193 protein-coding genes, 3 tRNA genes and 4 pseudogenes (1 of these 200 cut by a window edge) are annotated in these 230,686 nt (G+C 36.3%); 121 read left to right on the top strand and 79 right to left on the bottom strand.

Features of this window, described 5'->3' with window-relative positions; genetic code table 11:
• Both G525_RS0111330 and G525_RS0111325 read left to right on the top strand, forming a co-directional pair.
• On the top strand, positions 1-836 hold the 3' portion of the coding sequence (locus tag G525_RS0111330; protein ID WP_027126284.1) for a glycogen synthase. The gene continues 568 nt to the left of window position 1, outside the view; only the last 836 of its 1,404 coding nucleotides appear in the window; its start codon lies off the left edge, out of view; its stop codon occupies positions 834-836.
• 2 nt (positions 837-838) lie between these two features.
• A complete protein-coding gene (locus tag G525_RS0111325; RefSeq protein ID WP_027126283.1) occupies positions 839-2,101 on the top strand; it encodes a glucose-1-phosphate adenylyltransferase in 1,263 nt (420 codons plus the stop codon).
• Between the two features lie 79 nt (positions 2,102-2,180).
• Here G525_RS0111325 and G525_RS22390 read toward each other — a convergent pair whose 3' ends face one another.
• The 3 genes from G525_RS22390 to G525_RS20780 all read right to left on the bottom strand — a co-directional run bounded on the left by G525_RS22390 (position 2,181) and on the right by G525_RS20780 (position 4,802).
• Positions 2,181-2,318 (bottom strand): hypothetical protein, encoded by a 138-nt coding sequence (locus tag G525_RS22390; RefSeq protein ID WP_169514437.1) that lies wholly within the window; start codon positions 2,316-2,318, stop codon positions 2,181-2,183.
• 129 nt (positions 2,319-2,447) lie between these two features.
• The gene (locus tag G525_RS0111320) at positions 2,448-4,361 is read right to left on the bottom strand and encodes a cation:proton antiporter (RefSeq protein ID WP_027126282.1); all 1,914 of its coding nucleotides are present in this window, start codon (positions 4,359-4,361) and stop codon (positions 2,448-2,450) included.
• A gap of 126 nt (positions 4,362-4,487) precedes the next feature.
• Positions 4,488-4,802 (bottom strand): DUF202 domain-containing protein, encoded by a 315-nt coding sequence (locus tag G525_RS20780; RefSeq protein WP_035479529.1) that lies wholly within the window; start codon positions 4,800-4,802, stop codon positions 4,488-4,490.
• 203 nt (positions 4,803-5,005) lie between these two features.
• Between G525_RS20780 and G525_RS0111310 the strand changes: the two genes are divergently transcribed.
• The 6 genes from G525_RS0111310 to G525_RS0111285 all read left to right on the top strand — a co-directional run bounded on the left by G525_RS0111310 (position 5,006) and on the right by G525_RS0111285 (position 12,423).
• Positions 5,006-5,869, top strand: a complete 864-nt coding sequence (locus G525_RS0111310) for an MBL fold metallo-hydrolase (protein ID WP_027126281.1) — start codon at positions 5,006-5,008, stop codon at positions 5,867-5,869.
• Between the two features lie 12 nt (positions 5,870-5,881).
• Positions 5,882-7,498: a S8 family peptidase gene (locus tag G525_RS0111305; RefSeq protein ID WP_027126280.1), complete on the top strand. Its 1,617-nt coding sequence runs from the start codon at positions 5,882-5,884 to the stop codon at positions 7,496-7,498.
• A 15-nt stretch (positions 7,499-7,513) separates the two neighbouring features.
• Positions 7,514-9,406, top strand: coding sequence for a M1 family metallopeptidase (locus G525_RS0111300; RefSeq protein ID WP_027126279.1), 1,893 nt, complete (start codon positions 7,514-7,516; stop codon positions 9,404-9,406).
• Between the two features lie 76 nt (positions 9,407-9,482).
• Complete coding sequence (gene rnpA, locus G525_RS0111295) at positions 9,483-9,866, top strand: ribonuclease P protein component (RefSeq protein WP_027126278.1); 384 nt, start codon at positions 9,483-9,485, stop codon at positions 9,864-9,866.
• Between the two features lie 18 nt (positions 9,867-9,884).
• Positions 9,885-11,519, top strand: a complete 1,635-nt coding sequence (locus G525_RS0111290; RefSeq protein ID WP_027126277.1) for a S41 family peptidase — start codon at positions 9,885-9,887, stop codon at positions 11,517-11,519.
• 70 nt (positions 11,520-11,589) lie between these two features.
• Positions 11,590-12,423, top strand: a complete 834-nt coding sequence (locus G525_RS0111285) for an OmpA family protein (protein ID WP_027126276.1) — start codon at positions 11,590-11,592, stop codon at positions 12,421-12,423.
• On the opposite strand, the gene G525_RS0111280 is transcribed toward G525_RS0111285, so the two are convergent.
• The 3 genes from G525_RS0111280 to rpiB form a co-directional block, all read right to left on the bottom strand.
• Positions 12,420-12,863, bottom strand: a complete 444-nt coding sequence (locus G525_RS0111280) for a GNAT family N-acetyltransferase (RefSeq protein WP_027126275.1) — start codon at positions 12,861-12,863, stop codon at positions 12,420-12,422. The two genes, G525_RS0111285 and G525_RS0111280, sit on opposite strands and share 4 nt — an antisense overlap.
• A 76-nt stretch (positions 12,864-12,939) precedes the next feature.
• Positions 12,940-13,839, bottom strand: coding sequence for a cation diffusion facilitator family transporter (locus G525_RS0111275; RefSeq protein ID WP_027126274.1), 900 nt, complete (start codon positions 13,837-13,839; stop codon positions 12,940-12,942).
• A gap of 3 nt (positions 13,840-13,842) precedes the next feature.
• Positions 13,843-14,277 (bottom strand): ribose 5-phosphate isomerase B, encoded by a 435-nt coding sequence (gene rpiB, locus G525_RS0111270; RefSeq protein WP_027126273.1) that lies wholly within the window; start codon positions 14,275-14,277, stop codon positions 13,843-13,845.
• 885 nt (positions 14,278-15,162) lie between these two features.
• Here rpiB and G525_RS0111265 point away from each other — a divergent pair.
• From G525_RS0111265 to G525_RS0111245, 5 genes are all read left to right on the top strand, one after another.
• Positions 15,163-17,397 carry a ribonuclease R family protein gene (locus tag G525_RS0111265; RefSeq protein ID WP_027126272.1) on the top strand — a complete coding sequence of 745 codons (2,235 nt, stop codon included), beginning with the start codon at positions 15,163-15,165 and terminating at the stop codon, positions 17,395-17,397.
• A gap of 40 nt (positions 17,398-17,437) precedes the next feature.
• Positions 17,438-17,734, top strand: a complete 297-nt coding sequence (locus tag G525_RS0111260; protein ID WP_027126271.1) for a YbjQ family protein — start codon at positions 17,438-17,440, stop codon at positions 17,732-17,734.
• A 105-nt stretch (positions 17,735-17,839) separates the two neighbouring features.
• The gene (locus G525_RS0111255; protein WP_027126270.1) at positions 17,840-18,514 is read left to right on the top strand and encodes a head GIN domain-containing protein; all 675 of its coding nucleotides are present in this window, start codon (positions 17,840-17,842) and stop codon (positions 18,512-18,514) included.
• Positions 18,515-18,642: 128 nt separating this feature from the next.
• Positions 18,643-19,323 (top strand): LysE family translocator, encoded by a 681-nt coding sequence (locus G525_RS0111250; RefSeq protein ID WP_027126269.1) that lies wholly within the window; start codon positions 18,643-18,645, stop codon positions 19,321-19,323.
• A 169-nt stretch (positions 19,324-19,492) separates the two neighbouring features.
• Positions 19,493-19,966 (top strand): hypothetical protein, encoded by a 474-nt coding sequence (locus G525_RS0111245; protein WP_157491925.1) that lies wholly within the window; start codon positions 19,493-19,495, stop codon positions 19,964-19,966.
• Between the two features lie 400 nt (positions 19,967-20,366).
• Here the strand turns inward: G525_RS0111245 and G525_RS0111240 are convergent.
• Together G525_RS0111240 and folB are read right to left on the bottom strand one after the other, a co-directional pair.
• A tRNA-Cys gene (locus tag G525_RS0111240) sits at positions 20,367-20,437 on the bottom strand.
• Between the two features lie 51 nt (positions 20,438-20,488).
• A complete protein-coding gene (gene folB / locus G525_RS0111235) occupies positions 20,489-20,851 on the bottom strand; it encodes a dihydroneopterin aldolase (protein WP_027126267.1) in 363 nt (120 codons plus the stop codon).
• 121 nt (positions 20,852-20,972) lie between these two features.
• Here folB and G525_RS0111230 point away from each other — a divergent pair, with 121 nt between their 5' ends.
• From G525_RS0111230 to G525_RS20770, 5 genes are all read left to right on the top strand, one after another.
• Positions 20,973-22,982, top strand: coding sequence for a glutamine--tRNA ligase/YqeY domain fusion protein (locus G525_RS0111230; protein WP_027126266.1), 2,010 nt, complete (start codon positions 20,973-20,975; stop codon positions 22,980-22,982).
• Between the two features lie 35 nt (positions 22,983-23,017).
• Complete coding sequence (locus G525_RS20775) at positions 23,018-23,332, top strand: TPM domain-containing protein (protein ID WP_027126265.1); 315 nt, start codon at positions 23,018-23,020, stop codon at positions 23,330-23,332.
• 54 nt (positions 23,333-23,386) lie between these two features.
• Positions 23,387-23,569 (top strand): hypothetical protein, encoded by a 183-nt coding sequence (locus G525_RS21750; protein WP_027126264.1) that lies wholly within the window; start codon positions 23,387-23,389, stop codon positions 23,567-23,569.
• Between the two features lie 642 nt (positions 23,570-24,211).
• Positions 24,212-24,421, top strand: a complete 210-nt coding sequence (locus G525_RS21745; protein ID WP_051209892.1) for a hypothetical protein — start codon at positions 24,212-24,214, stop codon at positions 24,419-24,421.
• A 3-nt stretch (positions 24,422-24,424) separates the two neighbouring features.
• Entirely contained in the window at positions 24,425-25,369 is a 945-nt protein-coding gene (locus G525_RS20770; protein ID WP_051209891.1) for a GNAT family protein, read from the top strand.
• Positions 25,370-25,709: 340 nt separating this feature from the next.
• On the opposite strand, the gene G525_RS0111200 is transcribed toward G525_RS20770, so the two are convergent.
• On the bottom strand, positions 25,710-26,645 hold the full coding sequence (locus G525_RS0111200) for an SPFH domain-containing protein (protein WP_027126262.1): 936 nt from the start codon (positions 26,643-26,645) through the stop codon (positions 25,710-25,712).
• Positions 26,646-26,737: 92 nt separating this feature from the next.
• Positions 26,738-28,249 (bottom strand): glutamate--tRNA ligase, encoded by a 1,512-nt coding sequence (gene gltX, locus G525_RS0111195; protein WP_027126261.1) that lies wholly within the window; start codon positions 28,247-28,249, stop codon positions 26,738-26,740.
• A 339-nt stretch (positions 28,250-28,588) separates the two neighbouring features.
• Here gltX and G525_RS0111190 point away from each other — a divergent pair, with 339 nt between their 5' ends.
• From G525_RS0111190 to G525_RS0111170, 5 genes are all read left to right on the top strand, one after another.
• Positions 28,589-32,008 carry a coiled-coil domain-containing protein gene (locus tag G525_RS0111190; RefSeq protein WP_027126260.1) on the top strand — a complete coding sequence of 1,140 codons (3,420 nt, stop codon included), beginning with the start codon at positions 28,589-28,591 and terminating at the stop codon, positions 32,006-32,008.
• The gene (ybeY, locus tag G525_RS0111185; protein ID WP_027126259.1) at positions 31,995-32,405 is read left to right on the top strand and encodes an rRNA maturation RNase YbeY; all 411 of its coding nucleotides are present in this window, start codon (positions 31,995-31,997) and stop codon (positions 32,403-32,405) included. The genes G525_RS0111190 and ybeY overlap by 14 nt, the downstream gene beginning before the upstream one ends.
• A 131-nt stretch (positions 32,406-32,536) precedes the next feature.
• The gene (mnmG, locus tag G525_RS0111180; protein WP_027126258.1) at positions 32,537-34,408 is read left to right on the top strand and encodes a tRNA uridine-5-carboxymethylaminomethyl(34) synthesis enzyme MnmG; all 1,872 of its coding nucleotides are present in this window, start codon (positions 32,537-32,539) and stop codon (positions 34,406-34,408) included.
• Between the two features lie 512 nt (positions 34,409-34,920).
• Positions 34,921-35,781: a class I SAM-dependent methyltransferase gene (locus G525_RS0111175; RefSeq protein WP_027126257.1), complete on the top strand. Its 861-nt coding sequence runs from the start codon at positions 34,921-34,923 to the stop codon at positions 35,779-35,781.
• A gap of 214 nt (positions 35,782-35,995) precedes the next feature.
• Positions 35,996-36,511 carry an OmpH/Skp family outer membrane protein gene (locus G525_RS0111170; protein ID WP_027126256.1) on the top strand — a complete coding sequence of 172 codons (516 nt, stop codon included), beginning with the start codon at positions 35,996-35,998 and terminating at the stop codon, positions 36,509-36,511.
• A gap of 45 nt (positions 36,512-36,556) precedes the next feature.
• Here the strand turns inward: G525_RS0111170 and G525_RS0111165 are convergent, their stop codons facing one another.
• Complete coding sequence (locus tag G525_RS0111165; RefSeq protein ID WP_027126255.1) at positions 36,557-37,711, bottom strand: DNA polymerase III subunit; 1,155 nt, start codon at positions 37,709-37,711, stop codon at positions 36,557-36,559.
• Between the two features lie 121 nt (positions 37,712-37,832).
• On the opposite strand from G525_RS0111165, the gene G525_RS0111155 reads away from it, so the two are divergent.
• The 3 genes from G525_RS0111155 to G525_RS0111145 all read left to right on the top strand — a co-directional run bounded on the left by G525_RS0111155 (position 37,833) and on the right by G525_RS0111145 (position 41,773).
• Positions 37,833-39,020 carry a phosphoglycerate kinase gene (locus G525_RS0111155; RefSeq protein ID WP_027126254.1) on the top strand — a complete coding sequence of 396 codons (1,188 nt, stop codon included), beginning with the start codon at positions 37,833-37,835 and terminating at the stop codon, positions 39,018-39,020.
• Between the two features lie 164 nt (positions 39,021-39,184).
• The gene (locus G525_RS0111150; RefSeq protein WP_035479498.1) at positions 39,185-40,774 is read left to right on the top strand and encodes a lytic transglycosylase domain-containing protein; all 1,590 of its coding nucleotides are present in this window, start codon (positions 39,185-39,187) and stop codon (positions 40,772-40,774) included.
• Positions 40,775-40,801: 27 nt separating this feature from the next.
• Positions 40,802-41,773, top strand: a complete 972-nt coding sequence (locus tag G525_RS0111145) for a DUF4837 family protein (protein ID WP_027126252.1) — start codon at positions 40,802-40,804, stop codon at positions 41,771-41,773.
• A 60-nt stretch (positions 41,774-41,833) separates the two neighbouring features.
• Here G525_RS0111145 and tatA read toward each other — a convergent pair whose 3' ends face one another.
• Positions 41,834-42,028, bottom strand: a complete 195-nt coding sequence (gene tatA, locus G525_RS0111140) for a twin-arginine translocase TatA/TatE family subunit (protein ID WP_027126251.1) — start codon at positions 42,026-42,028, stop codon at positions 41,834-41,836.
• Between the two features lie 112 nt (positions 42,029-42,140).
• Between tatA and G525_RS0111135 the strand changes: the two genes are divergently transcribed.
• From G525_RS0111135 to G525_RS0111035, 19 genes are all read left to right on the top strand, one after another.
• Entirely contained in the window at positions 42,141-43,007 is an 867-nt protein-coding gene (locus tag G525_RS0111135; protein ID WP_027126250.1) for a M23 family metallopeptidase, read from the top strand.
• Positions 43,007-44,509, top strand: coding sequence for a GH3 auxin-responsive promoter family protein (locus G525_RS0111130; RefSeq protein ID WP_027126249.1), 1,503 nt, complete (start codon positions 43,007-43,009; stop codon positions 44,507-44,509). The genes G525_RS0111135 and G525_RS0111130 overlap by 1 nt, the downstream gene beginning before the upstream one ends.
• Positions 44,510-44,537: 28 nt before the next feature.
• Positions 44,538-46,223 (top strand): DUF6909 family protein, encoded by a 1,686-nt coding sequence (locus tag G525_RS0111125; protein ID WP_027126248.1) that lies wholly within the window; start codon positions 44,538-44,540, stop codon positions 46,221-46,223.
• A 9-nt stretch (positions 46,224-46,232) separates the two neighbouring features.
• Positions 46,233-47,294 (top strand): GumC domain-containing protein, encoded by a 1,062-nt coding sequence (locus G525_RS0111120; protein ID WP_027126247.1) that lies wholly within the window; start codon positions 46,233-46,235, stop codon positions 47,292-47,294.
• On the top strand, positions 47,284-48,342 hold the full coding sequence (gene rfbB / locus G525_RS0111115) for a dTDP-glucose 4,6-dehydratase (protein WP_027126246.1): 1,059 nt from the start codon (positions 47,284-47,286) through the stop codon (positions 48,340-48,342). Before G525_RS0111120 ends, rfbB begins: the two co-directional genes overlap by 11 nt.
• 9 nt (positions 48,343-48,351) lie before the next feature.
• On the top strand, positions 48,352-49,218 hold the full coding sequence (gene rfbA, locus G525_RS0111110) for a glucose-1-phosphate thymidylyltransferase RfbA (RefSeq protein WP_027126245.1): 867 nt from the start codon (positions 48,352-48,354) through the stop codon (positions 49,216-49,218).
• Positions 49,218-49,763, top strand: a complete 546-nt coding sequence (rfbC, locus tag G525_RS0111105) for a dTDP-4-dehydrorhamnose 3,5-epimerase (protein WP_027126244.1) — start codon at positions 49,218-49,220, stop codon at positions 49,761-49,763. Before rfbA ends, rfbC begins: the two co-directional genes overlap by 1 nt.
• Positions 49,760-50,617 carry a dTDP-4-dehydrorhamnose reductase gene (gene rfbD, locus G525_RS0111100; RefSeq protein WP_027126243.1) on the top strand — a complete coding sequence of 286 codons (858 nt, stop codon included), beginning with the start codon at positions 49,760-49,762 and terminating at the stop codon, positions 50,615-50,617. Before rfbC ends, rfbD begins: the two co-directional genes overlap by 4 nt.
• A gap of 356 nt (positions 50,618-50,973) precedes the next feature.
• A complete protein-coding gene (locus tag G525_RS0111095; RefSeq protein WP_027126242.1) occupies positions 50,974-51,525 on the top strand; it encodes a hypothetical protein in 552 nt (183 codons plus the stop codon).
• Between the two features lie 4 nt (positions 51,526-51,529).
• Entirely contained in the window at positions 51,530-53,068 is a 1,539-nt protein-coding gene (locus tag G525_RS0111090) for an aldolase catalytic domain-containing protein (RefSeq protein WP_027126241.1), read from the top strand.
• Between the two features lie 56 nt (positions 53,069-53,124).
• A complete protein-coding gene (locus G525_RS20765; RefSeq protein ID WP_035479496.1) occupies positions 53,125-53,865 on the top strand; it encodes a 3-deoxy-manno-octulosonate cytidylyltransferase in 741 nt (246 codons plus the stop codon).
• Positions 53,866-53,871: 6 nt separating this feature from the next.
• Positions 53,872-54,486 (top strand): HAD family hydrolase, encoded by a 615-nt coding sequence (locus tag G525_RS0111080; protein ID WP_027126240.1) that lies wholly within the window; start codon positions 53,872-53,874, stop codon positions 54,484-54,486.
• Complete coding sequence (locus G525_RS0111075) at positions 54,486-55,916, top strand: oligosaccharide flippase family protein (protein WP_027126239.1); 1,431 nt, start codon at positions 54,486-54,488, stop codon at positions 55,914-55,916. Before G525_RS0111080 ends, G525_RS0111075 begins: the two co-directional genes overlap by 1 nt.
• 2 nt (positions 55,917-55,918) lie before the next feature.
• Complete coding sequence (locus G525_RS0111070; RefSeq protein WP_027126238.1) at positions 55,919-56,935, top strand: polysialyltransferase family glycosyltransferase; 1,017 nt, start codon at positions 55,919-55,921, stop codon at positions 56,933-56,935.
• Positions 56,928-57,785 carry a glycosyltransferase family 2 protein gene (locus G525_RS0111065; RefSeq protein ID WP_027126237.1) on the top strand — a complete coding sequence of 286 codons (858 nt, stop codon included), beginning with the start codon at positions 56,928-56,930 and terminating at the stop codon, positions 57,783-57,785. The genes G525_RS0111070 and G525_RS0111065 overlap by 8 nt, the downstream gene beginning before the upstream one ends.
• A 1,167-nt stretch (positions 57,786-58,952) precedes the next feature.
• A complete protein-coding gene (locus G525_RS0111055; protein ID WP_342662757.1) occupies positions 58,953-60,071 on the top strand; it encodes a DUF1972 domain-containing protein in 1,119 nt (372 codons plus the stop codon).
• Positions 60,061-61,329, top strand: a complete 1,269-nt coding sequence (locus G525_RS0111050; protein ID WP_169514435.1) for an O-antigen ligase family protein — start codon at positions 60,061-60,063, stop codon at positions 61,327-61,329. Before G525_RS0111055 ends, G525_RS0111050 begins: the two co-directional genes overlap by 11 nt.
• Positions 61,330-62,731: 1,402 nt before the next feature.
• Entirely contained in the window at positions 62,732-63,721 is a 990-nt protein-coding gene (locus G525_RS0111040; RefSeq protein ID WP_027126232.1) for a UDP-glucuronic acid decarboxylase family protein, read from the top strand.
• A gap of 55 nt (positions 63,722-63,776) precedes the next feature.
• Entirely contained in the window at positions 63,777-65,081 is a 1,305-nt protein-coding gene (locus G525_RS0111035; protein WP_051209890.1) for an undecaprenyl-phosphate glucose phosphotransferase, read from the top strand.
• On the opposite strand, the gene G525_RS0111030 is transcribed toward G525_RS0111035, so the two are convergent.
• Genes G525_RS0111030 through G525_RS0111020 form a run of 3 tightly spaced genes read right to left on the bottom strand, consistent with a single transcriptional unit; the run spans position 65,078 to position 68,663 of the window.
• The gene (locus tag G525_RS0111030; protein WP_027126230.1) at positions 65,078-66,244 is read right to left on the bottom strand and encodes a glycosyltransferase family 4 protein; all 1,167 of its coding nucleotides are present in this window, start codon (positions 66,242-66,244) and stop codon (positions 65,078-65,080) included. The genes G525_RS0111035 and G525_RS0111030 overlap by 4 nt on opposite strands.
• Positions 66,241-67,338, bottom strand: a complete 1,098-nt coding sequence (gene wecB, locus G525_RS0111025; protein ID WP_035479493.1) for a non-hydrolyzing UDP-N-acetylglucosamine 2-epimerase — start codon at positions 67,336-67,338, stop codon at positions 66,241-66,243. The genes G525_RS0111030 and wecB overlap by 4 nt, the downstream gene beginning before the upstream one ends.
• Positions 67,339-67,343: 5 nt before the next feature.
• Positions 67,344-68,663, bottom strand: a complete 1,320-nt coding sequence (locus tag G525_RS0111020) for a phenylacetate--CoA ligase family protein (RefSeq protein WP_245577779.1) — start codon at positions 68,661-68,663, stop codon at positions 67,344-67,346.
• A 432-nt stretch (positions 68,664-69,095) separates the two neighbouring features.
• On the opposite strand from G525_RS0111020, the gene purD reads away from it, so the two are divergent.
• Positions 69,096-70,367, top strand: coding sequence for a phosphoribosylamine--glycine ligase (gene purD, locus G525_RS0111015; RefSeq protein WP_027126227.1), 1,272 nt, complete (start codon positions 69,096-69,098; stop codon positions 70,365-70,367).
• Here purD and G525_RS0111010 read toward each other — a convergent pair.
• A complete protein-coding gene (locus G525_RS0111010) occupies positions 70,362-70,589 on the bottom strand; it encodes a DUF6341 family protein (protein WP_027126226.1) in 228 nt (75 codons plus the stop codon). The genes purD and G525_RS0111010 overlap by 6 nt on opposite strands.
• Positions 70,590-70,715: 126 nt before the next feature.
• Here G525_RS0111010 and G525_RS0111005 point away from each other — a divergent pair, with 126 nt between their 5' ends.
• Positions 70,716-71,639 (top strand): DUF6427 family protein, encoded by a 924-nt coding sequence (locus G525_RS0111005; RefSeq protein ID WP_027126225.1) that lies wholly within the window; start codon positions 70,716-70,718, stop codon positions 71,637-71,639.
• Here the strand turns inward: G525_RS0111005 and upp are convergent.
• Complete coding sequence (gene upp / locus G525_RS0111000) at positions 71,628-72,287, bottom strand: uracil phosphoribosyltransferase (RefSeq protein WP_027126224.1); 660 nt, start codon at positions 72,285-72,287, stop codon at positions 71,628-71,630. The genes G525_RS0111005 and upp overlap by 12 nt on opposite strands.
• A 73-nt stretch (positions 72,288-72,360) precedes the next feature.
• Between upp and G525_RS0110995 the strand changes: the two genes are divergently transcribed.
• Positions 72,361-72,969: a DUF4254 domain-containing protein gene (locus G525_RS0110995; protein ID WP_027126223.1), complete on the top strand. Its 609-nt coding sequence runs from the start codon at positions 72,361-72,363 to the stop codon at positions 72,967-72,969.
• Positions 72,970-73,005: 36 nt separating this feature from the next.
• Positions 73,006-74,028 carry a glycosyltransferase family 9 protein gene (locus G525_RS0110990; RefSeq protein ID WP_027126222.1) on the top strand — a complete coding sequence of 341 codons (1,023 nt, stop codon included), beginning with the start codon at positions 73,006-73,008 and terminating at the stop codon, positions 74,026-74,028.
• A 183-nt stretch (positions 74,029-74,211) separates the two neighbouring features.
• Here the strand turns inward: G525_RS0110990 and G525_RS0110985 are convergent, their stop codons facing one another.
• Positions 74,212-75,267 carry a ferredoxin--NADP reductase gene (locus G525_RS0110985; RefSeq protein WP_027126221.1) on the bottom strand — a complete coding sequence of 352 codons (1,056 nt, stop codon included), beginning with the start codon at positions 75,265-75,267 and terminating at the stop codon, positions 74,212-74,214.
• Positions 75,268-75,449: 182 nt separating this feature from the next.
• Here G525_RS0110985 and G525_RS0110980 point away from each other — a divergent pair, with 182 nt between their 5' ends.
• The 20 genes from G525_RS0110980 to G525_RS0110885 all read left to right on the top strand — a co-directional run bounded on the left by G525_RS0110980 (position 75,450) and on the right by G525_RS0110885 (position 94,963).
• Positions 75,450-76,922, top strand: a complete 1,473-nt coding sequence (locus G525_RS0110980) for a DUF5687 family protein (protein WP_027126220.1) — start codon at positions 75,450-75,452, stop codon at positions 76,920-76,922.
• A gap of 2 nt (positions 76,923-76,924) precedes the next feature.
• Positions 76,925-77,623, top strand: a complete 699-nt coding sequence (locus G525_RS0110975; RefSeq protein WP_027126219.1) for an ABC transporter ATP-binding protein — start codon at positions 76,925-76,927, stop codon at positions 77,621-77,623.
• A gap of 216 nt (positions 77,624-77,839) precedes the next feature.
• Entirely contained in the window at positions 77,840-80,428 is a 2,589-nt protein-coding gene (porW, locus tag G525_RS0110970) for a type IX secretion system periplasmic lipoprotein PorW/SprE (protein ID WP_245577778.1), read from the top strand.
• 12 nt (positions 80,429-80,440) lie between these two features.
• Positions 80,441-80,869: a bactofilin family protein gene (locus tag G525_RS0110965; RefSeq protein ID WP_027126217.1), complete on the top strand. Its 429-nt coding sequence runs from the start codon at positions 80,441-80,443 to the stop codon at positions 80,867-80,869.
• Positions 80,841-81,068 carry an AtpZ/AtpI family protein gene (locus tag G525_RS0110960; RefSeq protein ID WP_027126216.1) on the top strand — a complete coding sequence of 76 codons (228 nt, stop codon included), beginning with the start codon at positions 80,841-80,843 and terminating at the stop codon, positions 81,066-81,068. The genes G525_RS0110965 and G525_RS0110960 overlap by 29 nt, the downstream gene beginning before the upstream one ends.
• Positions 81,069-81,234: 166 nt before the next feature.
• On the top strand, positions 81,235-81,636 hold the full coding sequence (locus G525_RS0110955; protein WP_027126215.1) for a hypothetical protein: 402 nt from the start codon (positions 81,235-81,237) through the stop codon (positions 81,634-81,636).
• A gap of 101 nt (positions 81,637-81,737) precedes the next feature.
• Positions 81,738-82,820, top strand: a complete 1,083-nt coding sequence (atpB, locus tag G525_RS0110950) for a F0F1 ATP synthase subunit A (protein ID WP_027126214.1) — start codon at positions 81,738-81,740, stop codon at positions 82,818-82,820.
• Between the two features lie 20 nt (positions 82,821-82,840).
• Positions 82,841-83,047, top strand: coding sequence for an ATP synthase F0 subunit C (gene atpE, locus G525_RS0110945; RefSeq protein WP_027126213.1), 207 nt, complete (start codon positions 82,841-82,843; stop codon positions 83,045-83,047).
• Between the two features lie 83 nt (positions 83,048-83,130).
• Entirely contained in the window at positions 83,131-83,625 is a 495-nt protein-coding gene (locus G525_RS0110940; RefSeq protein ID WP_027126212.1) for a F0F1 ATP synthase subunit B, read from the top strand.
• A gap of 88 nt (positions 83,626-83,713) precedes the next feature.
• Positions 83,714-84,250, top strand: coding sequence for an ATP synthase F1 subunit delta (gene atpH / locus G525_RS0110935; RefSeq protein ID WP_027126211.1), 537 nt, complete (start codon positions 83,714-83,716; stop codon positions 84,248-84,250).
• A 56-nt stretch (positions 84,251-84,306) separates the two neighbouring features.
• A complete protein-coding gene (atpA, locus tag G525_RS0110930; RefSeq protein WP_027126210.1) occupies positions 84,307-85,887 on the top strand; it encodes a F0F1 ATP synthase subunit alpha in 1,581 nt (526 codons plus the stop codon).
• A 127-nt stretch (positions 85,888-86,014) separates the two neighbouring features.
• Positions 86,015-86,875, top strand: coding sequence for an ATP synthase F1 subunit gamma (atpG, locus tag G525_RS0110925; protein ID WP_027126209.1), 861 nt, complete (start codon positions 86,015-86,017; stop codon positions 86,873-86,875).
• Between the two features lie 505 nt (positions 86,876-87,380).
• Positions 87,381-87,857, top strand: a complete 477-nt coding sequence (locus G525_RS0110920) for a hypothetical protein (RefSeq protein ID WP_157491922.1) — start codon at positions 87,381-87,383, stop codon at positions 87,855-87,857.
• 89 nt (positions 87,858-87,946) lie between these two features.
• Positions 87,947-89,410 carry a lipopolysaccharide biosynthesis protein gene (locus G525_RS0110915; protein ID WP_027126207.1) on the top strand — a complete coding sequence of 488 codons (1,464 nt, stop codon included), beginning with the start codon at positions 87,947-87,949 and terminating at the stop codon, positions 89,408-89,410.
• Between the two features lie 118 nt (positions 89,411-89,528).
• Entirely contained in the window at positions 89,529-89,963 is a 435-nt protein-coding gene (dut, locus tag G525_RS0110910; RefSeq protein WP_027126206.1) for a dUTP diphosphatase, read from the top strand.
• 140 nt (positions 89,964-90,103) lie between these two features.
• Positions 90,104-90,286 (top strand): GIY-YIG nuclease family protein, encoded by a 183-nt coding sequence (locus G525_RS20760; RefSeq protein WP_425402519.1) that lies wholly within the window; start codon positions 90,104-90,106, stop codon positions 90,284-90,286.
• Between the two features lie 148 nt (positions 90,287-90,434).
• Positions 90,435-91,454: a sugar phosphate nucleotidyltransferase gene (locus G525_RS0110900; RefSeq protein WP_027126205.1), complete on the top strand. Its 1,020-nt coding sequence runs from the start codon at positions 90,435-90,437 to the stop codon at positions 91,452-91,454.
• A gap of 154 nt (positions 91,455-91,608) precedes the next feature.
• Positions 91,609-92,967 (top strand): tetratricopeptide repeat protein, encoded by a 1,359-nt coding sequence (locus G525_RS0110895; protein WP_027126204.1) that lies wholly within the window; start codon positions 91,609-91,611, stop codon positions 92,965-92,967.
• 23 nt (positions 92,968-92,990) lie between these two features.
• On the top strand, positions 92,991-93,740 hold the full coding sequence (gene lolB1, locus G525_RS0110890) for a lipoprotein insertase outer membrane protein LolB1 (RefSeq protein ID WP_245577776.1): 750 nt from the start codon (positions 92,991-92,993) through the stop codon (positions 93,738-93,740).
• Positions 93,741-93,799: 59 nt separating this feature from the next.
• Positions 93,800-94,963 (top strand): murein hydrolase activator EnvC family protein, encoded by a 1,164-nt coding sequence (locus tag G525_RS0110885; RefSeq protein WP_245577775.1) that lies wholly within the window; start codon positions 93,800-93,802, stop codon positions 94,961-94,963.
• Positions 94,964-95,024: 61 nt separating this feature from the next.
• Here G525_RS0110885 and G525_RS0110880 read toward each other — a convergent pair whose 3' ends face one another.
• Complete coding sequence (locus G525_RS0110880; RefSeq protein ID WP_027126201.1) at positions 95,025-95,534, bottom strand: acyl-CoA thioesterase; 510 nt, start codon at positions 95,532-95,534, stop codon at positions 95,025-95,027.
• 274 nt (positions 95,535-95,808) lie between these two features.
• Positions 95,809-96,762, bottom strand: coding sequence for an HU domain-containing protein (locus G525_RS0110875; RefSeq protein ID WP_027126200.1), 954 nt, complete (start codon positions 96,760-96,762; stop codon positions 95,809-95,811).
• A 103-nt stretch (positions 96,763-96,865) separates the two neighbouring features.
• Here G525_RS0110875 and dprA point away from each other — a divergent pair, with 103 nt between their 5' ends.
• A complete protein-coding gene (dprA, locus tag G525_RS0110870) occupies positions 96,866-97,969 on the top strand; it encodes a DNA-processing protein DprA (RefSeq protein ID WP_027126199.1) in 1,104 nt (367 codons plus the stop codon).
• 470 nt (positions 97,970-98,439) lie between these two features.
• Here dprA and trpS read toward each other — a convergent pair whose 3' ends face one another.
• On the bottom strand, positions 98,440-99,408 hold the full coding sequence (gene trpS / locus G525_RS0110865) for a tryptophan--tRNA ligase (RefSeq protein WP_027126198.1): 969 nt from the start codon (positions 99,406-99,408) through the stop codon (positions 98,440-98,442).
• A 139-nt stretch (positions 99,409-99,547) separates the two neighbouring features.
• Between trpS and G525_RS0110860 the strand changes: the two genes are divergently transcribed.
• Positions 99,548-100,291, top strand: coding sequence for a lysophospholipid acyltransferase family protein (locus G525_RS0110860; protein WP_027126197.1), 744 nt, complete (start codon positions 99,548-99,550; stop codon positions 100,289-100,291).
• Between the two features lie 75 nt (positions 100,292-100,366).
• Here the strand turns inward: G525_RS0110860 and G525_RS0110855 are convergent, their stop codons facing one another.
• The 4 genes from G525_RS0110855 to recA all read right to left on the bottom strand — a co-directional run bounded on the left by G525_RS0110855 (position 100,367) and on the right by recA (position 104,039).
• Complete coding sequence (locus G525_RS0110855) at positions 100,367-101,899, bottom strand: hypothetical protein (protein WP_027126196.1); 1,533 nt, start codon at positions 101,897-101,899, stop codon at positions 100,367-100,369.
• Positions 101,900-102,442, bottom strand: coding sequence for an RNA polymerase sigma factor (locus G525_RS0110850; RefSeq protein ID WP_027126195.1), 543 nt, complete (start codon positions 102,440-102,442; stop codon positions 101,900-101,902). It abuts the gene before it with no gap.
• Between the two features lie 25 nt (positions 102,443-102,467).
• Positions 102,468-102,884 carry a hypothetical protein gene (locus G525_RS0110845; RefSeq protein WP_027126194.1) on the bottom strand — a complete coding sequence of 139 codons (417 nt, stop codon included), beginning with the start codon at positions 102,882-102,884 and terminating at the stop codon, positions 102,468-102,470.
• Positions 102,885-103,022: 138 nt separating this feature from the next.
• The gene (recA, locus tag G525_RS20755) at positions 103,023-104,039 is read right to left on the bottom strand and encodes a recombinase RecA (RefSeq protein ID WP_035479492.1); all 1,017 of its coding nucleotides are present in this window, start codon (positions 104,037-104,039) and stop codon (positions 103,023-103,025) included.
• Positions 104,040-104,630: 591 nt separating this feature from the next.
• Here recA and trhO point away from each other — a divergent pair.
• Positions 104,631-105,695: an oxygen-dependent tRNA uridine(34) hydroxylase TrhO gene (gene trhO, locus G525_RS0110825; RefSeq protein WP_027126193.1), complete on the top strand. Its 1,065-nt coding sequence runs from the start codon at positions 104,631-104,633 to the stop codon at positions 105,693-105,695.
• Between the two features lie 85 nt (positions 105,696-105,780).
• On the opposite strand, the gene G525_RS21740 is transcribed toward trhO, so the two are convergent.
• Positions 105,781-107,187 (bottom strand): peptidoglycan DD-metalloendopeptidase family protein, encoded by a 1,407-nt coding sequence (locus tag G525_RS21740; protein ID WP_027126192.1) that lies wholly within the window; start codon positions 107,185-107,187, stop codon positions 105,781-105,783.
• A 319-nt stretch (positions 107,188-107,506) separates the two neighbouring features.
• Between G525_RS21740 and G525_RS0110815 the strand changes: the two genes are divergently transcribed.
• From G525_RS0110815 to G525_RS0110790, 5 genes are all read left to right on the top strand, one after another.
• A complete protein-coding gene (locus G525_RS0110815; RefSeq protein ID WP_027126191.1) occupies positions 107,507-108,793 on the top strand; it encodes a PSP1 domain-containing protein in 1,287 nt (428 codons plus the stop codon).
• The gene (locus tag G525_RS0110810; RefSeq protein ID WP_027126190.1) at positions 108,783-109,286 is read left to right on the top strand and encodes a gliding motility lipoprotein GldH; all 504 of its coding nucleotides are present in this window, start codon (positions 108,783-108,785) and stop codon (positions 109,284-109,286) included. Before G525_RS0110815 ends, G525_RS0110810 begins: the two co-directional genes overlap by 11 nt.
• A gap of 8 nt (positions 109,287-109,294) precedes the next feature.
• Positions 109,295-111,610, top strand: a complete 2,316-nt coding sequence (locus tag G525_RS0110805) for a penicillin-binding protein 1A (protein WP_027126189.1) — start codon at positions 109,295-109,297, stop codon at positions 111,608-111,610.
• A 366-nt stretch (positions 111,611-111,976) separates the two neighbouring features.
• The gene (locus G525_RS0110795; RefSeq protein WP_027126188.1) at positions 111,977-112,678 is read left to right on the top strand and encodes a CoA transferase subunit A; all 702 of its coding nucleotides are present in this window, start codon (positions 111,977-111,979) and stop codon (positions 112,676-112,678) included.
• A 115-nt stretch (positions 112,679-112,793) separates the two neighbouring features.
• Positions 112,794-113,447, top strand: a complete 654-nt coding sequence (locus G525_RS0110790; RefSeq protein ID WP_027126187.1) for a 3-oxoacid CoA-transferase subunit B — start codon at positions 112,794-112,796, stop codon at positions 113,445-113,447.
• A gap of 786 nt (positions 113,448-114,233) precedes the next feature.
• Here G525_RS0110790 and G525_RS0110785 read toward each other — a convergent pair.
• From G525_RS0110785 to G525_RS0110775, 3 genes are all read right to left on the bottom strand, one after another.
• Positions 114,234-116,465 carry an alpha-L-fucosidase gene (locus G525_RS0110785; RefSeq protein WP_027126186.1) on the bottom strand — a complete coding sequence of 744 codons (2,232 nt, stop codon included), beginning with the start codon at positions 116,463-116,465 and terminating at the stop codon, positions 114,234-114,236.
• A 203-nt stretch (positions 116,466-116,668) separates the two neighbouring features.
• Positions 116,669-117,826, bottom strand: a complete 1,158-nt coding sequence (locus G525_RS20745; protein WP_035479489.1) for a PepSY-associated TM helix domain-containing protein — start codon at positions 117,824-117,826, stop codon at positions 116,669-116,671.
• A gap of 63 nt (positions 117,827-117,889) precedes the next feature.
• Entirely contained in the window at positions 117,890-120,244 is a 2,355-nt protein-coding gene (locus tag G525_RS0110775; protein ID WP_342662756.1) for a TonB-dependent siderophore receptor, read from the bottom strand.
• Between the two features lie 271 nt (positions 120,245-120,515).
• Here G525_RS0110775 and G525_RS21735 point away from each other — a divergent pair, with 271 nt between their 5' ends.
• Together G525_RS21735 and G525_RS0110765 are read left to right on the top strand one after the other, a co-directional pair.
• Entirely contained in the window at positions 120,516-121,526 is a 1,011-nt protein-coding gene (locus G525_RS21735; protein ID WP_051209889.1) for a helix-turn-helix transcriptional regulator, read from the top strand.
• Positions 121,527-122,087: 561 nt separating this feature from the next.
• On the top strand, positions 122,088-123,296 hold the full coding sequence (locus G525_RS0110765) for a site-specific integrase (RefSeq protein ID WP_027126184.1): 1,209 nt from the start codon (positions 122,088-122,090) through the stop codon (positions 123,294-123,296).
• A 201-nt stretch (positions 123,297-123,497) separates the two neighbouring features.
• On the opposite strand, the gene G525_RS0110760 is transcribed toward G525_RS0110765, so the two are convergent.
• From G525_RS0110760 to G525_RS0110740, 5 genes are all read right to left on the bottom strand, one after another.
• Complete coding sequence (locus G525_RS0110760) at positions 123,498-125,696, bottom strand: PepSY domain-containing protein (RefSeq protein ID WP_027126183.1); 2,199 nt, start codon at positions 125,694-125,696, stop codon at positions 123,498-123,500.
• 3 nt (positions 125,697-125,699) lie between these two features.
• Positions 125,700-126,194 (bottom strand): DUF2271 domain-containing protein, encoded by a 495-nt coding sequence (locus G525_RS0110755; protein WP_027126182.1) that lies wholly within the window; start codon positions 126,192-126,194, stop codon positions 125,700-125,702.
• An 11-nt stretch (positions 126,195-126,205) separates the two neighbouring features.
• Positions 126,206-127,696, bottom strand: a complete 1,491-nt coding sequence (locus G525_RS0110750) for an ankyrin repeat domain-containing protein (protein ID WP_027126181.1) — start codon at positions 127,694-127,696, stop codon at positions 126,206-126,208.
• Positions 127,697-127,762: 66 nt separating this feature from the next.
• Positions 127,763-129,121, bottom strand: coding sequence for a hypothetical protein (locus G525_RS0110745; RefSeq protein WP_027126180.1), 1,359 nt, complete (start codon positions 129,119-129,121; stop codon positions 127,763-127,765).
• 19 nt (positions 129,122-129,140) lie between these two features.
• The gene (locus G525_RS0110740; RefSeq protein WP_027126179.1) at positions 129,141-131,552 is read right to left on the bottom strand and encodes a TonB-dependent receptor; all 2,412 of its coding nucleotides are present in this window, start codon (positions 131,550-131,552) and stop codon (positions 129,141-129,143) included.
• A gap of 130 nt (positions 131,553-131,682) precedes the next feature.
• Here G525_RS0110740 and G525_RS0110735 point away from each other — a divergent pair, with 130 nt between their 5' ends.
• Positions 131,683-132,666 carry a helix-turn-helix domain-containing protein gene (locus tag G525_RS0110735; protein ID WP_027126178.1) on the top strand — a complete coding sequence of 328 codons (984 nt, stop codon included), beginning with the start codon at positions 131,683-131,685 and terminating at the stop codon, positions 132,664-132,666.
• A 145-nt stretch (positions 132,667-132,811) separates the two neighbouring features.
• Here the strand turns inward: G525_RS0110735 and G525_RS0110730 are convergent, their stop codons facing one another.
• The 10 genes from G525_RS0110730 to G525_RS0110685 form a co-directional block, all read right to left on the bottom strand.
• Complete coding sequence (locus G525_RS0110730; RefSeq protein ID WP_027126177.1) at positions 132,812-133,681, bottom strand: nucleotidyl transferase AbiEii/AbiGii toxin family protein; 870 nt, start codon at positions 133,679-133,681, stop codon at positions 132,812-132,814.
• Positions 133,682-134,485 carry a type IV toxin-antitoxin system AbiEi family antitoxin domain-containing protein gene (locus G525_RS0110725; RefSeq protein ID WP_027126176.1) on the bottom strand — a complete coding sequence of 268 codons (804 nt, stop codon included), beginning with the start codon at positions 134,483-134,485 and terminating at the stop codon, positions 133,682-133,684.
• Between the two features lie 311 nt (positions 134,486-134,796).
• On the bottom strand, positions 134,797-135,333 hold the full coding sequence (locus tag G525_RS0110720; RefSeq protein ID WP_027126175.1) for a hypothetical protein: 537 nt from the start codon (positions 135,331-135,333) through the stop codon (positions 134,797-134,799).
• A gap of 224 nt (positions 135,334-135,557) precedes the next feature.
• Positions 135,558-135,881, bottom strand: a complete 324-nt coding sequence (locus tag G525_RS0110715) for a DUF6730 family protein (protein WP_027126174.1) — start codon at positions 135,879-135,881, stop codon at positions 135,558-135,560.
• Positions 135,882-135,892: 11 nt separating this feature from the next.
• Entirely contained in the window at positions 135,893-136,750 is an 858-nt protein-coding gene (locus tag G525_RS0110710) for a relaxase/mobilization nuclease domain-containing protein (protein WP_027126173.1), read from the bottom strand.
• Positions 136,747-137,256, bottom strand: a complete 510-nt coding sequence (gene mbpA, locus G525_RS22670; RefSeq protein WP_245577774.1) for a mobilization protein MbpA — start codon at positions 137,254-137,256, stop codon at positions 136,747-136,749. The genes G525_RS0110710 and mbpA overlap by 4 nt, the downstream gene beginning before the upstream one ends.
• Positions 137,240-138,094 carry a toprim domain-containing protein gene (locus G525_RS0110700; protein WP_084647746.1) on the bottom strand — a complete coding sequence of 285 codons (855 nt, stop codon included), beginning with the start codon at positions 138,092-138,094 and terminating at the stop codon, positions 137,240-137,242. Before G525_RS0110700 ends, mbpA begins: the two co-directional genes overlap by 17 nt.
• A gap of 265 nt (positions 138,095-138,359) precedes the next feature.
• Complete coding sequence (locus tag G525_RS0110695) at positions 138,360-139,556, bottom strand: primase-helicase family protein (protein WP_027126170.1); 1,197 nt, start codon at positions 139,554-139,556, stop codon at positions 138,360-138,362.
• Positions 139,544-139,852 (bottom strand): helix-turn-helix transcriptional regulator, encoded by a 309-nt coding sequence (locus G525_RS20735; protein ID WP_051209887.1) that lies wholly within the window; start codon positions 139,850-139,852, stop codon positions 139,544-139,546. The genes G525_RS0110695 and G525_RS20735 overlap by 13 nt, the downstream gene beginning before the upstream one ends.
• A 158-nt stretch (positions 139,853-140,010) precedes the next feature.
• Complete coding sequence (locus tag G525_RS0110685) at positions 140,011-140,691, bottom strand: hypothetical protein (RefSeq protein WP_027126169.1); 681 nt, start codon at positions 140,689-140,691, stop codon at positions 140,011-140,013.
• A 640-nt stretch (positions 140,692-141,331) separates the two neighbouring features.
• On the opposite strand from G525_RS0110685, the pseudogene G525_RS22890 reads away from it, so the two are divergent.
• Positions 141,332-141,625 (top strand): annotated as a pseudogene (locus G525_RS22890) (transposase); the annotation flags it as partial.
• 158 nt (positions 141,626-141,783) lie between these two features.
• Here G525_RS22890 and G525_RS0110680 read toward each other — a convergent pair.
• The 7 genes from G525_RS0110680 to G525_RS0110645 all read right to left on the bottom strand — a co-directional run bounded on the left by G525_RS0110680 (position 141,784) and on the right by G525_RS0110645 (position 154,647).
• Positions 141,784-143,277, bottom strand: coding sequence for an alpha-L-fucosidase (locus G525_RS0110680; protein ID WP_027126168.1), 1,494 nt, complete (start codon positions 143,275-143,277; stop codon positions 141,784-141,786).
• A gap of 308 nt (positions 143,278-143,585) precedes the next feature.
• Entirely contained in the window at positions 143,586-144,044 is a 459-nt protein-coding gene (locus G525_RS21730) for a hypothetical protein (protein WP_027126167.1), read from the bottom strand.
• Positions 144,045-144,411: 367 nt separating this feature from the next.
• Positions 144,412-146,124, bottom strand: a complete 1,713-nt coding sequence (locus G525_RS20725; protein ID WP_035479487.1) for a beta-N-acetylhexosaminidase — start codon at positions 146,122-146,124, stop codon at positions 144,412-144,414.
• 26 nt (positions 146,125-146,150) lie between these two features.
• Positions 146,151-148,232 carry an alpha-L-fucosidase gene (locus G525_RS0110660; protein WP_245577773.1) on the bottom strand — a complete coding sequence of 694 codons (2,082 nt, stop codon included), beginning with the start codon at positions 148,230-148,232 and terminating at the stop codon, positions 146,151-146,153.
• Between the two features lie 181 nt (positions 148,233-148,413).
• Positions 148,414-149,904, bottom strand: coding sequence for a hypothetical protein (locus G525_RS0110655; protein ID WP_157491921.1), 1,491 nt, complete (start codon positions 149,902-149,904; stop codon positions 148,414-148,416).
• Positions 149,905-149,988: 84 nt separating this feature from the next.
• Positions 149,989-151,596, bottom strand: a complete 1,608-nt coding sequence (locus tag G525_RS0110650) for a RagB/SusD family nutrient uptake outer membrane protein (protein ID WP_027126164.1) — start codon at positions 151,594-151,596, stop codon at positions 149,989-149,991.
• A gap of 39 nt (positions 151,597-151,635) precedes the next feature.
• Positions 151,636-154,647, bottom strand: coding sequence for a SusC/RagA family TonB-linked outer membrane protein (locus G525_RS0110645; RefSeq protein ID WP_027126163.1), 3,012 nt, complete (start codon positions 154,645-154,647; stop codon positions 151,636-151,638).
• Between the two features lie 531 nt (positions 154,648-155,178).
• Between G525_RS0110645 and G525_RS0110635 the strand changes: the two genes are divergently transcribed.
• Entirely contained in the window at positions 155,179-159,204 is a 4,026-nt protein-coding gene (locus tag G525_RS0110635) for a hybrid sensor histidine kinase/response regulator transcription factor (protein ID WP_027126162.1), read from the top strand.
• A 214-nt stretch (positions 159,205-159,418) separates the two neighbouring features.
• On the opposite strand, the gene G525_RS22270 is transcribed toward G525_RS0110635, so the two are convergent.
• Positions 159,419-159,598, bottom strand: a complete 180-nt coding sequence (locus G525_RS22270) for a hypothetical protein (RefSeq protein ID WP_157491920.1) — start codon at positions 159,596-159,598, stop codon at positions 159,419-159,421.
• A 145-nt stretch (positions 159,599-159,743) separates the two neighbouring features.
• Here G525_RS22270 and G525_RS20720 point away from each other — a divergent pair, with 145 nt between their 5' ends.
• Positions 159,744-159,992, top strand: a complete 249-nt coding sequence (locus G525_RS20720) for an ISAon1 family transposase N-terminal region protein (protein WP_342662755.1) — start codon at positions 159,744-159,746, stop codon at positions 159,990-159,992.
• A gap of 130 nt (positions 159,993-160,122) precedes the next feature.
• Complete coding sequence (locus G525_RS0110625; RefSeq protein ID WP_027126161.1) at positions 160,123-161,076, top strand: ISAon1 family transposase; 954 nt, start codon at positions 160,123-160,125, stop codon at positions 161,074-161,076.
• A gap of 570 nt (positions 161,077-161,646) precedes the next feature.
• Here G525_RS0110625 and G525_RS0110615 read toward each other — a convergent pair.
• From G525_RS0110615 to G525_RS0110605, 3 genes are all read right to left on the bottom strand, one after another.
• A tRNA-Asn gene (locus tag G525_RS0110615) sits at positions 161,647-161,720 on the bottom strand.
• Between the two features lie 191 nt (positions 161,721-161,911).
• A complete protein-coding gene (gene rseP, locus G525_RS0110610) occupies positions 161,912-163,258 on the bottom strand; it encodes an RIP metalloprotease RseP (RefSeq protein ID WP_027126159.1) in 1,347 nt (448 codons plus the stop codon).
• A 79-nt stretch (positions 163,259-163,337) separates the two neighbouring features.
• On the bottom strand, positions 163,338-165,269 hold the full coding sequence (locus G525_RS0110605) for a M1 family metallopeptidase (RefSeq protein ID WP_035479484.1): 1,932 nt from the start codon (positions 165,267-165,269) through the stop codon (positions 163,338-163,340).
• Between the two features lie 95 nt (positions 165,270-165,364).
• On the opposite strand from G525_RS0110605, the gene G525_RS0110600 reads away from it, so the two are divergent.
• The 4 genes from G525_RS0110600 to G525_RS20710 all read left to right on the top strand — a co-directional run bounded on the left by G525_RS0110600 (position 165,365) and on the right by G525_RS20710 (position 169,493).
• The gene (locus G525_RS0110600; protein WP_027126157.1) at positions 165,365-166,033 is read left to right on the top strand and encodes an SCO family protein; all 669 of its coding nucleotides are present in this window, start codon (positions 165,365-165,367) and stop codon (positions 166,031-166,033) included.
• A 295-nt stretch (positions 166,034-166,328) separates the two neighbouring features.
• On the top strand, positions 166,329-166,556 hold the full coding sequence (locus tag G525_RS0110595; protein WP_027126156.1) for a FeoA family protein: 228 nt from the start codon (positions 166,329-166,331) through the stop codon (positions 166,554-166,556).
• On the top strand, positions 166,557-168,656 hold the full coding sequence (feoB, locus tag G525_RS0110590; RefSeq protein ID WP_027126155.1) for a ferrous iron transport protein B: 2,100 nt from the start codon (positions 166,557-166,559) through the stop codon (positions 168,654-168,656). It begins immediately after the preceding gene.
• A gap of 591 nt (positions 168,657-169,247) precedes the next feature.
• On the top strand, positions 169,248-169,493 hold the full coding sequence (locus G525_RS20710) for a type II toxin-antitoxin system RelE/ParE family toxin (RefSeq protein WP_245577771.1): 246 nt from the start codon (positions 169,248-169,250) through the stop codon (positions 169,491-169,493).
• Positions 169,494-169,616: 123 nt separating this feature from the next.
• Here G525_RS20710 and G525_RS0110570 read toward each other — a convergent pair whose 3' ends face one another.
• Both G525_RS0110570 and G525_RS0110565 read right to left on the bottom strand, forming a co-directional pair.
• A complete protein-coding gene (locus G525_RS0110570) occupies positions 169,617-171,641 on the bottom strand; it encodes a S9 family peptidase (RefSeq protein ID WP_027126154.1) in 2,025 nt (674 codons plus the stop codon).
• Between the two features lie 100 nt (positions 171,642-171,741).
• Positions 171,742-172,395 carry a metal-dependent transcriptional regulator gene (locus tag G525_RS0110565; RefSeq protein ID WP_027126153.1) on the bottom strand — a complete coding sequence of 218 codons (654 nt, stop codon included), beginning with the start codon at positions 172,393-172,395 and terminating at the stop codon, positions 171,742-171,744.
• Between the two features lie 104 nt (positions 172,396-172,499).
• Between G525_RS0110565 and G525_RS0110560 the strand changes: the two genes are divergently transcribed.
• The 9 genes from G525_RS0110560 to G525_RS0110515 all read left to right on the top strand — a co-directional run bounded on the left by G525_RS0110560 (position 172,500) and on the right by G525_RS0110515 (position 182,661).
• Positions 172,500-173,720, top strand: a complete 1,221-nt coding sequence (locus tag G525_RS0110560) for a di-heme oxidoredictase family protein (protein WP_027126152.1) — start codon at positions 172,500-172,502, stop codon at positions 173,718-173,720.
• 3 nt (positions 173,721-173,723) lie between these two features.
• A complete protein-coding gene (locus G525_RS0110555) occupies positions 173,724-174,164 on the top strand; it encodes a Rieske (2Fe-2S) protein (protein WP_027126151.1) in 441 nt (146 codons plus the stop codon).
• On the top strand, positions 174,133-175,383 hold the full coding sequence (locus G525_RS0110550) for a porin (protein WP_035479480.1): 1,251 nt from the start codon (positions 174,133-174,135) through the stop codon (positions 175,381-175,383). The genes G525_RS0110555 and G525_RS0110550 overlap by 32 nt, the downstream gene beginning before the upstream one ends.
• A 630-nt stretch (positions 175,384-176,013) precedes the next feature.
• Positions 176,014-176,925 (top strand): metal ABC transporter solute-binding protein, Zn/Mn family, encoded by a 912-nt coding sequence (locus G525_RS0110540; RefSeq protein WP_027126149.1) that lies wholly within the window; start codon positions 176,014-176,016, stop codon positions 176,923-176,925.
• Positions 176,926-177,205: 280 nt separating this feature from the next.
• Positions 177,206-178,000 (top strand): metal ABC transporter ATP-binding protein, encoded by a 795-nt coding sequence (locus G525_RS0110535; RefSeq protein WP_281170394.1) that lies wholly within the window; start codon positions 177,206-177,208, stop codon positions 177,998-178,000.
• 134 nt (positions 178,001-178,134) lie between these two features.
• A complete protein-coding gene (locus G525_RS0110530; RefSeq protein ID WP_027126147.1) occupies positions 178,135-179,262 on the top strand; it encodes a metal ABC transporter permease in 1,128 nt (375 codons plus the stop codon).
• Complete coding sequence (locus G525_RS0110525) at positions 179,255-180,415, top strand: metal ABC transporter permease (RefSeq protein WP_027126146.1); 1,161 nt, start codon at positions 179,255-179,257, stop codon at positions 180,413-180,415. The genes G525_RS0110530 and G525_RS0110525 overlap by 8 nt, the downstream gene beginning before the upstream one ends.
• 63 nt (positions 180,416-180,478) lie before the next feature.
• Complete coding sequence (locus G525_RS0110520; protein ID WP_027126145.1) at positions 180,479-181,141, top strand: N-acetylmuramoyl-L-alanine amidase; 663 nt, start codon at positions 180,479-180,481, stop codon at positions 181,139-181,141.
• 53 nt (positions 181,142-181,194) lie between these two features.
• On the top strand, positions 181,195-182,661 hold the full coding sequence (locus G525_RS0110515; protein ID WP_027126144.1) for a M14 family metallopeptidase: 1,467 nt from the start codon (positions 181,195-181,197) through the stop codon (positions 182,659-182,661).
• 9 nt (positions 182,662-182,670) lie between these two features.
• Here G525_RS0110515 and G525_RS0110510 read toward each other — a convergent pair whose 3' ends face one another.
• The 4 genes from G525_RS0110510 to G525_RS0110495 all read right to left on the bottom strand — a co-directional run bounded on the left by G525_RS0110510 (position 182,671) and on the right by G525_RS0110495 (position 187,428).
• Positions 182,671-183,870: a D-alanyl-D-alanine carboxypeptidase/D-alanyl-D-alanine-endopeptidase gene (locus G525_RS0110510; RefSeq protein ID WP_245577770.1), complete on the bottom strand. Its 1,200-nt coding sequence runs from the start codon at positions 183,868-183,870 to the stop codon at positions 182,671-182,673.
• 455 nt (positions 183,871-184,325) lie between these two features.
• Complete coding sequence (locus G525_RS0110505) at positions 184,326-185,375, bottom strand: aminotransferase class I/II-fold pyridoxal phosphate-dependent enzyme (RefSeq protein ID WP_027126142.1); 1,050 nt, start codon at positions 185,373-185,375, stop codon at positions 184,326-184,328.
• 2 nt (positions 185,376-185,377) lie between these two features.
• Complete coding sequence (locus G525_RS0110500; protein ID WP_027126141.1) at positions 185,378-186,388, bottom strand: dipeptide epimerase; 1,011 nt, start codon at positions 186,386-186,388, stop codon at positions 185,378-185,380.
• A 266-nt stretch (positions 186,389-186,654) separates the two neighbouring features.
• Complete coding sequence (locus tag G525_RS0110495) at positions 186,655-187,428, bottom strand: TerB family tellurite resistance protein (protein WP_027126140.1); 774 nt, start codon at positions 187,426-187,428, stop codon at positions 186,655-186,657.
• A 199-nt stretch (positions 187,429-187,627) separates the two neighbouring features.
• On the opposite strand from G525_RS0110495, the gene G525_RS0110490 reads away from it, so the two are divergent.
• Entirely contained in the window at positions 187,628-188,038 is a 411-nt protein-coding gene (locus G525_RS0110490) for a BrxA/BrxB family bacilliredoxin (RefSeq protein ID WP_027126139.1), read from the top strand.
• A gap of 147 nt (positions 188,039-188,185) precedes the next feature.
• On the opposite strand, the gene G525_RS0110485 is transcribed toward G525_RS0110490, so the two are convergent.
• Positions 188,186-189,283, bottom strand: coding sequence for an acyltransferase family protein (locus tag G525_RS0110485; RefSeq protein ID WP_027126138.1), 1,098 nt, complete (start codon positions 189,281-189,283; stop codon positions 188,186-188,188).
• 320 nt (positions 189,284-189,603) lie between these two features.
• Here G525_RS0110485 and G525_RS0110475 point away from each other — a divergent pair, with 320 nt between their 5' ends.
• The 4 genes from G525_RS0110475 to G525_RS0110455 all read left to right on the top strand — a co-directional run bounded on the left by G525_RS0110475 (position 189,604) and on the right by G525_RS0110455 (position 193,192).
• The gene (locus G525_RS0110475; protein ID WP_027126137.1) at positions 189,604-190,341 is read left to right on the top strand and encodes a lysophospholipid acyltransferase family protein; all 738 of its coding nucleotides are present in this window, start codon (positions 189,604-189,606) and stop codon (positions 190,339-190,341) included.
• A 12-nt stretch (positions 190,342-190,353) separates the two neighbouring features.
• On the top strand, positions 190,354-191,343 hold the full coding sequence (locus G525_RS0110470) for an acyl-ACP desaturase (protein ID WP_027126136.1): 990 nt from the start codon (positions 190,354-190,356) through the stop codon (positions 191,341-191,343).
• A 656-nt stretch (positions 191,344-191,999) separates the two neighbouring features.
• Entirely contained in the window at positions 192,000-192,386 is a 387-nt protein-coding gene (locus tag G525_RS0110460; RefSeq protein ID WP_027126134.1) for a GxxExxY protein, read from the top strand.
• Between the two features lie 149 nt (positions 192,387-192,535).
• On the top strand, positions 192,536-193,192 hold the full coding sequence (locus G525_RS0110455; RefSeq protein WP_027126133.1) for an HD domain-containing protein: 657 nt from the start codon (positions 192,536-192,538) through the stop codon (positions 193,190-193,192).
• A 73-nt stretch (positions 193,193-193,265) separates the two neighbouring features.
• Here the strand turns inward: G525_RS0110455 and G525_RS0110450 are convergent, their stop codons facing one another.
• The 4 genes from G525_RS0110450 to G525_RS0110430 all read right to left on the bottom strand — a co-directional run bounded on the left by G525_RS0110450 (position 193,266) and on the right by G525_RS0110430 (position 197,684).
• Positions 193,266-194,132 carry a TraB/GumN family protein gene (locus G525_RS0110450; protein ID WP_027126132.1) on the bottom strand — a complete coding sequence of 289 codons (867 nt, stop codon included), beginning with the start codon at positions 194,130-194,132 and terminating at the stop codon, positions 193,266-193,268.
• A 128-nt stretch (positions 194,133-194,260) separates the two neighbouring features.
• Positions 194,261-194,650 carry a hypothetical protein gene (locus tag G525_RS0110440; protein WP_157491919.1) on the bottom strand — a complete coding sequence of 130 codons (390 nt, stop codon included), beginning with the start codon at positions 194,648-194,650 and terminating at the stop codon, positions 194,261-194,263.
• Positions 194,651-194,865: 215 nt separating this feature from the next.
• Positions 194,866-196,572, bottom strand: a complete 1,707-nt coding sequence (locus G525_RS0110435; RefSeq protein WP_027126130.1) for an AraC family transcriptional regulator — start codon at positions 196,570-196,572, stop codon at positions 194,866-194,868.
• 38 nt (positions 196,573-196,610) lie between these two features.
• The gene (locus G525_RS0110430) at positions 196,611-197,684 is read right to left on the bottom strand and encodes a PA0069 family radical SAM protein (RefSeq protein ID WP_027126129.1); all 1,074 of its coding nucleotides are present in this window, start codon (positions 197,682-197,684) and stop codon (positions 196,611-196,613) included.
• A gap of 234 nt (positions 197,685-197,918) precedes the next feature.
• Here G525_RS0110430 and G525_RS0110425 point away from each other — a divergent pair, with 234 nt between their 5' ends.
• Positions 197,919-200,075 carry a S46 family peptidase gene (locus G525_RS0110425; RefSeq protein ID WP_027126128.1) on the top strand — a complete coding sequence of 719 codons (2,157 nt, stop codon included), beginning with the start codon at positions 197,919-197,921 and terminating at the stop codon, positions 200,073-200,075.
• 248 nt (positions 200,076-200,323) lie between these two features.
• Here G525_RS0110425 and G525_RS22660 read toward each other — a convergent pair.
• The 12 genes and pseudogenes from G525_RS22660 to G525_RS0110365 all read right to left on the bottom strand — a co-directional run.
• Positions 200,324-200,553: pseudogene (locus G525_RS22660) on the bottom strand (PIN domain nuclease); the annotation flags it as partial.
• Between the two features lie 388 nt (positions 200,554-200,941).
• A complete protein-coding gene (locus G525_RS0110415) occupies positions 200,942-201,319 on the bottom strand; it encodes a DUF2200 domain-containing protein (protein WP_035479477.1) in 378 nt (125 codons plus the stop codon).
• Between the two features lie 463 nt (positions 201,320-201,782).
• Positions 201,783-202,080: pseudogene (locus G525_RS20700) on the bottom strand (type II toxin-antitoxin system RelE/ParE family toxin).
• Positions 202,073-202,324: a type II toxin-antitoxin system ParD family antitoxin gene (locus G525_RS0110405; protein WP_027126126.1), complete on the bottom strand. Its 252-nt coding sequence runs from the start codon at positions 202,322-202,324 to the stop codon at positions 202,073-202,075. Before G525_RS0110405 ends, G525_RS20700 begins: the two are co-directional and overlap by 8 nt.
• Before the next feature lie 320 nt (positions 202,325-202,644).
• Positions 202,645-203,211, bottom strand: coding sequence for a DUF4411 family protein (locus G525_RS0110400; RefSeq protein ID WP_027126125.1), 567 nt, complete (start codon positions 203,209-203,211; stop codon positions 202,645-202,647).
• The gene (locus G525_RS0110395; RefSeq protein ID WP_051209884.1) at positions 203,211-204,308 is read right to left on the bottom strand and encodes an ImmA/IrrE family metallo-endopeptidase; all 1,098 of its coding nucleotides are present in this window, start codon (positions 204,306-204,308) and stop codon (positions 203,211-203,213) included. Before G525_RS0110395 ends, G525_RS0110400 begins: the two co-directional genes overlap by 1 nt.
• Positions 204,309-204,562: 254 nt before the next feature.
• Positions 204,563-205,345: an enoyl-CoA hydratase/isomerase family protein gene (locus G525_RS0110390; RefSeq protein WP_027126123.1), complete on the bottom strand. Its 783-nt coding sequence runs from the start codon at positions 205,343-205,345 to the stop codon at positions 204,563-204,565.
• Between the two features lie 187 nt (positions 205,346-205,532).
• Complete coding sequence (locus G525_RS0110385; protein WP_027126122.1) at positions 205,533-206,984, bottom strand: sensor histidine kinase; 1,452 nt, start codon at positions 206,982-206,984, stop codon at positions 205,533-205,535.
• 122 nt (positions 206,985-207,106) lie between these two features.
• Positions 207,107-207,655, bottom strand: coding sequence for a CopD family protein (locus G525_RS0110380; RefSeq protein ID WP_027126121.1), 549 nt, complete (start codon positions 207,653-207,655; stop codon positions 207,107-207,109).
• A gap of 13 nt (positions 207,656-207,668) precedes the next feature.
• Positions 207,669-209,021, bottom strand: a complete 1,353-nt coding sequence (locus tag G525_RS0110375; RefSeq protein ID WP_027126120.1) for an MATE family efflux transporter — start codon at positions 209,019-209,021, stop codon at positions 207,669-207,671.
• A complete protein-coding gene (gene hemH / locus G525_RS0110370; RefSeq protein WP_027126119.1) occupies positions 209,021-210,055 on the bottom strand; it encodes a ferrochelatase in 1,035 nt (344 codons plus the stop codon). The genes G525_RS0110375 and hemH overlap by 1 nt, the downstream gene beginning before the upstream one ends.
• A 105-nt stretch (positions 210,056-210,160) precedes the next feature.
• Positions 210,161-211,084: a helix-turn-helix domain-containing protein gene (locus G525_RS0110365; RefSeq protein ID WP_245577769.1), complete on the bottom strand. Its 924-nt coding sequence runs from the start codon at positions 211,082-211,084 to the stop codon at positions 210,161-210,163.
• Between the two features lie 170 nt (positions 211,085-211,254).
• On the opposite strand from G525_RS0110365, the gene hemA reads away from it, so the two are divergent.
• The 7 genes from hemA (at position 211,255) to G525_RS0110330 (ending at position 218,580) form a co-directional block, all read left to right on the top strand.
• Positions 211,255-212,514 carry a glutamyl-tRNA reductase gene (hemA, locus tag G525_RS0110360; RefSeq protein ID WP_027126117.1) on the top strand — a complete coding sequence of 420 codons (1,260 nt, stop codon included), beginning with the start codon at positions 211,255-211,257 and terminating at the stop codon, positions 212,512-212,514.
• Positions 212,507-214,084, top strand: coding sequence for a hydroxymethylbilane synthase (gene hemC / locus G525_RS0110355; RefSeq protein ID WP_027126116.1), 1,578 nt, complete (start codon positions 212,507-212,509; stop codon positions 214,082-214,084). Before hemA ends, hemC begins: the two co-directional genes overlap by 8 nt.
• Positions 214,085-214,225: 141 nt before the next feature.
• A complete protein-coding gene (hemE, locus tag G525_RS0110350; RefSeq protein WP_027126115.1) occupies positions 214,226-215,260 on the top strand; it encodes a uroporphyrinogen decarboxylase in 1,035 nt (344 codons plus the stop codon).
• Between the two features lie 166 nt (positions 215,261-215,426).
• Entirely contained in the window at positions 215,427-216,188 is a 762-nt protein-coding gene (locus G525_RS0110345; protein WP_027126114.1) for an EI24 domain-containing protein, read from the top strand.
• Entirely contained in the window at positions 216,178-216,720 is a 543-nt protein-coding gene (locus G525_RS0110340; RefSeq protein WP_027126113.1) for a GNAT family N-acetyltransferase, read from the top strand. Before G525_RS0110345 ends, G525_RS0110340 begins: the two co-directional genes overlap by 11 nt.
• On the top strand, positions 216,710-217,612 hold the full coding sequence (hemF, locus tag G525_RS0110335; protein WP_027126112.1) for an oxygen-dependent coproporphyrinogen oxidase: 903 nt from the start codon (positions 216,710-216,712) through the stop codon (positions 217,610-217,612). Before G525_RS0110340 ends, hemF begins: the two co-directional genes overlap by 11 nt.
• Positions 217,603-218,580 carry a DUF4421 family protein gene (locus tag G525_RS0110330; protein WP_084647744.1) on the top strand — a complete coding sequence of 326 codons (978 nt, stop codon included), beginning with the start codon at positions 217,603-217,605 and terminating at the stop codon, positions 218,578-218,580. The genes hemF and G525_RS0110330 overlap by 10 nt, the downstream gene beginning before the upstream one ends.
• Positions 218,581-218,833: 253 nt before the next feature.
• Here G525_RS0110330 and G525_RS0110325 read toward each other — a convergent pair whose 3' ends face one another.
• Positions 218,834-221,470, bottom strand: a complete 2,637-nt coding sequence (locus G525_RS0110325) for a DEAD/DEAH box helicase family protein (RefSeq protein WP_027126110.1) — start codon at positions 221,468-221,470, stop codon at positions 218,834-218,836.
• A 155-nt stretch (positions 221,471-221,625) separates the two neighbouring features.
• Between G525_RS0110325 and hemB the strand changes: the two genes are divergently transcribed.
• The 11 genes and pseudogenes from hemB to G525_RS22060 form a co-directional block, all read left to right on the top strand.
• Positions 221,626-222,618, top strand: coding sequence for a porphobilinogen synthase (gene hemB, locus G525_RS0110320; protein ID WP_027126109.1), 993 nt, complete (start codon positions 221,626-221,628; stop codon positions 222,616-222,618).
• A 259-nt stretch (positions 222,619-222,877) separates the two neighbouring features.
• Entirely contained in the window at positions 222,878-223,075 is a 198-nt protein-coding gene (locus G525_RS20695) for an Lrp/AsnC family transcriptional regulator (RefSeq protein ID WP_035479470.1), read from the top strand.
• 315 nt (positions 223,076-223,390) lie between these two features.
• The gene (locus G525_RS20690) at positions 223,391-224,539 is read left to right on the top strand and encodes a CNNM domain-containing protein (protein WP_084647743.1); all 1,149 of its coding nucleotides are present in this window, start codon (positions 223,391-223,393) and stop codon (positions 224,537-224,539) included.
• Positions 224,539-225,012 carry a methylated-DNA--[protein]-cysteine S-methyltransferase gene (locus G525_RS0110305; RefSeq protein WP_027126108.1) on the top strand — a complete coding sequence of 158 codons (474 nt, stop codon included), beginning with the start codon at positions 224,539-224,541 and terminating at the stop codon, positions 225,010-225,012. The genes G525_RS20690 and G525_RS0110305 overlap by 1 nt, the downstream gene beginning before the upstream one ends.
• Before the next feature lie 108 nt (positions 225,013-225,120).
• Positions 225,121-226,281 (top strand): serine hydrolase domain-containing protein, encoded by a 1,161-nt coding sequence (locus G525_RS0110300; protein WP_027126107.1) that lies wholly within the window; start codon positions 225,121-225,123, stop codon positions 226,279-226,281.
• Positions 226,282-226,354: 73 nt separating this feature from the next.
• Positions 226,355-227,065 carry a 3'-5' exonuclease gene (locus G525_RS0110295; RefSeq protein ID WP_027126106.1) on the top strand — a complete coding sequence of 237 codons (711 nt, stop codon included), beginning with the start codon at positions 226,355-226,357 and terminating at the stop codon, positions 227,063-227,065.
• Positions 227,066-227,177: 112 nt separating this feature from the next.
• Positions 227,178-227,249: transfer RNA gene (locus tag G525_RS0110290), tRNA-Arg, on the top strand.
• Between the two features lie 356 nt (positions 227,250-227,605).
• Complete coding sequence (locus G525_RS0110285) at positions 227,606-228,160, top strand: LemA family protein (RefSeq protein ID WP_027126105.1); 555 nt, start codon at positions 227,606-227,608, stop codon at positions 228,158-228,160.
• A gap of 78 nt (positions 228,161-228,238) precedes the next feature.
• A complete protein-coding gene (locus G525_RS22260) occupies positions 228,239-229,324 on the top strand; it encodes a DUF2207 domain-containing protein (protein WP_035479469.1) in 1,086 nt (361 codons plus the stop codon).
• Positions 229,251-229,934: a DUF2207 family protein gene (locus G525_RS22255; RefSeq protein ID WP_157491917.1), complete on the top strand. Its 684-nt coding sequence runs from the start codon at positions 229,251-229,253 to the stop codon at positions 229,932-229,934. Before G525_RS22260 ends, G525_RS22255 begins: the two co-directional genes overlap by 74 nt.
• Positions 229,935-230,412: 478 nt before the next feature.
• A pseudogene (locus G525_RS22060) lies at positions 230,413-230,686 on the top strand (IS1595 family transposase); the annotation flags it as partial.

The following is a 230,686-nucleotide window of genomic DNA, read 5'->3' as shown; positions in this document are numbered from 1 at the left end:
GGAAACATCTCATCAATCCGTTGGCTTCTGCCATAAAATGTGCTTGGAAAGTGACTACAGTGTCTCCTAATTATATGGAGGAGCTCAAACATGCCGCTAATGGTCTAGAAGATTTACTGCGCTATGAAAGTGGTAAATGTGTTGGAATTTTAAATGGTATTGATGATAAAGTTTGGGATCCAGCTACCGATGATAGCTTAATTAAAAATTATACACTAAAAACCGTCACGGCTGGCAAAAAAGCCAATAAAGAATGGCTTTGTAAAGAATTTAATCTCAATCCAGAATTGCCTTTATTTGCGTTTATTGGTCGATTAGTTGGTGAAAAGGGTGCCGATTTACTACCTGATATCTTTGGGAATTCTCTCGTGCATAAAAACCTTTCCATAATGATGTTGGGTTCTGGTGATTCTTCAGTAGAACATCAGTTAGACCAGCTGAAATACCGTTATCCAGGGTATTATAACACCTACATTGGCTATAACGAACGATTGGCACATATTGTCTACGCTGCCGCAGACTTTCTGGTTATGCCATCGCGAGTGGAGCCTTGTGGCCTGAACCAAATGTACGCCTTGCGCTACGGTACCGTTCCTATTGTCGATAAAGTTGGCGGATTGAAAGATACCGTTCAAGATTTTGACGATAACGGATTTGGAATTTTACACGATGGCGCCACCGTACACGAGGGTAGTTTTGCAATCCATCGCGCCATTAATTTTTACAATGACACTGATAGATTCAAAAAGAATCGTAACTTAATCATGAAAATTGATCATTCCTGGGATTCATCGGCCCAAGCATATATTAATCTCTATAATTCATTAATTCTATAACTATGTACCACGACAATGTAATTTCTATCATCTTAGGTGGTGGACAAGGTTCCCGACTTTATCCACTAACAAAATCACGTTCAAAACCAGCTGTTCCTATCGCAGGAAAATATAGATTGGTGGATATCCCTATTTCCAACTGTATCAATTCAGAAATCAAACGCATGTTCGTTCTCACGCAGTTTAACTCTGCTTCGTTGAACAAACATATTAAAAACACCTATAATTTTAGTTTTTTCAGTCAAGCGTTTGTGGATGTTCTAGCTGCTGAACAAACCATGACAAGTGATGCTTGGTTTCAGGGTACGGCAGATGCTGTACGCCAGAATATGCACCACTTTTTAAATCATGACTTTGAGTATGCCTTAATTTTATCTGGAGACCAATTATATCAGATGGATTTTAACAAGATGTTGGACGCGCATGTGGCCAACAATGCTGAAATAACCATTGCTACCCTACCTGTCGTTGAAAAGGAAGCGACTTCTTTTGGTATTTTAAAAACAGATGAAAATAGTATCATTACGTCGTTTATAGAAAAACCGGATGCCAGTTTGCTACCTGATTGGACTTCAGAAGTTAGTAATGAAATGAAAGCCCAAGGACGTAATCATTTGGCCTCAATGGGTATTTATATTTTTAACAAGCAACTGCTTATTGACCTTATGAATAATCCGGATACCAATGATTTTGGTAAGGAAATTATTCCGCAATCCATTGATAAGCATAAAACCTTAAGCTATCAATTTGAAGGCTATTGGACAGATATCGGAAATATTGATTCTTTTTTTGAAGCCAACTTAGGGCTTACGGACGAGATTCCTCAATTTGATTTGTTCAACAATAAAAATCGTATCTACACCAGGGCACGGATGTTGCCAACCACAAAAATAAGCGGAACGACTCTAAATAAATCGGTTATTGCTGAAGGTTGTATTATAAATGCCGCAAAAATAGATCATTCCGTAATTGGTATTCGGGCCAGAATAGGCCATGAATCAACCATTATAAACACTTATATGATGGGCAGTGATCGTTATCAAACACTTGATGAACTGACATCCACATCAGAGATTCCAATGGGAATTGGCCAGCGTTGTTTTATTAAAAACGCTATTATTGATAAAAACTGTCGTGTTGGAAATGATGTAAGAATCAACGGTGACGCTAGTATCGAAGATACTGAAACCGATACTTACGCCATAAGAGATGGTATTGTAGTGGTCAAAAAGGGGGCGATAATTCCAAACGGTACGGTAATTTGAAATGCGTACCAAACGTGCTGGTGTTGCCGAAAGTGATAAATACTCTATAAATCCTGTTAAGGAGCTAATAAAACCGCTTCTAAACAGGATTTTTATCTTTATGATTATTTAGGCTCACCCACTCATCAGCTTCTAGTTGGAGATTGATCGTAAAATTTTGGTAGTGGACTTCAACGGTGCCAACACTGGTTGCTGTAATTTTTGTAAATGGAATCAAAATGTTGTTCTGCTTTTTAAGATTGCTGTGATAGGTTATTTCATTTCCTCCACTTTCAGTAACAAATTAATTGATGTCGCTTTTTACCCGCTACTATTTGACGGAGCTTACCATCTCTCAAAGCAGGACTTAACTTTCGTCGTTAGTCCCTTTTTCATTGACTTTTTCTTTTTCCTTTTCTTTTTCTTTAGATGTCGTCTCTTCTTTTTTAATTTTCTCAACATCATATGGTTTTCCTAAGTAAACCAATTTCCAACCTTCTGTAAATTTCTCGTCGTCTATATTAACATCTGAGATAATGTGCAATACCTCAGCTTCGTCCTTTAAAAACATCGGAATAATATCATCATCCTTACCACTTAACTCAATCAGATTTTGGTAATGCTCCTTATCTTTTATGTCTATTTCATGAATGGCAGGATATCTTCTGGTAGTTTCAGTCAATGAAATAAAATCATCGGTTTGGATAAAAATATGCTCTTTTGGTACATAATTCGGGTCACTTAATTCGTCTGGAGTGATCAATCTAAAGACCCCATTCTCGCCAAATTCCTTCCCAAATCTGTTAATGGCAAATTGGTTGATGTCGGTATTTCCTGTCAATGCAATAATATAGCCAATATCATTCAACTCAATATTATCTTCTAACGACGCTTCATAAATATTAGAAGTAATAGCTTCAAGCCCCAATTCTTTGGCTCTCATAACATTGTTGTAATTATTATCAATAAGCACCACACGTCGACCATTTTGTTGCAAATAATTTCCAATAAGACGGGATGATTTTGAAGCGCCAACAATTATAATACCGTTTGCCTTTTTTAGAAAAACACCTAAAAATTGTGCAATATATCGGGCGGTAGTTGCATTTAGCAAAACGGTTCCCAACACAATCATAAATACCAACGGAGTTATAAAATTAGCATCTGGTACACCATTTTTTGCCAATTTTAAACCGAATAACGAAGCGATTCCCGCGGCCACAATACCTCTTGGTCCAACCCAACTTATAAAAAACTTTTCATTAAGTTTTAATGACGAATTACGAGTGCTCAAGAAAACACCAATTGGTCTTAACACAAAAACCACTATGGCAAAAAGCACGACCATATTCCAATTAAACACCAACATTAAATCTTCCATATTAATGTTTGCGGCGAGTAAGATAAATAAGATGGAAACCAGCAAAATACTCAGGGACTCCTTAAAGTATAATAATTCCTTTAGGTAAGGCGAATTGGAATTTCCCAAAACCATACCCATTACCACAACGGCCAATAGACCGGATTCATGGGCAAAAACATCAGCCAGAACAAACACTCCCAACACACTTGCCAAGGCAAACACATTGAGCAAATAATGCGGAATCAAACGCTTGTTCATGATAAAATTGAGACCGTGTGCAAAGGCAAATCCAAAAGTACTACCAAATAATACAATCTTTCCAAATTCAATAAATGCTGTTTTTGTATAGGCGCCACCAACATCCACGCTGATAAATTCAAATACTAATACAGCTACTAAAGCACCTATAGGGTCTATAAGTATGCCTTCCCATCTTAATACGGCAGAAACATCCTGCTTTAAAGGAATATGTCGCAAAATAGGAGTGATGACTGTTGGTCCGGTCACAATGATTAATGCCGAAAACAAAAAAGACATTTCCCAACTTAGATAAAAAATATAATGCGCCGCAACTGCCGCTCCAAAAAAGGTGACAAGAGAACCAACGGTTATCAATTTTGTAATAACTGGGCCAACATTTTTTATTTCCTTGACCCGTAAGGTCAATCCGCCTTCAAATAGAATAATACTGATGGCAAGCGACACAAAATAGAAAAGACTTTCTCCAGGAAAAAGTCCTTTTTCGCCGTTATATATAGGTTGAATCCATTTTGTACCGTCACTTGAAAGATATTCTGCGGCAAATGGCCCTACTAAAAGACCTATTAGGATTAAAGGCAAAATAGCTGGAATTTTAAATTTCCAAGCCACCCATTGCGCTAAAATTCCTAAAATGACAATTCCCGATAACTCTACCATATAATTTTTTTATCTGCGGAAAGATAGTAAAGTTATTTTTTTTGCCTTTATCAAACCTAAATAAATAACATAAATATAAGATTATGCGCATAAGTCCTTAGGGAAGGGCGTGACATTTTATTCCTATTATTTATTCTTTTCTTTTAATTCAGAATTGTAATAGAGATTCTTTAAGCTCTTTTTTAACAACGTAAATCTATAAATGCCTATAATGAAGAAAATGGCACTAAAGACTAATGACAAAATTGCTAAATACTTAAAATCTGGAAAGTTTTTGAGTTGAAAAAAGGCAATACCACCCAAAAGTAAATATAGCGAAGATCTGATATAAGACAAAAGAGTGCGCTCATTTGCCAACCGGGTCCGTTCAATGGCAAGGTAATCTCTCAAAATCACTTCCTGATCTGGTTTAAAATCACGTCCAAACTTCAAAAGTTTCATGTTTTTAAGTCGCAACGGCGCAGGAACTATTCTTCTCATTTATCTTTTTTATAAAATTAGAATAAAATTTAGTGGTTTCAAATTATCTAAGGGATTAGTTGGATGTTCTAAATGTTAAAAAACAGCCAATATCATTACACAAATCGGCCAAACTTTAAGTGTTTTAGTAATTTGCGACTTTAATAAAGTCTAAAGTCACAATTATGCAACTATATCCTATTGAATCTGGAAATTTCAAACTCGATGGTGGTGCAATGTTTGGTGTCGTCCCAAAATCCCTTTGGCAACGAACCAATCCTGCGGATGCCAATAACATGATTGATATTGCAGCACGTTGTTTGTTGATTGAAGATGGAAATCGTCTAATTTTGATTGACACCGGAATGGGGGACAAGCAAAATGATAAATTTTTTGGGTATTATTATCTATGGGGAAATAATTCCATAGATAACTCTTTAAAAAAATATGGGTTTCATCGTGATGATATAACGGATGTATTTATGACCCATCTCCATTTTGACCATTGTGGGGGCAGTATTCAATGGAACAAAGATAAAACGGGATATGAACCTGCATTTAAAAATGCAAATTACTGGAGCAATTCCGAGCATTGGCAATGGGCAACCCAACCCAACAATCGTGAGAAAGCTTCTTTTTTGAAAGAAAACATCCTGCCGATGGAAGAAAGTGGACAGCTTAAGTTTACCTCACTTCCTCAAAATAGACTTTTAGAAAATTCTGAATTGGGCTTTGATATATTTTTTGCAGACGGCCATACGGATAAGCAAATGATTCCACTCCTTAACTATAAAGATAAAACCATAGCTTTTATGGCGGATTTATTGCCAACTGTGGGGCATTTACCTTTGCCTTTTGTTATGGGCTATGATACCAGACCTTTGTTGACCTTAGATGAAAAAGAACTGTTTCTGAACACCGCGGCAGACAAAAATTATTTTCTGTTTTTAGAGCACGATGCCCATAACCAGATTATTACAGTAAAACACACGGATAAAGGTGTGCGTTTAGATCAAACCTTTTCTTCAGAAGACATTTTTACAAACTAATTTATTGATTATATGAAATTTTTTAAATCATTCGCTATTGCTGCCTTTGCAGCAACTACCCTTTTTAATTGTGGTTCCACTTCTAGTGTGATTTCTACACCTATAGAAAACATTGATACTTTACCGTTAAAAACTGCTGAATTGACCTCAGCTGAAAAACAACATTGGGGCCATTTAGATCTTAAAAATGATACCATACCTGGCATGAGTGTTGACCGGGCCTACGACGAAATCATCAAAAACAAAAAAGGCAGCACCGTCATTGTGGCGGTTATCGATTCAGGAATTGACATTGATCACGAAGATCTACAAGGCGCAATTTGGACGAATACAAAAGAAATTCCGGGCAATGGTATCGATGATGACAACAATGGTTATGTTGATGATGTGCACGGCTGGAATTTTCTTGGCGATGGCTACGACGAGCAATTGGAATACGTACGGCTATTGGCAAGCGGCAATACGTCTCATTCTAGATATGCTGAAGCAAAAGCTGAGCACCAATCTGAATACGATAAATATGTTGGGATAAAATCCAATTATGAGCAGTTTTTACAACAAATCAAAAATGCAGATGATGCCTTGAAAAAGGAAACCAAAAAAGAGAATTATACTAAGGAGGACGTGGAAGCCATCAGCACCAGCAATCAAATCTTACAACAATATATCGCTGTGGCAAAATACGTATACACCATGGATTTTGAGAGTCTTAAAGAGGCTACAAAAGAAATCAGCGAAGGTTTAGTAGACATTACAGACCGTCTCAATTATAACCTCAACATTAATTTTAAAGGTCGTAAAACAGGTGATAATCCTGACGACATGGTAGAGAAATTTTATGGCAACAACAACGTTAAACCGGTAAAACCCTCTGAAAGCCACGGTACGCACGTTGCAGGAATTATTGCTGCTGTAAGAAACAATGGGAAAGGTGCCAACGGTGTGGCAAACAATGTAAAAATTATGAGCGTAAGAGCTGTTCCAAATGGTGATGAATATGATAAGGATGTAGCATTGGGCATTAGATATGCTGCTGACAATGGCGCCAAGGTCATCAATACAAGTTTTGGTAAGTACTACTCACCCCATAGTGATTGGGTAAGAGATGCCATTGCATATGCTGCTTCAAAAGATGTGTTGATTGTTAATGCTGCCGGAAATGAAGGTACTGATCTTGATACTAAAGATGTCTATCCTAACGATGCTATTGGCACTGGGGCTGAAGTTTCAGATAATTTTATAAGCGTAGGCTCATTAGATTCTAAATATGGTTCAGGAATGGTCTCCAGCTTTTCAAACTACGGAAAAATAAACGTTGATATTTTTGCTCCAGGTGGAGACATTTATTCCACATACCCTGATAATACCTATAAGAGCATTGGAGGCACATCTATGGCATCTCCAGCTGTGGCGGGAGTTGCGGCATTAATTCGTTCCTATTATCCAAAATTGACCGCGCCACAGGTTAAAAAGATTATTCTGGATTCTGGCTTGGCACTCACCACTAAAGTTATTGTTGGTGGCGAATCCTCCAACGTAAAACCATTCAGCGATCTCTCAAAATCGCAAAAAATTACCAACGCTTACAACGCAATGATCTTAGCCGATCAAACCGCAAAAAACCTCTAATTAAATTCTTTTAAAATGAAATATCCCTTCGCTTTAGGTCTTAGTTTACTTATGTTAATGCCACAAACTAAGGGGCATTCTCAAAACGAGACGCCTCCATCTTCCAATCCGCATTATTGGCAACAACATGTAGATTATACGATGACCATTGATATGGATGTTAAAACCTATAAATATACGGGGACTCAAAAATTGGTCTATACCAATAATTCTCCTGATGTTTTGAACAGAGTGTTTTACCATTTACAGCCCAATGCCTTTCAACCAGATAGTGAAATGGATGCCAGGTTAAAAAGTATTCCTGATCCTGATGGACGTATGGTCAATAATTTAGGTACCAAGGCAGATCCTGTGTATGAAAGTAGAATCAGTAAGTTGAGCCCTGATGAAATTGGATATATCAACGTGAGTTCTTTGACTCAAGATGGCAAAAAAGTCAATCATGAAACGCAAGGCACTATTTTGATTGTTACCTTGGATAAACCGATCCAACCCGGACAAAAAACCACTTTTGATATGGTTTTTAATGCCCAAGTGCCGGTGCAAATCCGTCGTTCTGGTAGAAACAATAAAGAAGGTGTGGCACTGTCCATGGCGCAATGGTATCCAAAATTGGCCGAATATGACGATGAAGGTTGGCATGCAGATCCTTATATCGCCAGAGAATTTTATGGTGTTTGGGGCAATTTTGATGTCAAAATTACCATCGATAAAGAATACACCATTGGTGGCACAGGTTATCTTCAAAACCCTAATGAAATAGGTCATGGTTACGAAACAGGGACTGTTAAAAAGCAGAAAGGAAAGACCTTGACCTGGCATTTTAAAGCACCAAATGTCCATGATTTTACTTGGGCTGCAGATCCAAATTATATTCATGATACCCTTCAGATTGAAAATGGACCAATGTTGCATTTTTTATACAAAAATTCAATGCCAGCCGTTAATTTGGAAAATTGGAAAAAATTACAGCCAATAACAGAGCAATTAATGAAATATTTTAGTAGCCATGTTGGCGACTATCCATATGATCAATATTCTGTTATTCAAGGTGGTGATGGCGGTATGGAATATGGCATGTGTACACTCATTGTTGGTGAAGGCACGATCAATGGTTTGATAAGTGTGACGGCACATGAACTGGCACACAGTTGGTTCCAGTTTGTTTTGGCCAGTAATGAGAATAAACATTCATGGATGGATGAAGGATTTACCAGCTATATTCAAGATAGAGCATTGGATGCTATTAGTGGCACCAATAGTGAGAATCCATTCAGTGGTTCCTACCGTTCCTATATTTCTTTGGCCAATTCCGATCGCGAACAACCACAAAGTACCCATTCTGATCGTTATGCTTACAATCGTGCGTTTTCTATAGCGTCTTACAGTAAAGGCACTTTGTTCCTATCACAATTGGGCTATATCATGGGGGAAGAAAATCTTGATAAAACTTTAAAACGCTACTTTAAAGAATGGGCTTTTAAACATCCAAAACCAATGGATTTTATTAGAATTGCTGAAAAAGTTTCAGGACTCGAGTTGGATTGGTATTTAACCGATTGGACGCAAACCACAAATACCATTGATTATGCAGTTAAAGAGGTCAGCGATGAAAGTAATAAAACAACAATTATGCTTGAGCGGATAGGTTTAATGCCAATGCCTTTAGAACTTGAGATAAGCTATGCAGATGGTAGCACATCAGCATATCATATCCCGTTAAGAATGACCAGAGGATCTAAACCAGTGCCAAATACAACAACCGTTTTATCTAATTGGGCCTGGGCCTATCCAACCTATACTTTTGACATTGAAAAACCAAAAAGTGACATTACATCCATCACTATTGATCCTAGAGGGTTTATGGCAGATGTTAACAGAAAAAACAACGTTCTTAAAGTTAATTAACTGAAGACTTAATTTATAGAAAACCGCTTGATTCAGGCGGTTTTTTTATTCTGTAAAGTAGTACCTTTGGAACCCTATGGATCAGTCGTATAAAAAAATAGAAAAGCTAAAAAGCCAGAAACTCATTGAGAAACTTTTTTCTGAAGGGAATTCTGTGGTGGCCTATCCATTGCGATTGGTATATTTGCAGACCAGTTTTGAAGACCCTGTTCAAATAAAAACGGGGGTTTCAGTAAGCAAACGCAATTTCAAAAAAGCGGTGCATAGAAACCGAATAAAACGCTTAATGAGAGAGGCTTACCGACTCAATAAATCGAGATATTTTAACAACAGTCCTGAACAATATGCGTTTATGATTTTGTACATTGGTAAGACTCAAACCGATTTCGAAACTATTTCGAAAAAAATGAATACTTTAATGGCCGCTTTTTTAAAACAACAATCCCTACCTAAACCCTAAACTTTTGAAATTAAGATTATGAAAAAGTTATTGACTAAAAGAATAGTACTTCCTGTTTTTATAGGTGTATTATTTATAACCGGATCCGCGTTTAAAAATGATTTTTTCGAAATAGCTAAGCAAATCGAAATATTTACCACCTTTTTTAAGGAGGTAAATATGAATTATGTTGATGAGACAAATCCAGCAGAGTTAATGGATACTGCCATCAAAAGTATGCTTCTCGATTTAGATCCTTACACCAACTTTTACAACGAACAGGATGTGGAAGCATCTAGAATTAACAACACGGGAGATTATACCGGTATTGGGGCAAGTGTATTGACCTTAAAGGATAAACTGGTGATCATTGAGCCTTATAAGGATTTTCCTGCAGATAAAGCCGGTTTAAAGGCCGGAGATGAAATTATAAAAGTAGATAACACTGTCGTGGCCGATTTCAACGATGATGCCGGCAATCTCTTACAAGGTACCGCCGGAACTACTGTAGATGTCACTTATCTCCGCCAAGGAAAAACCGAAACAGCAACCATTAAACGTGAAGCCGTAGAAATACATGCGGTGCCTCATTTTTCAATGATTGATGATAAAACTGGATACGTCGTGTTGCGTAAATTCAACGAAAAAGCATCTTCAGAAACTATTAACGCTGTAAGAGCTTTGAAAACTTCAGGTGCTAAACAAATCATTTTAGACCTTCGTGGCAATTTGGGAGGTCTACTTAATGAAGCCGTAAATGTGACCAATATTTTCATACCAAAAAATCAATTGGTGGTGACTACAAAATCAAAGGTCGAAAAATATAATAAGACCTATTACACCCAAAAAGAACCCATTGATACCGAAATTCCTGTAGTGGTTCTCATTGATGGAAGAAGTGCTTCCGCTAGTGAAATTGTTGCAGGAGCCTTACAGGACTTGGATAGAGCTGTGGTTGTTGGGGCGAGAAGTTTTGGAAAAGGTTTGGTACAGCGTCCAAAATCATTGGTATATGGCACTCAATTAAAAATTACCATCTCACGTTATTACACCCCTTCAGGACGCTGTATCCAATCTTTGGACTATTGGAATAGAGATGAATTTGGCAAGGCTACACGCGTGAAAAAAGAGAATTATAACGCCTTTAAAACAAAACGCGGCAGGACTGTTTTTGATGGTGGTGGGGTTCAGCCAGATGTAGAACTTGGCATCACTAAACTAAGTCCTATAACGAGCGCCATTGTCAATGATAATTTAATCTTCGATTTTGCTACAGAGTATTACTATTCGCATCAGGTGACCGATTTAAATAGTTTTGAATTCACTGATGCCGATTTCAAGGAATTTAAAAACTTTTTAAAAGAGAACAACTTCACCTTTGAAACAAAGACTGAAAAAGCATTTGATGATGCGCTCATAGTAGCGAAAGAGGAAGCTTTAAATGAGGTCATTGATCCTGAATATACGCATTTATTAACAGCATTAAATACTTATAAAACAAAAGCAATTGATGATAACAAAACCCAGCTGATGGGCTTATTGGCAGAAGAAATTGTAAAGCGTTATTTCTACAGGGAAGGGATGTATTCCTATTACATTTCTCACAATACCGAAATTAAAAAAGGCACAGAAATACTTAAAAGTCCGTTGACTTATCTCGGTTACCTTCAATAATTTCCATACATCGATAAGAAAATGGGATTCTTGAAATTTTAGTTATATTTAATCATTCAAGTGATTAAGTATGAACAAAATCTTCTTCCTAGGGTTTCTTTTTTCCCAAATAATTTGGTCTCAGGTAGAATTAAAACACGAGGTATTTTTCAAAACTGATGCCTATGATGTTTCTGATAGTGAACACAGTAGACTCTTAATTTTTCTATCCGAAATTGAAACTCTTGACATCGAAAAAGTTTCCATTTATGGATTTACGGATGATCGGGGTAGCGCCGAATATAACCTAGCGCTCTCACAAAATAGAGCCAATAGCATTAAAGCCATTTTTTCAAATAATGAGTTTGATGAATCCATCATCACCAATGTAGACGGTAAAGGAAAAATTTTGCTAAAACTCATCAAAGAAGAAGACGTTAGCGAAATAAGAAGTTTAAACCGAAAAGTGGAAATTATTGTCACTCCGTTTTTCCCACCAAGACCTGAAGTGGTCACTGAAACCAAAACAGCCAGTGAAACTTTAGCAGGCGATATTAAGATTGGTGATTATATTCTATTAGACAACATTCTCTTTAAAACAGGCTACAGCTATCTACTTCCTGAATCCACAAAAACATTGGAAGAAATTTCCAAAGTATTGCTGGAAAGAAAGGATATCTATTTTACCATTCAAGGCCATGTTTGTTGCACTCAAAATAGTAGGGATGCCATTGACAGAAAAACTAAAAAACGAAATTTATCCTTGGCAAGAGCGCAATATATTTATAAGTATTTAGCCAAAAAAGGAGTAGATCCCAAACGCATGAAATATGTGGGGATGCGACGTAAATTTCCGTTGGGCGGAGAAGCGAAATATGACCGACGTGTAGAAATTTTGGTCACTTATGTAAATGAGGCCAATTAATCCTTGAGCATAGCAATATGTGGAATACCATCTTCTAAATATTCCTCCCCAATTTCCCTAAATTCCAATGAATTATAGAAATGTTTCAAATAGGTTTGGGCAGAAATTTTAATTTTTGTTTCGTTATAATGTACCCTAATGGCAGTTATGGAAGCTTTCATAATATGATGGCCGTATTTTAAATGACGCGCACTATCTCTAACCAAAACTCTTCCAATACTAGCGTATTCAAAGTAATCGTTTGGTTTAAAAAGCCGTGTGTAGGCAACTAATTTGTCGTCTTTCAAACCCATAACGTGCAACGCATTCTGATCCTTATAATCGATATCCTGATAGACACAATTTTGTTCCACCACAAAAATTTCACTTCGCAATTGTAAAATGGCGTACAATTCTTCAATGGTAAGTTCCTTAAACGTCTTTGTTGTAATATTTAGCATTCTTAAAATCTTATTTTCTTACCAATTCAGCATTACTTTTAGTGTTCTCAAACATCAACATAAAATATTTTTAAAACTAATCTTGAACAATTATTTGTTTAGGATCTTCTTTATTAAATTCTGGTTGTATATTAACGTGATTAATTTCAAATTGTTGATGCAATAAGGTTTCGATATCATGTAAAATCAAATCAAATTCAGAGAGACTAATATCTTCCTTAAATTCCAAATGGGCCTCCAAATGCAGTTCCTCATCGTTTAAACACCAAATATGTACATGGTGCAGCCTATTTACTTTTGGCAGTTGATGGACAGCCCTCACCACGTCTTTGATATCAATATGATCTGGTGTAAACAATAGCAACATTTTGGAAGACTTAACCAACAAATCAAATCCAACCCAAATTAAATAGAGCGCAATCAACAATGTCAACACACTATCTACCCAAAACCAGTGGTAAAACTTCATCAACAAGCCCCCAATTAGTACCGCAAAACTGGCCATCATATCGGTAAGGAGATGTAGATATGCGGAACGCATATTCAAATTATTCTTCGCATCATTTTTCAATAAAATAACGCTAAAACCATTTGCCAAGATGGCAATCAATGCCAACCAAATGACTAATGAAGTTTCAATGGGTTGCGGATTATGGAAACGTTTAAAGGCCTCGATAATCAGTAAAATAGCCACAATTACCAATGTAGAGGCATTGATAAATGCTGCTAAAATTTCCGCACGTTTATAACCAAACGTTCTGTGAAAAGAAGCCTTTTGCCGAGATAATTTTGAAGCCACATAACTCACGATAAGCGATATCACATCGCTAAAATTATGGAGTGCATCACTCAATAGCGCTAAACTCCCTGAAATCAAGCCACCCACAACTTGCGCAATTGTAATAAGGATATTCAACAGGATAGAAAGAACTAAGTTTCTATGCTTCTTATTAGAATGTGAGTGATTATCTTCCATGGATTAATGTTCCACCGGAATCTTTTTAATTCGGTCTTCATGGCGACCACCTTCAAAAGCTATATTTAAAAAAGTGTCAACCATTTCAATAACTTGTGGTAAGGCAGTAAAACGGGCTGGAATACTCAAAATATTAGCATTGTTATGTTGTCTTGCCAACGCTACAATTTCTTTTGTCCAGCATAATGCTGAACGAACGCCTTGATGTTTATTGGCGGTCATGTTGGCACCATTCCCACTTCCGCAGATAATAATTCCAAAATCTACAGCCTTATCTTCAACATCTTTTGCTACTGGGTGTACAAAATCAGGATAATCTACACTATCATTAGTGTTTGTTCCATAATTACTCACGGAATATCCTTTCTCTTCTAAATGCTTTTTAATAGCCTCTTTATACTCAGTTCCTGCGTGATCATTACCAATTGAAATTCTCATTTTTGTTGTGTTTTTATCTAATTTTCAGAAGCCAAAGTTACGAAATAATATAGTGAGTCCGCTTGCAAATTAACACGGAATGTAGGGGTTACCGACACATTATCACATCCTATTAGTATAAAATGTTAATATTCATATTGTGCTTATTCTAGAATTAGAAAACAGAAGCCGAACTTTACACAAAACTATAAATACAAGGTTCAATAATGGGCCATAATCAAAATAATTGGGAATTCTATGATATGATGGAACTAAACTAATAACAATATGAAATCAACAACTGCTCATTACTTGTTCATAACTTGTCGTTAAGATTTAAAAGATAAATTTTATAAATCCGATTATTTTTCCCAACCAAAACTTAAATGAAATCACCAAAAAAGTTAGTCGTTTTGTTTGGATAGTTTATCACCATCCAAAAGATACTCTATAAACATAAAAAAGTAATAATGTTATGAGGAATTGGATGTGAAGTAGGGTTGTCAACAGTTGTTCATAACCTCAAAGATAGCATTCAAAATCAGAACGTTTGAATATAATATGCTGTTAACATCATCTTAAGTAAGTCTGATAAGTCACTAATCAAAGTAAAACTCTAAAAAGTTATAACAGCTATTAACAAACCATCATAACCATCATTATTTTTTTAAATTTTAAAAGAAAACTGATAATTATATATATAAATGTGGATAACTGTTTTTAGGCTTCGTTTTAAATTATACAAAAGAAAGAACGCGAGTTTTCTTAAAATTAATACTAAGGTGATAATGATTTAATATATAAACCGTAGTTTTGTAAAAACTTAATTACCAATCTTCTCCTTTAATTAAGTAACGAATAACCGAATTTCGCTAACTTTAGAAATTCAATATGATTACATTATAAATGACAAAAAAAAGAAGAAAGGGATCTTCAAACAAGATCTCTAACCTAACAAATACAATTCTAAGTATTTTAAAAAAAGATAGAAATCAATCCTTTAATTATAAACAAATAGCTGCTAAACTTGAGGTGGATGATGCCTCTAGCAGGAATCAAATCATTAAAAAGCTTCAAGAACTGTTGGCTAAAAAGGAAATTGAAGAAACTGAGCGTGGCAAGTTCAAAGCCATTGTTACTACAGAATATCATACTGGAATTTTAGATATGGCCGCCAGAGGCTCAGGATATATTATTAGCCCTGACTTTGAAGAGGACGTCTATATTTCTTCCAATAAAATAAATAAGGCTCTAAATGGTGATGAGGTAGAATTCTACGTCTATAAACGCCGCAAGCAAGGTAAGTTTGAAGGTGAGATTACAAACATCATTAAACGCGCTAAAAGTGAGTATGTGGGGGTGATTCAAATTCATTCAAATTATGCCTTTGTAGTTGTTAACGGTACAAAGATGTACACGGATATTTTTGTGCCTATAAATAAAATAAATAAAGCTGAGGATGGTGATGTCGTTCTTGTATCTCTAGAAAGTTGGGAAAAGGGCGAAGATTCTCCTAAAGGTGAAGTCTTGAAAGTTTTAGGAAAGCCTGGAGAACATAATACGGAGATCCATGCAATTTTAGCAGAATATGGATTGCCTTATGATTTTCCTCCTGAAGTTGAAGACTATGCCAATTCTTTGGATACTTCCATTAACCAAGATGAAATTGCCAAACGTCGCGACATGCGAAAAGCACTAACGTTTACCATAGATCCAAAAGATGCCAAAGATTTTGATGATGCTTTATCTTTCGAAATTTTGGATAATGGCTTATATGAAATTGGAATTCATATTGCAGATGTGTCCCACTATGTCCAAGAAGGCACTGTTTTGGATGACGAAGCCTATGAACGTGCAACATCTGTTTATTTAGTGGATAGAGTAGTGCCGATGCTTCCAGAGGTGCTGTCAAATAATGCCTGTTCTCTAAGACCAAATGAAGAGAAGTATACCTTTTCTGCAGTGTTTCAGATGAACGATGATGCTGAAATCAAAGATCAATGGTTTGGTAGAACAGTGACCTATAGTGATGCCCGTTTTTCTTATGAAGAAGCTCAAGTTATTATTGAAAACAATACGAAATTTACCACAAAGGCAGATATTTCAGCAATTGATACGCTTATTCCGGAACATATTTCTATTGAAGGAAAAGAATATCATGCCGATAAAAAAGTAGGTTACGCTCTTCTAAAAATGGATGAAATGGCAAAAATTATGCGTGGTAAGCGTATGAAAGATGGGGCCATTTCTTTTGACAAAGTGGAAGTGAAGTTTGATTTGGATGAACAAGCCAATCCTATTGGCGTGTTTTTTAAAACCAGCCAAGATGCCAATAAACTGATTGAAGAATTTATGTTGTTGGCTAACAGGAAAGTTGCAGAATTTATTGGAAAGCAAACACCTAAAAAGACCTTTGTCTATCGTGTGCATGATGAGCCTGATGCTACCAAATTAGCAACACTTCAAGGAGTTGTCTCTAAATTTGGATACAAACTTAATTTTAAGGATCGCAACAGTATTGCATCATCTTTGAACGGATTATTACGTGATGTTCAGGGTAAAAAGGAGCAAAATTTAGTAGATACCTTAACTATTAGAACTATGAGCAAGGCTGAATATACAACAGATAATATTGGTCATTATGGATTGGCTTTTGATTATTATACACATTTTACCTCACCCATCCGACGTTATCCTGATGTCATGGTACATCGTTTATTGCAACATTATCTTGACGGAGGAAAATCAGCCAATGAAGCTATTTACGAAGAAAAATGTAACCATTCCAGTAATATGGAAAATCTGTCTACCAAAGCGGAGCGTGATTCTATAAAATACATGCAGATCAAGTTTATGGAAAACCATAAAAACGAAGAATTTGTGGGTGTTATTTCTGGAGTGACAGATTGGGGAATTTATGTAGAAATTGTTTCCAATAAGTGCGAAGGTATGGTCTCTGTAAGAGATATGAATGATGACCATTATGAATTTGATGAAACGCAATATGCCTTGATAGGTAAAAAAACTGGAGTGAGTTATCAACTTGGGGAAGAAGTGGTGGTTAAGGTTAAAAATACGGATTTAGTTAAAAAACACCTTGATTTTACGCTGATTGGGAAACCGCAAAGTATTGAATTGTAATCTTCTTTTGTGCTTTATAAAATTTAAATTATAATCTATTATGATTCTGACAACGACCAACTCTATTGAGGGTTTTAAAATCTTAGAATATAAAGGCATTGTTTCTGGAATTTCTGTAAATATTCAGAAGATGAAAATGACTTTTAACATGGAAAAATATTATCAGGCCATTGCCGAAAGCATGAGTACGGTTAAAGAACAAGCATTCCAACAATTACAAGATAATGCGAGAAAATTAAATGCAAATGCCATAGTTGGGATTAAGGTAGATATTGAATTAACTACCAGCAATTATGTTACCGTTTCTGCTACAGGAACTGCCGTAACTGTGGCTTAAAATTTAGGTTTAATTAGTATTTAGAATCGTTTAGATCTACGTTCTAAAGCTTAAATTGACGTTGATTTTAATACAATATGAATTAGAAATTTTTAAACAGTAATTATGAAGTTAGCACTCATAATAGCCGCGCTCCTTGTAAGTGTAAATGCGATGGCTCAGGAGAATATTGAGAAGACTATAGGAAATTTTAATGAGCTTAAAGTATATGATTTAATCAATGTTACGTTAATTAAATCCGATGAAAATAAGGCTGTCATCTCTGGACATCAGCCTCATAGTGTTGAATTGATTAATAAGAATGGTACGTTAAAAGTACAAATGCGCCTTGAAGAAAAATTTGATGGTAATAATACCAAGGTCATACTGTATTTTAAGGATATTGACGTCATTGATGTTAATGAAGGTGCTTATGTAACGTCTGTAGACACTTTTCAACAATTCAAAATTGAGTTAAGAGCCCAGGAAGGTGGCATTATAAGAATAGATTTGGATGTTTCTGAAAACAAAGTAAAAGCTGTGACAGGTGGCGAGATTGAAGTGTCAGGAACGGCGGTAAGACAGGATATTTCCATTAATACCGGTGGTATTTTTCAAGGTGAAACTTCTGAATCAGAAGCTACGTACGTTGCAATTAGTGCAGCTGGAGAAGCTATAATTAATGTATCAAAATTAGCAGACATAAAAATAAGGGCCGGAGGAGATGTCTATATTTATGGCAATCCGGAAACTGTTAACGAGAGTAAATTGTTTGGAGGTAGGATTGTACGCATGGATTAACACGTAGTGAACGCAATGATTCTTTGAGTTCAAAGTATTAAATATACCCAAGCCTATGTGACTGTTTTGGGAATGTCAAAGCTCTAGAAAGATAAAAATTTATGTAGCTTTGTTGAAACACAAGTTATATGTTGCACGAAATTCTTTCAGCTATTCCTTTTGGTATAATTCTGGCATTCACAATTGGTCCAGTTTTTTTCGTATTGTTGGAAACCAGTGCTACCAAAGGTTTTAAAAGTGCTCTTATTTTTGATTTAGGGGTCATGTTGGCAGATATCTTATTTATTGCTGTTGCTTTTTTTAGTACCAATAAATTACTCGATAAAATTAAGCACGATCCAAATTTCCTAGTTTTTGGAGGCGTCATTTTAGTAGTTTATGGTATTATTACGTTTACTAAAACTTCCAAATCATTTCGATCGATTGTTAGAGAGTACCATAAAGTGGAAATTCAAAAGAATTATGGAAAGCTATTTTTGAAAGGATTTCTGTTAAATTTCATCAATATTGGGGTGTTGGTAGGTTGGTTGGGTTTTATTATCATTGCCAATTCTTTTACGGAAACAAAAGGAGGCGTGGTTGTTTTTCTTTCAACAATTCTCGTGACTTATTTTATTATTGATCTCTTCAAAATATTGATAGCCAAAAAACTTAAAAATAAGTTGACGCCACGTCGTATTTTTAAAACTAAAAAGATTATTTCTTTGGTCATTTTAGGCTTTGGTATTTTGCTATTATCGCAGGCATTCTTTCCAAAAGAAAAGGAACTTCTTAAAGACCGATTGGAACAGATCAATCCCTTGAATTAATTGAAATTCAGTATTTTTTGATGTAGTGGGGATTGTTATGTTTATTTAAGTAGTATTCTTACCCAAACTTACGATGTTTATTTATTAGTGTTCTCTCAATATTTCAATTAATTTTTCAAAGAATACGCAACCTTTCCCACACATTTCCATCTATAAAGAAATCTATATCATGAAAAATTTGAGTATTCTATTTCTAATTGCGTTCATGTTCGTTGGTTGCGATTCTGATGATGCAAATGAAGAAAGAAGTGATTACCTGATTTTCGGTCATTTCTATGGAATGTGTGGAGGAGAAGAGTGCGTAGAAGTTTTTAAATTGACTGAGAACGAATTATATGAGGATTCTAGTGATGATTATTCCTTAAAAAAGTTCAATTTTTATGAATTGGATCAAGCGACTTATACCCTTGTCAAGGATTTATATCAATTTATACCCGAGCAATTGTTGAAGGAGGAGTCTGATATTTTTGGATGTCCAGATTGTGCTGATGGGGGCGGACTTTTTATCGAATTATCTAAAGATGGAAAACTTTTTAGTTGGAGAATAGACCAATCAAAAGAAAATGTACCGGAATATCTACATGATTTTATGGATAAGGTTAATGAAAAAATAGCCCTCATCAATAGCCAAGTTATTTTTTAAGATAAATACCCTTTGAATTTCAGCCAGCCAAGCCTCTCAGATTTTTAAAATAGGAGAGGTTTTTACATTTCAAATACTAAGATAACCGCGAAGATCCGCTTCATTTATATTCCATTCTATAAATTAGATAAAGATAAACCTCAATTTTCATTATGGTTTTTCTGATGCATCAGTGGATGCGATAACCGTCATGAGAACCGCTGTAGAAGGTTTGTGAGCTTGAACTAATTTTTTACGAAAATTAGCTATAAAAACCCTCAACTTTCGTTAAGGTTTTCTTGAGGCTTCAGTGGATGCGGTAACCATCATGAGAGTACCGCTATAGAAGGTTTGTGAGCTTTAATTAATTTTTTATAAAAATTAGCCATAAAAAAACCCTCAACTTTCGTTAAGGGTTTTGAGGCATCAAGCGGATTCGAACCGCTGTAGAAGGTTTTGCAGACCTCTGCCTAGCCACTCGGCCATGATGCCAAATTTGGAAGTGCAAATGTAAAAAAAATAAAGTTGGTAAGCTATTTAGTTTTATTTATTTCGTCTTTGTGTCATTTTTATCGTGACTTTTTCAACATCTCCACCAATAGGAGGGTTTATTTTACTCACACAAACCGTAGCTTTTTGAACCAAATGGTCTTCATTAAAAATCCGATTTAATATACGTTTCGCAACGGTTTCGAGCAAATAGGAAGGAATTTGCATTTCTTCCTTAATGATACGGTTGAGTAGCACGTAATCTACGGTATCACCCAATTTATCTGACGCTGCAGAAGGTTGTAAATTTGCTTTAATTTTAAGATCAACACGATAATCACTCCCAATCTTAGTTTCTTCCTTTAAACATCCATGATGTGCAAACACACGAATGTTTTCAACTTTTATAATGCCCATAATTCTATTTAGAACCGCAAAAATAAGGCATTTCTAGAACTAAAAAAATCCTTAATTTTGCACAGGAATTCCTATTGCGTATAGCATTTATATATTGAATAGGAAATAATGAATAGCTAGTATGTCAGAAGAAACAAAATCGCTTAATTTTATTGAGCACATTATAGAAGAAGATTTAGCCAAAGGCATGTCTAAAGAGGACCTCCGTTTTAGGTTTCCACCAGAGCCTAATGGGTATTTACATATTGGACATACCAAAGCCATTGGTATTAGTTTTGGTTTGGGAGAAAAATATAATGCCCCGGTGAATCTTCGTTTTGATGATACCAATCCTACCAAGGAAGAACAAGAATATGTGGATGCCATTAAAGAAGATATTTCATGGTTGGGTTATACCTGGGCCAATGAACTCTATTCTTCTGATTATTTTCAGCAGTTGTACGATTGGGCCGTTCAATTGATTAAAGAAGATAAGGCTTATGTTGATTCCCAATCTTCTGAAGAGATGGCGGAACAGAAAGGAACGCCAACCCAACCTGGAGTGGATGGACCTTACCGGAATAGGAGCGTTGAAGAGAATCTTGAACTCTTTCAAAAAATGAAGGATGGCGAATTTGAAGAGGGTTCGCATGTGTTGCGCGCTAAAATTGATATGAAGCATACCAATATGTTGATGCGCGATCCTTTGATGTACCGGATTATGAAGAAACACCACCATAGGACTGGTAACGATTGGTGTATTTACCCAATGTACGATTGGACCCATGGAGAGAGTGATTATATTGAAAGTATTTCCCATAGTTTATGTTCCCTCGAATTTAAGCCTCATAGAGAACTTTATGATTGGTTCTTGGACCAAGTTGTAGATACAGCCAATTTGCGTCCTAAACAACGCGAATTTGCCCGATTAAACCTTAGTTATACCATTATGAGTAAACGTAAGTTGCTTAAATTGGTTGAAGATAAGTTGGTTTCGGGTTGGGATGATCCTAGAATGCCTACAATTTCAGGTTTGCGCCGTCGTGGTTATACACCAAATGCTATTAAGAAATTTGTGGAAACCGTAGGTGTTGCCAAACGTGATAATATTATTGATGTAGCACTTTTAGAGTTTTGCATCCGTGAGGATTTGAATAAGACCGCACCACGGGTGATGGCTGTTTTGGATCCTATAAAATTGGTGATTACCAATTATCCAGAAGAAAAAGAAGAGTGGCTGGAAGCCGAAAATAATCAGGAAGATGCCGATGCAGGATTCCGAAAAGTTCCGTTTTCAAGAGAACTCTATATTGAAAAGGACGATTTTAAAGAGCAGGCAGGCAGCAAATATTTCCGACTCACTTTAGGTCAAGAAGTACGTTTAAAGAATGCCTATATCATTAAAGGCGAAAATGTTGTTAAGGATGCTGCTGGAAATATTACAGAAATTCACTGTACCTATTCAGAAGATACCTCCAAAAAAGTGAAGGGAACCTTACATTGGGTGTCCATTAAACACGCCGTAAAAGTTGAAGTTCGTGTGTATGACCGGTTGTTTATGGATGAATCACCAGATGCACATCCAGAAAAGGATTTTATGGAATTTTTAAATCCAGAATCCTTAAAAATTATAACCGCCTTTGTGGAACCAAGTTTAAAAGATGCTAAAGTTGGTGACCGATTCCAATTTCAACGTTTGGGATATTTTAACGTCGATAAGGATACAACCTCTGAAAAATTAGTTTTTAATAGAACTGTGGGGTTACGTGATTCTTGGACGAAGGCCACTAAAAATACGGGAGCAGGAGCTAAGAATACTGAGCAAATGTCAAAACCGCAAAACAATCAACCACAGCGAAAAGCGATTGATATCATTCAGCAAATTGGTAAGAAATACACCAATCTGCCTGAAGAAAAACAGTTAAAAACCAAAGCTGAAATTCAAGAGCTTGCAAAAAACGTTACCTACGAAGATTTACAGCCGTGGTTCAACACCGCAGCTAAAAAAGTAGGAACGCGTATTGCGACTATGATTGCTCTTGGGGTTTTGTTGGAAAAAGGCTTAGAGAGAAATGAGGATATCAATGCATTTATTGCTTCAGGATTGGAAGATGGCAATGCACTTCTACAAACAGAAGCACAATCCATCTAATAAGTAACCCTTTAAAGAAGCAGTTATTTATTTTATTGGTTGGCTGTTTCGTTTATTTTAATGGTTTTTTACAACATGTCTACCCGCAATTAAATGACATCTGTACGGACAATGCCAATATCATGTCCTACGACCAGCTTTTGGCTTTACGAGAAAAATTAACCAATTTTAAAACGGAAACGTTGCATCAAATCGTTGTGTTGACTATCGCCGATTTAGGCGACGATACGATTGAGAATTATGCATTTCAAGTTTTTGAGCAGAATCAATTGGGACAAGAAGGCGCCGATAACGGCTTATTAATTCAATTTTCAGAAAACGATAGGGAAGTACGTATAGAAGTGGGTTAGGACTTGGAGCCTATCTTTGCAGATGCTATAAGCTCGCGATTGATAAGGAATATCATGATTACTGAATTTAAGGAAGATCGTTGCTTTGAGAGTATTGATTTTGGTGATGAGATTATCAAGATGATCAGCGCTCCAAAATACGTAGAAAAGTTTTCAGCCTCAAGCGATACTTCCAATACCACTTCATATTTAGTGATTTTAGTTTTTCTTGTTGGTGCCTTTTTTAGTATTCCTTAGTATTTTCTTTTTCATTGGGTTTTATCTGTTAAAAAAGGTCTATAGAGATCTTGTTAATGTGTACAGAGTTTTACTTTCGGGACAATAAGCGTGTTATCTTTTCCTTTTATATTTTTAGGCGCTTGTCTTCCCTTACTGTTTGGTCTTGTATTACTATTTTTCCGCTTATTGCATTTTCATTAATAGTTTCGCCATTTGTCCTTAATTTAGATCTTAATAATACGATGCATAGCATCATAAATTCGAGATATTTCAACATGACTAATGTTCTTTTGGTGTTGGAATTCTTTTTATTGGGATGACCAATCCTCATAGCTACTTTGATGGTGAAGCACTTTGATCAAGGATTTGAGTTCTCCTTTCTTAAAACCAATAAAAGTTATCTTAAGAAAAATAGGTTCTTTAGTATTCTAATTCTTCATCAAGGTCGTCGTCTTCTAGGTCATCCAATTCCTCATCACGAAGTAGTTTTTCTGGAGGCGGTGGAAGATCGGGCGGTGGTGGAGCGAGTGGACGTTGGTAATATTTTAATTTTAAAAACTTCTTCGTTAGTAAGTATTGAGATTAGTGACATCAATCTTTTGAGATTTAAATAATCCACTTATTTTTATATCCACTGATTTTTAAGATCCAGTTCCTACTTTGACACACTTTAAACGCTACGTTTCAACGGCTCAAATTCCACCAGCGTGGAATGCATTGGTTAGACATGACATATTTCTTCAGATGCCCTATTTAAATGCCTTGGAGGAAGCTGCACCAACCACCATAACACCATATTATATCGGAGTATTTAAAGATGATGCCCTTGTTGGAATTGCACTCATCCAACGTGTCGAACTCTATGCCTAAGATATGTTTAGAACGGATTCCTCTTCAAAATTGCTGGCTATTTTTAAAGATGGATTATCTAGAATTCTAAAAGGAAATATTTTGGTTGTAGGTAATATGACCCATACAGGACAACATGGAATGTATTTTAATTCTGAATCTATCTCGCCAATCGAATTTTTAGAAATTTTGTATGAGGCCATTGAAGATCTTAAAACTCACATTAAAGAGCAAGGCACTAAATCAATTAGGGCAGTGCTCTTCAAGGATTATTTCAAGAATGATAGCATCCATCAGGCTACGAAATTGCTGATTAGACAAGGATTTTACCATCTCGATGTGCAGCCAAATATGGTCTTGGATATTAGACAGCATTGGCAAACCATTCCTGATTATTTTAATGATCTCAATAAAAAATATAAAATACGCTATAAACGTGCCAAGAAGAAATTAGGCCCAATTACGCTTAAAGAAATGACCACTGACGCGATCTTAGAGAATTCTGATCAGTTGTACCATTTATATAAGAACGTGTCCAATAAGGCCTCATTTAATACGTTTATACTGCCTAAATACCATTTTTATACTTATAAGCTTCAATTAAAGGATAATTTTAGAATCTTTGCGTATTATCAAAGTGGGCAAATGATAGGTTTTTTTAGTCTTATTATGAACAAAGCGAAGTTAGAAACCTATTTCCTGGGCTATGAAGACGGCCATCAGCATACGAATCAACTATACTTGAATATGCTGTATGATATGATTTCTTTTGGAATAGAAAATGGTGTTGAAACGATCGTATTTGCTAGAACCGCGCTAGAGATCAAAAGTTCAGTGGGAGCTACTCCTAGGCCTATGTCTATGTACATGAGACATACCCATCCTATTGTAAATGTATTATTGAAATTCATTTTTAAAGTGATGAATCCTGAACTAATCTTTGAGGAACGGCATCCATTCAAGATTTGAAATGGTATAAAATGACTCTTAATATTGAATTAAATGTTTTGTTGTCTATGTGAAAATGAGTAACTTTTATTATTCAAAACACGTTTAAAAAGGGAACTATCGCAAAAATTATTATCTGAAATTACACAAATCACTAGAGATATTGAGGACAACTATCCTGAACTGGAAACATATTTAGATGAAAGACCAATGACGCTTCCCAATGAAAATGATCCCAATGCCAAGGGTGATAATAAGGCACTTCAGGATTATTTGGACGGCTTAAAAGAAATGATAAAAAAATATAAAGACGGCCATTAAATAATAAACCCTCCACAATTGGAGGGTTTTCTTATGTTGCTTATTGCGCCTTATTATCTTCGTTTTTCTTTTTCAACTTCGCTTCTTTCATCGCTTCGCCAATTTGGTTACTAGCGGTAAAGCTTGCTACCATATTGTTTAACATATCACTTCCTGCCTGCGGAGAGTTTGGTAACAAAATCAAATTACTGTTAACATGTTCCCCAATAGATTGCAAAGTATCATAATGCTGCGTGACCACAATTAATGCTGAAGCTTCCTGAGAGTTGATTCCAACACGGTTCAAGACATCAACAGATTCTTCCAATCCACGGGCAATTTCGCGACGTTGGTCGGCAATACCTTGACCTTGTAAACGTTTACTTTCAGCCTCCGCTTTGGCACGTTCAACAATTAGAATACGAGCCGCATCACCTTCAAACTGCGCCGCAATTTTTTCACGCTCAGAAGCGTTAATACGGTTCATGGCAGATTTTACCTGCGCATCCGGATCAATGTCTGTAACGAGTGTCTTAATGATGTCGTATCCATAATCTGACATGGCATCGTTCAATTCTGTTTTAACAGCAATGGCAATATCGTCTTTTTTAACAAAAACATCATCCAATTTCATTTTTGGCACTTCGGCACGGACCACGTCAAATACATAACTCGTAATCTGATCATGTGCATAATCTAGTTTATAAAATGCATCATAGACTTTTTCCGAAATCACCATAAATTGAACGGAAATTTTTAAACGAACAAAAACATCATCCAAGGTTTTCGTTTCTACAATCACATCCAACTGTTGGATTTTAAGACTCATTCTTCCTGCAACACGGTCAATAATCGGAATTTTCATCTGCAGACCAGAGTGCCGAATGCTTTGAAACTTTCCAAAGCGCTCAATAATTGCGGCCGACTGTTGTTTCACGGTGAAAAAGGAAGAAAATAATATAATTAATCCGACAATAATAAAGGGAATGGCAAACATAGCGTGATTTTTTAATGGTTAGAACAGGTAAAATACTAATTAAAACTTTATTTATGTCGAATCTTCTCCTTTTTTAAAAAAGTTCAATTGGGTTATATGGTCTGCACCAATTTATTAATGCGTTGTACCGTTTCAGCCTTCCCAATCATAAACATGATTTCAAAAACATCAGGACCTTGCATGGCGCCCACTAATGCCAATCGTAAGGGTTGCATCACTTTACCAAATCCCACTTCTTTTTTGCCAATCCAAGCTTTCACATCGGATTGGATATTTGCAACCGTAAAATCTGAAGTATGGCTAATAACCTGCGCTAATTCACTCATCAATTCGCGAGCATCATTGGTCATGATTTTTGAAAATGATTTTTCATCATAAGACTGAGGTGCAATAAAGAAGAACGAGGACAAGTCCCAAAAATCGGTAACAAATGTGGCGCGCTCTTTAATTATTCCAACCACCATAGCCACGTAATTAACGTCAATATCCTTTAATTGAGGCTGGTTGGCTTTGAATACTTCAGCCAATTCATCATCATTTTGATATTGCATATATTGGTGATTGAACCATTTGATTTTATCAGGATCAAAACGGGCACCAGATTTATGGACGCGTTCCAGTTCAAAAGCTTCAATCAATTCCTCTAGAGAAAATAGCTCTTGTTCTGTGCCTGGGTTCCATCCTAAAAAGGCTAAAAAGTTGATTAAAGCATCTGCAAAATAGCCATCCTCTTTATAGCCACGGGAAATATCCCCAGTTTGAGGATCTTTCCATTCCATAGGAAATACAGGAAAGCCTAATTTATCCCCATCGCGTTTGCTCAGTTTTCCTTTTCCGGTAGGTTTAAGAAGTAAAGGTAAATGCGCAAATTGTGGTTTCTCCCATCCAAAAGCGTCGTATAATTGATAATGTAGGGCTAGGGAAGGCAACCATTCTTCACCACGAATCACGTGCGTAATTTCCATTAAATGATCGTCTACAATATTCGCCAAATGATAGGTTGGCATGCCATCACTTTTGAACAAAACCTTGTCATCCAAGATATTGGTTTCAATGGTCATTTGACCTCTAACCATATCCGTTAAGTTGAGGGTTTCATCTTTTGGCGATTTAAAACGGATGACATACGCTTCTCCAGCATCCAACTTATGTTGCGTTTCTTCTTTAGAAAGAGACAGTGAATTGAGCAAGAGTTTTCTGTTATGCCAGTTATAAATAAATGTTTTTCCTTTGGCCTCATGGTCTTTTCTATGATGATCAAGGCTCTCTGCGGTGTCAAATGCATAATAGGCATTGCCAGAAGCGATAAGCTGCTCGGCATATTTTTGATACAAATGCTTACGTTCACTCTGCCTGTATGGACCAAATTTTTCATTTTTTCCTGGACCTTCATCAAACGGAATATTACACCAATTTAAAGCGTTTATGATATAATTTTCAGCGCATTCAACATAGCGGTTTTGATCGGTATCTTCTATTCTGACGATAAAAGTCCCCTTATGTTTTTTAGCAAATAAATAGTTGAAAAGAGCAGTACGAACACCACCAATATGTAAAGGTCCTGTTGGACTTGGTGCAAAACGCACACGAACATGATCTGTCATTGTTTATAATTTAAGAATACAAAGATAGATTTTTCGTGTGCAATCTCGAAGCTTAGAGAGAGAATTCAAGCTTCTAAATTTACGAATTACAGATTTATTCAAATTGAAAATGTGTTGGCAATGATGATCTTAAGTTAAAATAGTTTCACGTGGAATTTCGTTCATTTAAAACTGCTAACTTTAAGTCAGAGAAGTTTTTGAACTTTATATTTCAAATGATGCCATTATTTGAACTGGTTCATCCTCTTAATTAACATAAGCTTATCAGAATTAGATAATTATAGATTAAAATAAAATTGTATTTTGTGGGGTTAAATACCAATTGCTTCCAAATCGTTTATGAACAGTTTCAAAACCATACAAGCCAAGCTCGAACAGTTTATCAGACGTTATTATACGAACGATCTGCTAAAAGGTGCCATTCTATTTTTTGCCATTGGGTTACTATATCTTTTATTGACACTTTTTATAGAATATTTGTTTTGGTTAGGACCAACCGCAAGAGCTATTCTGTTTTGGGTATTCGTAACGGTAGAAGTAGGCTTGTTTGTCAGGTTTATTGTGTGGCCAATAACAAAATTATTTAAGCTTCAAAAAGGAATTGACTATGAGGAGGCGTCAAAGATCATTGGAAAGCATTTCCCCCAGGTCAGTGACAAACTGTTGAACGTCCTTCAACTTCAGAGAAATGCTGAGCAATCCGAATTATTATTGGCTAGTATTGAGCAGAAATCGGCCGAGTTGGATCCTGTTCCATTTAAAATGGCGGTCAATTTCAATAAAAATGTGACTTATCTAAAATATGCGGTAATTCCAATTCTCATTTTAGTGTTGACATTCATTACCGGACATTTTAATTGGTTCAGCGGCAGTTATGAGCGTGTTGTAAACTATAAAACAGCCTATGAACCGCCGGCTCCTTTTCAGTTTTTTGTGGTAAATGATGGCCTTCAGGCCATAGAAAACAAAGACTTTAAACTTATGGTTAAAACGGTAGGTTCAGTAGTGCCTGAGAACGCACAAATTCATTATGCCGGTGAAACTTATTTTTTAAGACAAACCAATCCCGGAACTTTTGAGTATGTCTTTGCTCAACCAAAGGATGATGTTTCTTTTACACTTTCTGCCAATAAGGTAATTTCTAAAAACTATCAGCTTAACGTTGTTAACGTGCCAACATTAGTAAACTTTGAAATGGTGTTGGATTATCCTGTATATCTCAACAGGGCAGATGAGGTATTGAAGAGTACCGGAAATACGACCATTCCTGAAGGTACAAATATTACTTGGAAAATCAAGACCCGTTCCACTGACGAGGTGGCAATGTATGCTGCTGATACGACGAGTTTTGAGCTCACATCAAAAGGTAACTTTGAGATGTCGAAACGCCTCTATTCCAAATTCGATTATAATATAGCCACAAGCAACCAAGCACTCAAGGATCATGAAAATTTGGCCTATAGCATTCAAGTTATAAAAGATGCTTACCCTGAACTTAATATTAAGGTTGAACGGGATTCTATTGATAATCAATCGCTTTATTTTTATGGTCAGGCGAGTGATGATTATGGATTGAGTAAACTTCAACTGGTCTATTATCCATCTGATAATGAGTCGGATAAACACATTGTGCCACTTTCTATGCCCCAAACTAATTTTGAGGAATTTGTAAGTGCATTTCCGAACAACCTGAAATTAATAGATGGTGTGACTTATGACTTATATTTTCAGGTTTTTGATAACGACCCCATTCATAATTTTAAAAGTGTAAAAAGTACAATGTTCACTTACCGTAAACTTACTAAGGACGAAGCGGAGCGTAAGCAATTGCGAGAACAAAGTGAAACCATAATGAATCTGGATAATTCTTTTGAAAAGATAAAACTTCAGGAAAAGCAATTGGAGGAGTTATCAAGGACCCAAAAGGAAAAGGAGCAACTTAGTTTCAATGATAAAAAGAAACTCGATAATTTTATAAAGCGTCAAAAGCAGCAAGAAGAAATGATGCAGAATTTCAATAGGCAGCTTAAGGAAAATTTGGAGGATTTTCAAAAGGACAATCCCGAAAACGATCCTTTTAAGGCAGATCTTAAAGAGCGCTTAAAAGATAATGAAGAACAACTTCAGAAGGATGAAAAGCTTTTAAAGGAATTGGAAGCCCTCCAAGATAAAATGCAAAAGGAGGAGCTGACTGAAAAGCTAGACCAACTCGCCAAGCAAAACAAGAATAAGAAAAAAAGTTTACAACAGCTGCTGGAATTAACCAAACGTTACTATGTGGCTAAAAAGTCGGAAAAGTTGCAACGTGAAATTGAACAATTAGCTGACGAACAAGAAAAGTTGTCCAAAGAAAATCAAGAAAATAATACCAAGGAGAAGCAGGAAAAATTAAATGAAGACTTTGAAAACTTTCAAAAAGAATTGGAAGAACTTCAAAAAGAGAATCATGCCTTAAAGAAGCCTTTAGAGGTTCCTCAGGATAAAGAAGCGGAAATGGAGATTAAAAAGGAACAGAAGGAAGCTTCAGATGACCTTGAAAAAAAGGAGGATGCTGAACGAAGGAATGATTCAAATAACGCCAAGCAAAAACAGAATGATGCACAGAAGAAGCAAAAGGATGCTTCTAAGAAAATGAAACAGATGAGTGCAAAAATGTCTGATGCAATGATGTCTGGTGGTCAAGAGCAGATGCAGGAAGATGCGGCAATGCTTCGACAAATTTTAAAAAATTTATTGCTGTTCTCCTTTGATCAGGAGGATTTGATGGATAAGTTTAAGAGCATTCAAATCAACCATAATCAATACGGAACGTTTTTGCGTAAGCAGAGCAGTTTACGTGAGCATTTTGAACATATTGATGATAGTTTATTTGCATTGTCACTTCGTCAACCTAAACTTTCCGAGCATGTTAACTCTAAGATTACCGATGTGTTTTATAATATAAACAAATCCATGGATGAGCTTTCTGAAAATTTATTGTATCAGGGCGTAGGCACCCAACAATACACAATGACGGCAACCAATGAATTGGCCAATTTTTTAAGTGATATTTTGGATAATATGGAAGCTGATATGAATCCTGGTCAAGGTGAAGGTTCCGGAAAAGGACAAGGTCAAGGCGGTGGTTCTGGCGGAATTCAATTGCCAGATATCATTATGAGCCAGGAGGAATTGAACAAGCAGATGGAAGAAGGCGTGAAGAAGAGTGAGTCTGGTAAAGAGAAGGATGGCGGGGGTCAACAAGAGGGTGATGGAGAAAGTGGCGAAAAAAAAGGCAATGAGCCAGGTGAAGAAGGAGACGGCGTGCATTCTAAAGAGGGTGATGAAGGCTCTTCAGAATCCATGAATGGTGAGTTATATCGTATTTATCAACAACAACAGCAACTGAGACAGGCATTACAGGACAAGCTTGGCCAATTGGGCAATTCACAACAAGGACAACAGTTGTTAAAGCAAATGGAAAATATCGAATATGATTTGATTAATAAGGGTTTTACCAATCAGACGCTTCAACGTATGATGAACTTACAACATCAGCTTTTAAAGTTGGAAAATGCTACATTTTTGCAAGGCGAGGAGCATAAGCGCGAGGCCAATACCAATAAGAAGCAATTTGATAATTCATCAAATGATCAAATTCCTACGGCCAAAGAATATTTTAATACTACTGAAATATTAAATAGACAAGCTTTACCTTTGCAACAAATTTACAAGAAAAAGGTGCAGGAGTATTTTAAGAAAGAGGATGATCAGCTTTAACTACGAAATAGAATTTGAATTGGACAATGAACTTATATTGTCTGAATGGATCTCAAATGCCATTATTGAAGAAAGTTTCAAGGAGGGTGAAATCAATTATATTTTTTGTGATGATGCCTATCTTTTGAAACTCAATATTGAATTTTTGGAGCATGACACCCTTACCGATATCATCAGTTTTGATTACACCTTAGGCAAACTTATCAGTGGAGATATTTATATTTCAATTGAGAGGGTACGGGATAATGCGAAGGACTTTGAAGAAAGTTTCTATACTGAATTAAGTCGGGTTATGATTCATGGAATTCTGCATTATTGTGGCTATAAGGACAAGACGGAAGACGACGCAGCTGTAATGCGCTCGAAAGAAAACTACTACATTTCTAAGGTGTCCTAAGTTTCAGCAAATCAGCGTATATTTGCAAACTTTTCTATTGAGATGGGTTTTGCTGGTGGTTGTTTCTTTTGACTTCAAAGTGATGAAATGATATTGTTCCACGTGGAACAATCAAATTTAAATAACAAACAATGTTTGATAAAGTATATGATGTAATTGTGGTTGGAGGCGGCCATGCTGGAAGTGAGGCTGCGGCCTCTGCTGCCAATATGGGAAGCGCAACATTATTGATTACAATGAATCTTCAAAATATAGCGCAAATGTCTTGTAATCCTGCTATGGGTGGGATTGCAAAGGGTCAAATTTTGCGGGAGATTGATGCGCTGGGAGGATATAGCGGTATCGTAAGCGATACTTCTGCTATCCAATTTAAGATGTTGAATAAATCTAAGGGACCTGCTATGTGGAGTCCTCGTGTGCAAAGTGACCGCATGCGTTTTGCGGAAGATTGGCGCTTGATGTTGGAAGGCACGCCAAATCTTGATTTTTATCAGGATATGGTTTCTGGTCTAATTGTGAAAAATCATCAAGTGGTGGGCGTTAAAACATCTTTAGGTTTAGAAGTGAGAGCCAAGTCGGTTGTCCTTACTAACGGTACTTTTTTGAATGGTTTGATCCATATTGGAGATAAGAACTTCGGAGGGGGTAGAGCAGGAGAAAGAGCAGCAACCGGAATTACAGAGCAACTGGTGCAATTAGGATTTGAATCTGGGAGAATGAAAACGGGAACACCACCAAGAGTAGATGGTCGTTCTTTAGATTATTCTAAAATGGTGGTCCAGCCAGGGGATGAGATTCCTGAAAAATTTTCATATTCTGACGTTACCAAACCGTTGACGCATCAACGCGATTGTCACATGTCTTTTACGAGTCCGTTGGTTCATGATTTGCTGCGCGAAGGTTTTGACCGGTCGCCAATGTTTAACGGGAGGATTCAAAGTACAGGGCCGCGATATTGTCCGTCCATTGAAGATAAGATTAACCGATTTGCCACTAAGGATCGGCACCAGCTTTTTGTAGAACCTGAAGGATGGCATACGGTGGAGGTTTATGTCAATGGATTTTCAACTTCACTTCCAGAAGATGTTCAATTTAAAGCATTAAGATCTGTAGTCGGTTTTGAGAAGGTCAAGTTTTTCAGACCAGGTTATGCGATAGAATACGATTATTTTCCGCCTACACAATTAAAGCACACCTTAGAAACTAAGTTGGTAAGGGGATTGTTTTTTGCTGGACAGATCAATGGAACGACGGGTTATGAAGAAGCAGCTTCGCAAGGTTTGATGGCCGGAATAAATGCTGCGCTCCAGGTTCAGGAAAGGGAGGAGTTTACCTTAAAAAGGAATGAAGCTTATATTGGTGTTTTAGTTGATGATTTAATTACGAAGGGAACGGAAGAGCCTTATCGGATGTTTACGTCGCGTGCGGAATACAGAACACTCTTAAGACAGGATAATGCCGATTTAAGATTAACTCCAAAAGGGTATGAATTAGGGTTGGCTAGTGAAAAACGTTTGAGAAGAATGGAGGAAAAACATTCAAAGTCAGACGCCTTTGTTGAGTTTTTTAAACAGACCAGTGTTTCAGCGGATGATATCAATCCTATTTTAGGCGACAATGATTCAGCCTTGGTCAATCAATCAGGAAAACTCTTTAAGATTTTTGCGCGTCCAAATATTTCTATGGAGGATGTGCGTAAGATTTCAAGCGTTGAAGATTATATACAAGAGCATGATCTAGATATCGAAACTATCGAGCAAACGGAAATTCAGGTTAAATATTCTGGATATATTGATAAGGAAAAGAACAATGCCGATAAGTTAAATCGGTTAGAGGATTTGAAAATTCCATCCAATTTTGATTATTCTCAGCTGAAATCAATGAGCATTGAAGCACGGCAGAAGCTTGAGAAAATTCAGCCTGCAACTATTTCTCAGGCGTCTAGAATAAGCGGTGTTTCCCCAAGTGATGTTTCAGTCCTCCTTGTTTATATGGGGAGATAATCATAAAATACATTGCGAATGTTCCACGTGGAACGTTTGCTAATTTCTTGATAGTTATCACTGTTTTTTGTTATGAAAATCGATTGTTGCTACAAGATTCAATTGCCGGAAGATTTAAAAATTCCAATTTCAAAGTGCCAAATTCCAGTTATAGTGTTCTTAATTATTAGTGTGATTCATTCTTTAGTGGACTGTGAAAATCAGTTAGATTTACTTTGTTGGTATTTATTAATCCTAAATTTCATTCAAATTATTATTACTGATTGGTGTAATTCGCGTTAAGCTAATTTGTGAATATCTATAAAATCTGCGTCGCTTCAAATTGATTATTTTGAGTTGCCAACAAAATTATCATTAAATTCATAGGAGAATTTTGAATTAAGAAAAGCACAGGAGTGATGCAAATTTTCAATAATTGAAATTATAAAAGTAAGTCGTGATTCTTGAGAAGAGTGCTTTCTATTTATTAAATTCGCTTTCTAAATTGATTCATTTCATACCATCCAAATAGCGTGTCAAAACCAATTCAAAGAAATGTCTATATAAAAGTGAAAGATCATTCTGTTTCCCAGGAAGATTTTGAATTAGTCTTTAATGACGAATTTGGATTGCTCGAAACTTTTCCGCAACCTTCTGTCGAAACTTTAGGGGATTATTATAAGAGTGAAGATTATATTTCCCATACGGATGCCAAGCGCAATTTTTTTGAAAAAGTTTATCATTATGTAAAAGAAATCGCTTTAAAGAAAAAATTGAGGCTTATTAATTCGGTTTCAAATAATAGTAAAATACTTTTGGATGTTGGTTGTGGGACGGGGGATTTTTTGCAGGTGGCGGGAAATTCTGGATGGAATATCACAGGAATTGAACCCAACGAAGAGGCTAGGCATATTGCCAATAGAAAAACAAATAATACTGTGCTAGATGCTGACCAACTCTTTAAATTGGAAGCCGGCAGTTTTGATGTGATTACACTTTGGCACGTATTGGAGCATCTGCCCAATCTTGATAAACATTTTTCGGTCTTCAAAAAATTATTGAAATCAGAGGGTACATTAATAATCGCAGTACCGAATTATAAAAGTTACGATGCACAAGTTTATAAGGAATTTTGGGCGGCGTATGATGCACCAAGACATCTCTGGCATTTTAATCAGGATGCCATAAAACAATTAGCAGTCAAATCAAATATGAAATACGTAAAAACTATTCCAATGAAATTTGATGCGTTTTATGTCAGTCTGTTATCTGAAAAATATAAATCTGGAAAAATGAATTATTTTCAAGGATTTTGGAACGGTTTGCTTTCAAACTTCAAAGCCAAGTCTTCCGGAGAGTATTCGTCACTAATTTATGTTCTAAAGAAGGCTTAAAAGTGATTTAAGACGATTTTAGAGCGTTTTTTGCGCTCTCCGAACAAACTACATTCATGAATTCTAATTCGCTCGTAAACGGAGGCAAATTTCGTCATTTTCAATAGGTTAAATTAATAGCGATGGAAATATCTATAATTTTAATCTATATTATTTATTTTTCTTAAATTCTCGTTGACTTTATTACATTTGCAAAAAATTAATAAACACAAAAATGAAAAAAGGTTTTATCGCTCTATTAACTTTAGTGATGTTGTCATCATGTCAAGAGCAAACAAAAATTGGATTTGTAGATAATGGCAAATTGATTAATGACTATCAAAAGAAAAAAGACATTGAAGCTAAATATCAAATTGAAATTGACGCTTTCAACAAGAAAGTAGATAGTATCGGCCAATCATTCCAAACTTTGGCTGCAGAAATGCAAGAAAAGGATCCAAAAATGGTTAAAGCAAGTTCTCAAGAGCAATATCAAGCTTTGGCGCAGCAATACCAACGTTTTCAACAACAGTTCCAAATGGAGGAACAACAAATCCAAAGACAAAGTCAATCTCAAATAGATACCCTTATAAAGGAAGTGAGAACATTTGTTAAAGGTTACGGTGAAAAGCATGGGTATTCTTATATCCTAGGAAGCAATGAAGCGGGTAGTGTGATGTATGGAAAAGAAAGCCAAGATTTAACCAAAGAAATTTTGGATGCTTTAAATGCAGAAGGAAAGAAAGAGTAACTCAGGTACTGAGAGACCTATATCAATACATAAAAAAGCCAGTTTTTAACTGGCTTTTTTATGTAGTAGTCGCGTCAGTTTAATGGAAAGATCGGTCAAAATGATCTTTGAATTTCCGTTACGTTCAATATGATAAATGGCATCTTGAAGCTCTTGACTAATATCCATGATATTGCCCTCATGAACAAAGGGCGCGAAATTCTCCAACTTGAAATTTTTAGTTTTCGGTTCCATAAAAACTAATGGGTTGGCATTATAATTCATTAAAAGTGCCTGCCGAAAAAAATCAAGGCAAAATTGCAAAAATTGCTTTTGTGTTTCTCTTCCCGTTTTTGCAACCTGCTCACTCCAACTTATCAAATCGTGAATGGCAGTTTTATTTCCTTTCGCCTTAAAAGCACTTCTGATCCAAAATACAAACCATTCCTCAAATTGGATATCTTCAGAGTCATGGTACACTAAATCACAAGCTTTGTTATAATTACCATTGGATTGGTTCGCTATTTTTGTTGCAGTGGCTTCATTTAATTGATAACTTTTCTGTAATGCTGTTGTAATAATGGCTTCAGGCAAAGGAGGAAAATGAAGCACTTGGCATCTGGACCGAATAGTATTGATAATCTGCGCTTCGTCTTCCGCAATCAGAAGAAAAACTGTTTTTGATGGTGGTTCCTCTATCAGTTTTAAAAGTTTGTTAGCTGCAGAAGTGTTCATTTTTTCAGCCATCCAAATAAGCATGACTTTATAGCCACCTTCATAAGATTTAAGAGATAAGGACTTTACAATATTTAAAGCTTCATCTACACCTATTTGGCCTTGCTTATTTTCAATGCCCAACATCCGGTACCAATCAAATAAATTTCCGTAAGGTTGCTCTTTTAATAATTTGCGCCATTCTTCCAAAAAGTGGTTGGAGACAGGGTGTTTTTTAATTTTATCTGTCGTAGCAACAGGAAAGGCGAAGTGAAGATCAGGATGGGAATAATTCTGAAATTTGAGGTTGCAACTTGCGTTACCTCCACTGTTTTCAGAACCCCGGTTAGCACAAAGAATGTATTGCGCATAAGCGATAGCCATAGGTAAAGTGCCTGAGCCTTCTGGACCCACAAACAATTGCGCATGTGGAATGCGTCCGTTGTCCACACTTTGGGTTAAGTGGTTTTTTAGATGATCTTGACCTAAGATAGTACTGAATTGCATGGCACAAAACTATGTATTTTTTTTCATTAAAGTTGGCGGATTTCCAATTCGTAAAAGAATGGGTTTATTATCATTTTGGAATTAGTTACATTTGTTGCTATTCAATATAAAATTCACACCGATGAAAACCTTAAATGATTTCAATTTTAAAGATAAAAAAGCCTTGATCAGAGTCGATTTTAATGTGCCTTTGGATGAACAATTTCAAGTGACCGATAACACGCGAATTTCTGCAGCCAAACCTACAATAACCAAAATTTTGGAAGATGGTGGAAGTTGTATCCTAATGTCACATTTAGGCCGACCAACAGGTGCTCAAGATGAGTTTTCATTAAAACATATAAAAAATACAGTTGAAGAAATTATTGGCGTAAAAATTATTTTTGCTGCTGATTGTGTTGGAGAAGAGGCGCAAAGGCTTGCCGATGATTTAGAACCTGGTCAAATTCTCTTGCTTGAAAATTTGAGGTTTTATAAAGAGGAAGAAGCTGGTAATAAAGATTTTGCTGAAAAGCTATCAAAACTTGGTGATATTTACGTAAATGATGCCTTTGGTACAGCACACAGGGCCCATGCGTCTACTGCGGTTATCGCTGATTTTTTTCCGGATAATAAATGCTTTGGCTACTTACTGGAACAGGAAATTAAAAGTATTAAAAAAGTAATGGAAGATGGCGAAAAACCGGTTTTAGCAGTTCTTGGCGGTGCTAAAGTATCTTCTAAAATCACCATTATTGAGAATATATTGGATAAGGTTGACCATTTGATTATAGGTGGTGGAATGACTTTTACCTTCGTAAAAGCGCAGGGTGGAAATATTGGGGACTCTATTTGTGAAGATGATAAACTGGAGTTGGCTTTAGAAATACTTAAAAAAGCACGTGCTAAAAATGTTAAAGTACACCTACCAGTGGATGTTGTAGCGGCAGATGGTTTCAGTAACGATGCCAACACGCAAATTGTAAAAGTGGCGCATATTCCAGATGGATGGCAAGGTTTGGATGCCGGACCGCAATCCATTCAAAATTTTCATGATGTCGTGCAACAGTGCAAAACCATTTTATGGAATGGCCCGTTGGGTGTATTTGAAATGGAAAATTTTGCAAAAGGTACTATTGAGCTTGGTAATGCCATTGCAGAAGCTACTAAAAATGGCGCATTTTCGCTAGTAGGTGGTGGAGATTCAGTGGCCGCTGTGAAACAGTTTGGATTTGAAGATAAAGTAAGCTACGTGAGTACCGGTGGTGGTGCCATGTTAGAAAGCTTAGAAGGTAAAACATTGCCTGGAATTGCCGCTATCTTGGCATAATGACTTTCAGATAATTTAAATAATCAATCCAAAACATAGATAAAACGCAATATTTAATCGGTAAAATGCAAGTAATTGTGTTAAAGAGTTGTTTTATACTAGCATTTTAAATATTATTGTACGATTTTAATCAACACTTCGTTGATTAATAAAACACCTTACTGATGAACCAAAAAATAGTATCTCTAACTTTTGGTGCCTTATGTGTATGCGGTCTTAGTTTTTCTCAAATTAAAACCACCAAAAAAGACACTTTAAAAGCACCTGACAAAACCGTTTCGGTTCAAATGGATTCCATTAGTGATGGAAAATTATTGATTGAAAAGGAAATAGAACCCATATCCGATTCTTTGTCTTTGAGAACCATTGAAGATTTGCAGCTCGCGTCAGAGATTGATCAAAAATGGCTGGATGAATTATACAGTAATGAACTTTTTGATAGCATCTATGCTTCGGTTACAGATTTGAAGTATGATGCCGTTGATTATCCTGAACTTCCTACGGATACTTTAAAGGCACGGCTTCATAAATTAAGTTCCAAAACGCCTTTTAACATTGAGTATAATGAGTCTTTGGAGAGTGTAATCAAATCCTACTTAAAACACAGGCGCAATTCTTTAGAGCGTTTGATGTCTTTGAGCGACTATTACTTCCCAATGTTTGAACGGGAGTTGGACAATTATAATATTCCATTGGAAGTTAAATATTTATCCATTGTTGAATCCGCATTAAAGCCTAGGGCCAAATCACGAGTTGGTGCTACAGGTTTGTGGCAATTTATGTTTGCTACCGGGAAGCAATATGATTTAAACGTAAGCAGTTATGTGGATGAGCGCAGTGATCCTCTTAAATCAACTGAAGCTGCCAGTAAATACTTGGCTAAACTCTATGAAATTTTTGGCGACTGGGATTTGGCTTTGGCCTCCTATAATTGTGGTCCTGGTAATGTGAGCAAAGCCATCCGACGCTCTGGAGGCTATGAGAATTATTGGAACATTAGACCTTATTTACCTAGGGAAACAGCGGGATATTTACCTGCATTTTTAGCTACCATGTATATTTTTGAGTATGCTGAAGAACATGGCTTTAAAAAATACCGGCCTGAATTTAGGTATATCGATACTGATACCATTCACGTTAAACAAACCATCAGTCTTGATCAGGTATCAGAACTTTTAGAGTTGCCAATGGAAGAACTACAATTTTTAAATCCTTCCTATAAGTTGGATATTATTCCTTTTGTGGAAGGTAAAAATTACACGTTGCGATTACCAAGACATGCTATTGGAAAGTTTGTAAACAACGAAGCCAATATTTATGAGTTTGTTACCAATGAATTAAATAAGAAGGAAAAACCATTACCACAGTTATTTGATTCTGAAACCAAATCCTCCTATAGGGTCGTGTCTGGTGATAATTTAGGTAAAATTGCGCGACAACACGGTGTGAGAGTCTCGCAATTGAAGTCCTGGAATGGTTTGCGGAGCAATAACCTCAGAATAGGACAGAGGCTTACCGTATATAGAACCCAACCCGCTACTTCAGCACCTAAGTCGGCGTCTACTTCTTCTTCAAAAGCAACTAGCAACAGCACTGTTTCAAACACAACAAAAACATACAAAGTGAGGTCTGGAGATTCACTTTGGAGCATTTCCAATAAATTTCCTGGAGTTTCTATTCAAAATATTAAAGATTGGAACGATATTAGTGGTAGTAATTTAAAAGTAGGCACAACACTTAAGATATCACGCTAAAGTGTTATAAATATTAAAAACCAAACCATGAAAACCATTTATGCCATTGCCCTTTCTTTAATTTTGTTCACATCTTGCAACAATGGCAAGGATCAACGAATTATCCCTGAATCTAACGGTAACCTTAATACATTGTTGGTTGTTGTTGATAATCTATTATGGGACGACAGCGTAGGTGAAACCATTAGAGATGTGGTTGCCGCTCCGGTTCCGGCATTAAACCAAGAAGAACCTTTGTTTTCATTGAACCAAATGCCACCAATGGTATTTAATGGATTTGCCACTAAAAGCAGAATCATCCTTAAAATTGAAAAAGGCGGAGAACCTGGCACCACTATTAAAAATGATGTGTATGCAAGACCTCAGACCGTGGTAGTTATTTCTGGAAAAACAGATCAAGAAATCAAGGACCAACTAGAAGATAATAGCGATAAAATAATAGCTGCCTTTAAAAAAGAGGAACTAAAGGAAAACCAACGCCGTATCAACATATCCTTAAAGGATGATACGGCTCTTGAGGAAACATTAGGGGTAAAATTGAATTTTCAAACCGCTTATAGAATTGCAAAACAAGATAAAGATTTCTTTTGGATAAGAAAAGATATCCCAACGGGCACCATGGACATCATGATTTATGAAGTACCGCTCAACGCCATTAAAAAGGGAGATAGCACTATCGTTGACATTGTAAGAATGAGAGATTCTATTGGTGAAGTCCATATTCCTGGACCAGTGGAGGGTTCTTATATGATTACTGAAGAAGCATATACGCCTTATCTCTACAATACTACCATAGATGGTAAACCAGCATTTGAAACCAAAGGTATTTGGGATGTAAAAAATGCATTTATGTCGGGGCCATTTATAAACTATGCCATTGAAGATAAAGCAAATAACAGATATGTGGTTATTGAAGGCTATGTTTTTGCGCCTTCGGTGGAAAAACGAAACAATATTTTTGAGCTTGAAGCCATTATAAAATCAATAAAGATCAAATAAATAAACAAAAAGAGCCGACAACTAAGTCGGCTCTTTTGTTTTTATAGACTAAAAATAAAGTTATTTATTTTTATCTGTTGAGGGTTCTTTTTCGTCATTATCCTCCTTGCTGGCATCTTTAAACTCCTTAATGCCACTTCCTAAACCTCTCATAAGTTCTGGAATTTTCTTACCTCCAAAAAGCAATAATACCAAAACCACAACAACAACAATCTGCCATGGTCCAATCGCTAAAAAAATACTTGATGCTATCATAACATATAATTTTAATGCAAATTTAATAATTAAACTTCAATTTAAACGTTAAAAACAAACTTTAGATAAAAGACCTTATAGTTTGGCTTAATTTTATTTAATTTTGTTGGGCATGACAAGTAGAAAAAAAGAGAAGAAATTCACCAAAAAATTGCTTCATAAGTACCGTTTGGTTGTGCTTAATGAGGATACATTTGAAGAACGGTTTGCAATTAAACTTACACGTTTAAATGTATTTGTAATTATATCCCTCTCCACCATTTTGCTTGTCGCAGGAACAATTTTTTTGATTGCATTTACGCCTTTAAGAGAATTTATTCCAGGTTATTCCTCTGCCAAGTTAAAAAAGCAAGCTACGCAACTTAGTTTTAAGACGGATTCATTGCAGCAGGTCATTGAGTTTAACGATAAATATTTTGCCTCGATCAGACGAGTTTTAACGGGAGATGTGAAAACGGTAGAGTTCAATAAAGATTCTATTTTAAGTGCTGCCAATGAAGAAACGGCTCATTTAACTTTAAAACCAACAAAACAAGATTCCATCTTGCGAGAAAAAGTAGATAAGGAAGATAAATACAATCTTTTCGAATCTGCGATATCGACATCTAATTTTGTGTTGTTCCCACCTGTGAATGGTACCATTTCAGAAGGTTATAATGTGAAAGACAAACATTATGCGGTGGACATTATTGTTGCAAAAAACACCCCGGTCAAAGCCACCGCAGATGGTACTGTTATTTTTGCGGAATGGACTGTTGAAACCGGTTATGTTGTTATCATGGAGCACAGTTATGAACTGATTTCTGTTTACAAACACAATGCATCCCTTACCAAAGAACAGGGTGATGTAGTTAAAGCAGGAGAAGTTATTGCCATGACTGGAAACACTGGAGAATATACTACAGGACCCCATTTGCACTTTGAATTATGGAGTAAAGGCTACCCTATTAACCCAACTAATTTTATAGACTTTAAATAATGTTTTCAATAAAATCGGCACTTGCCAAACCCTTTGCGCTGTTTATAAAAAGGTCGGTTTTAAAATGGGCCCACAATCCTATTGAAACCCAAAATGCGGTGTTTGAAAGCCTTATTGAAGCGGCCAAGGATACACAGTTTGGTAAAGACCATGATTTTAGTCATATTAAATCACATGCCGATTTTGTTTCCCGGGTTCCCGTTCGTGATTATGAAGACCTCAAACCTTATGTAGTACGTGTTGTGGCAGGAGAGCCAGATATTTTATGGAAGGGGAAACCGCTTTATTTTGCAAAAACTTCAGGAACTACTTCTGGTGCCAAATACATTCCAATCACCAAAGAGAGCATGCCCACACATATTGAAGCTGCTAGAAATGCTATCCTTATGTATGTTGCAGAAACCGGGAATACTGATTTTATAAAGGGCAAAATGATTTTTCTGCAGGGGAGTCCAGTGTTAAACGAAAGTAACGGTATTCAGCTTGGACGTTTATCAGGAATCGTTGCGCATTATGTGCCAAAATATTTACAAAGTAACCGATTGCCTTCATGGGAAACCAATTGCCTAGAAGATTGGGAAACTAAAGTAGAAGCTATTGTGGATGAAACCTTACCAGAAAATATGACTGTTATTTCTGGAATTCCATCTTGGGTGCAAATGTATTTTGAGAAAATCAATCAAAAAACAGGAAAAAAAGTTGGTGAGGTTTTTAAAAACTTCAACCTATTTATTTTTGGAGGCGTGAACTATGAACCTTATCGCGCAAAATTTGAGAGCCTAATAGGACGAAAGGTAGATAGCATTGAACTCTATCCCGCCAGTGAAGGATTTTTTGCCTACCAAGATCGTCAGGATCAAAAAGGCATGCTGCTGCAGTTAAATTCGGGTATCTTTTATGAATTTATCAAATCAGATGAGTTTTTTCATGAGCGTCCAAAGCGTATGACCATCCATGATGTTGAATTGGGCACCAATTATGTCATGATCATTTCATCCACTGCTGGTCTTTGGGCGTATAATATTGGGGATACCATAGAATTTACTTCTTTGGCGCCCTTTCGCCTTATAGTCTCAGGCCGGATTAAGCACTTCATTTCTGCTTTTGGAGAACACGTGATAGGTAAAGAGGTAGAACAAGCACTTCATGAAGCTATTGAAGGGACAACGATTCAAGTTTCAGAATTTACAGTAGCCCCGCAAATCAATCCAGCCAGCGGGCTACCTTATCATGAATGGTTTATCGAATTTGAAAACGAGCCTAAGAGTATGTCTCAATTGGCAGAAAGGATTGAGATGTCATTGCAGAAGCAAAACAGTTATTATTTGGATTTGATACAAGGTAAAGTATTACAGTCATTGAAGATTTCAAAAGTCAAAAAGAATGGGTTTCAGGATTATATGAAATCCATTGGGAAATTGGGCGGTCAGAATAAACTCCCAAGACTTTCAAATGATCGAAACATAGCAGACGCTCTCACACAACAAGATTTGACTAATTAATGCTATATTTGCAGGCTAAATAAGAATTATGAATAAAAAGCATCATGCCAGAACGCGAGCTCAAGAAAGCTCAAATGCCATTGAAAGAATGTATATTACCATGCGTCATTTGTTTAATCGCGGATTTTACAAACCAATGGGCATTTCTGGTGAAACCCTTCGCGAGTCGCTATTACTTTTAAGACCTGAGATTTATGGTTCTATTGGAGAAGAAAAAGCGGAATTAGAAGGCTTACTTTATGTTGTTGACAGATTACCTTATGGCATAGAAGAATGTACTTTTATAAATCTTACTAGTGATGAAGGGTATATCAACTCTCATTTTAAGGCGATTGTTCCACCAAAAAGAAGACGCAATTGCTTTCGGATTGATAAGGAGCAGATGAATATTGAAATCACGCGGGGTCGCTCAGAAATCTATGATATATTAACGCATTTGACCTTTATGTTTGTGGAGTCCCACAAAATTAGCAAACGTGTTCTTATTGATGAGGAGGGAACCACAACTAGAGACTGGTTGAAACTTGAAAAAGCAGTGCTTTCCAATGAAGAATTGTCTCAACCGGAAAGAGAGATTGCAATAGCGCATACTGCAAATATTTTAGGGAGGACATTTAATGAACTCACTGAAATGTACAGTGCATTCTCCTTACCAAACCAACCGGAACGCTTGCTTCATTTAGTGTATTGGTTAGGTAAACTTGCCATTGAAGAAGTAGTAAACAATAAACGGCGAACGGTGACTTTCAGTCCAGTTTTAAGAGAACGTTTAGGACATCATATCCATGGCGAAGTATGGTCGGACACCATCAAGGAAGCCTTAACAAAAAATGGATTGATTGATCGTCCTATCCATGTCATTAGCGCGAACATGCACAGTGTTATGAACTCTCTATTTGCTCCTCAGGCTTTAAAGTCTATGGCAACGAAAAGGAGTATTTTTGAAGTTTATGAATCCTTAAGTCAAAAGGAGAATCAAGAACTACGAAATAAAGTGACCAAAGAGGCCTTGCAAAGAGGGATGATTTATATTCCAGACACTTCAGGAACCAACATCGACGTCCAAATTTTTGATACGGCAAAGATTGATTTTTCTAAAACAGATATAGAGATCTCTAAAGAGTTTGCAGATTCAGATAAACCGGTGATATTTGTTATGGATTACGCCTTTGGAGAACAAGCTTATGAAACCATTGATGAGTTGCTAAAGCCAATTAAATTGAAGGATAGCCAAATCCATTTGAATATTGATTCTATATCCATTATGGGTAAAGCTGGAATTTTGGAAGGAGGTAAAGGAGATATTATGATTCCATCTGCACATATCTTTGAAGGTACTGCAGACAACTATCCATTGGAAAATCAACTTTCCAAATCAGATTTTGAAGGACAGGGTATTGATGTCTATGAAGGAACGATGATCACTGTTTTAGGAACTTCTCTTCAAAACAAAGAGATCTTAAAATTCTTTTTTAATTCCACTTGGAATGTCATTGGCTTAGAAATGGAAGGAGCGCATTACCAAAAAGCAATTCAGGCGGCTTCAAGAGTTAGGGGCAGTATTAACCCAGATGTGAAGGTAAGATATGCTTATTATGCCAGTGATAATCCATTAGAAACAGGGAGTACATTGGCATCAGGAGGTTTGGGAACATCTGGGGTGAAACCAACTTATCTCATTACTAGAAAAATATTGCAACAGATATTTAATTAATACGCAGTTATGAATGAAGATTTAAAGAATAATCAGCCACCAAATGACGAAGTTGATTTGGGGCAATTATTTAATGCCATTGGAAAGCTATTTGAAAAGTTTTTTAGATTTATTGGTTCCATATTTAAGGCGATATTCAGTTTTATTGTAGTTATACTTAAGGTTGTAATTTCCCACTTTAAGTTGATAATGGCGGTTATGGTTGCTGCCTTTTTATTAGGCCTGACCTTACAAAAAATGAAACCTGCGGTTTACACCTCCCAAATGTTGGTGAAGCCTTATTTTGATTCAAAATACCAACTGATTAATAATGTTAATTATTACAATTCATTAATCTCTATTGGTAATACAGAAGAATTGTCCTTGATATTTGATATTCCTGAAGCTTCAGCAAGTGAATTAAAAAGCTTTGAAGTTATCCCAGGTCCAGAAAGTGATAATGAACGGGTAAAGGCCTACGGTGAGTTTTTGGAAACTATTGACAGCGCCAGTGCAAAAACTTTTACATACAGAGAATTTATCCAAAACAGAGATATCTATTCAATGGAGCTTTTTGAAGTCAACGTTGAGTCTACAAAGAAAGATATTTTTAAAAGTCTCGAAAGTGGATTAAATAAGACCTTTAAAAACACCTATTCTACGCGACTAAAAGAAAAAAGAGATACCTTATTTGAAATTCAAAGATCAAATATCTTAGCGGCCCTAAACTCTATTGATACGCTTAGCAAAGTGTATATCTCAGTTCTTAAAGAAGAAGCTCGAAGAGGGTCCACAAAAATCAGTTTTGGCGAAAACCTTTCCATGGAGCCCGAAAGTAATTCCAAAACAAAAGAGTTTCAACTGCTAAATAGGGAAATTGGACTAAGAAATGAATTGGTGGAATTAGAAGAAAAGATAGTTCAGGAAGACAGTTATTTTGATGTCGTATCGGGTTTTCAGGAAGTAGGAAATAAAAGCTCAAAATTTGGACGAAAATATACCCTACTTTTCCCATTACTGGCTTTTCTAGCTTTGATTGCTATTTTTAGTATTACACGAATCGTTAAATTTGTTAGCGGTTATGAAAGCTAAGACATCCATATTAATAACAGGAGGCGCAGGCTTTATTGGTTCTCATTTAGTGAGGTTATTTGTCAAAAAATATCCTCAGTACCAAATCTATAACTTGGATAATCTTACCTATGCTGGAAATTTGGAGAACCTAAAGGACATTGAGGACTTGCCAAATTATAAATTCATAAAAGGTGATATTGTTGATCAAGAATTTATAAACGAAATATTTGACACCTATAAATTTGACCGTGTCATCCATTTGGCGGCGGAGTCTCATGTAGACCGCTCCATAGAAGATCCGTTGGCGTTTGTAATGACCAATGTTATTGGTACCATGAATTTGTTAAATGCCTTCAAATCGCTGTGGAAAAACGATTTTAAAAACAAACTTTTTTACCATATTAGTACGGACGAAGTTTATGGCAGTTTAGGTACAGAAGGCCTATTTACTGAAGAAACGTCGTATGATCCTAATTCTCCCTACTCTGCTTCTAAAGCAAGTTCTGATCATTTTGTAAGGGCTTATGGAGAAACTTACGGAATGCCCTATATAATTTCCAATTGCTCAAATAATTATGGCCCTCATCAATTTCCAGAGAAATTGATTCCTTTATTTATCAATAATATCTTAAATGGGAAGGCACTTCCTGTTTATGGAGATGGTAATTATACACGAGATTGGCTTTTTGTAATTGACCATGCCGAAGCCATTGACTTGATTTTCCATAAAGGTATAATTAAAGAAACTTATAATATTGGAGGCTTTAATGAATGGAAAAATATTGACTTGGTTAAATTATTATGTCAGCAAATGGATTCTAAATTAGCGCGTCCAAAAGGAACTTCTGAAGCTCTTATTACCTATGTAAAAGATAGACCTGGGCACGATTTGCGCTATGCCATTGATGCCAATAAGCTTAAAAGCGAATTGGGCTGGGAGCCATCCGTTACCTTTGAAGAAGGGTTAGAAAAAACAATATCTTGGTATTTGGAGAATGAGAAGTGGTTAAACCATGTCACCTCGGGGGCCTATCAAGATTACTACAAATTACAATACCAACAATAAACCAACGCCATGAAAGGAATAGTTTTAGCAGGGGGGTCAGGTACACGATTGCATCCATTGACTTTATCTGTCAGTAAGCAATTGATGCCTATTTATGATAAACCAATGATATACTATCCACTATCAACCTTAATGTATTCTGGTATTCAAGAAATTTTGATCATTTCTACCCCAAAAGATCTGCCGCTTTTTAAGGAACTCTTAGGTGATGGTCAAAAGTATGGGTGTCAATTTGAATACGCCGTTCAAGAGGCTCCAAATGGCCTGGCAGAAGCCTTCATTATAGGAGCAGACTTTGTGGGAGATGATAAGGTCGCGCTCATTTTGGGCGATAATATTTTCTATGGTACCGGTCTTTCTGGTTTGTTGCAAGCCAATAATGATCCTGAGGGCGGTATTATCTATGCGTATCGTGTCAACGACCCAGAACGTTATGGTGTTGTTGAATTTGATGAAAGTGGTACAGCCATTTCGATTGAAGAAAAACCTGAAATTCCAAAATCGAATTTTGCGGTGCCTGGTATTTATTTTTATGATAACTCCGTCATAGACATTGCAAAAAACATTAAACCAAGTCCAAGAGGAGAACTGGAGATTACAGATATTAATCAAGAATATCTGAAACGAAATAAATTAAGCGTCAGTATTTTAGATAGGGGGACAGCTTGGTTAGATACCGGTACTTTTCAGTCTTTGATGCAAGCCTCACAGTTTGTGGAAGTCATTGAAGAGCGTCAGGGTTTAAAAATTGGCTCAATTGAAGCTGCAGCGTACGAAATGAAATATATAGATGAGTCACAATTTAAAGCTTTAGCTGAGCCTCTTTTAAAAAGTGGTTATGGCAAAAATTTATTGGGACTACTTAATACTAAATAATGATTGTAAAAGAGACGAAGCTTAAAGGTTGTTATATAATTGAACCTAAGGTTTTTACTGATAATAGAGGTTATTTTTTAGAAACTTATAATCACAACACTTTCCAACAATTAACTGGTGAAAACACTAGGTTTGTTCAGGATAATGAATCTCTTTCTTCACGAGGTGTTTTAAGAGGATTACATTATCAATTGGGACAACATGCCCAAGCCAAGCTGGTACGTGTCATTCAAGGTAAAGTATTGGATGTGGCTGTTGATTTACGAAAAGGATCACCAACTTTTGGAGAGCATGTGGCAATAGAACTATCGGGCGAGAATAAAACCCAGTTCTTTGTCCCAAAAGGGTTTGCCCATGGTTTCATTGTCCTTGAAGATGATACCTTGTTTTCCTATAAATGCGATAATTTTTATAACAAGGCGTCAGAAGCTGGCATCATTTATAACGATGCCACTCTAAATATTGACTGGCAATTACCTGATGATGATATAATAGTCTCTAATAAGGATACTATTCTTCCAGAATTCAAAAACGCCGAATTATGACCACCATTTTAGTTACTGGAGCAGGTGGGCAACTCGCTCATTGTATCAAAAAATATGTGCCTAAAAACAAGAATTTTGAATTTTTGTTTCATGATTCAGAGAGTTTGGATATTACCTCCAAATCCCATGTGGATCAAATTTTTTTAGAACAAGAAATCAACTGGGTTATTAATTGTGCCGCATATACCAATGTTGATAAGGCAGAAACCGATATTGAAGTGGCAGAAAAAGTGAATATCACTGGCGTGCAGAATTTGGCCCAAGCATGTAAAAAAAGCAATTCCAAACTGATTCATATTTCTACTGATTTTGTGTTTAACGGAGCCCATAATAAAGCGTATACGGAAGAGGATCAACCTGACCCAATAAATATTTACGGAAAAACAAAATTACATGGCGAGCGAGAAATAGTGTCTATTTTGGATGCCTATTTTATTTTGAGGACCTCATGGCTCTATTCTGAATTTGGGCGCAATTTTTTGAATACTATGTTAAGACTGGCCAAGGAAAAGGATGAATTGCAGATTGTGGACAATCAAATTGGCACGCCAACCTACGCAGGAGATCTGGCGCAATTTATAATCGGGCTGATTTTGACTGAGAGTAATTCATATGGCCTTTATAATTACAGTAATGAAGGCGTGGCGAGTTGGTATGATTTTGCAAAATCAATCTTTGAAATAGGGGAAGTGAAAATTGACGTACATCCGATTCCTTCGGATAGCTTTCCAACCGCTGCACGCCGACCTGTTTTTAGTGTTTTGGATAATGCAAAGATTAAACGCGTATTTAATATGAGACCGCCTTATTGGAGGGATAGTTTGATGACATGTTTTGAATCTAAGAACATTTAAAATAGAAACACAAATAGGAGTTTATTCATAAAAACACTTTAAAACCTATTCGAGAAGGATAATTTGGCGTTGATTAAATTATTAAAAATTGCTGAATCATATTGGCTAATTGTGTTTCTTTAAAAACCAAAGCTACCTTGTTGAGGTTATTTAAAGTCCTATCTTTGCAAAAGAAATAGAATTCTATTTGTGCACTATAGGGCTATTATATTTTGTCATTTATTACTCTATTTAGATGATATACTGGATTATAAAACAGCTTAATTATTAAATTAAAGAACCTCTTAAAAAGACTTTAAGTATGATTTACTTTTATTAGGCACATGTAATTATTAAAAATATTAAAACAGAAATTAATGAAAAGAATTATTATACTTATTTGTTTTGCTTCTTTGATTTCATGCAAATCAGATAAAAAAGAACAAGCTATAGAACCTTCAGATGCCAATACTATTATAAAAAATAATGACATTGAAGGGAATATGTATTTTGAGGTAATAATGGACGTGGTTGTTTTGAAGGATGATATATTTCATGTCTTTTACAAAGACTTTAATGATGAAGGTTATTCGGAAGAAAAGGTCATCGAGGTTAATGTAAAAGGAAAAAAAGATAACCAACAATTAGTTTTTGCTCTTCCAGAAGACATAATTCCAAATGGTTTGCGCTTGGATTTTGGAACAAATTATGGTCAGGATCCGATAAAACTGAACACTCTTAAAATTCGATTTGATAAGAATGAATTTGTTTTTGACGATGGCAAATTTGAACAATTATTTAAACCGAATAAATTTGTTGTTTACGGGGAGAGTGATCAAGAAATTATTACAGAACCAATTGATGGAGCTTATGATCCTAATTTTGTTTCGATAAACTTGGAAGACATAACGTTCTCTTTAATGGATTAATTAGATGGCGAAAATATTAGATTGTACACTTAGAGATGGTGGTTATTATACCAATTGGGATTTTGATAAAGAACTTGTTGAAGATTACTGCAAAGCAATGGAAGAACTTCCTATTGATTATGTTGAAATTGGATATAGAAGTATTAGGCTGGAAGGATACTTAGGAGAATATTTTTATTGTCCTGAGTACGTTATGAAAGAGATGAAAGCGTTGATGCCTTCCAAAAAACTAACCATTATTCTTGATGAAAAAAACATAAGAGCAGTTCACGTTAAATCACTTTTAGAGCCATGTTTACCATACATTACTATGGTAAGAATAGCAATAGACCCTAAAAATATGGAACGAGCGATTGTCTTGGCAAAAGCAGTAAAGGCCATGGGGTTTGAAGTTGCTTTCAATGTAATGTATATGTCCAAATGGCAAGAAGATTCTAGCTTTTTGGATTTACTGGAGGGCTTGGAAAACACAATTGACTACTTTTATATGGTGGACTCATTTGGTGGCGTTTTGCCGCAGGATGTGGTTGAAATCGTGAACTTAGTAAAATCAAAAACAACCGTTCCTTTAGGATTTCATGGTCATAATAATTTAGAAATGGCCTTAATCAATACCATTACGGCCATAGAAGAAGGTTGTCAAATTGTTGACGGCACCATCACTGGAATGGGTAGGGGGGCAGGTAATTTGAGAACGGAGTTGCTATTGACCTATTTTGATAGCAAAAACATTCTAAAAACTAGGTATGCAAGTATGAGCGGTGTTGTGTCATCCTTTGAAGCACTAAAGTCCCACCATTCTTGGGGAACCAATCTACCATATATGTTTTCAGGAGCCTTTTCATTGCCTCAAAAACAAGTAATGGAATGGGTAGGAATGAATAGGTATTCATTAGGATGCATTTTAAATGCTTTGAACAACCAAAAGGAATCTTTAGATGATAACATTAAGCTTCCAGTTTTAAACGAAACTTCCACATTTAAAACCGCTATCATTTTAGGTGGTGGTAAATCTGTCAAAAATCATTATCGAGGTATTAAAAAATTGGCAGAAAGTGACGAAGGCTTTTGTATTGTGCACGCAGGTGCAAGAAATGTGTCTGACTTCATTGACGTTAATGTTAGTCAATTCTATGCGCTTGTAGGGTTTGAAAGTGAAAAATTATTGAGAAATATTGGTAGTTTAACCAAGATCGATCACCGATGTGTTTATCCACCATTTCCTAGAAATATGGGCACTATTATTCCTGCTGAAATTAAAGACATCTCTTATGAGTTGGCATCCATTGACTTTACAAATGCATCTAAAGACTCGTTATTGGCAATTGGGATACAAACCGCTTTAAATTTGGGCGTTCAAAATATTCTTTTAGCCGGATTTGATGGTTATGATACGTCAATTGACCAAACTCAATTTGTTTTGGCTCAAGAAAATCAGAATATTATTAATGATATTTTAAGGTTTAAATATTTAAACATAAAGACCATTACACCAACTAAATATAAAAAAGTGGCAACCACCTCAATTTACAGTTTTATTTAATACCCATGGTCATTTGCGTTCTCATCAATTTAATGCTAATTAGGATATAGTTGAAAATGGAAGATTTTGTTATAGTAATTCCTGCCCGATATAAATCATCTCGCCTACCCGGAAAACCTTTAATTGATTTAAATGGTAAAAGTTTGCTATTGAGAACCTATGAGCAATGCTGTAAGGCTGTAGATAAAAATTTAATTTATGTGGCTACTGATGATGACCGAATTTTCAAATACTGTTTAGAACATAATATCAATGTAGAAATGACTTCTGTTAATTGTTTGACAGGCACAGACAGGGTGGCTGAATTTGCGCAAAAAATCAAAGCAAAATCCTACATTAATGTTCAAGGGGATGAGCCATTAATAAACCCTGAAGATATACAACAGGTCATAAGCGCTGTTATCCAATTTCCAAACGATATTATTAATGGTTATGCAGCTATAGAAACTGCTGAGCAGTATAACAGCTTAACAATCCCGAAAGTAGTTTTTAGGCCTGATAAGCGTTTGTTATATATGTCACGTTCACCCATTCCTGGTAATAAATCTAGAAGCTTTCAAAAATCTTGGAGGCAAATCTGTGTCTATGGATTTCCGAAAAACACGTTGATCAAATTTGCGGAGCAGACAGAAAAATCACCATTGGAAAAAGAAGAAGATATAGAGATTTTAAGGTTTTTAGAATTAGGGTATGAAGTAAGAATGCTTGAGTTATCATCAGATTCCGTTGCGGTTGACACACAAGATGATGCAATCAAAGTCAGGGAAATTCTCGAAAAATTAGATAATAACAAATAAAAAACAATGAAGAATATTTTATGGGACTTTGACGGTGTCATTTTAGACTCCATGGAAGTTAGGGATTTTGGTTTTAAAGAAATATTCAAAGAGTTTGGTAAGGATTCAGTCAACCAACTGATAAAATACCATCGCGCAAATGGTGGTTTATCGCGGTATGTCAAAATACGGTACTTTTTTGAAAATATTTTGAATAAGGAAATTACTGAAGAAAAGGTTCATGATTTTGCAGCAAAATTTTCTGATATAATGCGGGTTGAATTAACCCATCCAAAAAACCTAATTCAAGATGCCGTAAATTTCATTGAAAATAATTATAAAACTTATAATTTTCATATTGTATCTGGATCAGATCAAGAGGAACTTCGATTTTTGTGTCAAGAATTAAAATTGTCAAGTTATTTTTTGTCTATCCATGGTTCTCCAACTCCCAAAAGCATATTGGTACAAGAGCTTTTAAATAAGCATGGTTATTCTAAAAGCCTAACCTGTTTAATCGGTGATTCAATTAATGATTTTGATGCAGCAACCTCAAATGGCATCACGTTTTATGGCTATAACAATAGTGACCTTAAAAATAAAGACCATTATATAAATACATTCACAAACATCAACTTGTGATGCGACTAAATAATAAGGTACTTTTTTCTTTATCGAATTTGATAAGAACTTTTGAAGTTTTATTAATTTCGATTTTTTTGTCGCGTTTCTTATTAGATAAGAATGCATTGGGCCAGCTGTTGCAAATTATCTTTATTTCTTCAGTTTTGGTGACCTTAATTTCTGGTATGCCACTATCTTTAAATTTCTTTTACGGAAAATACAGTGAGTCAGAAAAGAAACACTTGTTGTTCGGAAAGTTTTTCTTAATGTTAAGTGCAATTGCACTTATTCTTTGTTCACTAGTTTTTATCCTTAAAGGCTTTATAGCTACAAGTTTCCAAAATGAAGCTTTCGAAAGCTTTATATTTGTAATCGTATCTTTTTTTTTTATAAAATTGATCAATACAATCTTTCCAAACTATCATTATCTCACAGATAAGTTAAATAAGTACCTTTTTTTGTATATTATTACGACTGTTACTTTAGTTGGATGTTTTACGTACAATTATATCTTCGGGAATTTTAGTATTGAAAACATTCTCATTCAACTATTATGTGTTGAGATTTTCAGGTTAACAATTAACTTTGTAATCATAGAAAAAAAGGAACTGAAGATTAATTTTGCGGCCTTCAATAAAAATGAATTTATCTACATCTTGACTATAACTACAGGAGTAATTCTTGGGGCTTTTAATTTATATATTGACAAATATTTAGTGGCCACATTGTTAAATCCCACGGAGTTTGTTTATTATCAGAACGGGGCCATCAACCTTCCTTTTGTCAATATAATTACGAGCTCACTTTTTATTGCCTTAATTCCAGTTTTTGCTGAATTGAATGTGAAAGACAAAATAAAAGAATTGGCTCTAGAAACCAAAAAAGCCATTATTAAGTGCGCTTTTTTTTTAATGCCAATTTTAATTTACTGTTTTTTTGAAGCAATTCCCTTAATTAAATTTTTATATGGTGATGGTTTTGAAGCTTCGGGAGAGGTGTTTAAAATATATGTATTAAGATATTCTTTAAGCGTCATGGCATTTTCTGTATTTATGGGAAGCATAGGTTTAGAAAAACGCTCTAATTTTATTATTTTGCTTAGTGCAATCATTGGTTTGATTTTAAATATTGTATTGATACCTATATATGGAATTATTGGGGCATCCTGGGCAATTGTTATTGCCAGTTTGAGTACTATAGCAATCTCATTTTATTTTATAAATAAAAAGTTGAAACTTAAAATTAGTGACTATTTTCCTGTAAAAACATATTTTAAAATCATTTTTGTTTCCATTGTACTTTACCTACCTTTTTATTTTATCAACGCATTCTTCGGAATAAAATGGGTTGTAGTGGGTTCTGCAATTGTTTATTATATGGTTGTTCTTTTAATATTGAATTATAAAATGAAGTTTTTCAATTTGAAAAAACTTCTAAAAAAGGTCTAAATATGCACGTTTTTTATATTCACAGCCATATCACTTATGTCATGGCAAAGCTTTTTATTGCTGAGCATAAACTGCTATCTGAAGAGGTGAAGTTTATTACCTCAAGAAGATATGCTTTAAGAGAAGAGTCCATAACACTTGACATTACAGGTTTTTATAATTATTTGGAACAAGTTTCTAAGCTTAACAAATTGTTTAATTTAAATAGAAAAATTAAAACATTGGACGCTCAAATAAATTTGTTGGTAGATAATGATGCTTTCACTGTATATGTACCTCAGTTTAATCACTCAATTTTTCAAATTTTGAGCAGCCATAAATTGTGTGAATACACAGTTTTGATAGAAGAAGGTATAACTGCATATAAATTTGATGAATCCCTTTATCTACCCACAAAAACAGGGCTTTCTCAATTTCTATCGAGTAGGATAAGTAAGCGCTTTGTTTTAAAGAATAACCACTATCGACCATTTCCCTTGGCAAAATTTAAATATGCAATTACTGTAAATGAAAATGGTTTTCCTTTTATTGAAAATAAAAAGATAGTCGCTATAAATAGAGAAGCAATAGCTGAGTATGCGCCGGTAGTTGAAGATGGTGATTTGGTATTTGTTTTGGATTCATTTATGGAAAGAACCAAGATTAGCGAAAAAGAGTATTATGTTATTATCAAAACCACATTGGACCTTTTAAAGTCAAAAAACAAAAAACTTCTAGTAAAGTTTCATCCAGAGCAAAACGACGAAATTAGAAAGAAAACTTTAAGTTATATTGAACACCTCTCAAAGTTTGAAAGTGTAGTATGCTTGAATGATAGTGTTATTTTAGAACTCGAATTTTTAAAGTCAAAAAAACTTATGGTTATCGGGATGCACACCTCTCTGCTGTATTACGCCGAAAGCTTTGGACACAAGGTGCTATCAAGCATAAAAACCACCTCTAAAAACCCTAAAATCAATCATTATATTGATCATATCATGGATAAGGATCAAAAGAAAAGATATATGAGCTATGAGTAATAAGAAGGTTTGTGATGTATCCATTGTGTGCGCCAATTATAACAATGGTAAATATTTGGAGGAGTTTTTGAACAGTGTCATGGAGTCCAGTATGCTTGTTAAGGAAGTTATCTTAGTGAATGATGGCTCGACAGACGATTCATTGGCCATTCTGTCAAAATATAATTTAGAGTACCTTAAAGTAATTGATTTAAAGAAAAATATAGGTTTTGCAAACGCTCTCAATGTTGGTGTTGAAGAAGCAACCGCAAAATATATTTTAAGAATTGATCCAGACGATATATTGGAGCGAACAAGAATAGAAAAACAATATAATTTTTTAAATGAAAACCGTGATATTGATCTTACGGGTTCTAATGTGATTTACTTTAATGAAAATATAGAAAATAAGGTTGGGTCTTCAAATTTTCCTGAAAAAGGTGAACTTATCTATAAAAGGTATCAAAAAGGAGAACATGGCCTTTTGCATGGAACTATAATGGTGAGAACCACTCTTTTTAAAAAATACAAATATTCCCAAAAACAAGTGCCAGCCGAAGATTATGACATCTTCGCGAGAATGATAAAGGGTGGGGCAAATGCGCAAAGTATTAAAGAAACCCTTACTTTTGTTAGGATTCATGAAAATAGTGTTTCTAATGCTTTACCATATTCTACGGTAAAAAAAACTTACGATCTAAGAGATGAAATTTTTAAAACTAAAACGAGTAATTTTAAAATACTTATAAACTATCTTAATTTAAAATATTATAGAAATTATTATTTTGAAAAGAATTGGTTAAAAAAAATATGGTTCTTAGGTCTTTCAAGTATGTTTAGACCTGACAAAGCAATTAAAAAAATATGCTAATGTCATTAGATAAAAGATCGATAATTTTTTTTGTATATGTTTTCGTTTTTGTCTTGGATAGTGTGGTGAATTATTTTTACAATATTCCTCTGTTTGTAATATCACTTATTTTTTTATTCTGCTCATTTTTAATTCCTGGTTTTTTTTCGATCAAAAAATATCAATCTTTTTTAATTGTTGTCCTTTTTTTTACTGTTTCGTTAATACTTAATTTTCTAAGATATGGATTCTATAAAGAGTCGTTATCTGATTATTTGTTTATAATTTCCTTTTTTGGTGCTTTTTACTTTTATGGTTATGGCAAAAGTGCTGAAAGTATAACGTCAAATAAAAAACTGATTAATTTTTTTTTAATTATCTCACTCCTCTTGTTTTTATCAACTTATCTTGGTTTTGATCAAAATTTATGGGGTAATACTATGGGGTACGAGACCACAGACATAGAGTTTAGTAGATCTTATAGGCAGGGCTTTTTTAGAAAAGCACATATAGCATCTTATTTTTTTATGTTTCTATTGTTATACTTTTTGAATAAATATAAAACGTATGGAGCATCAAGCCTTAGGTATATTATTACGGTGCTTCCTTTAGCTACCATAATACTCTTAACAGGATCCAGAACACCTATTGTTGTAATGATATTAGGATTAGCGATGTACTATTTTAAGGTAAAGTTTTTAAAATTTCTTATTCCTTTGGCTACTTTAGGGACCTTGGTTATTATATATATAGATAAGGTTTTAATAGTGTTTAGCAACACTATTATTTACCAATATCTTACAGTTGTTAAAACAATTTTATCAAACTTTAGTAGGCTCTCAAGAGTGATAATTTGGTCTTCTTGGTGGAAGGAAATCAAAACATTTAATTTAATTGATGTTCTTTTTGGGCGTGGCTTTAATTCTTCTATTGAAGCAAATCTTAAGAATACCTTCAACAGTATTTGGTTTCATAATGATTTTTTGAGTATTTCGTATTCCTATGGAATTATACCACTAATTCTATATTTCATCTTATTCATAAATATTTATAAACGACACAAAGTCATTATAAAGAGTAATATTTTTATATTTTTGGCTTTTTCTAGCTTTTGGTTGTCAGCTTTTTTTAATGGCTTCTACTATTATTATCCAATTCTCTTACTATATCTATTTTACATGATGATTTATGAAAAAAATGAAGCTAATTATATTAGGGACTAGAGGTGTGCCAAATAATCATGGAGGATTTGAGCAATTTGCTGAGTATTTTTCACTTTATATGGTTGATAAAGGACACGATGTAAGTGTTTTTAATTCACATACCCATCCTTATCAACTTGAAGAGTGGAATGGGGTAAAAATAATTCATAAAAAGGATCCTGAAAATAACATTGGTACTGCAGGGCAATTTATATATGATCTTAACTGTGTGATGCACTGCAGAAAAGAACACTATGATATCATTCTCCAATTAGGGTATACAAGCAGTTCCGTGTGGAGCAAATTAATGCCAAAGACCTCTTTAGTAATTACTAACATGGATGGTTTGGAATGGAAGAGATCAAAATATCAAAAACCAGTTAGAAAATTTTTAAAATATGCAGAAGGGTTAGCTATTTTTAATAGTGATTTCCTAATCTCAGACTCCATTGGAATACAACAATATATTAGAGATGCTTATAAAAAAGAATCCACCTACATTGCTTATGGAGCTGATGTATTTGAACAACCTTCAGAGACTGTTTTAGAGCAATACAAAGTAAAAGCTGGTCAGTACAACATGTTGATAGCAAGATTGGAACCTGAAAACAATATTGAGGTTATTTTAGATGGTGTAAGCGCTGCTAAAACAAAGGATTTATTTCTAGTTATCGGTAAACATGATGTTAATAAATTTGGAGCCTATTTAAAGGAGAAATACAAAGACCAAAAACATATAAAATTCATTGGAGGAGTTTATAATTTAAACCATTTGAATAATTTGAGATATTATTCAAAACTTTATTTTCATGGTCATTCCGTTGGAGGGACAAATCCTTCTTTGCTAGAAGCAATGGCATCAGGCGCGTTAATTGTTGCAAATGATAATGTTTTCAACAAAAGTATTTTAAAAGGCAATGCATTATATTTTAACAATTCTACAGATGTAGAACACATTATTGATAATGATTCAGTTTATAAAAAATATAAAGAGCTCTATAAATCCCATAACATAGATGAAATAAATACCAATTTCAATTGGAACTATATCAACTCTCAGTATGAGACTTTTTTGATGTCTAAACTTTATGGAAATGATTTCTAAATTAAAAAATATTGGGGTTGTAAATATTTTAGTGGCGTTAATAATAATAACTTTTATAATACCGCCGCTTATATTAAATCCAATTTTTATTGGGCTGCTCTTTGTTTTTGTTCTAATTAGATATCTGAGAAATAAGCAAACTTTTTACAAGGATAATATCACTAATATTTCTATAACATTTATTCTTTATTTTGTAATTCTAGTCGTGTCTTTAATCTATTCCAAAGATTTAAATAATGGAATTGCTTATGTTAGTCAGTCATTCCCGCTTTTAATTATTCCTATACTTCCATTGTTCATTTCCAGGAAAGAGATAAGCTTATCCTTTATTTCAAATATTTTCATAAGCTTTTTATGTTGTATTTTTTTTCTGTTAGTTTTCATTGCCTTTTATAAGAATTGGAATGAGGGCTATTCCATTGAGTATGTTTATCAAAGATTACAAGGGCTAGAAGTGCCGAAAGATAAATATAGCTATTTCAATTACTGGTATTTTGTTTATGATAATTTCACATCCCCTTTGGTCATCCAGCCTATTTATTTAGGGCTTTTTACTAACATAGGAATTGTTTTTTTGTTCTTTCTTAAGAAGATAAAACAAATCAAATATTATTATTTTAAGCTCATAGTATTAAGCGTTTTAATATTACTCACAGCCTCAAGATGGCAAATTCTAATTTTTGCTCTAAATTTTGTTATTTTCATTTTATTTTTTGAAGATTTAAGACTTTCCAAAAAACTCCTTGGAATTACGTTATGTGCGTCCTTTATACTTTTAGTCAGTTTAATTAATCCTGTAACGAAGACGCGATTTTTTGAAGCGTTTTCATACAAAGAAGCATTTTACAAAGATGATTTTGGAAGTACCTCATTACGTGTAAAGAAATGGAGGAGTGCTATAAATGGTATAGCAAAAAGACCGGTTATTGGATATGGCGTTGGCGATGGCAAGCAGGCCCTAATAAACCAATTTAAAAAAGATAAATTTTATTTGGCTTATTATAATAAATACAATGCCCACAATCAATACTTAGATACCTTATTATATGTTGGTCCAATGGGTTTAATTCTGTTAGGTTTCATTTTCTATTTTGCCTATAAGTCTTCTGTCACCAAATTATATTTGTTTTTGATAACAAATATCTTTTTTTTGGGTTTTATTACTGAATCAATTTTAAATAGGCAATGGGGGGTTATCGCTTTTCCTTTCTTTTTGATTATATTTTCAATATTTGACTATGAAACAATCGAAAATTGAAAAAAATACGATTTTCATCATCACAGTCAGCCTTATAACTATTTATATTGCAGATGGTTTAAGTAAATTTCTTATCCAATTGCCAATAGACCATAGTACTTTTACATTGCCGAATAGATATGTCAAAGTCTTGCTAGTATTAGTGTCTATTGGCTGTTCTTATTTCTTGTTCAAAAGCATACCTGAGAAGATAAGTAAAATCTACTTGTTGTTGGTTTCGTTACTAATAATCAACCTTTTGAATTGGTTTTTATATGATTTGAGTTTTGAATATTTTCTAAAATATAGCTGTTTTTTCTTTTTTGCTCCTATGTTTTTATTCAACAATCAGAATGAATTATGGATAAAATATGTAGAACGCATTTTTAAATATTTGGTGTACATCAATATTTTCTTCATCATTCTAGGAATTTTATTTGATGTCAAGCTTTTTCAGACTTATTACTTGCGGCTAGGCTACAACGGATTGCTGCTAACTTCAATGCAATCTACTTATTTCTATATTTCGGCTATTCTTATTGCTATCAATCGAAAAGACATGGTTTTTTTTACAATCAGTGTAATAAGTTCGTTAGTTATAGGAACTAAAATTCTATTGTTCTTTTTATTGTGCATTGGAATTTATATGATTCTTACAAATTTAAAAAACGAAAAATCAAAACGAATAATGAGTTTTATTTTGGTCGTTATTTTTTTAATCTCCCTTTATTTTCTTTTCAATCAAGGCACCTTCTTGAGTATTATAGATACTGATGGAATACTATCTGCAATATTTTCATATAGAAATGACGCCATAGTTTCTGTTTGGCACAATTTAAGTCAACTCGATTATAATTTAATTACTGGAGGTATCAATCTTTTTGAACATAGGGTAGAGATGGATCTCGTGGATATAATATTACATTTTGGCACTTTAGGCGTAATTATATTCATTATTTTTTTTATAATATTAAAACGACATTTTGTAATTAATAAATTAACTATCTTTTGTTTTACTTCAGTTTTGTTTTTTATAATAATTGCAGGTAACTTTCTCTATTACCCAATTAATTGTTTTCTTTTTTTAATTACTTTAAAATCGCTAAGCATTAATACAAACACCTTAGACAATTATTAATTTATCAACGTGCTATCAATGTTATATAATTTAAGACCCTTTTTCTTTATTTTAATAGTCATAAAAATTCATAAATTATATTAATTATAATTAGATAGACTTTAATTAATTAAACCGTCAATCTTAAGAAATACTTACTATTTTTGTGTTTTCTTATCATTATCAATGGGAATGTTGTCCAAATAAGGATTTTGATATTTAAAAAATTTTGAACAATAATCTATTTTTGATAGTCAGGTATTTGAACATATATTTTTCCATTCAAATTTATAAACATAAAAGCAAATGTCCAAAAATGTACTCATCACAGGAGCTGCGGGCTTTCTAGGGTCTCACCTCTGTGACCGCTTTATAAAAGAAGGCTTCAACGTTATTGGAATGGACAATTTCATTACTGGCGATTTTGATAATATTAGGCATTTAGAGAGTCATCCGCAGTTTAAATTTATGGAGCATGACGTCACTGAGCACATTACCATTGACCAAGACATTCATTATATTTTGCATTTTGCATCGCCTGCAAGTCCCGTAGATTATTTGAGAATTCCTATCCAAACCTTAAAAGTAGGTTCTTTGGGAACTCACAACTTATTAGGATTGGCTAAGAATAAAAGAGCAAGACTGCTCATTGCATCGACCTCTGAAGTTTATGGTGATCCGTTGATACATCCTCAAACCGAAGATTATTATGGCAATGTCAATACCATTGGACCCCGTGGTGTTTATGACGAAGCCAAACGTTTTCAGGAATCAATTACAATGGCCTATCATAGATTTCATGGTCTAGAAACTCGTATCGTTAGAATTTTTAACACTTATGGCCCCAGAATGCGGCTCAATGATGGTCGGGTCATTCCAGCCTTTATGGGGCAAGCCCTACGGGGAGAAGATTTGACTATTTTTGGAGATGGTTCTCAAACACGTTCGTTTTGCTATGTTGGCGATCAGGTAGAAGGCATATACCGATTGTTGTTTAGTGACTATGCGTATCCTGTTAATATTGGTAACCCACATGAGATATCCATAAGGGATTTTGCTGAAGAAATCATAAAACTCACCAATACCGATCAGAAGGTGGTCTATAAACCCCTGCCAGTTGATGATCCAATGCAACGGCAACCGGACATCAGTTTGGCGAAGAAGCTTCTTGGTTGGGAGCCTAAAATTGGTAGAGCGGAGGGAATGAGCATTACCTATAATTATTTTAAAAGCCTTTCCGAAGAGGAATTGTACAAAAGTGAACACAAGGATTTTACAAACCACATAAAAAAATAATGTGAATACTTTTAAGCAAGGTAGATATTCAGGATACTTAAGACCCATTTCATACATGATTGATTTATGTGTGGTCAATGGATTGGCAGTACTTTATTTTTTTAAGCATATTGATCCCATTATTTTTTTTATAGCGATATCGCTTGCTTGGGTCATCCTTTCCATCTCTTCAAAATTTTATGAAGTGTATCGGTATACTAGAGAGGTGACCATCTTTGCTTTAATAATTCGGCAAATGATATTATTCACCTTGATTATTTTTGCGTTCTCAGGCTATAATCAACAATTCAATATCGCCCCTAATAAGGTTTTTAAGTATGTGTTTCTGGTATTCGTACTAATTACTATTTTTAAGTTTGCAATATATTATCTGCTCCAAAAATATAGAACTTCATTTGGGGGTAACTATAGAAATACGGTCATATTGGGAGTCAACAAGAAAACTTTGGCCTTAGAAAATTTCTTTAACAAGAATCCTGAATACGGATATGTCCATAAAAAATCTTTTAATTTCAGAGATAAAAAGGAAATCGATCTTGACTTATGTTTTGATTATATTGTTGAGAATTCAGTTGATGAAATTTACTGCTCTATTTCAGAGCTTTCCAATAAACAGATCGCAGAAATTACAAGTTTTGCCGATAACAATCTTAAAATCCTAAAATTCCTTCCGGACACTAAAGATATCTACACTAAGAAATTGAAATATGAATATTATGATTATCTCCCAATACTTTCATTTAGAAATATTCCTTTAGAAGAATCCATCAACCAGATTGTCAAACGGAGTTTCGATATTTTATTTTCTAGTTTGGTTATTGTTTTCCTATTGTCGTGGCTTACCCCAATAATTGCTATTTTTATCAAGTTGGAAACTAGGGGCCCCGTATTTTTTAAACAATCGAGAAACGGTTTTAATTATAAAGTGTTTGACTGTTATAAATTTAGGTCTATGATGCCCAATAAAGAGGCCCATGTAAATCAAGCCAAAAAAGATGATCAACGGATTACTAAAGTAGGACGTTTTTTAAGAAAAACGAGTATCGACGAGCTCCCACAATTCTTTAATGTACTTTTTGGGGATATGTCTGTGGTTGGTCCAAGACCGCACATGGTGAGTCATACCAATCTTTATGCAAAGCGGATTGATAAGTTTATGGTCAGACATTTTGTGAAGCCTGGGATAACTGGACTTGCCCAAATAAGCGGTTTTAGAGGTGAAATTGAAACAGATAAGGATATGATTGGCCGAGTTAAATATGATATTTTTTACATTGAAAATTGGTCTCTGTTATTGGACATAAGAATCATTGTAAGAACCTTTATTAATGCAATCAAAGGGGAAGAAAAAGCGTATTAAATTTGTTTTACCAAGAAATTAAGTTGTTTGTCAAAGTCAAAATGAATTGCTGCTGTGCTTTTGATTTTTTCTTTTAAATCTGTATTGAGACTCGACTTATCAATATTACGAAGTATTTTGTTTAAATCTTCATAATCTCCTGCTTTTGCGATCCACCCCAGATGATGCTCAGAAATAATAGTTTCACCTTCGCCGCCTCCAAAATAAAGCATAGGAAGCCCTAATTTAGCGTATTCAAATATTTTTGAGGGCACGGAGCCGTAAATACGATTTAAGAGCGGAATAATGCCCAAATCATACGTTATCAGTTCTTGGTGCAACATGTCCCTTGAAACTTCACCATGAAATACGATAGGTAGCTCAGGATGCATCTTGATGTAGTTTTCAATTTTTATTTGTTCTGCACCAGCCCCATAGATATGAAATTCAATAGGCTCGTAATTGAGGCTCTGGCAAAGTTTTAAAACACCTTGCGCAATGCCCAATAACCCTGCGTAGACCAATTTTATTTTAGGAGTTGCTTTTTCAGTTTTTATGCTTGTTTCGGGAGATCTAAAATCAGGATAATTTCTATATAGAATAGTGTTCTTATTGGGGTACAATGATTTGATATGTTTTAAAATCTCTTCACTTTGTCCCAGAATTAGATCGGCTTTCTTGTAATTTGCACTTTCAATGCGCTCTAGAAGACTATAACTAAAGTTCTTTTTTAAAGCCCCTAATTCCAAGCCAGCAATGGGCCACAAATCGCTGACATTGAGTATAAGTTTACGTCTTTTTGAACGTAAAAAGGTACAGCACGTAAAAGCCACGATTAGTGGCGGCGACTGTACAATGACGATTTTAGGTATGTTGTGGAATAAGAAATACCAAATAAGACTCAGGCTGTAAGAGAGCATTGCAAATAGTCGAACCACTTTATTCTTTGAAATAGAAGCGTAAACCCATAAACGATGGATTGTAATGCCTTTCTCAACTGAAGTATCTTTAAATTTTCCACGATACGATTTAAAAATTTTTCCTGTCGGATAATTAGGTAGTGGCGTGATGACAGAAATTTTAAAATTATGCTGTTGCAACCCACTTGCCAAATGAAAAATCCGGTTAGATGCTGCGCCAGTTTCTGGAGGAAAATAACTTGTAATGATGAGAACGTCTTTCATGATACTTTATAAATATCTACCAAATGATTGATGATGCGTTCCGCAGCACAACCATCCCAGAGCTCAGGGATGTCACCTATCCGCCAATTACCAGAAAGTAGTTCTTCAAAAGCATGAGTGATCTTTACAGGATCATTGCCCACCAATACGTTTGTTCCAATAGTGCAGGTTTCTGGCCGTTCTGTACTAGTTCTTAAAGTAATGCATGGCACGTGCATGACAGTTGTTTCTTCAGTAATGCCACCAGAATCCGTTAGGACTGCAAAGGCATATTTTACCAAATAATTAAATTCTAAATATCCTAAAGGTGCTACATAATGGAGATTTGGAAAATTCAGGTTTAGACCTTCCAAGAGTTTTTTTGTTCTTGGGTGAACCGGAAAGATGATGGGATAATCTTTTCCTAATTGCGCCAATTGCGAAATTAAAGCCTTGAGTTGCTGTTCTCCGTCAACATTGCTTGGTCTGTGCAAGGTCATGACAAGGTATTTTTTTGCTTCTAACTGAAGCGTTCTCCACAATTTAGGTTGTTGGAGTCTGTTATCATTTTTGAGTAGCGTATCAATCATGACGTTCCCCACAAAATAAATTTGGTTTTCTGACACACCCAAATTTTTAAGGGTTTCTGATGCTAAAGATGTCGTGGTGAAAAAATAGTCGGTTAAACTATCGGTGACGATTCTATTGATTTCTTCAGGCATGGTTAAATCGCCTGAGCGAATACCCGCTTCAACATGAGCTACTTTTAGTCCCGCTTTTTTCGCTACTATCGTACAGGCCATGGTTGAGGTCACATCGCCAACCACCAAAACTAAATCTGTCGGATTGTTCACTAATACCTTTTCAAATCCAATCATTATTGCACCGGTTTGTTCGGCCTGGGTGCCACTTTGAACATTTAAATTGATATCTGGAAACGGAATATCTAACTCTTCAAAAAACGTATCACTTAAGTTTTTATCATAATGTTGGCCCGTATGGATCAATTGATAATTTAGAGCTACACCTGCAGCATTTTTTTGCTTTATAGCCTCAATAATTGGGGCAATTTTCATGAAATTCGGTCGCGCTCCTGCTATAATGGTGATGTTCATCTTTTTTATAATAATGACGTAAATTGTTTTAATTTGCCTGATTTGGATCGAGTTAAATGCGGTTGGCGTTCAAAAATAACCTGTAGTCCTTTTTCAAGATAATGTTCCATTTGCTTAATGATCATTTCGGATTGGTTAACTGATAATATTTCAGTGCTGACATACTTGATTTTAAAGGTTTGAAGGTCCAATTGTTCAATTATAAACTCCTTCACATTGCCATCATCTTCAATAATACTTTTGGTAATATAGTAAAATGTAAGTCCAGCAGATTTTTTCCCACTAGGTAAGATGGCAATGTCATTGGTGCGACCTATTAATTTCTGAAGCAGCGGTTTTTGGATAGTGCTTTTTTTTGACAGAACGCCTGTATCGCCAATATCATAGCGGATAAATGGATGTGCTTTATTGTATAATGACGTAATGACTATACGGCCTTCTTCTCCATATGGCAAAACATTATCCTTGTCATCAACTATTTCAACAAAAAGAGTTTCACTGTTCACTACCCATTCGGCTTTTTTATTTTGAAAAGCAATTAAATCCAATTCGGAAGCGCCATATTCATTGATTACGGGAATGCCAAAGTGTTTCTCTAGTAAAAGTTTATCGTTTTCAAACAACATCTCTGAAGTGACCACACAAGCTTTGAGCGTAGGGCAGACGGAGGTTAATATTAGCTCTTTCTGTTCCAAAAATTTCGCAAATTGAACAATAGCGCTAGTGTAACCGTTGATATAATCGAATTTAGTATATTTAAATTTTTCTAAATAAGTTTGAAAAGCAGCTTCGCTCAAATCAAAAACTGAAAACCTGAACCGTTTGCTTAAAGCATCTTTAAATCGCTCTTTATAGTATCCTTTTGTATCTAGTGGGATCCCATAAAATCGAGCCTGTTTGGAACTATTAAAATCGAGATTGAACCAGCCAAATCGGTTTTGTATCATGCTCCAAGTGAGTGCGTGACAAAATTTGTCTTTTGCAAATACAAACGGATCTCCAGACGAACCCGAAGTTTTATTGATATAAACGTCTTTTATAGAAAATCCGTCGGATAGACGATGCGCCAAAGGTTGTTGTAAATCGCTTTTCCTCATTATTGGAACTGCATTCCAGGATGAAAAGGTAGTGGCTTTAAAAATCGATTTGTAAAATGGGGTATGGTTGAGGTGATAATTAACAATTGATTCTTTCTGATTTGCAATATAGCTTTCAAAGTCGTTCATTTTAAGATTCTGAATACTGTTCAAGACAGATTTTGCTTTCTTGATTGGAAAGCCACTCAGTTTTAAGGAAACATCAAATAAATTCAAGTGTAAGGCCATTTATAAGAATGTAAAGTAAAGAAATTTATTAAACTCTTACCTAAAATCAATCTTGAACATTCAAGTTTTAATTCCGTTCTAGTTCGATTTAAACTTTTTGGTTTTAAAGATTCTCTAAGAAGTTGTCTGTGGGCAATGCTTCGTCAGTATAAAGAGCGCAATAGCTTGAGGGCAACCAGCGTTTTAATTTTTTGGAAGTATCGCAATACATGATGATTCGTGCTGAAGTTAAGCCTTAAAATCTATATTTTTAATACTTATTCGTTTAAGTCTAGATTCCATGCCTGCCGGCAGACAGGTTGAATTTAACAGCACAGCAGTCTTATTTCTTTTATCTTTCATTATCGATTTAATCGTCAAAAATATTATTGTTTTCAGGTCATAAACTATATTTTTGCAACAAACAACACAAACAACACAAACAACACAAACATGACCATTTTAATTCTCGGTTCCGGTGGAAGGGAACATACTTTTGCTTGGAAAATTGTCCAAAGTCCATTATGTCAAAAACTATTTGTTGCCCCAGGAAATTCCGGAACTGCGGAAATAGCTATAAATATCGATCTCAAGGTTACAGATTTTAGAGCCATAAGAAAGCTGGTTCTGGAAAGGAACATTGATATGGTTGTGGTGGGTCCTGAAGATCCTTTGGTTGAGGGCATCCACGATTTCTTTCTGAACGATAAAGAACTGAAGCACGTGGCGGTTATTGGGCCCCAAAAAGCCGCTTCGCAATTGGAAGGCAGCAAGGAATTTGCAAAAGAATTCTTGTTTCGTCACAACATTCCAACTGCAACTTACCAAAGTTTTGATGCTACTTCATTGGACGCCGGCTATCAGTTTTTGGAGACCTTAAATCCACCGTATGTTTTAAAAGCTGATGGATTGGCGGGCGGTAAAGGTGTTTTGATTTTGAATGACCTAAATGAGGCCAAAGCAGAACTTAAAAGTATGCTGGTGGATGCCAAATTTGGAACAGCCAGTACGAAAGTGGTCATTGAAGAGTTTTTGGACGGGATTGAACTTAGTTGTTTTGTGCTTACCGATGGAAAAAACTACCAACTATTACCGACAGCCAAAGATTATAAACGTATTGGTGACGGTGATACCGGATTAAATACTGGAGGTATGGGAGCGGTTTCTCCTGTACCGTTTGCTACAGAATCATTTTTAAAGAAGATTGAGGAACGCGTGGTGAAGCCTACAGTATCTGGACTCCAAAAAGATGGATTGGATTACAAAGGCTTTATTTTTATTGGTTTGATTAAAGTAGGAGACGACCCTAAGGTTATTGAGTACAACGTAAGGATGGGAGATCCGGAGACGGAAGTTGTCTTACCGAGACTCAAAAATGATCTGGTTGAAATTCTTCAAGCCATTGCCAATCAAACATTGGATAAAATAGAGATTGAAATTGATGAACGCGCCGCAACTACAGTAATGTTGGTTTCGGGTGGTTATCCTGAAAGTTATGAAAAAGGTAAAGAAATTACAGGATTGGAAAACCTGACTGATGTTCTTCCTTTTCATGCCGGTGCCATGTTGATAGACCATAAAGTGGTCACATCTGGCGGACGGGTCATGGCTATAACAGCGTTTGGAAACACTTACCAGGAGGCCATAAAAAAATCTTACCAAAATATAGAAAAACTACATTTTGATAAGATATATTACCGTAAGGATATTGGTTTTGATCTATAAATACGAGTGGGATGAAATGCTCTTGTCCTCTTCGTTGTTATCGTCATATTTTTTCAACTCCAGCATCCAATATACAAAGGCTACAAATCCTATAATGATAAGTATCCAAGAAAATATATTAGCGAGCCACCAATTGTCAAGCTCTAAATCTCTTAAAGCATCCAAAGGCCAAAATAAGTAGTCGACAAATAGATTTGCAAAACCATTAAAAAAGTCTTTCATGATAATAAATATTATATTTACCCTACAAAATTACACTTTTTTTATTGGAAACGTTTCATAAAGTGCTGATGAATTTTGTTTTCAGAGAAGTCAGGATCCAACCATAATTCAAGAACATAGCTTTAAATGATTTCAAGTTTTTTTAGTAAGGCAAAACCCATACATCTTTTGGTGGTAAGCGCATTGCTATTGGTGGTTTTTATCGTGGCAAAACTAACCGCCATAACTGCGGCTTTTTCTGTTGAACTTTTTTTTAAGGAAGCATTACTTTTTGCGGTGGTTCTGGCCTCACTTTTTGTGCTAGATTTTTTTGTGAGTAAAAATAATCTGACAAAAAAGAATAGTTATAAAATCTTGATGTTTGGGCTATTTGTGGCGGTTTTACCGGAAACCTTGCTAAATTCAAAATTATTGCTCGCCAATCTCTTCATTTTGTTGGCGCTGAGGCGGATTATCAGTTTGAGGTCACGAAAGGACATCAAGAAAAAACTGTTTGATGCGGCTTTTTGGATTAGTTTGGCAACACTCTTATTCTTTTGGGCTTCGTTATTTTATATTTTGATTTTAGTGGCCTTGCTGTTATATGGCATAATAGATGTTAAAAATTGGATCATCCCGCTCACCGGAACCTTATGTGTTGCGATCGTAGCTGCTTCTTTCATGATTGTCATGGATATTGATTTTGAACCATATCTGCATGGTTTCTTTGATGTAAGTTTTGATTTTACACCGCTCAATTCAAAGCGTATTATCATTGCAGCAACCTTATTGTTGTCTTATGGAGCCTGGGCCTCATTCTATTTTATGAGAAGTATTAAACATCAACTAAAAAGTTACAGACCCTCATTTATAATTGTTATTTTCTCATCATTGATAGCCTTGGTGATTATTCTGGTATCGCCGTATAAAGACGGGAGCGAATTCATCTTTTTATTTGCACCATTGGCCATTATCATGTCCAATTATCTTGAGATTATACCTGAAAGGTGGTTTAAAGAAAGTTTGATTGTTGTATTGATCCTTGTTTCTTTGATCAACTTAATGTTGTAATTTTTCTCCGAATGCGAGATCGCCAGCGTCTCCTAGACCAGGCATGATATACCCTTGTTCGTTCAATTCATGATCCACAGTGGCAATCCATAAATGGGTGTCTGCACTAAAATGTTTACTAATGTAATCAATCCCTGGTTGAGCCCCAATCACACATGCTAAATGGACCTCCTTAGGTTTTCCAAAAGGTTTTAATGCTTCAAAAGTGGCAAGAAGGGACTGTCCAGTGGCCAACATCGGGTCGGCCAAAATAAGTGTTTTGTTTTCTAAGTTCGGGCAGGCCAAATATTCTACTACAATCTCAAAACTATCCGGTTTTTTATGATGCTGTCTGTAGGCTGAAATAAACGCATTTTGAGCATTGTCAAAATACGTCAACAAACCATCGTGCAATGGCACCCCCGCTCTTAAAATGGAACAAAGCACAATCTCATTGTCCATGATGTTCATCTCACAGGTTCCCAAGGGCGTTTCAATGACCGCAGGTTTATAGTTCAAGACCTTACTGATTTCATATCCCAAAATCTCTCCAATACGTTCAATATTTCTGCGAAATCGCATACTGTCTTTTTGGATATTAACGTCTCTCATTTCTGAAATAAACGTATTTAAAATGGAATTTTTTTCAGTTAAGTTGTGAATGTGCATAAGGCTTAAACTCTGTTTTGAATGGTAAAGTTAATTAATTAGAAGTATATTTACGTCTTAAAATCATCAGATTATGTTTACAGCAAAAGCCAATGAAATTTTCAAGGAGGTCATCACTACCTATCACTTAAAAAATACCGTTGACCAGCCCTTTAACAATATTTATAACGAAGACAAACAGCTCATAGAACATCTTTTATATCGAAAATGTTGGATTGATACCGTTCAATGGCATTATGAAGATATTATTAGAGATCCAAATATTGACCCTGTTGCTGCCATTAAACTGAAACGTCAAATTGATGCTTCAAATCAGGAAAGAACAGATATGGTGGAATATATTGATAGTTACTTTCTGACCAAATATAGTGATGTTCAACCAAAATCGAATGCAACCATCAATAGTGAAAGTCCAGCATGGGCTATTGATAGGTTATCTATACTAGCCTTAAAGATTTACCATATGAATGAAGAAGCAGAACGTCCTGATGCCTCTTCAGCACATAAACTCAGTTGCTCCACAAAACTAAATGTGCTTTTGGAACAGCGTAAAGATTTGAGTCAGGCCATTGATGATTTGCTCGTTGATATCGAGAATGGTGATAAATACATGAAGGTTTATAAGCAAATGAAAATGTATAATGACGATGAGTTAAATCCTGTATTGCGAGGACAAAAATAACCGAGTTACTGCGCAGGCAGGAACCACATTTGTAATATGCCTAAACAACCCAAACACATTCTTGTCATCCGTCTTTCCGCAATGGGAGATGTTGCTATGACCATTCCTGTTTTGAGAGCATTTACTGAACAGTATCCTGAGATCAAATTAACAGTATTAACCAGAGAGTTTTTTACACCTTTTTTTCGTGATTTAAAGAATGTCACAATTTTTCCTGCAGATTTAAAAGGAAAACACAAAGGGTTTTTTGGTCTTTTGGAACTTTCAAAGGAGCTAAGAATTCTGGGGATTGATGCCGTTGCTGATCTGCACAATGTACTTCGTAGTAATATTTTAAAAATCTTTCTTCTAGATCTTAACATCATTCAAATTGATAAAGGAAGAGCGGAAAAGAAAGCCTTGGTAAAAGGGAAGGTTTTTGAGCAACTTAAAACGACGCACCAGCGCTATAGAGACGTATTTGAAAAATTAGGGTTTCCGCTGAATAATTCTGAACCTAATTTTCCAGAGCGTGCCAAATTGAATTCAAAAACAATTCAAATCTTAGGAGAGCCTACAAGAGGCTGGATTGGAATTGCGCCATTTGCAGCCTATAAAAGCAAAACCTATCCTTTAAAATTGATGGAGGAAGTTATAAAAGAACTTTCAATAACCTATCAAATTTTGCTCTTTGGAGGAAAGGCAGAAGCAGATTATCTGTGTGCCTTAGAAAATGAAAATGTCAGCAGTATTGCTGGAAAATTAAGTCTTGACGAAGAATTGGATGTTATTTCAAATTTGGAGGTGATGGTTTCTATGGATTCTGGCAATGCACATATGGCAGCCATGCTAGGAATTAAAGTACTGACGCTTTGGGGGGTAACCCATCCTTATGCCGGATTTTTTCCTTTTCATCAGGATGCAACCAATGCACTTTTAGCAGATCGAACAAAATTTCCAAAAATTCCAACATCCATCTACGGCAATAATTTCCCAGAAGGTTATGAAACCTGTATGGAAACAATAAATCCCCAAGCGGTAATCGAAAAGATCGAACACATCATAAAAAAACCCCACTAAAAAGCGGGGTTATGAGATCTAATCTTATGTTAATAGATAGTCCTTATAATAGTAACAATTAAATCAGTCATAAAAATATAAAATTCATTTTTATTAACATAATTTTAAGAGAGCTACTTCTGGTTTTTCGATGAAATAATAATATTAAGGATTAAATGACTTTTCTATTACAATAAAGATGATTTAAATATCATCATAATCGATTTTAATAGTTGGAGTTAAAGGATGTGCTTGACAGGTTAAGATTAAACCTTCGGCAACTTCACCATCCGTCAGGATATTATTTTGGCGCATTTTCGCTTCGCCTTCTACAACGCGGGCCAAACAACTACTGCAAATACCGCCTTGACAGGAATAAGGTGCATCCAAATCTTCATCCAAAGCGGCCTCAAGAATGGTCTGTTTCTGCGACATTTCAAAAGTTGTGGTCTCATCATCCAACACCACAGAGATTTTGGTTTGTCCATCAGGAATGCTGACGGTATCTCTTTCGGTAGGTTTCGCAGCTTTAAAGAGCTCAAAAAATACGCGATCTTTCGGGATTTCATGCTCAACAAGCACATCTTTTACTGTATGGATCATGGCTTCTGGACCGCATAAATAAAAAGCATCAATGCTCAAGTCTTTATGTTTGTGCTTTAAAATCAAATTGACGGTGCTCTTTTCAATACGTCCAAAAATAGAATCATCTTCCTGCATTTGGCTAAACACAAACTGAATGGCCAATCGATCACTATACTGACGTTGCAGGTCCAATAATTCGTCCATAAACATGGTATCATCAGTAGTTTTGTTGCCGTACACCAATACAACATTGCTCATCACTTCTTCTTCTAAAGCGCACTTAACGATGCTTAAAATAGGCGTGATGCCACTTCCTGCCGCAAAGGCTGCAATGTGTTTGGTTTTGGAATCATTCGGTTCAAAAACAAAATGACCTCTTGGGGGGGCGACTTCCAATTGATCTCCAACTTTTAATTCTCTATTGACATAGGCCGAAAAAGTACCGTCTTTAACTTCCTTTACGGCCACTCTTAAATCACCACTTTTTGGAGACGAACATAAGGAGTAATCGCGTCTTATTTCTGTGCCATTAAGCACACTTCTTAAGGTAATATATTGGCCTGCTTTAAATTTAAAATCTTCTTTTAAAGCCTGCGGCACTTCAAAACTGAGAGTTACCGCTTTAGACGTAGCTCTTTCAATACTTTTTATGGTTAGGGTATGATAATGTGACATGTTTTAATATTTTCCTCAAAAGTAACGAATGCTTATAATAAATGCCACTTCTCTAACAAAATAATAAGAAATGATCATTCTATTTTGAGACTTCAAATCTCCTAAAATTTCCCTTATTTGAAATTTGTTTGTAACAAAAAGTGTTTTAATATTACCTATGATTAAACTACAACCAAAACAGCATGTTCAAATATTTTATTAGTCTCGAGTGGAAATCCTTTATTAGGTCAGCTTCTTTTAAGACCAATCTCTTCTTAAAAATAATGATGGCTTTTTTCGCCCTTTGGATGATCGCCTCATTTTCAATTTTAGGTTTTGGCGCTTATTATATGATAGAAGACGGCTTAAAGATGGAACCTTTTCAAGTGGTCAACCAAGCACTGATTTACTATATGGTATTTGATTTGGTATTCCGATATTTCCTTCAAAAAATGCCGGTAATCAACATTAAACCATTGATGTATTTACCAATTGAAAGAACCAAGATTGTCAATTTTGCAATTGGAAAAACCATGATTTCCTTCTTTAATGTGTTGCATGCTTTTTTCTTTATTCCCTTTTCCATCGTCCTGATCATAGAAGGTTTTCCTGTTTTACAAGTCTTGGCTTGGTACGCTGCTATTTTAGGCTTGATTTATTGTAACAACTTTATAAATATTTTTGTTAATAATAAAGACATTGTTTTTTTTGGAGTGGTAGCTGTTATCTTGGTAATGATTGGTCTTCAGTACTACGGTGTGTTTGATGTCACACAATATACCTATCCTATTTTTAAGGGTTTTTATGCAGTGCCTTATTTAGCAATCATTCCTATTATTTTGGCCGTGGTGTTCTATAAAATGGCATTTAGCTATTTTAAAAAGAACCTGTATTTAGATGCAGGTCTTTCGATTAAGCACGATGTTGCAGAAACCCAAGATTATTCATGGTTGAACCGTTTTGGAAGTATGTCCACTTTCCTTAAAAACGATCTTAAGTTATTAAGACGGAATAAGCGCTCAAAGATGACGATCTTCATGAGCTTCTTATTTATTTTTTATGGCTTGCTGTTTTTTACGGGCTCTATTGAATCGTATGATGGCCCTTTTTGGCGAATTTTTGCAGGGATCTTTGTATCTGGCGGATTTTTATTCACTTTTGGACAATTTGTGCCAAGTTGGGATAGTGCGTATTATCCGTTAATGATGAGCCAGAATATTCGCTATAAGGAGTATATCGCCTCTAAATGGTATTTGATGGTTATTGCCACAATAATTTCAACAATCATATCAGTTTTCTATCTCTATTGGGGGTGGCAAGCGTACGCAGCAGTAGTGGTTGGCGCCATTTATAATATCGGCGTCAACAGTCATTTAGTACTGTGGGGTGGCGCATATATCAAAACACCAATAGATTTGACCACAAGTAAAAAAGCGTTTGGAGATAAGCAGGCGTTTAATACAAAGACATTGTTGTTGACCGTTCCTAAATTATTATTGCCAATGGCCATTTACGCCGCAGGGCATTATACGCTTGGGGAAGGTTTTGGCTTTGCTTTAGTCGCAATTTCAGGCTTAGGCGGTTTCTTATTCAAAAACAAAGTATTCAACATTATAGAAAAAGTCTATAAATCAGAAAAATATAAAACATTAGCCGCTTACAAACAAAACAACTAATTATGATAGCAGTATCCAATTTATCAAAAGCGTATAATTCAGGCCCGGTATTACATATTGAAGGTCTAGAGATTCCAAAAGGTCAAAGTTTTGGCTTAGTAGGCAATAACGGGGCAGGGAAAACTACTTTTTTTAGTTTGCTATTAGACTTAATTCAACCTACTAGCGGCTATATTAAAAGTAAGGACATTCAGGTTAATGAAAGTGAAGACTGGAAGCCTTTTACGTCCGCCTACATTGATGAAACTTTTTTGATCGGTTATCTAACGCCAGAGGAATACTTCTACTTTATTGGAGAATTGCGCGGAGAAAATAAAGCCGATGTGGATGCGCTTTTAGGCCAATTTGGCGATTTTTTTCATGGCGAAATATTGAAACAAAAAAAGTATTTGCGAGATTTAAGCAAGGGGAACCAGAAAAAGGTGGGCATCGTAGCAGCACTGATTGGAAAGCCTGAAGTTATTATTTTAGATGAACCTTTTGCCAATTTAGACCCAACCACTCAAATCCGTTTGAAACAGATTATTAAAAATCTAGCTGAGCAACAAGGCGTTACGGTATTGGTTTCGAGTCATGATCTCATGCATGTTACTGAGGTTTGTGAGCGCATTGTGGTTTTGGAGAAAGGGGAGGTTATAAAGGATTTAGCGACTAGTGCCGCCACTTTAAAAGAATTGGAAGCGCATTTTGCTGGAGAATAACAGGTTAGCAATGGCAACCAAGACCTGACAGGTTTCTAAAACCTGTCAGGTCTCGCACTGCTTTTTAGTCTTTGCGTCTTTGCGTTTTTGTGAGTCGAACCCGAGAAACACCCCGGTTACGCACTTAGAAAACTCCTCTATTTTTTCCTCTATAATTCAAAAAGATGCTTATTTTTACGGCATTGCATAATATTTGCAACTGTTTTTAGTTATCTAATGAATCCAATACAACCTACGTTGCGCACCTTTTTAAAGTCCATGATGTTCCTGGTTTTTGCGGCACTTATCGTCACAAGTTGCTCGCGAAAGAAGGATACGTTTATCAATAGGAATTTCCATGCTTTGGGTACCGAGTATAATATTTTATACAATGGAAATATTGCTTTGGAAAATGGTAGAGCCAGTGTAGATGATGCGTTTACGGATAATTATTGGGAATTACTTCCAGTGGAACGGATGGAGACCACTGATGATTTTACCTTACCGGGACAATCTAAAAATTCCGATTTTGAACGTGCAGAAGAAAAGGCCATTAAGGCCGTTCAAAAACATGGGATGAACATTAATGGAAAGGAGTACAATCCCCAGATTGATGAAGCCTATTTGTTGCTTGGAAAAGCACGTTATTTTGATCAACGTTTTATTCCCGCGGTTGAAGCATTCAACTATATTCTTTTTAAATATCCGGCAAGCGATAAGATTAACGAGGCAAAAATATGGCGTGAAAAAACGAATATGCGTCTTGAAAATAATGAGCTTGCCATTAAAAATTTAAAACGTTTGTTGCGATTGGAGCAATTGGACGATCAAAATTTAGCTGATGCTACCGCCACTTTGGCCCAGGCCTATATCAACATTCAAGAAAAAGACAGCGCGTTGGCACAATTGGCAATTGCTGCAGCCTACACCAAAAAAAATAACGAAAAAGCGCGTTACAATTATATCAGAGGGCAATTGTATAACGAGTTTGGCCATAAAGACAGTGCGAATATTGCCTTTGATAAGGTCATGGATTTACACCGAAAAGTACCGCGAGCCTATTACATCCATGCACATTTGGCAAAAGCGATAAATTTTGATCTTGATCTTGGTGATGTGGTCGCATTTTCAGAATATTTGAAGGAGTTGGAAGAAGATCGTGAGAACAGACCGTTTCTAGACAAGATATACTATAGAGTTGCTGAATTTCACAAAAAATCTGATCGCGATTCTTTAGCGATCGTGTATTACAATAAATCACTAAGAGCATCTTCATCCGATAGGCATCTTCGTGCTATGGACTATATGACTCTGGGTGATATGAGTTTCGATCGGTCTGAATATAAAACTGCTGGTGCTTATTATGATAGTACGATGACGAATATGGTGATCAATTCTAAGCCTTATAGGACTATCAAACGAAAACGAGAGAACTTAGAAGATGTCATCTACTATGAAAATGTAGCGTTAGTAAACGATAGCATTCTGGATTTGGTGAATTTATCAGAGGCTGATAGAATTGCGATTTTTACATCCTATACCGATAAATTAAAAGCAGAGGCAGACGATTTAAAAAAACAGGAGGAAACCGCGCAACGCAATGAAAGTTCAGGGATTGAAACTTTTGATAAGACTTCCAATAGAACGGGTCTAGACAACATGCAGCCTAGCTCAGGTATCACTCCTCCGGGAGGGGCCAACCAATCGTTCTATTTTTATAATCCGACCACAGTAGCCTATGGAAAGAATGAGTTTCTAAAAATTTGGGGAGACCGTTCTCTAAAAGATAATTGGCGCCTTTCTAGCACCAGAAGTAATGCACTTACTGTTCAAAATAATGATTTAGCTGTTGACGCTTCTGATAACGAACGTTTTGATCCGGCGTTTTACGTATCACAAATCCCGACAGATCAGAAAGTCATTGATAGCATCATTAAAGATCGCAATTACGCCTATTATCAGCTAGGAGTTATCTATAAGGAAAAGTTTAATGAAAACATACTTGCCAAAGACAAGCTCAAAGCGCTATTGAACAACAATCCAGAAGAACGTTTGGTATTGCCTGCAAAATACAATTTATACAAAACTTATGTGTTGTTGGGGGAGACCAATGCTGCAGAACAGATGAAGCAGGATATTATTGCTAATAACCCAGAGTCAAGATACGCTGCCATTCTACTGAATCCAAAATCGGAGATGTCAAAGGATGAAAACAGTCCTGAAAGCATCTATGAACGTACTTATGCCAGTTATGAAGCGCAGAAGTTTCAGGAGGTCATTGACCAGAGTGATGCCTACATTCTCGAATTTCAAGGTGAGCCTATTGTACCTAAGTTTGAAATTTTAAAAGCTTCCGCAAAAGGGCGACTATTTGGATTTGAAGCCTATAAAGAAGGAGTGAATTACGTAGCCCTAAATTATCCGAATTCCGAAGAAGGCAAGCGTGCGCAAGAAATCATTAACAATGTCATCCCCGTTTTATCAAAAAGGGAGTTTCAGGATAATGAAATAGGCACTAGATTTAATGTGCTTTATCAATTTGACCACGCAAACAATGAAGATGTGGATGCATTTATAAAGAAATTAAATGATGAGGTCACTCAAATTAGGTACTATGATTTGAGCGTTTCTAAAGATCTTTATGATAAAAACACCATCTTTGTGGTCGTCCATGGCTTAAAAAGTATTCAAGGAGCAAGAGGTTTTGCCGATTTACTTCAAGAGCGAAAAGCAAATATTACACGACCTTATATTGCCATTTCATCGCCTAACTATGAAATTGTGCAAAGACATAAAAATCTTAACGACTACCTAAAGTCGCAATAAACAACCAAATCTATGTTCGCAGAAAACAAAAAAGGAAAAACTTCCGCAGAAGCAGTTAACCAACAAAACACAATCGCTAAAGGTACCACTTTTACTGGTGACATTATTAGCGACAGTGATTTCAGGATTGAAGGTACCATTTTGGGAAATATTAAAACCCCTGGCAAAGTGGTTCTTGGTAAAACAGGCATTATTAAAGGTACGCTTGAAGGGGCTAATGCTGATATTGAAGGCAAATTCTCAGGAAATCTGAGCCTTACAGATACGCTTACGTTGAGATCCTCGGCCTTTGTTGAAGGCGATGTTGAGGTGGGGAAATTTTCAGTAGAGCCAGGCGCTACTTTTAACGCTACTTGTATTATGAAAGGGCATGCCAAAGGCACAAACAACATTTCTAAAGCACCAGACGACAATGCTACCAAAAAAGGACAACCAGTTTAACAGTTACGCCAAATACTCTGGAATTGCCATACAAATGTTTGTTATCATTGGGATAGGAAGCTTTATAGGCGTCAAACTTGACGATTACAATGAAAACACCAATAATTTGTGGACGATTGTTTTGTCGTTGACCTCAACAATTATTGCCATTATTTTTGTAATAAGACGTATTATTGCAAACTCAAAAGACGATAATTAAAGGCTATCAAGATAATCTTGAGTTCTTTTTCCTAAAAGTGAGGAATAGCAATGCCGTTTCTTTTTGATAGGATATGAATTTTAAAAAAAAAAAATTAAGTTCTATCTATTGAAATGATGAGGATGGTTTTTCGGCAATATCATATAAATTTCAATTTCCTTATTCAATGAATCCAACATTTTTAAAAAGAGAACTTAATTTTTTACTTCTTATCACTGTTTTGAGTTTAGTGCTGTATGGCATTCATAGTTATTTACTTAGTTATTTTGGGACAGAACTGAAGCTGTTTTTTCCGGTATGGCAAATTTATGTGTTTCACTTTTCAGTGACCACGCTGTTGTACACTGTGGTAAACTATAAGTTCTCAACGGGCAAAACCGATGTGTTTATATTGTTTATGGCCAGTACATTTATAAAAATGTTTCTTTCAATTTTATTTCTTTTGCCTATAATCCTATCAGATTTTGAAAAGAAGCAACCGGATATTTTCAATTTCTTTATTCCATATTTTTTATACTTGGCGTTTGAGGTTTATTCCATTACAAAATTCCTTCAAAAATCGTCATAATCTCCTTATGGTTAATATACACAAAAAAAGTGTTTGACATTTAACATAATGTACGTACATTTGCACGGAATTTAGAGCAAGGTATTTTTAAGCTATTCATAATGACATTAAACACTTTAAGAGCCGTATTATTTTTAGTTTTTTCTGTTGCAGTTTCCAATTTCGGATTTGCAGTTCAAGATAACGATGATCAAGACAAAGAGTTCAATGCCAAAGAGATGATCATGCATCACGTAAAGGATGGGCATGAGTTTCATATAGTTGATTGGAACAATGAGCCTATAACAATTCCTTTACCAATTATTCTTTTTACGGATAATGGATTGACAACGTTTATGTCTAGCGCGTTTCACCATGACGATTCAGGGGTGAACATCGTTGAAAAAAACGGAGAGCGCTTTGTTAAATATCATGAAAAAATTTACCAGTTAAACGCTGGTGTAGATGCACTTGCTTTTGATGACGAGCACCATCCTACAAACGCTGTATTGCCTTTGGATTTTTCTATTACCAAAAACGTCTTTATGATGTGGGTTTCGGTCCTGGTGCTCTTATTAATATTCATTTCTTCAGCCCGTAAATACAAAAAATCAAACCGATTTGTTCCAAGTGGTATTGCCTCATTTATGGAGCCGCTTGTTATTTTTATTAGAGATGAGGTTGCCATTCCAATGATTGGCGAACATAAATATAGAAAATATATGCCATTCTTATTGAGTGTGTTTTTCTTTATCTGGATCAATAATATTTTTGGATTGATTCCAATTTTAAACGGTGCCAACGTGAGCGGTAATATTGCCTTTACGTTGTCTTTGGCATTATTTACGTTCGTCATTACGCTGTTTAGTGGTAACAAAAATTATTGGAAACATATTTTCTGGATGCCAGGCGTTCCGGTACCGATGAAAATATTCCTAATGCCCATTGAGATTATCGGGATGTTTGTAAAACCTTTCTCGTTAACCATTCGTTTGTTTGCTAATATCACCGCAGGACACATTATTATTTTGTCATTGATGTCCCTAGTCTTTATTTTCAAGAGTGAGTTTATTGCACCAGTATCTGTAGGATTCTCATTGTTCATCATGATCATAGAAATTGTAGTTGTTGCAATTCAAGCATATATATTTACCGTGTTGTCAGCCTTATATATTGGAACGGCAACCGCAGAAGACAATCATTAATTAATTTAAATTTTATTATTATGACTATTACAGGAATTGCAGCAATCGGAGCTGGTATCGCAGTTATTGGAGCTGGAATGGGAATTGGTAAAATCGGTGAGTCAGCTATGAACGCTATGGCTCGTCAACCGGAAATCCAAGGAAAACTTCAGACTTCAGCGCTTATCTTAGCAGCTTTCGTAGAGGCAGTAGCACTTTTTGGTGTTGTTGCATCATTAATCGTTTAATTAGGATTAAAAGATACAGAGGTAACGGTTGGTTGCCTCTGTATTTTAAAATTTAAATTGTTAAAACTAAAAACCTATAATAAATGGATTTAATTACACCAGGTTTCGGACTCGTTTTTTGGTCACTTATAACTTTTTTCTTTCTTCTTGTAATATTGAAAAAGTTTGCTTGGAAACCAATTTTAGGAGCCATTGATGAACGTGAAAACGGCATTAAAAATGCATTGGAAGCGGCTGATAAGGCGCGTATGGAGATGGAGAATCTTAAGGCAGATAATGAACGTATCCTAAACGAAGCACGTGCTGAACGCGAAGCGATGATGAAAGAAGCACGTGAGATCAAAAATAAAATGGTCAGTGATGCTAAAGAAGAAGCTCAAGAACAAGCGAATAAAATGATTGCGCAAGCTCAAGAAGCTATTGCAAATGAAAAAAGATCAGCTATGGCTGAACTCAAAAATCACGTGGCAAGCTTATCCATTGAGATTGCTGAAAAAGTGGTTCGTGAAGAGCTTTCTAATAAAGGCAAGCAATTGGAATTAGTGGAGTCAATGTTGTCTGACGCAAAATTAAATTAAGCCCCCTCTTGATCTTTCCGAAGGGGAGAAATGGATAATAAAGTTTAACAAGTTCTTTCCTGTGGAAAGGATTTAGGATAGGAATAATATGGCACAAACAAGAACAGCAGTACGTTACGCAAAAGCAGTTTTGGATCTTGCTAAAGAGCAAAAGTCAGCCGAGGCGGTAAATGCGGATATGAAATCCATAGCTAACGCTGTAGAAACCAGCACAGAGCTAAACGACATGCTTTTAAGTGCTGTAATACCTGCTGCTAAAAAGAAATCAGCTTTGTTGGCCATTTTTAAAGACCTGCATAAATTGAGCGCAAGTTTGATTGATACTTTAATCGCTAACAAACGTCTGCATATTTTGGGTGAAGTGGCCCAACAATATTCTGTGTTATTTAATGAAGGTGAAGGTAAGCAAGTCGCAAAAGTGACGTCAGCAGTATCGTTAACAGATGAGCTTAAAACAAAAGTTTTGGCCAAAGTAAAAGAGTTGACCGGAAAAGAAGCTGAAATTGTAAACATGGTAGATGAATCAATCTTAGGTGGTTTCATTTTACGTGTAGGAGATATGCAGTATGATGCTAGTATTGCAAACAAATTAAATAAGTTAAAAAGAGAATTTACATTAAACTAAAGCGTTGGAACTAGAGGACTACCCTCTACCTTCTAACCTCTAATTACTAATAAAAAATGGCAGAAGTAAAACCAGCTGAAATTTCAGCAATCTTAAAGCAACAATTGTCAGGGTTTGAAGCTAGCGCTTCATTGGACGAAGTAGGAACAGTATTGACTGTTGGAGATGGTATTGCCCGTGTTTACGGCTTAGCAAACGTTCAGTATGGTGAATTGGTTGAATTTGCTGACGGTCTAGAAGGCATCGTTTTGAATCTTGAAGAAGATAACGTAGGTGTGGTATTGTTAGGACCTTCTGTAGGTGTCAGCGAAGGCTCAACTGTAAAACGTACCAAACGAATTGCTTCCTTAAAAGTAGGTGAAGGCATTGCAGGACGGGTTGTAGATACTTTAGGGACTCCAATTGATGGTAAAGGCCCAATTGAAGGAACGCTTTATGAAATGCCATTAGAACGTAAAGCTCCGGGTGTTATCTACCGTCAACCGGTAACTGAACCATTACAAACAGGTATCAAAGCTATTGATGCCATGATTCCTGTAGGTCGTGGTCAACGTGAGTTGGTAATTGGTGACCGTCAAACTGGTAAAACAGCAGTTTGTATTGACACTATTATCAATCAAAAGGAATTTTATGATGCAGGTGAGCCTGTATATTGTATATATGTAGCTATTGGCCAGAAAGCGTCAACAGTTGCTTTAATTGCAAAAACACTAGAAGAGAAAGGAGCAATGGCCTACACCACAATAGTTGCAGCTAATGCCTCTGATCCTGCGGCTATGCAAGTGTATGCGCCATTTGCTGGTGCTGCCATTGGTGAGTATTTTAGAGATACTGGCCGTCCTGCATTGATTGTTTTTGATGATTTATCAAAACAAGCGGTAGCTTACCGTGAGATTTCATTATTGCTACGTCGTCCACCGGGACGTGAGGCGTATCCTGGAGATGTTTTCTACCTTCACTCTAGATTACTGGAGCGTTCGGCAAAAATCATCAACAATGATGAAATTGCTAAAGAAATGAACGATTTACCAGATGTTTTGAAACCAATCGTAAAAGGTGGTGGCTCATTAACAGCATTGCCAATTATTGAAACGCAAGCGGGTGACGTATCAGCATATATCCCAACGAACGTAATTTCTATTACTGACGGACAGATTTTCTTGGATGGTGACTTGTTTAACTCCGGCGTACGTCCAGCAATTAACGTAGGTATTTCAGTATCTCGTGTTGGTGGTAACGCCCAGATCAAATCCATGAAAAAAGTATCAGGTACTTTAAAATTGGATCAAGCTCAATACCGCGAGTTGGAAGCTTTTGCTAAGTTTGGTTCTGACCTTGATGCCGTGACCTTAAATGTTATTAACAAAGGAAAACGTAACGTTGAAATTTTAAAGCAAGCACAAAACGATCCATTTAGAGTAGAAGATCAAGTGGCAATTATCTTTGCCGGATCTAAAAACTTATTGAGAGACGTTCCTGTAGAAAAAGTGAAAGAATTTGAACGTGATTATTTAGAGTTCTTAAAAGCGAAACATAGCGATACCCTTGCTTCTTTGAAAGCAGGAAAACTAACTGATGCAGATACAGATACATTATCTTCTGTAGCTAAGGAGTTGTCGGCGAAGTATCGTAAATAGTATTAAGTACGAAGTACAAAGATTAGAAATTGAAAACTTTTAGTCTTTGTGTATAAAGTCAAATATTTAGCAAAGTATCTGTGCTAGTCTTAATACTCGCATCTTAATACTTAATTCTAATTGAAAAATGGCAAACTTAAAGGAAATACGTAACAGAATTACATCGGTATCTTCTACGATGCAGATTACCAGTGCCATGAAAATGGTATCGGCTGCAAAGTTAAAGAAGGCACAAGATGCTATTACTGCAATGCGTCCGTATTCTGATAAATTAACAGAACTGTTACAAAGCTTAAGCGCAACGTTAGATGCTGATTCTGGAAGTGAATTTGCTGACCAGCGTGAGGTCAACAAAGTGTTGTTGGTATCCATAACCTCTAACAGAGGTTTGGCAGGAGCTTTCAACTCTAACATTATCAAAGCAACTAATCGCTTGATACATGCGGAATATGCAGGTAAGGAAGTTTCTATTTTGGCGATTGGTAAAAAAACCAATGATGCCTTTAAGAAAAGCAATAGAGTAATTGGAAATAAAAGTGACATCTATGATGATTTGACTTTTGATACTGTTGCAGAGATAGCCGAAGTATTGATGGATAAATTCTTGAAACAAGAGGCAGATAAAATTGTTTTGGTGTATAACAAGTTTAAGAATGCGGCAACTCAAGAAATCATGACCGAGCAATTTTTACCAATTGTTCCTATGGAAGATGCTGATGATGTTGATACTGATTACATCTTCGAGCCTTCAAAAGCAGAAATAGTTAAGCAATTAATCCCTAAATCTTTAAAGACACAGCTTTACAAAGCCCTTAGAGATTCTTTCGCTTCTGAACACGGGGCTCGTATGACGGCCATGCATAAAGCAACAGATAACGCTACCGAGTTGAGAGATCAATTGAAATTGACTTATAATAAAGCACGTCAAGCTTCTATTACTAATGAAATCCTTGAAATTGTTGGAGGAGCGGAAGCTCTTAATAATTAGGCGGAACACAGTGGAGCCAAATTATCCACGAGCGGAAGCTCTTAATAATTAGGCGGAACCCAGTGGAGCCAAATTATCCACGAGCGGAAGCTCTCAATAATTAGGCGGAATACAGTGGAGCTAAATTATTAAATAGCGGAAGCTCTTAATAATTAACCAATTCATGCGCCTGCCTGTCGGCAGACAGGAAGGCAGGAAACCTTTAGGTACAGCGCAGCTAATCTCATAATAAGAAGCATTACTTTCCAAAAGTGAGGCTTTTTTTTGCCCTCTTACCACTACAGAGTTGATTGATCAGCTTTAAATCGAACTATAACAAAACACGTAAAGCTACCATTACAAAAGAATTTTTAGTAATTGTTGGGGAGCGCAGCTAATCTTGTAATTTAAAGGCCTCACTTCCTCAGAATTGAGGCTTTTTAGTTTTTGTAGTGTTCGTTTGGATACTTATGTTTATTTTATGGAATACTATTTGTTATTAGTACCACAAAGAAAAACATGACTTATGAAAATTGTACCTCTTATCTCAACAGTCGTAATGATGATTTTAAGCACCTCAAAATGCTCGGAGAATCAAAAATTACAAGATGCCCCACCTTTTGCTATTGGGGAAGTTTACGTTGAATCTTGGACTTCTCCTGAAGTTGCCAATACAGGTTTTACATTACATATTCCTATAGTTGGAAATGACAATAGCAGCATTGTTTTAGATTCTGTTTATTTTAGAAACCAAATCACCAAACTGGTTAAAGAGTCCGTAGATTCAAATACGTTTTATATCGGCAAATTTGAAATTCCTGAAAAATCAAACCCTGATATCATTATGAGCAGTGATCCTTTGGAAGAAATGAAAAATAAACCGCCAAGAATTCCTAAGACCATACCCTATAAATTGGGACAATCAGAGGGTATTATCAGTTATATAGTGGATGGTGAAACCCGTTATTTTAAGATTGAAGATATCATTGAAAAGTCTAATTAAATTTAGCCACTTTATCTTACTCAAGCGCAATAAAACATAGCTTGCAATTAGGCTTATAAAACTGTAATTTAGCAGACCAAAAAAAACTCTTGAGCACTTTAAAATCTCTCTTTAAACAAACCTTTATTTATGGTTTAGCCACAGTGCTGCCACGAATGTTGAGTTTTTTATTAGTGCGTTTGCATACCGACGAAAGCGTCTTAAAATCGGTGGCAGATTATGGCGATGTGTCCTTAATCTACACTTATTTTGTACTGTTCAACGTTATTCTGGCTTATGGTATGGAAACGGCTTTTTTTAGGTTCTTTAATAAGGAGGAAGATCAGGCTAAAGTTATAGGAACGTCTTCAATTTCACTGATAGTATCTTCTTTTCTCTTTTTTAGTGTTGCTCTAATTTTTCAGAATGATATTGCAAATTTTATAGACATCAAAGCCGAATATATTAATTTGGTGATTTGGATCTTGTTGTTGGATGCGTTGGTCATTATACCATTTGCTTGGTTAAGGGCTAATGCAAGACCAGTTAAATATGCAGTCATTAAAATTCTGAACGTCGCCATAAACTTGGGTTTAAACCTTTTTTTGTTATTGTGGTTAAAGGATTTGGCAACAGACTCATCATGGTTGGGAGCCATTTACAGGCCAGATTTTGAAATCAACTATATTTTTATTGCCAATTTAGTCGCTAGTGCGGTAACGTTGATATTGATGTCGTCCTTCTATTTCAAACTTAAATATACCTTCGATACCAAACTCTGGAAAAAAATGATGACTTATGCCTTTCCAGTATTGGTTGCGGGTGTTGCGTTTTCAATTAATGAAACCTTTGACCGGGTGCTTCTCAATAAACTTCTACCAGAAAACATTGCTAAAAGTGAGATCGGAATGTATTCAGCCTGTTACAAATTGGCCATGTTTATGACACTTTTTGTAACGGCTTATAAACTTGGTGTGGAACCTTACTTTTTTAGTCATGCCAATAGTAAAAATCCTAAAAAGAACTATGCTATAATTCTTGAGTACTTTGTTATTTTAGGATCTGTTATCCTTTTAGGCGTTGTGGTTTTTGCCGATATTTTAAAAATGATGCTGATAGGCGATGAAGCGTATTGGAAAGCCATGGTCATTGTTCCGATTATTTTATTGGCCAATTTATGTCTTGGTATTTACCATAATTTATCGGTGTGGTACAAAGTAACCGATAGAACGAAGTTTGGCGCCTATATTTCAGTGTTTGGAGCGCTTTTAACCTTAGCACTTAACTTTTGGCTCATTCCCATCATCAGTTATGTGGGATCGGCGATAGCGACTTTGTCTGCTTACGCTTGTATGATGCTTGTTTCGTATTACTACGGACAAAAATATTACCCAATTCCGTATAATTTGAAAAAAATGGGACTCTATTTAGCAGTATCCTCGGCATTTTCGGTAATTTCGTTTTATGTATTTCGAGAGAATTATGTGGTAGGCATTGGCTTATTGTTGATGTTCCTATTTTTAGTGGTTATGCTCGAAAAAAATCAGATTAAAGAACTCATAAAAAACAAATAGGTTGTATTGAACAACTGAGTGTTTAGCTGAATTATAGTAAATAAAAATAAATCAAACGATTCCGATTATATCTGATAAATAAATAGTCGTGAATTTGTAGCAAGAAAATAAATCATTTATGGAGATCAAAATCATCAACACATCCAATCACGCCTTACCCAACTATGAAACTATAGCCTCGGCGGGAATGGATTTACGTGCCAATTTATCAGAATCAAGACTATTAAAACCATTAGAAAGAAGTATTGTGGGTACAGGTTTATTCTTAGAGCTTCCAATTGGGGTTGAAGCACAAGTAAGACCTCGGAGTGGTCTCGCTGCAAAAAAGGGGATAACTGTATTGAACGCTCCTGGAACGATAGATGCCGATTATAGAGGCGAAATTGGCGTTATCTTGGTCAACTTGTCCAACGAAGATTTTGAAATTGTTAATGGCGAACGTATTGCACAATTAGTAATTGCCAAGCACGAACGTGCAGAATGGGTTTCTGTTGAAACGCTTTCTGAAACAGTAAGAGGTGACGGTGGATTTGGGAGTACTGGCGTTTTGTAGAATTCCTGCCAAGGCAGGAATCTCGTGATTTAAAAGACAAGAAATACTCAGTTCTGATACTTCTAAAGGAAAGTATTAAGGATAAGCTAAGTTTAAATCCAACATTTCTAATCTCGTTATAGAAACTATGAAGCTTTGGTATATATATAATTACAAATAAAATGAACGGTGTTTTATATATTGGAATATCGGATAGTATAGAGGAAAGAGTGAAGGAGCATAGGTTAAAAGTGTACCCAAAATCATTTACTGCCAAATATAATTGTGACATATTGGTATATTTGGAAGAATATGATAACGGATTGGAAGCTGAATTACAATAAGTTGAGAGAATAATTTGGCATTGTTGGATACCTTCCTCCACAGGTCTTAGAACCCAAGTTGGATGGATATACATTTAAATTTGAATTATAATAAATTTAGAAAATAAGTTTAACCAAAATAGATACCTGCCTTCGCAGGTAATTGAATATGAAAATAATAGTTCCAATGGCGGGACGTGGTTCACGTTTACGCCCACACACATTAACAGTTCCAAAACCATTAATTCCGGTGGCGGGACAACCTATAGTGCATCGATTAGTCAAGGATATTGCCAAAGTATTGGACCAACCTATTGAAGAGATTGCATTTATTTTGGGAGATCCTGCATTTTTTGGAGATGAGGTCGTTGAAAGTTTAAAGGAGTTGGCCACCAGTTTAGGCGCCAAAGCATCCATCTACCGGCAAGATCAACCTTTGGGCACTGGCCACGCCATTATGTGCGCCAAGGATTCGCTCTCAGGACCAGCTGTAATTGCTTATGCGGATACTTTGATTAGAGCCGATTTTAATTTGGATCCAGAAGCTGATGCCGTTATTTGGGTAAAACAAGTCGATCAACCTGAAGCCTACGGCGTTGTTAAATTAAATACCAATAAAGAAATTGTGGAGCTTGTGGAAAAACCAAAGGACTTTGTGAGCGATTTAGCAGTTATCGGGATATACTACTTTAAGGATGTCAACGTTCTTAAACAGGAGTTGCAGATTGTTTTGGACAATAATATCATTAATGGAGGAGAATATCAAATCAATGATGGTATTAAAGGCATGATGGCCAAAGGCAAAGTCTTTAAAACAGGAGAAGTTGAGGAGTGGATGGATTGTGGCAATAAAGCGGTAACTGTTGAAACCAACACAAGAATGTTAGGATTTATACAATCGGATGGCGAAGAACAAATGATGGCAGGATCAGTGACTTTAGAAAATTCAAAGATTATTGAACCTTGTTTTATTGGTGAAAATGTCATTTTAAAAAATGCAACCATCGGTCCAAATGTGTCTATTGGTAACAATTGTACCGTAACGGATGCTACCATAAAAAACAGCTTGATCCAAACACACAGCATCATAAAAAATGCTAATTTAGATGAGGCCATGATTGGAAATCATGTTTATTATGATGGCAATTTTAAAACGATTAGTATTGGGGATTATTCTGATCTTAGCTAATTCCTGAGTTGTTGCTGAGTTTATCGAAGTAACGGCCGAAATTCTTGCGGTTCAACGAAGTTGATCTCGCAAATTAACCAGATAATATATTCGAGATCACGCTTATCACATTCTAATCATCCGTTAAAACAATTAGTGCAGTCGGGGCAGCAAAATGAAATATAAAATCCACATATTAATTCTCTTTATAGTAATGTTTAGCATCCCTCAAGCTTCTCATGCCCAAGTTGATTTTACCCAGAAACCAATGGATGATCTTGGAAATGTAGAAGATATGTTTCAGGAACATTTTTTTGAGGCCTTGAAGCAACAGGGCATTGAAAATTACCAACGCGCCATTGATGCTCTTCTAAAATGTAAAAAATTGGATGATAAACCTGTCGTATATTATGAGTTAGGCAAAAATTATAACAAACTCAAAAACTTTGGTGCTGCTGAAGATGCTTTGAAAAGAGCAGTTTCCAAAGAACCCGATAATGAGTGGTATTTAGATGAGCTTTATGATGTATATAATCAACAAGGAGATACTAAAAAAGCCATAAAAACGGTTAAACAACTCGTTAAATACCATCCTGATTACCGTCAGGATTTGGCCTCCTTATACATTAAAAGTAAAGACTATAAAGATGCTTTAAAGCTATTGGATGAACTGGATAAGGAGTTTGGGATAAGTGCCGATAGGGATTTTTTGAGAAATGAAATATACAACATCACGGGACGTGATGCAGACAGAATTGACAATTTACAAGAGCGTTTGGATCAAGATCCTGATAATGAAACCAATTACCTCACCCTGATTTATAGATATAGCGAAACTGGAGAAACAGAAAAGGCATTTGAAACTGCACAGAAGCTCTTAGAAGTGCAACCAGAATCCAAATTGGTACATTTGGCGTTGTACAAGTTTTATTTGGATAAGAATCAAACAAGCCAAGCGATTGCCTCAATGAAAACCGTTTTGACAGCCCCGGAAATTAATGCCGATGCCAAAACTAAAGTCCTCAACGATTTTATAAATTTTGTAGCAAAGCATCCAGAGTATGAAAAAGATCTGATTGATGTGACCGCTATGATTGATGAAAATAAGAGCTTTCAAACGCTTGTCGAATTGGCGCAATACTATCTAAAACTTGAAGATAAACCAAAAGCTTTAATGTATTTTGAAGATGCCTTAAAATTGGAGCCAAACAATTTTGCGGTGATTAAAGATGTGCTCTTACTTCAAATTGACCTAAATCAGGAAAAAAATGCCATTGAAAAAAGTGAGCAGGCTATAGAGTTATTCCCGGCGCAACCTATTTTATATCTGATCAATGGCGTTGCGCATAACAAATTGAAGCAAGGTAAAAAAGCCATTTCAACTTTGGAAACAGGCTTAGATTATGTGATTGATGATCCAAAGATGGAAGCTGACTTTTACAATCAACTGAGTGTAGCTTATAAACTCAATAATAATAATTCCAAATCGCAAGCGTTTGCAAAAAAGGCGGCTGCCTTAACAAATCCAAATTAATGAGACTTTATAAACTAAGTGTATTGCTACTTATATTAGCTTTAAGTGTGGGCTGTAAATCTACCAAGAGCCTTACTTCCAATGCGGAAATTGACAAAGACATGACCGCAAAACAGATCATCAGGGAGAATGCTAAACAAGATGTTCGGTTTAAAACCTTGCAGGCCAGAGTCCGAATTGATTATTCTGAAGGCAGTAGTAGTAATGGAACTACGGTAAACTTGAGAATGGAAAAGGATAAGGTCATCTGGATGAGCGCACCTTTAGCGGTTGCGCGAGTAATGATCACTCAGGATAGTGTCAAATTTTATGACAAGATAAACAATCAATATTTTGATGGTGATTTTTCCTTATTGACAAAACTGTTGGGCACTGAGATTGACTTTGAAAAGATCCAAAATATTTTTCTAGGGGAGCCTATTTTCAATTTGAAAGATGACACTTATTTAACCGATCCAAATGATCACTCCTATGTTTTGAAACCTAAAGATCAACGTGCCTTGTTTGAGTTGTTTTTTCTTGTTAATCCTGGGTTTTTTAAATTGGATTCCCAACAGTTATACCAACCCAAAGAGAAACGTATGCTGCAGATAGATTACAAGAAATATCAGGCGGTGGGCAAACAAATTTTTCCTGAAAACATTCGTATTATTGCAGTAGAAAAAAATGATGAAATTACTATTGATCTCGATTTTAAATCCATTAGTTTAAACGGAGAGGTCCGATTCCCATTCAACATTCCATCAGGATACAAAGAAATTGAACTTGAATAATGCGTTACCAACCTAACATATTCAGATTGATCTTACTTTTTAGTTTGTGCACATTCACAATGACCGCACAAAGTAAAAAGCAAAAAGAGTTGGAGGCCAAACGTCAAACAATTCTGAAGGAAATTCAGCAAATCAATAATCTACTTTTCACCACCAAAAAGGAGGAGAAATCTATTATTACCACGGTTGAAGATCTGAATTATAAGGTAAATGTCCGAAAAAATCTCATTAAAATTACTAATGATCAAGCCAATCTATTAACGCGGGAAATAAATAACAACCAAAAACAAATCAGCAGTCTTCGTGATCAGTTAAAATATCTGAAAGAGGATTATGCGGCCATGGTGGTCAAATCCTATAAAAGTAAATCAGAACAAAGTCGTGTGATGTTTTTACTCTCTTCTGAGAATTTTAAGCAGGCTTACAAGAGACTTCAGTACATTAGGCAATATACAGACTATCAAAAGGAGCAAGGCGAGGAAATCAAGCGAAAGACAGATAAACTGCAAGAATTGAACACGACCTTACTTCAACAGAAGAAGGACAAGGACAAATTGGTGGAAGAAAACCGATTGGCAAAGCAACGCTTGGAGGAAGATGTAAAGGAGCATCAAAAACTCATGGCTTCCGTAAGGAAAAACATGACCACTTACGCTTCACAAATCAAGAAAAAACAACAGGAAGCTGATCGAATTGACCGAGAAATAGAAAAGCTGATTCGAGAGGCCATTGCGGCATCCAACAAAAAAGCAGGGAAATCTGAAACTACTTCTAAAGGATTTGCTTTAACTCCGGAAGCCAAAGCGTTGGAAGCCAAGTTTGAGTCCAATAAAGGTAAATTACCGTGGCCCGTGCGTACAGGAGTCATTAAAGTGCGTTACGGCAAGCAACGTTCGTCCATTGATAATACGATTGAAATCAATAGTAGTGGAATTAGAATTGCTACAGATAAAAACGCAAAGGTAAGAGCCGTATTTAATGGCGAGGTGTTAGCCGTTCAAGGTACAAAAACCGGAAATCCTTGGATTTTAGTGCAACATGGTAACTACATTACGGTTTATAAAAACCTATCTAAAGTGTATGTAGCAAAAGGCGATAAGGTTGTCACCAACCAAGATATTGGGGAGGTTTTCACTGACCCATCCAATGGCGAATGTATGCTGAGCTTCCACATCTATAAAGATTCAAAATTCCAGGATCCATCGGCTTGGATTGTGAGATAGAATCATTTTACCGTTGTGACTTTCTAAGAATACCGCTATTTAGATTTTAACGAAAAATTCGTTAATTGAACAAGGCTTTTAGCTCTGTAGCTTCATTTGGCTTCATTTTTCCGGCCAATACCAAACTTAACTGTTTACGTCTAAGTGCGGCTTCAAAACGTTCTTTTTCCAAATCGGATACCGGAACAATTTCTTCAATTGCGGTTGGACGACCGGTTTCATCTACTGCAACAAAAGTGTAAATGGCCTCATTTGCTAAAGATCTTACTCCAGATTCACGATCTTCAATCCACACATCAATATACACTTCCATAGAAGTTTTAAATGCTCTCGAAACCTTCGCTTCCACAGTAACCACGCTTCCTAATGGAATAACTCTATTGAACGCAACGTGATTGACGGATGCAGTTACCACAATACGTCTACTGTGCCGTCTCGCTGCAATACTTGCCGCGCGGTCCATACGGGCCAACAATTCGCCACCAAATAAATTATTGAGTGGGTTAGTTTCGCTCGGAAGCACCAAATCGGTCATTATACAGACGGAATCATTAGGGTGTTTGGCTTGCATGGGTGTGTTTTTTAATTGAGGTGCAAAGATAGGTTGCATTTGGGATTTTTTGTCATGAATACACGAATGTTTTTTATAAGAATTCGCTGTGATATCGATCAATTTATGATTCAGGATGATTTCCTAATTCTAACCCTCGGAATGACCAAATCACATAAAAAATAAGCAGGGGAGACCATGCTCAATTAAATATTGAAAGTGTATAAAAGAATGAATGATGCCTTTTGTCCTTTGTATCTAAAAAGCCAATTTCTAATGATTGACAAGCAAAAACCTAGTGAATTTCTCGCACTAACATCCAAGCTTCTTTGTTGTAGTTCTGACGAATATCACGTAATGCCATTAAGGCATCGCTACCATTTTCATAGCTGGAATAGACCACTTCATGAAGTCCGTATTTGTTGACCCCAATTTTTCTGGCTTTGAATCCGAGTTCTTGGAGTTGCTCTACTTTTTTATCAGAATTTTCTTCAACCCTAAAGGCACCAGCAATAATATGATATTTGCCTTGTTGTTTCTCAACATTTAAGGTAGCGGCAGGTAATGGGTTTTCAATCACAAACGTCGCTTGCTGTACTTTGACATCCAATTGTTCATTAGCTTCTTCCTGAGCTAATTGGTTATGGGTTTCTACTTGACTATTATAGAAAGATGAGACCGCAAAACCTCCAACGGATAAAGCAATTAATGCTACCGCTGCATATTTAAGATACGGTTTCTTGTTGGTTTCATTAGTAATCCGTCTTTCAGGAGTGATTCCAATAGGAATAACATCTTCTAGCGATTCTACCTGTTGCCCATAAACTTCACGATTGACGCTGGTAGTTTTAAATTCTGTAAGTCCAAAGGCTTCGGTTAGGTAATTACTGTTATAGATTGGTTCAAAAAGAATTCTACCATCACTATTTAACACTAAGTCACCAATAGTGTTAAAATTCAAAGTTTCGCCCTCAGCCAGAAAAGACTTAATAGACTTCACGTGCTTGCTGATTTTTTGAACAGCAATTTCGTAAGGAATGTTTTCCACATCTGCAATATAACTAGCTAAAAGGCCGTCGTTATGCTGTAATTGCTCATTAAACGAAATGACTTTTTTAGGAGGAAAAAAAGTATGGTTGCTTTGATCAATTCTTGCCGAAACGCGTTTGGTCAAAAATGCACCAAATTCCGGAATCGTTACGCAGTCGTAACGGTAGAGTAAATCGCTTATGTAAGTTTCTATATGCATTGAAACAAAGTTATGAATTTTTGATTTTCGTGGAAATTAAACGGTTACTATTTATTAACATTGCTTAAGTTTAAACAGTTTATCCTCTTAATCAATCTTATAGATGTCAGATCAGGACTTAATTTTTATTATTGCGCTACAAAATGTACCCAAAATAGGCGACATTACTGCTAAAAAGTTGATTGCGCATTGCGGATCTGCGGAAGCGGTGTTCAAAGAGAAGAGAAATCATCTGCTAAAAATTGACGGTATTGGGTACCATATGTTGCAGGATGTTTATAACAAAAATCATTTGATCGCGGCAGAAGCCGAATTGAGATTCATAAAGGAAACTAATATTACATGTTTGTATTTTATGGACACCAAATATCCTGAAAAGTTAAAACATTGTATTGATGGCCCTATCCTTTTGTTTCAGTCAGGACAAGTGGATTTAAAACAGCGTCGACTCATAAGTATTGTGGGCACGCGTAAAATCACCTCTTCTGGCGTGGCATTTTGTGAACAACTAGTAGAACAATTGGCAGTTTTCAATCCAGTAATTATTTCAGGGTTTGCTTACGGTACCGATATTACGGCCCAAAAAGCTGCATTAAAACACAATTTACAAACTGTAGGCTGTTTGGCACACGGACTGAATCAGGTTTATCCTAAAGTTCATAAAAGATACGTCGCCGAAATTGAAAAGAACGGTGGTTTTTTGACCGAATTTTGGAGTACTTCTAATCCCGAACGAGAAAATTTTTTAAAACGTAATCGGGTTATTGCCGGTATGAGTGAAGCAACCATTGTGATTGAATCTGCTGAGCGGGGCGGAAGTTTGGTCACTGCAGATATAGCTAATTCTTACAATAGGGATGTTTTTGCAGTTCCTGGAAGGATTACAGATTCTCAAAGTGTTGGTTGCAACAATTTGATTAAATACCAAAAAGCACATTTGCTATCCACACCTCTAGATGTGCCTTATATTTTAAATTGGGAGCTAGAACATGATAAAAAGCCTGCTATCCAAAAACAACTGTTTGTGGAATTGGAAGAAGAGGAGAAAATTATCTATAATTTCCTTAAAAGCAGAGAATCCCAACTTTTAGATAGTATCGCCTTGGAATGTAATATGCCAATTTTTAAAGTGGTGGGAGTGCTCTTGAATATGGAATTGAAAGGCGTAATTAGACCGCTTCCTGGTAAGTTGTTTGAGGTTGTTTAGGATTCCTGGGCAGACAGGTATATTGAAGTTTAAATCTAAATACTCCATTTTAAAAACCTATTCACATCTTAGATTAAGACTATTTTTTAAATTCCTTTCCTCTCAAGGGATGTTAAATTTGAGCTGGGGAGAGCTCAAAGACGGAAGGGTTAAATTAATTCCTGTGATTTTCGTTGAGCTTGTCGAAATGAGATTGCTTTAGGTTCTTCGAGGATGTTTTTTTCAAAACTGAATAGTTTTTGACCACGGTGTAACCACCTCGTCTTCTGCTTTTTTTTCGAAGCAGAAGACACTCCTCCTTTAAAAGGAGCAGAAGTCTAGATTTTAAATTCCGGCGCAGGCAGGAGTCTTGAGGTTTTTAACTGAACACTTAATTTCAAAGTCTACCTCTAACTTAGGTATAATTTGAATTAAATGTTAGTGTAGATGGTCTTCTGAATTACGAGATCACTGCCTTCGCAGGGAATTGGCTAATATCCCAATTTCTTTCGAACCCGTCCCAAAACGTCATCAGCTACGACTTTTGCTTTTTCAGCACCAACCGAGAGAGCTTTGTCTATTTCGTCCAAATGCCCCATAAAATAGTGGTAGCGCTCACGAGGAGTTTCAAACTTTGAGAGGATCAATTCAAATAAAGCTTGTTTGGCATGTCCGTAGCCATAATTTCCTTGTTCGTAATTTTGCTTCATTTCATGGGTTTCTCCATAAGAAGCTAACAAACTATAAAGAGCAAAACAATTACAAGTACTCCAGTCTTTAGGATCTTCTAAAGGCGTACTATCCGTTTCAATGGACATAATTTGTTTGCGCAACTGCTTTTCAGGTAAAAATATATTGATAAAATTGTTTTTGCTTTTGCTCATTTTTGCGCCATCGGTTCCGGGAATAAGCATCCCGCTTTCTTGAATTTTGCCTTCTGGTATCACGAAAGTTTCGCCAAATTTTGCATGAAATCGAGAAGCCACATCACGGGTCATCTCAATATGTTGCAATTGGTCTTTTCCTACGGGAATTATTTCAGCATCATATAACAAAATGTCAGCCGCCATCAACATAGGGTAGGTAAATAACCCTGCGTTCACATCTTCAAGCCGGTCAGCTTTATCTTTGAAGCCATGCGCCAAGGTGAGGCGCTGAAAAGGAAAAAAACAACTGAGATACCAAGAGAGTTCTGTTGTTTGAGGTACATCACTCTGGCGATAGAATACCACTTTTTCAATATCCAAACCAAAGGCCAGCCATGTTGCTGCCACGCTATTGGTATTGTGTCTTAAAATGTCTGCATCCTTGATCTGTGTTAGAGAATGCATGTCTGCAATAAATAAAAACGAATTGTTTTTAGTGTCATTTGCCATTTCAATTGCCGGGAGGATGGCGCCTAAAATATTTCCTAAATGTGGGGTGTTTGTGCTTTGTATGCCTGTAAGTATTCTTGCCATAACATTTCCCGAGAAAACGGGAATCTCTTTTAATTAAACAATAATAAAATTCCAAATTCCAAAACTCTGAACTCTGAACCTTCAGCAAAGGTACTTTTTTTCAAACAATAGCTCAATTAATTTAATTAGTTTTGAGCCGATGAAATTTTTTAAATACCCATTTTGGATCCTTTACCGCATTTGGTTTTACGTCTTGGTAACCTTACCTATCCTGATACTATTTCCGATTTTGATTCTCTCTATCTTAAAAGAAGAATGGTATCCCTATTTTTTTAAACTGGCGCGCTTATGGGCGAAAATTATTTTGATAGGGATGGGTTTTAGGATAATCATTAAAAGAGAACAGACGCCAGAGCCTAACAAAAGTTATATGTTTATTGCCAACCATACGTCAATGGCAGACATCATGTTGATGCTGGTGAGTGTCAAAAATCCGTTCGTTTTTGTGGGTAAGGCTGAGTTGGCCAAAATTCCACTCTTCGGATTTTTTTATAAGCGTACCTGTATTTTGGTGGATAGAAGTTCTGAAAAGAGCAGAAAGGCGGTGTTTTTAAGAGCCCAAAAACGCCTAAAACAAGGTTTGAGTATTTGTATTTTTCCCGAAGGGGGTGTGCCAGATGACACATCGATGATTTTAGATGCGTTTAAGGACGGAGCCTTCCGATTGGCAATCAACCATCAAATTCCTATTGTACCAATAACTTTTGCTGATAATAAAGATCGTTTTTCTTATGTCTTTTTTAGTGGAGGTCCAGGGAAAATGCGGGTTAAGGTCCATCCATTTTTAAGTACGGATGGCCTCACTTCAAAGGATGCCAAAGCGCTTAATGAACGCGCGCGGACCACGATATATGAGCAATTATTAGCCTATCAAAAAAACTAAAAAAGCCGCTCTAGGCACAGAGCAGCTTTTTCATCATTATTGCCTATTGCAATAACTACCTAACCAACTAACAATCTAAAATTTAAAACTAAATCCGGTGTAAACACCAATAAAATAAGGCCTAAATTCGCCTGAAGTATTGGTGAAAGTGTTTATTTGATATTTGAACATCGGCTCAAGATTTAGTTTTAAGGCATGCGATATGTCATAATTAAACCCTAACCCGAAATTGGCACTATAACTTGTACTGTTAATGTTATTAGCCTCGCCTACAAGAACTCTTGAGCTATCCAAAACAGAATAGATGTCATTATTGCTAAGGAAAAGCGTGCTAAATCCTCCAATAACGTTAAATCCAAATTTGCGGTCAATGATGCTATATTCCACTTCCAAAGGCACTTCAATATAACCAAATTGCTGTTCTAGAGCGCCGTCTAAATTGGACACCACAAATTGTGGCGCTGTATCTGAATTGATGCTGGAGGTACTTAAATAAGCATCGGATTTGGACTGGTTGTTAAAGGTTATATTCTTCAATGCTTCATTTCCAGAAGCGTTACCACTAAAACTGTTTACATCTTTAATTGCCATAACACCGTCGGTACGATAACCTAAATTGACTTTATTGATCCCAGCTCTAAGTTTTAGCTTATCAGTAACTGCATAACTGCTATTTATGCCATAGCTCATATTGACCTCGCCGCTCTTATTGTTATTTACAAACTGATTCGCAATGGTGGAGCCTTTGCCTAAACTATTAAAATAAACAGGTGCCACATTTGGGGTGATGTTCCACCTGTTTGGTTGCTCTTTTTTTTCTTCTTCATTTGTTGGGTTGGCTTTGGCAATAGCTTCCTCAATATTTTCACCTTTATCGCTTAAAGCGATGAGCTCTTTGTTTTCTTTGAGTGTTTCTGAATCATTTGCAATAGTCTGATCTGTAACTTTGGCAATTTTAGGTGGTGCTTTATCGGTTTTAAGGATTGTTTTAGCACGTTTATGAATTTGGTTAAAATCCTCCTTGTTGGAATTATATGACTGAGGATCTGCGGTATTTTTTGCAACGCTTTCTTCTTTAGAATTGGAAACAACTATTCTGTCTTTTTCTAAAGAGTTCAATTCAGCTTTTGAATTGGATCCATTGATGCTGTTACTCTTGGGGATAGCATCATCGGCAATGGTGATTGCTGTTGTCCCGGTATTAGTTGCATTTTGATTATAAGTGTTCTTCTTTGAGTTCGCATATGTATCTTCAGAGGTATCAGTATCTGCAATGGCATTGGCAGTTGCTTTTGAAAGAGTTTCAATGCCATCATTTATGCTGTTTTCTTTGGATTCAGAGGTGCTTTGATTGTTTTCCGTACCAACCATATGTGGTTCAGGTTGGTCAAATGCTTCACCATTCTTAAAAATATTTCCAACCGTCAACAATAATATTAAAAGAGCAGCAGCGCCTCCTGCAAACCACCATATCGGAATCACACGCCGCTTGTGTTTATCTTTATGCAAGGTATTGTGTATAGTGTGCCATACAGCAGCATCAGGAGTTGCTTCAAAATCTTTGAATTTCTCCTGAAACAGACGGTCTATATGTTTTTTATCATTCATTTATAAACTTTGCGAATTATCTCGTACTTTATAATGTTCTATTTTCTCTTTTAAAATCATTCTGGCCCTAGAAAGATTTGACTTTGAAGTTCCGGTTGAAATATCAAGCATCTCAGCCACTTCCTGATGGGAATAACCATCTAATACGTAAAGATTGAATACCAACCGGTATCTATCAGGCAATTCTTGAATGATGCCTAATAAAAAATCCAGACTGATGGTCTCTTCATCAATTTCAACTTCAACATCTTCTATTTGAGCTTCATTGACAAGATCAAAAACGCCAACACTTCTATATCGCTGAAGCGCTGTATTGATAGTGATGCGTTTCATCCAACCTTCCAAAGAACCTTTATGACTAAACTGATCCATTTTTTTAAAAATGGTCACAAAGGCGTCTTGCAGATTGTCCTGTGCCTCCGCATAATTTTTTGAATACTTAAGACAAAGCGAGAATAATTTGCTCGAAAAGAGCTTGTATATTTGGCTTTGCGCTTTAGCATCATTTTTTTTACAACTGATAATGAGTTGTTCTAAACTCACAGGTTTTTTAGTATTAGTGATTGATTTACGCGTCTGGTTCTACTACTGGTACTTCTACAATATAATATAAATCTGTGCCGCTTTCATCTTTGCCCTGCCAAAATTTAAAGATATAAGTGCCATTGCTGGTCACTTTAAAGTTGAATGTGGCTTCAGCTTCTCCCTCTTCGGGAAGTCCGCAATTTTGGTTGGGATACACAGCGTTAACCACCGCTACGGTGCGCTGATTCAATTCGCGTGTATAATAGAAATCATTAAATACATAACAGCCAGCAGGTCGAATATAAGTTACTGTGATAGGATATACCTCACCAAGAACAAATTCTTCTGGAATGTCAACGCTTTCAATAGGTAAGATTTCATTATAGAAATCGTTGGAATCATCAAAGCTACAAGAAGCTAATGATAGCAGCACAACGCATAAAAAAACTAACTTTTTCATAAAAATAGAATTAGGGTATTTTTCTTTTTCATAATGTAGATGTGCTATAGTCTTAAAGGTTGCGTTAAAAACAAAAAAAATCCCTCGAAAAAAGGGATTTTTATATATGACACTGTTTTACTGCTTAAATGAATTGTTTTAGTCGTCACCAGAAGCAGCAGCCTTAGCGATTACTCTAACTTTGGCCTCTAGTTCATCCATCAATTCCGGATTGTCTTTTATTAAGGCTTTAACGGCATCTCTACCTTGACCTAACTTGGTGTCTCCATAACTGAACCATGAACCACTTTTCTTGATGATTTCGTTTTCAACGGCAATGTCTAAGATTTCACCCACTTTGGAAATTCCTTCGCCATACATTATGTCAAATTCGGCCAACTTAAATGGTGGTGCAACTTTGTTTTTCACCACTTTAACACGTGTTTTGTTACCCATTACGTTGCCGTCGGTTTCTTTGATCTGTGTAGAACGCCTGATATCTAACCTTACAGAGGCATAGAATTTTAATGCGTTACCTCCCGTAGTTGTTTCAGGATTACCAAACATCACTCCAATCTTTTCACGCAACTGGTTAATAAAAATAACCGTACAGTTGGTTTTACTGATGGAGCCCGTTAATTTTCTTAAGGCTTGAGACATTAATCGGGCGTGCAATCCCATTTTCGAATCTCCCATTTCACCTTCAATCTCACTTTTTGGAGTCAATGCCGCCACTGAATCTATCACCACAATATCAATTGCGCCGGAGCGGATTAAATTATCGGCAATTTCTAAGGCTTGTTCTCCATTATCAGGTTGTGAAATGATCAAGTTTTCTAGGTCTACACCTAGTTTTTCGGCATAAGTTCTATCAAAAGCATGCTCAGCATCGATAAATGCCGCTATTCCTCCAACTTTTTGTGCTTCAGCAATAGCATGCAAAGTTAGGGTTGTTTTACCAGAAGATTCTGGTCCATATATTTCAATAACCCTACCACGTGGATAGCCACCAACTCCTAGCGCAATGTCCAAACCTAATGAACCGGAAGAAATAGACTCTACATCCACTACAGATTTATCACTCATTTTCATTACAGTCCCTTTGCCATAGGCTTTATCCAACTTGTCTAATGTCAGTTTTAGGGCTTTTAATTTTGCTTCTTTTTCACTACTCATGTGTCGTTCTTTTTCTGATTTTTATTGAAGCTAAAATACGACTTTTTTTCATCTTAAAAATTTAAAGACGCAACCTTTTTATTCCTTGTGCATCTACCTAATAAGATTGGGAAATCTTGCTATGAAATAGTTTACTTTCTATAAGTAACAACTTCCATCTGACTTTAAATCACCTTTAAAATCTAACAGATGAGATTTTTTAACAAAATTATTTTTAACACCACATTGGGCGTTTCAATTGCGATTTGTTTGAATGGCAATTGTAAAGCTGATGGAGGTTAGCTCGTAGACTATTTGCTAAATGAATATTTAAAAGATAGTAGTAACGAGTTAGTCCTCAAAAAAACACTGGAGATGGAATCTTTGGTGCTTTTTTTATGAGCGTTGAGTGGTGACCAACGCTTAATATATTTCCCGAAGATTACACAGAGTTTCTCAAAACTGGCGCCCAATACCTAATGCCTAATTTCTCAAATTTTTCACTGCCCAATGCAAAAATTCCAAATTCCAAATTTGGAACCCTGAACTCCAAACTCTGAAAACTTTTTTTCTTACCTTTGCCCAACTTTAACCTTAAAAAATTAGTATAGCATGCAACTGTACAATAACTTAAGCGCTAAAGAAAGAGCAGCACTTATTGAGCAAGCCGGAAAAGACCGCTTGACTATTTCTTTCTACGCGTATGCCAAAATTGGCAATCCGGAAACTTTTAGAAACCATTTATTTTTAACTTGGAACGACCTTGACGTTCTTGGCAGGATTTACGTCGCACATGAAGGTATTAATGCCCAATTGTCGCTACCTGCGGATCATTTTGAAGCCTTCAAGACCCATTTAGACAGTATTTCCTTTTTGGAAAACGTCAGGCTCAATATTGCCATAGAGCAAGATAATTTTGCTTTTTTGAAGCTAAAAATCAAAGTGCGTGATAAAATTGTGGCGGACGGATTGAACGATGCCACTTTTGATGTGACTGATATAGGTGTTCATGTCAATGCTGAGCGATTCAATGAGCTTATTGAAGATGAGAATACGGTTTTGGTGGATATGCGCAACCACTATGAAAGTGAAATAGGGCATTTTAAAAATGCTGTAACTCCTGATGTGGACACTTTTAGGCAATCTTTGGACATCATTGAGGAAGATTTAAAAGACCATAAAGAAGATAAGAATTTGGTGATGTATTGCACGGGAGGGATTCGTTGCGAAAAAGCCAGTGCCTATTATAAGCATAAAGGCTTTAAAAATGTTTTTCAATTGGATGGTGGTATCATCAATTATGTGAGGCAGATTAATGAAAAAGGCCTCGAAAATAAGTTTATCGGAAAAAATTTCGTGTTTGATGAGCGCCGTTCAGAACGTATTTCTGATGATGTGATTGCACATTGCCATCAATGTGGAAAACCCGCTGATTTGCATACTAACTGTGCCAATGACGCCTGTCATTTGCTTTTTATACAATGTGAGGAATGTAAGGAGAAAATGGATAACTGTTGTTCTACCACATGTATGGAAGTTCATCAATTACCTTATGAGGCCCAAAAGGAACTCCGTAAAGGTCAGGGAAATAGCAATGATATCTTTAAAAAAGGACGTGCTGACCATTTGCCTTTCAAGCAGGACTTAAGAAATATTTTTGAGATATTAGAAAAATAAACTCTCTGGGCCCAACGAACCCGTAGTTTCCGCTTGACAGCAGTTAAGAATAGCTCTTACAACTGCTGTCAATTGGATAACTGTCTTATTCTTTAATCATTTTAATGATCTTTTTCTGATTGTCATTCCCTTCCAAAGTCAAAAAATAAAGGCCTTTAGATAACGATTCGAGATTGATTTCATTGATGCTAGCTGCAGCATTGGCTTTGGCCATTACTGTTTTTCCAAGAATATCCACTACGGATACTTTTTTGACAGGGCTCTTGGATTGGATATTGACCACGTCATTAAACGGGTTTGGATATATGGAAGCGGTTTGGAAGTCTTCATCTTCAATGCCCAATGTTTTTACTGTAAACTTATGATCTAAAACTTGACCTTGGTAGGTGGCACGCCAAGTCCATTCGCCTTGCACGGAAGGTACTTCAATTATCCAATACCAATAAGAGCTGGAATAATCTTTTGCTAGATCAAAATCCCAATTATTATATACTGAGCCATTCGGTCTTAGAACTTCTAGATTTATTTTAGTCCCTTTCATTTGGTCTCTTAAATAAACTGCAACATAAACCTCTTCGCCAGGCGCAAAAATATTTTTTTCATTCGTTATTTCCTGATCCGGACATGTAGGCAAAATAGGAGGTGCGGAATGTGTCAAAAGCGCATTGATATTGGTGTTTACATATGGTTTTTGATTTTCCCACCAAGAATCTGTATTCATGTCATTGCATTTCCCCGCAAAAGGGTCAATGAACACGTCAGGATTAATGGATGAATACACTTCAAAATGTAAATGTGGTCCGGTGGAGTTGCCTGAACTTCCCACAATCCCAAGGTATTCTCCGCGTTCTACCATATCACCAATACTTTTTGTAGTTGGAGAATTCTTTTTCATATGGCCATAAAGTGCCACGCTGCCATCGGCATGTTGTATATACACTGCATTCCATACATTATTATTGAAGGAGCAGCTTCTATCAAATTGATTTCTGCCTATGTCTATAATTTGTCCTGGAGCTGCTGCAACAATGACAGCTTCATCATAATCCATCATTTTCCATGTAAATGGCCAAGTATAGATATCCACACCCATATGATTATACCCTGCAGTGTTATCATACGTTTTACTACCACAATTATAGTCTAAAACTTTGTTTGGGAATTCTGGGTTTTGATCTACATAGTTAGAAATGGCCCAAACTTCATGGTATGGGGTGCCTTCTTTCTTTTTAACGGGCCAACTGAATAATGGGTGTGTGGCACGTTGCTGTGCACCATCATAAGCCAGTCTTTTTTGGGATTTTAATACTGCGATATTCGATTTGATTTTTAAAAGAACCTCTTCTCTTTGCACATCAGTCAAACAAGGCGTTTTATTTGCATTAAACTTATATTCGCCGCCTGTAAGGGTGGATGCTATATTTTGAGAATTAGCGTCTATTGAAAAGAGTAACAAACAAAAAATAATGAGTAGTGTAAAATTTAATTTCATAATGGTGTGGTTTTAAGTTTATGTAGAAGACATCGTATAAGGATTTAAATGTAAGCATAACTAGGTTTAGCCATTAAAATTATGCGTTGTAAACTTAAAAAATTATCTTTAATACAATGCTATTAAGCTTTTTATATTTTTTTAAATGATTTCAAGCAGTTCCGTAGTTTTCAATTATATAACTGAAATAAATAATCTTATCTTTACGTTTTCAAATTATATGACCTGCTATTTCCGTTAAGTTGGAAAATTTTGGATTGCAGTGTCATAATTTATTAATCCTCATTCGTTTCCAGACGAATTATATATATAACATAACATGAGTTGTAACAGTTGCTCAACCGGAAAGGATGGACAACCAAAAGGATGCAAAAACAATGGTACCTGCGGCACAGATAGCTGCAACAAACTTACTGTTTTTGATTGGTTGGCCAACATGTCTCTTCCTCAAGGCGAAGAGCCTTTTATTGGAGTAGAAGTGCGTTTCAAAAATGGACGCAAAGAGTATTATAAAAACACAGAAAATTTAACCTTAAGTATTGGCGATGTTGTTGCTACACAAGCCCAATCTGGCCATGATATTGGTATGGTCACCCTTACTGGAGAATTGGTAAGGATTCAAATGAAGCGTAAGCACGTTAAGATTGACGATGAAGAAAACGTTTTAAAAATCTACCGTAAAGCCTCACAACGAGATATTGATATATGGTCTGATGCCCGCGATAAAGAGGAGCCGATGAAAGTCAAAGCGCGCCAATTTGCCATTGACTTAAAATTACAGATGAAAATTTCTGATATTGAATATCAGGGAGATGCCAGCAAAGCAACGTTTTATTATACGGCAGAAGAACGCGTTGATTTTAGGGAATTGATAAAATTGTTTGCGAAAGAATTCCGTACCCGAATTGAAATGAAACAGGTAGGTTTTCGTCAAGAAGCTGCGCGTCTTGGTGGTATTGGATCATGTGGACGAGAACTGTGCTGTTCGACTTGGTTGACTGATTTTAGATCGGTAAGTACCTCTGCGGCGCGTTACCAGCAATTATCCCTGAATCCGTTAAAGTTAGCAGGACAATGTGGAAAATTAAAATGTTGTCTTAACTATGAATTGGACGCTTATTTGGATGCTTTAAAAGAGTTTCCTAAAACAGATGTGAAGCTCTATACAGAAAAAGGGACTGCGGTTTGCCAGAAAACTGATATTTTTGGTGGCTTTATGTGGTATGCTTATGAAGGTGAATGGATGAATTGGCATAAATTAACGACAGATCAGGCCAACGAAATCATCTCATTAAATAAGAAAAGGGAAAAGGTAGCAAGTCTTGAAGAGTATGCGTCAGAATTGATTGTCGATACCAAAGCTGATTATGAAAATGTGGTTGGTCAAGATAGTTTAACACGGTTTGATGGTCCAAAACGTACTAACAAACGTAGAAATACAAAAGGAAAAAGTAAAAGACCAGGACGGCCAAAACAGGATTCAGATCAACAAAAACCGCAACAAAAGCCACAACAAAAATCAGATCAGGTACCTGCGAAGAAAACTGGTCAGAAAAAACGAAGAAAACCAAACCCGAAAAAATCCAATCCTAACGATGCCAAATAAATTTTCTTGGATATTTTTAACACCTTTGCTTTTTATACTGAGTTTTTTTATACTGAGTTGTGATTCCAATCAAATTTTTGACGAGTATAAATCGGTACCAAATCAGTGGAATAAGGATGCCGTGATTTCCTTTACCATGACACCTCCAGATTCAACAAGTCTTTACAATTTGTTCATTAATATCAGGAACACTAATGATTATCAATTCAGCAATTTATTTTTGATTGCTGAAATGAATTTTCCTCATGGCAAAATCGTTACGGATACTTTGGAATATCAAATGACAAAGCCTGACGGAACGCTTCTGGGCGAAGGATTTACTGATATTAAGGAAAATAAGTTATGGTACAAAGAAGCCGTACAGTTTGATGAGGTTGGCGAATATACCGTTACAATTAAACAGGCCATGCGTAATAACGGTGAGGTAAATGGCGTTGATAACTTAGAAGGTATTACAGATGTGGGTTTTAGAATAGAACCTGCAAAGAATTAATTTAGATTATGGCAAAAAAGAAAGCAGCTACTCAAAATTTTTCAAAATATATAAAATGGTTTTGGATGACTATTTTAGGAGGTGTGTTATTTGTGGTTTTAATGTTTTTTTTGGCATCCCAGGGTGTTTTTGGAGAAATGCCAGATTATACGCGATTGGAAAATCCAACCACTAATTTAGCAACTGAAATAATTTCTGCTGATGGTGAACTTTTAGCTAAAATATACGATAATGACAACCGTACGCCTGTTGATTTTACAGAATTGCCAACATCATTGGTGGATGCTCTAATTGCAACGGAAGATGCGCGTTTTCACGAGCATTCAGGTATTGATGCAAGAGGAACTTTAAGAGCCTTCTTTTTCTTAGGAAAAAGAGGGGGAGCAAGTACCATCTCACAACAGGTGGCAAGACAATTGTTTGTTGGCGTAAGGTCAAAAAACAAATTAGAAACGGCAACCCAAAAAATAAAGGAATGGGTTATCGCTATTCGTTTGGAGCGTCAGTATACTAAAGAAGAAATCATAGCCATGTATTTCAATATCTATGATTTTGGAAATAACGCCGATGGCATCCGAAGTGCTGCCAGAATTTACTTTGGTAAAGAAACAAAAAATTTAGACGTTAAAGAATCAGCAATGTTGGTGGGGATGTTCAAAAATTCAGCACTTTATAATCCAAGGCCTACGAGAAATCCAGAAGGCACAAGAAACAGAAGAAATGTGGTCTTGAATCAAATGGAGAAGTATGATTATATTACTGAAAGCGTAAGCGATTCTATTAAACAATTAGATCTGGGCTTGCGCTATACTCCAGAATCCCATCGCGAAGGTTTAGCTACATATTTCAGAGCTTACCTTACCGATTTTATGAAGGATTGGATCAAAAACAATCCTAAGGCCGATGGTACTGGCCTTTATAGTTTATATGACGATGGATTGAAAATTTATACCACCATTGATTCGCGTATGCAACAATATGCAGAAGATGCGGTACACGAACATATGGCAAGATTGCAGGCCGAGTTTTTTCAGCAAAATACCCCTGATCGAAATAAAACCGCGCCGTTTTTAGATTTAAAACCAGATGAGATTACAGGGCTTCTCAACAGAAGTATGCGTCAATCAGAGCGCTGGAGGAAAATGAAAGCGAATGGTAAAAGTGAAAAGGAAATAGTAGCCTCCTTTGAAAAACCAACACCAATGACGGTGTTCTCCTGGAAAGGTGAGATTGATACCATTATGAAACCAGCAGATTCCATGCGGTATTATAAATCATTTTTGCATGCGGGTATGATGTCTATGGAACCCCAAACGGGTCATGTAAAAGCATGGGTGGGTGGTATCAATTATAGACATTTTCAATATGATCACGTAAAACAAGGTAAACGTCAGGTAGGATCTACCTTCAAGCCGTTTGTTTATGCGACAGCTATTGACCAATTGCATTTATCACCATGTGATACGTTTCCAAATACCAAAATAACGATTGAAGCAGGTAAATTTGGGAATCCATTGCCTTGGAGTCCTGACAATGCAAATAGAGAATATGGCGGTTTTAGAAGTTTAAAGAGTGCTTTGGCAAACTCAATTAATACCATTACTGCGCGCTTAATGGATAAAGTAGGTCCGCAGCCCGTAATTGACATGGCCAGAAACTTAGGCATTGAATCTGAGATTCCTCCGGTTCCTGCCATCGCTTTGGGTACACCAGATTTAAGTGTTTATGAGATGGTCGCGGCCTATGCCACATTTGCCAATAAAGGAGTTTATACCAAACCAGTGATGGTCATGCGTATTGAAGATAAAAATGGAACTGTTTTATATCAATTTACGCCAGAGTCCAAGGATGTGTTGAGTGAAGAAGTAGCGTATGTTACAACCAATCTTTTAGAGGGTGTAACGCAATCAGGTTCAGGAGCACGCTTAAGGTCGGTTGGGGTTGATAAGTACAATACCATGTACAAGGAAGTCATGACGGGTTATCCGTACGCATTGACGAATCCAATTGCAGGAAAGACAGGAACCACACAAAATCAAAGTGATGGTTGGTTTATGGGCATGGTGCCCAACTTGGTCACCGGTGTTTGGGTTGGGGGAGAAGAGCGTGCCACGCATTTTAAAACCATTACATATGGGCAAGGGGCCACTATGGCCTTGCCTATTTGGGGACTGTATATGAAAAAATGCTATGCCGATAAGGATCTTGAAGTTTCTAAAGCAGAGTTTGAACGTCCAGCCAATCTTACGATAAATGTAGACTGTAATAAAATAGATGAAAACACGTCATCAGATACTGACGGTTTTGATGGTTTAGATTTTTAAGCATCAAAACTTAGATTTTTAATTAAGGGCCAATTTGAAATGAACATCACATTTTAAATTGGCTTTTTTAATGGAAATTCTCTTTTCAGGTCAAAGTTTATGAAATGCAGATTGTTGAGAGCGTGAATTTCACAAACTTTAATTCAGAATAAATATAATTTAATCTCGGGGTTTAAACAGTTAGAAATTACTTTATTTTGTGGTCTGGTGAGAATGCTGCTGATTTTCAAAAACATTCTGAGTTTTTGAATGTCAAGAGATTTGAAAAATTTTTCAGCTTTGGAAAAGTCACACCATCTACAAAGTCAAATCATTTTAGATTGGCTGTTTTATTTCGTAATTTTAAACTCCTAAAATAAAGTACTCATGATTAATAAAAAAGTAGCTGACGTTACGGAAGCCATGCAAGGGGTAAAAGATGATATGACGCTTATGTTGGGCGGTTTTGGACTTTGTGGTATTCCAGAAAACGCCATAAATAATCTCGTTAAATTAAACGTTAAAGGACTGACCTGTATCTCCAATAATGCTGGCGTGGATGATTTCGGTTTGGGCTTGCTATTGCACAAACGCCAGATAAAGAAAATGGTATCCTCTTATGTTGGCGAAAATGATGAATTTGAACGGCAAATGCTTAGTGGAGAACTGGATGTTGAATTGGTTCCCCAAGGCACACTTGTTGAGCGCTGTAGAGCCGCCCAATCTGGATTTCCAGCTTTTTTTACACCTGCAGGTTATGGCACTGAGGTAGCCGAAGGTAAAGAGGTTCGAGAATTTAACGGGAAAATGTATGTTTTGGAAAAAGCTTTTGAGGCCGATTTTGCTTTTATAAAGGCTTGGAAGGGCGATGCGGCAGGTAATCTGATCTTTAAAGGGACTGCCAGAAATTTTAATCCGTCCATGTGTGGGGCAGCAAAAATTACGGTTGCTGAGGTTGAAGAGCTGGTGCCGGTTGGAAGTTTGGATCCCAATCAAATCCATATTCCGGGCATATTTGTCCAGCGTATTTTCCAGGGCAAAGATTATGAAAAACGCATTGAACAATTAACCGTGAGGCAGAGGTCATAAGCAGAATTGTTCGGGTTTTCATTTTTAGGACAGAGAATTGAATTGAAAAACGAACAAACATTGTAATACATTCATGAGATTCCTGCTTTGACAGGAATGAAATAACTTAAAAGACATGTTAGATAAAATAGGAATCGCAAAACGCATTGCACAAGAAGTCCAGGACGGGTATTACGTCAATCTAGGGATAGGTATCCCAACATTGGTTGCCAATTATGTAAGAGATGGAATAGAAGTTGAATTTCAAAGCGAAAATGGTGTTTTGGGCATGGGTCCATTTCCTTTTGAAGGGGAGGAAGATGCCGATTTAATTAACGCAGGAAAACAAACCATTACCACATTGCCAGGAGCCAGTTTTTTTGACTCATCCTTGAGTTTTTCAATGATCAGGGGGCAACATGTCGATCTGACCATTTTGGGCGCTATGGAGGTGTCTGAAGAAGGGGATATTGCCAATTGGAAAATCCCTGGTAAAATGGTAAAGGGCATGGGAGGTGCCATGGATTTGGTTGCGAGTGCCCAAAACATTATCGTTGCCATGATGCATACCAATAAAGCCGGCGAATCCAAACTGCTAAAAAAATGTAGTTTACCACTTACAGGAGTAGGCTGTGTCAAAAAGATAGTCACCAATCTGGCGGTTTTAGAAGTTACTGAAAACGGATTTAAATTGTTGGAACGCGCTCCAGGAATTTCAGTGGACGAGATTAAAAAAGCGACAGAAGGGCATTTGATTGTAGATGGGGATATTCCTGAAATGGTTTTATAAAATTATAATCATCGTATATTTTGGCTTCCAAAACTCCAATTTGTTAAGAATTTGAGTATTGGGGGCTTTTTTGTTTCTGACCTAATATATGATAGGATATTTTCAATTCACGATATTCCATGGCGAATCTTGAAATTTATTTGGAGTTTATAAAATGATCGCTTAGAAATCATTTGGAGCTCTAAATATGTTAATAGAAAATAATGGTGCTAGTTTAGTGAGTGTATTTTTCTGAGGCAATTCTTTAAAATCGTAAGATTAAGTATATTATAATTTGTAAGACTATTCTTCATAATGTATGTTAATTGTTAAAATTAAGCGCATTTCATCGAATTATAACGACTTTCAACTGATATATTGAAATAAAGTTACATATTTACAAAACCAAATCTAGTTAACCTAACAACCAAATTTACCATAAACCTAACTTATGATTAGCCCCAAATCTACCATAAATTTTGACTTATGAATACCGCTCCAAATCTACCTAAACCTACCTTGTCTGAAAGCAAATTATTTGAAACCTTTCAGAAGACATTAAACTTACTGAAAGGTATTTTAATGCTCACCAAAAAAATATTCATGCTTTAATCCAAAATTAGGATTAAGCATGAATTATTTTTTGATTTAAGAAGTCATCCCCACAATCCTTTTGTTTGAAAGAGGTAAAGTAATTTCTTTTAGACCTCATCAATTCTTTTATTCTCCGTCTATTAGCAATCAGATTGGAGCCATTACCACAAATTCCAATAGTTAATTTCCTTTATGGAGAGCTTGTTCTATTGGTTATTTAAAAAAATCCAATTCTGCAATGGCTGCTTGTCTTTTGCCTCCTGCAATAGTTTTAGTTTCAATTCTAACAAATCGCGCACTAACCGCTTCTTTAAAATAGTGGGTTCTTTGGCTAGGATCATTTATAAGGTTACCAAACTCGAAGCTTTCAACCTCTTTCCATGATTTTCCATCACTACTTATCATAATCATACCCTGTTCTATCATGCCCTCTGAAATGCCTTTTGGTGGGGTATAGCCAAATGCTTTAAAGATCTCCACATGTCCTAAATCTAATTCTATAAAATGTGGTGCACCCTTTTCTCCAGATATCCAATAGGTATTTGGATCTTCATCTATCGCCAAACTGCCTTTATTATCTAAGGCCCAACTATCTTCTTTTAAAACTTTCCAATTGTTTTTGAGAATTCCTAAGGTTCTGGAAACCATACTGCCTTTTTGATTCTTCGAAAAAGCAGTTGCTTTTATCTCTCCTGGAGCAGCTAAAAAAGGAGCATCATACACTTCAGAATTTTCTGTAGGATCTGAACCATCTGTTGTAAAACGAATCTCTATACCGGAATTAATATTCCCTGAGATATCTTCGCCATGGGGCTTCCAGCCAAATTCGTGTTTTTTGGGATGTATACTGACCAAACCATCTAATGCTCTTGTAACACTTAATTGTGGAGGACGAGTTTTATAATAATGGGCACTTACATTTGAAATTGCAGGACTTAATCGTGATTCTAAAATACGAACTCTAAATTTATTTGAAGTTGTTTCAGGAAAACGCAGAATACGTTTATAGCCAATATTAGTAGCGGAGGCAATTTTTTGCCAAGCATTGTTGATCCATGCATCAACCTCATGTTTCTCTACACGTTCACCATGGGTTGTAATAGCTTCTTGAATGGCTATTCGGTTAATTGTCACCGGGCTTTTGGTTTCAATGATGATTTCTTTGAGGTCTTTATCCAACAGTTCGAAAGTTTTGGAATCTGCATCCAAAACACTTTTAACTCCAGCAGCATCAGCAAATAAATTAGTGCCGTAGGTATCCTTAATACGCTGTCCAACGTCTTCTAAAACCCCCACATCTTCAGATGAAAATTTTCCTTCTCTGTTAGGCGGGATATTTAATAATAAGGTGGCATTGCCGCCAACTGAACGTTCATACATATCAAAAACATCATCCGCACTACGTACCTTTTGCTTGTCTTCATCCCTATAAAACCAACCTTCGCGTATTGAAGTATTGATTTCTGCCTGTTGATAGTGCAAATATTTAGCGTCATAAAGTTTTGCTCTGCTCCCAATATCTTCTCCGGTAATATCAGCAAAACTATTCATGGCCAAAGGATTGTTTGCATACGGAATCACATTCCATTCCGTATCTCTTGTGGCGCCGGCCTCATTGCCACACCAGCGGATATCTTGCTTTCCAAAAATAACAGCTTCAGGCGCCAATGTGGTGATAAGTTCTTTCCAAGCCAAATAATTATATACTTGTCCGCCTTTACGTTTTGGATGTGCACCATCAAACCAAACTTCGTGAATTGGGCCGTATTCCGTGAGCAACTCGAATAGCTGATTTAGAAAATATTCATTATAATCATCTACATTAAAGGTGAAGGTAGTTTTATTTTCAAATGGTCGGCCGGCAATAGGTCTTGGGATGACACGGTCAGAATATTCACTTAAATTACCATATAATCCTTCTTTATTTTCAATTTGATATAAATCAGCTGGCGATAAATACACGCCTAATTTCAAACCGTATTTTTGACAGGATGCAGATAGTTCCTTTAAGATATCCCCTTTGCCATCTTGAAACCCTGTAGACATTATCCCGTGATCCGTGTATCGACTCTGCCAAAGTACGAATCCATCGTGATGTTTAACCGTGATAATCACCATCTTCATTTGGGCATCTTTCATAGCTTTACACCATTGGTCAGTATCAAGATTCTGAAGGTCAAAGATCTTAGGATCTTCCTTGCCATTTCCCCATTCCATCCTCGTGAAGGTGTTGGGACCGAAATGGACAAACGCGATATATTCATTTTTTAAAGCCTCATATTGATTTTTTGTCGGCACTACATGAGCAGCTTTAACTATTATGGATTCTTTAGTGTCAGTGGCCTCTATTCCAATAGTTGAACTGGGCGTCATTTGCTGACCCATGAGATCGTAACAGGAGCTGATGTATAACGTTAAAAGGGTGTAAAAAAATAAATTTTTCATTGCTATAACAATTGTTTCTTTAATACTTGCCAATTTCTCTTCTAAAATGAAATGGCTAATTTTAGGGAAAAGTTTCCTATGTTTACTTTAAAATCTTTGAAACAGGGGAAATCATGAGTAAAGGTATTGAAAAAAGTTAGTTATTAGCTGGGCACTTGTAAATGTGTTTCGCTCTACATAAGGTCATTTTGTGAATCAGCCGATTACGAAGGCTTTGTGTTATTTGCCGTTTTGGTTTTCCTATTCTTCTTTTTCAACTTATTAAGCCAAATTATAGTTCCTGTTACAGGTAAACTCGTACCAATTAAACACGCCAAGAAATAGATAATCTTTGAGAAGGTTCCAAAAATATCGCCGGTGTGCAATGGTTTGATTACCGATGCAATTTTGTCGTTTATAGGTTTTTCATCAAACCATTCTATTTTCAAAATAGATCCTTCGGTATCTATATAAATTTTATCAGAAGTAGAAGGTGACCAGTTGTTGGCACTATATTTTCTAAAACTATAGTAATTGCTTTTTGGGTTGGGAAACGTAACCGCAAGTTCACCCGGATAATTTAAAGATGCATTCGCTATTTCGATAGCTTTATCGTAAGAGATTACTTTGGTATTTGTTGAGTTTTTAAGTTGAAATTCAGGATTTGACCTGTCAAATATTTTAGTTCCCATAACATAACCTAAACCTTCCCGATATGCTTCAAAGGACCAACATAACCCTGTAATTGCCATGATAACCAAAAATATGCAGGCGTAAAAACCTAAGGTATTATGTAGATCATGATTGACCCGCTTCCACTTGGCATTGGTTTTTATTTTAAGGCCTGGTTTGATAGTTTTCCATTTTATCTTTTTAGGAAACCAAAGGACGATTCCTGAAATTGATAATAATAAAAAGATAATGGTGGCAACACCAACAATAGGCCGTCCTATATCAGAATCCAACAACAGCCATCTGTGCAGTTTAAACATGGTCAACATAAACTCGTCAGCTTTTGTTTTTTCCGCTTTATGGATCGCTTTCGTGTACGGGTTTACCAATACTTTAGTACCACGCTGTTCCTTTAAATTTTCTTTTACCATAAAAGCATAGGCCTCGTCCTTGCTATTGGGAATGGTTACTCCGGTTATAAAATAGTCTTTAGAAGCTTTTAACTCTTCGGCCAAGTCGTGCACGGATTGTTTTTCAGCAATAGCCTCCACTACAAAGTCATCCGCAAAGAACTCTTTTATTTCCTTTTCAAACACCAAAATGGTACCGGTGAAACAGACTATAAATAATATGATTCCGCTTGCTAAGCCTAGCCATAGATGCACATCATTTATAAATTTTCTAAAACTGTATTTGTTATTCTTCTTCATATATAAACGTGAGTTAAAAACAAAGTGCAACCAAATTTGATTGCACTTAAGATGGCTAATTGATTAAAATGAATAACTCAAGACGCCTGCGAAGTTCCGAGGGTCAGTTTGGTTAATATAACGGGTTCTATAAGCGTTATATCCAATCTTATCAAAGACGTTATTGAGTAGAAATCTTAAATTCCAATGAGAATTAATTCTGTAGGCGAGCTGAGCATTGACTTGGGTATAGGCTTCAACATCAAAGGGTTTTTGATTAGGTACAATCCCTTCGTGTGTCACGGCTCCAGAACTCCAATCGTTGATTGGGCGTTCTCCTGTAAAATAGATGCCAGCACCAATGGATAAACCCTCAAGACTTTCCTTGAAGCTATAGTTGGCATACGCATTAAACGTATGTTTTGGTGTATTTAATGGCGCCGATCCATAGACATAGGAGGTGTGTTCTTTATACTGCGCATCGATATAAGAATATCCGGTTATAACCTCTAAATTATCCAATAGCCGTCCGGTAAGCTCTACTTCGATTCCTTTTCGCTCATCATTACCTCCTTTTTGATAATATCCAGTAGCCACCCAATTCTCATCGTATACAGGTAAATTGATGTCTTTATTGTTAATTTTAAAGAAGGTTAAGTTAAAGCGCAATCTATTATTTAACCAATTGGTTTTAATACCTGTTTCGAATTGATCGAAACGTTCGTTGCCTAATTCGTTTCCATTGACATCTAAACGTGTTGCGGTTCTTGGGTAGGAACTATTGGTATAGGATGCGAAGACGTTTAAATTTTTAACTGGAGTAATAATAACGCCTCCCAACGGATTAAAGGCATCGCTTTGGGTCGTTTCTGTAGCGGTAATGGTTTGCGTCTTACTATAGCGAGCGCCTAAAAATGTTTTTATATAGTTGTTGAACGTAATGACATCTTGGGCCACAAAACCGATAGCTTTTGATTTTGCGCCTAACACTGTAGCTTCTGGAAAAATTAGATCATCGGGTAAATCATGTGAGTTTTGAGCAAAAACGTCTATCATATCTACATTGGAGATGCTCATTGATGAGGTACTGTAATTTGTTGTGCGATAATCAAAACCAACTTGAAACGTATGAGAAATTCCCCCGGTTTCTATGTCGTCACCTATTAAATCAAATTGTATGACACTATTGTCATCTTGTCGGGTCGAGACAGAATAGCCGCGATTTCTTTGGTTATAAATGGGTTCTCCGGCGCTGTCTTTAATGACATTTCCCAAACTGGCACCTTTATCGTCCAAATCTAAATTGGATTTGTAAAATGCACCATTGACACTCAATTTATCACTGAGGTCTCTTTTAAACCGTATGGCGTACGTAGTATTTGAAGTTAAAGATTTATCGTTGTCAAAGCCTAAAAACATATCGTGAGGCAAGTCGTAGATTTTATTTTCGTCATTTTCTCCAAGATTTACCGTGCCCAGGTCAGGCGTACGGCTATCTTCAAAATAATCCATTTCAACTGTAAACGTTGTTTTCTCATCTGGCTTCCATTCTAAGGAGGGGTTAATATAAAATCGGTCAGAAGACACCATAGCCCTATAGCTATCTGAACGTTCCAAGGCCGTATTGATTCTGAATGCTACTTTTTGGCTTTCTACTATGGGTCCGTAAACATCAAATGTCGATCTCGCTTGGCCATAACTTCCTAATCTTAAACCTGCATTTCCACCAAAAACATATTTTGGTGTTTTGGTCACAATATTTACAACACCACCCGGACTACCTAAATCAGTAGCCACACCTTGCGTGATGGATGCAGCACCTTTTAATACCTGAATATTGTCTACACCTTGCATGTCAGTAAGAATGCCAGTACCTCTAAAATCTGAGTGTACCCGAACCCCATTCTTTAAAATAGGGATGCCTCTAAAGCCACGTGAAGACATACTTTCTCTTTTATTGCCATACGTTGCAAAAGTGTAAACACCAGGCACATTTTTGGTGGCGTCTGAAATGGTCAAATTCCCTTGTTGTGCTATCAGCTTATCCGAAATAATAGAGATGCTCTGTATCTGCTCATATGGCGCCAAAGGCAAACGGGTCAAGGCCTCAATTTTATCGGGATGTTGAAATCGACTTCCAAAAATCTCAACTTCTTCCAATTGGGAATCATCGATCAATTGAAACGACAATTTTATGTGGTCGTTTTCATGTAGGGTCACTGTTTTGACGAGAGATTTATAGCCAACAAAGGACACTTTTATTTCATAATTACCAGGTGCTAAATTAGTCAACTCAAAAAAGCCGTTTTCATCGGCAGATGTTCCTTTGACAGTATTTTCAACAAGCACGGAAGCATAAGGAATTTGTTCGTGATTTTGATTAGTAATAGTACCAGTGATTTTTGATTGTGCAAATGACAATTGTATTGTCAGTAGCATAAAAAGACTTATATATTTGATCATAGTTGTTTAGGATTGTTTATAAAATTGAAAGTATGAAATAGAGAAGTGATTTTGGAATGTCATAGTTACAAACCATTTCTTTCACATGGGATAATTGTTTTTTTTATGAAATGAATACGGGTAAAACTTAAATATTTTGTCATCTCTTATTTTTATTTAGATTTATTATAAATAGATTTGGCAAAAATATAAAGAGACCCGCCATTAAAATATCGGAATTGGGACTAAAAATATCGGAAACCGTATTATGAATGTGAAATCAAAATTGATTGAACTTGATAGAATAATTTATAACGTTAATCTTTATGATGATAAGTTGATTGCGGAAAGAATGAGCAATCTGTCAGTAGAAAAGGACTTACATAAGGATTCGGAGATTTCAAGTAATTTAATTTACACTAAAGGATTATGTTTAATAGACACCTCCATAAAACCTAAACAACAATTAACGGATCAGATTTCTGTTTCAGAAGATTATATACAAATTTTCTGTATGATGGATGGCTGTTCCGTAGGAAGGAGATCATGCCATAAAAAATGTCAATTCAATTTGGGAATCATGCATCTGGTATATTGTAAGGGACTAGAAACCACATTGGAGATTGTTTCCCAAAAAAAATCGCGATACCTATCGGTGGTTATGAGTCGGAATTACTATTTAAGTTTGTTTTTTCATGAACCTTGGATTCGCCATTCTAAATTTTACAGATCAGTAATGGAGGAAAAGACCGTGGGATATGGAGAGATTACCTGTCCGTTAGATAGCTCTTCAAAGCGCGTTTTAAATGAACTGATGTTGCAGGGATTCCCTAAAAGACACGCAAAGCACTTGACCGATTTAAAATTAAAGGAACTGTTTTTGCACATTTTGATCAAATTTTCTGAGGCAATAACCAACAAAACCAGTATAAACAGAGAGGATTATGAAAAAATAGAGGCCGCAAAGGCTTATATTACATTGCATTTTGATAACCCGCCGACGGCAAAGGAACTTTCAAGGATGGTTTTTTTAAATGAACTAAAATTAAAGCAGGGATTCAAACAATTATATAACACCTCAATATATGCTTATGTGATCCAATTGAAAATGGAAAAAGCACAAACTATGTTGGCAGAAAAACACACCGTTCAGGAAATGGCGGAAATATTGGGCTATAAAAGTGTCTCTCATTTTATAAGTACCTTCAAGAAAACTTTCGGGTATACTCCAAAACAGGGGTTATTGGAACAAAATGAAAAATATACTGGCAGGAATTAATAGAACGAAGGTTGAAAATTTCAATGCACTGAAGGTGCCCGATAGTAAAAGTGAGAAATCTCCATTTTATCCCATAACTTTTTAATTCACTATTTGAGTGATCGTTATTTTAGATTTACCTCAAATGGAATATTCAAAAAATTGTCATAAAGCAGCTATAGATTGCATTTGGGGTTTTGTCACAGCCTCAACTAATCAAAAAAATGAGAACAGCTAATTATTTGAAGATATAAGATTAGATGAGGATGTGATGTTGCTTTGAGCGGTTCTTTATACGTTTATAAAAGGAATTTGATGGGTGTTAATTCGTCATAATCCAAAGGTATTTGAAACAAAAAAGCCGCTACTTTCGTAACGGCTTTGTTTGCTCCTCTTCTTGGGCCCGAACCAAGGACCCTCTGATTAACAGACAATTAATTTCAGTTTTCATTTGTCAATATTTGGCTTCTTATCAACTGATAATCAATATTTTATAGTTTTTAGTTTTGTTTTTATTTTCATTTGATTTACCTTTAAAAGGCAATTTGTTGTACAGATGTTGTACTGATTTATTCTAAACCTATGGCAACCGTAAAAACCGTATTAAGAAAAACAAAGCTCGCTGATGGCAGTTACCCCATCTCTTTGAGGGTATCTAAAGATAGACATTCGAAATTTTTTCAAACGATATTCAGATCTTTTCCGAATGAATGGAACCAAACAACGGGTAGTTTCACAACTAAGAATTCAAATAGCACCCAGAATAACAGGTTACTTCTAAAATTTAAGGACAGAGCTTTAAAAATCCTTTCAGAACTCGAAATGGAAAAGAGTGATTTCACCTTGCGAGACTTTGAGAATCGTTTTAGAATTGTATCTAATCCCGTACAGCAAAATGTTTTTTATTTCTGGGATGAGATTATTGGCGAAATGATCTACGCAGGAAGAACAGGAAATGCAAAAGTAAATAAAGATACTTTTGAATCTTTAAAAAAATTCAATAAGAGTACCAGACTTAACTTTACAGAAGTTACTCCTTCTTTTTTATATAAATATGAGGCTTTTTTAAGGTCGCGAGGCGGAAGTGATGGAGGCATAGGTGTGCGGATGAGGACAATTAGAGCGCTATACAACTTCGCCATTGAAAGAAACATTGTGAAAGAACAGGATTATCCCTTGAAGATATATAAGGTCTCAAAACTTAAAGGTAAAAACCTAAAAAAGGCTTTATCAATAGAGGAAGTCCTAAAAATTAGAGATCTGGACTTAAATAAATATCCATCGTTTATTAATTCCCGAAACTATTTTATCTTCAGTTTTTATACTAGAGGTATGAATTTTGCCGACATGATGAAGCTTGAATGGAAAGACACTGACTTCGACAACATCTATTATACGAGATCCAAAACAAAAGGACATTTTAAAATTAAGATTGTTCTCCCTGTTCAAGAGATACTGAGCTATTACAAACAGTTATCAACAGGTACTAATTACGTATTTTCAATTCTTTTGAAAAACAGCTTAACCCCATCACAGCTAGAGAATAGAAAACATAAAACCCTTCAACGTTACAACAAGGAATTAAAAGAGATTGCGGAAATATGTGAAATCAATAAACCCTTGAGCAGTTATGTCGCTAGACATAGTTTTGCAAACTGTTTAAAACAAAAAGGAGTCGCTACCGATATAATCAGTGAATCTATGGGTCATCAAAATCTTGCTGTCACGCAAGCTTATCTCAAAGAGTTTGACAATTCCGTTTTAGATGATGCGATTGAAATATTGGTTTGAGAGAAAAATATGTTTAATCAATTACACGTAACATAGGGCCACAAAGTATGTTCTATTAGTATTTGTTCATTTGTTAAAAATAAGTACTCGTAAAAAAATCGTGGAAGAACTAATTAAAAATCGATTAAACTCTGAATATCATTTTTTTTATAGATACTCTAGGCCTCCACTTGATTGTACCCTAAAGTTCAAAAGAGCGATTTAATAACAATCTGTTAAAATTTGTTCTTTCTTCTTGTACACTTCAATTGAATGTAGTCCGTTTCTATTACAAATCTTTTCCAATAGAACAAAGATGTCATTACGCATAGTAATTGATCCACAAATCATTATTATTCCTCCAGACGCAAGTGTTTTTGAAATCTTTTTTTCATCTTTCTCAATTAAATCTTGAACATAGTTATTGGGGTTTTCCTCCTTGGAAAAAGCAACATTATATTGTTGCAAGGTCTCTTTTTGCAAAGCTTCCAAAATTTGTGGCCTATATAATTCTTCGGAAGTTTTTGTTCGCGTCCCCCAATATAAGGATTTAGAAGCCTTTGTTTTTATATGAATCATGCCTAAAAATGGGGCTATTCCAGTCCCATTAGCTATAAATATTATATGTTTAGCCTTTTTAGGTAAATGAAAGTCCTTATTTTTTTTAATTCTTACGTTTAGTTCTTGATTTGGCTTTAAATCGTTTAAATAATTTGAGCAAATACCATGAGAGTGTTTTTTTATACTCAATAACAAATCTCCATTTGCATTTTTACCAATAGAATATAACCTTTCGGCAGTCTCGTTGGGAGGTGTAATGCCTAACAGATCTCCTGGCACAAATTTTCTTCTGTTTTTTGCTTTTAATGTGAGTTTAAATGTCTCATCATATTCATCGATGATGCCTTGTTTGTCAATCACTTTAAAAGAAGTTTCTTTCAGTTTCCTGGGAGATAATTCATTTTGGATTTCTAAGTTCAAATTCAAAGAAGTAGCCCATTTTAAAACCCATTGTCTAAACTGTTCATAATTCTGATTGTGAATTAATAAAGGACTTTCAGACGGAACATTAATCTTATCTTGTGATAAAATTTGACTATGAATACTTTTAGCAAATTCACAAAATTTTGGATAAGAAAAAGAACCTAAGCCAATAACATGACAAGTAAAAGGTTTAGTGATTTTTATTTGTTGAAGTTTGTTTATAAATAAATGAGCATTACTTGGTGGTTCTCCTTCACCGTAAGTTGAAGTGATTATGATTAAATGCTCGATATTAGAATAATTGGAGTAGTTGTTTAAGATGTCTAAAAACACTTTTTCACCTGATTTTATCAGAGATTGCTGCACTATTTTTCCTAATCTTTTTGTGTTTCCGTTCTCCGAACCTACCAAAATAATGAAATTGGCTTGGTTAGCGCTGTATTTGTTTTTAGTTTTAGATCGTAATCTTTTAAATGTAATCATACTTCCTGAATACATAAAGTACAAAATAGAGAGTGCGCTTATCAACAAAACTAAAGACCAAATAACACTTCCTGCTCCTGTGTGCAGATTAAAACTTAACACGGCTAAGTCTTTGGTAAAAGGATAATTGGTTGTTTGTACAATCTCTCCTGTTTTTTGATGAATTTTAAGCTCTTTATCCTGTAAGTTTAGTACGAAAAAGTCGTCTTCATCTGTAGAAAAAGGAAATTCTAATTTCTTAACATCCTTTAATGTCGTGTTCTTAAAAATAGGGAAATTAGAAAATGGAATTATAGGCTTTGAAACTAATATTTGCTGGGTAACAATGGCTTTCATTTCTGGTAATAATAGAAACCTGTCCATAGACAAATAGGTTCCAGATAAAGCTAAAATTATAATAGGAATTAACAACAATCTCCCCAAAACTACATGGTTGTACTGTATAGACTTATCATTTATAATTTTTGAGCAAAACTTTAAAAGCCCACCTTGTCTTTTAATTGCTAATAACAAGCCTGTAATGGCTATTAAAAATAATAAAAAACAAGTAATACCTACAAAAACTCTTCCAGGGGTTTTTAAAAATAAGGAACGATGGAAATTGGTTAAAAATTCAAAAAAAATATTTTTAGTTGGAATGTTAGCAATTTTACTTCCATCAAAAGGATTTATGAAAAACTGTCCGCCAACATTGTCATCCATGCTAAAAACACTTGCTTTCACAAAATAATTTTTATCTACTTCAAAATCTAAAACCTCATCGTATTTGCTTTTTAAAGTTTCTACTAATTTAGCTACTGAAACATCTTCAGCATTTTTAATATAATATGGCTGTAGTTTTTCCTGAATGGGCTCGAAAGTCAAAAATGCGCCTGTAACAGTCGCCAAAAATAGGAATAAGAAAGAAGACACAGTCAAATAAAAATGACTGTATCTCCATATTTTGTTGAGCATAGTTTATTTAGTTGGCATAATTCTAACGTAACGTATATAACCTATTCCTTCAAATTTATTTTGAAGATTTTTGCTATCTAACAAAATTTCTAAATCCTTCTCATAATAATTTTGATTTTCTACAGAGGTTTCGAATCTTAATTTATATCCCTGGTTTAAATACCCCTCGTTTAATTGAAAAGCAAAAACAGATCGTTCCCCTCCAGCAATGGTCGCACCTGTAATTGCATCTACATTAGTGTTTTCAGTATTTTCAAAAAACGGCCACCAGCTCCGAATGTCTGGATACCACTTTTCATCATCACCGAGAATTTGTAAAGTCTTTACATACTTATTATTTTTATCTACTAGGGATACAATAACGTAAGCACCTTCGCCTTGATAGTTTTTTAACTGAACCATACATTTATACTTTGAAGAGGGTTCGGTGTTCTTCACGGTAGTAAAAGCCAAAAATGAAAAGCATATTACCAAAAGAATATATTTAGAAAATTTCATGTAAATCTAATTTAAGATGGTTTTAAAAAAATAATTTTCGTTTTGTTCAATAGCTCGTTTTCTTGAGCCAAATCATAAGCACTTTCGTCAAAATCGGTAAGCATATTTTTGTCAGCTCCTTGATTGATTAAAAGTTGTAATAATTTTTCGTCAATAGCTTTCATGGCAGCTAAATGTAAAGGCGCTAATCCATCACTGTTTTTTTGATTAACATCTGCTCCTAATTCTAAGGCTTTTTGAATCAAATCCTTTTCTCCCTTAGCGATAGCAATGTGTAAAGTAGATTCCTTTTTTGAAGCGTTTTTAAATGATACACCAGCAGTGGTTAAGGCATTTTCAAATACTCCAAATCGCTCCCTATTTCTATGACTGTAAGCATTAAATAAATGATAAAACAAGTTGTTTCCATCAGCATCTACAATATGCACATTGGCTCCCTTTTCTTTTAAAAATTCAAAAGCTTCTAAGCTCAAAGCTCTTGTCGAATAAGTAATAGCAGAAAATCCTTCTTTATTTTGCTGGTCGATGTTTTTAATTAACGGAGCTAATTTTCGTAATACTAAAAGATTATTACTTTTAGCAGCATTTAAAAAAGCAGTGTTTCCTTCTTTATCCATTTGATGGCTGTCTATTCCTTTTTTGATAAAAAAATCTACAATGCTTACATCTTTTGTATTTGATGCAATATTGTGCAATGCATTTTCCCCATTGTGGCTCGTTAAAGTCATATCCAGATCTAGACTGTCTAAGTATTGATAAACTTCTAATGGATTGCTATAGCCTCTTCCTCCATGACTTGCAAAAAGTACTAGGTTTTCTCCTTCTGTATTCAATTTTTTATCATCGAAACCTTGATCAATATATTTTTTCATCAAATCTATATTTCCTCTTTTGGCAGCATAGAATAAAATGTTGTTTCCTTGTATATCTGTCGCATGGACATCTACTCCTTTTTGCTGAAAATACTTTATAGCTTTTCCATCTTTACTATGTGGGGCTGACAATAAAATAGCATTAGCACCTGCTCTGTTGGTTTGATTTAAATCAACACCATTGACTACCATAAAGTCATAAATATCTGGGTTGAAATGACCAGCATTTACAGTAAATGTAAACCAATCAAACCCGTGGCTACCTACTACTTTTGTATCTGCACCTTTACCGATCAATAATTTCATAATTTCTAAATCACCAGCAGAACCTGCCCACATTAAATAGCTTCTTCCATCATGAGTTGATTTATTGACGTTGTTTCCTGGTAAGGACAATAAATATTCAACAGTTTTTACCGGAGCCTTTGCCATTATAGCAAAACAAACGGCATCAAAAGCTGCTGGATTAGGTGTTATAGGGTCGTTACCTTCTTTTATTTTTTGTTTTACAGTAGCAACATTGGGTTGGGTTTCCCAAAAAGTTCTGTCGTGAAATTGGTTAGTGCTTTGCGGACTTTGAGCAAAAATAAAAACAGGAGTTAATAGCAGTAAAATAAGTGATTTTCTCATTATGATTTTTATTAGTAAAGTCCCTTTCCAAATATTCAGAAAGAGACTTACAGTTATCTTTTAGAGTTAGAAAGTTCCAATAAAGTGACTTCCTGCTACGTTTTGTAATTTAGCACCTTTAGTAACTTCTCCTGTTTCTGTTTCAACAATGTAAATATTTCCATCTTTACCTACAGGAGCTTGGGTTAGGTATATTTCTGTTTCATCAACGGCAAAACCTTGGTATTGGAAGAGGTAGAAATCTGGATCATAAGGAATAGCATCCAGTTTTTTCGCTGTTTTAGCATTCAAATCTATAAGCGCAAAAAATCCTTGAGCACCAGCGACACCTTCCACAGAACCAGCATGACGGTAAGCTAATAAGGCTTTTCCATTTGCCGCTGGTCTCCAAGCAAGCACATAAGCATCTTCAACACCTAAAGCATCGCTTAAGTTAAACTCGTAAGAATTATCATATTTATTATCTGCACCAATTTTTAAGATGTGAGAACCGTTTGGATCACTTTGGTTTGCTTGATACACGCTTCCGTTGTATTCAAAAGCATTAATACTACGATATCCGTTGGTGTTTCCGTTTCCTACAGCAGACGTGATTACAGTTGGATTTAATAATGATGGGTAGTCTAATACAATGGTTTTAGAGCCTAAAATTTCGTAATCATTCTCACTTTCCGCAGTAGCAGGGTCAACCTTGCTTAAACGACCCCCAATGTACAATTTATCTCCCGCAGCATTTAAAACAGGCATATCAATTCGAGAAAAATAATAACCGTTGGCTTCTTCTTCCGCACTTAAAGGGATACTATGCTCTTCAAAATTATTTATTGAAGAGTTCACCAAGTCTAAAGTAACCACGCCTATTTTAGCATTTGTACGGATATACCTATCGTCGGTCACATCATTTGGTGTGCCATTGTCGTTAATTTCATGTTCTGTTGATACATATACAGCTGCCCCCGTTTGATCGCCATCAAATAATTTAATCCATCGTGGAGCTGATCCTACATAAGGTGCGATACTAATTTCTGAACCTGTTGGTGTGAAATTTTGGCCACCTTTAACCGTATATTTAGAATAATTACCACCTGTATCACCTGCATAGCTAATGTTAAATATAGTGTTGCCATCTTCAGAAGCTTGTAATCTGGCAGTTCTATTTGACGGTACGATAAATCCATTATCAAAAGGTTCAACAGTCTTAGTAGGGTCTTTTGCGTCTTCGCTGCTAATTGCATAAATTAGTGTGCCTCCATTTCCATCTCCGGGGTTACTTCCCATTCTTGCGGCTGCTATTGTGATCCATCGATAATCATTGGGTTCTGGGTTAGGGCTTTTGCTAACGTCATCACTGCTGCAAGATGTCGCTAAGCCAACAGAGGCTACAGCTAATATTAATGTTTTGAAATTTAAAAAATTACGTGTCATTTTTGGTTTTGTTTAAGTGTTAAAAATTATTGATTTTGTAATTAAGCTTTAGGTAAAAAGCTCGACCTGGTTTTTGTACAGATAGATTATCAAATACGGGTTTGTCAAAGATGTTTTTGATATCAAAACTCATCACAAACGTGTTGCTGGGAAATGCGTAACTAAGTCCGATATCTTGTGATATTTGTTGGGGAACTTTAAAAAAATCATCACCTACTGTGTTTGCCCCCTGAATGTTCAAGTATGAAAACTTATCAGTAAAATACATGGTGTAGAATAGATTTAATCGTGTGTGTTTTTTAATTACATCTTTAAAGGAATAATGTAAACTACCATTCATAGTAAAAAATGGTGTGTTAGGAACGTCAATATCGATTCCTCTGTTTTCGATTTTTAAATTGAAACGAGAAAGATTAAAATTAAGTCCGAAATTGTTATCATAAGTGTAGTTCAATTGTGCGTCTATTCCTTTAGATGTGCCACTTCCTTGATTTACATATAATATTAAGTCCTTATCCACATTTAATGAGGTCTCGATAGGCAAGCCAATTCTGTCTTTAATATTTCGTGTGAAAAGATTGGTTGAAATAGTAAATTGATGGTTTTTAATTTTAAACGATCCAAATCTAAATCCTAAGTTGTAGTTGTTGCTTAGTTCAGGATTAATCCCTGGATTTGCGACGACATTATCTCCATCATTACCAAACACTTCGGTTTCATTGGGTAATCGTACGGCTTTTTCTGCGGAGGTTAATAGTGCAAGGTTTGGAATAACAGCATAAGAAGCGGCAAAGCCATAGCCATCATAGGTCTTATTACTACTTATAATTTCGTCCACTATTATATTTTGTCCATTTGAGTTTTTTTCAATAGCAGGATCACTACTAATTGTTTTTTGTTGATAATGCTTCCCAAATAAACTAACTTTTAGTTGGTCTTCTATGGCTGTTAATTCATAGCTTAAAGAATAAATGTTTTTATGTAAATCCCTTGTGGCTTTAAATGTATTTTCCAAAACAGACTTCAAAGCATCACTATCGTCTCTGTCAATGCCGCTATACACATGGTTTAATAAAAACTTATGTTGCTCGTTAACAGCATAGGACAAGCCAGTTCTAATGGAAGCTACCTTTCTATTAATTTTGGCCAACGTAGGACCGCCTTCTTGTTGAGAACCCCATGAATACTTATATTCATTTCCTCTAAAATCAATAGCCTTTTCGCCATTCCAACTATATGCCCAAGCGACGGTGTCATTTACTGCGCGATTTCTTTTGCCGTATACACCATGTACATTTAAATCCAAGCCTTTGGCGAGAAGATCCTTCTTTTGGTAGCTTAGATTTGCCAACATAGCATCCGATTCCAAAAACCGTCCTTTGTATGGCATAATGGTCATAAAAGCACCATGTTGCACCTCTTTATAATCATCAGAAGCCGTGAAGCCCACAAAAAACTGATCTGCCCATTTGACATCGGTAAACCCAATTTGTGCCATACCACCAGTAGATCTATAAGCATCATTAAACCTTCTGGCGGTAATAGGGGTTTGTACACCTCCCAAACCGGTAACCAAAACACTTCTGTCTGAAACTTTATAATCATTATCAGAATAATTATGAAAAAGGGAAGCTTTTACAGTAAAACCAGATTGTTTAAAACGATATAAAGCATTAGCGTTGGCTTGTAAGGTGTTAAACGACCCATAAGAAAGTGAGGCATTAAGATTGTTTTTCACATCATTATATAAGACGATATTAATGGCTCCTCCTAAAGCATCGTCTGCCAAATAACCAGGAACTACCCCTTTGTAAACTTCAATATTCTTAATCATTGAAGCAGGAATGCTGTTGAGACTAAATGAAGAACCATATGTAGAAATAGGGATTCCATCGATAAAAATTCGTACCGCATTCCCAGATAATCCATTAAGACTATAGCTGACGTTTGAACCTAAACCACCATTTGTCCGAATTTTTACACCAGCTGTAGTGTTTAATAATTCGTTTGTTTGAACATTACGCAAACTGGCCTCTTCCGTTTTTATAACATTTACAGCAAAGCCTTTCTCTTCAGTTTTACGCTTTTCAGTTTTACCTTTAAGAAATATTTGTTTTAAACTTTCAACTTTTTCTGTTAAAGCAAAGTCTAGTGTAAAGTTTTTATTCGTTGCGTTGTTATTAAAACTTACTTCTTTAGATTGCGTTACAAACCCCATATAAGATGTCTCAATAATATGGATCCCCTCAGGGATATTACTAAGGGTATAGTTGCCGTTTTCATCGGTAATTGTTGCCCGTAAATTTTGATTAACAACAACAACAACAACAGTAGCTCCAAATAGGGGTTGCCCTGAATGATCCACTATCTTTCCCGAAATAATATTTTTGTTACCTTGCGAATAGGCAGATAGCGCGATTGCAAAGGACAAAAAAAACAATTTTATATTCACTTATCTAGAATTAGTCTTAATTAAAATAATACTTACATTTGCAAAGGTCTCTTATTAAGACTGATTCTTAATAACGCAAAGGGAAGTTATTATAACGTAAAAGGCATAAATGGAAATTCGATTTAAAAGCTCTGAATGCAATGGCAGGGAATTAGTAAAATGTTTTAATAAAGACTTTGAAACCTCCTATTTATCAGAAACTGAATATTGTGAATGCAAACAATCGGGATTAGGCACAGTAAAAGAAATACATCTAAACAAAGCATTTGTCCTTTTCCAAAGTCATACTATTAAAAAATTAGAAAATCACACCATACAAGTTGCTCAAAACTTTCCTGTTTTTTTACTCCAAATAGTGATTGACGGAGAAGTGACTTTTTCTTTTAATGAGAATACATGTACGGAGTTTAATTTAAACAAAAACATGTACAACCTATTTTATATTCCAGCTTCAAAAAATCTGTACAAATATCCTAATCATAAAAAAAGTATTTTAAATATTTATTTTACTGCGCCTTTTCTAGAATGTAAGATGGGGAACTGTTTCTTAAAAAATTCTAAAAAATATCAACAAGCAAAACAAGAGAATAAGCTTTGCTCATTTTTTAATAAAGGTTTGGTGTTAAACAGTCAACTAAGAACTATTGTAAATGATTTTCTTAATTGCTCTTATAGTGGAGTTATAAAGCAATCATATTTAGAATCTAAATTAACAGAATTGTTATTGATAGCAGTAGTATCAGGTGATTCTGAACCTGTGATTAATGGATTAAGGAAAGAGGAAAGAGAGAATTTAATAAGAATAGAAAACTATATTCAGACTCATTTAAAAGAAGAATTAAGTATAAAAAAACTATCTGAGTTAGCTGGTTTTAATACATCAAAATTTAAAACTGCATTTAAACAAGTTTATGGAATTCCCGTATTTAAATATATAACCGCTCTAAGGATTGAAAAAGCGATGCAGTTGATTTCAGAACACGATCATACCATTGCTCAAGCTTCATACGAGGTAGGCTATAAAAACCCACAACATTTTACAGTTGCTTTTAAAAAGAAGTTAGGGTATTTACCTAGCCAATTAATTAAGTAATGGATATTGGGAGAAGGTAATTACTACTTCAAGAATATCATAATGAGTTTTAAAATCTATTGAGTATAAAGCAAAGGAAGAGGCTAACACGCTACGAATAATTAGTCCGATGCCATATTATATGAACGCTCATATTTGAGCTTTCTTATTTTCGCGGTTTATCATTAGGTAGATACGTTTTAATACGCTCTGCAATTATTTCTATTATTTCGTCTGCACTAGGTTGATGGGCTTCTGTAATTTGGTGGGCTACACTGGTGCTCCACGCACGTTTTACATTTGCTATTTTAGAAGCGTCTATGAGATCATCAGGCGATTCATATGCCAGTTTTTTATGCATCATTTTTTTGACAAAAACAGGAATGACCATTTTCCAATTTTCCTCTGAAAATTCTTGGGTTAAATGATATAGGTCGTAAAAATCTCTTGGTGCGGTATAGGAGCGTTGTTTTAATGCCCTTAGTTTTTCGGAAATCACTTCATTAATGCTGTAACATCTAATTTGATTTTCGCCCATTAAGGTGTCAGAATAGGGATGCATAATATCTAATGTCTCTGTATCCAATAACATTATTTCATCAGTACTGATTTCCAATTTTATTTTAGTATGCCAACGGTTTGGAGGCAATGGCCTTTGGTTTTTAGAATGGTTGGCTCCCCAGTATTTTATATACACTTGATACCCTTTGGGTTCATCCTGAAACATCAGAGGTTTTATTTTGTCTACAAGAAATAGAATGCCCGTGTTTTCCTCTGTAGTTTTAGCTATGTTTTGTAGTGTTTTTTGGTCTAACACAAAATTTTTATCTAAAGCCGTAAAATCCAAGTCTTCTGAAAATCGGTAATTTTCAATGTAACATTTACGCAAACATGTGCCACCTTTAAAGACCAACTCATCTTTATAATGTGCTATGAATGCCGATAGAAAATGCCCCAATACATAATCTTTATCTACAGTATCAGGTGGCACTTTCCACTCTTTGGCTTTTTCTATAATCTCTTTCTGTAAAATCATTTAATACTCGGTTTGCGCCATTTGCAATAAATCTTCTTTGCTAGTGTTTAATCGCAGTTTCCATTCACTTATAAATTCTCCTTGTTGCAATCCGCCGGCATCCATTAAATTATACTTTTGGTTGACTTGTGTTTTGGCATACTTGATAAAACTCTGCAACTTATCATTATGAAATAATGTTGTCAAATAGCCCATACGTTTTGTCAACGCTATGTTATCATAAGCCTTGGTGTAGGCTATTAATTTGTTGTTTGTTAACTTGGCATTAGCAACCGCTTTTATGACATCAGCAAAATCGCCAGCGTAACGAGGTTGGTCAAAGCAATCAACCAAGGTCATTTCTATATCGGTGATATTAAAACTGTCATCTCCATACCCTTTCTGAATCACTCCTATGTTCTTGTCTTCTTTTACAGTAACAAATTTTACAGTAGAACCCAATATTTGTGTATCTCTTTTTCGTTGGGTAGTTTTAAGGAATAAGGTGTTAGGGAAACGTTCTGTCAAACCATGATAGTGCAACGCTGTCCAATAGGCAATGGCACTATTTGAGCTTATATAGGTGGCCAGTACATTTATATTGTTGTAATTGGGCTTAGCATATACGCCGCGTTCTATACGGTTTAACATGCCCTTTTGGTATAAATTTTCTACCAACTCGTTTATATTGTTAGCTAGATGTTTAGGCAATTGTGAAGTCAAGTCCTTCAGATTAAAATAAAGGAGTTCATAATCATCCAAATACTTTAATAAAGCCATTTGATCTTCGTTTAGACTTTCTGATATGTATGTCCCTTTTGCCATTACCTTTTACGTTTCAATAGACCCTAAATAATGGGGTCTATCGTTACACGAATGGTAAAAATAGATTATTCTTTTTAAAACTCACTAATAAAATGGAAAAATTACATTAATTATAATTTGAAAACTCGGATTAGAAGACCTGTTTTGATAGTATGTTTTAGATTTACCATCAAAAGGATTGAGCTGTTGCCATAAAAATCTTACAGGTTTTCAGCATATTACAAACCGAATTTTATATATTTAAAGTTCCCTCCCATTGTTACTTAGCGAATTCCACCATAACCTAATGACTAAATATGCTAAAAAAAACACTATTCTTCACAAACAAATGTTCTATCACGACCTCTAATGAGCAACTTGTAATGATATAAAGCTCTACCTAATTCATGTCTATCACTTGTTTTGTTTAAATCAAGTTTTTGTGTTGAAGCCTTGAATCGAAAAACGTAAGGATTTTTCTTCTGTTCCTTTCGCTCTATTTTATCATCTTGATTATCCGTACTTAACCACAATCTAAAATCATCATTTGTAGGATATATTTTTTTATAGCGCCAAAGATTAAGCTCATCATCCGTTAATATCGGACATAAAACACTGTCCGACAGCACCTTTAAAAGCTCAAGTTTTCTTAATTTTCTTCTATATTTTAATTTTCTTCCGCTCCTATAACCCGTACGCTGCGCTGCTTTTGAACTTTCGCTACTTGTTTTAGGCTCCAGATTTACACCTTCGGAAAATATTCTTACACCTTTATCAATTAACGTAAACTCTTTTTCATCTCTCTCCTTTTCCACAATAGCCCATCCAATCGAGTTAGTCCCTAAATCCAATCCTAATATTTTTGCCATGATGTTTTAATTTTCAACAGTTTCAAGATACAAATTAACTTGAATCTACCGTGCGGGAATCCGCATTGTTATATTTGAAATATTTTGCTATATTTGAATCAGATTAAAACTTCTAATCTTTAATCTTATCACAATAAGGCTATATGCCGTAGATGAAAATCTTTAGTCCTGCTTCGGTGGGACTTTTTTATTTAAAATAAGTACACATTTTAAAAATAAATATATTACCTTAAATAACTTATCACCAAAAACACCACCGCCCCACCTCCCAGAACCAAACTCACCATAAACACCACCACCGCCCAATTTGGATAAATTTTGGCCTGCTTAATTGTAGTGTTAAAATGATTTTCAAAACGCTCAATCGCTTTAATGTTGGAGATCAATTGCTCTTGATGGGATTGGATAAGCGTTTTATATTCCATAATGTCCATCTTAATTTTTGTCTCTTTTAATTGCTCATTAAGTTTCTCCAACTTTTCCAAGCTGTTTTTAAAGTCGGTGGTCTCATTGACCAAAAGCGCGGTAAATTCTTCAAGTTTTGTCATGATCGTTTTATTTAATAGGACAGTCCCTGTTGTATGGTTTTCTTGATTAAGAATTTGGTCAGTTTGAATGCCAGTTTGGGCGCCAATCCTACCGTGTTTCCAGCAAACTTCACTCCCACCGTATTATTCTTTAAATTCTTGGCTATTTCAATACCGCCCATTTGTTTGCCGATATTGCCTATGGACATGTTGCGGTGGACTTCACTACCCTTTAAATTGTGCCCATCAAACTGAAACCGAAAGCCTTGTAGATTGTTTTGCTTATTTATGGTTGGGATCACTTTTACGCCATTGGTTTCCATATCTTTTATGTAGGCATCAAAGGATTTCGGTTTAAACTGGGTCATGGTAAGGTCATGTCTGCGCTTGATCTCGGTGCGGATTTCCTTTAGGTTCAATTCCTTTTCAAATTGCACCTGTTTGACGGTGGTAAGCCCCATCTTTTCGGCGACTTTTTCTGCCGCCAACTGGCTCCGTTTCCCTATAAAACTGTCATTGTAGGCGACGCCCCTAAAATTAATACGGTTGACATATAAATGGATGTGCTTATGTTCTTTGTCCTTATGCACAAAGGCGATGGCCTGACGCTCGCCGAGTTTCATCTCGTGGATGAACCGTTTGGCAATATCCTGCAGTTTGCTTTTATCCAGTTTTCTGCCATCATCTATTGTGGGGCTCAGGATAAAGGACAGGGTGTTCTTGGTACAGTTATGATTAAGATCCTGGATCATTTTGAATTCTCTGGTGATTTCCGCTGGGGAATCGCCATGCAAAAATTCCTTGAGCACGATCTCGGCATCCTTTTCCTGGTTCCAGCCATAGGCCATCGATGCCCGGGTGTGTGATATGCTTTTGCCCTTTCCTATCATGATTGAAATTTTTTGAGATGTGCCTTGATTTCATTGGCCAGGGCATATACCGATTCGGTCAGTTTGGGATTCCGTTTTCTGTACATGTTCCCAATAGCCTTAAAATTATTATGGTATTTGATCATCATTTTATAAAGTTTGATGTGTTCCTCGCTAAAACGTTCCGTAATTTCCTTATCGAATACGGCACGCCGGATATACTCGCTTAGGCTCAATCCTGAAGACGATGCCTTAATTGTCAAGAGCTTCTTTTCGTAGATGGAACATCTGAACTTGACCAGATCACTTTTCCCCTTAAACACCCGTTTTTTTTCTTTGCGACCTTCGGGAGCAAACGAGAATGTGGCCACAGACACACATCTCGAATTCCTACCCAGAATAATTTCCATTCCATTGGCATCCTCTTCCAGATCCAATTCCACACTTTCAGAATGTTTGAGCAAATGGGCAGGAATCTTTAGATACTGCTGCTCCCTTTTTCGTTCAATCTCATCCTTTTCTCTCATGGCACAAAAAATCGTTTAAATCCTTATGGTTTTTATAACCATCACTTTTATCCAGGACATGGCGATATTTATTTGTTAAATAAAGGGTGATATTTCTTCCTGCTTCATCATGATCTAAATAGAGACCAATCACTTCATAGTTTGAAAAATGCACTTCAACATCTTTGACAAACGCAACGGAATTCAAAACCAAAACATCTGAAACCTTTATCAAATTTTCGTTTAAGACGGCCAGCGATAACAAATCAAACATCCCTTCCAAAACGATCAGCTGCTTATTGTTGTTTCGGAGATAGGTATAGGATTTAGGGCTACATCCATTCTTGAAAATCCTATTGCGCAATTCCCATCCACCGTTGTCGTTCCGTAACCCAATCGTAAAAAACTTAGAGTTCTTAAAACTGTACCACACTTCATGGCAATAGACCTTCGCAATAGGTAATGGAATCCCTCTCAGGTTCAAATACTGGATCAGTGCGGGATGGATGATGTCCTGTATTTTGGTAATGCTGATTCCTGTTTGATTTTGACTAAAATCTGGTTGCTGATGAAAAGAAAAAGAAGGCCAATCTTGATTCAAATACGCCAGAGCTTCCTTCACAGGACATTTCAAAATCCTAAAGACCAAATCAATCACATTGCCTCCACTCCCTTCGCCATGGTCATACCATCGGTTGCTGGTTTTGGAAACTTTAAAAGAGGCTTGGGTTTCTGACCTGAAAGGACTCAGAAACCAAGCTTCTTTTTCCGCTGTCTTTTGGGGAAAGTGCCCGAGTTTTGCCAGCGCCCTTCCGATGGGAAAAGCTCGGGCTCTTTCACAGTTTATTTTTCTTTTCATCAGCCAGTTTGTTTTAAACCCAGTATTTACAACCCATTTAAAGCTTAGTTTTTTTTTGATGACAAAATGATGACAAAACGATGACAACCTAATCCCTTATATTTACTGGGCTTAATCACTATCTGTCATCGTTTCATCAAAATAAAACATAATATGCAAGGTGTTTTCTCTCTACATCGGCACATACTGTCGAAAATGATGAAAACTGTTTCTATCACCCACAAACATTGGAGTCCCTTGTCATCGAATCACGATATCATTTTTTCTAATCCTCTCCAAAGCGTTTTAATAAAAAATCTTTTTCTATTGAATAATACCTTCCTTTAGCATCGGTAAACCCCATTCCGCCCTCCTGCCAGATCATTAATTTTTTATAGCCCATGGAATTATCCTGATTGGTCAATTTCCAGTCCTTTTTTAAGATATGCCGCAACTGGGTAAGATCTGTCCTGATCCGGGTCCGATTTAATAGGTTAAGGGCATCCAATGGGCATAATTGTATCGCTTGCTCCTCCAAGGTGTCCATGGCATTAAGAATAATGCTGGCTAATTCCTTTTCCACGCGGTTTCTGTTGTTGGACATTAAATTTTCCAAAGCTTGGGTCCTGATCTGTGCTGGCGTGAACCACATGCGGGTCAATTGTGGACTGGTGAGTTCCCTCTGTTGCAAGTGATGTAGGAATTCCGGCAACTCTGCATCCAGATAGTCTAAAAACCTTGTGTCCTCCTTTTTAAGCGATGGGATCTTCAATACCCAAAAACGGGTCTCGTTACTGTCGATCTTTATAAAGTTGTCCTCATTGTTGCTGCAGAGAATGAACTTCCCAAAAAATTCTATCTCCCTTTTATCCTTCCCTTTGGCTTCTACCTTATTGAAATTGGTCGTGCTCAAGTATTTGATGCGTTCGGTGAGTTCTTCTTTGTTGAAAAGCACCTCGTCAATGCAGATCAGGAGCTTGTTCGCCCAATCGGCATTGAACTGGCTGCTGAAGCTGTCGTTGGTCAAATAGGTCATGTTATTGTCGAAAAACATTTTGAGCCATTTTAGGAAGGTGGTCTTGCCCGTAGAACGCTCTTTGGACACCAAACAGAGAATAGGCAGGACCTGAATCGGACGCTCAAATAAAAGCTGCAAATAATCTAGGCCCAAGTTCAACTGTCCACCAAAAATATGTTCCAATAGTTTTAAGGTGTAAGGAAACTCCCCTTCTTTTGGTTGATGGGGCAAGGGCGAATAGGTATTATAAAATCCGTGCCATTCCCTTACAAAGTTTAAGTGGCTGGGAATGCAGGTAAATCCATCATATCTTTTGATCGTTCCGATAAAGTTCCTTCCATGATCTTGCCGGATGGTTTCCATGTTCCAGGGCACAAGAGTTTCGTTGAACTTTCCGCTGATAGTTGGGACATATACCAATTTATAGTAGGCGGTGCCAACCCGTATGTATGTCAAGTCTTCCATGATCCGGATTTTTTATGGTTCAGCAATTGTTCATTGAACCGCTGTTCCAGAAATTCGTCCGATAGATTGGGTTCTCCCAGAAGCCAGGCGTCGATTTTTTCCTTGTTAAAGAAAAGCTGCCGTACATGCCTGTTCTTCCCCGCCGGTATCAATTTTAACTGCGAGAGTTTGTAGATCTTGCTTTTGGATAATCCTGTATATCTGACAAGGTCATCGATGTTGTATACTTTTTTTGTGTGGGAAAGCAGCCCTTTGATATCCTGCAACAATTCCACAACATGTTCTTGCTCATTCATAATCTTTTTATTTAAGAATTAATAATGAGTAAAAGGCCCTTTACTTTGATTGTACAGGGCAAACATATGACGATAGATGCAGTAAAAACAATAGGGAAATAACGATTGCTTTAAGATTGCCCTAAGTTTTCTTTATAAAAAGTGGAGTTGTGTAAATGTTAAGTAATACCTAAGGCTTTTGAGACGTCCTTTCGCACGTCATCATAAGTACCATCATGGGTAGCAGCGCACCATTTGGAGTAACTTGAAGGCAGTGTACCTGAGTTGATTTCGGAATTTTGAAAGGTAAAACGTTCGGAGATAAGCATATTTAATGCCTCCTTGGGTTTCGTATCCATCCTAAAGATGCCACCACGAACAATGAGATCCAAAAAAGTAAATAAAAACCGAATGTTTCCGGTCTGTTTGTTCTTAGGGGTTTCCCTGATGACAATCTTTTGCTCAGCAGGTAAACCATTTATCAACCGAAGAAGGTTTTCTACATCCTTACTGTCAAAACCAAAAAAGACGGTATCGATTCTGGACGGGGACAACAGCAAGAAAGAAAAACCCTGAACATTATTCTTAAATAGTTCCTCGGACTTGAACCAAGTAATCACAAGCAATAAGGACAAACAGAATAATAGCGAAACGAAAATGTAGCTTGCTACAATTTGTGCTATCGAGTAATTGATACTTGAAATTAAAAAATAACAGGTCAGCGGCAGGATGCCGAAAATGCAGATTACCAAGAAAGAAAGTTTGTTGGTAGTTAAAGTGCCATGCTTTAACCATAATAGTTTCAGTTCCCTTCTACTTTGATACAACCAAGTGGCAAATATCTCCCCTAATCGTTCCATACTTTAAAGATAAGAATAAATGAAAACAAAAGAAGACAAATTGTTGTACAGATGTTGTACAGGTGTAAAAAACAAAAGCCACTCAATTTCTTGAATGGCTTGTGTTTACTGGTGTGGTCTCACCTGGGTTGGGTTACAACTCCTTAATCATTTTAAATCAAGTTTTTAAACTGTTCTTTCTAAATTAGCATCAGTAAACAGTATTTAAATTACGGTTATGTCACGTTTACCTCTCTCTTCGCTGAAAAGTGCGAAATTCTGTTGGTTTCTATACATTCAAGCTTATTGGATCGATGGAAGACTATAAGCTTTTCTAAAGCAAACACTTAGAAGATGATAGTTCAAAATATACCATCTTTTGGGTACTCATCAGTTTTTTGATTATATTTCTCCTCTTTTTAGTTTCTTTTTTTGTTATTAACATCTAATTATTTATGAATGGACTATTGTTGTTATTTACCTGAGTTGGACGTAAGAAAAGTAATTTTTTAGTATAGAAAAAGCATAATTCTTAATACATTAAACACAAAAAATCCAGCGCATTATATAACTTTTCGCTTAAGATCTCTAAAAATAAAATTACTGATATTTTTTGTTTCAAAGATGATTTTATCTATTGTTTGACCCTACATTATAGAAGAAGCAACTTACAGCCCTGTTGTTCGACCAGAGACAGCGCATGGTAACCGATATCACGTATAACATGAAAATATATTGATGACCATAAGGGATAAAATTTTGTTCAGAAAATACTCGGTTATAGAAAACATTAATTACCAATTAAAGAAAATAGGCCAAGTTGAACATTCCAGAAATAAAAGTTTTGGCAACTTTATTATAAATTTAGTCGCAAGTCTAATTGCTTATTCGTTTCAAGAAAAAACTTAGTATTAAGGTTGAATCCGAAAACACAACGCAATTAGCTTTTTTTTGATAAATCCTTATATCGTACTGAGTTATAATTAATTTTTAGACCGGGCATAACCATGTGATGTATTACCAATGTTTGATCTTGTGAATTTGAAATAAAGTTTATTACGTCCAGAAGCTGATCATGGTATACTAAAATTTCATAGGTATAAGTATCTTCTCCTAATATTTCGAAATTTTAAATGCATAGGCAAACTCCTCTTCAGGTTTAAAATTATTCGGATCATAATCTGGTAATTCCACCACAATATCATTCCCTTCCTGATTCCATTTTAAATTTTGGTCTGTTGCTAATAAAGTTATTCTGGCGTTGTCTTTTGGTTGAAAATCTTTGATTCTCATTTCTTTACCCGGCCATTTGGGAACTATTGCGAAATAAGAATATTCGTTTTGCGTAAAAAAGAATTCCTTAACTGCTTGGCCTAGGTGGGGATTCAAGGTTTGTTTTAAAATAAAGTCACCCCCCAGGTAATGAACATCAGCCTTAACCTTCTTCTCACCTTTAGACCATTGGAAAGACTCTTTCCACGGCCTGGTACCATAAATAGCTTCATCATTCACCTTTAACCATTTCCCCATTTGCAAGAGGCGCTCCTGCATTATGGGTGGTATATTTCCTCGGGCATCCGGACCGACATCCAGCAAGAGGTTCCCGCCCGTAGACACCACATTTACCAACATGAGTATTAAAGCTTGTGGTGAATTATAATCTCCACTATCTTCGTTTTGGTTATAGCCAAACGAAAATCCCATCCCACGGGTTTCTTCCCAAGGACGATCAAATTCCGGTGCCTCAGCTTCGTATTCTGTGGTAAAATAACCGCCGTGGTTCTTTCGGGTCTCTTTGCCCCACCGATCATTGATCACAATCGATTTTTTTACTTCAGATTCGTTAAAAAGCCACGCTAAAAACTGTTTTGACTTCCAATCATCCGAGGTTATATCCCACTCGCCATCGCCCCATAAAACATCGGGTTTATAGGTTTTCACAAGATCCTTAATCTGTGGTAAAAAATGTTCGTTTACAAAGCGTTCTTTATCATTTTGCCACCACGGATGATACCATTCATACAATGAATAATAATAGCCCATTTTTAAACCAGCTGATTTTACCGATTCTGATAATTCGCCTAATAGATCTTTTCTTGCCCCCACTTCTTTACTGTTCCAAGGAAATCCACGATCATTGGCTTCTTCGCTTGGCCACAGCGCAAAGCCATCGTGATGTTTAGACGTCAATATCACATAACGTGCCCCCGATTCTTTAAACAAGGACGCCCACTGGTCCGGTTCAAATAAATCAGCTTTAAACTCTTTCCCGAAATCGTAGTAACTATAATCTTCCCCATAGGTTTCATTGTGGAAATCAACAATTTCTTTCCCTGTAAAATCACCATTTCCAAAGAGCGTTTCATCCTGCAACCAATATTGATACCATTCTGAATAAGTACCTTTTGGAGACCACGCAGGTACCGAATATGGACCCCAATGAATAAAAATCCCAAATTTTGCATCATGAAACCAATCAGGCACTGGCCGGGAATCCAACGACTCCCAAGTTGGTTTATAATTTTCCTGTGCTTGCAATGACCCTATACACAAGAACAAACTGCCCATTAGGCATACAAACAATTTTCTTCTAACTTTTTTAATCATAATATATATATTAAAAATTTACATGAGACGTCTGAATAACCTCGTCGTATTACACGCTGAGAATCATTTTACAGAATCTATTGGTTCTCTTAGATCCCCTGTTTCGTTCTTCTGAATTTGATCTTCTGGAGAAACATAATAAAATGTGCTTCTTTTTTTCTACAAGAAAAATAAGAACAAAGCTACTAACAAAGCAGAATAAGCTTTGTTTTAAATTAAGCATATTAAAAATTTTCATTTCATAAAGAAGTTTTGGTTCTGAGAAAAAGAGACACTTAATAAATAGCGAAATTCGTTAAAATCGGATCCTAAACCGATTTCGTTATCTTAACTTTTAAAGGACTTACCTTCCAATTTTCAAATTGGCCAATATGCTTAGGGTCAATGGAAGTATCTTCATAAAGATTAATCCATTTCTCATTAACTTTACCTTGAATTTTAAATTCTCTTACCCGTTCGCCTTTGATAATATCTTCTTGAAGGACATCTTGATTTACTTTTTGCGGATTTTCTAATTCTAAATTTACTACTTTGCCCTCTCCTGAAATTTGGGCTATAGGATAACCATATTGACGATAGATTTCTTCACCAAATTCCATCATCCGTTTTGCATCGGGTCCAGGCACCAAACCCTGAATATCCAGGGTAATTCTCAAAATAAAAGTAGAATTATGTCCTACACTATTTTTATACATTTCCATCAAGTTTTCCAATGGAATAATATGATTCATCATCATCTGGCTCCCATAACCATATGTGACGACCATTATAACCGTGTAAAGGCGTATCCCTCACGGCTGGCACATAGATTTCTCGTTAAGTAAAACCATGTTTTATCAGCTTAAAACCTTCCTTTTCACCGGCATTATCAACACCAAGAGGGATGGTTAAAAACAACCCCAAGATGGGCATGGAACCGTTCCCAATTCACTGCCACCCCAACGAGTATCCTTTTGTTTTAAAAATATTATACTTCGTAATAGGTTCAAATCGATTTTTTAAGGAAAGAGCATCAGGATAATCCCGAGCTCTTTCTCATATGGCAATAAAGCCACTTTTTATCTTTTTCGATGATCCAAAATCGGCCTGGACATATACAAAACTGAAAAGGAAAATATTAAAAAACATCTTCCATTATTGTACATTTTCGAGAGAATCGATTTTTATTTTAAAAACATGTTTGGCATAATTCAATCCCATTGTTTCATAGCGTTCTTTTAAACTATTTAAACGTACTCGAAAATCCGCCCAATCCCTGTTTTCAATGGGAGCCCAAACAACTTCAGATAAGGCGGTCATTCGCGGTAAAATCATATATTCCACCTGGTCTGATGTTTTCATATATTCTGTCCATACATTAGCTTGCGCGCCAAGAATATAGTTACGGGCCTCTCCAGTCAATTCATCGGGGTAGGGCTCATAGGCATACACATCAGCAACGGTTGTCTTTCCTCCAATGGCCAAGGGTTCGCTCATGTTGTCCGCTGTCTGATAATGATCAAAATAGCAAGAATGACCTGGGGTCATAATTACATCATGGTTTTGTTTGGCCGCAGCAATGCCACCTTCTTCACCTCTCCAAGACATCACTGTTGCGTTGGGCGCCAACCCTCCTTCCAAAATTTCATCCCATCCAATTATTTTTTTGCCATTTGCATTTAAAAATCTTTCGATTCGGTGAATAAAATAACTTTGCAGCTCATGCTCATCGACCAATCCATTGTCTTTCATTCTTTTTTGACAAGGAGAGCATCTTTCCCAATTGGATTTTGGACATTCATCACCACCAATATGAATATATTCAGAAGGAAACAATGGAATAACTTCAGCAAAAACATCCTCCAAAAACTGAAAAGTTTCTTCATTTCCTGCACAAAACACATCATCAAATACGCCCCACGTTTCTTGCACTATCTTGGGTGTTCCGCTGCGTTGAACCTCTTTTCCAGCCTTGGATCCCATATTATCGAATACAATAGTTGGTTCATCAGGAAAACAACTTAAGTGAGGGTAAGCCGCTATAGCAGCACTTCCATGACCTGGCAATTCAATTTCTGGAATGACATTAATGTGCCTTTCCGTAGCATATTTTACAATATCCTTTACTTCTTCTTGCGTGTAAAAACCACCATATTCAGTTTCGTCATTTCCGGTTCCAGGATGGTGACCTATGAGGGTACCATATCTTTTTGATCCGACCTCAGTGAGCTTGGGGTATTTTTTAATTTCAATTCTCCATCCTTGATCTTCAGTTAAGTGCCAATGAAACGTATTCATTTTGTGTAACGCCAATAAATCAATATACTTTTTAATAAATTCTACAGGAAAAAAATGTCTTGCGACATCCAAATGCATTCCTCGATAGACAAAACGAGGATGATCTTTAATATGCACTGCTGGAATACTGACGGTGGTGATTTGTTTAGATTCTGACTCAATGGACGCCGGCATTAATTGCCGTAAGGTTTGAATGCCATAGAATACACCAGTGGCGTTTTTTCCTGAAATGATAATCGCATCATACGTTACAGAGAGTTCATAACCTTCTTTATTTTCAATAGCATCATCTAACTTTAATTGGATGTTTCCAGTCGTATCCGTATTAAAATCAATAGACTTACCCGTAATATGACTCAGCATATCAGCAAGATATTGACCTTCATTTTCTAAGTCTGTGCCCCTAGATATGCTGGTGTTCGAATCTATTACGAATTGTCCATCTTGCATTTTTAAAGAGACGGGTTTTGGAATAATATGATACTGACTAGTGGTATTTTGATGGGTTTTGTTTGGATTGTGACAGGTAAAAAGTAATAGGCACACTATTAACGATATTGAAAACTTCATGATTTTTTTAATTTAGTTAATTTAATTTATTCTGTAATAACGCCAATCTCCGCTATACGTACCTGATTTTGTGCACCAATTACTTTATCTGCGATTAATCTAATGTATTTAAGTGACACCGGTTTGTCAAATTTTATGGTTTGCTGTACAGGATTTGCGGCAATGTTTGAAAATTCTCCTTTGGCTATTTTTTTCCAATTTTCACCATCAGTACTACCATAAAAGCTATAGTGGCTGATCAATCCTGAAACCCACCGCCCTTGAGTGGGCGTATATGTAAATCCATTTATTGTGATGATTTCACCTAAATCAATTTTATAATCAACTAATTCCTGTTTATTTGTTTCCCAGTCGCTCAGCGGATTTTCATCAATAGCTGTTTCTGGTAATGGCACACCATTCTGGGTTGTTATTTTCCAAAGATTTTTACTGATATCAAAATGCTTGGTAATAACTTCACTCTGACGTTGCGTTTCTGGATCAATTGAAAAAGTTTTTAGAACGACAGGATTTGTACTCATTAGCGGCTGGTAATATTTAGATGACCCCGTTGTTGGACCATTTCCATCTAAGGTATAATACATATCCAATCCTTCTGCCGGAGCTATTAAACTCACCCTGCCCTGTTTGTCTCTTATTACATACGGAACATCGACGATTAACGGCGCATGGTAAACCTCAATGTTGGAAATAAGCGGATTTGCTTTGGCATCTTCAATATTTAATCTGATCCTTGTGGCCATGATGTCATCAAACCTTAGAATGCGCTTGTAACCAATGGTGGTTTGATGATCAATTGTTTGCCAACGGCCATCAATCTCAGCCTCCAAAGAGAATTGTTTTACGCGTTGTCCTAAGGGGATATACTCTTGCACCAAAAACCGATTAACGAGGGTTGGTGTTTCAAAGTCAAGAGTGATGGACGCTGCTATTACGCCATCATCGGTAGCCCAATAAGTATTTTTATCTCCATCAACAGCCCTTCCAGATTGATAAGTTGAAGCATTTCCGCGCACTTGCGATGCAGATGTTTTAGTATTTAATGCTAAGTTATTTGCAAAGTCTTGCTTCAACTGCGCCGTTAACTTTTTCAATTGCTTTTCGTCATTTTCATGAACCAGACCTCTTCGATCTACTGGTAGGTTAAGTAGTAAGGTGCTATTTCGGCCAATTGATTTATAATAAATATTCAACAATTCTTCAAGAGTTTTGACTTTGTTGTCTTCAGAGGCGTGATAATACCAACCCGGACGAATGGAAACATCCGACTCTGCAGGCACCCAATGGGTACCGTTTTCTTGTCCCATTGAATATTTTTCATTGTAGTCCAACATTCCCCCATAAACTGAATCTTTCAACAATGGCGACCATGTGGTTTTATATGAATATCCGTGTTCATTACCTACCCAGCGAACATCTGGACCTGCATCACTGAAAAGAATAGCATTAGGTTGAAGTTTCCGGATAAGTGCGATAGTGTTGTCCCAATCGTAATAACTTTTCTTATCTACGGTACGGACTTCTTTTGCGCCTCCATAATAGCCATCGCCGCCATTGGCACCATCAAACCAGACCTCAAAAATATCGCCGTAATTGGTAAGTACTTCCGTGAGCTGATTTCTAAAATAATCAATATATTTTGGCTTTCCATAGTCGGCATGGTTTCTATCCCACGGCGATAAATAAATGCCCATTTTGAGTCCGTATTCTCTACAGGCCTCCGCTAATTCCTTTACGACATCCCCTTTTCCATTTTTCCAGGGAGAATTCTTTACGGAATATTCTGTGTATTTTGAAGGCCATAGACAGAACCCGTCATGGTGTTTATTGGTTAAGATCAACCCTTTCATACCTGCTTCCTTGGCTATTCTTGCCCATTGACGCGCATCCAATTCAGACGGATTAAAAAGTTCTGGAGATGAATCGCCATAGCTCCATTCCTCATCTGTAAAAGTATTGATACTAAAATGGATAAAGCCGTAAAACTCCATTTCTTGCCATTCCATCTGCTGGGTCGTAGGGATCGGTAAAACTGGCTCTGGTGGAGCAACAGTCGTTGATGGCGTTTGAAGACCACAGGCATAAAAGCTCATGACTAATATGAACATTAGGTAAAACTTTAATTTTGTCATAGTTGAATTTGATTAATCTTTTCAGTCATTGAAAACAAAACAGACCAAAAGTTTTAGAATTATCGAAAAAAAGGAACTGGTATTGACCTTTCTAATTCAGCCAATATATGCTCATTATCATAAAATTAATATTTGGAATAAAAAATAATGACCATCACTATTTGAGTACAAAAAAAGCATAGTCGCCACCATCGATTTCCACTTCATAATATACTCGATCGTCTGCAGGCTCTCCATTTAAAAGATGTTCAGACCCATCACTTTTTTTAATTATATAGAGCGTTTTATCTGTCGTAACATCTTTTTTAAGTGAAAATCTTACTATCTGGGATAATTCTGAAGCGTGTTCGTTATCATTACTGGTTAATGCGTTAGTTATCATAAGGTAGTTTGCGTCCGGAGAATCAAAGAATTGAGGATCACCGTTTTTGTGACTAGGTATTATTTCAAAGCTTCCAATATACAGATCGCCAGACTTTCCAATATAGTCATCCTTATTACATGTATTTTCCAAGCTTTCCAAAAACTGGCCATTGTTAGGTTGCCATGCATAAACATTTTCTGGTCTGCCATTTGATAAATCTGCACTACCGCTTTTAAACGTTACATTTTTGGTTTGCAATCTTACCAAATGATCACCTATTGCAGAGGTCTCTTTATTGGCCTTAGCAGTCCACTCCATATATTTAGTATGTTGTCCAGGCATTCCATTTTCCAAAAGCATTGCCCAGCTGGTAGGCTCAGTATTGCCATTAACGTCATTGCCTTGCAACCATCGAAACCAGTTCAACCATTTTCCACCAAAAGTCCAAGTCATAGAATAGTATAGCCGTAGCTCTGACTCTGAGATATCATAATTGCCATTCTGTTTATACCCTTGTGTGTATTGTCCAAATGCAAGGGGCTCGCGCCCTGTTCCATCATGTCCTTCTAATGCCAAGCCTCTGTATAACATGAGATCTTCGGCCATGGCCTTCGCACCCCTATAGTAATCAATTTGGTCCCCTATAGGTAAAAAGTAGTATGCATCATAGGTTAACAAATCAGGCTTGGCAGTTTTAATATAGCCTCTCATTTGATCAATGCTCCATTGGCCTCCATATCCCGTTTGATTATTATGCAAAATTACATCCGGATAATGCTTACGTGCCACACCAAACCAATCTCGAGTCCATTTTACCAGATTGGGAGTGTAATCCTCCTCATCACCAAAACACACACTCGTCAATCTTGGTAAGGCTTTTAATTGATCTTCCACAAGAAACCCATTCTCCCAATCGACACCGGAAGGTCCAGAGGTCAAGTGCTTTCCATAGGGCGCTTTAGCCATCGACCATTGCGTATTTGGAAAATCCTTTAAAACAAAGCTTTTATTAAATAAGACTGGTGCTGTAAAAAACGTAGCTCCCTTAAATCCGCTCGTCTTCCAATCGTTAGTATTAATTTTGTAATATGCTGCATCAACCCTTTCCACATCCAATTCTTCACTACCTACCCAACAGTGTAATTGTAGCCCATGCTTAATAAAGAGACGATTTGAGTTATAAGGTTCCGGGGCTATTACTTCGTGTTTCTCAACGACATCTTCTTTGTCGTCTTTTTCTTTCGAACATCCAAAACTTAACAAAAAACAAAAAAAGTAAATCATAATTATTCTTAAATTCATAATAAAATCTCGAGTCATATTATAAATATTCATCTTCTTTATTAACCACATTGATAAGTCGATGAATTACCATCCCGCATTTTGTTCCATATTTTCATTGGCGTCTAACTCACGTTGTGGAATTGGGAGGTAATCATTTTTAGGAGAAGAATACACCCTTGTTTCAATTACAACAGGCTTTTTATTTATAGGGTCATAAGCACCTTCTAATACCCCTGGCATTTGTTCTTTCGCAATTCCCCATCTCCTTAAATCAAAATAACGCTGTCCTTCAAATGCCAATTCCACGCGACGTTCACGTCTTAGTAATTCTCTTACTTTTTCTTGAGAATTATAAACTGTCTCATCTACATTGGGCATACCCGCACGATTTCTAATTTTATTGAGGTAAAATATGACATCAGGGTTGTTATAATCACCACTTTCAATCAAAGATTCAACGTAAATCAAGAGTATCTCTGCATATCTAATAATCATATAATCCAAACTGCCACTGTAAGGTTTATTCACATCTTCTGGGTCAATAAACTTAGTTAATGCAAATCCGGTCTTAGAAGCACCACTTACAGAAATAGCGTCATCACTATTAGAGTCAAAAGGCGTGAGAACATGTCCGGTGAAACTCTTTCCAGGTAACCATATAGTAGCGTCAAGCCTTGGATCTCTTTTCATAAAATCGGGATTTTTAATAAACTCCTCCCTGTCTGAACCATACTCGTCAATTGTTTTTCCTTCTAATGTTTCATAAGCATTCACGATGGATGCCGTTGGATTTGAGGCACCTTGCCCTCCCATTGATTTTGGCATGGATCTAAACCAAGATTCTGTAAATCCATTTCTGGTGTACATGATGCGCTCATTATTAATTTTTCCAATATATCTAAATAGATCTCTGTAGTGCAATTGCTCTGGATCTGAGGTATGAAAAAGACTAAATTGCTGCATTTCTATAATCTTCAATGATGACTCTCGAGCCACCTCATAGCGCTTTGCTTGTAAAGCGACTATAGCCTTTAAAGAATATGCTACCGCTTTTGACATTCTCCAACTTTTATCTTCATTATATTTATTAGGCAAGGCTTGTATACTGATGGCCTTATCCAATTCCGCTAATATAAAATCAACGCTTTCTTCCTTAGTGGCTCTCGCCATAAAGATTTCGTCAGGATTTAAAGAATGATCAACAATCGGGATGCCCTCATTACCTCCAAAATAAAAGAAAAGCTGCAGGTGATAATAAGCTCTTAAAATATGAGCCTCACCAATCATTCTTTGTCTTTCACCTTCATCCGTAAAATACGGTTTATCGATATTTTCAATAAACCTGCTGCATCTTCTTATGTATTGATAATAGGCACGCCACATATCCTCAGGGAAATTAAGCAAAGGATTGTTTGTGCCCGTCCCGATTGTTTTAGCATCTCCTAAATAGTTTCCTGAATGATACATGTTATCAGTCATTCCTTCCAGTGCGACATTGGAAACGTATGGTTCTGTATAATGATACCCCCCATGAGGAAGTCCTCCATAACAACTATTGAGAGCATTAACCGCATCATTAGTTGTTTTCCAAAAATCCTGATCGGTTATTCCCGTTGGGTGATCCCGCGTTAAAAAATCATCTGAGCAACCAGTACATAAAATTATTAGTAATATATAGCCTATTTGTTTCATCTTATTTATGTTTTTCTTTATATCCAAATTAATATCCATTTAAAACTTTGCATTAATACCAAGTGTCAGCACTTTGATCAATGGATAAGTGCTACTGCCACCTAAATTTTCAGGATCAGTGACTTTTTGAGAAGTGAAGGTGAAAGGATTTTGAGCGTTAACATAAATCCTGCCTGATTTAATCCCAACCGGACTCAAAAGACCTTCTTTAAATGTATAGCCCAACTGTATATATTTGACTCGTAAATAAGAAGCATCAAAATTCCAATAGTCGGATGGCTGTAAATTGTTCCCTGGTTCTGGGGTTGGTCGAGGATAGTAAGCATTAGGATTACTAGGAGTCCAATAATCAGAATGAAACTTTTGTGGTGTACTTCCTGAATCACCATTCAAATTTAAAGGAATTGCATGTGCTCCAGAATAAGCAGCATTTACCCCTTGAACCCCTTGAAGTAATAGCTCGAAATCCCAATTTTTATATCCAGCTGAAAAATTCGTGAAATAATTAAAGTCTGGTTGTCCATCACCGGTGATAACTCTATCATTGTTATCAAAATTACCGTCGCCATTAACATCAATAAACTTGATATCTCCAGGTTTCTGATCTCCCCACAACGTTACACCTTCTTTTGGAATGAGTTCTCCAGTGGCGTTAGTCGTAAAATCTGATTCTTGCAACAAACCATCTGTTAAAAATCTATAGTTTGAACCTAAGGCGTAACCCACCTTATGAATTGATGAACCGTTAATATAAGGACCACCAGGCAATTTCTCAACAACATTTTTATTTCGCGATATACCACCATGCACTGCAAAATATGCATCTTCAAAATTCCTACTGTAGTTAACGCTTAATTCAAAACCGCGGTTTCTTACCTCTCCGGCATTAATTTTCGCAGAGGTCGTACCGCCTATAAGTGATGTTGGTGGAGACAAAATTATGTCTTTGGTTAACTTATCATAGACATCAAAATTTAAAGTAAAATCATCAAATATTGCCAGATCAAAGCCGTAGTTGAGCATATTAACAGTTTCCCAAGTAATATTGGGATTTCCAAAAACAGTTTCCACGCCGTTCCCTGCGGATACGAGGTTTTGATATTGATACAATCCAATGTTTTCATTCCCTAATTGTCCGTAAGAAACACGTAATTTCAAGTTATCCAACCAAGAATATTCATTTAGAAATGATTCCTCGTGCATATTCCATCCGAGACCAAAAGAAGGAAAATATCCATTTTTATTATCTTGTCCAAATCTGGAAGAACCATCAGCCCTAAAAGTAACTTCTGCTAAATATTTATTATTATAAGTATAATTAGCCTTTCCAAAATAAGAACGCATTGCCCACTGGTCCCAATTGCCTGCATTGGTAAGCTCTTGATTGTATCCGCCTAATAGGAATAAACGGTGTTTATCATTAACATAAGTGTAATCCACATTGGCACCAAGAAAATAATAGCTGGACCTTCCGGTTGAGGATGACCGTACATTGTCCCAAGTATAGTTGAGAACCCCGGTTTCATATTCAAAAAAGTTATAAGCATCTCTTGACTGCTTCATTGCGTCGCTATTTATTCTATAGCTATATTGCCCGTTAAGGTTCAAATTTGGTAAAATTTCCCATTTTGGCTGAAGATTAATGCTCATATTATCATCTAGCCTCTGCGTAAAACCACCTCTTTCCAACATAGCCTTGGGATTTCTCATTTCAAAGAAAATCCCGTAAAAATCGATTCCATCCTTACTAGGATATTTTGGAACTAGATTTGGAGGAGCTCTATAAATATAGTTTAATACATAGTCGGTTTCTCCATCTCGGATATTGGTTTCCATTTGATCTTTACGGATGGCATTAAAATCCATGTTTACAGTTACATTGTCTGTAAGAGTTATGGTCGTATTGGCACGTATATTAACCCGTTCAAATCCGACATTTTCAATGAATCCTTCTTGATCAAGATAGTTAACTGTAAGTGCAAATCGAGCAATATTATTCCCCCCCTGAACACCTACCGAATGACTGGTCATCAAAGGATTCTTTATCCAAGTTTCATCTAACCAGTTGGTATTAGGATAGTTAAATATATCAGATTTATTACGGGTAATGTCAATGGTTTCTTGATTATATATCCCATTTCCCCCATTATTTATATAGGCAGTATTGACCATTTCCATATAGTCTCCACCATCCATAAAATCAGGGAGGTAGGTTGCATTTTGTATCCCTACATAAGCATTATAACTTACGCTAACCTGGCCAGTTTTTCCACGTTGAGTCTTGATTATAATAACACCATTAGCCGCCCTTGCGCCGTAAATTGCCGCGGCCGAAGCATCCTTTAATACGGTAACACTTTCAATGGTATTGGGATCCAAATCATTCATATCCATGGGAATGCCATCTACCAAAACCAAGGGATCAGAATGGCCCAAGGTTGAAATACCTCTAATTTTTATAGATGCAGCATCGCCCCCGGGCAAACCTGTACTTTGAGTGACCGTTAATCCAGTTACACCACCCTGCAATGCTTGAGACATAGAGGTAATAGGTTTATTGGCCACATTTTTGGCTACATCCAAAGTGGAGATAGAACTGATCATATTCATCTTACGTTCTTCCCCGTAACCGGTAATTACTAATTCATCTAATTTTGCAATATCTTCTTTTAAAGAGATTATCAAATCTGGATAAGCTTTCTCAACTTTAAACTCTTGGGAACTATATCCAACAGAAGAAAATCGAAGAATATCGCCTCTTTCCACCTCAATGGTAAAGTAACCATTGTCATCCGTGATCACTCCTTTGTTTGTGTTTTTTACGGCAACAGTAACAAAAGCTATTGCCATAGGCGGTTCATTAGAATCATAAACCCTCCCTTGTACTTTCAACAACTGCTGACCTATTTTAGTGGAACTGTCAAAAACCGTTTCAGTGACATTTAAATTACCTAACGCAAAATTAACGCTTGATAAGACAACCGTCAACATTATGAGATTACGTAACCCTTTTATATTGGAAGTGGTTCTCTTCCGTAATTGTAATTTCATACATTTAAGTGTTTAATGGTTAATTTTTTGTAATTGTTAAACTCTATTCTCAATCAAAGCAAAACTTCATTTAGACGCCTTACAAATTTATACATGAAACACTGAAACCAATCACAATAGTTGACTGACTCAAGGGTGAAATTATACCAGAATAGGACAAAATTTGACTTTTAACACCCATTATCGTCCGTTTTAATCTTTAACATGAATTTATTGATATATTCAAAAATAAACCAAATGATAAATTCCGGTTATAATTTATAGGGCTATTTACAGCATTTAGTTAACTGAATTATTCCCAAACCTACGTGTACCAGGCTTTGAGATAAAGGACTTCTTTTTAAAGATATACTATAGTAGGCCAACCCTAGTTCTTGTCATCTCCTCTTAAAGAGCTTTTTAACCAATGAATTTTCAAAAGGAATTCTTTAATGGATTTAATAACTAATTTGACCACATTTTTTATGTAACTTCGATTTTGGAGCTTAACCATATCCGTTTTGTCTGTTTCTCAATAATGGAAAACAAATTATGATCATCAAAAATCAAATTTTTATCCTTTTCCTGTTTATCTGTCATGTACTCTTCGGTTTTCAAATAAACCAGAATATCACATTATCTTCTTTAAATCTGGAACAAGGACTAACTCAAAATTATATTACCTGCACCATTCAAGATTCAGAAGGTTTTATGTGGATAGGAACGAGAAATGGACTTTATAAATATGATGGCTATAACTTTATTCAAATCCCTTTAGTCAATAAGTATTATGGCTATAATGAAATAAGAACCTTATATCAGGATAAAGAAAACAACATTTGGATAGGAACAAATAATGGCCCTGTTTTATATAATTTCCATTCTGGTGAAATTTCTTCCAACCCCATCCCCAAAATAACAAAAGGTAAATTCATTACTAGCTTTTTTAGTGACGATGCCAACATTATTTATATGGGAACAACAGATGGAGATTTAATTCGGTACCAAAAAGACCCAGATGAAATTCGCAGGTACAACTTACCCAACTACAGTTCAATTTCTAGTATTATCCCCCTTAACGAGCACGAGTTACTAATAAGCTACAAGTTTGGAGGAGTACTCACTTTCCATCTTAAAAATGAAGAGTTTTTCATCCCTAATACATTAAAAGAATTATCTGGCATTAGTATTAACAAGATGACTCTTTTAAACTCTGGAACAGTTGTTTTGGCAACAGATAACGGAATTTATTTTTGGAGAACCGCTGGAAATCTTTTGAAAATACAGAAACAAAACTCACTACGCAATTCTAAATCATTAAACTCTGTAATATCAATTTTCGAAATGGATCATCAAAAAATTTGGTTCGGCACTGATGGTTACGGTCTTTTTGAATATGATATCTTAACTGGAGAACTTTACGACGTTGAATTTGGTGATGACATAACGCTAAGCGCAGTTACCTCTATTTACAAGTCGGAGGACCAATCTCTCTGGATTGGAACGGTCAATCAAGGACTAAAATTATCGAATCCTCATAAAAGCCATTTCAACCACTGGACTTATGAAAAAGGAAATGCAACTGGTTTAAGCAGCAATTCTGTTTTAGGCATATCTGAAATCAATAACGGAGGGATTGTATTAGCCTTAGATGGTGGAGGAATGAATTTATATAATCCTAAATCCAAACAATTTAATTTTTATTTTGAAGAGTCAGAAAATCTAAAAATCAATAATGCCGTTCATTTTGACAAAGAGAAGCGTTTATGGTTGGGTACTTTAAATCATGGGAGTCAAACTCTTAAACTTAATGATCACAAAACCCTGAAATCACTTGACATCTCCTCCCCTAATCGACTTAACCATGCAACAATAAAATGTTTTTTAGAAGATAAGGAGGGCAAAATTTGGATCGGTAGTGCTAATAAAGGCATCTATATATTCAACTCCAAATCCAATAAAATATCTGAGTTTAAACCAGAACATTACATCAATTCCTTACAAATCAGTAGTATCTATCAAACTAATGATGCGATAATTTGGATAGCAAGCTATTCCGGCTTATACGCCTACAATCCTATAGACGATACTATTGTTGAAAAATTAGACACTAATGATCTATCTATGAGACAGCTAACTTCCATTATAGAATCTGACGAAAACAATTTGTGGGTAGCCTCAAAAAATGGACTCTATCATTTAAAACGAGATGAGGATAAAACAACATTGTATACAACTAAAAATGGGTTATCGAGTAACGTTGTGAATTCACTTTTATTGGAATCCTCTAGTCATCTCTGGATGGGAACCGATAGAGGATTATCCCAATTAGCAATTGAAACCAGAGAATTTCGAAATTTTGGTAAAGAAGACGGAATCGTAGGATTAGAATTTAATGAAGCGGCCGCACTTAAAAGCTCCAATGGCATATTATATTTTGGAAACACTCATGGAGTATATTATTTTAAACCTGATGAAATAAAAATCAATCCGATTCCACCCAAAATAATAATTACAGAATTCGATCTCTACGATAGAAAGAAAGTTGAACACACTTCCGTTATCCCTCATCCTATTAATCAACTGGATGAGATAAAACTAAAGCATGATCAAAATTTCTTTACATTCCATTTTACTGGAATAAATTTTACGAACGCCGCAAAAAATGAGTACTCATATAGATTAGTAGGAGTTGACGAGCAATGGATTAATTCAAATAAGGAAAGAAAGGCACCTTATACCAATATACCCCCAGGAGATTATGAATTTCAGATAAAGGCCAGTAATAATGACGGGCTATGGAATTCACATATCAAAACCATCAAAGTTTTGGTTGCTTCACCATGGTGGGCTACCATTTGGGTTAAATCAATTTTCATCCTTCTTTTCACAACAATTTTAATTTTTATAAACATTTATATACTTAAGAAAATTAAGTTAAAAGAAGCATTTAAAGCTGAGCGTTTAGAAAAAAACAATCAAATTTTATTAAATGAATTTAAGACCAAATTTTTTACGAATTTGACTCATGAGTTAAAAACCCCATTAACTATGATTATAAGTTCATTAGGAAAAATCATCAATGCAACGCCTCCAAATTATGAGTTTTACAATCAACTGTTATCTATACAACGAAATTCCAATAATTTGACGAAATTAATTAATGAATGGTTTGATTATAGAAAAATAAAATTAGAAAAAACCAAATTAAATATGTGTGAGAAGGATTTTAGAAAGTTTTCAAAAGATATTGTCCATACCTTTACAGACCTTGCGGAGGATAAATCAATCTCCATAAATTTTCATTCTAAAAATGATACAATTCCCTCCTATATAGATCCCGTTGAAATGGAAAAAGTTATTTCCAACCTTATTTCAAATGCAATTAAGTACTCAGATGATAACAGCATCATAAACATTGAAACTGGAATTTTTAATCAGACGGACACTAAAATGGATTTGATCTATTTTACTGTCACAGATAACGGGAAGGGAATTTTATGGGAGAAACAAGACCATATCTTTGAAAGATTTTATGATTTTGATGAAGATCCAACTATTAGCACAGGCATAGGATTATCACTTTCCAATGAGATTGTGGAAATGCATCATGGGAAATTAGAATTCCGCTCTACTCCGGGAAAGGGCAGCATCTTTTCAGTATTTCTGCCTGTAGGAAATGACCATTTTACTACTGATCAATTAAAGTCTTTCAAGACAGCGTCTTCTAAGGCATTACAAACAATGAAGCCTAAGGAAAGCTTTACCAATCCTGATTTAGATAAAAATAAACCGGTTGAACAGTATGGAGATTATACCATATTAATTGTTGAAGATGAACCCGAAATTAGGATATTTATTGAAACTGAGCTATCTGAATCTTTTAAAGTAATCACCGCAAAAAATGGAGAAGAGGGGCTTGAAATCGCAATTAAAAATAGTCCAGACCTGATACTTTCAGATATATTAATGCCAAAGCTTTCAGGGCTCGAATTTTGCCGAAAAATAAAGAACAATATTTCTACCAGCCACATTCCATTTATTTTATTAACAGCTCTGTCAGATGAGGAGACGCAAATTAACGGCCTGAATTATGGCGCAGAGGATTACATCACTAAACCTTTTAATATCAACACCTTAATTCAAAAGGTAAAATCGATATTAGAAAATAGGAAAATTGCGCTCCGCAAATATAAAATAGAAAGAACTATGGAGCCGAAGGATCTCGCTCGATCGAATCCAGATAAGGACTTTTTGGAGAAAGTCGTACAAGTCATTCAACATAACATATCGGATTCAAACTTTACAATTGATCATTTAGTGCAAGATTTAGGAATGAGTCGAACACCATTTTTTAAAAAAATAAAAAGTCTAACCAGTCTTACACCAAATGAATTCATAAAAACAGTGCGACTCCGTAACGCTGCTGAACTGTTAATTACTTCAGATTTGAATGTCTCTGAAATAAGTTATGAAATAGGCTTTCTCTCAACAAAACATTTTAGTAGTTTATTTAAGAAACAATTTAAGGATACTCCGTCAAATTATAGAGCGAAAAACCAACTTGGTTTAAAATAAACCATAAGTACTTTGATATCCTGCAACAAATCCACAACGTTTTCTTGCTCATTCATAATCTTTATATTTAAGAATTAATAATGAGTAAAAAGCCCTTTACTTTGATTGTACAGGGCAAACATATGACGATAGATGCAGTAAAAACAAAAGGGAAATCACGATTGCTTTAAGATTGTTCTAAGTTTTCTTTATAAGAAGGGGAGTTGTGTAAATGTTAGGTAATACCTAAGGCTTTTGAGACGTCCTTTCGCACGTCATCGTAACTGCCTTCATGGGTAGCGGAGCACCATTTGGAATAACTTGAGAGAAGTGTACTTGAGTTGATTTCGGAATTTTGAAATGTGAAACGCTCTGAGATAAGCATGTTCAAGGACTCCTTGGGCTTTGTGTCCATCCGAAAGATGCCACCGCGAACAATGAGATCCAGAAAAGTAAATAAAAAACGAATGTTTCCGGTTTGTTTGTTCTTTGGGATTTCGGGTCAATACAAAAAGTTGTGGAGTAACTAGAAATAAAAGACCTTTGGAACAAAAATTTCTATGCTTTCAGATTCATTATTATCCATAGCGAATTTATTGCTTCCCGAAGTTCTTGTTTCCTATTTTGATTTAAAAAAGCACGAGATCAAAGGTGAAGAGCTCCACTTTTACTTTACCGAGCAAAACAAGGCTCCCGATGGACATGATAGTACGAAGCTCCATTCCAAGGGCTTCTTTCCAGAGGCTACGGTTCAAGATTTTCCCATACGGGGCAAGAATGTTTTTCTGCACATCATACGGCGCAGATAGGTTGATCAGGACACAGGCGCATTAATCACAAGAGATTGGGAGTTGGTAGCAAAAGGAACTAGGATCACTAGTGAGTTTGCTACTTTTTTAAAAGAGATCCGTCAGTAATAATGCTACGAGCACATCGGTTGTGGCACAATTTTATGGCGTAAGTCCCAGAAGCCTGCAGAGACAGTACAAAGATTATCTGAGCGATTTTAAGACCTGGGACCAAAAGGGGCATGCCAAGCAATGGCTCCTGTTTCCAAAAAATCTGGGAAGCTATCTTTCAATCGACGAGACTGCCTTTTCCAACGGCGAACTCTACACCATAGTAACCAATAAAGGAGCCAAGGGAAAGAAGGGCGCTATAGTAGCCATGGTCAAGGGTACCAAGGCAGAGGATGTGATAAGGATACTGCAACAGATCCCTTTAAAGCAAAGACGAACGGTCAAGGAGGTCACTTTGGATATGGCAGGGAACATGGGGCTAATCGTTAGAAGGTCCTTCCCGGAAGCCACCTTGGTCATAGATCGTTTCCACGTTCAGAAACTGGTATTGGAGGCACTGCAGGAAATCAGGATCAAGCACAGATGGGAAGCGCTCGATACTGAAAATGACGCCATAGAAAATGCCAGAAGCAAATCTATAAAATACACGCCAGAGTTATTGCCCAATGAAGATTCGCTCAAACAATTATTGGCTAGAAGCAGATATCTACTGTATAAACCAAGTAGTAAATGGACTGAAAATCAATCTAAAAGAGCAGCAATACTTTTTGAACGTTATCCCGATCTGGAAAAAGCATATAAACTATGTCAGAACCTATCTTGGATATTCAACAATACAAAGGACAAAACATCGGCGCTTATAAGATTGGCAAAATGGGACGAAAAAGTCAGACAGGCGGCATTCAAAAGCTTCAGCACCATATCCAGAACAATGTCCATCCATTATCAAAACATATTGAACTACTTTGATAACAGAAGCACCAATGCCTCAGCAGAATCTTTCAATGCCAAGATAAAAGCATTTAGAGCACAGTTCAGGGGTGTCAGGAACGTAGAATTCTTCCTATATAGACTCACTACAATTTTTGCATAATCTTAAAATCCCACAAGTTTTTGACTTGATCCGGGATTTCCCTGATGACGATTTTTTGCTCAGCGGGCAGTCCGTTGCTCAACCTAAGAAGATTCTCGACATCATTAGCATCAAAACCAAAAAAAACAGTATCAATACTGGATGGGGGTAACTGCAAAAAAGAAAAACCCTGAATATTTTTTTTGCATAGTTCCTCGGACTTGAACCAAGTAATCACGAGCAATAAGGACAAACAGAATAGTAGCGAAACGAAAATGTAGCTTGCTACAATTTGTGTTATCAAGTAATTGATACTTGAAATTAAAAAATAACAGGTCAGCGGCAGGATGCCGAAAATGCAGATTATCAAGAAAGAAAGTCTATTGGTAGTCAAAGCGCCGTGCTTTAACCACAACAGTTTTAGCTCTCTTCTACTTTGATACAGCCAACTTGCAAATATCTCACCTAATCGTTCCACATCTTAAAGATAAGAATAAATGAAAACAAAAGAAGACAAATTGTTGTACAGATGTTGTACAGGTGTAAAAAACAAAAGCCACTCAATTTTTTGAATGGCTTTGTCTCACTACGCTCCTCTTCTTGGGCTCGAACCAAGGACCCTCTGATTAACAGTCAGATGCTCTAACCAACTGAGCTAAAGAGGAAGGTTAATTATGTATTTTTAAGCTTTTCGTATATTCGATAAAACTTTTGCTTTTTTCTTAAAGAACGTTTCTCGTGGCTTTCACATCCCTATATCTCTCGAGATTTTTAAAAGCGAAGGGTTTAAAACCCTATTTTGAGGATGCAAATATATTGTTATTTTTGAATTGAACAAAACTATTTTCAAAAATTTTTAATCGGTTATTGCTTTAAAAATATCATTCCCATTGGCGAACAATACTAACATGATGAGAATCACGAACCCAACTACTTGAGCGCCCTCCAAAAACTTTTCGGTTGGCTTACGTCCTGAAATTATTTCATAGAGTAAAAAAGTCACGTGACCACCATCTAATGCCGGGATTGGTAATAAATTTAATACCCCCAACATAATGGAAAGGAACGCTGTAATGCTCCAAAAATATTCCCAGCTCCAAACACTTGGAAACACATCATAAATGGCTTTAAAACCACCAACTTCTTTGTAGGCGCCTGTGCTCGGTGTAAAGATGGCTTTGAATTGTTTGAAATAAGACAATACTTTGTCTTTGGTTTTGACCAATCCTACCGGGATGGCTTCCAAAAAGCCATATTTTTTTATTTCAAATTTATAGTAGCCTAACTCACCCAAAGTTTTAGGAGTTGCGCCCGTTAGATACACTAAACCTAACTTACCATCTTCATTAATAGTTAAAGGCGTGGTAAATGTATTCTTGTCTCTTAAAACTGTCGCAGTCACAACCTGTCCTTTATAGTGATCTAAAGCGGTTATCACTTCGTCTGTGTATTTGGTTTGAGTATCCCCAAAAGCAGTAATGATGTCACCTTTTTTAAGTCCTGCCGACTTATTAAAAGAAGAGTCAGGAACTTCATTGATGATAAAAGGCATTCTTAAACTCACAAACCTTTTTTCTTTGGCATCACTGATTTGGGAAAGAAAATCTTGAGGCAGCTCAATCTTGGATTGCACGCCGTCGCGTTCAATGGTCACTTGCTGGCCAAATAGGATATGCTCGTAAATTTGCATGAAATCCTCAATTACAAAGTCATCCACAGCAACGATTTTATCGCCGGTTTTAATTCCAGCATCGTTTAATACGGTGCTTTCGATAAGTACGCCATCAGGAATGTTTTTGTTTGGTAAAATCTCGTCACCATAATAGTAACTCATTCCAATATAAATAACAATAGCCAATAGAAAATTGACCGTCACTCCACCCAACATGATAATCAAACGTTGCCAGGCTGGTTTAGCACGAAACTCCCAAGGTTGTGGCGGTAATGCCATTTGTTCCTTATCCATGCTTTCATCAATCATTCCTGCTATTTTGACATAGCCACCAAGTGGTAGCCATCCAATTCCATAGACCGTATCGCCTATTTTTTTCTTAAACAAGCTGTATTTGATATCAAAAAACAGATAGAATTTTTCTACACGTGTCTTAAATAATCTTGCGGGTATAAAATGCCCTAGTTCGTGCAACACGATAAGTAGGGATAAACTCAATAAAAATTGAGAAATTTTAATTACAAACTCCATTGATCTCTTTTCAAAAAAAATTATAAGGCACAAAAGTAGTCTTTTAACCCCATTTAGAAAACATAAACGATTCTATTCGCTAGTTTTTTAACAGCATTTTGGTAATGTTGCCAAGGTTGGTTTGGAGTTCTACAAAAATCAAACCAGATGAAAAAGAAGTCAGGTCAATATGAGGCGTCCATCCTGAAGAATAGAGGAGTTGGCCAATCAAATTGTAAACCTTAATGCAATCGATAGTGAAAGACTCTGATTTTTTTATACTAAAACTTCGTGAAGTTGGATTGGGATAGAGTAAAATTTCCGTATCTAAAATGTTTTGATCGGAAGTAGATAGGACCACATTATCTTTTGAAATAATATCAAAGTCCGGATTGATGAGCACTTCAGTAACCGGAAAAGACACCTTTTTGGTAAAGCTTTCCTGATTGTTGTTATGGTCTAATAGTAGATCTAATGTTTTTCCCGAAGTGCCGATGAGTCTCACAGGAACATTCGCTTCAAAAAAAGATACGGAGGTGTGACTTTGGGTTTGGGTAAGATTAATTGTTATTTGTGTGGGATTGGGTTGATGCCACTCCAAGGTATAGGAGGGGTAGCCTTGGCCAAAGAGCCAATCTTTAAAAAACTCAGATAAATTCTGATTGCTGCTAGCTTCCATAAGAGTGATAAAATCTTCTGATTTTGCATAACCATAGGCGTGCGCAGGATTATTGAGATAATTTTGAAGACCTTTAAAAAATTCACTATCGCCCAGTTTTTTTCTGAGCATATGCAAAACCATGGCCGCTTTATTGTAGGATAAACGCTGATTGAAGACTCTATTGACATTCAAGGTATCGGCATCTGTTAGGTAGACTGAGCCATCAGGGTATGAGGTAACTGAAGCTATAGTTTGCTTCTTCCAATTTTTAAATTGTGCATTCCCATCTAAATTTTCAATTACGAGTCCTGACATGTACGTGGCAAATCCTTCATTAAGCCAAATGTCTTTCCAACTGCCACAGGTCACTTTATTGCCAAACCATTGATGGCCCAGTTCGTGAGCAATTAAATTCCGCCCAAAACTGCCCATAAACGAAACGGTCGTATGTTCCATCCCGCCACCCCAACCAAATTGCGCATGACCATATTTTTCATCTGCATAGGGATATTCACCAAATAAGCTTGAGTATAGATTCATGATTGCTACGGTAACTGGTGTTTGCGTTTGTATGGTTGCTAAATTTTCTGGATAAACATAATTGATAATCTCAAAGGGATTACCATTATTAGGAACAGTATCAGCATACACGGCGTAATTCGTGACTGCAATGGCTACCAAATATGCCGGAATAGGATAATTATGTCTAAAATGAGTGGTTTTACTGCTGCCAATATTTACCTGTGATTGTTCAAGACCATTTGAAACGGCCACATACGTATCGCCATTAGGGTTGTTAATAGGGGTTGTAAGGTACACATCAATACTATCAATTTTATCGATCAAATCTTGTTTACACGGCCACCAACCTTTTGCGCCATAAGGTTCGGAAAGGGTCCATAATATAGGATTTCCATTATGGGTATTGACTTCAAAAGATCCGAAACCAGAACTTACGGGATTCCCGGAATAGGTGATGGTCAAGGAATCTAAAACACCTATATTCTGTTGTTGAGGTAATTTAATGACCACTTCATCAGTATTATTTTGTGCAAATTCTAGCGGATTTCCACGTTGTAACACTTGAGACACAATCATGTTAGCAGATAAATCAAAAGTAATTTGATCTAGTGGCGACTTTGCTTCAAAATAAGTGGTGACATGTCCTGAAATTTGCGCCACTGACGGATTTACCTCAAGTTCAAGACGGTGATATTTTACATCATAATTACCAGTATTGGCATTGGATTGAAATTGCATTCGGCTCAAAGCCGATTTCGCCTCTGCTTCTTGAAGGGTGTTCATTTGATGGTCTTGCGCAGATAACAACGAAAAAATCGGTAAAAAAACTGAAAGCAGAACCTTTTTCATAAAGCGCAATTTTGGATTAAAAATAGCGCTTTTGAAGCTTATCTATTGTATTTTTGCATACAAATCTTATCAAACATCTTCAAAATTACTTTATAATGTTATCTTTTTTTAAAGAATATAAGTTTTTCGCCATCTTTCTGTTCTTCTTGTCTGCAATCATTGTGACTATAATGTATAATGTGCTGACTCCTAAAAAAGTACTGCCCGTTTATCAACCGTCCATGGTGAATTTTGAGATGGTGGATAGTACCCTCCAATACCAAAGCAAATATCATAAGATTGCAGATTTTAGCCTGATCAATCAAAATGGTGAGACGGTTACGCAGCAAAATTATGAGGATAAAATTTATGTGGCGGATTTCTTTTTTACAACTTGCCAAACCATTTGCCCGATCATGACCGATCATATGGTTCAAATCCAAAAAGCAACTTCAAAGGATGATGATGTTATGTTGCTGTCCTATTCGGTAACTCCAGGTATTGATGATGTAGCGCAATTAAAGCGTTATGCGATCGAAAAAGGAGTGAATGATGAAAAGTGGAATTTAGTTACAGGCGATAAAAAACAGATCTATGAACTGGCCAGAAAAAGTTATTTAGCAGTCAAAACTGACGGTAATGGTGATCAATATGATATGATCCATACTGAAAATTTTATGTTGATTGATAAAAAGCGACAAATCCGTGGGTATTATGATGGCACTGAACCTGATGATATTGAAAAATTGTTAGAGGATATTAAAGTGCTTAAGGGAGAGGGGTAGGTTGATGATTACGATTTTTAATTGATGATTTACGATTCAAGAAACCTTTAGAAGCTCTAAGTTTTAACCTTTAATAGCGAATAATACATAGCGAATATTAAGGTTTGGGCCTGACCGTATTCAAAATTTTTAAACTCACAATCATTTTCCACAAAATTACCCTAAATCCCTAATGCCAGATTCCTAATCCCTCTCTACACGCTCCAAACTTCGATTCCTAAACTTTATCCTCTAAATTTTGAACCTAAAATTAATTTCGCTTACTTTTGCTTCTTTAAAATCAATCTAAATAAGCTTGCAAGTTACAGTCGCACATTTAAAGAAAGGGCAACGCGGTATCATTACTGACGTTTCATCGATTTACATTCCATTGAAACTTTTGGAAATGGGCTGTTTGCCAGGTAATTATGTAGAGCTTGTACAGGTTGCGTATTTTTCTGATCCCATGTATCTCAACATCAATGGCACCCATTTAGCCATTAGAAAGGAGACTGCACTTCACATTTTAATAGAGATCTTATAAATGAGTAAACAGATTAATGTTGCCTTAATAGGAAATCCAAATACAGGTAAAACCTCAGTTTTTAACGCACTCACCGGGTTGAACCAAAAAGTGGGGAACTATCCAGGAATTACCGTTGAGAAAAAGGAGGGCATCTGTAAATTGGAACGTGGCGTAAAAGCGCATATCATTGATTTACCGGGTACTTACAGTTTGAACGCCTCATCTTTAGATGAAAACGTGGTAATAGAATTGCTACTTAACAAAAACGACAAGGATTTTCCAGATGTTGCGGTTGTAGTAAGTGATGTTGAAAATCTGAAGCGAAATTTACTCCTCTTTACCCAAATTAAAGATTTAGAAATCCCTACCATTTTGGCCATCAACATGGCGGATAGAATGAGTTATAAGGGTATTACTTTAGATATTCCGCATTTAGAAAAACAACTGAACACCAAAATTGCCTTAGTTAGTACCAGAAAAAATACGGGGATTGATGAATTGAAGGAATTAATAACCAATTATCGGGAATTATCCACAACACCATGCATGAATGCTTTTGAAATTGATAAGGAGTATTTTGATAATTTGGCCAGCGTTTTCCCTAATCAATTGTTGTATAAACTTTGGCTCGTTATTACACAAGATGTTAATTTTGGAAAGGTCGATAGAAATGAAATTGAAGGCGTTGCCAGTTTTAAGATCAAAAGTAAGGCCGATTTAAAACGTCTTCAGCAAAAGGAAACCATTAAGCGCTATCAATTTATAAACGATACGCTTAAAAAAGGTCAAGTTATCGATTTAAGTACTGCCAAAGATCTTCGTATCAGGTTAGATCGGATTTTGACCCATAAAATTTGGGGTTATGTGATTTTCTTTCTCATTTTATTGACCATTTTTCAAGCCATTTATGATTGGTCCAGCGTGCCAATGGATTTTATCGATTCTACATTTGCATCTTTGAGCGAATGGACCAAAAATGCGCTTCCTGCAGGAACCTTTACTAATTTGTTGTCTGAAGGAATCATTCCAGGATTGGGAGGAATAGTCATTTTTATACCTCAAATTGCCTTCTTGTTCCTGTTTATTTCAGTGCTTGAAGAAAGTGGATATATGAGCCGTGTAGTCTTTTTAATGGATCGCGGGATGCGGCGTTTTGGATTAAGCGGAAAAAGTGTGGTGCCTTTAATTTCTGGAACTGCCTGTGCCATTCCAGCAATTATGGCCACGAGAAATATTGAAAGTTGGAAAGAGCGTTTAATTACCATTTTGGTCACACCATTTACAACCTGTTCCGCAAGGTTGCCTGTGTATTTGATTATCATTTCCTTGGTCATTCCGGACGGACGTTTTCTAGGTTTGGGCTATCAAGCAATGACCTTGATGCTTTTATATCTTATTGGATTTGGTGCGGCTTTGGGATCGGCTATGATTTTGAATAAGATTCTTAAGTACAAATCTAAGACTTTCTTTGTGGTTGAAATGCCAAATTATAAGTTACCATTACTCAAAAATGTGGTTTTAACTGTGATTGAAAAAACCAAAGCTTTCGTTTTTGGTGCAGGAAAAATCATATTGGCAATTTCCATTATCCTATGGTTTTTAGCCTCGTATGGTCCTGGTGATGGTTTCAATAACGCTGAAGAAATTGTCAAGAAGGAATATGCTGATCAAAACCTTAGCGATGAAGAGTTGCACGAACACGTGGCTTCACAGAAATTAGAGCATTCCTTTTTGGGGATTACAGGTCATGCTATTGAACCTGCCATCAGACCGTTGGGTTATGATTGGAAAATTGGTATTGCACTTGTGAGTTCTTTCGCTGCCCGTGAGGTGTTTGTTGGCACCTTGGCCACCATATACAGTGTAGGCAGTGATGATGAAGAAACCATTAAAAACAGAATGGCAGGAGAGGTGAATCCTATTTTGGGAGGCCCCTTGTTTAATTTTGCTTCAGGTATTTCGTTGTTGCTATTTTATGCCTTTGCGATGCAGTGTATGAGTACTTTAGCCATTGTGCAGCGTGAAACCAATTCATGGAAATGGCCCATATGGCAGCTTGTAATCATGAGCGCTTTTGCGTATATTGTAGCATTGATTGCATTTCAGCTCTTGAAGTAGATGGATGACGGGAGACGGGAGACGGAAGAAGGAAGATTGAGAATTTAAGATTGAAGAATGGGCGGTTGACCGAGGACTGATGACGAGAATTAGAACTTTGAAAAGTACTTAACCATTGTTAAAAGCACTTTTATGTAGAAATAAACAATCTTTTAAACGCGACTGAAGACTGAATACTAAAATAATGAACGACACCATTCAAAATATATTAGCTTTTTTAGCCCTGGGGCTGGCCTTAAGTTTCTTGGTCAAGAAATTCTTTTGGAAAAAATCAAAAAAGAAAAAAGCTTTTGGTGATGCCCATAATTGTGATAGTTGCCATTAGGTTTAAACATTTATAACTTGTTAAAATTATATTGAATAGCAACAGTCAAAATTTCATAAATAGTATAAAAGATTTCATTAACAATGAGAAATCTTACTTTTGGAGTGAGTTGACTGAAAGAGAAAAAATAGAAATTAAACAAGGAATCAATCAATTAAAAGAAGGAAAAAGGGCTTCATTCAAAGATGTTCTTAAAAAAAATTCTTAGTGAAATTTTTCTTATCCTTGCTTGCCGAATCTAAACTGATAAACTGAATGATTATTTATTGGAAGAATGGGGCGATGAAGTGAAGGAAACGTTTTTGAACAAATTCAAGCAGAAAATTGATCAAATATCTACTCAGCCAGAAAATTGTCCTAAGTCAGAAGAGTTTGGCGGAATATATAAATGTGTTGTTACTAAACAAACCACATTTTTTGATCAAGTTAATCCTACATTGGACGAAATTGAAATCATTACTTTATTTGATACAAGGCAAGATCCAAATAGCTTGAAAAAAGATATCCTATAATTTCAATTTCTTTAATAATGATCTAAATTTCTATTTGAAGAAGGCTGGATTTCTAATTTTTATGAAAATCAATTAAAATTTAAAATTTTGGATCGAATCTTAGTTTTTAAGGGTTTCCAATACTTATTTATACTTCTCAAACCAAGCCAAAATATGCGCCACCTTGTTAATTAAATTGCTCGGTCTTTGGGCAATATTATGATAGGCTTCTGGTATTTCTACCAGAACCGTTTCTATTTTTCTTAACTTCAAGGCGTGGTATAGTTGTTTTGCTTCACTTGGTGGTGTTCTTAAATCATTCATTCCTACCATCACCATGGTTGGGGTTTCTATATTGCCCACCAATGAAATGGGCGAAAACCTCCAATAGGTTTCAAAATTCTCCCAAGGTTGGCCTTCGTAACGGGAGTGTGCATAGCCATAATAATTATCCGCCACTAAGGTTTTACTGATCCAATTGACTACGGGTTTTACCACTGCAGCAGCTTTAAAGCGATGGTTCTTTCCGATCATCCAAGTTGTCATAATGCCGCCGGCACTGCCGCCTGTTACGTATAACTTGTCGTTATCTGCAATCCCTTTTTCAACTAAATAATCCACGCCATCCATAACGTCATTATAATCCTGCCCTGGATAATTGTTTTTTAATAAATTCCCAAATTCTTCACCGTAGCTTGTGCTTCCTCTCGGATTTGGATAAAATACCACATAACCTGCCGCAGCAAATAGCTGGATTTCGGCAGTAAATCGGTCGCCATAATTCAAAATCGGTCCGCCATGGTTTTCTACCACCAACGGATATTTTTTAGACGCATCATAAAATGGAGGCTTGACGATCCAACCTTGAATATCCCTGCCGTCACAAGTTGAGGTATACCATACCTCCTCCGTTTTGCCCAATTCACGATAACTAAGGATATCGTTGTTCAAATTGGTGATTAATGCCGCTTCCTTTTTATTTTGGATAACAGCCAATTCCGCAGGATATTCCGGTCGAGATTGTGTATATACCAAGGTCCCATTTTCCGACACGGAATAAGATCCGGAGGCATAGGGTCTTCCAATCGTTGTTCCACCAACATGATCAGCCAATTTTGAAATTTTTCCCGATGTGGTGATATATCCTATTTTAGAATTTCCTTTTTCGTCATATATGAAATACAGGCCTTTCCCGCTCGAGTCCCAAATAATTTCCGAAACACTGGTGTCTAAATTTGATGAAATAATTCGTTTGTTACTGCCATCGCTATTCATTAAGTGTAATAGCGTGTTTTGGTGATCCTGCATGCGGTCTTCATATCCTAAATAGGCAATCATTTTTCCATCAGGTGATACTTGCGGTGAGTGGTCCGGTCCGTCTTGTGTCGTCAAGGCCGTAATTATTTTGGTGTCCACATTTACTTTATATATTTCGCTATTTCTAAATCTATATTCCCAATCTTCAAATCGGTTGGAGGAAAAATAAATCTCTTTCCCATTTGGAGAAAACGAGAGATTGCCACGGTGGTTATAATTGTCACTGGTCAATTGTCTGGCTGTGCCACCTTCCGCAGGGATTATAAAAACATGGGTAAATCCGGTTTCTATATAACCACTGCCATCGGCCTCATGTTTGAGTCGGTCCGTAATTCGGGCAGGCTCCGCCCATTTGGCGCCCTTTGGTTTTTCGGGTAATTTCGCCACAACCGGTGGTTTTTCTGAAATAAACATCGTAAAAGCAATGGATCTGCCATCAGGCGACCAAGTTAGTGAGCTTGGCGATTTTTCCAATTGTGAAATTTTCGCAATTTGACCCGTCGCATTCCAATACATATAGATTTCCGATCCTTTCTCCGTGGTGCTGGTAAAGACAATACGATCTCCGGTTGGTGACCAACTTGCTTGGGATTCGCCAACTTCACGTGACGTCAATTTACGGTGAGATGTGCCATCAGCATTGATAATCCAAAGATTACCATGGGCATTGTCTTTCATGATGTCAAAGCCATTCCTTTTATAAATAACCTGCGTCCCGTCTGGAGAAATTTGCGGATCAGTTGCCCACTCCAATGCAAAAACATCCATCGGTTGGAAGGGCAGCTTTTGCGTTTGGCCCACTAAAAAATGAAAACTAAAAAGACCTACTAAAAGACTTAAGAAGCGCATCATAAAAAGAAAATTTAATTCAAAAGGCTCAAGTTACTGAATTTAAAAGTATAGCAAAGAAAAATGAAGTTGTGATAGTTTAACAGGGAGAAGATGATAGATGCTAAACGGTCTTTAAGAACAAGTTTTTGGCAACATTTTCTGAAACTACCAACTCAACATCGTCAAATTTTATTTTCACAGAATTATCGAAAGGTTCTTTATGGATAATTTTCATTGTGGTACCAAGCCCGATGTGATTGGCGTCTAAGTATTTCAAAAAATCGCTGGAACTATCATGAACACCCACACAAACGTAAACCAGACCTTCTTGGGCATCTGTAAGACTTGTTTTGTCGATGGTTTCAAAATTCCCGTATTTATCCGGAATGGGATCGCCATGCGGATCGACTTTTGGAAAATCCAAAAACTCATCCAACTTATCCGTTAACTTTTCTGATTTGATATGCTCTAATTGCTCGGCCACATCATGCACTTCATCCCAGGAAAAATTGAGCTTTTCCAATAGAAAGACTTCCCAAAGACGATGCTTACGAACCACCTTGACGGCGTGCGCATGACCTTTCTTTGAAAGCGTCACACCTTGGTATGGAATGTAGGAAACCATATTTTTCTCTGCCAATTTTTTTATCATGTCTGTAACAGAAGAGGCTTTGGTTTGCATTTCTTCAGCTAATGCGTTGGTTGAAACCTCATTGGACGATTGGTTTTCCAAGTGATAAATAGCTTTAAGGTAATTTTCTTCAGCGAGAGTCATACAAAATATTATTATCTACAAATATAAATTTTTTTTAGACAAAAAGATTATTTAGTTTTGTCTAAATATTTAATTTGACAAACTTCAATATATTTTTAGCTGATATGAAAAACAAAATATTACTTTATATTTTTATGACCACCACACTTTCTGTGATCCTATTGTCGTGCGAAAGTCTCAACGATATCTATGCTCCGCGTGAGCCAGAAGAACACGACCTTCTTGATGGTCCCATTGAAGGACTAACGAGCGCACAGCAAATTCAACACCTGAATGGCGATTTAGCCTTTACGGATGAAGTGTTTACCGCGGCCAAAGGCTTAGGACCTGTTTTTGTTGGAAACAGATGCGCATCTTGCCATGAAGGGGATGGGAAGGGGCATCCTTTTAACGGTTTTATCAGATTTGGTAAAAGTGATAGCTTAAACAATCCCTACGCGAATTTTGGTGATGGTCGAAATCAATTACAGAATAAGGCCATTCCAGGATATGCGCCGCAAGTGCTTCCTAAAGGTGCGCCTTACAGTTTGCTGATTGCTCCTGCTGTTACTGGTTTGGGATATTTGGATGCTGTAAGTGATGCCGATATTTTAGCAATGGCAGATCCTGATGATCTTGATGGTGATGGCATTAGTGGTCGACCACAATACGACTATCCTCCTGAGTATGTCACTTTAAGGCCCAATAGCATTCCAAAAGGAGATAAATATATCTTCCGATTTGGAAAAAAAGCAGTCACCTATGATTTGCTTCATCAAACTGCTGATGCCTATAATCAGGATATGGGTATCGTGTCTGCTTATCAGCCCAATGAGCCTTATGATGGATTGCCAAATGATCCTGAAGTGTCCGACAAGACCATTGGAGACGTGGTGTTTTACTTAAAGACCTTAAAAGCGCCTATTCAAAGAAATCAAGACGACCCAAAAGTCATCGCAGGAAAGGGCATTTTCAATCAGATACAATGTGCGGCTTGCCACGTCCCTACCCTTAAAACCAGCTATTCACCTATAGAAACGCTTTCCTACAAAGAGTTTCATCCATATACTGATCTGTTATTGCATGATATGGGGCCTGATCTTGATGATGGCTATACGGAAAGTTATGCCCTAACTTCTGAATTTCGTACCCCAGCCCTTTGGGGGCTTGGATTGTCCAAAGATTCGCAAGGCGGAGAGGTGTTTTTAATGCATGATGGTCGCGCCAGAAGCATTGAAGAAGCCATAATTCTTCATGGAGGAGAAGCTGAAAACTCTAAAAATAAGTATGTCAATCTTTCTGTTCTTGAGCAAGAACAATTGTTGGCGTTTCTAAATTCACTCTAAACAATGGAAAGAAAAGAATTTCTTAAAACCTGTGGTTTTGGTCTTGTAGGATTGCCCTTTGCTGCGAGCCTTTTACACTCTTGTGGTGGCATTCACTATGCCGTGGCAAATGAAAATAATGGTATGATTTCGATTGCCAAATCTCAATTTGTTATCCATCCGGAAAAACCTGATAAACTTCGGAATTTCGTGATGGTGCAATCCAGCCGCTACAAATTTCCCTTATGCCTATATCGAACCGACAAGGAGAATTATGTGGCTTCTTTGATGCGCTGTACGCACAGAGGCTGCGAACTGAATGTAGGCGGTGGCATATACAGTTGTCCTTGCCACGGCAGCGAATTCACAAATGACGGGACTATGATGACGGGACCAGCAGACGAAAATTTAAAAACTTTTACAACCACCACTGATGCAGAAAATATTACCATCCACTTATCTTAAAACTTCATTTTTTATAGCAGCGTTCTTACTGATTAATTATGGACTCTCAGCTCAGGATTTAAAATTCAAAAGAACCGTATCTGACACCACCAGCCATATGCTAAGTATGGATGCTAATTACAACCGGCCTTCTTTCCAGATTGGAAATACCGGTGTGGCCATTGGAGGGTACTTTGAGGCTAACTCGATATACGCTGTAGAGGATGGCATCACTGATGGCTTGTCTTTTCAGTCTCCGCGCATGTCGCTCTTGCTTTCTGGATCTATCTCTAAACGGATTAAATTTTTGTCAGAAATTGAATTTGAAGAAGGCGGCAAGGAAATCGCGATAGAGTATGCGGCTATTGACATTGCATTTGATCCTTTAGTGAACTTAAGAGCCGGTATAATTGTTAATCCAATTGGTTCTTTCAATCAAAACCACGATGGCCCAAAATATGAATTTGTAGAACGTCCCAATGAAGCCGTAGATTTATTGCCTGGTACGTTTTCAAATGTAGGTTTCGGATTTTACGGTAAAACCTATAAAGGAAATTGGATTTTCGGATATGAGGCCTATCTCTCAAATGGGTTTGATACGTCCATTATCGATAATGAGAGTGATCGTACCTCGCTACCCGAATCTAAGGAAAATCCAAATCGTTTTACTGAAAATTTTAGCGGACAACCATTGGTCACAACCAAGCTTGCCATAGGTAACAAAAAGCTTGGAGAAGTAGGTCTTTCGTATATGGGTGGTCAATATAACAAACTTGAGGATGACGGTTTTGAACTAGATACCAAAGCGCGACGTGTCGATGTGGTTGCTTTTGATTTCAATACAGTTATTAACCTAACGGGTACAGCTATAATGGGAGAAGCGGCTTACGTATGGGTGGATGTGCCAGACACTTATACCCAACAATTTGGAAACAGGCAATGGGGTTGGTTTATGGATATTGTGCAACCTATTGTCAAGCGAAAAATTTTAGAGTGGGAGGATGCCACCTTTAATTTTGCGGCGCGTTTGGATTATGTCGATTTCAATGAAGGGAAATTCACCCAAACAGGTGGGGAAATAGGAGACCATATGTTTGCGATCACTCCTGCAATCAGCTTTCGTCCAACCGCTCAAACGGTATTGCGTCTCAACTATCGTTATCAATGTCAAACCGATATTTTAAAAAATCCAAGCGTTCAAACCGCAACTTGGTTTTTCGGGATCAGTTCTTATTTCTAATGACTTTAAGTGAGTATTTATTCTGCAACAGGTTTGGTTTTTTAATAGCCATAGAAAATCTGACCTGTTGTTCACTTAAATAGAATCCGTCCAAAATTAATCTTAATCAAAGAAAAGGCATTGTTAAACGCAATTATCGTCAGAAGCTTTTAAAATAAATTTGGAAATTTTCCTGCCAATCATTTAGGTGCTTCACAATTCAGTATCAATAGAATTTTAATTATTCGTGTTCGATAAAAAACCAATTTATAACAAAAGTTTTCACAGGGTTCTCAAAAATGATACCTGACTTTTTAGAACCTATTGCTATTAACCAATTTTAGTGTAAACACGAGGCGGTTGTCGATTAGTTGCAATCAAGTCTTTGTTCGTTATTCAAAAAGCGGAGCGGTCTTGATTCTTTATCAGACAACAATGAATTTTCATATGGCAGATCTGAAATTATAGAGAGTAAATTGAATTCTTCAGTTTCCTTCCTTTGCTAATGGATAGTAAAATTCAAATGTCTGCTTTTAAAAATTTAAACAAAAATTATCTTTTAGGTGTCATCTTGATTTATCATGAGAAATCGCTAATAATCAGCGCCACATCTTCATTTTTTTAGTAATTTCGTAACTTATATTTAGACTCATGAAAAAAATAGTTTTCATTTTATTAACTTTTATCTTTTTATCGGCCTGTAAAGATTCTTCAACAAGCAACGGTAAACTCAATATCGTTACTACCACAACTTTAATTACTGATCTGGTGAACCATATTGGTGGAAACAAGCTCAATGTGCAAGGTTTGATGGGCAGTGGAGTAGATCCGCACTTATATAAGGCCAGCGCAGGTGATGTTACAAAATTGGCGAATGCCGATTTGATTTTTTACGGAGGTTTACATCTGGAAGGTAAATTGGTAGATGTTTTCGAAAAAATGGAAAGCCAAAATATTAGAACTATTGCTGTTTCTGATGCATTGGATAAAAAAACACTGATTGGCTCAGAGTATTTTGCCTCCAATTATGATCCTCATATTTGGTTTGATGTTCACAATTGGGAACTTATTACAGCTTTTGTGGTTCAAAAACTTTCAGAAGTGGATCCAGACAATAAAACACTTTATGAAGAAAACGGCCAGAACTATTTAGAGGAATTAAAAGCCTTAGATGCTGAAGTGAAGTCTATTATTAGTACGTTGCCTAAAGAAAAAAGAATTTTGGTTACTGCTCATGATGCCTTTAATTATTTTGGCCAAGCCTACGGGTTTGAAGTGGTTGGTTTGCAAGGGTTATCCACTGCTACCGAAGCAGGTGTACAAGATGTTCAAAATTTGTCTAACTTTATTATAGATAAAAAAATAAAGGCCATTTTTGTAGAAAGCTCGGTTCCAAGACGTACTATTGAAGCACTTCAGGCGGCCGTAAACTCAAAAAACCATCACGTAAAAATTGGCGGTACCTTATATTCAGACGCTTTGGGAAATGCGGGAACGGTTGAAGGCACATATATCGGGATGTTTAAATATAATGTGAATACCATTGTTGATGCATTAAAATAAGTGGGCAGGTTGTAGTCGAAGTCAGGGCTCCTTGCAAGGTTTTTAAACCTTGTAGGTCTCAATAAAACCAATAGCATTGTGTTAGTGATTATTTGAAGCTGTTCCTGCTATCCGCTATATCTTTTTTAAAGAAAAATCAAAAAAGGATGCCGCTGCTATCAGGGCTAAACTATCGGCTCATTGATTAAGGTCTGATAGATATTGAAAGTAGTACCGCAAATAAATTAGAAAGTGACGTTATTTAAAATTATTCAAGATTTGAATGAACTCAAGAGATACTATGATAAACACTAATCCCAGCAATGAGATTCCTGCCTCCCAGTCAGTCGACGAGGCAGGCGCAGGAATCCTGGCAGTAAAGGTTGATGATTTAACCGTCGCCTACAACTATAAACCGGTGCTTTGGGATATTGATCTTGAAATTCCTGAAGGTGTGCTAATGGCTATTGTTGGCCCAAATGGCGCTGGAAAATCCACCTTGATCAAAGCAATTTTAGGGATTCTTAAACCTATTGCAGGCAGTGTCAGTATTTACGGAAAACCTTACCATAAACAGCGTTCGCTCGTGGCTTATGTGCCTCAAAAGGGTAGTGTAGATTGGGATTTTCCTACGGTTGCATTGGATGTAGTGATGATGGGAACTTATGGTAGCCTAGGATGGATAAAACGCCCTGGAGTTAAAGAAAAGAAAGCAGCTTTGGAAGCTTTGGAAAAAGTAGGAATGCTTCCATTCAAAAATCGACAGATCAGTCAACTTTCTGGCGGACAACAGCAACGTATATTTTTGGCAAGGGCACTGGTGCAGGATGCATCCATCTATTTTATGGATGAGCCTTTTCAAGGGGTTGATGCCACTACTGAAATTGCCATTATCAATATTTTAAAGGAATTACGCAAGGCTGGAAAAACGGTAGTTGTGGTACACCATGATTTACAGACCGTACCTGAGTATTTTGATTGGGTTACTTTTTTGAACGTTAAGAAAATTGCTACCGGCCCGGTAAAAGATATTTTTAATGATGATAATTTGACCAAGACCTATGGGATTAATTATAAGGTGAGTGTGCAAAAATAAGCATGAGGAATTAGGCATTAATAGAACCTTTCTAGTTTTTAAAACCTGAAAGGTTTAAGAAAAATAAATATTGAAATCAGTTGAGGTTTTAAATTAAAAATAAATTGAGATTCCAGCCTGCGCAGGAATGAGTTATGAACTTACAAGAATACTTCTCTTTAGTTTTCAGCGATTATACGCTTCGTACCATCACCTTGGGGACTGCCATCTTGGGAGCAGTAACTGGCATGCTGGGTAGTTTTGCAGTACTGCGAAAACAAAGCCTACTTGGCGATGCGATTTCTCACGCCGCCTTACCAGGAATTGCCTTGGCATTTTTGATTACTGGAGCAAAAGACAGCAACACTTTACTTCTTGGCGCTTTGGTCAGCGGACTTGTGGGTACTTTTTGGATTAGAGGCATCATCACCAAAACACACTTAAAATCAGATACCGCCTTAGGGCTTATTCTTTCCCTGTTTTTCGGATTTGGAATGTTGTTGCTCACCTTTATTCAGAAGCAACCTAATGCCAATCAAGCAGGATTGGATAAATATTTGTTTGGGCAAGCAGCAACTTTGGTTGAAAGTGATGTCTGGTTAATGGCCATCGTTACTGGTATTTGCTTGATAGTGATGTTGTTATTTTGGAAAGAATTCAAGATTTTACTGTTTGATGCTGACTACACCAAAACATTGGGTTTCAACACCAAATTTATTGATGTATTGATAACAACATTTATCGTTTTGGCCATTGTTTTAGGGTTACAGACCGTTGGGGTGGTCCTGATGAGCGCAATGTTATTGGCACCAGCGGCTGCTGCACGACAATGGACCAATAGTTTGGGTACGATGGTTTTTTTAGCGGCAATTTTTGGGGCGTTTTCTGGAGTTTTTGGAACGGCCATCAGTGCCAGTCAAGACAATCTTTCTACCGGTCCAGTGATTGTAATTGTGGCCTCTGTGTTCGTGGTCTTTTCTTTTATATTTTCGCCCAGTAGAGGTTTGTTGTTTCGACAAATCAGATTTATCAAAAACAGACGGGATTTGGAGTTTCAAAAAACACTTTCCTTCATGTATCATATTGCGGAGACCCATGAAGATATTTCGCATCCACATACCATTAAAATCCTAAATAATTTTCAAGGTTTTACACGTAAGACCCTTCAAAAGTTGGTGGATAAAAATTATGTGACATTGGATGGTGCTATGTGGAGTTTAACAGAAGAAGGTTTTGAGACCGCGGCCAATTTATACAACCAAAACTTCAAGAAACATGAGTAATGCACAATTTGAAATACAGCTCATTGCCAGTTTGGTAGCCATTGCTTGTGCCATTCCTGGAACGTTTTTGGTATTGAGGAAAATGGCCATGATCAGCGACGCCATCAGTCATGCCATCTTGCCTGGGCTTGTGATCGGGTTTTTTATAACCCAAGATCTAAATTCACCGCTACTTATTTTACTGGCGGCGCTCACCGGTGTGGTTACTGTTATATTGGTGGAACGTATCCAAAAAACGGGATTGGTAAAAGAAGATACGGCTATTGGCTTGGTGTTTCCGGCCCTGTTCAGTATTGGCGTGATCATGATTGCCAAAAATGCAAATGATGTCCATTTAGATGTGGATGCCGTTTTGCTGGGTGAATTGGCATTTGCTCCTTTTGACCGACTTATAGTTGCAGGAATAAATATTGGACCAAAATCATTGTGGATTATTGGAACAATTTTAACGATTACCGTCGGACTATTAATTGCTTTTTTTAAAGAATTAAAGGTGAGTACTTTTGATGCAGGATTATCCGCATCTTTAGGTTTTTCACCCGTTGTTATTCATTACGGATTAATGACTATGGCTTCCATTACCACCGTTGGCGCTTTTGATGCGGTAGGTGCCATTCTAGTAGTGGCTTTGATGATTGCCCCTGCTGCCTGTGCGTATTTATTGACCACAGATTTGAAGAAAATGCTTGGTCTGGCTATTGTGTTTGGTGTGTTTGCTGCTGTATCAGGGTATTGGGTGGCCCATTGGCTCGATGCTTCAATTGCTGGTTCTATAACGACGATGTTGGGGGTTGTATTTTTAATTGTGTATTTATTTGCTCCTAATAAAGGTTTGATTGCCGTGATGTACCGTGAAAAACAACAACGTATTGAAGTTTCTTTACTTACATTTTTACTACATCTCAAAAATCACAATGAAAAGGAAGAACGCCATGTCAACCATCTTAATGAACATATCAATTGGCAAAAAGTAAAAAGTAAGACTGTTTTAGATTTGGCGCTTAAAAACAACATGATTCTCATTGATGATAAAATCGTAGCACTTACGGATAAAGGTGATGAATTCACGTCTAAGGCCATCGACTACATAATTACGAATGAAGATGCACAGATTGAGGATATGAAGGAAGATTTTTTCCTATTTCGGGGTTAGCTTTTACAACGCGCTTTGAAATAAAAAAATTCGCTAACTTTGAGATTCACTAAACTCCCAATAATGAAATACACTCTCCTTTGTATCAGTCTGTCTTTATTTCTTGCGTGTGGATCTTCAAAGAGAATTGTCGATAAACCGATTACCTTTGATAATGAGCGCATCCAACTCACCAAAGAATATCTTTCTACTCGTTATGGTTTAGAACAGGACAATCCAACCATTGTTCCCAAAATGATTGTTTTACATTGGACCGCCATTCCAACCTTGGAAAAGTCCTATAATGCTTTTGCAAAATCGACCTTACCCGCCAGACCGGAAATTGCGACGGCGAGTGCTTTAAATGTATCTTCTCAATTTTTAGTGGATACTGATGGGACTATTTACCGATTAATGCCAGAAACAACCATGGCACGCCATGTCATCGGATTAAACCATGTAGCGATTGGTGTTGAAAATGTTGGAGGAACCAAAGAAGTGCCATTGACGGAAGCGCAAATAAAAGCAAATATTTGGCTCGTGAAATATTTGAGTAAAAAATATCCGATTGAATATCTAATTGGCCATTATGAGTACACTAATTTTGAGGGCCATGAGCTATGGTTGGAAGTAGATGAAGGGTATCGAACTAAAAAAACAGACCCAGGAGAAGACTTTATGAAAGCTGTCAAAAATGGCACTAAAGATCTCAATTTGAAACCAGCACCTGCAAAAGAGTATAATTAATTATGACTTTTAAGGACACGCATTATCTTATTTGAACACATAAAACTCAATCAATGAAATCTATTTTCACTTTAGTACTTGCCTTATTTTCGCTCTCTGCAATAGCGCAAGTTGAGGATATGACCACAAGTCTCTACGATAGTTATTCAAATTATAAAGAGCTGAGTTTAGATAACCGACGCATCAAACATGAAGATATTCAGCCTTTGATCATCAAACTTAAAAGTAATCCCGCCTATACCGTTCAAAAAGTAGGGGAGAGTATCAAAGGGAAAACTATAAGTTTGATAAGTGTGGGTACTGGAGCTATCAATGTATTTCTATGGTCGCAAATGCACGGTGACGAGCCTACGGCCACCCAAGCTATTTTCGATATTTTCAACTTTTTGAACAGCGACGATTTTAAAGCAGAAAAGAAAGAACTTTTGAGCAAATTGACGCTGCATTTTATGCCGATGCTCAATCCTGATGGGGCTGAGCTTTTTACTAGAAGAAATGCTTTAGGGATTGATATTAATAGAGACGCACTGATGTTGCAATCCCCCGAAGGTCAAGTTCTAAAACGCATCCGCGATAGCTTAAATGCTGATTTTGGATTTAATCTTCACGATCAAAGCACCTATTACAATGCGGAACGCACACCAAAACCAGCAACCGTTTCGTATTTGGCACCTGCCTATAATTATGAAAAGGAAATTAATGATGTGCGTGGAAATGCTATGAAAGTTATAGTTTTCATGAACAATATCATTCAAAAATATGCCCCAGGACAAGTGGGCCGTTATAACGACGATTTTGAACCACGTGCGTTTGGTGATAACATCCAAAAATGGGGGACAAGCGCAATTTTAATCGAATCTGGTGGCTATAAAAATGATGTTGAAAAACAGGAGATCAGAAAACTTAACTATGTATCCATTCTATCAGCGTGTTATACGATAGCCAATGGTAATTATAAAAACATTCCTATTGAGGATTATGAAAAGATCCCTCAAAACGATCGTAAATTATTTGATTTAAAAATAGAGCGTTTCACCCATAATCTTTTAGGAAAAGATTATGTCTTGGATATTGGAATCAATCATTTAGAAGTTCAAGATGCCAACCATGAGACATTTTATAACGTTGGCACCATTGCTGAGAAAGGTGATCTCTCTACGTTCTATGGGTACGAAACCGTTGATGCTACCGGCTATAGATTGATTGAAGGAAAAGTATATCCAAAGACCATACAAACCCTAAAGGATTTGGAAGCCATGGACATCTACGAACTTTTAAAATCAGGATATACCTATGTGCGCTTGGCGCAATTTTCACCAAAAGATAAGGATGTGGCTTTGCCAATTAACATCTTGGACAAAGATCAAAAAGTTCCAGGCTTTTTTGTGAACATTGGCAACACTCCAAACTTTGTACTTCAAAAAGATGGCAGTGTAGATTATGCCGTGGTGAATGGTTTTTTAATCAACTTAAAAACGAAAGAAAGTAATTTTAGAAATGCCATTTTCTACGGGAAATAAGAGATTTATTTAGTAATTATCTCTTAAATATTCGAGAATGACTTGCATTTGCTCTTTGATTTTATCGGTAGAGGTGGTGTAATTGTTGTTCATAAAACTAAATATGAGCACCTCTCCAGAGTTGGTCAGCAAATAGCCACTTAAGGTATGTACATTGTTCACGGTACCTGTTTTAGCATAAATATAAGGTGAATTTACACCGGCATACCAATTCTTTAAAGTACCACTAACACCGCCTACCGCGAAGAAATTGAACAAGCGCTCCCTTGGAATTTCAGTATAAAGTTTATCCAATACCTGAACAAACGAAGACGGTGTAAAAAGATTATAGCGGCTCAATCCTGATCCATCTACCCATTCTGGTTGATGTTTCAAATCTTTGAGTTGATTCTCGAGAATGGATGTTCTGACCGTATCGGTATTGAGAATATCTGAAATTGTGGAAGAAGCCAATACCAAAATTTGCTCGGCTAAGAAATTATCACTGACATGCATCATACGTTTATACAAACTGTCTGACGGAATACTGTATAATATCTGATCCGTTTTAGCTGCGGTATTTGCTATCAACCCAACCTTATTAGGAAGCAGATCATCCCAAAGCGCTTTGACTAGCACGGTATCCAATACAAAAGGCACTTCGATAGAAGATTTTCTATTAAGATTGTAGTAAAATTTATTTGAATTAAAATCCCGACGTTTACTAAATAAGGAGTAGTCGGTTTGCGATTTTAGAAATTCTGGATACGTGCTCAATCCGTCAGTATTGGAAATCGAAACAACGTTGCCGTACATTGGAAAGGCGCTCCGTTCTGGACTATAATAGGTGTCATAATCTTCCCAGGCCCAACCAGGCCCAAATTTTTTGTTTGCGTAATTATCTGTAACCAATTTTATGGCTTTGAAATCCTTCATGAAATTCAGTGCGGTACTATCCTTAAAATAGGGATGTAAAAAGCTCGGGTCGCCCGTACCTCTAATGATTAACGTATCCTGAACAACCGTATATTTAAATGCAGGAATTTTTTCGGGCAAATATTGGAGCGCTGTAAAGAGTGTGAAGATTTTAGTATTACTGGCAGGTGTGAAATAACGATCAGAATTATAATTAAAAACCGTGTCTTTCGTTCTCGGATTGTACACCATTAACCCCGTGAATTGATGGTCATTAAAGGAAGCGTGCATTGATTTTTCTAAGTGTTTTGACACTTGAGCTGATTTACAGTTCAATAACAATAATGATAGCAATGTAATAATGCTAAACGGCCCTAACCGGAACTGATTTTTTAAATAACTTAATGTGATGTTCATATCAAAATAAAACGAAGTTGAGTTAAAGATATTTAAAGTTAACCTATAAATTAAGAAATCTCAAAATTATTGTTTTGAATATGCAGTGTTCGAAATTCAGAATATTGGAGATTTCGAAATTGTATGTTGTGATTTAAGAAACGTAAATTGTGCAAAAAATTAGTTACCATCGCCCAAAATATTGGCCAAGTAGAGAATGCGCAAAACTTAAAAGTGGTTTAATACTGTTTAGAATAAGTGTAAAATCTCTACTGAATGGATGGGAAGTCTTCTATAGATTTAGACAAGAATCTAACAGGTTATTCATCTAACATTTGATAGTGTAGCCATAGGGCTTATGTTTAAAAACCTCTTTATTCTTGGTGAAGGGGTTCATTTTGGAATTGTATCAAGGCAGACTTTAATTGCTCCAAATCTGATTTTGTATGGTTTGCGGTAATCACAATACGGTTCATCATCGTGTCGTAATTGGGATATTTAAAATTGGTGATGATCATGCCCTTAGATTTCAAATACTCAAAAATAACAGTGCTATGCGAATATATCACAGGATAGTCCATGTCGTAATTAAAATGATTTGAGAAATCGACCCCGTTAAATAAATACCGCAGATTATCTCTTAACTTTTGAAGTTGGTTCTGTATCACATCTTGCGCCTCAATAAACGTCTGTAAAAAAATGGCATTCATCCCTGATGCGGATATAAAAACAACATCATTTTTTATAGTTTCAATAAGTTGTTGATTTCCTGCAATCATGCCTCCAGAGCATCCGTATGCTTTTGTTAGTGAGCTGATCATTAGCTTTTGCGAAATTCGAGGATGACTGACACTGCTAAAAATGCCTTCGCCATTGGCGCCTACAATGCCTAGACTATGGGATTCGTCAACCAGCAAAGTGATCGTTTTGCTTGTGGAAATTTTTTCTAAAAAATCGAAGTTGGTGGGCTGTACGGCTAGTGATAGTATGGCATCTGCAGTGATGACCACAGACTCTTTCGCGTTATCAGTTAACTTTGGATGTAATTGGCCATCCATAAATAATGGAAGGCTTGATTTTTCCATTACGGCAGGATGCGTCTTCGGATAATGGTAAAAGTGCTGATGGCTTTTTGCCAAGTAGTCAATGACTAATTTGCCCGCCATTGTACCGGAGGATACGGTGAGCGCTGCGTCGGCCCCACTAATTTTGGCGAGTAAATCTTCAGCCTTTTGATAAATATTTAATTTTATATTAGAATTTCTGGAACTTCCATAGGCAGTGCCCCATACCTTGATGCTCTTACAAAGTAAATTTTGAAATTCAGGATGGGTAGCCATTCCCAAGTAGGACGTGCCTCCAAAATAAAGGAAGGGTTTGCCCTCAACTAAAATCGTTCTGTCCGGAAATTGGTCAACATTCATTATTACAGCAAGGTAACACCAGTACCATTAAGATCGCTATAGAGAATTTTACCATTTTCTATACGGATGCCTGTGGCAATATCTTCTGCCAATAGCAGTGGACCATCCATATCTACATAATCCAGAAGTGGTAATAAATGTGCAATTGCTGAAATACCTACGGTGGATTCGGTCATGCAGCCTACCATGGTTTTCATCTCCAATTGTCGGGCCTTTACCAACATGCGCCGTGCTGGAGTGACCCCGCCACATTTGGTCAATTTGACGTTTATACCATGAAAATGTTGGTAGCATTTTTCGACATCTGCTTCCACTTGGCAGCTCTCATCGGCAATTATCGGCAATACTGATTCATTGAAGACTTTTTTATGACCTTCCCAATCGTCAGCAGGTAAAGGTTGTTCAATAAATTCAACCCCTAATTCTTTTAAGGCTTTGGCATTGGTGATGGTCTCATCTGCAGTCCAACCACAATTGGCGTCTACTCTAAAAATAGCATCGGTATGCTTACGGAGTTCTTGAACTATTGCAATGTCATGTTTTGAACCAAGCTTTATCTTATAAATAGGCCAATCCAATTCCTTCATTTTAAAGACCATCTTTTCGATACTATCGATTCCGATGGTATAATCTGTGAGCGGATTATGACTGGTATCATAATCCCACAATTCATATAATTTCTTGCCTTCTATTCTTGCATACAAATCGTTATAGGCCAAATCTAAGGCGCACAAAGCAAATTTATTATTTGGTAATTGTGATGCCATTTTCTCCCAAAATTCTTCGGGAGCCATTCCAGAGGAATCAGCAATCAGCGGTTCCAATTGTTTCAGCTCATTCATCATGCCTTTAATGGTCACATTATAATAAGGATTTGACGTGGCTTCACCAAATCCAGAATGTCCATCTTCCTTTAATTCCACAATTAATGAAGGTTGCTCATCACGGGACTCTCTAGAGATGGTAAAGGTGTGCTTCAGTTTTAATATATAAGGTCTTAAAATTAATTGCATAATATAGGATTTAAAAGATTTTGAAGATGTATTGAAACATCAAGAAAATGACAGTTTATAAAAGAACTAAATTAACAAATTTTTGGAGATTGCAGGTGAGATGAATTAAAAAATCAAGAGAGTAGAAGTTCCTAATTATCATCTCAATATTTTTTATGAGAAGAGAAGAATATCAAGTCTAGTAAAAGGTATTAAAGTAAGAGAATTTTCATCTTTTAAAACAACTCACTGACCTTAAAACAATTAAATAGATTGGGCTTAAAAATTTAGAACCGGCGCTCCTTTTGTAGCTTTTCATAAGCCTCTTGGACTTGTCTGAATTTCTCCACAGCACCTTTTTGATGCTCTGGGCCTAAATGAATCACGCGATCTGGATGGTATTTTTTAGCCATTTTTCTGTAGGCGGCCTTAATTTCATCCGTTGTGGCTTCTTTTGTAATTTCAAGAATCTTATAGGCATTGTCACTGCTATCATAAAACATCGCTTTGATGCTTTCAAAATCGCGGGAGCTGATGCCCAAATAACCAGAAATGGTATAAATCTGACTTACTTCGCTTTCAATAACCATTCCATCGGCTTTTGCAATCCCAAAAAGAAAATGCAGCAATTGAAGGCGTGACGCATGATCCATCATCTGTTGGATCTGCATACAAACTTGACGCACCGGAATTTCTTGCTGATTGATGCCTTTGAACAGTTTAAAAGCAGTGTTGGCACGTTCCTGTCCGTACATATTTACAAACTGTTGACGTACAAAATCCAATTCTCTTTGGTCTTGGTGCCCGTCAGCTTTGATGACTACCGACGCCAAAATCAAAAGGCTCACTTCAAAATCGCCGGGTTGTGTTTGTGGACGTGACTGGGTTTGAGTTCTGTAGGTGGGTTCGTATTTTTGCTTGGTTTGCCAATCGCCCAAAAGTGGTGTACCACTCTTAGCAACAGAATCTACAATAGTTCCTAATACCAATCCAATAATGGCGCCTATCGGGCCACCAAATGACCACCCTATGCCTGCACCTATCCATTTTGAAACGCTCATCTATTTATTTTAAATTTTAATAGTTCAAAGATACTATAGTTAGTCTTTTTAAGTTCAAAATTGTTTCTTAAAATTCTGCGGAAACGTGAAATGAACGCATTTAAACTCATGTGGGTAACTTATATAATCAGCCTCATTTTTTTGTATCTTTGCAGACCCGAAGTTCGGGACTTATAATTAATCTTTAATACTAAAATATATGTATCCAGCAGAATTAGTAAAACCAATGCGAGAAGACTTGACCAAAGTTGGATTTGAAGAATTACATAGCGCTCAAGAGGTTGATGCGGCTTTAGCGAAAGAAGGCACCACCTTGTTGGTCGTGAATTCAGTTTGTGGTTGTGCGGCAGCGAATGCACGTCCAGGAGCAAGAGTAAGTTTACAAAATGCCAAACGTCCTGACCATATTGTAACCGTATTTGCGGGAGTTGACAAGGATGCCGTGAACCAGGCAAGACAACATATGGTTCCGTTTCCTCCAAGTTCACCATGCATGGCCTTGTTTAAAGATGGTGAATTGGTCCACATGTTAGAGCGTCATCACATTGAAGGCAGACCAGCAGAATTGATTGCAGAGAACCTTGTAGATGCCTATAATCAGCATTGCTAAAAAGTTTAAAGCATGTAGCTTTAAGTTTTTAAATTGAAAAGTTTTAAACCACGGTAAATTTATCGTGGTTTTTGCTTTTTATTGGTCTTTCATTTTATAATCATGAAGAGCATTACCTTCTGCTATATGTAGGTGTTTTTATTAATATTATCGACCAGTTCTTGCTTTTAATTTGGCTGTTAAATAACTCCTGATCGGCAAGTCCAAAAATACCGCTACCAAGTAGGATAACCCTATGAGCAAGACTATTGAAATAGGAATTACCCAGCTCAATTCCGTAACGCTGGGCGCTTCCGCGACAACGTAACTGGCGAAGATCCACATAAATGGATAATGGGTCATATAAAGAGGATAGGAAATATCACCAGAAATCTTATTGATTTTATGATGTTTACTGGCTAAATGCGCTCCTGCTCCTAATGAAACAATTAATGGAAAATAGAAGGTTACTAAAATAGGATCGACTAACCAATTCCATTGGTCATTATGTGGAGTAAAAAAGGTCAGCAACAGTAAAACACTCATTCCTATGAGGCCCAGCTTATTCTTAAGGATCCAATTAGAACGAAAAATTAGCATACCCATTAAAAACGAAAAAGAAATCCGAGCCATTCCGTCAAAAAAGGTGTCTCCGCTCCATCCACCAAGCAAACCTCCAGAATTATAGCTAACATAAAATAGACCCGCCGCTGCCAATATTACCAATACAGGCAACACTTTTTTGGTGACTTTAAACAACACTGTAGCATAAATTAAGTTCGCTACGTATTCCCAAAATAACGACCAACTTGGTGCGTTTAAATTGAAAAGATTGAAGTACCGTTCAGAAACTACAGGATAGGGAATTAAAAAAGTAGAGGTAATAAAAATCAGCGCTGTTTCTTTAAAACCATAGATGGCATACAAATCTGTATAGGGGTCAAGTAAAAAAGTAAGCAAACCTAAAACAGAGCCAATCACAACCAAGGGCTGCAAACGAATGAGTCTCAATTTAATGAAAGTTTTTAATCCCATCCCAGCGATACGGTTGTCATAAGCATAAGCCACCACAAATCCAGATAAACAAAAGAAGAAGTCCACTGCCAAGTAACCATGCGAAATGAAGTTTTCGCTAAAATCGGCAATAATGATTTCCATAAAGTGAAAAATAACAACTACAATCGCAGCCAGACCTCTTAAACCATCGAGAATATCAAAATGGGGTTTGCTTTTTAGAAGCCTAGAAGCTACACTATCATCGTTCATACATTTAGTTTTTTAGGGTCATGTTTGCGAAAATACTGTATTGTGGTTATAAATTGAAAAGGTTAGTCAGGTTTTTGGGCCCTTAAGCAGGGCTTATTCTTCAATAGAAAGATATTGGCGCGATTGGAGAATTTGTAAAGTCTTCATTTTCAAACATGCGCATTGCATTATGCGGTAAATTGAAAAAAATTTTATCCGTAATCTTAATTATATCCAGACTGCAAGGTGGCAAATTTAGCGTTTCTTTTGGAATGTAAAAACAATCAGGCATTGCCATTTATTAATAGGTTTTTAGTTAGAGTTTTTATTAATTTTGCAGTATGAGAAAACTATTGGCTTATCCTTTGACTGTGCTTTATTTGATCTGTTTTGGAATCACGCTCATCGTATTCCATCCCATCCAATGGGTTGCCAATAATGTGTTTGGTTACCAAGCGCTTAAAATTACGGTAGATTGGCTTCAGTTCTTTTTAATACGTTGTCTCAATGTTTTGGGAACGCGTTTCACGTTTGATAATCCTTATGATATTCCCATGGATACACCACTTATTATTGTGGCCAACCATCAAAGTATGTATGATATTTCTCCAATTATGTGGTACATGCGCAAGCATCATCCTAAATTTATTTCAAAAAAAGAATTGGGCAAAGGGATCCCGAGTGTGTCGTATAACTTGCGCCATGGCGGCTCAGTACTGATTGATCGTAAAAATCCTAGGCAAGCCTTGCCTGCCATTATGAAATTTGGTGAGTATATTGAAAAAAGTAAACATGCCGCAGTTATTTTTCCTGAAGGGACAAGAAGTAAAACGGGTGTTCCAAAACCATTTCAGACCAAAGGATTGGAAATAATGATTAAAAAAGTACCTTCTGGCATCATTGTTCCCATAAGTATCAACAATTCGTGGAAAATGTTACGCTACGGGAAATTTCCTATGGGAATTGGAAATCATTTGAAATTCACGGTACATCAACCTATCAAAATTGCTACCTTTGTAGATAAGGAAGAATTAATCAAAGCTGTTGAGCGGACGATTTCTTCAAATATTCATCCCTAAAACCCAAAAAATATGTCTTTAAAGAATGTGAGATTGGAAGTGATGCAGCACTTGGAAAAAGACGTCGAATCACTCATAGAAAAATATCTAATTCCGATTGATAAAATTTGGCAACCCACTGATTTTTTACCGAATTCAGAAAGTGACAAGTTCTATGATGAGGTTAGAGAAATACGCGAATTATCAAAAGAACTGCCCTATGATTTCTGGGTGGTTTTAGTAGGCGATATGATTACGGAAGAAGCTTTGCCTACCTATGAGTCTTGGTTGATGGATGTGGAAGGCGTTGATCAGGTAGGACGAAATTCTTGGGGCAAATGGGTGCGCCACTGGACTGCAGAAGAAAACAGACATGGTGATGTGCTGAACAAATATTTATACTTGTCAGGGCGCGTTAACATGAAAGAAATTGAAAAGACCACACAGCATTTAATTGCCGACGGATTTGATATTGGTACCGATAGAGATCCATATAAAAACTTTATATATACCAGTTTTCAGGAATTGGCCACGTATGTGTCCCATAATCGTGTGGCTAAAATAGCCAAGGAAAAAGGCAATAAGTCCCTCTTTAAAATGTGTAATATTATTGCTGGCGATGAGATGCGTCACCATCATGCGTATTCTGAATTTGTGGAACGTATTTTCGAAGTAGATCCCAATCAAATGATGATGGCCTTTCAAACCATGATGAAGCAAAAAATCACCATGCCGGCACATTTCCTAAGAGAATCTGGAGATCAGATAGGAACAGCGTTTGAAGAATTCTCAAATACGGCACAACGGATTGGGGTATATACCTCTGCAGATTATGTCGATATTTTAGAGAAGTTGATCAACCGTTGGGATATAGGAAATATTAAAAACCTATCGGATGATGCTGAAAAAGCAAGAGACTATCTCATGAAACTTCCAGACCGCATGAAACGTCTGGCAGACCGAATGAAAATTCCAGAAAACTCCTATCAATTTAAATGGGTGGAGCCGGCGAGACTGAAATAGCATAAAGCAGAAATTCACTTACATATATAATCTCTTAATATTCATAAAAATCAGCGTTCCATTTAATTATAGAACGCAGATGACACAGATACAGCAGATTTTCACTGATTTATATGGTCTCATAAACAAAAATCATAACTTCGTTTCAATAGTTTATCATTTTTAAATCCTAAAAAATCAGCGTTATCAGCGTTCCATTAATTTATAGAACGCAGATGGCACAGATATAGCAGATTTCCATTGATTATATGGTCTCATAAATAGAACTCATAACTTCGTTTCAATAATTTATCATTTTTAAATCAAAAAAAATCAGCGTCATCAGCGTTCCATTTAATTATAGAACGCAGATGACACAGATACAGCAGACTTCCATTGATTTATATGGTCTCATAAACAAAAATCATAACTTCGTTTTAATAGTTTAACATTTTTAGATCATAAAAACTCAGCGTCATCAGCGTTGCATTTATGTATAGCACGCAGATGACACAGATATAGCAGATTTCCACTGATTTATATGGTCTAATAACTTCGTTTTTATAATTTATCAATTTTAAATCATAAAAAATCAGCGTCATCAGCGTCATCAGCGTTCTATTACTTTTGGAAATCAATAACTTTAATGCTTTCTTTATAGATAAAACCATTGCACTTTGGAAAATTATAAACATTCAGAAACTACAGAACTTATTATCAAGTGTTTCTACAATGTATATAATCAATTAGGTTACGGATTTCTGGAAAAAGTATATGAAAATGCCATGTTTTTAGAACTCAGAAATTTAGGACTTTTTGTTGAAAAGCAAAAACGCATTAGGGTCTATTATAAGCAACAGCAAGTTGGAGATTATTATGCCGACCTAATTGTTTCTGAAGCTGTCATCATTGAAATCAAAGCAGCTGAATCCTTATGTGAAGAACACGAATTTCAACTCATAAATTATTTAAAAGCTACAGAAATAGAAGTTGGACTCTTACTCAACTTTGGAAAAAAGCCTCAAATAAAACGAAAAGTATTTTCTAACGAATCGACAGATTGATTTGTTCAAACACTATTGCATCTGTTCCTAAGCCAAATAACTCGGATACAGTTGATTTTATTTATTATATTGAGTAATTGAGGATTATTTAGTCATAAAATTTTATCGGTGTAAATCATAAACAATCCGCGTCATCAGCGTTCTATTATATGAAAATTAAAAAAGTTCAAGTAGATAAAACAATAGCCTTCGTAAAACACCAATTAAAAAATGCCGAAGGTGGGCATGATTGGTTTCACATTGAACGGGTGTATAAAAATGCTTTATTGATTGCTCAAAATGAAGACGTTGATACTTTTGTAGTTCAATTGGGTGCCTTGCTCCATGATATTGCCGATAGCAAATTTCATAACGGAGATGAAACGATTGGTCCAAAAATAGCCCGTGAGTTCTTAGTAACAATTAAGGTCAATATGGAAGTTATTGATCACGTTATCCACATCATTCAAAACATATCCTTTGGCGGCGGAAATGAAGTTCAAAAATTCAAATCCCCAGAACTGGATGTCGTCCAGGACGCCGACCGATTGGATGCGCTTGGCGCCATTGGGATTGCACGGACGTTTAATTACGGGGGTTTTAAAAACAGAGCACTCTACGATCCTAAAGTCCCTCCAACTTTAAACATGTCCAAAGAAGCATATAAAGCTTCTAACGCTCCAACGCTCAATCATTTCTATGAAAAACTATTGTTGCTAAAGGACAAAATGAATACAAAAACAGGGAGAGAAATTGCCTTAGAGCGACATGCATTCATGACGCAGTTTCTTGAGCAATTTCATGACGAATGGAATGGTCGTAAATAAAGTAAGACCTTTCAAGTTTTTAAAGCCTGAAAGGTCTGAACAAAATTGATTAAGAAATAGCTTCTATGGCATCTTAATCCAATACCGGAGTGACCGTGTACCCTGCTGCTCGCAACAAATTGACAACCCCCTGATCTCCTCCAAGATGACCTGCGCCAACCCCATAAAATGTAGTTTGCGCTTTCGAGAATTTCGCAATCTCCGGAATCCAATTGTTGTTTCTTTCGTCTAAAAATTTCTCCATCATCTTGATGTCACCTTTCATATAGTCATCCATATAGCCATATAACGCCTCAATGTCTTCAGATACATAAAGCTGTACCATTTTATTAAACAATTCAGCATTTTCTTTAGGCTTGCTAATCATCTCGACAAGATCATCTATTTGTTTCTCATAAGGTATAGCATCAAAAACAGCCACTTGAGAGGCATATGTTTCTAAACCATGCATTTCTTTATCGGCTTCTTTTGCCATTTGCATCAAGCTCATTTCAAAACTGGCAATAGGACCGTCTACCGTTGCCATTAAAATAACAGACATTAACATAAACGGTTTTACGGTATTATACATTTGCATGCCAGTTCCCGTTTTTTCCTTCAAGTAGCTATCCAGTAATTCGTATTCACTGTCATCCATATAAGACTTTATTTCTGTGCCTTTCTCCAAATAAGAATGGGCCATGATATCTTTCATGAATTCTGGACCAGACATATCCAACTCCATAACAACTTGCTCAGAGGCTTCAAAAGCCGCTTTCACTTTGTCTTTCAATAGAAAATCTTTTTGCGGAATTAAGTGCATGGTTCCGAAAAGATAGGAAGTCTTGATGTTGTCGCCCTCAATTTTCCAAAGATTTGAATTCCTGTTTTCCTGAGCATTTAAGGTAAAGGAAAGAATGCTCAGCGTTGCGCTTACGATAATTTTTACGAGTGTATTCATAATTGTATAAGTTGTTTAAGGTTAAAAAAATAATTCTAAGGTGAGATAAATAGCTATTCCGGCAACAATGCCCAAGAGAAATTTAATTGTTCTGATTTTTTGATTTGTTTTTTGATCTGTTTTCATAGTTATTCAATTTTACCGTTAGCTATGGTTATTTTATGATGACCACTTTCAGATATAAAATCCAAAGTCATATGATCAATAGTTTCAAATCGATCTACCTTGGTTTTTAGTAATTTATCAATACGTGTAACTTCATCGTCAAAATTGGAATAATCACAATTAGTAAGTTCATAGGCCACTTTTGATGACGTGAAACCATCGTCTTTATTATATTGTATTCCGTGTGAATACGTTGTTTTTGCAATGGTCTCACAATGGCAATGGTCTTCTAAAACAGTTTGAATCTGATCTGTAAGGTCATGGTTTTTTTTAAAGGTTTTGACCGTTTTGCCAACACCATATCCAACCACTCCAAAGACGATAAAAATGAGGATGAGTTTTTTTGCTTTCATAATACTTAGGTTTAAATGATTCATATTTCTGAAATCAAATTTCTTGCAAATAAAACCCTAAAACAAGACAAGCCTCCCGACGTTTAGAAAAATAGGGAAGCTTTTTAAGGGTTTAAGTTATTGATTATTAGATTTATAAATCTAAATAGGGCAAAATCATGAAGATGAAATCACTCAGCCCTAAATTTATAAAATTAGGGTAAAAGCAGGAGGGTTTACTTTAAACTCTTAAGTTGTTTGATGTAAAAGGAAGGATTTAATCCTGTATTCTGTTTGAAGTATTTTGTAAATGAGTCGGCACTTTTGTAACCCAATTCTTCGGAAATGGATTGGATTGAAAAGGATCTGAACCGTGAATCATTCTCCAATCTCACAATAGCATAATTGATACGCAGATCATTGATATAGGTATTAAAATTTTTTTGATAATGCGAATTGACAACTTTGGATAAATAAGAGGTGTTGGTTTTAATTTTTTTGGACACATTATAAGCATTACACTCTTGCTTTAAAAAGTACTCTTGAGCCTCTAGTTTTTTCAAACCTGAAAGAATTTGCTGGGTAACATCGTCGCTCACATCTGAAGTAACCGTGTCTTCCAGCACTTCGTCTTTGGTGTCCACGACGTGCTGTTTTTCTTCTGTTTTTAAAGTGTTCAACCTCAGCTGGAGATCATTAAATTTTTCTTCATTTCTTTTCTTATTCCTATAGAATTTCAGTTGGATGATGAGTAAACCGAAAATTACTAAAGTCGCCGCCAATCCCAAATACTTAAAATTATTATGTTGGTCGTCTTTTTCAGATTTCAGTTGGAACAGTTCCGCTTGAAACTCCTCAATTTTCTTTTGGTTGAAATTGGTATCAATGATTTGATTGAGATCTTTTTTTGAATTGTGCTTTTGTATGTATTTTTCAAAATTAGAATTTGCTTTTTCGTAATCACCTTTTTCCTTATAGGCCTTTGCCAATAACTCATAATTAGCGTCGTTATTTGAATAGTTGAGGCTGTCGCGTTCGGTTAAAGCAACCGAATTTTCCAGGATGGCAATCACTTCATCATAGTTTTTCACCTTGTAATAAACAGAAGCTAATGAAAACCGGGTTTGCATCAGGGTTATTTTATTACCTATTTCAAGACTCAATGAATCTGCTCTATATAAGTTTTTAAAAGCCTTTTCGTATTGATTTTTTTCAGCATAAGCAGTGCCCATAAACCGATAAATTCCGGCCAAAGAGAATTGATCATTTTGAAATTTTGCTTGCGCGATAGCGCGTTCTGTATAAAATAAAACGGAATCTGGTTCTTTCAAATTTGTGAACACCATGGCATGTAACATGTCATTTTTGGCTAAAATCTCATTATTCAGGTCACTTTCATCTTCAAGAATAACTTTTCTGCCCTCCTTAAGGATTGTAAGTGCTTCATTATAGTTTCCTATCTGGTCTTTAAAATAAGCCAAATTGTGTTTGACGCTAACCGACTTTAATGTGAAGTTATGAGCTTCAGCAATACGAATGGCTTCAAAATATGCGGGCAAGACCTTGTCATAGATTCCTAAATCAGAATGAATGTTTCCTAAAGAATTGAAGACGCTCACTTTTAATTCTGGATTGTCAACTTTATCTAAAAGGCTTTCTGCCGACAGTTGATTCTCTAAAGCAAGATTTAAATTACCCAGTATGCGGTTAGACTCACCCATTAAATTAAGAGCCGTGCCTTGGGTTTCGTAATCGTTGGTCTTTTCAGATTTTTTTAAAAGATACTTGCAATAATCAACGGAGGTTTTTGGATTTGACCTCATGTTATCCACAATTAATTGCTTGAGTTCAATGGTAGATATATTTACTAAAGTGTCTGGTTCTTGAACGTTTATTGAAAAAGCACCAATTAAAAACACAAAAAATAAAAGTTGATTTCTCATTAAAAGTGGACATGAAAATACGATGTCAAATATAAGGATTAAAATAACTTTAGCTGACCATCCTTAAACTGTTCGTGAAGCGACGTATTTAGTTTTGGCATCGATGTATCCTTAAAATATTTGAGTTTTGCCAGTTTGACCATGTCGTTTATTTGTTTTGCGATTTCTCCTTCGCCACGCATTCGGATATCATAACGGGAATCGTTTAAACTTCCGCCATGACAACTTTCTATTTGGTGCAGTACCTTATCTGCCCGATCAGGCATCGTTTTATGGATCCAATCTGAAAATATTTCACCAATGGCGCCGTTTAATCTCACAATGGTGTGGCCCATACTCAAAGCGCCCATTTCTGAAACTTTTTTAGCCAACGTCAAGACCTCATGACTGTTAATGGAGGGAATAATGGGAGCCATCATCACATTTACCGGAATACCATTTTCTGATAAGATTTTTACAGTTTCCAATCGTTTTTTAATGGTCGCGGTCCTGGGTTCCAGAATACGTCTTGTCTCTTCAGAAAGTGACGTTATGGAGATGTTGACCGCAATTAAATTGTCTTTCGCTAAGGCTTTTAGAAGCTCCAAATCACGTAAGATTAATGCGTTTTTTGTAATAATGCCCACCGGATGTTTGTATTTTAAAAATACTTCCAAACAATTTCTGGTAATTTCAAATTGCTTTTCAGCGGGTTGGTAGCAATCCGTATTGCCCGACATTACAATGGGATGTGCTTGCCAGTTTTTTCTTTTGATGAATTTTTCCAAAAGAAGTGGTGCATCTTTTTTTACTAAAATCCGACGCTCAAAATCCAAACCTGCACTGTATCCCCAAAATTCATGCGTGTTGCGTGCGTAACAATAAATGCAGCCATGTTCACAACCTTGATACATATTCATGGAGTAACCCATTCCTACATCAGGACTTTTAACCTTATTGACAATCGTTTTAGGGAATACTTCAAGAAAGAGCGTTTTGTTTTTATCGGTCTCTTCACCTTCCTTGGCGCAGTATTCGAGAAAATCATCACGCATTTCATGGCTTAATTCAAAGAAACGATTGGGTACGTTAATTTGTGCTCCACGACCTTTGAGGGTAGGATTTGGGTCCATAGTGATAGTGTTTTGCTAATTCCTATTGTTAGGATGGGACCATAAAGTTAAGACTAAACCTTTCCATTTGATGGCTACAGAATGTAGAAACTGTTCTTATCAATTCATTATGAAGTCAATACGATTTTACAAACTTCATGGATAAGCTAAAAAATAACAAGGTTTTAACAGTTGGAGATTCTTTATACCATCTAAAAATTCGATATTTTTGGCGCTCACATATAATTTAAAAACATGAAGAAATTATTGCTTTCCCTCACTATTTTTATGTTCACTTTTTCTTCTGCGATAAAAGCAGATGAAGGCATGTGGTTCTTGATGCATATTGAGCGTTTGAACCAAAGAGATATGCAAAAAATGGGACTTCAACTGACTGCTGAAGAAATTTACAGCGTCAACAATAGAAGTTTAAAAGATGCCATTGTACAATTTAATGGGGGCTGTACCGCCAGTATTGTTTCTGATAGCGGATTGGTGTTGACTAACCATCATTGCGGCTATGATGCCATTGCGGAATTATCAACAGCTGATAGAAATCATCTCAAAGATGGCTATTGGGCAAAGTCACTCGATGCAGAGTTAAAGCCAGAAAGTTTATATGTCAGATTCTTTGTAAGAATGGATGACGTTTCAAAGCGTATGTTGGCACAAGTAAATACTGACATGTCTGAGAAAGAGCGTGAAGTTGCCCTTAACAAAGAAATTGCAAAAATTGAACAGGAAAATAATGACGGTGGAAAGTATACCGTTTCTGTACGGTCATTCTATCAAGGCAATGAGTTTTACTATTTTGTTTATGAAGATTATAAAGATGTCCGTCTGGTAGGAACACCTCCTGAAAGTGTTGGAAAATACGGTGGCGATACTGATAATTGGGAATGGCCAAGACATACGGGGGATTTTTCTTTATTCAGAGTTTATGCAGATGCTGATGGTAACCCAGCAGAATATTCCACTGAAAACGTTCCTTTAAAATCAAAATACCATCTTCCTGTCAGTATTGATGGCGTAAAGGAAAATGACTTTGCGATGATTTTAGGCTATCCAGGGAGAACGAATCGTTGGATGCCTGCACAAGGTGTTGAGCAAAACGTGAAATTTGCTTATCCGGCGTGGGTGGAAGGTTCTAAATTGAGTATGGACGTCATGAAAAAATACATGGATAATGACGAAGCTATCAATTTAATGTACGCGTCATCTTATGCAAGTATTGCCAACTACTGGAAAAACCGTGGTGGGATGATTGACGCTTTAACCGATCATAAAACCGTAGCCACCAAAACTAAAGTAGAGGATGCTTTTGACAAATGGGCGAACAAAAAGAAAAATAAAGCCAAATATGGAACGGTGATTTCTGATATCAACGCGTATTATAAACTGACCAATGAAAAAGCGCAACACGATAATTATTTGACCGGAATTTTGCGAGCCAGTAAATTTGCGGCCCTACCTTATCGATTGGGTGGTGCTTTAGAGCAATATACAAATGCTAATGAAGCGGCGCGTGAAAACATGCTTCCAAGATTGGAATCGTTTATTGAAAGTTCGTTTAAAGACTTCTATATGCCTTTGGAAAAAGAAATTCTCGCAAAGCAATTGAACTTATATGCCTCTAAAACCAATTATCCACTTCCAGAGATGGTGAATGAAGTTGGCGCAAAAAACAACAATGACTTTACGGCATTTGTAGACTCTACTTTTGATGAAAGCATCTTTACCTCAAAGGAAAAGGTGATGGCATATTTGGAAAATCCTGAGGCTTCAAAGTTGGAGAATGATCAGTTGTATAAACTATCTGGTCAATTGTTGACGAAATACAGAGAACAGCCTGAAAATTTAGTGCAGCCGGAAAATGATTTTCAAGCGGCTTTTAGAAAATTGGTGGCTGGATTACGTGAGTCGGGGTTAAGTAATATTCAATATCCTGATGCTAACTCAACCTTGCGTTTAAGCTACGGAAAAGTGAGAGCTTTGCCTGAGGATGATAGAAATGACGCTGCAGTTAACAACTACACGACTTTAAAAGGTATGGTTGCGAAATACAAACCAAACGATGATGAATTTGATTTGCCACAACACATGCTGGAGGCTTATGAGAAAAAAGATTATGGACGTTATGCTAACGAAAAAGGTGAGCTTTCCGTAAACTTTTTATCAGACAATGATATTACGGGTGGTAATTCAGGATCTCCAGTAATCAATGGAAAAGGCGAATTGATAGGGTTGGCTTTTGACGGAAATATTGAAGCCATGGCTGGAGACGTTATCTTTGATAGCAATCTACAACGTACAATTAACGTTGATATCAGATACGTTCTTTGGTTGATTGATAAATATTCAGATGCCAAGCATATTGTGGATGAATTGACGATTGTTGGCGGGAAGTCGTAAGTCGAGATTAGAAGGTAGAAATCTTCGCTTGTAGAGGAAGTGGTGAGACCGATGACGGATGACTGATGTTCGAAGACAGATTAACGATGGAGACATAAAATTAAAAAATGCGAACTAAATAAGTGGTTCGCATTTTTTATTGGGTTATTTAAGGTTGGTACATTTCAGGTAAGTGAAAAGTGAGTTTGATTGACGTATTAAACTCAAAGCAAACAGTTAATAATACACAGCTCTATTGATGACCGAGATTATTTTCGAGCTAAATATTCTTTTGCAGTTAAAACAGGAATATTTGAGTTTTTAAAGTCTTTTTTATTTCTTTTATTATGATATCTATTTGGTTTTCCAAAGCTGAGTAGTATTGAAGTCCATCTTCAAAATCAGTGAAATTATCGTCACTCAAAGCGAATTCCGTCATTTTATCATCTAAACTTAAAACCTCCACAAGTCTCTTAAATTTCCTTAATATTTCTCTCGCGTGCGGATGTCCATTTTGTCAGAAGTAACCTAGAAGGAAGTAATTGATGATCTATTATGCTGTCACTTGGGATTATTTCGTCCGTTTTATTTTGGGTAGCTTTTGTCAGAGAGATTTTTCTCCTTTGTCAACATTTTCTCGAGTCTGGGAATTGTCTCCTCACTTTAAAGTTTTAAATATTCTTGAATAAATTCTATTTTTTGAGCTTCTAAATTCAATTTGAATTTTATCAATGATACTAAATTATCAATTTTAGTTCGCTTTTTTCTTGGTTTTAAGGGTTAAAGTGCGAGGAGTTTCGGTAGAAAAATCAGATATGGTTATGGCGAAACTAGCTTGGTTTTGACAAAAAACTGCAATTATTTCTATATGGTGAGAGTGCCAGTTTTTATTTCTTTTCTACTCGCAGAATTTTTTCAATTTTACGTCCTTTTGCTAATTCATCATACAACTTATCTAAATATCGACATTGTCTATACAATTCAAATTCATCTGGTATTTCTTCAATACGATAACCACAAACCATGCCTTTAATGAGATGAGCATTGGGATGTAATTCTGCTTTTTGAAAGAATGTTTCAAAAGTCGCTTTTTCATCTATCAGTTGCTGTATTCTTTCCTCATCAAAGCCAGTTAACCATTCTATCACTTGATGGAATTCTTCTTTCGTTCTCCCATTTTTCTCTAACCTATTTATGTAATGAGGATAAACAGATGCAAATGTCATTTTAGCAATTTTTTCGTTTTTTTCAGCTGTAACCTTCATTTTTATTAGATTTGTGTGAATTGGTGCCGACCGTTCTGGTATGGGCGGTGGCGTGATTCGTTACGGACAATTCCAAACAGGTACTTACTATTGGAAATCCGCGAGGATTTTTAGTAGAATGCTAGAACTAGCAATTACATAGCCATTTTTGGCAACAGTTTTTATAATTTCCGGTTACAATTTTTCAGGCAAATCTTGTCGACCTATTATTGCCATTATCTGTAAATGATATACTTTGTCTAGACATAATTAATGATTTGGTGTAAAAAAACATCAAGTATGCATCACATGCAGATTATTGTCAACGTTACGTATATGGAACGGAGCGTTTAAATTTACAATAACTTTTGGATAGGCACTGAGCCAAATCAAAGATTTGGCGGGCATTCCAAATAAGCAACTACCTTTCAGACATTCTAAAACAAGCTATGTTTTTAATCACTTCTTTGTTGTGTGTAGTTTTTTATACGTTTATTCTCTCTTTTAAATCCATTCTCTCGTGTAAAATTCTTGTAATTTCGACATAGTTATCATTGAATGTTCGATAGAAAATGATATGTCTATTCGATTTTATTCCAAGAAGATTTTGAGTAATTCCGTTATAGTTTTTTCCTAAACTTGGGTTGTCAGCAATTTTTTGACAGTCAGAAATTAGCGATTCATAATAAATATCCGCTTGCTTTTCTGACCATACTTCAAACGTATACCCAAATTTTCGATAAATCCTCAACGGCCTTGTTTGTAAGCTTAAAATTAGCCATTTAAGTTCTTTTTCGATTTTAGAGATTCAAGATGCTTTTTAGGATCAAAATCGTGCGCGATACCGCTATCAATGCCGTCCTGAATTGCGTTCCTCAGTGCAATGACCTTAGTTTCTTCTTCTTCTAAAAGCCTTAATCCAGCCCGTATAACTTCGCTTACATTTTTAAATCGACCTTCTTTGATTCGACTTTGAACAAATTCTTCAAAATAATTTCCGAGTGATATTGATGTGTTTTTGCTCATTTTATTTCTACTTTACTCAAATATACCAAAAATTGGTAAAACATCCAAGTCTTCGAATTCTGAGTAAGGTTTTTCGAATGCTCTGAAATTCGACTTTTAGTATTTTTTGATTTTCAGCTTATTTTTTGATTTTCTTGAAAGGTTAGCTTTAAGAGATTAATTTTTCCCGAAATGGGAAGAATTATACAGAACGTGCTTGTATATGGTTTGTTGTGTGTTTTAAGCACCTAATTTAGCAAATACAAACCAAATAGAAAATCTGCGAGGATTTTCGTAAGTAGGCGAGAACTAGCAATAAATTACGGTGTTGTACGCTGGCTTTACTTAAACTCAATGTCTATGCCTTGATAAACTTTTAATAACTCAGGCAAGGTCATTACATTCACATCAAGAATTTTACAAATCGCAGGAATTTTTTTAAATGCTTTGCTGTCATTCCCATTTTCAGATTCTTCCGTAACTATTGTAATTTCCTCTTTTTCATTTTTCTTAATAAGAGCAAGAATAATCATTCTTGCGTCTGCTGTTTCTAAAAACTCCTTTTTACGTTCTTCGAATTCTGCTTCATTGAGTCTTCTAGATAGTGGTGTTCTGAAATTGTCATTTAAAAGATTATAAAATTTCTTTGTTGAAGGTGGAAGTAAATCTTTTGTTTTTATAGGAAGTTTAAAAGTTTTCTTAAAATCTTTTTCGTTCAAATAGTCTAAAGATTTTAGAACTAACCCTTGAGTTGTATATTCACATTCTTCATAGACAGCATCTATTAGAATTAAATTGCCATTTTCAAATTCAGACTTTATGAATTTATATAACTTTGTATTCTGGTCAAATGGTAAGTAATAACGAACCAAGGACAGTAAGGAACTTGTATCAATTATTACTTTCATCAAATGTATTTTTCTAGTTTTTCGGGTTTGATATTGAGTTTTTTACAAACCTCATATTCGTTCAATACACCTTCGTAATATGCTGTTTGAATTGTAGATAAAAACAAAGGTGAAGGAATTGGTTTGGCAACAGAACCTCTTTGTTTTATTCCTTGCTCTTTTTGTAATTGTATTTCCCGTTCCTTTTCTTCTTGTTGTTGTCTGTAAAGAATCTCAAATTCTTCCTTCACCAAATTATAGTTTGACTTTGATATTTTACCCTGATAAAGAAGTCTAGTGAAAAGAGATAATTTACTTAAATGAGTTTGGTAAGAAACTTTCGCTATAAATTCGTGATGATAATCATTATCTGAAGAGGCTTTTTCTAAAGAATCTATTGATTCTGCATAACTACCTGCCAAAAAGAAAAAAGCAAAATCGTTACACCAACGCTCTATTGAAGATAAATTTTTATTAAAGACAGCATAATTAATTTCTTCAATTTCCTCTTCATCTAGTAAATAATGACCTAGTTCGTGGGCAAGTGTGAAAATTTCCCTTGAGAAAGATTGATGTCTTTTAAGCACAATCATATTTGGCTTTAAATAGAAACCATCAATATTCGCTTTTTCCTTTTTATTCCAAGTCTCAATGAATTCGAAAACCATTATGTTTTTTGATGCAAATGACCCAATTAATGACTTTAAAAAATTACGTCTATTATTATCGAATTTTGGATATAAAACTTTTCGAGCTTTTAAAGCAATTTCTCGAGGATTGTCAGAAGTTGAATATTTTTTAATTTTCCTTTTAAAATCTAAATCAGATAGTTTTGCAATTGCAGAAAGAGAAAGTTTTAATTCTTCAAATTGATTTACAATTTTAATAGCTCCAACATTTAGCTCATCGTTATGAAAATTTTGCTTCCTAAAAAAGACACTCGCTTCTTTAGATTTTTCAGGTGCTTTTGGGTCAAGGTAATAATGAAGGCCCTTTTCAAAGAGTTTGTCAATTCTTTTTAAATAAGATATCTGTATTTCTTTTCCAAACACATCTTCTTTAGTGATTGGGTTTTTAAGTCCAGCACTAATTCTTTGCAAGAAATCCTGTACGTCCATTCTGTACATTTCTAGCAAATGTCTAATTCGTGATATGTTATGTTCTACTTTCAATTTTGTTTCTAAAAGTTTAATGCAAAGTTACGATTTCTTTTCAGCTTGCGTACAACTCCTATTATGTGGAACATGTTCTAACACTCGAATTGTGCAGATAGAGTACTAATCATTTAAGGTACATAAATCAATTCAGCGAAAACCAGCTAAATCTTTGTCATCCGTGTTCCATCGAGATTCCTGCCTGCGCAAGAATTTGTTTATTTCCCAGGAAACTCCGCCTTACGTTTTTCCAAAAATGCCGTTGTTCCTTCGGTGAAATCTTCGGTACCGAAGCATTTTCCAAATTGTTTGATTTCTACCTTATAACCATCAACACCATCTTTATAATTGGCGTTGATCGCTTTTATGGCGCCTTTAATGGCCACTGGAGAATTACGCATGATCTTGCTTGCAATCTTTTCGCATAAAGGCATCAGTTCGTCTTGTGTAGTGACGTGATTGACCAAGCCATAGGCTTTTGCAGTTTCGGCATCAATCATTCCAGCTGTCATGACCATTTCCATGGCGCGACCTTTCCCGACCAATTGTGGTAAGCGCTGCGTTCCTCCATAGCCCGGAATAACGCCCAAGGACGTTTCTGGCAAGCCCATTTTGGCAGTGTCGCTTGCAATCCTGAAATGACAGGCCATGGCCAATTCAAGTCCGCCACCAAGGGCAAATCCGTTGACCGCAGCAATGACTGGAGTTGAAAGATTTTCAACATAGTCAAACAGCAATTCCTGACCTTTGGCAGCCAATTTTCCGCCATCCTCCACATCAAAATGTGCGAATTCACTAATGTCAGCACCCGCAACAAAGGCCTTTTCTCCACTTCCGGTAATAATGATCACTTTGGTGTGCTTATCTTTATCGGCGATTTTAAAGGCTTGATTAAGCTCATTAATGGTCGCTTTGTTTAACGCATTTAATTTTTTAGGTCGGTTAATGGTTATTGTGGTGATACCGTTGTTTGATTCTGATAAGATATTTTCGTAAGACATTATTGTGTTTTTTAAAAGTTGAGAATCTGACTTCGTATAAATTTCTATGACAACTTCAAAACAAAACTATCTGTATTTCTGTTCAAAGCGCCAAAGCCTTAAAATTAAACAATATTTTGTGAGATATGCTAACTTGAACCTAAAGGTTTTGCCTTTTAAAGTCTTTCAATTGGGCGAAGCAGGAAGTTTATGCTTTGGGAAATGTCACCGTAAAGATTGTGCCTCTTCCTTTTTGGGAAGTAAACGTAATGGTGCCGTTATAAGTTTCTACAATATTTTTGACCATCGCCAAACCTAGGCCCATTCCGCTGGATTTTGTAGTAAACTTTGGTTCAAATATTCTCGAAATATTTTCTTGGGAAACGCCTTTCCCATTGTCGGAAACGGCAATTTTAACCATGTCTTGTTCAGACATGACGCTAACCACCACTTTCGGATCTTTATCTTCGACAATCGCCTGAGTAGCGTTCTTTACCAAATTGGTCACCACTCGGATTAGTTGGGTACGGTCTAATTTTGAGATGATTTCCTTTTCATCAGCTACAAAAACGATATAATCTTCACTAAAAATATCCAGGGCCAATTTTACAATTTCCACCACATTCAAAGTTTCATTTTGTTGGGCAGGCATTTTAGCAAAATTGGAAAAGGCCGAAGCAATGGAGCTCATCGTATCAATTTGCTGAATGAGTGTTTTGCTGTACTCGTCCACTTTATGATAGATTTCCGGATCGCCATGATCAAACTTGCGCTGAAAACTTTGCACGCTCAACCGCATGGGTGTTAGCGGATTTTTAATTTCGTGCGCTACTTGTTTGGCCATTTCGCGCCAGGCCTGTTCACGTTCAGAAGTAGCTAATTTAACGGCACTTTCCTGAAGTTCGTCAATCATACTATTATAAGAATTGACCAAAGTAGCTATCTCTTCGCTGGAAGAATCTATTTCAATCCGTTTATTCTGTTTTTCCAAACGCGTTGCATTGATTTTGTCACTTATGGTCTTAAGTGATTTTGTAATGTATTTTGAAAGAAAATATGCCAAGACAATGGCCAAGATGAGCATCACAAAATACGCATATCCCAAACGCTCCAAAAACTCAATTAATTCCTTATTTAAAAACTCATCATTTTCTAGATACGGCAGATTTAAAATGGCAATAGGTTTGAATTTCTTATCGGTGATATAAGTGTAGGAAGATTGGAAAGTTTGATTGTTCAATGTGGTTTTTTCCACATATCTGTGCTCAGAGGTATTGGATAGTGCATTTAAAATATCGGCGTGTAAACAACTGGATAAAGTATCACCTTCAATACTCGATTTTGATGATTTTATTAATCCGCCCTCAAGATCAAAAAGGTTAACTTGCAATTGATGGATGTCTGCAATCTTATAAATCTCCTCTTTAAAAATTAATCGGACATTATCGGTTTTGACTTCCCAAGTTGTTTCCCGGATCACAAAATCAATATGCCGTTTGATATTGTCTTCCTTCCGTTCTAAGCGATCGCGATGATAGTCTTGTGCTTCTTCATTGTATTGATAAATAGTTACCGCCGCAATTAGGATGGACGCGATAAGCACCAACAAGATCATGGCGAAAAAGATGCGTACGCGTAAGGAAAGTCTTCTTATTTTCATCAATATATGAGTAGCGCGATAAAGGTATCAATAATCAAACCAAAAACGACTATGCCGAAAATCTCAAAAAACAAAATTTTAAATTCGAATAAAATGATCGTTGAAATTTGAGGTTTGAAATTTTATGATTCCGGATTCTTGCTTCTGATGTTTTTATATATTTTGAATCCCAACATCAAAAGCACCCCTAAAACCACAATTCCTACCACTCCAAAAATCCAATTAATGGAGCTTTTTAAGATGACCAAAAACACCACAGAGAATAAGATAAAGGTGGCGCCTTCATTCCAAAGTCGCATAAAGTTGGAGGTCTTTTTAACGTTGTCGCGCTGTAATTGTTTATAATACTGATGGGTTTTTAAATGATAACATATTAAGAGCACAACAAACGCCAACTTAACGTGCATCCAACCTTGCTGCAACCAAGACGGCGCCAGAATAAGTAGCCAAATGGCAAATACGGTTGCTAAAATGGCTGACGGCCAAGTAATAATATACCAAAGACGATTGGCCATTAATTTAAGTTGCTTTCCTAAAATTTCTTTCTCTGGGGATGGTTTATGGAAGGCTTCGATTTGATAGACAAACAATCTCGGAATATAGAACAGACCGGCAAACCAAGTAATAACAAAAATGAGGTGTAGGGCTTTTATATAGTTGTAGTATTCCATAGCTCAAAAATAATTAAACATCTTTAGGAATTAAATTCTTCTTGATCTCTCGATTCAAAAAATAAGCAGTGACAACGGTGGCCAACACATCGGATATGGGGAAGGAGATCCAAACCCCCAATTCGCCATAAAATTTTGGTAAAATCAAGATGAGTGGAATGAAAAAGAAACCTTGTCGGCACAAGGTCAGCAATAAGGCCGGTCTCGCTTTTCCAATGGCCTGAAAATAGGCGGCTCCAATTAATTGCCATGCAATAATGGGTGTTGCCGCAAAAACCCAACGCATATCACTTGGGGCTTGCCTTACGACATCAACGTCAGTGGTGAACATTTTTGTAATATTCTCTGGAAAAATCATCAAAACAATAAACACTAGAGATGCTAAGATGGCCGCATATTTGATGGCGGTATTTAGGGTCTCCCTGACCCGATGGTAATTTTTAGCGCCATAGTTAAATCCTGCAATGGGTAAAAATCCTTGGGTAACCCCCAATACCGGAAACATAGCAAACATCAACATTCTGCCCGCAATGGCATACGAAGTTACTGAAGTTTCACCACCCAAATCAAATAAAATATTGTTCATAAATAGATACGTAACACTCACCACGGCTTGCCGCGCTAAGGTGACAAATCCTAAAGAACTGATTTCTTTTACGATTGGGAAATTAAGTCCCAAATGCGAGAAATCGATTTTCAATTCTGATTTATTGGATGCGAAATACCAGAGGATAAATGCAAAACAAATGACGTAAGAAAGTGTAGTGGCCCAAGCAGCGCCTTCCATTCCGTAATCTAGCAGATTGATAAAAATGTAGTCCATTACCAAGTTGAAAACGGAGGGGATCATCATGGCGTACATGGCAAATTTTGGTTTGCCTTCCGCACGGATGACTGTATTGGCCATCATACATAGCGCCAAAACAGGAACTCCGTAAAGTACAATTTGATAATAAATTTTTGCCGGTTCAAAAATAGCACCTTTCCCTCCAAAGGAATCGATAATGGCATCTGCAAAAAGCAACCCCACGGTGATCATTGACAAAGTCAGGATTAAGGTCAGCGTAATTTGGTTACCGAAAGTTTTTAATGCCTTTTGATGATGGTTGGCGCCGAGGGCTCTCGAAATTATAGAAGAGCCGCCAATCCCTATGGCCATACCCAAGGCCGCAATGAAAAACGATACCGGAAGAACAACATTAATTGCTGCAATGGCGGTAGCGCCAATCCAATTACCAACAAAAATAGTATCCACCAAGATGTTGAGCGACATCACCAAAATCCCTATTGATGCGGGAACAGCCTGTTTTATTAACAGCTTGCTGATAGGTTGGGTGCCTAAATCTTGTGAGGAATCTTTAGCCATTATGCCAGTACTGATTCAGTGGCTGCCCAATCATTGATCCAATTGGAAAGGAGTGTTACAAATTCGTCGTCATCATTTAAGCAAGGCACAGTGGTAAATTCTTTTCCGCCCATTTCATGGAAAATCTCTTGGCCTTCCATGGCAATTTCTTCTAAAGTTTCTAAACAATCACTTACGAATGCTGGGGTTACAACGGCCATTTTTTTCACGCCTTGTTTTCCAAAACGTTCAATAGTCAAATCGGTAGGCGGCTGTAACCATGGATCAAACCCTAGTCGTGACTGGAATGACGAAGAATAGGTTCCTGGTTCCAAATTGAGTTTTTCAGCCACCAAGCGGGTCACCTCCAAACATTGGTGACGGTAGCAAAATTCGTGCGCCGGAGAAGGCGTTATACAACAGCTTTTATCAATTTTACAATGTGACTTGGTAATGTCGCGTTTGCGGATATGTCGTTCTGGAACACCATGATAAGAAAACAACAATTGATCATACGGATGATCTTTTAAATGTCTTTCGATGGAATTGGAAAGCACGTCAATATAATCCTTACGATTGTAAAACGCTTTTAAATCGGATATTTTAAGGTTTGGAAAATGTTCTTTTCGAATGTCTTCCGCCAATACTAAGATGGTCTCAGTAGTTGCCATTGCAAATTGTGGGTACAAGGGCATCAAGAAAACTTCCTCCACACCTTTATCCACTAACTCTTGAAGTCCTTTTTTTATAGTTAGGCTCCCATAGCGCATGGCTAAAGCAACCGGGAGTTCTGTATTTTTTTGAATTTTTTTCTGAAGACGCTCAGAAATAACAATGAGCGGTGATCCTTCATCCCACCATATTTTTTTGTACGCCGCCGCAGATGCTTTAGGGCGTGTATTTAAAATAATGCCTTTTACAATGAAGGTTCTTAGCCAAACCGGTACATCAATAACCCGTTCGTCCATTAAAAATTCACTTAAATAAGGCTTGACATCTTCTGGGGTTGGGCTGTCTGGGGAACCCAAATTAACAAGTAAAACTCCTTTTTTCATAGTATATTCCTGCGAAAACAGGAATCTCATTTTAATTTATATTCCAACTCATATAGACGTCTATGTCTTGGATTTTTCCAAAATGAACATCTATCAACTAATAATTTACGAAGATAATGACATTAAATATTTTTTAGGCGTCGTCCCATATTTCTTTTTGAATGCCGCTATAAAGTGACTCGATGTACTATAACCCACTTTCATGCCCACTTCATTGACATTATAGTCGTTGGATTCTAGGATTTTTCTGGCGACTTCCATCTTATATTCAAACAAAAAACTATAGACGGTATCGCCATAAATCTGCTTGAAACCTTCTTTGAGTTTCTTTAGATTTAATCCAATTTCATCTGACAGCTCTTGTAAGGTTGGTGGTTCTGCCATTCTGGAAATAATAATATCTTTTGCTTTTCGAATTTTGATAACGTTGGTTTCGTCTACAAGAAATGGGCACTGCTCTATATTGGCTTCCTCATTTCTATTAAAATATAGACTTAAGAGTTCATATGCTTTCCCTTTGAAATACAGATTTTTGATCGATGCATTTAAGTTGTAATGGATCAGTTGGGTCAATACAATGGACGACGATGGAGAGATTTTACCATCCTTATAATATTTTTTATCCTTATTGTCATCACTCAAAAAAGTAATATAGTCTGCCTCTTGCGAGAATAGGCTATGAAATTTTTTAATGGATATTAAAATTGAAACCAGCCACGAATTGGGCTGTATTTCTAAATGAATGGGCAAATCCCGTTGCGGATTATAGAGTAGGAGGGAGTTTTCTTCTAAAATATCCAAAGCATAGCGGCCTTCATTAAACACAAACTTGCTAGAGCCCTTTAAACAAAAATGAAATTGAATATAATTACTGTCTATTTCCCGTTGGGCAATTTGCATATCATTGCTTTCATTTTGACAGGTCAAAACAAAAAATCCATCCTCAACTTGTGTTTCCTCAAAAGAACCTTTAGCGACATTTTCCAAACCCATAAACTTCAAAATTTTTTTTTCTTTATTTAGATTCATTCTAAACTAAAGCCTTTCAAACCATTGATAGGCCTGCAAAAGTATGATATTTATCATACTTTTATAAATTATACCTGCAAAAATCCACAATCGACACTAATAGTTCCTCTAGCGTTGTTTTTATTCGATTCTCCTCTCTATTTTTGTTTCGGAAATTTTCCAATTCAGGTATGGAGCATTATCACATGACAAGAGGAACATATTTTTATGCCATTGGGTTAAGCTATAAAAAAGCGGATGCCGATGTCAGAGGGCTTTTTAGTTTGGATGAAATCTCTAAAGAGAAACTTCTTAATCAAGCAAAAATAGAAGGCATTGAGAGCTTAATTGTAACCTCAACTTGCAACCGAACCGAACTTTATGGTTTTGCGGAACACCCTTATCAACTTATCAAATTGCTTTGTGAAAACACAAAAGGAACGGTAGAGGAATTTCAGGAAGTAGCCTATATTTATAAAAACAAAGAGGCCATCGCACATATGTTTCGCGTAGGTTCTGGTTTGGATAGTCAGATTTTGGGCGACTTTGAAATTATAAGTCAACTAAAAAAGACGGCCAGAGTATCCAAAAAATTTGGACTGCTCAACGCTTTTACTGAGCGCTTAATTAATGCGGTGATTCAAGCGAGCAAGCGTATTAAAACTGAAACAGAAATTTCTTCTGGTGCCACTTCTGTGTCTTTTGCTTCAGTGCATTATATTTTAAATACGGTTAAAGATGTTCCTAAGAAAAACATCCTGCTTTTTGGTACAGGTAAAATTGGTAGAAATACTTGTGAAAACTTGGTGAAACATACTAAAAATGATCATATCACGCTCATCAACAGAACGAAGACCAAAGCTGAAGAGATTGGTGGTAAATTTAATCTGTTGGTAAAAGACTACGCCAATTTACAAGAGGAAATCAATGGTTCTGATATTTTGATTGTTGCAACTGGTGCACTTAATCCAACGGTGGACAAGCATTGCATCCAATCTGAAAAACCATTGTTGATTTTAGATTTGTCAATTCCACGAAATGTAAACCACAATGTCACCGAATTGAAAAATGTGACTTTGGTGCATCTCGATGATCTGTCGCAAATGACTGATGATACTTTAGAGCGTAGAAAAGCGTTCATTCCCGTGGCCGAGCAAATTCTCGAAGAGGTGAAATTAGATTTCAATAATTGGCTGGCAACTCGAAAGTTTGCACCAACCATCAACGCTTTAAAACATAAGTTGCTCGACTTCAAAAATGCCGAATTGGAGACGCAACGCAAAAAACAACCTGATTTTAACGAAGCACAAGCAGAGCTGATCAGTAATAATATTATTCAAAAAATAACCAACCACTTTGCATACCATCTTAAAAATGATGATATGGCTACCGATGACAGTCTTGAACTGATCAAAAAAGTGTTTCAGTTAGAATCTTCAACACATGTCTAAACTTATAAGAATTGGTACGCGCGATAGCGAATTAGCGTTATGGCAAGCTAAAACCGTACAACAACAACTCGAGCATTTGGGCCATAAAACCGCCTTGGTTCCTATTAAATCAACGGGTGATATGCTCCTCGATAAACCCATTTATGAATTGGGGATTGTTGGTGTTTTTACTCGGATTTTAGATTCGGCCATGCTCAATAACGAGATTGACATTGCCGTACATTCGCTTAAAGATGTGCCTACACTTTTGCCTCAGGGCATCGTTCAAGCTGCTGTTTTAAAACGAGGGAATGTAAGAGACACCTTAGTTTTTAAATACAATGAAGAGTTTTTATCCCAAAAAGACGCCGTTATTGCTACGGGAAGCTTGAGAAGAAAGGCCCAATGGCTCAATCGGTATCCAACACACACTGTGGTGGGGCTGCGTGGTAACGTCAATACACGCCTTCAAAAATTAGAGGACAATGAAGATTGGAATGCTGCTATTTTTGCAGCAGCTGGCATTGGAAGAATTGGTTTGCGACCAGAAGATGCGATCAATCTCGATTGGATGATTCCTGCACCTGCACAAGGCGCCATTATGATTACGGCGCGTGCGGAGGATGAAGACGTTCTTGCTATCTGCCAAGAAATCAACCACGAAGAGACCGAAATTTGTACCACTATTGAACGGAAGTTCTTGAACTTGTTAGAAGGTGGATGTTCTGCTCCAATTGGTGCTTTGGCGTATATTAAAAATGAAGAAGTTGTTTTTAATGGTGTGCTTTTGAGTTTGGATGGCAGTAAGAAAATAGAGGTGACACGCACAGAAAAACTGGGCAACCATCATCATATAGCGCAATATGGCGCAGATTATATTCTCGAGCGTGGCGGAAGTCGGATCATGAATGAACTCAACGATGCCGATAGAAAAATTCAAGTGTTCTCTACCAAGAATTTGTCAGAACCACAACGTCAGCTCTTTAAAAATTTAAACGTTGAGAGTACGGATTTTCTAAAAATCAGCTTGAACAGAATCTCCAAACCTCTTTTAAAAACGCCAATTGAAAACGTCATTATCACGAGTCAAAATGCTGTAGAAGCTATTACTGCAAGTGTTCCGAAAGAAGAATTGCAGTTTAAAAATATCTATTGTGTGGGCCGACGTACGAAAAGGTTGATTGAGTCTAAAATCGGTAAAGTGACACATTCTGAAAATTATGCCAGTGCACTTGCTGCTTATTTGGTGGATTTCATTGATGGCACTGAAGTCACACACTTTTGTAGTGATATTAGATTGGACGAACTCTCCCAAACCCTCGAGAAAAATCATATTAAGGTGAATGAGGTGGAAGCCTATAAAACAATTTTAGATTCTGAAAAGATTGATGCAAACGTTGAGGGCATCATGTTTTACAGTCCTTCTACCGTAGCTAGTTATTTGAAAAACAATAGCTCAGAAAATAAGGTTGCCTATTGCATTGGAGAGACTACGGCTAGGGAGGCGAAAAAATATTTTCAAGACGTCCGCGTTGCTAAAGTGCCATTGGTTGAAAGTGTGATTGATTTGGTGAATGAGAATTATGCCTAATAATAGAGATATAAGCTGCAAGGGTTTCAAATTCTCCGCCGAAAGAGGAAAACCTTGTGAGTTTATAATTGGGTTGACCAATATTTAAAATAAAATTCTAATTTATAAAAAGGGATTCCCGCATTTGCAGGAATGTTGTATATGATAAAAAACGATTTATACTTAAAAGCATTAAAAGGTGAAACAGTAGAGCGTCCACCGGTTTGGATGATGCGTCAAGCTGGACGTTATTTGCCAGAATTTCAAGAAATAAAAGCAAAATACGATTTCTTTACCCGTTGCAGAACTCCAGAATTGGCCAGTGAAATTACGGTTCAACCTATCCGTCGTTACGGAATGGATGCTGCAATTTTATTTAGTGATATTTTGGTCATTCCACAGGCCATGAATATTGAGGTTGAAATGAAACCTGATTTTGGACCCTATTTGCCAAATCCTGTGCGCACTCAAAAAGATGTTGATAATGTGATTGTTCCTGATGTGCATGTGGAATTGGATTATGTTATGCAAGCTATTAAGATGACTAAGGAGATGTTAAATGATGAGGTGCCATTAATTGGTTTTGCGGGGTCGCCATGGACTATATTATGTTATTGCGTGCAAGGTCAAGGCAGCAAGAATTTTGATAAAGCCAAACAATTTTGTTTTACAAATCCTTTTGCAGCCCATCAATTACTACAAAAAATTACAGATACCACCATCACATATTTACAAGCAAAGGTTGCTGCAGGCTGTGATGCGGTTCAAATCTTTGATTCTTGGGGTGGCATGTTGGCACCATCCGATTATAACGAATTTTCATGGCAATATATCAATCAGATTATTGAAGCTTTAAAAGATTATGCACCTGTTATTGCCTTTGGAAAAGGATGTTGGTTTGCATTAGGTGATATGGCAAAATCAAACGCCTCTGCTTTGGGGGTAGATTGGACCTGTTCTCCAAGAAATGCGCGGTATTTGACGGGAGGAAACATTACCTTACAAGGTAATTTTGATCCTTCAAGATTGTTCTCACCACCTGCAGAAATCAAAAAAATGGTGAAGCAGATGATTGATGAATTCGGAAAAGATAACTACATCGTCAACTTAGGTCACGGCATTCTACCCAATATTCCTTTAGACAATGCCAAGGCATTTATAGACGCGGTGAAGGAGTATGAAAAAATCCCATCCTAACCTTCCCGAAGGGAAGAAACTGTTGTGGAATCAACATAAAAAGATTAAATCTCTCAACCTTTAAGGTTTTCACCTGTGCACCGAAGGAAGAAAAGCCTTGTGGGTTTTAATAATAAAAAGACCGCAATACAATTTCTCTTCTATAGAGATGATTAGCGAGAGGCCTATGATTCGCAACATTTTCAAAGGTATTAAAGCCTACGCAGGAACATTCAAATTAATTTCCAAACTCGGACTTTGGAAATATTTCGGTATTCCCATGCTGATCAGTTTTTTGGTTGCCAGTTCAATTATCTTATCGGCCTATGCCTTTTCCGATAATTTTGGTCATTTTATTTCCAAACTTTGGATTTGGGAATGGGGAAGGGAGACCTTTGGATACCTTAGTGAACTATTAAGCGGGATTCTGATTCTGATATTAGGTTTTATGCTGTATAAACATATTGTTATGGCATTTTCAGCGCCATTTATGAGTCCGGTGTCAGAAAAAATTGAAGCGTATTTGTTGGGTGTTGAAAGACACCAACATCGGGACACTTCATTTACTGATCAGTTATGGAGAGGCTTACGTATCAACGTTAGGAATCTGTTGTTTGAATTGCTATTGACCATTCCCATAATACTCATCGGTTTTATTCCTTTGGTCGGGATTGTTTCTACCGTTGTATTGTTTTTGGTGCAGGCCTATTACGCGGGCTTCGGTAATATGGATTATACTTTAGAGCGCCATTTTAAATATGATGAAAGTATAAAATTCGTAAAACAGCATCGTGGTTTGGCCATTGGAAACGGCATTGTTTTTATGCTTTTTTTATTAATTCCGTTTATAGGAATTATTCTTGTGTTACCTTTATCAGTAACTGCTGCGTCCACAGAAACGGTAAAGATTCTTAAGACACAAAACAGATTAAAATCAAATGATATATAATTCGGAACATATCAGTATTACCCAATTGCAAGCTAAAGATGCCTTGCAGCTGAACAAACTTCTTGTGTCCAATACTGAGCGTTTCATTAGGTATCTCCCAATAACATTATCGGAAAATAGAACTCTTGAGAGTTCAATAAATTATATTGAACGCAAAATAGAAGCAGCAAAAAAACGCGAGGAGTTTGTTTTTGTGATCAATGATAAGAACAGTCGAAATATTATTGGATTGATCATTTTAAAGAATTTAGATTGGGAAAATAAACAAGCTGAGTTTGCCTATTGTATTGGCAATCGTTTTAAAGGGAAGGGATTGATGAGCAAGGCAATAAAAGCAGCTTCTAACTATGCTATTGAAACTTTGGGGTTGGAAACCTTGCAAATCATTTCCCATAAAACCAATTCAGCAAGCGTTAACGTGGCATTACAATCTGGTTTTAAGTGGAAAGAAACTTTAGAAAACGAGTTTACCCCTTTAAATGAAGCCTCGCTTGATATGGAACTCTATGAATTTTCAATATATGAAAAATAAATTTTACAACTACATCCTACACCTCCAAGACACTATTACTTCAAAACTTGAAGAAGTAGATGGCGAAGCAAAATTTCAAGAAGATCTTTGGGAACGACCAGAAGGTGGTGGTGGCCGAACAAGAGTCATAGAAAATGCAAAGGTTTTTGAAAAAGGAGGAGTCAACATTTCTGCAGTTCATGGTGAATTGCCCGAAAGCATGCAGCAATATTTTGGAGTAAAGGATGCTAATTTCTTTGCCTGTGGCTTGAGTTTGGTACTCCATCCTAAAAACCCGATGGTGCCTACCGTACACGCCAATTGGCGCTATTTTGAGATGTATGACCAAGAGGAAAATATCGTAGATTCGTGGTTTGGTGGCGGACAGGATTTGACGCCTTATTATCTATTTGAAGAGGATGCCGTCCACTTTCATCACATCTGTAAAACGGCGTGCGACAAACATCACCCCGATTTTTATGAGTTGTACAAAAAGAAATGTGATGACTACTTTTGGAACTCACACCGCAATGAAGCACGCGGTTTAGGTGGATTGTTTTTCGATTATTGCAAGGCCACGGATGACATGACTATGGAAGATTGGTACAACTTTGTAACTGAGGTTGGCAATAGTTTTTTGGAGTGTTATGTGCCCATTGTTGAAAAACGTAAAGCGTTACCATATTCTGAGGCCCAGCGTAACTGGCAAGAAATCCGTCGTGGCCGTTACGTGGAATTTAATTTGGTTCATGACAAAGGCACTTTATTCGGATTGAAAACTAATGGACGTATTGAAAGTATTTTGATGAGTTTACCGCCACATGTGCAGTGGGTTTATGATCATCACCCCGAAAAGGGCAGTGAAGAAGATAAATTACTAACCGTATTAAAACAACCAAGATCATGGCTCTAAAAAGCATTTTCACGTCTGTATTTTTCTTTTTATGTATAGGATTGTCTTTTTCGCAAGAACGAGCCGATGCGGTTATATATGACGAACAAACGGATTATATTCAGGCTTTTCCCAACCATATTACCGCAAGACTCTATTTTGTGAACACCTCAAATTCCTTTGTTTTTAAAGATCGAAATTCGCCTGATGTTTTCAAATTAAATCCCAATAAACAAGATCATATTGGAGCTTCAGTCTCGTTCAAATTTCTGACTATTTCGTACGGATTTGCTCCTAATTTTTTGGCTGAAAACAGGGATAATGAAGGTTCTAAATTATTCAATATTAATTTCCGGACGTATTTTGGAAAGTTCATGCAGACCTTGGATATCTATAACCAAAAGGGATTTTACTTAGACGGTTACGGTGAACGCAGTTATTTGTCAGATACAAAAACCTTTAAGATTGGCGGTAGAACCTCCTATATTTTTAATGAGAATTTTTCATTTAGAGCAATTGTAAGTCAGGACGAGAAACAACTGAAAAACGCGGGCAGCTTCATCCCAAACTTATCGTACTATTACACTAAACATAAAATTGTAACAGATGATGATGAAGGCACTTACAATTCTTTTGACATCTCGGTTGCTCCGGCTTATTACTATAATTTTGTACCCGCGGATAATTTATTGATTTCTGCTGGAGCTTCAGCCGGATTAGGTATCAACCATACCACATCAAGTGAAGAAAGCTTGACCTCGCTTTCAACGGAACTTAATTTTAGGGCGTCCATTGCTTATGATATTTCCAATTTTTACTTGGGAAGCCATTATAATTATACCATCATCAATCATGATTCCGATAGGTCCACCTATGTCAAGGACAACATCCCGTATTTTGAAGTGTTTTTAGGCTATCGATTTAAAGCGCCCATAAAGTGGGTGAATGAAATTGACACTATTGAGAATAAAATAATAAAACAAAAATAAGTACAGATTGACCGGGAATATCGAACACTGTCTGTCCTTCGTTAATTTTGTTGGAGACGGGTAGGGTAATATTTATTCTCAGATTTAGAGAATTTTATTTTTGTGCATAGTCATACAAAAATTTGAAGTTCAGACCTGACAGGTCTTTCCATCAAAGACCTAAAAGTTCATCCTAACACTCGAAGACATCATCACTTCAAAACTTAAACCTATAGATTTAAGGTCCAATTTCAATGATACTTTTGGGGTTTAATTATTTCCATACCATCACTTCTTTACTCACTTCTCTAAATTTATTAGTGATGTGAAATAGGCGGGCTTTTAGCAAGAGCTTTCTACCTTCCAAATGTCTTGTGTAAATCAATTTTGATCTACCAAGATGATCATTCCAATGCTTTTGGAAGGTCAGAGCTCTTTTTTTATGATCACCAAACAGGTCTGGAACTGCATAAAAATTTTCGATATCCAAACGGTGTTTAAAAAAGCTGGTTCTTATGATCAAATAGCGAGGTGTTTCAATAGGCGCCAACAATTGACTCAACGCACCTGTAAACAAGGCATCTTCCAATCTTGACGCATTATTTAGGCAACAAATCAGCTGTCCTTGATTAGAAAACTCCGCAGTAATTGAAACAGTCTGTCTTTTAGAGGTCATGTGACCCAATTCATAAAGCGTGTCCAAAATGGCATTTCCCATTTTTTTGATTCTCAAAAATAAAAAGCCATGGTGCGAATAAAGTTGAAATGCCTTGTAAAATCGGTATCCAAACGAGAACATTAGAGCAATAATCAAAGAATTCAAAAAGTAATACACCCCTCTGCTCAAAATAACTTGAATACTCTTGACGAAATATTCAATAAAAAACAAACCTAATCCCAGAAGCAACTCTAATATAAAATAGAGCACCATATCCTTATAATAGATACGCTTCTGATGTTTATATGGAATTTCATCCAAATCCATGAGTTTGATTTCTCTTGTCAGATGACTGCCGGAATCAATAGCAACCTCCCAACTATTAGCGGTATTTTTTCGATTCCTGGAGTTTTGGAGTGTGATTTTATTTAAAGTTTCAACATCTTCTGAACGGATTTCTTCTGGAAATTCCAACCGATCCATTCCATTTTCAATAACAGGAAAAGTTTTATTGGAGACTCCCATAAAAGCTTGAAATCGGCGTTGAAGTGTTTCTATATCTTTACCGCCATTGGACGCCGTTGGATCAATACAGGCGAGGTGCCAGATATTCCCAACTTTATGAGGATTTAAAGGATTTTTTCTAATAGCACGACCACGCATTTGATTACTCGACACAAATGAGCCTACAAATGAGGCCAAAATCAAGCTATTTATAGATGGTGCATCCCATCCTTCACCCAATAGCGATTTTGTACCCACCAAGATTTTGATGTCGCCTTGGTGAAAAAGCAGAGTCAATACCTCAACTGTAGATTTTGACGTACCACTTTTTGGAGTAACCATTAAAAACTCGGGATCTGATGGAAATTCAGAAAAGGAGAAATTTTCAGCACCAGCAATGAGTTCTACCGACGTCTTTATAGACTGATGAACAACCACAATACTACCAGAAAGGACCGCCAAATGCTGTTTATCTGCAAAATGACATCGTAAATATTGAAAAATAGGAATCACTCCAATTTTGTTGATGGTTTGTATTTGATCGTTTGGCGTGCTACAAAATTCCTTTCTGATATAATCGGTAAGAACCACACATCTTAAATCACCATTGAGATGTTCATATTCTGAGGTCACCACAGTCACAATGCTTTTGAGCTTACTGGGGCTTTTAGTCAAGGATTTGTAAAGCAAGGTTTCACCAATCAAATCGATCTTTCGGTTGTTAAACCCATTCATCCGTTTCAACTCATTTTCCAATAATTTTAAATAGGGCTCCTGATCTTCAATCATTAAGCGATCATCTACAAGAATATTTTGCAGAAAAATCTGAATCCACTCTAAAGTCAAATCAGGAAACTGAATGGCCTCACTCTTTTCAAAACCCAAAATTTTCAATTTTTCTTTTGGAATTATTACCCCACATTTATTAAGAAAAATCAGGATGGACGAAAAGTACTCCACATTCCCATATAAGTCCTCTAAGTTTTGCGAGGTATGCCGATAAAATCGGTGTTGGATCAAAAACGCTTTAAACGTTTCATCAACTAAAAGTGCATCCACAAAATCAGCAATTCGACGTCGATAAGCCACAATAAAATTGATTTCTAAAGCGTCAGGCTCTGACAAATAAACAAAATCCTGATGTGGAGACAAATCAGTCGCTTTTACAAGGTCTGGAACCGCAATTTCATCATCAATTGGACCACAGAGATTAAAGTATTTAGAAATTTCCGTACGATCACTGTCATAAGGAGGCGTTGCTGTAAGTGCCACAACAAAAGGATTGATGGCGTTCTTCAAGTCCATGAGCGTTTGCCACCAACTATTTTTTAAATGATGTGCTTCATCCAAAACCAGAGCCTCAATTTGATGTTTTTCGAAAAACGCGGTAAACTCCCCTAAAGTTTTAAATGATTTACGCAAGGCATGTAGCGATTGATAGGTGACAAAGGTGATGTCAGAAGGCTCTTTGATGTTAAATGAAAAGTTCTTAAAATCTCGCTGCTCCGTAAAAAATTCTTGAAGTCTATTTTCCCACTGGTTTCTGACGGTTAAGGTTGGTGCAAGAACCAGTGTTTTCTTGCCAATTTTCCTTATAATTTCAATACCGAGAATCGTTTTTCCAGAACCCGGTGGTGCCACCACATGAAAATGACGGTCTGAAAGATGACGTTCAAAATTTTCTAAAAGAATCTGTTGATAATTTCTCCAAGTGAACACAAATTTCAAATGTCTGAAGCGGTTATTCAAGTTTAAGTGGGTTTAAATTTTTAAATTTGCAAAAGCTAAAAATAAGAAATTCACGATTAAAGCAAGGAGCATTCTCCGCCTCATTTTAGAGGAACAAATAATTAATAATAGAATAGGATGTCCTCAACTTTTACTTTCACTTTTAATATAGAATTATGTACCCATTAAGAAGAAACAGAAGATTAAGAACCAATAATGCTATTCGTTCTTTAGTAAGAGAAACGATCATTTCCCCAAATGATTTTTTAGTACCACTTTTTGTGGTGGAAGGAAAAAGTATCAAGGAAGAAATTGCGTCCATGCCAGATTATTATCGCCTAAGTCTCGATTTGCTGGAAAAGGAAGTTAAAGAACTTTGGAGTATGGGCTTAAAGTCTGTATTGCTTTTCGTAAAAGTTCCTGATAATTTAAAAGATAACAAAGGCAAAGAGGCTATCAATTCTAACGGTCTGATGCAACGCGCTATCAAAACGGTTAAAAATGCATGTCCAGGAATGTTGGTCATGACTGATGTGGCTTTTGATCCTTATTCCGCTTTTGGCCATGATGGCATTGTCCATAATGGAATTATTTTAAATGATGAATCTGTTGATCTGTTAGCCGAAATGAGTGTTTCTCATGCTAAAGCAGGAGCCGACTTTGTGGCTCCTAGTGATATGATGGATGGTCGTATTGTGGCTATTCGTGAAGCTCTGGAAGATGAAGGTTTTACGGATACCGGTATTATGAGTTATTCTGCCAAATATGCCTCTGCCTTTTATGGGCCGTTTCGAGATGCCTTAGATTCTGCACCGGTGGACATGCAAGACATTCCAAAGGACAAAAATACTTATCAAATGGATTATGGCAACCGTTTTGAGGCTATAAGAGAAACCGAAATGGACATTGATGAAGGTGCGGATATTGTTATGATCAAACCAGGATTATGCTATTTGGATATTGTACGCGAAATTAAAAACGCGGTAGACGTTCCAGTGGCAGTTTATCAAGTTTCTGGTGAATATGCCATGCTTAAAGCTGCCTCAGAAAAAGGTTGGCTGAATCATGATGCCGTTATGATGGAACAAATTACAGCTATAAAACGCGCTGGTGCTGATGTGATTGCGAGTTATTTTGCGAAGGATGTCGTAAAGCTTTTAAATGAGTAAATCTCAGTTTTAAAGGTTGCGAAGCAACGCGTTAAGAATTGATTATGTTACTAATCCCGCTTTTCAGCGGGATTTTTTGGTTTTATTTCCGAACGCTCTTTGTCGAAGTGAAAATTATTAATTGGTTTAAATTCAAGAATGTTGCGTTCTCATGGTCAATAAAATGAGAGCTAGCGACATTTTTAAATTATAAGAAACGGCTTGTATTTATGATCTAACAAATTCATTTGTGTATATTTAATTCCGATTAAAATGTATAATGCTAATTTTGTTTATGATTCAAATGGATGATATTGATAAAGAAATTTTGAAAATGCTTCGTAAAAACGCTCGCGAATCTTTTGCCACCATTGGTAAGAAAGTGGAGCTTTCAGCGCCGGCAGTTGGAAAACGCGTGAAGCAATTAGAGAAAAAAGGAATTATTTTGGCCTATTCATTACAACTCAATCATGAATAACTGGGAGTTTCGACTAAAGCTTATATTAATTTAAAGATCCATCAATCGAGTACTTTAAGAACAGCCTATAACCAAATTATCCATCAGGAAGAAGTGCATCGGTGCGATCGCATTACGGGAGAGGATCGTTTGTGCATTTTGGGATATTTTAAAAGCAATAAAGATCTGGTTACTTTTATTGAGCGAATTTCGCAATATGGAGTACCAAATACCAGCATTATTTTAGAAAGTTGATGGATACTAGTTAATTGTTTTATTAAAAACACAAACACGTACCTAATAATATGCTTAAATTAGCATTAAACTTAAAAATTAATGAGCTTATTAATCCTTTATGCGTTTATTTCAATTTTCTTTTCCTTTCTATGTTCCATATTAGAAGCGGTTTTACTGAGTATTACGCCAACGTTTATTAATATTAAGAAGAAAGAAGGTAAAAGTTATGCCCTTACCTTGGAAGCTCTTAAAAAAGATGTCGATCAACCCCTGATTGCCATCTTAACCGTGAACACCATTGCGCATACTGTTGGTGCAATTTTAGTTGGGGTCCAAGCTGAAAAAGTGTTCGGCAATGGCGGTAATTCCATTATGATCGTATCTGCCTTAATGACGCTGCTTATCTTAGTGCTTTCTGAAATTATTCCTAAAACTATTGGGGCCACCTATTGGAGGAAATTGGCAAATTTCACGGCAAAAGCGCTTAATATTTTAATCTTTCCTTTAAGATATACAGGTATTCTTTGGCTTTTGCAATTGACCACAAAATTGATTGGGGGTAAAAATGCGCATGTGAGCACGGTAAGTAGAGATAGTTTTTTAGCCATGGCAGAGATTGCCCATGAGGAAGGCGTGTTTCAAGAATCTGAAAGTAAAGTCATCAAAAACCTAATCAACTTCAAAAAGATTTTAGCAAAAGATATTATGACGCCTCGAACCATGATGGTCTCTGAAGATGAAACGAAGTCGGTCAAATCATTTTTCGAGGAAAATATGGATCTTCGCGTTTCGCGAATTCCAATCTATGCCGAAAATTCAGATAACATCACAGGTTTGGTGCTCAAGGATGACATCTATAAGGAAATGGCGCTTGATAACGATAATAAAATTTTGGCGGATATCAGAAGAGATATTATCATTGTTGAACGAAATCTGCCTATTCCTATTTTATTTGATAAATTGGTGGAGAGTAAGAATCACATGGCTTTAGTGGTGGATGAATACGGAACGGTTACCGGTTTGGTCACTATGGAGGATGTGATAGAGACCTTGCTTGGACTTGAAATTATGGATGAGAGCGACAATGTAGCAGATCTTCAACAGCAGGCCCGGAAAAGTTGGGAGGCAAGAGCAAAACACTTCGGAATAGATAAGAATGAAATCGATGCCAGACGCCCATCGGCAGGTCATAAAAATGTTGAAGATAATTTGAAAGCTAACAATGGCGACTCCAAACCTGATCAGTAATGGAAACCTGCATCATCAAATCGCCTTTAGGATATACTAAAATTAGTGGTGATGACTTAGGTGTAGCCTCCATTTCCGTATTAAATTCTGAAGAAAAAATCACGGATATCATTCCTATAGAGCTCGAAGATTGCGTTCATCAACTCACCGAATATTTCGAGGGTAAACGCACGCAGTTCGACCTTTGTCTTAATCCGGAGGGAACTGACTTTCAAAAAAGAGTTTGGGAAGCCCTTCAAACCATACCCCACGGAAAAACAAGGTCCTATTTAGAATTGTCCCAACAATTGGGAGATGTTAAAGCGATACGGGCTGTTGCCAATGCCAATGGTAAAAATCCGCTATGGATTGTAGTGCCCTGTCATCGGGTTATTGGGAGTGATGGAAGCTTAACAGGTTATGCAGGAGGATTGTATCGTAAACAATGGTTGTTGGAGCACGAAAGTCCCTATAAACAACAAAGTTTGTTTTAAAAAATTAACAGAAGGTTCAATTCCTATAAGTATGGGATAAAACCTCTGAGGTCTTATATCTCAATTGAAAGTTAAATTCCTTATATTTATTTCACTAAACACCAACTTATGAAATTCCTAAGAAAGTTCCTTAAATGGATCCTCATTTTATTTGTGCTTACTATAGCCATTTTATACATTACTGATACCGATTATTTGTTAAAGGCAGTGAGAACTATCTATCTCAAAGGTCATAAAACAGCGTATCTAGAAGACTATAAGGAATTCGACAATGAAGTAGTCGCAAACGGTACCGCGCAACCTTGGCCTAACCATTTGGACTATAATTCTGCCAAAGAAACCGAAGCTCTTCAAAAAATGAATAAAGATTTGGGCACGATTGCCTATGTCATCATCAAAAATGATAGTATTTGGTTTGAAAATTATTATGATGGGTTTGGTGAAAACTCAAAATCCAACTCTTTTTCTATGGCAAAAAGCTATGTGTCTGGATTGATGCAAAAAGCCATTGAACAAGGCTATATCAAAAGTTTGGATCAACCGGTTGGTGATTTTTTCCCTGAATTTAGTGAAGGAATGGCAGCACGAATGACCGTTGGCGATTTATCTTCCATGAGTTCTGGCACCAATTGGGATGAAGCCTATTATTCGCCTTTATCCATTACTACACGTGCCTATTTTGATGATGATCTTGCCAAAGTCATCCTCGGATTAAAAATGGACGATGAGCCTGGACAAAAATACAAGTATGCTAGTGGCGATACGCAGCTATTGGCTATGGTGATTGAAAAAGCAACTGGCAAAAAACTCTATGACTATTTATCGGAATCTTTTTGGAAACCTTTGGGCTCAGAAAATTCAACGCTGTGGCAAGTGGACAGTGAAGCAAATGATTTGGTAAAGGCTTATTGCTGTATTGCCAGTAATGCCAAGGATTTTGCCCGCTATGGCAAGTTATTTAAAGATCATGGAAAATGGAATGGCAAACAAATTATTGACTCTGCTTTTGTGGCAAAGTCAATAACACCTCGGTTTCCAGAAAGTCCAGAATATGGCTACGGATGGTGGCTGATTCAAGATTACAAAGGAAAGGATTTTTATATGATGCGTGGTCATTTAGGACAATACGTTATTGTGCAACCAGAGGACAATATGATGATTGTGCGTTTGGGCCATGAGTCTTTAAAAGTGGATTATAATGGTGAAGCCTTTACAGACGATATCTATGCGTATATTGATGAGGCGTACAAAATGATGAAGCAAAATTAGCATTGTAAAGCTTATATTTTCGATATAAAACAAGTACTAACTAATAAGATTCCCACCTTCGCGGAAACAAAAAATGATCAGTAAACTCAACCTTGAAGACATTTTATTTCTGGACATTGAAACGGTCCCGGAAACGCGTCATTTCTCTGATTTGGATCAAACAAAACAAGAGCTTTGGGAACTCAAGTCTAAATACCAACGCGCGGAAATTCCAGCAGAAGAATTTTATGAACGTGCAGGAATTTGGGCGGAGTTCGGTAAAATTGTGTGTATATCAGTTGGTTACTTTAAATTGCAAGAGGCCAAAAGGACATTTCGAGTGACGTCTTTTTATGGCGATGAAATTAAAATTTTGAATGATTTTAAAGCCCTTATTGAATCCCATTTCAATCAGGCTAAACATTTGTTGTGCGCCCACAATGGGAAGGAGTTTGATTTTCCTTATATCGCAAGACGTATGATTATTCATAAAATCGAATTGCCTAATAAGCTGAATCTCTTCGGAAAAAAACCTTGGGAAGTGCCACATTTGGATACTTTGGAATTATGGAAATTTGGAGATTATAAAAATTATACTTCTTTAAAATTACTGACTACTGTCCTCGGCATTCCTTCTCCAAAAGATGATATAGATGGTAGTGAAGTATGTCGCGTGTATTACGAGGAAAATGACTTAAAGCGCATCGTTGTGTATTGCGAAAAAGATACCATCGCCGTAGCGCAAATCTTCTTGAGACTGCGTGGGGATAGTATTTTGGAGCCTAACGAGATGAAGCTTATTTAGGTATCCTGAAGCACGGTAAATATCGCTAATAAGTAAAATTATTTACCTTTAGGTCGGTTTACTTTGATATCCGGACAATTTAGAAAGAGAAATCAAAGTTTTTTAGTGTTAAGGCTCCATAGTTCAAGGGATAGAATAAAAGTTTCCTAAACTTTAGATTCAGGTTCGAATCCTGATGGAGTCACTAATTGTAACCGTATAAATAAAATACTTATCAAGGGATTTTATCCAAAGAACGTTCCTTTTTAATGCCGTTTTACAATATGAGCTAAGAAAATGGTCCTGAGTTGTAACATAATTAGCAGCTTGAAAATGGATGCTATCCAAAGAATGTTATTAAAGAAAAACTGATAAGTTGCTGTATAGCGCACCTTTTCCAGGGTCGGGGTATATCTCAATAAAACCAAATTTGAGGTCTTTTGGATAGTCAATGATTGCTTAAGCGTTTGATAAAGATACTGTAGAAATCACTATATTAGTATCTAATAATTAAAGAATCACCTGTTTCTAGATGATGATTCTATTAAAAATCAACTGTTTATGGTTATTTTTGTTGTTTTGGGCATAAGTGTCCTTTTAGTCATTTTGTTGGTAACCGTGTTCAATCGTTTTGCCAAAAACCGAAATATAGTAAAGGATGCCTGGGGCAATATTGATGTGGCTCTTAAGAGGCGCTATGATTTGATTCCTAATCTGGTAGAAACCGTTAAAGGCTATGCCACACACGAAAAAGAGACTTTGGAAAAGGTCATATTGGCACGTAATGCCGCCATGCAAGTGCCTCCTGGTGAAATCAATGCACAGATAAAGGCAGAAAATCAATTACAACAAACCCTTCGGAGTATTTTTGCGCTGAGTGAATCGTATCCAGATTTGAAAGCCAATGTTAACTTTTTGAACTTACAGGACAAACTGAATGAAATTGAAGAAAATCTTGAACGAAGTCGTCGTTACTACAATGGCACAGTGAGAGAAAACAATACCTATGGCGAAAGTCTCCCGGGTGCTTTATTTGCGGGAATGCTGAGATATGAGCATTTCGACTTCTTTGAAGCTGATGCGGCCAGTCGTGAGAACGTTAAAGTGAGTTTTTAGTCATTATCAAAAGTTCTAAGCATTGTACCAATTGCTAATTTAGAAATGCACACTTTTCTTCAGGTTAGATCTGTACGAATGAAACAGCTATCACTCTTATTCCTTATTTTTCTGAGCGTAAGTTTTGGCTATGCCCAAGATTTTACGGTCGACAATTATTCTGTTGATATTACCCTCCATGAGGCAGGTTATTTTGATGTTGTTGAAACCTATGATCTCAACTTTACACTACCAAAGCACGGGATTTACAGAGACATTCAGACCACCTATGATCTATTCACCGAAGAAGGCAAGCAGGAAGTCAGAAAGATTAAAATTAGTAAAGTTGAGGTGCCTAATCATAACTTTAAAACACCTTTTGGATTTGAACAAAGGCTATCTAGGACCTATCAAATAAAAATTGGTGACGCCGACAAGACTATCGTAGGGCCGCAACGTTATGAAATTAGATACCGAGTCCACAATGCTTTTTTACACGAAACTGATGGAGTAAAGTTCTATTGGAATTTAAAGCCTAGCGATTGGCGGACCACCTTTAAAACTATTGAATTTAAGATTCACTTCTCAAAATCTATTGCCGTTGATTCCAATGATGTTTTTTTATATTCGGGAGTTAAAGGCACAACTACTGAAAGTGAACAGATTGATGTTCTTGTTGCCGATGGTCTGGTAGAAGGTAAAAGCCGACCTGGATTTGATTCAGATATGGGAGAGAGTGTGACCATCTTAATCAATTTACCGCCCAGTTCCATTGTTGAAATTAAACCGTTTTGGCCTTTTTGGACCGACTATGGTTGGGTGTTTGTTCTGATCGCGATCGTTGGGGGCTTTTATATGACTTGGCGTAGGTATGGAAAGGATGATGAGGTCATTAGCATTACCAGTTATTTTCCACCCGATAAAATGGATCCTGCCATGGCCGGATTTTTAATCAATGATTCCGATGACGTGTCTGATTTGATTTCATTAATCCCATACTGGGGCTCTAAAGGGTTGTTGCGTATTGAAGAAATTCCAAAAAAAGGTTGGTTTTCATCGGCTGATACCAAATTGATAGCTTTAAAACCGTTGTCAGAAGCGGCTACCAGCTATGAAAAAATTATTTTTGACGGCTTGTTTGGAAGTACTATCACTCCAGGAGAAAACAGAAGTTCTTATCAGTAGTTTAAAGGATAAATTTTATACCAAGATGAGCAGCGCCCGTAATAATCTAAAGCAGAAAGCGCAGCTTTATTACGAAGCTGGGGCAAAACGCGTCAGAAATATTACCTATGGCGTATTGGTTTTGCTGACCATAATTTTGGTGCCAGTACTGTTGACGGTTTGGGGTTTTGTGGCCATGTTTTCGGTAATTATTTTAAACCTGCTCTTATTCTACATGACTAAGTTTATGATTAAAAAAAATCCGAAAGGGAATGTCGCTTTTTCTGAACTGAAAGGATTTAAACAGTTTATAAAAGTTGCAGAAATCAATAAGCTGAAAATGCTCATTACGGAAAACCCTTCTTATTTTGAAACGACTATGGGCTACGCACTCGCTTTTGGGCTGTTTGATAAATGGGCCAGTAAATTTGATGCGTTACATGTACCGCCACCTAATTGGTATAGTTCGTCATCCAATAGAGCGCTCACCATGCACAGCTTTTCTAATTCGTTTGCCAATTCAATGTCATCGGCTAAAACGACGATGGTAAGTTCTCCAAAAAGTAGCGGATCGTCAGGTGGCGGTTCTTCAGGAGGAGGGTTTGGCGGCGGCGGTGGCGGAAGCTGGTGATGGTAGCGTTGTAGTGCAATTAAGTAAGGATGTGCATTAATTCGGGATAAACCGATATGACATGTAGGGATAAGCGATGCGTAGAAATCACGAGTATAAATTTACGATTAGCGAAAATGGCAAAGGGTATTTTATCATCTATGCAGGTTCTAATGGAAAATTTAAAGCAGACGATGACATTAAACCGGAATAAAAGAAATTCTAAAATTGTAAGACTTTATATAGTAGGTTCATTGTGTATGCTCTGTTACTTCATATTAGAGAATTCTAACATCATACCTGAACTAGTTGAAAAATCGAATACACTTCGCTACAAAGGATTTGTTACATTTTTTCTTATAGGATTATTGAAATATGGCATATTAATAATCGGAATAGGTATTATTATAATTAGCAGTTTTCTGTTATTCAGAAAAAAAACAAAAATAGAGGTCAGTATCTAAATACATATCTTTATTGTCAGTAAACATATAATATTATGGATATTTTTAAAGGTCAAAATCTTCTAGAGTTCTCTGATCGGTTCAAAACCGATGAAGATTGCAAGAAATACTTAGCTTCAATTAAATCAAATATGGGCTACAAATGCTTGAGATGTAATCATACTGCCTGCCAAGTTCGCAAGGATTTTGCAAGACAGTGCAATATCTGCGGACATATTGAATCTACCACGGCCAATACGCTTTTCCACAAGGTTAAATTTGGAGTTCGCAAAGCATTTTTTATTTGTTTTGAAATGGCTTCATCAACCA

It is taken from the genome of Gelidibacter mesophilus DSM 14095 (genome assembly GCF_000423005.1).
In the GTDB taxonomy this organism is placed as follows: domain Bacteria; phylum Bacteroidota; class Bacteroidia; order Flavobacteriales; family Flavobacteriaceae; genus Gelidibacter; species Gelidibacter mesophilus.
The sequence above is the reverse complement of the archived record's forward strand: the minus strand, read 5'-3'. Positions and strand labels throughout refer to the sequence as shown.

Excerpts from the sequence above, each read along its gene's own strand:
- G525_RS0111170 (WP_027126256.1), top strand. The coding sequence starts at position 35,996 with ATGAAAAAAGGTTTTATCGCTCTATTAACTTTAGTGATGTTGTCATCA.
- atpE (WP_027126213.1), top strand. The coding sequence starts at position 82,841 with ATGACTATTACAGGAATTGCAGCAATCGGAGCTGGTATCGCAGTTATT.
- G525_RS0110330 (WP_084647744.1), top strand. The coding sequence starts at position 217,603 with ATGGCTCTAAAAAGCATTTTCACGTCTGTATTTTTCTTTTTATGTATA.
- G525_RS0111005 (WP_027126225.1), top strand. The coding sequence starts at position 70,716 with ATGATTTCAAGTTTTTTTAGTAAGGCAAAACCCATACATCTTTTGGTG.
- G525_RS0111035 (WP_051209890.1), top strand. The coding sequence starts at position 63,777 with ATGATTGATTTATGTGTGGTCAATGGATTGGCAGTACTTTATTTTTTT.
- G525_RS0110885 (WP_245577775.1), top strand. The coding sequence starts at position 93,800 with ATGACCGCACAAAGTAAAAAGCAAAAAGAGTTGGAGGCCAAACGTCAA.
- G525_RS21735 (WP_051209889.1), top strand. The coding sequence starts at position 120,516 with ATGAATGTGAAATCAAAATTGATTGAACTTGATAGAATAATTTATAAC.
- dut (WP_027126206.1), top strand. The coding sequence starts at position 89,529 with ATGGAGATCAAAATCATCAACACATCCAATCACGCCTTACCCAACTAT.
- G525_RS0111095 (WP_027126242.1), top strand. The coding sequence starts at position 50,974 with ATGAAAAGAATTATTATACTTATTTGTTTTGCTTCTTTGATTTCATGC.
- atpB (WP_027126214.1), top strand. The coding sequence starts at position 81,738 with ATGACATTAAACACTTTAAGAGCCGTATTATTTTTAGTTTTTTCTGTT.
- hemC (WP_027126116.1), top strand. The coding sequence starts at position 212,507 with ATGTCTAAACTTATAAGAATTGGTACGCGCGATAGCGAATTAGCGTTA.
- G525_RS0110730 (WP_027126177.1), bottom strand. The coding sequence starts at position 133,681 with ATGATTTTACAGAAAGAGATTATAGAAAAAGCCAAAGAGTGGAAAGTG.
- G525_RS0110700 (WP_084647746.1), bottom strand. The coding sequence starts at position 138,094 with ATGAAAAGAAAAATAAACTGTGAAAGAGCCCGAGCTTTTCCCATCGGA.
- G525_RS21730 (WP_027126167.1), bottom strand. The coding sequence starts at position 144,044 with ATGGTCGTCACATATGGTTATGGGAGCCAGATGATGATGAATCATATT.
- G525_RS0110920 (WP_157491922.1), top strand. The coding sequence starts at position 87,381 with ATGAAAATTGTACCTCTTATCTCAACAGTCGTAATGATGATTTTAAGC.
- G525_RS0110745 (WP_027126180.1), bottom strand. The coding sequence starts at position 129,121 with ATGACACGTAATTTTTTAAATTTCAAAACATTAATATTAGCTGTAGCC.
- G525_RS0110570 (WP_027126154.1), bottom strand. The coding sequence starts at position 171,641 with ATGATGCGCTTCTTAAGTCTTTTAGTAGGTCTTTTTAGTTTTCATTTT.
- G525_RS0110860 (WP_027126197.1), top strand. The coding sequence starts at position 99,548 with ATGAAATTTTTTAAATACCCATTTTGGATCCTTTACCGCATTTGGTTT.
- G525_RS0111075 (WP_027126239.1), top strand. The coding sequence starts at position 54,486 with ATGCGACTAAATAATAAGGTACTTTTTTCTTTATCGAATTTGATAAGA.
- G525_RS0110535 (WP_281170394.1), top strand. The coding sequence starts at position 177,206 with ATGATAAACACTAATCCCAGCAATGAGATTCCTGCCTCCCAGTCAGTC.
- hemE (WP_027126115.1), top strand. The coding sequence starts at position 214,226 with ATGATAAAAAACGATTTATACTTAAAAGCATTAAAAGGTGAAACAGTA.
- G525_RS0111120 (WP_027126247.1), top strand. The coding sequence starts at position 46,233 with ATGAATGAAGATTTAAAGAATAATCAGCCACCAAATGACGAAGTTGAT.
- G525_RS0110685 (WP_027126169.1), bottom strand. The coding sequence starts at position 140,691 with ATGGAACGATTAGGGGAGATATTTGCCACTTGGTTGTATCAAAGTAGA.
- G525_RS0110490 (WP_027126139.1), top strand. The coding sequence starts at position 187,628 with ATGTATCCAGCAGAATTAGTAAAACCAATGCGAGAAGACTTGACCAAA.
- G525_RS0110845 (WP_027126194.1), bottom strand. The coding sequence starts at position 102,884 with ATGAAAAAGTTAGTTTTTTTATGCGTTGTGCTGCTATCATTAGCTTCT.
- G525_RS22255 (WP_157491917.1), top strand. The coding sequence starts at position 229,251 with ATGAAAAAATTATTTTTGACGGCTTGTTTGGAAGTACTATCACTCCAG.
- G525_RS20725 (WP_035479487.1), bottom strand. The coding sequence starts at position 146,124 with ATGAAGTTTTCAATATCGTTAATAGTGTGCCTATTACTTTTTACCTGT.
- G525_RS0111010 (WP_027126226.1), bottom strand. The coding sequence starts at position 70,589 with ATGAAAGACTTTTTTAATGGTTTTGCAAATCTATTTGTCGACTACTTA.
- recA (WP_035479492.1), bottom strand. The coding sequence starts at position 104,039 with ATGAGTAGTGAAAAAGAAGCAAAATTAAAAGCCCTAAAACTGACATTA.
- atpH (WP_027126211.1), top strand. The coding sequence starts at position 83,714 with ATGGCACAAACAAGAACAGCAGTACGTTACGCAAAAGCAGTTTTGGAT.
- G525_RS0110405 (WP_027126126.1), bottom strand. The coding sequence starts at position 202,324 with ATGAGCAAAAACACATCAATATCACTCGGAAATTATTTTGAAGAATTT.
- G525_RS0110565 (WP_027126153.1), bottom strand. The coding sequence starts at position 172,395 with ATGACTCTCGCTGAAGAAAATTACCTTAAAGCTATTTATCACTTGGAA.
- G525_RS0111275 (WP_027126274.1), bottom strand. The coding sequence starts at position 13,839 with ATGGAAGATAATCACTCACATTCTAATAAGAAGCATAGAAACTTAGTT.
- G525_RS0111150 (WP_035479498.1), top strand. The coding sequence starts at position 39,185 with ATGAACCAAAAAATAGTATCTCTAACTTTTGGTGCCTTATGTGTATGC.
- hemF (WP_027126112.1), top strand. The coding sequence starts at position 216,710 with ATGAAAAATAAATTTTACAACTACATCCTACACCTCCAAGACACTATT.
- G525_RS0111040 (WP_027126232.1), top strand. The coding sequence starts at position 62,732 with ATGTCCAAAAATGTACTCATCACAGGAGCTGCGGGCTTTCTAGGGTCT.
- G525_RS0110720 (WP_027126175.1), bottom strand. The coding sequence starts at position 135,333 with ATGGCAAAAATATTAGGATTGGATTTAGGGACTAACTCGATTGGATGG.
- ybeY (WP_027126259.1), top strand. The coding sequence starts at position 31,995 with ATGATCAGCTTTAACTACGAAATAGAATTTGAATTGGACAATGAACTT.
- G525_RS0110710 (WP_027126173.1), bottom strand. The coding sequence starts at position 136,750 with ATGATAGGAAAGGGCAAAAGCATATCACACACCCGGGCATCGATGGCC.
- atpG (WP_027126209.1), top strand. The coding sequence starts at position 86,015 with ATGGCAAACTTAAAGGAAATACGTAACAGAATTACATCGGTATCTTCT.
- G525_RS0111070 (WP_027126238.1), top strand. The coding sequence starts at position 55,919 with ATGCACGTTTTTTATATTCACAGCCATATCACTTATGTCATGGCAAAG.
- G525_RS0110450 (WP_027126132.1), bottom strand. The coding sequence starts at position 194,132 with ATGAATACACTCGTAAAAATTATCGTAAGCGCAACGCTGAGCATTCTT.
- G525_RS0110300 (WP_027126107.1), top strand. The coding sequence starts at position 225,121 with ATGAAATTCCTAAGAAAGTTCCTTAAATGGATCCTCATTTTATTTGTG.
- G525_RS0111325 (WP_027126283.1), top strand. The coding sequence starts at position 839 with ATGTACCACGACAATGTAATTTCTATCATCTTAGGTGGTGGACAAGGT.
- G525_RS0110775 (WP_342662756.1), bottom strand. The coding sequence starts at position 120,244 with ATGCTACTGACAATACAATTGTCATTTGCACAATCAAAAATCACTGGT.
- G525_RS0111255 (WP_027126270.1), top strand. The coding sequence starts at position 17,840 with ATGAAGTTAGCACTCATAATAGCCGCGCTCCTTGTAAGTGTAAATGCG.
- G525_RS0111155 (WP_027126254.1), top strand. The coding sequence starts at position 37,833 with ATGAAAACCTTAAATGATTTCAATTTTAAAGATAAAAAAGCCTTGATC.
- G525_RS0110515 (WP_027126144.1), top strand. The coding sequence starts at position 181,195 with ATGAAATCTATTTTCACTTTAGTACTTGCCTTATTTTCGCTCTCTGCA.
- hemB (WP_027126109.1), top strand. The coding sequence starts at position 221,626 with ATGTACCCATTAAGAAGAAACAGAAGATTAAGAACCAATAATGCTATT.
- G525_RS0110695 (WP_027126170.1), bottom strand. The coding sequence starts at position 139,556 with ATGGAAGACTTGACATACATACGGGTTGGCACCGCCTACTATAAATTG.
- G525_RS0110425 (WP_027126128.1), top strand. The coding sequence starts at position 197,919 with ATGAAGAAATTATTGCTTTCCCTCACTATTTTTATGTTCACTTTTTCT.
- G525_RS0110605 (WP_035479484.1), bottom strand. The coding sequence starts at position 165,269 with ATGAAAAAGGTTCTGCTTTCAGTTTTTTTACCGATTTTTTCGTTGTTA.
- G525_RS21750 (WP_027126264.1), top strand. The coding sequence starts at position 23,387 with ATGATTACTGAATTTAAGGAAGATCGTTGCTTTGAGAGTATTGATTTT.
- mnmG (WP_027126258.1), top strand. The coding sequence starts at position 32,537 with ATGTTTGATAAAGTATATGATGTAATTGTGGTTGGAGGCGGCCATGCT.
- G525_RS0110440 (WP_157491919.1), bottom strand. The coding sequence starts at position 194,650 with ATGAAAGCAAAAAAACTCATCCTCATTTTTATCGTCTTTGGAGTGGTT.
- G525_RS0110985 (WP_027126221.1), bottom strand. The coding sequence starts at position 75,267 with ATGTCACATTATCATACCCTAACCATAAAAAGTATTGAAAGAGCTACG.
- G525_RS0110560 (WP_027126152.1), top strand. The coding sequence starts at position 172,500 with ATGAAAAACAAAATATTACTTTATATTTTTATGACCACCACACTTTCT.
- G525_RS0111285 (WP_027126276.1), top strand. The coding sequence starts at position 11,590 with ATGAACAAAATCTTCTTCCTAGGGTTTCTTTTTTCCCAAATAATTTGG.
- G525_RS0110385 (WP_027126122.1), bottom strand. The coding sequence starts at position 206,984 with ATGAAAATAAGAAGACTTTCCTTACGCGTACGCATCTTTTTCGCCATG.
- G525_RS0111265 (WP_027126272.1), top strand. The coding sequence starts at position 15,163 with ATGACAAAAAAAAGAAGAAAGGGATCTTCAAACAAGATCTCTAACCTA.
- G525_RS0110965 (WP_027126217.1), top strand. The coding sequence starts at position 80,441 with ATGTTCGCAGAAAACAAAAAAGGAAAAACTTCCGCAGAAGCAGTTAAC.
- G525_RS0110435 (WP_027126130.1), bottom strand. The coding sequence starts at position 196,572 with ATGAGAAATCAACTTTTATTTTTTGTGTTTTTAATTGGTGCTTTTTCA.
- G525_RS20745 (WP_035479489.1), bottom strand. The coding sequence starts at position 117,826 with ATGAAGAAGAATAACAAATACAGTTTTAGAAAATTTATAAATGATGTG.
- G525_RS0110470 (WP_027126136.1), top strand. The coding sequence starts at position 190,354 with ATGTCTTTAAAGAATGTGAGATTGGAAGTGATGCAGCACTTGGAAAAA.
- G525_RS0111280 (WP_027126275.1), bottom strand. The coding sequence starts at position 12,863 with ATGCTAAATATTACAACAAAGACGTTTAAGGAACTTACCATTGAAGAA.
- G525_RS0110755 (WP_027126182.1), bottom strand. The coding sequence starts at position 126,194 with ATGAAATTTTCTAAATATATTCTTTTGGTAATATGCTTTTCATTTTTG.
- G525_RS0110550 (WP_035479480.1), top strand. The coding sequence starts at position 174,133 with ATGCAGAAAATATTACCATCCACTTATCTTAAAACTTCATTTTTTATA.
- G525_RS0110790 (WP_027126187.1), top strand. The coding sequence starts at position 112,794 with ATGTTAGATAAAATAGGAATCGCAAAACGCATTGCACAAGAAGTCCAG.
- trhO (WP_027126193.1), top strand. The coding sequence starts at position 104,631 with ATGCAACTGTACAATAACTTAAGCGCTAAAGAAAGAGCAGCACTTATT.
- G525_RS0110365 (WP_245577769.1), bottom strand. The coding sequence starts at position 211,084 with ATGAATCTAAATAAAGAAAAAAAAATTTTGAAGTTTATGGGTTTGGAA.
- G525_RS0110805 (WP_027126189.1), top strand. The coding sequence starts at position 109,295 with ATGGCAAAAAAGAAAGCAGCTACTCAAAATTTTTCAAAATATATAAAA.
- G525_RS0110600 (WP_027126157.1), top strand. The coding sequence starts at position 165,365 with ATGTTATCTTTTTTTAAAGAATATAAGTTTTTCGCCATCTTTCTGTTC.
- porW (WP_245577778.1), top strand. The coding sequence starts at position 77,840 with ATGAATCCAATACAACCTACGTTGCGCACCTTTTTAAAGTCCATGATG.
- G525_RS20720 (WP_342662755.1), top strand. The coding sequence starts at position 159,744 with ATGCTTTCAGATTCATTATTATCCATAGCGAATTTATTGCTTCCCGAA.
- G525_RS0111030 (WP_027126230.1), bottom strand. The coding sequence starts at position 66,244 with ATGAAAGACGTTCTCATCATTACAAGTTATTTTCCTCCAGAAACTGGC.
- G525_RS0110400 (WP_027126125.1), bottom strand. The coding sequence starts at position 203,211 with ATGAAAGTAATAATTGATACAAGTTCCTTACTGTCCTTGGTTCGTTAT.
- G525_RS0110795 (WP_027126188.1), top strand. The coding sequence starts at position 111,977 with ATGATTAATAAAAAAGTAGCTGACGTTACGGAAGCCATGCAAGGGGTA.
- G525_RS0110960 (WP_027126216.1), top strand. The coding sequence starts at position 80,841 with ATGCTACCAAAAAAGGACAACCAGTTTAACAGTTACGCCAAATACTCT.
- G525_RS20735 (WP_051209887.1), bottom strand. The coding sequence starts at position 139,852 with ATGAATGAGCAAGAACATGTTGTGGAATTGTTGCAGGATATCAAAGGG.
- G525_RS0111305 (WP_027126280.1), top strand. The coding sequence starts at position 5,882 with ATGAAATTTTTTAAATCATTCGCTATTGCTGCCTTTGCAGCAACTACC.
- G525_RS0111065 (WP_027126237.1), top strand. The coding sequence starts at position 56,928 with ATGAGTAATAAGAAGGTTTGTGATGTATCCATTGTGTGCGCCAATTAT.
- G525_RS0111300 (WP_027126279.1), top strand. The coding sequence starts at position 7,514 with ATGAAATATCCCTTCGCTTTAGGTCTTAGTTTACTTATGTTAATGCCA.
- gltX (WP_027126261.1), bottom strand. The coding sequence starts at position 28,249 with ATGACAGATCATGTTCGTGTGCGTTTTGCACCAAGTCCAACAGGACCT.
- G525_RS0110500 (WP_027126141.1), bottom strand. The coding sequence starts at position 186,388 with ATGCAATTAATTTTAAGACCTTATATATTAAAACTGAAGCACACCTTT.
- G525_RS0110505 (WP_027126142.1), bottom strand. The coding sequence starts at position 185,375 with ATGAATGTTGACCAATTTCCGGACAGAACGATTTTAGTTGAGGGCAAA.
- rfbC (WP_027126244.1), top strand. The coding sequence starts at position 49,218 with ATGATTGTAAAAGAGACGAAGCTTAAAGGTTGTTATATAATTGAACCT.
- G525_RS0111130 (WP_027126249.1), top strand. The coding sequence starts at position 43,007 with ATGTTTTCAATAAAATCGGCACTTGCCAAACCCTTTGCGCTGTTTATA.
- mbpA (WP_245577774.1), bottom strand. The coding sequence starts at position 137,256 with ATGAGAGAAAAGGATGAGATTGAACGAAAAAGGGAGCAGCAGTATCTA.
- atpA (WP_027126210.1), top strand. The coding sequence starts at position 84,307 with ATGGCAGAAGTAAAACCAGCTGAAATTTCAGCAATCTTAAAGCAACAA.
- G525_RS0110660 (WP_245577773.1), bottom strand. The coding sequence starts at position 148,232 with ATGTTCATATTAGTCATGAGCTTTTATGCCTGTGGTCTTCAAACGCCA.
- G525_RS20780 (WP_035479529.1), bottom strand. The coding sequence starts at position 4,802 with ATGAAACTTTTGAAGTTTGGACGTGATTTTAAACCAGATCAGGAAGTG.
- rpiB (WP_027126273.1), bottom strand. The coding sequence starts at position 14,277 with ATGAGAATTTCAATTGGTAATGATCACGCAGGAACTGAGTATAAAGAG.
- G525_RS0110295 (WP_027126106.1), top strand. The coding sequence starts at position 226,355 with ATGATCAGTAAACTCAACCTTGAAGACATTTTATTTCTGGACATTGAA.
- G525_RS0110980 (WP_027126220.1), top strand. The coding sequence starts at position 75,450 with ATGTTCAAATATTTTATTAGTCTCGAGTGGAAATCCTTTATTAGGTCA.
- G525_RS20690 (WP_084647743.1), top strand. The coding sequence starts at position 223,391 with ATGAGCTTATTAATCCTTTATGCGTTTATTTCAATTTTCTTTTCCTTT.
- G525_RS0110975 (WP_027126219.1), top strand. The coding sequence starts at position 76,925 with ATGATAGCAGTATCCAATTTATCAAAAGCGTATAATTCAGGCCCGGTA.
- rfbD (WP_027126243.1), top strand. The coding sequence starts at position 49,760 with ATGACCACCATTTTAGTTACTGGAGCAGGTGGGCAACTCGCTCATTGT.
- G525_RS0110760 (WP_027126183.1), bottom strand. The coding sequence starts at position 125,696 with ATGCTCAACAAAATATGGAGATACAGTCATTTTTATTTGACTGTGTCT.
- G525_RS0110725 (WP_027126176.1), bottom strand. The coding sequence starts at position 134,485 with ATGGCAAAAGGGACATACATATCAGAAAGTCTAAACGAAGATCAAATG.
- G525_RS0111125 (WP_027126248.1), top strand. The coding sequence starts at position 44,538 with ATGAATAAAAAGCATCATGCCAGAACGCGAGCTCAAGAAAGCTCAAAT.
- rfbB (WP_027126246.1), top strand. The coding sequence starts at position 47,284 with ATGAAAGCTAAGACATCCATATTAATAACAGGAGGCGCAGGCTTTATT.
- G525_RS0110380 (WP_027126121.1), bottom strand. The coding sequence starts at position 207,655 with ATGGAATACTACAACTATATAAAAGCCCTACACCTCATTTTTGTTATT.
- G525_RS0110785 (WP_027126186.1), bottom strand. The coding sequence starts at position 116,465 with ATGAAAAATTTATTTTTTTACACCCTTTTAACGTTATACATCAGCTCC.
- G525_RS0110995 (WP_027126223.1), top strand. The coding sequence starts at position 72,361 with ATGTTTACAGCAAAAGCCAATGAAATTTTCAAGGAGGTCATCACTACC.
- G525_RS0111080 (WP_027126240.1), top strand. The coding sequence starts at position 53,872 with ATGAAGAATATTTTATGGGACTTTGACGGTGTCATTTTAGACTCCATG.
- G525_RS0110900 (WP_027126205.1), top strand. The coding sequence starts at position 90,435 with ATGAAAATAATAGTTCCAATGGCGGGACGTGGTTCACGTTTACGCCCA.
- G525_RS0110635 (WP_027126162.1), top strand. The coding sequence starts at position 155,179 with ATGATCATCAAAAATCAAATTTTTATCCTTTTCCTGTTTATCTGTCAT.
- G525_RS0110940 (WP_027126212.1), top strand. The coding sequence starts at position 83,131 with ATGGATTTAATTACACCAGGTTTCGGACTCGTTTTTTGGTCACTTATA.
- G525_RS0110750 (WP_027126181.1), bottom strand. The coding sequence starts at position 127,696 with ATGAGAAAATCACTTATTTTACTGCTATTAACTCCTGTTTTTATTTTT.
- G525_RS0110650 (WP_027126164.1), bottom strand. The coding sequence starts at position 151,596 with ATGAAACAAATAGGCTATATATTACTAATAATTTTATGTACTGGTTGC.
- G525_RS0110715 (WP_027126174.1), bottom strand. The coding sequence starts at position 135,881 with ATGACAAAACTTGAAGAATTTACCGCGCTTTTGGTCAATGAGACCACC.
- G525_RS0110735 (WP_027126178.1), top strand. The coding sequence starts at position 131,683 with ATGGAAATTCGATTTAAAAGCTCTGAATGCAATGGCAGGGAATTAGTA.
- G525_RS0110520 (WP_027126145.1), top strand. The coding sequence starts at position 180,479 with ATGAAATACACTCTCCTTTGTATCAGTCTGTCTTTATTTCTTGCGTGT.
- G525_RS0110495 (WP_027126140.1), bottom strand. The coding sequence starts at position 187,428 with ATGAGCGTTTCAAAATGGATAGGTGCAGGCATAGGGTGGTCATTTGGT.
- G525_RS20695 (WP_035479470.1), top strand. The coding sequence starts at position 222,878 with ATGCTAATTTTGTTTATGATTCAAATGGATGATATTGATAAAGAAATT.
- purD (WP_027126227.1), top strand. The coding sequence starts at position 69,096 with ATGACCATTTTAATTCTCGGTTCCGGTGGAAGGGAACATACTTTTGCT.
- G525_RS0110765 (WP_027126184.1), top strand. The coding sequence starts at position 122,088 with ATGGCAACCGTAAAAACCGTATTAAGAAAAACAAAGCTCGCTGATGGC.
- wecB (WP_035479493.1), bottom strand. The coding sequence starts at position 67,338 with ATGAACATCACCATTATAGCAGGAGCGCGACCGAATTTCATGAAAATT.
- G525_RS0110340 (WP_027126113.1), top strand. The coding sequence starts at position 216,178 with ATGATATATAATTCGGAACATATCAGTATTACCCAATTGCAAGCTAAA.
- G525_RS0111055 (WP_342662757.1), top strand. The coding sequence starts at position 58,953 with ATGAAAAAAATGAAGCTAATTATATTAGGGACTAGAGGTGTGCCAAAT.
- G525_RS0110455 (WP_027126133.1), top strand. The coding sequence starts at position 192,536 with ATGAAAATTAAAAAAGTTCAAGTAGATAAAACAATAGCCTTCGTAAAA.
- G525_RS0110855 (WP_027126196.1), bottom strand. The coding sequence starts at position 101,899 with ATGAATGATAAAAAACATATAGACCGTCTGTTTCAGGAGAAATTCAAA.
- G525_RS0111050 (WP_169514435.1), top strand. The coding sequence starts at position 60,061 with ATGATTTCTAAATTAAAAAATATTGGGGTTGTAAATATTTTAGTGGCG.
- G525_RS20765 (WP_035479496.1), top strand. The coding sequence starts at position 53,125 with ATGGAAGATTTTGTTATAGTAATTCCTGCCCGATATAAATCATCTCGC.
- G525_RS0110875 (WP_027126200.1), bottom strand. The coding sequence starts at position 96,762 with ATGCATATAGAAACTTACATAAGCGATTTACTCTACCGTTACGACTGC.
- hemH (WP_027126119.1), bottom strand. The coding sequence starts at position 210,055 with ATGAAAAAAGGAGTTTTACTTGTTAATTTGGGTTCCCCAGACAGCCCA.
- G525_RS0111020 (WP_245577779.1), bottom strand. The coding sequence starts at position 68,663 with ATGGCCTTACACTTGAATTTATTTGATGTTTCCTTAAAACTGAGTGGC.
- rseP (WP_027126159.1), bottom strand. The coding sequence starts at position 163,258 with ATGGAGTTTGTAATTAAAATTTCTCAATTTTTATTGAGTTTATCCCTA.
- G525_RS0110390 (WP_027126123.1), bottom strand. The coding sequence starts at position 205,345 with ATGTCTTACGAAAATATCTTATCAGAATCAAACAACGGTATCACCACA.
- G525_RS0110555 (WP_027126151.1), top strand. The coding sequence starts at position 173,724 with ATGGAAAGAAAAGAATTTCTTAAAACCTGTGGTTTTGGTCTTGTAGGA.
- G525_RS22260 (WP_035479469.1), top strand. The coding sequence starts at position 228,239 with ATGAAACAGCTATCACTCTTATTCCTTATTTTTCTGAGCGTAAGTTTT.
- G525_RS0111245 (WP_157491925.1), top strand. The coding sequence starts at position 19,493 with ATGAAAAATTTGAGTATTCTATTTCTAATTGCGTTCATGTTCGTTGGT.
- feoB (WP_027126155.1), top strand. The coding sequence starts at position 166,557 with ATGAGTAAACAGATTAATGTTGCCTTAATAGGAAATCCAAATACAGGT.
- G525_RS0110375 (WP_027126120.1), bottom strand. The coding sequence starts at position 209,021 with ATGGCTAAAGATTCCTCACAAGATTTAGGCACCCAACCTATCAGCAAG.
- G525_RS0110990 (WP_027126222.1), top strand. The coding sequence starts at position 73,006 with ATGCCTAAACAACCCAAACACATTCTTGTCATCCGTCTTTCCGCAATG.
- trpS (WP_027126198.1), bottom strand. The coding sequence starts at position 99,408 with ATGGCAAGAATACTTACAGGCATACAAAGCACAAACACCCCACATTTA.
- G525_RS0111090 (WP_027126241.1), top strand. The coding sequence starts at position 51,530 with ATGGCGAAAATATTAGATTGTACACTTAGAGATGGTGGTTATTATACC.
- folB (WP_027126267.1), bottom strand. The coding sequence starts at position 20,851 with ATGGGCATTATAAAAGTTGAAAACATTCGTGTGTTTGCACATCATGGA.
- G525_RS0110955 (WP_027126215.1), top strand. The coding sequence starts at position 81,235 with ATGAATCCAACATTTTTAAAAAGAGAACTTAATTTTTTACTTCTTATC.
- G525_RS21740 (WP_027126192.1), bottom strand. The coding sequence starts at position 107,187 with ATGAAATTAAATTTTACACTACTCATTATTTTTTGTTTGTTACTCTTT.
- G525_RS0110430 (WP_027126129.1), bottom strand. The coding sequence starts at position 197,684 with ATGGACCCAAATCCTACCCTCAAAGGTCGTGGAGCACAAATTAACGTA.
- G525_RS0110475 (WP_027126137.1), top strand. The coding sequence starts at position 189,604 with ATGAGAAAACTATTGGCTTATCCTTTGACTGTGCTTTATTTGATCTGT.
- G525_RS0110395 (WP_051209884.1), bottom strand. The coding sequence starts at position 204,308 with ATGGACGTACAGGATTTCTTGCAAAGAATTAGTGCTGGACTTAAAAAC.
- G525_RS0110285 (WP_027126105.1), top strand. The coding sequence starts at position 227,606 with ATGGTTATTTTTGTTGTTTTGGGCATAAGTGTCCTTTTAGTCATTTTG.
- G525_RS20770 (WP_051209891.1), top strand. The coding sequence starts at position 24,425 with ATGTTTAGAACGGATTCCTCTTCAAAATTGCTGGCTATTTTTAAAGAT.
- G525_RS0110815 (WP_027126191.1), top strand. The coding sequence starts at position 107,507 with ATGAGTTGTAACAGTTGCTCAACCGGAAAGGATGGACAACCAAAAGGA.
- G525_RS0111310 (WP_027126281.1), top strand. The coding sequence starts at position 5,006 with ATGCAACTATATCCTATTGAATCTGGAAATTTCAAACTCGATGGTGGT.
- G525_RS0111250 (WP_027126269.1), top strand. The coding sequence starts at position 18,643 with ATGTTGCACGAAATTCTTTCAGCTATTCCTTTTGGTATAATTCTGGCA.
- G525_RS0110485 (WP_027126138.1), bottom strand. The coding sequence starts at position 189,283 with ATGAACGATGATAGTGTAGCTTCTAGGCTTCTAAAAAGCAAACCCCAT.
- G525_RS0110305 (WP_027126108.1), top strand. The coding sequence starts at position 224,539 with ATGGAAACCTGCATCATCAAATCGCCTTTAGGATATACTAAAATTAGT.
- G525_RS0111320 (WP_027126282.1), bottom strand. The coding sequence starts at position 4,361 with ATGGTAGAGTTATCGGGAATTGTCATTTTAGGAATTTTAGCGCAATGG.
- dprA (WP_027126199.1), top strand. The coding sequence starts at position 96,866 with ATGTCAGATCAGGACTTAATTTTTATTATTGCGCTACAAAATGTACCC.
- G525_RS0110810 (WP_027126190.1), top strand. The coding sequence starts at position 108,783 with ATGCCAAATAAATTTTCTTGGATATTTTTAACACCTTTGCTTTTTATA.
- G525_RS22270 (WP_157491920.1), bottom strand. The coding sequence starts at position 159,598 with ATGGACACAAAGCCCAAGGAGTCCTTGAACATGCTTATCTCAGAGCGT.
- G525_RS0111200 (WP_027126262.1), bottom strand. The coding sequence starts at position 26,645 with ATGTTTGCCATTCCCTTTATTATTGTCGGATTAATTATATTATTTTCT.
- G525_RS0111145 (WP_027126252.1), top strand. The coding sequence starts at position 40,802 with ATGAAAACCATTTATGCCATTGCCCTTTCTTTAATTTTGTTCACATCT.
- hemA (WP_027126117.1), top strand. The coding sequence starts at position 211,255 with ATGGAGCATTATCACATGACAAGAGGAACATATTTTTATGCCATTGGG.
- G525_RS0110530 (WP_027126147.1), top strand. The coding sequence starts at position 178,135 with ATGAACTTACAAGAATACTTCTCTTTAGTTTTCAGCGATTATACGCTT.
- G525_RS0110895 (WP_027126204.1), top strand. The coding sequence starts at position 91,609 with ATGAAATATAAAATCCACATATTAATTCTCTTTATAGTAATGTTTAGC.
- tatA (WP_027126251.1), bottom strand. The coding sequence starts at position 42,028 with ATGATAGCATCAAGTATTTTTTTAGCGATTGGACCATGGCAGATTGTT.
- upp (WP_027126224.1), bottom strand. The coding sequence starts at position 72,287 with ATGCACATTCACAACTTAACTGAAAAAAATTCCATTTTAAATACGTTT.
- G525_RS0110655 (WP_157491921.1), bottom strand. The coding sequence starts at position 149,904 with ATGATTTACTTTTTTTGTTTTTTGTTAAGTTTTGGATGTTCGAAAGAA.
- G525_RS0110525 (WP_027126146.1), top strand. The coding sequence starts at position 179,255 with ATGAGTAATGCACAATTTGAAATACAGCTCATTGCCAGTTTGGTAGCC.
- G525_RS0111290 (WP_027126277.1), top strand. The coding sequence starts at position 9,885 with ATGAAAAAGTTATTGACTAAAAGAATAGTACTTCCTGTTTTTATAGGT.
- G525_RS0110645 (WP_027126163.1), bottom strand. The coding sequence starts at position 154,647 with ATGAAATTACAATTACGGAAGAGAACCACTTCCAATATAAAAGGGTTA.
- G525_RS0110540 (WP_027126149.1), top strand. The coding sequence starts at position 176,014 with ATGAAAAAAATAGTTTTCATTTTATTAACTTTTATCTTTTTATCGGCC.
- G525_RS0111190 (WP_027126260.1), top strand. The coding sequence starts at position 28,589 with ATGAACAGTTTCAAAACCATACAAGCCAAGCTCGAACAGTTTATCAGA.
- G525_RS0110415 (WP_035479477.1), bottom strand. The coding sequence starts at position 201,319 with ATGAAGGTTACAGCTGAAAAAAACGAAAAAATTGCTAAAATGACATTT.
- G525_RS0110880 (WP_027126201.1), bottom strand. The coding sequence starts at position 95,534 with ATGCAAGCCAAACACCCTAATGATTCCGTCTGTATAATGACCGATTTG.
- G525_RS0111135 (WP_027126250.1), top strand. The coding sequence starts at position 42,141 with ATGACAAGTAGAAAAAAAGAGAAGAAATTCACCAAAAAATTGCTTCAT.
- G525_RS0111260 (WP_027126271.1), top strand. The coding sequence starts at position 17,438 with ATGATTCTGACAACGACCAACTCTATTGAGGGTTTTAAAATCTTAGAA.
- G525_RS0111165 (WP_027126255.1), bottom strand. The coding sequence starts at position 37,711 with ATGCAATTCAGTACTATCTTAGGTCAAGATCATCTAAAAAACCACTTA.
- G525_RS0110680 (WP_027126168.1), bottom strand. The coding sequence starts at position 143,277 with ATGATTAAAAAAGTTAGAAGAAAATTGTTTGTATGCCTAATGGGCAGT.
- G525_RS0110345 (WP_027126114.1), top strand. The coding sequence starts at position 215,427 with ATGATTCGCAACATTTTCAAAGGTATTAAAGCCTACGCAGGAACATTC.
- rnpA (WP_027126278.1), top strand. The coding sequence starts at position 9,483 with ATGGATCAGTCGTATAAAAAAATAGAAAAGCTAAAAAGCCAGAAACTC.
- G525_RS0111230 (WP_027126266.1), top strand. The coding sequence starts at position 20,973 with ATGTCAGAAGAAACAAAATCGCTTAATTTTATTGAGCACATTATAGAA.
- rfbA (WP_027126245.1), top strand. The coding sequence starts at position 48,352 with ATGAAAGGAATAGTTTTAGCAGGGGGGTCAGGTACACGATTGCATCCA.